Below are 227507 nucleotides of genomic sequence, written 5' to 3'. Positions count from 1 at the left end.
GCCGTGACCTGGAGATCCGGGTTGGGGGCCGGAGCGCCCAGCACCTGGAACTCGGCGACCTGCCCTGCGCCGGAGCCGCTGTTGGAGGTGAATTTCAGCTGCACGTCGGCCACGCGGGCGGTGACGGGAATCGTCACCGTGTTGCCCGTGGCGGGGCTGAACGCGTAGTCCTTGGCGGCGGCCAGGCTCGTGAACGACGTGGCGTTCTGCTCACGTCCCAGGACCTGGATGTTCTGGGTCCTGGCCCCCCAGCTGCTGTCGGGGTTTAGCTTGACGACGACGTTCTCGGTGTCGGCGTTGGCTCCCAGCTTGACCGTGAGGGTGTTCGGGTAGCTGCCGCCCGCGCCCTCCCAGTACGTGGTGAGCGAGTTGTCGTTGGCGTTGGCCGCGACGTACGTGTGGACCACCGAGGACGCGGTGATCGGCTTGGAGACCGCGAGGTTGGAGGCCGCCGCCGTCGATCCGTTGCGCGTCACGCTGTTGCTCGCGCCGGAGGTGTTGCCCGCCGCGTCCTTGGCCCGCACGACATAGGTGACGGTCGTGGCGGCGGACTGGGTGTCGGTGTAGGTCGTGACGTCACCTGCCACGCTCTTGCGGAGCACGTTGTTGGCGTAGAGGTCGTACCCGGTGACGCCCTTGTTGTCCGTGGAGGCGTTCCAGGTCAGCTTGATCTGTCCGGCGGACGGCTCGGTGAACGCCAGGCCGGAGGGCGCGGTGGGCGCCTGCGTGTCACCGGAGGCACCCGTGCGGGTGACGGTGTTGCTGTTGCCGGACACATTGCCCGCCGCGTCCCTGGCGCGTACGTGGTAGGAGACCGTCTCGTCGGCCGGCCGGGTGTCGGTGTAGGTGGTGACTCCGCCGGCGACGCTGGTGAGCAGGTTGTTCCCGGCGTAGACGTCGTACCCGGTGACGCCGGTGTCGTCCGAGGACGCCTTCCAGGTCAACCTGATCTGCCCGGTTGCCGGCTCGGTGAACGCCAGATCCGCGGGTGCCGTCGGTGCCTGCGTGTCCCCGGAGCTCGGACCGTAGACCTCCAGCTCGGACAGCTGCCCAGCCGACTGTACGGAGTTGGCGGTGACGAGTACCCGGACGTAGCGGGTGGTGGTGGCGTCGAAGGAGATCGTCGCCGACTGCCCGCCCGCCGCGTTGAAGGTGTATGCCTTCGACGCGGTCAGGTCACCGAAGTCCGAACCGTTGGTGCTGCCCTGGATCTTCAGCGTCTGGGTGCGCTGCTCCCAGCCGTCGGGCAGGCGGAGCACCACGCGGTCGACGCGGACGGAGGAGCCCAGGTCGGCCTGGATCCACTGCGGAAGCGCGTTGTTCCGGCTCTCCCAGTAGCTGGCGCGGTTCCCGTCGTTCCCGTTGGAGGCCGCGTAGGTCTCGGTGTAGCTGCTCGCCGTGAGCGTCCTGCCCGAGGCGAGGTTGGCCGAGGACTCCCCTGCCGCCCGGACCTCCAGCTCGGAGAGCTGGGCGTTCTGCCAGCCGGTGTTGGCCGTGATGTTCACCCGCACGAAGCGGGTCTGCGTGGCCGGGAAGGAGATCCTGACCTCGTTGGAGGACCCGGGGCTGAAGGTGTACGCGGCGGAGGACTTCAGGGTCGCGAAGCTGGTGCCGTCGGCACTTCCCTGGAGCGAGAGCGTCTGCTGCCTGGTCTCCCAGCCCGCGGGAAGCTTCAGCCTCACCTCATCCACCCGGGCAGTCGCACCGAGGTCGGTCTGCACCCACTGCGGGAGGCTGCCCGTCCCTTCCCAGTACGTCGCCTGATTGCCGTCGGTCACGTTGCGGGCGACGTACTCGCCGGCACTGCTCGCGGTCGCCGTCCGTCCTGCGGCGATGTTGGGACCGTCGGCCGCCGAGGCGGTGAGCGACGGCCATCCGATCATCAGAAGACTGGTGGTGACGACGGCGGACAACGCCCGCCATCTCCAGCGTTGGGCTCTCATAGGTCCCCGATCTTCGGGCCACGACGCGGGACACGCCGAGGGCGCGGCTCTGTTGATCAGCCCGAAAGCGCTCATTTCTGCGCTTGCTGAGCTGAGTTTTGCGCTTTGCCGTCAGAGAGTTGCAGACAAGAGCCGAAGCGTCCACGGTTGGGACAGAAAAGCTAGCGCGGGCACGGAAGCACACGGCCCACCAAATGGGCTTCTGTGCACGGTATTTCACTGAGTTCTGCATACAGGACGGACAGCCCGGCAGCGCTCCACCTACGTAAGAAATTTGCGTAATAACGCAAGACCGAGGAAAGTGCCTGATCGAGGGCGTGCTCTGCGGCACACGGAAGAGCGGGGCCCGCTAAACGCGGACCCCGCTCAGTGGTGCGGCCGACCGTCGGCCTCCTGGTTCACCAGCCGGTCAGAGACCGCCGGTGTACAGGAGCCGGTCCGGGGAGCCGGCGCCCAGACCGGTCAGGACGTCCGGGGTCGCGTCCGCGGCGAGCTGGTCGGCGACCTGCTGAGGTGTCGCGTCCGGGTTCTGCTCCTTGTAGAGAGCCGCGACACCGGCGACATGCGGGCTGGCCATGGACGTACCGCTCAGCGTGGTGGATCCGCCGCCGAGCTTGGCGGACACGATGTCGACGCCGGGAGCGTACAGCCCGACACAGGTGCCCCAGTTGCTGAACGTGGCCTGACGGTCCTGCTTGTCGCTCGCGCCCGTGGCGAGCACTCCGTCCGCACGGGCCGGCGACACGTCGCACGCGTCCTGGTTCTCGTTGCCCGCCGCGACGACGGGCAGGGTGCCCTCCTCCGCCAGTGCGTTGAACGCGTCGTCGACGGCCTGGGACGCGGGACCACCGAGGGAGGCGTTGGCCACGGCGGGCTGCTCGGCGTTCTGGGCGATCCAGTCGAGACCCGCGATGATCCCGGCCCACGTGCCCGAGCCCTCGCAGTCGAGTACGCGCACCGGAACGAGCGAGGCACCGGGGGCGACCCCGTACGTCGCGCCTGCGACGGTCCCCGCGACGTGCGTGCCGTGGCCGTTGCAGTCCTCGCCGTCACGGCCGTCGCCGATCACGTCGAACCCGGAACCCACCCGGCCGCCGAACTCGCTGTGGGCGGCCTCGATCCCGGTGTCGAGGATGTACGCGGTCACTCCCTGTCCTGTGCCCGCCGCCTCGTAGGCGCCGTCCAGCGGAAGGTTCCGCTGGTCGATACGGTCCTGGCCCCAGCTTCCGGCGGCCACCCGCTGTCCCGACACCGCCTTGGCCGCGGGCGGCGAGACCGACGCCTCGCTGTTCTCCTCGACCGCCTGGACCCCGGCCGATCCGCGCACCTCCTCCAGCTGCTCGGCCGTCAGGGAGGCGGCGAAGCCGTGCAGGACCTTGCTGTACGTGAAGAGGGTGTCGACCCCGAGCTGCTCGGCCATGGCGCCCGGAGCCTGGTCCGGCGACAGGGTGACGATGTACTGACCGGGCACGGCGCGGGTGGACTTCTGCACCGGCACGAGCGTCTCGCCGGTGTCGGCCGTGGCCGTGGTGGTGCCGATCAGGGGCGCGATCAGCAGTAGAGCGGCTGGTGCCCAGCGGGCGCGCAGGCGCATACGTTCTCCCTTTGAGGTGAAGACGGGTCGCGGGCCTGGTCAGGCCCGCGACGTGCGAACACCTGACCTTTCGTCCACAACCCGGGAGGGCCTTGAGCCGCGTCAGCCGGACAGCGCAACGATCGGGGGGCGAAGGCCCGGCCGGGCGAGTGAAGATCACCTCACCATCAGCAGGACCGAGTCCGCGGGGGCCGCCTCGATCAGGTCAGCTTCTGACCTGTCACACGGCTAGCCTGCGGTCATGAACTCCTCGCAGAGACGGGCGGACACCTCGTCGGCCGACGACCGCGGCAGGAACGCGGGCGCCGGCCCGGGTACGGAGCCGCTGTTCTTCACAGGCCCCGACGAGCTGGAGCGGTGGCTGGACGGGCACCACGCCGTGACGCCCAGCCTGTGGATCAAGGTCGCGAAGAAGAGCACGGGGATCGAGACGGTCACGGCGTCCGAGATCATCGACACGGTGCTCTGCTACGGGTGGATCGACGGGCAGCGCAAGTCGCTCGACGAGACCTACTACCTCCAGCGGATCTCGCCCAGGCGGCCGGGCAGCGCGTGGTCCCTCGTCAACGTACGGAAGGTGGAGGCCCTGTCGGCCGCGGGCCGGATGCGCGAGTCCGGCGAGGCCCAGGTGCGCGCCGCGCGGGAGGACGGGCGCTGGGCCGCGGCGTACCCCTCGCAGAGGGAGGCCACCGTGCCCGCCGACCTCGCGGCGGCGCTGGCCTCCGAGCCCCGGGCCGCCGATCACTTCGAGACGCTCGGCAGGACGGAGCGCTACCTGGTGGTCCTGCACCTGCTTGCGGCGAGGACGCCCGGGCTCAGGGCGCGGCGTCTGGACCGGGCGATCACGAAGCTGGCGTCGGGGCAGACGCCCCGGCCCTGACGGCCACCCGCCTCAGTCGGCGGCGATCCCGAGCAGCTCGGGCTTCTCGGCCAGTTCGGCGAACCGGCCGGCCGGGTCCGGGATCAGCCGACGGGCCTTCAGATCGAGGATCCCGCCGACCCCGGTGATCTCCGCCGCCACAGCGCCGTCCTCCTTGATGATCTGCTGCCGGATGCCGAAGGTCTTGCGTGCGCCGTGGAGCAGTTCGCAGGTGACGCGCACCCGCTCTCCACCGGGCAGCTCCCGTAGGTACTTCACCGTCACCTCCAGCTGCACCGGACCGATTCCGTGGTCCAGGAGCTTCTCCTGAGGCAATCCCGCCTCGCGGAGGAGTTCCCAGCGCGCATGCTCGGCGTACTGCAGGTAGACCGCCTGGTTGAGATGGCCCTGGGTGTCGAGTTCGTAACCACGCACCGTGACACCGACGAAGTAGGTCATGCATCGCGGAACGCCGTCGCTTACCCGTGCATTCCCGGGATCACCCGCACGCCGAACCTCTTTACGGACCTGTCATGCCCCGGTAACTTCCTCGATGCAAGAGATTGCAGCAAGTCTCTGACAGGACTTTCTGTCAGGGTGCACCACTCGCCCGAACCCCGAGGCGCGTCCGGGTTCTCCGGCGGGATCATGACGGCCGCTCCTGGTGAGCGGCCGTGCTGTCGGCAGTCGCGGCCCACCCGCCCGCGGCCCTCCCCTGGAGACACACGAATGAGACGCACCCCTGTCCGGCTGCTCGGCCGCCCCGCGGCCGCGGCCGTCGCGGCGACGGTGATGCTGGGCCTCCTCACCCCCGCACCGGAGCCTCCGGGCGCCGGATCCGCCGTTCCGGCGGCCGCGTCGGAGTCCTCGGCCACCGTCTTCTACTACACCAAGACCAAGAACTGGTCGTCCTACAAGCTGCACTACGCCCCCGACGGCGGGGCCTGGACCACCGTCCCCGGTGTGGTCATGGAACCCGCCTGCACGGACTGGGTGAAACGCACCGTCGACCTGGGTGGCGCTTCCGGTCTGTCCGCGACGTTCAACAACGGCGCCGGGGTGTGGGACAACAACGCCGGCAAGAACTACGCCCTGGGCACCGGTGCGATCACCGTCAAGGACGGTGTGGTGGCCCACAGCGACCCGTGTGCGGAGGCCGGAACCGATCCGGAGGAGGAGGCGGCCGGCACCGCTTCGGTCTACTACTCGACGGCCACGGTCGGCTGGACGACGACCAACCTCCACTACCAGCCGGCAGGCGGATCGTGGACCACCGTGCCCGGAGTGGGCATGGAGCCGGCCTGCACGGGCTGGGTCAGGAAGACGGTCGGGCTCGGCGCGGCCACCTCGATGCTGGCCACCTTCAACAACGGCAACGGAGTCTGGGACAACAACAACGGGAGCAACTACACGCTTCCCACCGGCCTCACCACGGTGAAGGACAGGAAGGTGACGACGGGCGCCAAGGACCCGTGCGCCGCCGAGGCACCGGACACCGAGGCGCCGACAGCCCCCGCCGAGGTGGCGGCAGGCGCGGACGGGGTGTCCGTCGTGGTGACCTGGGAGCCCTCCACGGACGACCGGGGAGTGACGAAGTACCAGGTCACCCGTGCCGGTGGGACGAAGGGCACGGTGGTCAGCGACGTCGGCTCCACGGTCTTCTCGGACACCGGCCTAGAGGCCAGGACGGAGTACCGTTACACCGTCAGAGCGGTCGACGCCGCCGGGAACGTCTCGGCAGCCTCCGCCACGGCCACCGTGACGACCGGGGACAAGTCGACGGCCCCCGCCGCCGGGAAGCCCCTGGGCACGGACCCGCGCAAGGACCCGATCTACTTCGTGCTCACCGCCCGTTTCAACGACGGCGACCCGACGAACGACCGGGGCGGCAGCCAGCACACCAAGTCGGGGAACGCCGCCAACGACGACCCCATGTTCCGGGGCGACTTCAAGGGCCTGATCGAGAAGCTCGACTACATCAAGGGCCTCGGCATGTCCGCGGTCTGGATCACCCCCGTGGTCCTGAACCGGTCCGACTACGACTACCACGGCTACCACGGCTACGACTTCTACAAGGTCGACGCCCGGCTGGAGTCCGCCGGCGCCTCGTACCAGGACCTCATCGACGCGGCGCACGCCAAGGGCATGAAGATCTACCAGGACGTCGTCTACAACCACTCCTCACGGTGGGGTGCCAAGGGGCTGTTCACCCCGAAGACGTACGGCGTGCGCGACGCCCAGTGGAGCTGGTACTACGACGAGAGGAACGACGGCTTCGAGTACGACGGTCTGAGCGTCGAGACCAAGTCCGGGAAGTCGTACTACAACGGTGACCTGTGGTCCACGGCCGAGCCCGCGGGCAACACCTGTGTCAACTGGGGCACTCCGACGCAGTACACGTCGCCGGAGGGCTATCGGATCTACAACTGCCAGTGGCCCAACCCCACATCGGGCATGTTCCCGAAGGCGTACTACCACAACTGCTGGATCGGCAACTGGGAGGGCGAGGACTCGCGTTCGTGCTGGCTGCACGACGACCTCGCCGATTTCAACACCGAGAGCGCGCCCGTGCAGAACTACCTGATCGGCGCCTACGACAAGTACATCGACATGGGTGTCGACGGCTTCCGCGTCGACACGGCGGTGCACATCCCCCGGACGACCTGGAACCGCCGTTTCCTCCCGGCCATCCAGGAACGCGTGACGCAGCGGTTCGGCGCCGAGGCCGCCGAGAACTTCTTCGTCTTCGGAGAGGTCGCCGCCTTCGTCAACGACAAGTGGAACCGCGGTTCGGTCAACCACTCGGCGCAGTTCTACACCTGGAAGGAGCGCAAGGAGTACGACGCGGACGACGGGAAGGCCGCGCTCGAGATGTACGACTACGAGCAGCAGCAGGGCACCGCTTCCCAGCCCACGTCGACGAACGCGTTCCTGAACGGCAACAGCTACCACACCCCGGACCACAGCAAGTTCTCCGGGATGAACGTCATCGACATGCGGATGCACATGAACTTCGGTGACGCGAACAACGCGTACAGCAACGGCAAGGACTCGGACGACAGTTACAACGACGCCACGTACAACGTCGTGTACGTCGACAGTCACGACTACGGCCCCAACAAGAGCAGTGAGCGTTACGCGGGCGGCACCGACGCCTGGGCCGAGAACATGTCGCTGATGTGGACGTTCCGGGGCATCCCCACGCTGTACTACGGCTCCGAGATCGAGTTCCAGGCCGGCAAGAAGATCGACTGCGGACCCACCTGTCCGCTGGCGACGACCGGGCGCGCCTACTTCGGGGCCCACCTGGCGGGCGAGGTCCAGGCCTCGGACTTCGGCACGGTCTCCTCGGCGTCCGGCGCCGTCGCCGGCACTCTGGCGAAGCCGCTGGTCAAGCACGTGCAGCGACTCAACCAGATCCGGCGGGCCGTGCCCGCCCTCCAGATGGGGCAGTACTCCACCGAGGGCATCACCGGCTCGATGGCGTACAAGCGGCGGTACACCGACACCGCGAGCGGCGTCGACAGCTTCGCGCTGGTGACGGTCACGGGCGGGGCCACCTACACGGGCATCCCCGACGGCACCTACAAGGACGCCGTGACGGGTGACACCAAGGTGGTGAGCGGGGGCACGCTGACGGTCGCGGCGCCCGGGAAGGGCAACCTGCGGGTGTACGTCCTCGACCTGGGTGGCTCGAACGCGGCCCCGGGGAAGATCGGGACGGCGGGCCCGTACCTGAAGTGATCATGACGCGGCCGGTCACGCGGATGTGCGTGACCGGCCGCGGTGTGATGCCGGGGTGCCCGAGCCGTGTTCGGCGTGGCCTGCCCTATGCGGTCAGGTCCCGGCCGGCCAGATGCGGGAAGCGCAGTTCGGTCCTGCTGCGGGCCGTCTCCCCGGGGCGCAGCACGGGGCTGGGCAGGTCCGGCCGGTTGGGTGAGTCGGGCAGGTGCTGGGTCTCCAGGCAGATCGCGCCGTGCCGCTCGTGACGGCGGCCTGTCCCGTCGGTGAAGGAACCGTCGAGCTGGTTGGCGGTGTAGACCTGGATGCCGGGCTCCGTCGTCCACACCTCCATCACGCGGGCCGCGTCCGGGGCGGTGAGCCGTGCGGCCCGGCGGAGACCGCTTCCGGGGTCCCGCAGGACCCAGCAGTGGTCGAAGCCGCCCGCGGCGCGCAGTTGCCCGTTCTCGGTGGCGAGTCGTTCCGACAGGAGCCGTGGGGTGGTGAGGTCGAACGGGGTTCCGGCCACCTCGGCCGGGGGGCCCAGCGGAATGCCGTCGTCGTCCACCGGCAGATAGGTGTCCGCGTCGACCTCCAGGCGGTGGCCCAGGACGTCACCGTGTCCGGCCAGGTCGAAGTAGGCGTGGTTGGTGAGGTTGACGACCGTCGGGCGGTCGGTGACGGAGGTGTAGTCGACGGCCAGCGTGCCCGCCGTGTCGAGGGTGTAGGTGACCGTGGCGTCCAGAGCCCCCGGGAAGCCCATGTCCCCGTCGGGGCTGTGCAGGGTGAGACGTACGGACACGCTGTCGTCGGTACGGTCCTGCGTGGCCGCCCAGGCCTTGGTGTGGAAGCCGTCCGGTCCTCCGTGCAGGGCGTGGCCCCGGTCGTTGGCCGGGATGTGGTGTTCGGCGCCGTCCAGGACGAAGCGTCCGTGCGCGATGCGGTTGGCGTAGCGGCCCACTACGGCGCCGAAGTAGGGGTGCTTGGCCGTGTAGTCGTCGAGGGTCTCGAGGGACCGTACGACGGAGGCGCCGGTGCCGGCGGTGTCGGGCACGGTGAGACTGTGCAGCGACGCGCCGTAGGTCAGGATCTCGGCACGGACGCCCGTACCGCTGTCGAGGGTCCACAGATCGGTCCTGGTCCCGTGGGTGGAACCGAAGGGGGTGCGGTGCACGGTGGGGCGCGGCATCAGAGGTCCTCGATGGAGCCCGTTGCGGGCCCGTGGATGGTGGATTCGCGGACGACGAGGCGGTAGCCGGGGCGTGGCCTGCGCGGTTCGGCGACGGGCGCGCCCTTGAGCTGTTCGACGAGACTGTCGACGGCGAGCCGGGCGATGGCCTCCTTGTCGGGGGCGATGGTGGTGAGGGTGGTGGTCGTGTAGCGGCTCTCCTCGATGTCGTCGAAGCCGACGACCGCGACGTCGTCGGGGATCCGCAGACCTCGTTCGGTGATGGTCCGCATCGCGCCGATGGCGATGAGATCGTTGTAGGCGAAGACGGCGTCGGGACGCTCGTCCCGTTCGAGCAGGTGTGCCATGCCCGCGGCCCCGTCCTCCCGGCCGTAGCCGTCGGTGACGACGACCAGTGATTCGTCGGGGGTGATGCCGCAGGCGGCCAGTTCCTCGCGCCAGCCGCGCAGCCGCAGGTGGGCCGGCTGGCGTTCCCGTCCGGTGCGTGATCCGAGGAAGGCGATCCGCCGCTTGCCCTGGCCGACGAGGTGGCGCACGGCGGCCCTGGCCGCCGCCACGTTGTCGATGGCGATGTGCTCGTAGGGCGCCTCGTACTCGCGTTCGCCCAGCAGGACCAGGGGCGCCGTCTCCGTGCGCGCCATGAGGTCCTCGGTCTCCAGGTGGATGGGGCTGAGGATGAGACCGTCGATCACATGGGACCGGAAGCCCTGGCTGACCAGGAGCTCCTTCTCCCTGAGGCCGGCGGTGTGGTCGACCAGGACGGTGTAGTCGTGCCTGGCGGCCGCGTCGATGACGGCTCCGGCGAGCTCGGCGAAGTACGGGTTGCCGAACTCGGGGACGGCGAGGGCGATGATGCCGGTGCGGCCCTTGCGCAGATGGCGTGCGGTGAGGTTCGGCCGGTAGCCGAGCTCGTCGATCGCCTGCTGCACCTTGGCGCGCATCGCCGGTGTGACGTGCTGATAGTTGTTCACCACGTTCGACACGGTCTTGATGGACACGCCCGCCCGTTGTGCAACGTCCTTGAGGCTGACGCCCACGGCACTCCTTGGTTCGGCTCGGCTCGTCTTGGTTCCGCGTGGTCCGGCCGTGACCGGCCGGACCGACGTCAGGTGCTTCTGCGACTGCGCGCGAGATAGCGCTGGGCCACCACGACAACGATAAGGAAGCCGCCGCTGACCACCGACTGGTACGAGGAGTTGAGCGAGCCGATCTGGTTGATCAGGTTCTGGATGACCGCCAGCAGCAGGACGCCCCAGAGGGTTCCGCTGATGGATCCGGCACCTCCGACGAGCAGGGTGCCGCCGATGACGACCGCCGAGATCGCGTCGAGCTCCATGCCCACGCCGACGATGGTGACCCCGGAGGAGAGCCGTGCGGCGTTCAGCGCGCCGGCGAGTCCGGCGAGCAGGCCGCTGAGGGTGTAGACGAGGATCTTCGTACGGGCGACGGGGAGCCCCATCAGGGTGGCGGCGTCGCTGCTGCCGCCCACGGCGAAGAGTGTCTGCCCGAACGAGGTGCGCTGCAGGACCAGTCCTCCGGCGCCGAACAGCACCAGGGCGATGATGATCGGGTAGCCGAAGCCCCAGACCGCACCCTGGCCGAGCTCGCCGAAGGCGGAGTCCTTGGGGACCAGGTAGGTGGTCGCGCCCTCGTCGGTGAGGGAGAGGAGGAGGCCGCGGGCTCCCAGCAGGGTGGCCAGCGTGACGATGAAGGGGGCCATGTTCCCCCGGGCGATCAGGAAGCCGTTGAGCAGGCCGATCCCCCCGCACACCACCAGGGGCAGCAGCAGCGCGGCGAGGAATCCGTACTGCGAGGCCCAGGCGGCGAGGACTCCGCCGAGCGCGAAGACCGATCCGACGGACAGGTCGATCCCGCCGGTGATGATGACCATCGTCATGCCGAGGGCGACCACGGCGAGGAACGAGGCCTGGATGGTGATGCCACGGGCGTTGTCCAGCGACGCGAAGGTCGGGTAGATGAACGACGCGACGATCACGACGGCGAGCAGGACGGCCAGGACGCCCTGGCGCTGGAGGAGTTCGGCGGCGCGCTGCCGGCCGGTCCGTTCGGGTCCCGGGGAGGGGACGGCGGAGGGGGCCGGGTGCGCCGGGGCGTTCTTGGCCACCGGGGCCGGGGCGGCGGTGGCGGGCTTGGTTTCGTTCATCGGGACCGACGCTCCCGGGCGACGTAGACGGCGGCGATGATGATGGCCGCCTGGGCGATCTGTGCGGTGGAGTCGGGCAGGTCGTGCTTGACGAGGGTGGCGCGCAGGAGCTGCATCAGCAGGGCGCCCGCGACGGTGCCCAGGACCCGGACGGAGCCCCCGTTCAGGGGGGTTCCGCCGACCACGACGGCGGTGATGGCGGAGAGTTCCATCAGGGTGCCGAGGGAGGACGGGTCGCTCGCGGTGAGCCGGGCGGTGGCGAGGACGCCGGCGAGAGCGGCGAGCACCCCGCAGATCACGTACACGCCAATCAGGACCCGCTTGACGGGGAGCCCCGCGAGGCCCGCGGCGGCACGGTTGCCTCCGACGGCGACGACCTGGCGGCCGAAGGTGGTGCGCTGCACCAGGAAGGCGACGGCGACGGCGAGCACTCCGGCGATCAGGACGACGAGGGGTACGCCGAGGAAGGAGCCGGTGCCGAGCGACAGCAGGTCGGGGTTGACGATCTGCTTGAGCTGGCCGTCGGCCATGACCAGGGCGAGTCCGCGTCCTCCGACGAAGAGGGCGAGGGTGGCGACGATGGGCTGCAGTCCGACGAGCGAGACCAGGGCGCCGTTGACGGCTCCGACGACGGCGCCCGCGAGGAGCGCGACGACGAGGGCGGGTACGAGCCCGTAGCCCAGGTAGAGCGGGAGGAAGGCGGCGGCCAGCGCCATGGTCGAGCCGACGGACAGGTCGACGCCCTCCGTGCCGATGACCAGCGCCATGCCGAGAGCGACGATGACGATGGGGGCGACCTGGACGAGCTGGGTGCGGAAGTTGTCGGCGGTCATGAAGTGTTCGGTGAACAGCGCGTTGAAGAGCAGCACCACACCGACGGCCACGTACACGCCGTACCGCTGGTACCAGGCGGGGTCACGCAGCCGGGCGAACGGGCTCGCCGGCGTCTCGGGCCGGTCGCTCTTCGTGGGCGGGGCCACGGCGGTCTGGGTCATCGGGGGTCCTCCTGGGAGGCCGGGGCCGCCTCCGGTGCGTGGTCGGCGAGCACTTCGAGCAGCCGGTCCTCGGCCACGTCGTCGCCCGACAGTTCGCCCGCGACGGCGCCGCCGCGCAGGACGACGATCCGGTCGGCGCCTTCGATGAGTTCCTCGATGTCGGAGGAGATGAGCAGGACCGCGAGGCCCTCCTGCGCGAGGTCGTCGATGAGGCTCTGGACCTCGGCCTTGGCGCCGACGTCGATGCCCCGGGTGGGTTCGTCGAGCAGCAGGACCTTGGGCTCCAGGCAGAGCCAGCGGGCCAGCAGGACCTTCTGCTGGTTTCCGCCGGAGAGCTCTCCGACCTTCTGCTCGGGGCTCGACGCCTTGATCCGCAGGCGCTTCATGAAGATGTCGACGATCCGGTCCTGCTTGGCGCGTGAGACGACACCGGCCCGGGAGAGGCGCGGCATGGCCGCCAGCACGATGTTCTCCCTGACGGAGAGACCGGGCACGATCCCTTCGGCCTTGCGGTCCTCGGGCAGCAGGCTGATGCCGGCCCGGATCGCGGCGGCGGGGGTGAGCCGCTTCAGGGGAGTGCCGTCGACGGTGATCTCACCGGAGTCCACGTGCAGCGCGCCGGAGAGCGCCTTCGCCGTCTCGCTGCGGCCGGAGCCGAGCAGTCCGCCGAGGCCGAGCACCTCTCCCGCGTACAGGGAGACGGATATGTCGTGCAGCTGGAGGCGGCTGGAGATGCCGGTGGCGGTGAGGACGGGCGTACGGGAGGCCTCGTGGCCCTCGGCCGCGAAATTGGTGACGCCGTCGCGGCGGACCTCGGACAGGTCACGGCCGAGCATCATGGAGACCAGCTGCATCCGGTCGAGGTCGGCGAGTTCGCCGGTGTGGATGTGCCTGCCGTCGCGGAGGACCGTGACCCGGTCGCAGATCCGGTAGAGCTCGTCCATGCGGTGGCTGACGTAGACGACGGCGATGCCCTGGTCGCGGAGACGTTCGATGACGCGGAAGAGGGTCTCGACCTCGCGCGGTTCGAGCGAGGAGGTGGGCTCGTCCATGATGACGACCTGGGCGTTCACCGACACCGCGCGTGCGAGGGCGACCATCTGCTGAGTGCCGACGCCGAGGGTGTGCAGAGGGCGGCGGGGGTCGACGCGTACGCCGAAGCCGTCCAGCAGTTCGCCGGTCTCGCGGTGCATCCGGGAGAAGTCGATGAGGCCGAAGCGGTTCCTGGGTTCGCGGCCGAGGAAGATGTTCCGCGCCACGCTCATCAGCGGGACGAGGTTGACCTCCTGGTAGATCGTCGAGATCCCGGCCTGCTGGGCCTCGAAGGGCCGGGCGAACCGCACCGGTCCACCCGACATCCTCAGCTCACCGCCGTCCGGCCGGTAGACACCGGTCAGCACCTTGATGAGGGTGGACTTGCCCGCGCCGTTCTCCCCCACCAGGGCGTGCGTCTCCCCCGCGCGCAGGGAGAAGGTGACGTCGTCGAGTGCGACGACGCCGGGGAATCGTTTGCTCACCGAGCGGGCTTCGAGCACGACGGGGGCGGCCTGGCCTGCCGCCTCCGGTGCCTCGGTTACTGCTTCGGGTGGTGCCATGGGTGTTCTCGGCCTTCCGCTGTCCAAGGGGGATGGCCCGGGGCCGCCGTGGGCGCGGTGCGCTCGCCACGGCGGCCGGGCCGTCGGTGTCAGGAGCCGGTCAGTACGCCCCGCCGAGCGATTCCTTGGCGTTGGTCTCGTCGTAGGCGCGGTCGGTGATGATGACGTTCTCGGGGATCTCCTCGCCGCCGTAGAACTTCTGGGCGGTCGCGAAGGCGAGCGGGCCGAAGCGCGGGTTGGACTCGATTACGGCGTTGTACTCGCCGTTCACCAGGGCCTGCACGGCGTTGCGGGTGCCGTCGACCGAGACGATCTTGACGTCCTTGCCGGGCTTCTTGCCGGCGGCCTTGAGCGCGGTGACGGCGCCGAGGCCCATCTCGTCGTTCTCCGCGTAGACCGCGGTGATGTCCGGCTTCGACTGGATCAGCTGCTCCATGACCTGCTGGCCCTTGTCACGGGCGAACTCGCCGGTCTGCTGGGCGACGATCTCGATACCCGGAGCCTTCGCCTTGATCTGGTCGACGAAGCCCTTCGTCCGGTCGGTGGTCACGTTGTTGCCGGAGGCGCCGAGGAGGATCGCCACCTTGCCCTTGCCGTCGGTCGCCTTGATCATCGCGTCGGCCGCGCGCTTGCCCTGCTCGACGAAGTCGGAGCCGAGGAAGGCCACGTAGTCCTTGCAGGCCGTGGAGTTGACCTTGCGGTCGATGGTGAGGACGGGCACCTTCTTCGCCGCGGCCGCCTTGAGCGCCGGCTCCAGGCCGTCGGAGTTGAGCGGGGCGATGATAAGGAACTGGGCGCCCTGGGACAGCATGTCCTGGATGTCACTGATCTGCTTGGACAGCTGCGACTGGGCGTTGGTGGTCAGCAGCTTCTTGACGCCGATCTTGGCCGCCTCGTCCTTGATGGACTGCGTCTCGGCGATACGGAAGGGGTTGGCCTCCTTCTCCGACTGGGAGAAGCCGACCACCGCGTCCTTGAGGTCGATCTTCGGCGCACCGTAGGTCTGGAGGGAGCAGCCGGCTCCGGAGGACGCCTCCGGGGTCTTGGCCGCCTGTGCGCCCTGGCTGCTGTCGCCGCCCGCGTTGTCCGCGGTCTCCGACTTCGAGCAGCCGGAAACGGCCAGCGTGGCGGTGGCGGCGAGCAGGCAGGCCGCTGCGAGGGTACGGGATCGACGCTGGATCATCATGCGCGGGACGCTCCTTGGCGAGGTGACGGCACACCAGGCGGCGTGCGGTCGGGCATGGCGGGAGGGTGCGTCAGCCGCTCGGCGGCGGATGACGACGTGTCCCTCACGAAACCGGCTTCCAACTGCGGAAATCGGTGTGCGTGAGGGCTTGTGCGGCCTCTCGGCGGCTCGGTTTACAACGTTATATAGGCGAGTCGGCGCCAGCGGCAAGAGAGTTGTGGCTGCGTTTCCAAAATGTGTCGCATCGCCGCACGCGCGCCCGGAGCCCCGGCCGCACGAGGTGCTGCGCCACCTCTGGACACCGGCATGACCGCGTGCTGTCATACCGCCGACATCAATTTTCCAACGTTGCATATGAGTTGTCGCGCCGATTGGTCCGGACGCGGCGGCCTCCTTCGCCATGCGCCGGCCCGTTTCGGGCCGGTCACCCCACACGCGTCCGGCAGAGCAGAAGCGGAGCCCCACACATGCCCCTGAACCGACGGCAATTGATGGCCGGCACTCTTGCCACCGCCGCAGCGACCACGGCGGGCGGGCGCTGGGCCACCACGGCGACCGCCGCCGAGGGGGTGGCGGTCGCGGCACGGGGCGGTCACTACTCCCCCAACGCCGCCCCGCTCGGTCCGACGGCCTTCCTGAAGCTGCCGCCGGGCAGGGTCCGGGCCCGTGGCTGGCTCGCCGGTCAGCTCCGGATGCAGCTGGACGGGCTGTGCGGCCGCTACGAGGAGTTCTCCCACTTCCTCGACTTCGGCGAGTCCGGCTGGGTACGCCCCGACAAGGGCGGCTGGGAGGAAGTCCCCTACTGGCTGCGCGGGTACACCGACCTGGCGATCGTCACCGGTGACGCCTCGGCCCTGGCGGGCGCTCGGCGCTGGATCGACGCGATCCTCGCCACCCAGCAGTCCGACGGCTTCTTCGGCCCGAAGTCCCTGCGGACCTCGCTCAACGGCGGCCCCGACTTCTGGCCCTTCCTGCCCCTGGTGCAGGCGCTGCGGTCCTGGCAGGAGTACAACGGCGACACCCGCGTCATCCCGTTCCTGAGCAGGTTCTTCCGCTACATGAACGCCCAGGGCCCCGGCGCCTTCAACACCAGCTGGATCGCGCTCCGCTGGGGCGACGGCCTGGACAGCGTCTACTGGCTGTTCAACCGCACCGGAGACACCTTCCTGCTGGACCTCGCCGACAAGATCCACCGGTACGGCGCCGACTGGGGCGACAACCTGGTCAACCCGCACAACGTCAACATCGCCCAGGGTTTCCGCGAGCCCGCCCAGTACGCGCTGCGCAGCGGTTCGGCCCAGGACACCCGGGACACCTACGGCACGTACGCCAAGGCCATGGACCAGTACGGGCAGTTCCCGGGCGGCGGGTTCGCCGGCGACGAGAACGCCAGGCCGGGCCACGGCGACCCCAGGCAGGGCTTCGAGACCTGCGGGATCGTGGAGTTCATGGCGAGCCACCAGTTGCTCACCCGCATCACGGGGGATCCGCTGTGGGCCGACCGGTGCGAGGAACTGGCCTTCAACTCACTGCCCGCCTCGCTCGACCCGTCCGGCAAGGCGATCCACTACGTCACCAGCGCCAACAGCGTCGACCTCGACAACGTGCCCAAGAAGGACCGGCAGTTCCAGAACGGCTTCGCCATGCAGGCATTCCTGCCGGGCGTCGACCAGTACCGCTGCTGCCCGCACAACTACGGCATGGGCTGGCCCTACTTCACCGAGGAACTCTGGCTCGCCACCCCGGACGGCGGTCTCGCCGCGGCGATGTACGCGGCGTGCGAGGTCACCGCGAAGGTCGCCGACGGCACCGAGGTCACCGTCACCGAGGAGACTGACTACCCGTTCACCGACACCGTCACCCTCTCCCTCAAGTCCCCGAAGCCTCTGGCCTTCCCGCTGGTCCTGCGTGTTCCCGCCTGGTGCGGCGAGCCGGACATCCGGGTGAACGGCAAGCGGGTCACCGCCCCGGCCGGCCCCGCCTTCACCCGCATCGACCGGACCTGGCACAACGGCGACAAGGTCACCCTGCGGCTCCCGCAGCGGACCGAAGTCCGCACCTGGGCGGACAATCACGGTTCCGTGAGCGTGGACCACGGACCGCTGACCTACTCGCTGCGCATCGGGGAGTCGTATGAACGCATCGGCGGTACCGATCAGTTCCCGGAGTACGCGGTCCACGCCACCACGCCGTGGAACTACGGCCTCGTCCTGGACGGTTCACGTCCGGCGTACTCCCTGCGGCGGCACTCCACGCGCCTCGCCCCGGGCGACAACCCGTTCACCCTGGAGAACACCCCGCTCACGATGACCGCCCGCGCCCGGCGCGTCCCCGAGTGGGGCGCCGACGACGAGCATGTGGTGGCGCCGCTCCAGCAGAGCCCTGCCCGCAGCACCGAGCCGGTGGAGGAGGTGACGCTCGTCCCGATGGGCGCGGCCCGTCTGCGGATCACGTCCTTCCCGACGGTGAGCCCGGACGCCGCTCCCTGGCTGGCGGACCGCTGGTACCGGATCGGCAACCGGAACTCCGGCAAGGTCCTCGGTGTGGACGGCATGTCCACCGCGAACAGCGCCCATGTGGTGCAGTTCGGCGACACCGGGACGGCGGACCACCTCTGGCGGCTCGTGGCCAACGGGGACGGCTGGTTCCGCATCCGCAACCAGCACTCCGGCAAGGTGCTCGGCGTCGACCTGATGTCGACGGCGAACAGCGCCCATGTCGTGCAGTTCGACGACAACGACACCGCGGACCACCTGTGGCAGCTCGTGCCCGACGGCGACGGCTGGTACCGCATCCGCAACCGGAACTCGGACAAGGTCCTCGGCGTGGACGGCATGTCCACCGCCGACAGCGCCCATGTCGTGCAGTTCGACGACAACGGCACGGCCGACCATCTCTGGCGGCTGATCTGATCCCGGTTCCGCACCCCGGCGTACCACTCCCCGCACCGCTCCGGTGCGGGGAGCCCTTCCTCCTGGAGGAGTTCCCGGAATGCATCCCGCACCCGCACCACGCAGCCGTACCTGGTGGAGACGGTTAGTCTCCGGCACCAGTCTGCTAGCCCTGCTCGCCACCGCGGTCGTGGGGGCGGGCACCGCTCCCGCGGCGGCCGCTCCCACCGCCTGGGCCCCCAAGCCCTCCCCCATGACGACCCCCTGGACCAACCAGGTCTCCGTCGACAACCCGCTTCCCGAGTATCCCCGCCCCCAGCTCACCCGGCCCGACTGGGCGAACCTCAACGGGATCTGGGACTTCGCGGTGACCGGACGTGACGCCGGACAGCCGTCGTCCTTCTCCGAACAGATCAGAGTCCCGTTCGTCGCGGAGTCCGCGCTCTCCGGGATCAAGCGGAAGATCACCGAGAACGACAAGCTCTGGTACAAGCGCACCTTCACCGTCCCGTCGAACTGGAACGGCCGCCGTGTCGTGCTCAACTTCGGCGCCTCGGACTGGCAGAGCACGGTCTGGGTGAACGGCACCCAGGTCGGCGCCCACAAGGGCGGCTTCGACTCGTTCTCGTACGACATCACGCCGCAGCTGAACGGTGGTACGAACACCGTCGTGGTCTCCGTGTTCGACCCGACGCAGACCGGCGGCCAGGCCGTCGGAAAGCAGCGGATCAACGACGTGAACCCGCACGCCGGCGGCGGGATCTTCTACACCGCGGCCTCCGGCATCTGGCAGACGGTGTGGCTGGAGCCCGTCGCGGCCGCACACGTCACGCGCCTCGACATGACGCCGAACCTCGGAAACAGCACCCTGCGGGTCAAGGTGCAGGCCGCGGGCGCCTCCGGGCGGACCGCCCGGGTCACCGTGTCCAGCGGCGGAACGGTCGTGGGTACGGCGTCGGGCGCGCCCGGAGCCGACATCCCCGTCTCCGTACCGAACCCCCGGCTGTGGAGTCCGGACGACCCGTTCCTCTACGACGTGCGCGCCGAACTGCTCGACGGCACGACCGTGGTGGACAGCGTCGGCAGCTACGCCGGCATGCGGTCCATCGCCGTAGCCAAGGTCGACAACATCCTGCGGCCGGTCCTCAACGGGAAGTTCGTCTTCCAGACCGGCACCCTCGACCAGGGCTACTGGCCGGACGGCATCTACACGGCTCCGACGGACGCCGCGCTGAAGTCCGACCTCCAGGCGCACAAGGACCTCGGGTTCAACATGGTCCGCAAGCACATCAAGGTGGAGCCGCAGCGCTGGTTCTACTGGGCGGACAAGCTGGGTCTCCTCGTCTGGCAGGACATGCCGGCGATGGACACCGGGAAGACGCCCGACGGCGCGGCCCGGACGCAGTGGGAGGCCGAGTACCACGCGATCATCGACCAGCACCGCAGCTCCCCGTCCCTGGTCATGTGGGTGAACCAGAACGAGGGCTGGGGGCAGTACGACCAGGCCAGGATCGCCACCGAGGTCAAGGCCTACGACCCGTCGCGGCTCGTGAACAACATGAGCGGGGTGAACTGCTGCGGTTCCGTGGACGGCGGCAACGGCGACGTGGTCGACAACCACATCTACGTCGGCCCCGGCAACACCGCGCCGACGGCGACCAGGGCGGCCGTCCTCGGCGAGTTCGGGGGCCTGGGATGGAAGGTGTCCGGCCACGAGTGGTATCCGGGCGGCGGCTTCAGCTACGAGGACCAGTCGAGCGTCTCCGCCCTGAACAACCGCTTCGTGGGACTGCTCGACGCCATCCGCGTCGGCCAGCTGCCGGCCGGGCTCTCGGCCTCGGTCTACACCGAGATCACCGACGTCGAGAACGAGGCCAACGGGCTGCTCACCTACGACCGCCAGGTGGTCAAGGTGGACACCGCCCGGGTGAAGGCCGCCAACCAGGCCCTCATCCAGGCGTCGAAGACGCCCGCGCCTCCCGTCACCCTGCCCACCGGGCAGTACAAGTCGCTCCGGGTGACCACTCCCGGTCACACCAACAAGTACCTGCGCCACTCCGAGGCGCTCGCCTACACCGCGGTCGTCGACGGCGGCAGCAGCGCGCTGTTGAAGAGCGACGCCACCTGGAAGGTCGTCACGGGCCTGGCGAACAGCAACTGCTATTCGTTCGAGTCGCGCAACTACCCCGGTGAGTACCTCCGTCACCGGGACTTCCGGGTCCGCCGCGACGCGAGCGACGGCTCGGCCCTCTTCAAGGCCGATGCCACCTGGTGCGCCGTCGCGGGCACCGGCGGGGTCCGGCTGACCAGCGCGAACCTGCCCGGCAGCTACATGAGGCACATCGGCTCCGAGGTGTGGCTGGCCACTCCTGGAGGCAGCCACGCCTGGGACAACCCGGCCACCTTCACCGAGGACACCACCTGGTCGGTGGACGCTCCCTGGGCTCCCTGAGGTGAACCCACCGGGCCCGGTGCACGGCCGTCACGGCCGGCGCCGGGCCCGGACAACGTGTCGGCGTCCGCCATGTGTGCCGACGAGGTGCCGTGAGAGGCTGCCCCGCATGATCGCCCGTCTGCAGTGTGTCGTCCTGGACTGTGCCGACCCCGTCGAGCTGTCCCGGTTCTACCAGTCGCTCCTCGGCGGGACGGTGAACCTGCCGGACCCGCGGTGGTCGCTCGGCGAGGACTGGGCGACGCTCCACACGGACGGACTCGTGCTCGCCTTTCAGCGGGTGGAGGACCATCGGCCACCCTCGTGGGGCGACCCCGCCCGGCCTCAGCAGCTCCACCTCGACCTGGGTGTCGAGGACCTCGACCGAGCACAGCGAACCGCCCTTCGTCTGGGCGCCTCGCTGCTCGACGAGGGTGACGGGAGGAGGAGTTGGCGCATCCTGGCAGATCCGGCGGGCCACCCCTTCTGTCTCGTACGGGACCGCCAGGAGGTGCCGTGGCCGCCTGGGGACGGTGCCGGCGACCGCGAGCGGTGACCCGCCAGGACCGGTGAGGCACTTCCTCGTTCTACGCTCTTCTTGTGGACGTCAACACGTGGTTCGAGGTCGAGGATCCGGAGGCGTACGGCGAGGAGCCCTGGGATTTCGACGAGGCCGAACTCGCCTTCCTGGCAGCCCTGCGGACACGGGCCGCCGATTGGCGGGTGCCGTGGGCCCACAGCCTGGTCGGACGCCCCGAGGACGAGTCCTCGTTCCTCGTACACATCGGCCTCGTCGACGAGGCGCGTCGGCTGCTGCTCGGCGAATGGGCCGTGCACTTCTACGGTGACCATGTGCGGGCAGGGAAGGTCCGGGACCAGCTGTTCAACCTTCACGAGCCGCCTGATCAGGCGTTCTTCCAGGCATCCGGCACGGTCGAGGAGTTGGCGGGGCTCTGCGCCGACTGGTTCGAGGCATTGCTGAGCCGCCCTGTCGTCCGCCTCGAATGGCCGTCCGAGGGTGGCGGGTATGCGACTCGCTGGGAGTTCCCCGACACCGGCGAGGGCCTGGCGGTGAGCGGCTCCGTCCCGGCCGACGGCTCATCCCCCGCATACCGCGTCCAGGTCCGCCCCTGATCCGGGCCCGTCCCCGCTCTGTCCGGCCCGCCGCCGGAGAGTTCACCCACCGATCTGATCCGGTGATCCGCCGCCCTCGACGGCTTGGGGGTGCCGGCCTTGCTCACGGCACTCGCCGCGACAGACCGTCCGGCCCCGGGGCCGCCCCTTCCCGACGCCACGACGAACATGGAGGGGAGGCCATTCGGAGGGCCGAAACGCAACTTCGACATGGGCGACGAGGGCAGCTACCTTCGCCTGGTCCTCGGCGATCGCCCACGGTCGCGCCGGACTCTCCTCAGCTGAGCCGCCCCTCGGGGGACGGGCCGGTCGCGCGCCCCTCGCGTCCCGTCCCCGCGTGGGCCGACACACCAGGCACCCCCGATCAGGGAGAGACGCATGCCCCATCTTGCTCTGTACACCTTCGGCGTCCTGAAGTCACCACTCGCCGATCCCGCCCCACTCACCCGTGAACTGCGGGAGAGCAGTGAGGCCGTCTACCCGAGTATCGGCCGGCACCCCGGATACCTCGCCCATGCGGAAGCGGTGAACGAGGCCCCCGGCGCGCACTTCGACCTCGACTGGGGTGTGTGGGGAGAGTTCGCCGTACCGGCCTGGTACGACAAGGGACGTACGCCGGACACCATCGCCCTGGCCACCACGCTCTCGCTCTGGACCGAACCGCACCACGCCTTCGACGCGGTTCACACGGGTCTCCACCGTGAGGCGCTGCGCAGGCGCCACGACTGGTTCGAGAACACGGCACACCCACGCCACGTGTCCTGGTGGGTCTCCGACGGAGCGATCCCCACCTGGAGGGACGGGGTCGCCAGGCTGGAACACCTCCATGGGCGGGGCCCCCAACCGCACGCCTTCACCTTCCGCCATTCGTTCACTCCGGAGGGCGCTGCGGCCGGGACCGCCCGCGCACCACTCGGCACGGGCGCCGTGCCCCCGCTCACGCGCTCGCGTACAGGCGCCTTGGACTGAGACCCGGTTATCAATTCCTCCTCGGCGGAGCCGACATGTGCGATCATCCTCCAGGTGGACAGTCAATTCCTCGGCATCGACGAGCTCTCGGAGACCCCGGCCGTGGCGGTCGTGGTCGACGTCATGCGCGCTTTCACCGTGGCCGCATGGGCATTCGGCCGGGGTGCGACGAAAATCGTGCTCGCGGAGTCGCAGGCCGAGGTCCTCGCGCTCAAGGCCCGCAACCCCGGGTGGGTGGCGATCAAGGACGGGCCGCCCGCCCCGGGATTCGACGCCGTCAACTCACCAGGGCTGCTGCGGTCCCTGGACCTCGCAGGGCGGACGGTCGTCCAGAAGACCACGGCGGGCACCGTCGGCGCCCTCGCCGTGAAGGAGGCGTCCCTCGTGCTGTGTGCCTCCTTCGTGGTGGCGGAGGCGACGGCCCGGCTCCTGCGGGCCCGTGCGTGCGGCGACGTCACCTTCGTCGTCACCGGGGAGGGCGGTCAGGCCGACGAGGACCTGGCCTGCGCCCAGTACATCGCCCGCAGGGCCACCGGGGCCGGGACCGACGCCGCCGAATATCTCCGTCGCGCCGACACGTCACGCGCCGCGGACGAACTCAGACAGGGAGTACGCAAGGGCGTCCATCCCGATGATGTCGCACTCTGTGTGGAACTCGACCGTTTCCCCTTCGCCATGGTGGCCGCTCCGGAGGATTCGCTCATGGTGCTGCGCCCGTCCGCCGCGCCCTCCCGCGGGGAGGCGAGCAACGGGCGGGCCGAGGTTCCACCCGTTCGAACACCCGGCGTGTGAAGGGCGGTCGGAAAGGCGTTCTGAGGGGGGCCGAGCGGATGGATTGCGTCGTCCGGAACGACCGCGCCGACTCGGGTCCGTACGCCTGACGCGACAGTCGATCATGGTTCGGAGCGCACTTCCCGCACCTCGAACATCCCTGCCGACCGCCCCGCGAAGGAAGCCGGATCAGATCATGGACGCCGCAGAGCAACAGGACGCTCCCCCACTCCACCTGTACGACCGGTCCGGGAACCGTTACAGCCTGGACGACCCCCGCTGGCGGGGCGAGGACGGCAGCCCTCTGGCGGTCGGCCCGACGGCCGGGTTGCGTCCTGATCAGATCGACACGGCTGAACGGTCCCTCTGGCGTTACGGTGCCGCGCTCCCCGTCCCTGCCGGACACCGGGTGAGCCTGGGCGAGGGGTGCACCCCGATGATTCCGCTGGAGTGGTCGGGCCGGCGCGTCCACTTCAAGCTGGAGTGGTTCAACCCGACCTCCAGCTTCAAGGACCGGGGCGTGTCGGTGATGATCTCCCACCTGGCTGCGCACGGTGCCCGCCGTGTGCTCGAGGACAGCTCGGGGAACGGCGGTGCGGCAGTCGCCGCCTACGCCGCCGCGGCGGGTATGCATGCCAAGATCATCGTTCCGGCCGCCACCTCGGCTGCCAAGATCCTTCAGGCGCGCGCCTTCGGAGCCGAGATCGAGCTCGTCGGAGGAACTCGCGACGAGGTCTCGGCGGAGGCGATTCGGCAGTCGGAACATATCCCCTACGCGAGCCACAACTGGCACCCGATGTTCATCCAGGGCACGAAGACGATCGCCTACGAGATGTGGGAGTCCCTCGGCTTCACGGCACCTGACAACGTCGTCCTGGTGGCCGGGGCCGGCAGCACCGTCATCGGCTGCGACCTCGCGTTCGGCGAACTGCTGGAGGCGGGCCGGATCGAGAAGCTCCCGCGCCTGTTCGTCGGGCAGCCCGAGCACTGGGCCACGATCGCCGACGCGGTGAACGGTGTCGACCCCGACAGCCGCGGGGAGCGGGTGCCGACGATCGCCGAAGGCGCGTCCATCGCCAGTCCGGTACGGCTGCCGGAGGCGGTGGGGGCCATCGCACGTTCGCGGGGCGCCGCGTACGCCGTACCCGAGGACGAGATCCGCAGCGCCGTCCGTGCACTTGCCGCGCGGGGTCTGTACGCCGAGCCCACGAGCAGTGTCGCCGCTGCGACCCTCGATCACTTCATCGCCACCGGAGACATCGCCCCGGATCAGACGACCGTGGTCGTGCTCACCGGCGCCGGTCTGAAGTCCGCCGAGAGAATGGCCGCCGTGTTCGACGAGCCCACCGGCTGACCAACCCGTCGCTCTGGCGCACCGCTCCCGACGGCCGCGCGCCCGCCGACGCGAGAGCTCCCGGCGGCGCGGCCTGTCGCACACGTCGCCGGGAGCGGTCCTGCGGGTACTACGGGCACTGCTTACGGCTGGTCGCCGTCGTGGAGCGCGGTCACCTCCTGGTCGGTGAGCGCCTTGTCGTACACCTTCACCTGGTCGATCGAGCCGTTCCAGAAGTCGGTGTCGGAGCCGCCCCACTTGGCGCGGCCCACGGCCAGCGAGCCGGAGCTCACATCGGCGGTTCCCGCCTCGGCGGTGGAGGCGAGCTTGCCGTCGACGTACAGCTTGATCTCGTCGCCGCTGCGCACGCCGACCAGGTGGTACCACTTGCCCAGCTCGGGCTTGATCTCCAGGCGGGCGCGGTGGGCGCCCGGGGTGGAGAAGGCGAAGCCGCCCTGACCGTACTGGAGGTAGAAGGGGTTCTCCTGGCGGCGGCCGTCCTGGCTGACGATCGTGGCGTAGTTGCCCGGCAGCGCGTCGAGCGACGCCCAGGCGGAGACGGTGTAGTCACCCGTGGTGTCCACGACCGGGCCGTCGGTCTCGGCGTACTGGCCCTGGCCGTCGAACTTCAGCGCGGAGCCCTGGACGCCCTGTGTCCAGGACGTGCCCTCGGAGAGGGTGAGGTCCTTGTGGTTCGGGCCGCTGTCGGCGGCCTTGGTCCCCTTGTTCTCGTCGAGCGACCAGGAGCCGCCCCCCTTGATCTCGTCCCGCTCACCGGCTGCGGCGCCGGCGGCGATGACCTCCTGGTTGATCTTGCGCACCTTGGCGGGGTCGACCTTGATCTCACGGCGGTCGTACGTCCACAGGCCGTTGAGCTCGTTCTCCAGGTCGGTCACCTGGGTGTAGATCGAGCCGGAGAGCTCGGCGCGTGCGGCGTCCAGGTAGAAGGTGCGGGTGTTGTCGACGTACTTCGCGGTCAGGGCGTCCTTGTCGGCGACACCGCTGTAGATCGCGGTGGGCGCGCCCGGCCACATGTGTCCGGGCATCCGGAGGGTGAAGCCGCCGTGCTCACCGTCCATCGCCGCGCGGGTGGCGTCCGGGAAGGCAGGGTCCGTGTTGTTGTAGTCGTGGTGGTCGATGATGTCGCCCTTGCCGCTGTCACCCTTGGAGTTGCAGCAGTTGACACCGCTGTGGGCGTTGACGACCCGGGACGGGTCCGCGGCCTGCACCTTCTCCGTGATCTTGCCGGTCTCGGTGCGGTCCCACTCGCCCCAGCCCTCGTTGAAGACGATCCAGGCGCCGATGGAGGGGTAGTTGTGCAGCTGCTCCATCATCTCGGCACCCTGGTCGAGGAAGGCCTTCTGACCCTTCTCACCGGTGATGTTGCCGGAGACGAAGTCCTGCCAGACCAGCAGACCGAGCTGGTCGGCGTGGTAGTACCAGCGGGCCGGCTCGACCTTGATGTGCTTGCGCACGGAGTTGAAGCCGAGGTCCTTCTGGGCCTTGAGGTCGAAGACGAGTGCCGCGTCGCTGGGCGCGGTGTTCAGGCCGTCGGGGTAGAAGCCCTGGTCGAGCTGGGCGAGGGAGAAGAAGGGCTTCCCGTTGAGCACCAGCTTCTGGTAGCCGCCGACCTTGGCGACTCCGAACGAACGCATGCCGAAGTAGCTGTCGACGGTGTCCTTCGAACGGCCGTCCCGCAGCGTGACCTCGAGGTCGTAGAGGTACGGGTCGTCCGGCGTCCACAGGTGCTGCTTCGCGACCGGCAGGCTCAGCTCGCTGTTGGCGGCGCCGGTGACGGTGCCGACGACCTTGCCCTTCTTGTCGCGGGCGACGGCGGTGACCCGGGCGGACTTCGAGGCGTCCTCGGAGTTGACCTTGAGCGCGAGCCGGCCCTTGTCGATGTCGGGCGTGGTCGTCAGCGAGTCCACGGACGCGGGGGCGACGGGCTCCATCCAGACGGTCTGCCAGATGCCGGAGGAGGCGGTGTAGAAGATGCCGCTGGGGTTGGCGGACTGCTTGCCGGTGGGCTGGTCGGCACCGGTGGTGTCCGTGACCGCGACGATGATCTCCTGCGGGCCGCTGCCCTTGAGGGCGTCGGTGATGTCGGCGCTGAAGGCGGTGTAACCACCGGTGTGCTCGGCGACCTGCTTGCCGTTGACGTAGACCGTCGCCTGGTAGTCGACGGCGCCGAAGTTGAGCTTCAGGCGGTCGTCACTGCTCCGCTTGCCCACCGACCACTTCTTCGGCACGGTGACGAGCTTGCGGTAGAACATGTGGTCCTCGTGGCGCTCCAGCCCGGAGAGCTGGGACTCCACGGGGTAGGGCACGGTGATGCGCTCGTCGAGGGACTTGCCGAAGACCGGCTTCTCCCCGGCGGCGGCTCCCGCGAACTCCCACGGTCCGTTGAGGTTCTTCCAGTCGTCGCGCACCTGCTGCGGGCGGGGGTACTCGGGCAGCGGGTTCTTCGGGTCGACCTTGTCGCCCCACGGCGTGGTCAGCCGGTGCGTCGAGAGGTTCTTCGCCCTGCGGCTGATCTCCGGGACGGTCTCGTCGCCGTTCTTCAGCCCGGCCTCGCCGTCGTAGTCGAACCTGACCTGCTGGTTCTTCTGGACCGCGGCGCCCAGGGTGACGATGAGCGACTTGCGGTCGTTCGAAGCCCTGGCGACCGACTTCACCGGCATCGGCACGGTGTCCGCCTCGACGACGAGGTGGTCCTTCACCTCCTCGACTCCGGTCAGCTCATGGTCGAAGGTGGCCTGCAGCTTCTGGCCGTTCTCGGCGACGCTCAGCCCGACCGGGTAGACCTCGAAGTCGGCCGGCGGGGTGAAGGCGGACTCGGGAACGATCTGCTTGGCGAGCTTCGCGCTCGACCAGCGCAGGAACATGTTCGCCCCGCCGGTGTCCTGGAACATCTCCAGCCGGAACGTGTGCTGTTCGCCGGCCTTCAGGGTGACCGGCGCGCTGGTCTGCTCCTTGTCCCAGTCCGGTTCCCAGTGGTCGATGACGGCCTTGTCGTCGATGAACAGACGGAAGCCGTTGTCACCGATGGCGGAGAACGTGTAGTCGCCGTCCTCAGGAGCCTCGATCTGCCCCGTCCAGCGGGCCGTGGTGTTCTCGGTCTGACCGGTGGCCGACTCGAACGCACCCGTCAGGCCGGGGAAGTTGATCTCCGGGTCCAGCGCGGTGGCGCCCAGCTTCGCGAAGTCGCGCGCTCCGGGCGCGGACATCGCGAAGTACTCGCCCTTGAGGCCGTGGACCTCGGTGGAGGGGTCCTCCTTCACGAACGCGGAGGCGGCGGCGCCGGCGCTCGCCACGGCGTCCGTGGCGGGAGCCGCGGACGCGGCCGGGACCAGGGTCGCCCCAACGGGGAGCAGGAGGGCCGCCGTACAGGCAAGGGTTCTCAAAGCCGTACGGGGGCGGACTAGTTGTCGTATCAAGGCGTCGTCCTCGTCGAAGAAGCCGAAGTGCCCCCGGACTGCGGGGCACTGCACATAGTCGAACATTGAGCCACAGCCTCAAACACCTGACAACGGTCGTGCACAGGAAATTTTCAACGATATAAAGATTGCTCGCCCCTCCCGTAGGTCTCCCGGGCATGCCGGAAGCGGTGGGCGGCTGTCAGCCGCCCACCGGGATTCCGACCGCCCCTCCCGGGTGCGCTACTTCGGCAGATCCGCAGGTCCGGTGGCCCATGCGGTGTTGGGGCCGTCCGCGAGCCGGTAGGTCAGCGACCCCCCGCGGGTGACCAGCCGGGCATCCGCCCAGGACCTGTCGGTCGTCCGCCCGTCGACCTTGACCGCGTCGATGTACGGATGTGTCGCATCCGCCTGCGGAGCACTGATCCGGATGTCCCCGCCCTGCGGCCGGTCCAGCACGGCCGATGGGAAGAGCGGGGTCCCGAGAAGCAGCGTGGCGCTGCCCGGGGTCTGTGGGTAGAGGCCGAGGGCGGAGAAGACGTACCAGGCCGACATGGTGCCGAGGTCGTCGTTCCCCGGCAGGCCACGCGGCCCGGTGCCGTAGACCGTGTCGAGGATCTCGCGTACGGTCTCCTGGGTCTTCCACGGCTGTCCCAGCGCGTTGTAGAGCCAAGGAGCGTGGATGCCGGGCTCGTTGGTGGGGTCGTAACGCAGCGGGTCGCCGCCCTTGACCGACCAGGTCCCGTCCGCCTTGTGGAAGAACCCGTCCAGGCGATCCGCCGCGGCCTCCCGTCCGCCCATGGCCTCGGCGAGGCCCTGTACGTCCTGCGGGACCATCCAGGTGTAGGTGGCGCTGGTCCCCTGCGCGAAGCCCTTGTCGCTTCCGGGACTGAAGGGGGTCACCCACGAGCCGTCGAGATTGCGCGCCTGGATGTAGCCCGTGGTCCCGGCGCCGTCCGTGGCCCCGGAGTTGAACACATTGCGCCACCAGCGGCCGCGTTCCTCGAAGGAGGCGGCCTCGTCGTCGCGTCCGAGCATCCGGGCCCACCGGCCCAGCGCATCGTCGGCGACCGCGTCCTCCAGCGTCTCCGCGGCCCCGCCCCAGCAGTGGCACACGTCCTGCGCCGCGTAGTGCGAATCAAGGTACTGCGCCAGGTTGGGCCGCTGGCCGGTGCACTGGCCCGGGCAGCCGGCGTCGGAGAGGCCGTCGGGGTGGGGCACGGTGGCCTGCCTGGCCAGCGACTCGAAGGCCCCCTCGTAGTCGAAGTTGCGTACCCCCATGGCGTAGAACGTGGCGAGGGTGGCCGCCGTGGGGTCACCGGTCATCACGTGGGTGGCACCGTTGACGTGCACCCACCGGTCCCAGACCCCGCCGTTCTGCCGGGCGAAGTTGTAGAGCGACTGAGCGAAGTCACCCGCGATCCTCGGCTTGAGGAGCGCGAGGAGCTGGATCTGCGCGCGGTACTGGTCCCAGCCGGAGAAGTTGCTGTACTGGGCCTGCTGCCCACGTGTCACACGGTGCGGCTGACCGTCCATGCCGGGGTAGCGGCCGTCGGAGTCGCTGATCAGGTTCGGCTGCATCAACGAGTGGTACAGCGCGGTGTAGAAGGCGGTGCGCCGGTCGTCGGACCCGCCGCCGACGCGTACGGAGCGGAGTTCTCGGTCCCAGGCCGCGCTCGCCTCCCTGGCCACGTCGTCGACGCTCGCCCGCGGCGCGATCTCCCCACGGAGGTTGGCTTCGGCTCCCGCCTGGCTGACGTAGGAGATCCCGATCCTCATTCGGACGTCGTCGTCGGCGGTCGTGTCGAAGCCGACCCAGCCGCCGGAACCGCGTCCCGCCCGGTCCGCTCCCGTGGCGTAGCCCTCACCGCCGCTCCCCTCGGTCGCGCCGGGTGCGAGCGTGGAGTCGCGCCAGGTTCCGGTGGAGTCGAAGTCCCGGTCGAAGGAGGCGCTGAAGTAGAGCCGGTAGTAGCTCTTGCGGTTGTTGGTGCCGCCGTTGGCGCGGCGCCCGCAGAAGGCACCGGTGAGCACCGAACCGGTCACCTTGCGGTGCGCGGCGTCGATCCGGATCTCCGCGTCCTCGCTGCCGTTGAGGGAGTTGGACACCCGGAAGAGCAGATTGGCGGGTTTGCCCGCCGGGAAGGCGAAGTCCGCCACGCCCGCGCGCTCGCTGACCGCGAGGTCGGCCGACGCGCCGGAGTCCAGGCCGACGGTGTAACGCCCGGGCACCGCACGCTCGTTGTCGTGGGAGAATCCCGAGGCGTAGACGAGGTCCTTCGAGTCGGCGGACGGCGAGGACGTCACGTCTCCGACGAACGGCATGATCGGCACGTCTCCCGCGGCACCGGGGTTGCATCCCGCCCCGTTGACGTGGGTGAGGCTCAGGCCGCGCATCCTGGTCACGCCGTACTCGTAGCCGTTGGCCGCGCCGGTGCTGGTCTGGTCGCCGGTGGTGCTGGTGGGCGACCAGGCCATCATCCCGTACGGGCGGACGGCCCCGGGGTAGGTGTTGCCGCCGTTGGACGTGCCGATCATCGGGTCCACGTAGGCGGTGGGGTGCGCGACGGGCGCGTCGGCCTGAGCCGTGGGCGGTGTGACGGCGCCGGCGAGGGCGCCGGTGACGACGATCGCTGCGGCCCGCACGGTGAGGCGCCGGACCGCGGATGGTCTGGAAGGCATGTTCTCCGAATACCTCCGACTGGGTGGACAACGTTGTCATATGTGCACGATGAGCACGGACAGCGTTGATCGATTCGGAGCCGAGCGTAGGCGCCGACGGCGCGCGAGGGAATGCCATGGGCAGATCCGGCCGGTGAACGCACCATGAACGCGCGCCCGGACCGCGTCACTCGGCTAGCCAGCACCCGGGCGGCCGTCCCACCGACGGCGCCCCCGGCCCGCGACACCGCACGGGCCGGGGGCACCGGTTCTCCCCCTCGGGCTGTCAGACGGATCCCCGGTCCGTCGTCACGGTGTGGTGATGGTCGGCCGGGGAGCCGTCGCCATGCCGCTCCCGATCGCGAAGCTGGGGTGCGGCGGCTGGTTGTAGGCCGTGTTCTGCCAGGCCAGCGCGGTGCGGTACATGGTGTCGTGGAGCAGCGTGGTGATCTTCGTGCTGGTCTCGTGAGGCGTGGAGTAGATCCTCAGGGCCGTGTTGTTGGTGGTGGCCCAGACGACCTCCTCGCGCCAGTCGCCGAGGATGTCCCCCGACAGTGCGGGCGTGGCCTTGGTCCCGTTGTTGGAGTGGACCGACGCCCCGGTCAGCAGACGGGTGTCACCCGACGTTCCGTACTTGTCGATGTGGGTGCCGTCGAGGAGTTCGCGGGTCGTGTCGCCGTCCCACCAGGACAGGAAGTTGGTGCTGGACGGCTTCCGGCTGCTGACCTCGCTGCCGGACGGACCGCGCACCCCGGAGACGGCGGAGGACCAGGACTCGGCGCCGGCGCTCCCGGCCCAGATGTCGGCGGACACGCCACGGCCGTTGTCTCCGCTCGCCGGGGTCGACCAGATGATCTTCCCGGTCTTCGCGTCGGCCATCCACGACGACGGCTTGGAGCTGTCCTCGTCGACCTTGAACTCCTCCAGACCCGCCCGTGAGGGGTCGAGGTCCCCTACGTGCATGGCATCTCCGTGGCCGTTCTTCGTCGTCCACAGCCCGCTGCCGTTGTCGTCGACGGCCATCGCGCCGTAGACGATCTCGTCCTTGCCGTCACCGTCGACGTCCGCGACGGACAACTGGTGGTTGCCCTGTCCGTCGTATCCCTTGCCCGTGTTGGTCGAACTGTTCGTGTCGAAGGTCCAGCGCCGGGTGAAGGCCCCGTTCCGCCAGTCCCAGGCGGCTATGACGCTGCGCGTGTAGTAGCCGCGCGCCATGATCAGGGAAGGCCGCGCACCGTCCAGGTAGGCCGTTCCGGCGAGGAAGCGGTCCACCCGGTTGCCGTAGGAGTCACCCCACGAGGAGACGGTCCCGCGAGCGGGGACGTAGTCGACGGTGCCCATCGCGGCACCGGTTTTCCCGTTGAACATGGTCAGGTACTCGGGGCCGGACAGGATGTAGCCGGAGGAGTTGCGGTGGTCCGCGGATGAGCTGCCGATCACCTTGCCCGTCCCGTCGACGCTGCCGTCCGCGGTCTTCATGGCGACCTCGGCCTGGCCGTCGCCGTCGTAGTCGTACACCTGGAACTGGGTGTAGTGGGCGCCGGAGCGGATGTTCCGCCCGAGGTCGATGCGCCAGAGCCGGGTCCCGTCGAGGCGGATCCCGTCGACGATCGTGTTGCCCGTGTAGCCGGACTGGGAGTTGTCCTTGGCGTTGGTGGGCTGCCACTTCAGGACGAATTCGAGGGCGCCGTCACCGTCCAGGTCTCCGACGGACGCGTCGTTGGCCTCGTAGGTGTAGGCGACACCGTCGGGTGTCGTACCGCCCGCCGGCGGGCTGATGGGGACGTCCTTGTATCCGGCTCGGAACTGGACCGCGTGCACGGAGTCGCTCTGCTCCACGCCGTCGACGACCGCGCGGACGGTGTAGTCGGCGGTGGCGGGCGCTCCGGAGTGGAAGTAGTTCGTCGAGCCGGTGACCGGCGAGGAGTTCACCTTGGTACCGGCCCGGTAGACGTTGAACGACACATTGTCGGGGTCGGTGCCCAGCCAGCGCCAGCTGACCAGGTTGCCGCTGTCGGTGTGCACGCTCACGACGCCGCGGTCGAGCGCCTCGGCCTGCCGGGCGGTCGCCGCCTGCGAGGCCGGGCCGAGCGCTACGAGACCGCCGGCCGCGAGCAGGCCTGCCGCCAGGGCACCGATCAGCGCCCGGGTGCGGGTGACACGGCGTCTGCGGTGGGGGCGGGATTCGGAGGGGGGAAGCAGAGGCTCCACGAGAGGCACCTTCTGGCAGGGGATGGCTTACGCCCCCTCAGTTGCTCCCGGGCGCCGAAAGGTTGCCGTCCTGTTGCCTCGGCGTTGCGAACGCCTTGGGCCGCCCGACACCGGCCGCTCGCGCCGCCGAGTGAAGCGAGCGCAGGGCCAGCAGCAGGAAGCCGACGTCGTCGAGGTAGACCGGGTCGGGCACGAGGTCGACAGGAGAGACGGTGTAGATGACCGCTGCCCAGACGAGTGCCTTGTCCCGGAGGGGGATCCCCGCGTCGACGAGGAGTTTCCTGGCCCGGATCACCCGTACCAGGAGGACCGCCGCGGCACCCGCGACGAGCAGGAGTACGACCGCCGCGAGGATCAGCCAGACCGAGATGTCCATGGTTCATCGTCTCCTGCGGGACAGGGCGGAGCCGTCATGCCTCATCCGTGGCTCCTGGCCTGCTGACGGGCGCGGCGGCGCTTGAGGGCGCGGCGTTCGTTCTCGTCCATGCCTCCCCACACGCCGGAGTCCTGTCCGTTCTCCAGGGCCCACTCCAGGCACTGTTCCCGGACCGGGCAGGTCCCGCACACGGCCTTGGCCTCCTCGGCCTGTACGAGCGCGGGCCCGCTGCTGCCGATGGGGAAGAACAGGTCGGGGTCCTCCTCGCGGCACGCCGCGTGCATCCTCCAGTTGTCCATGTCACTCACTCCTTCTCATGGGGATGTGGACGTCGGTGCGTGTTCCGTACAGTGCGCGTGACCCTCAACGGGCGTCCGAAACCCACAACTGGCAAGAGGTTCAAGGGTTTGCCTGGCCTTTCCCGGCGCCCGGCAGCGGGGTGCCCGGGTGCGGTGCGGCCGCGCAGGCCGCGTCCATCCGGATGCGGTAGTCCATGACGGCCGCCGGGTCGTCGATGACGTCCACCCTGCCAGGTGTCTCCACCACCACGCGGTCGCCTACCTCGGGGACGGGTACGCGCAGCAGGTGTACCGGCGGAACGCCGGTCATGGGGTGCGGCGGATCGTCGAGGGGCACCACCTGGACGGTCAGATGGCGCAGATGCGCGGCTTCCTCCAGCACCGCCCGCTGCGCCGCCATCACCGCGGCACCGCCGACCGTCGTACGGAGGGCGGCGGCCGGGAACAGGGCCCAGAGGGCCGCGCCACGCTCTTGGAGCCTCCGCCGGCGCTCCGCCAGCAGTTCCAGGTACCGGTCGCCCCTCGACGAGGGCTCGGCGGTGAGGGTCCGGCGCAGGGCGGCCTCGTAGTCGGGGGTACGCAGCAGTTCGGGGACGAGTGCGGGGTGCCAGGTCCGGATGAGTGCCGCGGACGACTCGATGCCGATGACTTCCTGCTGCCACGGCTCCATCGCGTCACGCCACTCGTGCCACCAGCCCGGAAGACTCGCCGCCGCCAGCCCTCTCATGATCGGCTCGGCTTCCTCGGCGGGGACGGCGTAGCGCTCCAGGAGGACGCGGACCTGATGTGCGTCGAGGCCGGTCTCGGCACGTTCGATGCGCCGCACGGTGGCGGGGTGGGCACCCAGTGCCACAGCCGCGGCCTGGAGCGTGACACCCGTGCGTTCCCTGAGCATGCGCAGCCGGGCCGCCAGAACCCGGTGTTCCACGGTGGGGCCGGACCGGGGCCTCATCCACCTTCCCTTCCACACGTGCTCGGATGCGGTGGCCCGCACAGCGGTCTCGGTGACGAATCGGAGCCATCGAGGCATTCTGCCTCTTGCAAAGTATGCACATTGCGCGGAGAGTGCGTACATGTCGGAAATAGTCACGTGCGCACGTCTGACCCCTGAGGTGTCGGGCGGGCGGAGCGCACACAGCTGGTGGATCCCCCGCCTCCCCAGGGGTGTCCCGGTGGCGAGGCACCGCGTGCAGGAAGCCATGCGGCGCTGGGGAGAGCCGGACGAGCGCGTGGAGGTTGCGGCGCTGGTCGTGACCGAGCTGGTCACGAACGCGGTGGAGCACACCGCGGGGCGCCGGATCCGCTGCCGTCTGCTGCGGACACCCGGCCGCGTGCGCATATGCGTGTGGAACCGTGGCCGGCGCCATGTACCGGGCCTGCCGGGCCCCCGGGACCCGGACGCGCACGGCGTGCGGACCGTCGCGGCTCAAGCCCCGGCCGGCGCCGAAGGGCCCGGCCCGGTGGCCCTTCCCGGGCCCGACGGCGCGGACGAGGGGTTCGCCCTGGCGTCGGTCGCCGAGGGCGGCAGAGGGCTGATGCTGGTGGACGCCCTGGCGGCACGCTGGGGCACGCGCACGAGCGTGTCCGGACGGCTCGTCTGGGCCGATCTCTGACGACCGGGGCACGACACCGCGGTACTCCCCCGGCCCGACAGCCGGCTTTCGGACTCCCCCGGCCCGACAGCCGGCTTTCGGCCCGTGGCGGCTCAGGCGGGAGCGACCCGGCATTCGGGGTGACCCCAGCCGTTCGGGTTCTTCGCGATCATGTCCTTGGCCGCGTACTGCTTCCCGCAGTGACAGCGGCCGGCGAACTTCGCCCTGATGGTCCCCCCGGTGCGCGCTTTGCCCGCCGTACCACTCTTCGTGGCGGCGCCGGAGCGGCTCTTCGTCGACCGCGCGGGCGCGGGTACGGGCATCGCGGCGCTGCCGTGGACCGTCCCCGCCGCCTGCTGTGAGACGGCCGCCTCACTGGCGGCCTGGTCGGCCAGGGCGTTCAGCGGGTCGCCGTCCACCTGGTGCGCCGGGACGTAGCGGAAGGTCACGGTCCGGCCGCTCAGGAGCTCGTCGATGCCGACCACCAGCTCACGGTTGGCGACCGGCTTGCCGCCCGAGGTCTTCCAGCCGTTGCGCTTCCAGCCGGGCAGCCACTTGGTCACGGCGTTCATCGCGTACTGCGAGTCCATCCGCACCTCGACCGGGACGGCCGGGTCCGTGGACCTCAGGAGTTCGAGCAGGGCGGTGAGTTCGGCGATGTTGTTGGTGGCGGTGCCGAGCGGGCCCGCCTCCCACCTCAGCGGATTCCCCTCGGCGTCCGCGACGACCCAAGCCCAGGCCGCAGGTCCCGGATTGCCCTTCGATGCCCCGTCACACGCGGCGATGATGCGCTCGTCCATGGCCTCGATCATGCCAGCCCGCACGCTCGTCCCACGACCGAGCCGGTACGGGCGCCGACAGCACGGGGCTCCCGGCCGATACCTGCGGCCGGGAGCCCCGTCGTGTGCGTCAGAGAACGCCGGAACCGGAGACGGCGATCGCCGCGCTGGTCCGGCCGCTCTGCGAGCCGTACGACTCGATCTTGCGGACGAGCTTCATGCTGTCGTCGTCGGCGACCTCGCCGAACACCACGTGCTTGCCGTCGAGCCACGGCGTGAGGACGGTGGTGATGAAGAACTGCGAACCGTTGGTGTTCGGGCCGGCGTTGGCCATCGAGAGCAGACCCGGCTTGTTGTGCTTCAGGGTGAAGTTCTCGTCGGCGAACTTCTCGCCGTAGATGCTCTTGCCGCCGGTGCCGTTGCCGTTGGTGAAGTCCCCGCCCTGGAGCATGAAGTCCGGGATGACGCGGTGGAACGGCGAGCCGGCGTAGCCGAAGCCCTTCTCACCGGTGGCGAGGGCGCGGAAGTTCTCCGCGGTCTTGGGGGCCACGTCGTCGAAGAGGTTGAACACGATCCGCCCGGCGGGCTCGTTGTTGATGGTGATGTCGAAGTACGCCTTGATGGTCATGGGTCCATCCTGACATCAACCGGCACCCTCCCGCGCACGGCCCCCACCGTGACGACCCGCGCGAACCACATGAAAACGGCGTACCACGGGTGACCCGTGGTACGCCGCCGTCAGTCAGGGAGAACGCCGCATCTCCCTACCGCCCGGTCTCATCGGTTGCCGCGGTGACCCCCGTCGCGGTGGCCGCCGTCACGGCGGTCGTCGCCGCGGAAGCGGCCCCAGGACTTGGTGTCGACCCGGTTGCCACGGTTGTCACGGAGCGTGGCGGTGTCCTTGCTGTCCCACACGTAGAAACGGCGGTCCTGGTAGACGTCGTGCCGGGTGTCACGGCCGACACCGGTGTGGACACGGACCGAGGAACGGGCGGGCAGCCGCATGTCGAACCGGTAGGTGCGGTGGCTCTCGTCGCTGAGCGTCCAGCCACGCAGGTTGACGGAGTGGCGGCTGGTGTTCGTGACGGTGACCCACTCGGCGTTCAGGCTGCGGTTCGAGCCGTTGTCGCGGCCGGGGCTGTCGTACTGGACCTTGCCCAGGACGATCGCCGAGCGGTGGGTCGGCCTGTCGTGGCCGTGGTCCCGGCCATCGGCCGATGCCGGCAGGGCCGCTGCGGCGAGCAGGGCACCCGAGGCGAGAACGGTGGCGGTGATCCGTCGTGCGGAACGGGACATGGAAACCCCTCATCATGCAGGCCCGGAATGAAGTGCCGGGCGTTTTTCCGATCTCGGCGTCGTGCCGAGAACGCAAACTTTGTCCCGCTTTCGAGGCGGCCGGAAGGCGCCCCGGTTCGTGTGACGAAGTACGGACATTTCTGTCACACACGGCTGCATCCGGCATGGACCCGCCCGGTCGTAGACCTGTCAACCGTTGATCGTTGCACCGACCCTTTCGGGGGACCACGCACCAGGCGGGGGCACCCACCCCGCCACACCTGCGCCTCCCTTGATCCCGTGGGTCCGAGGGGTCACATCCGTGTAACAGAAGCGACAGCGCTTACCTGGACAAATGTTTCGTTACCGCCAGGAAAGGAGTTCGCGCGTTCGAGCTCTGAGCATCCACCGCGAAGGGGCGAGACGGACACGCTGGCCGGTGACGAGGGCGTTCACGGGCGCCATCGGGTCGAGCGCCATCGTCCTGGCCAGCAGAACACCCGCGGCGAGCGGGATCAGCGTCACGGCCAGGGCCGTGCCGGCGGTGGTCAGGTTCTGGAGACGGGGGCGCGTGGGCGCTTCGGAGGCCATACGCCCATTCCACCGGGCCGGGACCGGCCCGGGATCCGGCGGCGTACTCAGAACGTCGCTCCCCCGTACTCAGACCCGGCGGGAGGGGGCGGTCAGGACCCTTCCGGTCCTGCCGACGGCCCCCAGTGGGAGAACCGGGGCAGCCACTTCACCTTGTAGTCCGGGTGTCCCGCGTGCTCGGCGGCCATCTGACGGACGACGAACCCCAGCCCGACGGCCCTGCCCGAGGAGAAGTCCTGGGCCGGCCGGTCGGCGTCCAGGGCTGCGATCTCCTCGTACTCGTCGAGCAGGACCCGGTTGGTCTCGATGCGGCGCAGGGTTCGCGCCGGGTCCTGGAAGGCGATGTGCCGGTCGTAGCCGCGCGACCGTACGACGAACGCGATGCCGCTCGTCCGGTCGTGCACCTCACCGGGTGCCTCGGCGGGCATCCGCCAGCCGTCGCCACCGGCCGCCCGCGCGATGTCCTCCTCCTCGGCGAGGCGTGCCCGCACGAAGGCCAACAGGTCCGTGTTGTCTGCCATCTGGTTCCGCATCCTTCTCCGTCACGGACCGCGGCGCCGGTTCCACCGATCGTCACGGACCCGTCCTGCCCGACCAGCAGAGGATGCCTCACCGGGGCGCCGGGGTCGCAGTCCCCCTCCGCCCCGGTCCGCATGACGGACACGCGCCGGGCCGCGGCCGGCCGTCGGTCAGACGTCCGGCGGCCGGCGCGCGGCCATCAGCAGCGCGATGTCGTCCGGGCGGTCCTCGTCCAGCCGGGCCTGTCCGATGACCCGGTCCGCCGCTTCGGCGAGCGGCAGGTGGCCCACCGCGGCCAGGGTGCTGCGCAGACGCTCGATCCCCTCGTCGATGTCCCTGCCCGCCTTCTCCACCAGTCCGTCGGTGAAGAGTGCCAGCACCGCTCCGGGGCCGGGCCGCAGCTCGGTGACCGGGTAGGAGGCGTCCGGATCGACCCCGAGCACGACCCCGCCGGCGAGGTCCAGCACCTCGGCCCTGCCGTCCGCGTGGCGCAGCACAGGCTGGGGGTGTCCCGCGCGTACGGCCCGGGTGACACCGGTGACGGGGTCGAGCTGTACGTAGCAGCAGGTCGCGAACTGACCGGGATCGAGCCCGATCAGCAGGCGGTTGGTGTCGCTCATCACCTCCTGCGGTTCGTGACCGGTGAGCGCGAAGGCCCGTACGGCGCTCCGCAGCTGGCCCATGGTGGCGGCCGCGGTGACACCGTGGCCCTGGACGTCCCCGATGACCAGCACGAGTCCGCCGTCGGTCTCGATCACGTCGTACCAGTCGCCGCCGACGTCGATGTCCTGTGTGCCGGAGAGGTAGCGCCCCACGGTCTCCACCCCTTCGACGGCGGGCAGGCGGTGGGGCAGCAGGGCGTCCTGGAGTCCCCTGGCGAGTTCCGACTCGGTGTCGTAGCGCCTGGCCCGCTCGAGCGCCTGGGCGATGAGCCCGGCCAGGGCGGTGAGTACCGTCCGCTCCTCGGGGCTGAACCCCCGGGGCTGGTCGAAGCCCAGGATGCACGATCCGACCGGACGGCCCGAGGCGATCAGGGGCAGGAAGGCGCGCGCTCCGACGCTGGCGTCCATGGGAATGCCGGGGTAGGCCTCACCCAGTTTCTGCATGGACTCGAAGAACAGCGGCCGCCCGGTCGTCAGCGTCTCCACGCCGGGGATGCGTGCGTCGAGGCGGACCCCGTCGAAGCCGTCCAGGAATCCCTTGGGGAAGCCCGTCTCCCAGGCGAGGTAGAGGCGGCGCTCCTTCTGGAGGTAGATGGCCAGCTGTCTGCCGCCGAAGGCGGGCAGCAGTTCCTCCGTCACCACGGCCGACACCTGGCGTGCTGTGACGGCCTCGGTCAGCGCGATGGCCAGTGCCACCGGCCTGTAGAGGATGGCGGCACGATCCGCGGGCGAGCCCAGCTCCACGCCCGGGGTGGCGTCGGACTCGGGGGTGCGTCCGGGGCTGCCGGACGGGCTGAGCATGACCGTGACACCGTCACGGCCGGGGAAGAGCGAGACCGACAGCCATTGGGTGGGGGTCCGTCGGGCGAGGAAGTACACGGGGTCGTCGGAGAAGAGTGCCGCCCTGAGGTGGTCCTCGTAGGAGGGGTGGGCCAGCCACGGCAGCGCCTCCCTCACCGGCCGCCCGGTCAGCTCCGCCCCGCTGCGCCCCAGGAGTTCCTCGGCCCGGCCGTTCACCTGGGTGATGCGTCCCAGGCGGTCGTGGGTGACCATCGCGCGGGGGATCAGACGAGCGGCTTCCGGGACCACGGGGTCCGTGCCGGGGTCGAGCAGGATGCCGTTCAGCAGGCCCCCGTGCTCACTCCGGCCGGAGAGCTCGACGAGGAGGGGACTCCCGCCCGGCCCCCAGACCCGCATCCGGCGCACGTGGGGTTCCGGCGACCTGGCCGCAGCGGCTGCCAGGGTCCGCAGTCCGTACACGTCCTCGGGCAGCAGCGCCGACGCCAGCGTCTCCACGGCCCCTGCGGGCGCGCCCGGAGGCTCGACGCCGAGGATCTCGTACGTACCGTCGTCGGCCGTGAGGGTGCCCCCGGCGGTGTCCCACTCGAACCGTCCGACGCGCAGGGGTCGCACGGTGCCCTCGGGCAGCCGTACCGGCAGGGGGTCCTCCTCCCACACCGCCGGGTCCTTCAGCGCGGCGATCTCGTCGCCCAGCCGACCGGCGAGGGTCTCCAGCTTGCGCCGGTCCGCTCCTCCGACCGGTACCCCCCGGGTCGCGTAGCGCAGGACGACGAGCACACCGACCGGGCCGTCCCCGCCCGGCACGGGCACGTAGAGCGAGGCGAAGGGGAACGGAAGGCTCGCCATCAGCTGCGGGAACCGCCGCATGGCCTCCTCCGCGTCACCCAGGTAGACGGGCGTGTCCGAGGTGTAGGCCTCGGCCACCGGGAAGGGGCGGTTCACCTGCATCCGCCACCAGGGGCGCAGCATCTGCGGCGGCAGCCCGGCGAGCACGGCGAGCAGCAGCAGTCCTGGGGTCCCGGAGCGCAGGTAGACGCCGCCCCCGTATCCGCCGACGGTGTCCACCGCGCTCACCACGGTCCGGGCGAGCACCAGCTCCAGCTCGTCGGAGGTCCGGCTGCCCTCACGGCTCCAGGTCACACAGCAAGGATGCGCACCTGGGCGCGGGGACGCACGTCCACGGAGTGCCGCCCACGGGTGCTCGGTGGCAGCTTCCCGCCGCCGGCAGGGGCGTCGTGGTGGCCGAGCAGCGGGTGGGGTCGCCCTCGACCGCGTCGTGGCCGGTGCGGCCGGTCGGCGTGGCCGGCCGTGGTCCGGTGCGACCGCACCAGGGGCAGCGGTGGATGGACGACGGTGCCGAACTCGGCACGGTGTGCGGGCGAGGGCAGCCCCGGCCGACGGGTGCCGGCGAGATCGGCCGGAACGGTTCGCGGCGGCCCTGGCGGTGGGACGCCCAGGCCTCGCACGCGCTCCGCGCGGAAGGGTCGCGTCCAGGAGTTCGGGCGAGGCACCCAGGGCCAAAACAGGCCCGTTCAAGGGAAGTTGCTGGCAGACTGCGCAGTCGGAGCGGCCATCTCATCTGCAGCGGAGTTGTCATGACGACCGGAACATCCCAGCCCCCCATCGACACCAGCAGGCCCCACTCGGCCCGTGTGTACGACGCGTTGCTCGGCGGCAAGGACAACTATCCGGTGGACCAGGCCGTTGCCGAACACCTGCCGGCCGAGGCGAAGGCCGGGGCCTTCCAGAACCGGGCCTTCATGAACCGGGCGACGGCGTGGCTCGCCACCGAGGGTGTCGATCAGTTCCTCGACATCGGCACCGGTATACCCACCGCGCCGAACCTGCACCAGATCGCCCAGGCGATCGATCCGGCCGCGCGGGTCGTCTACTGCGACAACGACCCGATCGTCCTGCGGCACGCCGAGGCGCTGCTCATCAGCACCCCGCAGGGGGCGACGGACTACGTGCACGCGGACGTCCTCGAACCCGCCGCGATCGTCGAGGCGGCCCGCAAGGTCCTGGACTTCGACCGCCCGGTCGCCCTCTCCCTCCTGGGCCTCCTCCACTTCCTGCCCGACGACGTCGACCCCGTGGGCATCGTGCGCACTCTGAGTGCCGGGCTCTGCCCGGGCAGCTACGTGGTGCTCTCCCAGGGCGCGTCGGACGTGAACCCGGAGCGCGGGGAGCAGGGCGCGGCCGAGTACGGCAAGGGGGGCATCCGGCTCGCGTTGCGGACGAAGGCCGAGTTCTCGCGGTTCTTCGAGGGGCTGGAGATCGTCGAGCCCGGGCTGGTGACGGCCCCCGAGTGGTTCCGTGACACCCCCGCTCCCGCTCCGGAGCTGAGCGGCGTGTACGTCGCGGTCGCCCGAATCCCGTGACGACACGGTCCTGAAAGGACGTCCTCATGACCGACAGGCACCCCCACGCGGCGGCGGTGGCGTTCGACGCCATCGGCGACGACTACGAACGTGCCTTCGCGGGCTCGGTCGCGCACCGGGAGTCGCTGGACCGGCTCCTCGGCCGGCTCGCTCCCCGCAGCCGGGTGCTGGACGTCGGCAGCGGCACGGGAAGGCCGACCGCCTCGACGCTGTCCGGGGCCGGGCACGAGGTGCTGGGCGTCGATGTCTCGCCGGTCATGGTGGAGCTCGCCTCCGGCCGGGTCCCCGGGGCGTCCTTCCGCCAGGCCGACATCAGCGAGTTCCCGCTGGAGGCGGAGAGCTTCGACGCGGTCTGCGTGTACTTCTCGCTCCTGCAGATGTCCCGTGCGCAGCAGCGGTCCCTCCTGAGCCGACTGGCGGGGGCGCTGCGGCCGGGTGGGCACCTGGTCCTCGCGACGGTCCCGCTGGACGTGGAGGGGGTGGATGCCGTCTTCATGGGTCAGCGGGTACGGGTGACGAGTTTCGGCCCGGAGGCGCTCCGCGGCCTGGCGGCGGAGGCCGGGCTCGCCGTGGACGAGGAGCACGCGACCGTGTTCACCCCGTCGCATCCGGGCGCCGTCCCGGAGCCGCATCTCTTCCTCCACTGCCGTCGGAAGACGCGGGAGCCGATACCGTGAGGCGGCGGCCGTCCCGTGCCGTCACGCCGGACCCGGCCCGCCCGACTGGAGCAGCTGCTCCGTCCAGATGACCTTGCCGCCGCCGTCGGTGTAGCGGGTTCCCCACCGTTCGGCCATCTGGGCGACGAGGAACAGGCCCCGGCCGCCCTCGTCCATGCTGGCCGCCTGACGCAGGTGGGGCGAGGTGCTGCTGCGGTCCGACACCTCGCAGATGAGGGTCCGATCGCGGAGGAGGCGCACGCGGATGGGGCCGGTCGCGTAGCGGATGGAGTTGGTGACGAGTTCGCTGAGAATCAGCTCGGTCGTGAACGCCTCCTCGTCCAGACCCCATTCGGCCAGCTTGCGGGAGACCGCCGCGCGGACGTCGGCGACGGCAGCGGGATCCGAGGGCACCTCCCATTCCGCCACGTTCCCTGCGGCCAGGCGGAGCGTCCGGGCGACGAGCAGGGCGACGTCGTCCCGGGCACGTGCGGGAACGAGGGCGCGGAGCACCGCCTCGCAGGTCTCCTCCGGCGTCCGGTCCGGATGTCCCGCCAGGGTGCCGCGCAGCAGTTCCAGGCCCTCGTCGATGTCGCGGTGCCGTTCCTCGACGAGGCCGTCCGTGTAGAGCACCAGCCGGCTGTTCCGCGGCAGCTCCACGTCGAGGGTCTCGAAGGGCATCCCGCCGAGGCCCAGCGGCGGTCCGCCGGGGACGTCGGCGAAGGTGGCGGTTCCGTCGGGGTCGACGATCACCGGCTGGAGGTGGCCGGCCCGGGCCATGGTGCAGTGCCCGGTCGCCGGGTCGTAGATGGCGTAGAGGCAGGTCGCCCCGGTCACCCCGGCACCCTCCGACCCTTCGGCGGACTCGTCCTGGTCGATGCGTGCGACGAGTTCGTCGAGGTGCCAGAGCAGCTCGTCCGGGGGCAGGTCCAGGGTGGAGAAGTTGTGGACCGCCGTGCGCAGGCGTCCCATCGTCGCGGCCGCGTGCAGCCCGTGCCCGACCACGTCACCCACCACGAGCGCGACCCTGGCACCCGGCAGGGGGATGATGTCGAACCAGTCTCCGCCCACCCCGCCCAGCCCGCTGAGGCCGGCCTGCGCGGGGAGGTAGCGGTAGGCGGCGTCGATGGCGCTCTGTTCGGGGAGCCCTTGTGGCAGCAGGCTGCGCTGGAGGGTGACCGCCACGTTGTGCTCACGTGAGTAGCGGCGCGCGTTGTCGATGCTCACCGCGGCACGGGCGACGAGCTCCTCCGCCACGGAGAGATCTTCCTCCTCGAAGGGCTCCGGGCGCTGCGAACGCCAGAACATGGCCACGCCGAGCATGACGCCCCTGGCCCGCATGGGGACGGCCATCAGGGAGTGGAAGCCGGATTCGACGATGCGCTCGGCTCGCTCCGGCTGCTGCTGCTGCCACCCGGAGCGAGCGGTCAGATCGGTGTCGAGAACGGCGTCGCCCCTGAGGAGGCCGGCGCCGATCGCCGTGGTGGGGAGGAAGCGGATGACCGAGCCGAGGGGGTGGAGACCGGTGTCCTGGCGGTCGCCGCTGAAGGCGGACCGGCGCAGCCCCTCGGTGCTGGCACGCGTGGCCGCGGGCTCGTCCCCGCGGAGCACCCCCTCGGCCAGGTCCACGGTGGCGTAGTCCGCGAACCGATCCGTGGCGAACCCCACCAGTTCCTCGCACGTCCGTACGACGTCCAGTGCGGTGCCGATCTCCGTGCCCGCGTCGTAGAGCAGTTTCAGCCTGCCGCGCGCCATCGCGGCGCTTCCGCTGAGCGCCTGGAGTTCGGTGGTGTCGCGCAGGGTCGTCACGCTGCCGGCCGGTCCTCCGTTGCGGTCGGTGGCCCGCTGGCTGACCGCGAGTAGCCGGTCCCCGGCGGAGTGCACCTCGTCGGTGGCACTCCGCCCCGAGGCCAGGAGCTCCGCGACGTCGGGGGCGAGGCCGAGCTCCTCGACCGTCCTGCCCTCGACGTCCGGGGGGAGGTCCAGGAGGCGTCGTGCCTCGTCGTTGGCCAGCAGGAGCCGCCCGTCGCCACCGACGATGAGCACGCCCTCCCGCACGGAGTGCAGGACGGCGTCATGATGCTCGTACATCCGGGTCATCTCGGTCGGGCCGAGTCCGTGGGTCTGCCGGTTCAGGCGTCGTGTGACGAGCGCGGTGCCTCCCATGGCGAGCAGCAGCACCCCGGCCGCGGAGCCGAAGAGCAGGGGGAACTGGTCGTCCGCCACACCGCTGATGTTCTTGATGGTGATGCCCGCGGCGACCAGGCCGACGACCTCGCCGTCCGAGCCGAAGACGGGGACGACGGCCTGGATGAGCGGGCCGATGGTGCCGTCGATCTCCTCGGTGACGACATGGCCCCGGAGCGCGGGCCCGACGTCTCCGACGAACTTCTTGCCGATCCGGTCGGGCAGAGGGTGGGTCAGGCGGATCGATTCGAGGTTGGTGACGACGATGAAGTCGACCCCTGAACCCTTCCGCGCGGCCTCAGCCTTCGGCTGGAGCACCGCAGTGGGATCGGGCCCCTCCAGGGCCGCCTCGGTCCCCGGGGCGTTGGCGAAGGTCTCGGCCACGGCGACCGAGCGGTTGCGCGCTTCGCGCGTGCTGTCCGCGCGGGACTGCAGCACCAGGGCCGCCACGGCGGCAGCGACGATCAGCACCACGATCGCCACCTGCAGGAGAAAGACCTGACCAGCGAGGCTTCTCACCCGGAGAAACGAACGCGGGCGGCCGTAGCGTCCGGCCATGTCCCCCTTTGTACACCCTGGGCAAACGCCGGGCGAGCGGTGCGCCGCGCGCGGCCGCGGGCCGTCACGGTGTCCGCGTGGTGCGGTGGGCGGCTATTGCAGGGCTCGTACGGCGGCATCGAAGAGGGGTGGGAGGCGGTGGGCCGCGGGCACGATCATCGGTGCGGTCAGCGGGTGCCCGGCGGCGCGGAGAAGTCCCGCCGTCAGCAGCCGGTGCCGCCTGGTGAGCCTGGCCCACCGCGCCGGGTAGTCCTCCGGCCGCCCTTCCAGGAGGCAGTCGACGGCGGCGCAGGCCGTACGCACCGCCAGTGCGACGCCCTCTCCCGTGAGGGCGTCGACATAGCCCGCCGCGTCCCCCGCCAGCAGGATCCGCCCGGCCCGCGGCGTGCTCACGGACCGGCGCAGGGGTCCGGCCCCGCGTACGGGTCCCGCCTCCGTTCCCCGGAGCCTGTCCAGCAGTGCGGGGAAGGCGGAGAGGTGCTGCTCGTGGGTGCGGCGGTGGCGGCTGAGCACGGCGACCCCGACGAGCTCCTCCCCCACCGGTGTCACGTAGGCCTCGCCGTCGCGCGTCCAGTGGACTTCGACGAAGTCCGTCCAGGGGGCGATCCGGTAGTGGCGCCGGAGTCCGTATCTGCGCGGGGCGGGGGTACCGCGCTCCAGGCGGAGCGCGCGGCGCAGGGGTGAGTGAAGGCCGTCGGCCGCGATCATCCACCGGGCTGTCAGCCCGGCCGCAGTGACGTCGGCGGGCCCCTGCAGCACGGAGGTGGCCCGGGCGGCGACGACGCGTACGCCGAGATCGAGGGCGCGGCGGTGCAGGGCCGTGTGCAACTCGGTCCGGCGGACGCCGAGCCCCGGGCCGCCCCGGAAGGAGGACTCGGCCCGGTGGGCGCCCTCGATGTAGCGGATGCCTCTCAGCTCCCGGCCCACCGGTGTGACGCCCAGAACGCGCAGGGCCGACACGCCGCTGGGCATGATTCCTTCGCCGCAGGCCTTGTCCACGGGCACGTCCCGAGGTTCGAGCACCACGGTCTCCAGCCCGGCCGACGCGGCCCGGATCGCCGCCGCCAGCCCGGCCGGGCCGCCTCCCACCACCAGGAGGCCGATCACGCGCGCACGTCCGCGGGCGCGAGGCGGGCCAGCGCTCCGTCCTCGCACCGGACGCGTACGGCCAGGAGTGCGGCGTTGCCCAGGGTGAACGCGACGGCGGTCACCCAGGCGCCGTGGACGAGCGGCAGCGCCGCCCCCTCCGCCACGACCGCCACGTAGTTGGGGTGGCGGAGCCATCGGTAGGGGCCGCCGGTGACCAGCGGCAGGCCGGGAACGACGATGACCCGGGTGTTCCAGCGCCGCCCCAGCGTACGGACGCACCACCAGCGCAGCGCCTGCGCGGCGACGACCACCCCTGCCATGGTCCAGCCGAGCCAGGGCAGGAAGGGGCGTGCGGCCAGCCAGGGCTCGGCGAGGCAGGCGGCGAGCAGCGCCGTGTGCAGGGCCACCATGACGGGATAGTGCCCCTGTCCGGCCTCGGTGCCACCCCGGGCCAGGCTCCAGCGGGTGTTGCGCAGGGCGATGGCGACCTCTGCCAGGCGTTCGGCCGCGACAGCGGTGACCAGCGCTGTGTACCAGATCATGGGTGCCTCCGGGCTACCAGCGCAGCAGGACCAGTTCGGAGCAGAATCCCGGGCCCATCGCCATCAGCAGCCCGGGGGTTCCCGGTTCGGGCCGCCGCTGTTCCAGGGTGTCCCTCAGGACGTGGAGGACGGAGGACGACGACAGGTTGCCCACCTCGGCCAGGGACCGCCGGGTGATGTCGAGGGCCCCTTCGGGCAGTGCCATGACGTCGGTGACGGCGTCCAGGACCTTGGGACCGCCCGGGTGGCAGACCCAGCGGGCGATGTCCTTGGGCTTCAGCCCGTGGGGCTCGAGGAAGCCCTGGACGTCCTCGGCGAGGTGGCGCCTCACGACGTCGGGGACGGCCGGGTCGAGCACCACGGTGAAGCCCGATGAACGGATGTCCCAGCCCATGACGTGTCCGGTGCCGGGGTAGAGGCGGCTGCGGGTCCCGACCACTTCCGGCCCCGTGGCGGGTGTGGGGTGTCCGTCGCCGACGAGGACGACGGCCGCCGCGCCGTCGCCGAACAGCGCGGTCGCCACGAGGTTGGCGGGGCTCGCGTCGTCGCGCTGGAAGGTCAGTGAGCAGAGTTCGACCGAGAGAAGTACGGCGACCTGTCCTTCCGTGCCGGTCAGATGGTCGTGGAGCCGCGCGACGCCGGCGGCTCCGGCGACGCAGCCGAGGCCGAACACGGGGAGCCGCTTCACGTCGGGGCGCAGCCCGAGGCGTCCGACGAGCCGTGCGTCGACGGAAGGCACCGCGATCCCGGTGACCGTGGTGAACATGAGGACGTCCACGTCGGCCGGGGTCAGCCCGGCCTTGCTCAGGGCTCCGTGGACCGCCTCCGCCCCGAGGCGGACCGCGGCGTCGACGTACACGTCGTTGGCCGCTCCGAGGCCGTCCAGCTTGTCGTACTCCTCCAGGGGCAGCACCGTGTGCCGGGTCCGTACCCCGGCGTTGGCGTGGATCCGGTCCAGTACGCGCCGGTCGGCTCCCGGGGGCAGGCAGGTGCGGGCGACCATGTCGGTGATGTCCCGCTGGGCGTGGCGGTGGGGCGGCAGCGCCCCGTGCACGGCCACGATCCGGGTCATCCTGGCCACCGCCGCGGAGAGTTCATGGCTCACATCCTGCCGACAGAACAGGGCGAACCCGGGTACATGCGGCGCGCGGCTGTCGTGTCCCCGCGCTCCGGCGTCCTTACGATCGCCGTCGTGGACACCACGGACGGTCTCTCGGCACCTTCTCCCCCGTCGCGCCTGCCGGCCGCGCTGGCCATGTCCTGCCATCCCGGCCCGGTCCTGGCCGTGACCGTGCTCGTCACGGCGCTGACCGTCGGTTCCGGCCCCGCCGGGCCGCGTTGGGTCCTCGTGCCGGCGGCGGTGCTGGCCGGGCAGCTGTCGGTGGGCTGGTGCAACGACGCCTACGACGCGCCACGCGACGTGGCCGCCTCACGCTTCGGGAAACCGGTGGCCCGCGGTGCGGTGAGCGCTCGCGCGGTGTGGGGCGCGGCCGTCACCGCCCTGGGTCTGTGCGTGGTGCTCTCCGCGACGTGCGGTACGGCCGCCGGAACGGCTCATCTGCTCGGGGTGCTGGGGGCGTGGGCGTACAACCTGCGCCTCAAGGCCACCGTCCTGTCCTGGCTGCCGTACGTGGCCGGATTCGGCAGTCTTCCCCTTCTGGTCGCCCTCAGCCTGCCCGGTCACCCGTGGCCGGCCTGGTGGGCGGTGGTGGCTGCGGCGCTGCTCGGCCTCGCCGCCCATCTGGGCGACGTCCTGCCGGACATCGAGGAGGATCTGCGGGCCGGTGTCCGGGGCCTGCCCCAGCGGCTGGGCCCGGCGCGCACCCGTCTGCTGCTCCCGCTGCCGCTCGTCGCGGCCACCGCGGTGCTGCTGCTCGGGCCCTCGGTGCCGGGCGGGCGGGCGGCCGTGGTTCTCGGACCGGTCGCCCTGCTCGCCGCCGCGGTCGGCGCGAGGGCCGCAAAGGGCTTCGACGGCCGGGAGACCGGCCGCCGGCGCAAGGCGGCTCTCGCGGGGACGGTGGCGGTGGCAGCGGTGGATGTGGCGCTGCTGGTCGCGCGGGGGGCGGATCTCACACGGTGACGGGCCCGCACCGGCAGCGGTGCCGGGGCGGGCCCGTCGTGGCTCGGCCGTACCTCCCGGGTCCCGGGTCAGGCCCGCTCTCGGCGAGACCCGGAACGGACGGAGTCACTGCCCGGCGAGTCCGGTGTGCGCGATACCCCGCACGATCTGGCGCTGGAAGAACGCGAAGACGATCAGTAGCGGCATCCCCGCGATCACGAGTGACGCCATGATCTGGGCGTACCTCACCCCGAAGCTCGACTGGACGTTGACGAGGCCGACGGGCAGGGTCATCCCGCCGGGGTCGGTGGTCACGAGGAACGGCCAGAGGAAGTTGTTCCAGGTGGAGATGAAGGTGAAGATCGCGACGGCGGCGAGCACCGGACGGGAGAGCGGCATGACGATGGTCCAGAAGACCCGCCAGCGCCCGGCGCCGTCCACGAAGGCGGCCTCCTCGAGTTCGCGGGGAACACCCTCGAAGAACTTCACGAGGATGAACACCATGGCCGGCACGGCCACCTGGGGAAGGATCACACCCCAGTAGGTGTCGACCAGACCCAGCTGCACCATCTCCTGGAACAGCGGTGCGATGAGGACCTGCGGGGGCACCATGATGCCGGCCAGCACCAGGCCGTAGAGCAGCCGGCGGCCGCGGAAGTCCGTGCGGGTGAATCCGTAGGCGGCCATCGCGCAGGTCACGACGGTCAGGAGGGTCGTCATGACGGAGATGTAGGCCGAGTTCATCAGCCAGACCATCAGGTCGCCCGACTCCCACACCTTGCTGTACGCCTCGAAGGTGACGCGGGAGCCGATCCAGGAGAGCGGCGTCTTCGTGGTGTCGCCCTCCGGCTTGAGGGAGGTGGCGACGGCCCAGGCCAGTGGAAGCAGCCAGACGGCGGTGAGCAGGAGGGCCGCGACGAGCAGGGCGATCCGGCCGGGTGTCCAGCGCGGGCGGCGTCCGCCCGCGTCGGCCGGACTCCCGGTCCGCGTGGCGGGGCGGGTGGTGACGGTGACGGAACCGCTCACTTCGCGGCCTCCTCAGCTCGGCGCCGGGACAGCAGCGGCTGTACCAGGGAGACGGTCAGGATCAGGGCGAAGAAGATGTAGGAGACGGCCGAGGCGTATCCGATCCGATAGCCCGTGAAACCCTGCTGGTAGACGTACTGGAGGATCGGGCGGGTCGAGTCGTCGGGGCCTCCGCCGGTCATGATGTAGACCTGGTCGAAGATCTTCAGCGAGGCCAGGACCTGGAGGACGACCACCAGCCCGGTGGTGCGGCGCAGCAGCGGCAGGGTGATGTGCCACATCCGCTTCCCGGCGCCGGCGCCGTCCAGTTCGGCCGCCTCGTACAGATGGGCCGGGATGGCCTGCAGGGCCGCGAGGTAGAGCAGGAAGTTGAAACCGACGGTCCACCAGACGGTGGTCGCGACGATGCTAAGCATGGCGTACCGCTCGTCGGTCAGCCATCCGATCTCGGGCGTCAGGCCGACGGAGGCGAGGAGCTGGTCGGCGAGGCCGAAGTCGGAGGGCAGGATCATGTTGAGGAAGAGCAGGCAGACGACGCCGGACGGCAGCAGGAACGGTGCGAACCAGCTGAGCCGCCACAGCCATTGCACGACCCGGAGCTCGTGGGCGAGCAGCGCGAGGACGAGTCCGACGACGACGAGGGGGACGGTGGACAGCACCGTGAACCACACGGTGTTCCACAGCGAGGACCACACCTCGGGGTCGCGTACGGCCTCGGCGTAGTTGTCGAGCCCGACGAACTCCCCACCGGTGCCCGTGATGTTCTCGCTGGTGAGGCTCGTCCCGAGACCGGATATCAGCGGCCAGAGCAGGAACGCGGCGTACACGAGGAAGAACGGTGCGACGAAGACGAGTCCGTGCTCGGTCCACTTGCGCCGCACGCCCCTGGCGGGACCGCCGGGCGCGCCTGCCACGTGCTTCGCCGGGGGCGCGGGGGCCGCTGTCGTGGTGGAGGTCATGACGTGGCTCCCGGAAGGGGGTTACGGGTGTCGAGGAGCTTGCGCAGGCGCGCCTTCGCCTCGGTGAGGGCGTTGCGCGGGGTCCGCGAGCCGGTCAGGACCCCGGAGAACACGGCGCCGAGCTCGATCCACATCCGGGAGGCGGAACCGGCGAACCAGGCGGGCTGGTCCAGTGCCACGTCGTCGATCACCCCGCGGTATTCGGACTGCGGCTTGAGGGCGAGGTAGGCGGGGTCGTCCAGGACCGGCAGGTACGCGGGTACGTGACCGCCCTTGGCCCAGGCCACGGAGTTGCGCAGCATCCATGCGACGAGGATGTGCGCGGCCTCGTTCCGGGCGCCGCCGCGGTCCGCCTGGTGCGGCAGGACGAAGGCGTGGCAGTCGGCCTGGGTGGCGGCCGTGCCGAAGAGAGCGGGGATGCGGGTCATGGAGAACGGGAGTCCCGTGGTGGTGAAGGTGGTGATCTCCCATTCGCCGTTGAGGTGGAACGCGGTCTTCCCGCCGCTGAAGACACCCACCGATCCCGGGTAGTCGACGCGACGCACCATCAGGCCTTCCTCGACCAGCCGGGCCAGGTACTCCAGCACCCGCAGGGCCTTGGCGTCATCGAGCGCGAGGCGCTTGCCGTCCTCGGAGAGGACCGTGCCACCGGTCTGCGCGTAGAAGCTGGAGAAGAGACGCCAGGGGGTGATGCAGTCGGGTCCCAGGGTCTCGGTGACCAGCCCCGGCTGCCCGGTCGCCTTCTTCGCGGCGCGCAGGGCGTCCGCGAACTCCTCCGCCCCTTCGATCGGCTTGAGCCGCCCGCCCGACATCAGTCCGGCCTTCTCGCAGATCTCGGTCTGGTAGTAGAGGACGAAGGGATGGGTGTCGAGGGGAACGGCGTACTGCTCGCCTCCCATGCGTCCGCGGCGCCAGATGTCCGGCGGGAAGTCCTCCTCCTTCACGCCGTGTTCGGCCAGGAGGTCGAGGTCGAACGGGTCGAGGAGCCTGCCGGGTGCGAACCCGGCGAGCCGCGCGAGGTGCAGCGCGGCGAGCTCGGGGGCGCGGCCGCCGGCTCCGGCCATGCCGAGCTTGGTGTAGTACGGCGCTCCCCACTGAAGGGTCGAGGCCTCCAGGGCGATGCCGGGGTGCTCGGCCCGGAAGTCGTCGAGCATGCCCTGCATGTTGACGCCGTCGCCACCGCCGAAGAGGTGCCAGTAACGCAGCAGGGTCTGTCCCGGACCCGCGGCGGTGGCAGGGGCGGCGCAGCCGGACAGGGAGCCCAGGGCTCCGGCGGCGGCGATGGCGCCGGCGCCGCCCGCGAGGGCCCGGCGCCTGCTGAGGAGTGGTGGTTGCATTGCGGCTCGTCTCGGCTCGACTCTGACGTGCGGGGACGTGGGAAGGGACGGCGGATGTTCGAAATCTCGTCGCACGACCGCCACTTCGGACGGGACCGTAGGACGGGGAGATCGCGCCGTCAATGACTCGCGCTGATATTGCGAACAATGTTCGACATATCGAACCGAAGGGCCGCCGGAGGTCCCGGAATCGCGGAATTCGACGCGATCGCCGCCCGGGGCGAGGAGATCTCGCAGGGATGGGCACACATTTGTTACTGGGGGTAGGCCCACCCCGCCCGCTTGCTATACCTTCCGTCTAACAAGAGACGCGGAAGGCCGTCCCCGCACGGGACCGCCCTCCGCCGCATCCCGCCGTCCGCCCACCCGGCAGCACGGCACATGACGCGTCGTCATCCCCATCGCACGTGTGACAGCACCAAGGACATCGCTGACGAACCGAGGAGCCGCACCATGGCAAGCAGCACCGTTCGGCCGGATGCTGGGGACCGGTCCCCCGAGGACCACCTCACCCGTCGCCTGCTCGAATCGGCCGCCACGCTGGCGTACGACCCCGCCACGGAGGTCGACTGGGACACCCCGCTCGACAAGGACTTCCACGGCGCGAGCCCGGAGTGGAGCACCCTGTACGGCACCGCGTACTGGGGAGAGCTGACCGAGGAGCAGCGCAAGGAACTGACCCGCCAGGAGGCCGCCTCGGTGGCCAGTACCGGTATCTGGTTCGAGATGATCCTGCAGCAGATGGTCCTGCGGGACGTGTACGCGAAGGACCCCACGAGCGCGGACGTCCAGTGGGCCCTGACGGAGATAGCCGAGGAGTGCCGGCACTCCATCATGTTCGCCCGCGGAGCGCAGAAGCTGGGCGCCCCTCCGTACAGGCCCCACCGGTTCGCGGTGGAGCTGGGCCGGGCGTTCAAGACCCTGGCCTTCGGCGAGGCGGCCTACGCGGCGATCCTGGTCGCCGAGGAGGTCCTCGACGTCATGCAGCGCGACTGGATGCGGGACGAGCGGGTCGTGCCCTTCGTCCGCACCATCAACAACATCCATGTCGTCGAGGAATCACGGCACATGAAGTTCGCCCGGGCCGAGACGCGCAAGCACCTCAGCGGGGCCGGGCCCGTGCGCCGCAGGATCAACGCGCTGGTCATCGCGATCGCGTCGTACGTGATCGTGACCAGCATGGTGAACAAGGACGTCTACGCCAACGCAGGGCTCGACGAGAAGCGCGCGCTGGGCGAGGCGAAGGCGAACGAGCACCACAAGTCGATGATGCGGTCGAGCTGTTCGGGACTCATGGAGTTCCTCGCCTCGGCCCGCCTGCTCACCAGGCCCGCCCTGATGTTCTACAAGCGTGCCCATCTGATCTGAGCGGACGACATGACCTACGCCATCACCCAGACGTGCTGCAGCGACGCCACCTGTGTCTCGGTGTGTCCTGTGAACTGCATCCATCCGACGCCGGAGGAACCCGACTTCGGCCGTACGGAGATGCTGTACATCGACCCGAAGACCTGCATCGACTGCGGCGCCTGCGCCGACGCCTGCCCGGTGGACGCGGTCTTCCCCGTGGACAGCCTCCCCGCCTCGCAGCGGGAGTACGGCCCGATCAACGCCGCTTGGTTCGCGGACCGCGAGGCGGCCCCGGCCCCGGCGGGGCCGAACTTCCACGCGTGGGGGGAGCCGTCCTTCGACCGCACCCTGCCCTCGGACTTCGGCCCGCTGCGCGTCGCGGTCGTGGGCACGGGCCCGGCCGGGATGTACGCGGTCGAGGACCTGCTGCTCCACACGAGCGCGGAGGTCACGCTGATCGACCGGCTGCCGGTGGCGGGCGGGCTGATCCGATACGGGGTGGCGCCCGACCACCTGGCGACGAAGCGCGCCGGGGACACCTTCGCGCGCTTCCACGACCACCCGAGGGTGCGGCTGCATCTCGGCGTCGAGGTGGGCCGCGACGTCTCCGCGGACGAGGTCGCCGCCCACCACGACGCGGTGGTCTACGCGGTCGGCGCACCGGCGGGACGCAGGCTGGGCATTCCGGGCGAGGACCTGCCGGGCAGCATCTGCGCGACGACGTTCGTCTCCTGGTACAACGCGCACCCCGAGGTCGCGGCGGACGCCGTCGACCTGTCGGCGGAGCGGGCGGTCGTCGTAGGCAACGGCAACGTCGCCCTCGACACGGCGCGGATCCTGGTCTCTGAGCCGGACGCGCTCGCCTCGGGGGACATCGCGGGCCACGCGCTGGAGGCACTTCGGGCGGGGTCCGTGCGCGAGGTGGTACTCCTGGGGCGCCGGGGCCCCGAGGACGCGGCGTACACCCGGTCGGAGCTTCTGGCGCTCAAGCACCTGCCCGGGGTCGAACTGGTCGTCGACGACCACGATCCCCGGACGGGCGCCGCCATCGACGGGGCGGAGCCGGGCGACCGGGCCGCGCTGCTGCGGGGCGTGACCAGGAAGGCGGTCGACTGGACGGCGCCACCCCCGCCCGACAGCCGCCGGATCGTGTTCCGCTTCCACTCCGCCCCCCTGGAGGCGACCGGTGACGAGGCCGTCCGCACGGTCCGCGTGACGGACGGCGCGAGCGGCGCGGACGGCAGGGAGATCCCCGCCGGGCTGGTGCTGCGCGCCGTGGGCCAGCGCGGACTCCCGGTCTCCGGGCTGCCCTTCGACGAGGCGACGGGCACCGTGCCGCACGAGGCGGGACGCGTGGAGGGCATGCCGGGCACCTACGTCGTCGGGTGGATCAAGCGGGGCCCCTCGGGTGGCATCGGGGCGAACAGGACCTGTGCCGCCGAGACCGTGGGCGCCCTCCTGGACGACGCCGTGTACGGCCGGCTCGAAGCGCCCGCGGCGCCGGCCAAGGCGTTCCAGCGGCTCGTGCGCCGCCGCAACCGCCGCGTCGTGGACGCTCGCGGGCTGGCGGGGATCGAGCGGACCGAGCTCGCCCTGGGCCGACGGGACGGCCGCCCGAGGGTCAAGCTCGCCACCCTCCCGGAGTTGGTGGAGGCCGCCAGGAACGGGTGGAGACGGATCCCGGGCTGAGGACCCCCCGGCATCCCTCGAACATCGCGCCCCGCGCCCCCGTTTCGCACCGGGGGCGCGGGGCGCGACCTGTCGCGAGCCGGGATTCACCTGCAGAGAGCGACTTCGCGCGTCAACTGCTCTTCGCATGACACACATTGGAAACTTAGGTTAGGCTTGCTTCACTAAACGTTGCCCGCTGTCGTCCCGGGGAGGTTCCCGTGCGGTCGCGCCCGGCCGGCGGTCCGGTCGTGACCCCAGGATGCCGTCGGCCGACGCCACGTGAAGGAAGAAGCATGCACCAGCCGAGCCCTCCGGGAACTGCCGGCGCCCCGCGCTCCGCGGCCGGGACACCGTCGAGCGTCCTGGGTCTCAACACCTACCTCATGTACGCGACGGGCAAGGCCGCGCGGCGCAGGCTCACCGACACGCTCGCGGCCCACGGGCTGCGACTGTGGCACCTCACCATCCTCGCGATGCTGGACGAGGCCGGCCGCCTGTCCAAGGGCGATCTCGCCACGCGGCTCGACATGAACCAGAGCGACCTGACGAGGACCGTCACCGACCTGGACGGGGCCGGCTATGTCGAATGCGCCCGCGACGCCTCCGACCGCCGCCGTATCGAGGTCACCCTGACTCCGGCGGGCAGGCATGCGCTCGCCCGCCTGCAGGCGGAAGTGTCCAGTACGGAGACGGAGCTCCTCTCCGTACTGGACCACGAGGAGAGGGAGCGGTTCACCGCCCTGCTCCGCCGTGTCCACGTCCAGCTCGAGGAGGGGCGGGCCGGTGGCCCGGTGCCACGTCCCGCTCAGGAGACCGCCGTCGACTGCGCCTGAGCCTCCGCCCGGTAGAGACGGCGCAGCCGGACCACGCCCAGGTCGTGCTGGTAGAGGTTCTCCTGCTGGTCGGCGTCGGCGGGCATGGCCTCCAGCATGACGCGGTCCTGTTCCAGGACGTCCCAGTGGCGCCGCTCGATCAGCGTCCGGTACAGGAAGCGCCAGGAGGCGCGCTGCCAGTCCGCGACCCGGCGGTAGCGCCAGAAGAAGACGCCGCTGCGCCGCTCGTCGACCGGGCAGACCATGCCGACGATCCCGAAGGGGCCGCCGGGGCCGGCGGACGGCGGGTACGGGATCGAGAGGTCGACCCAGTCCACACCGGTGCGGCAGAGCTCCACCCAGTCGAAGTTGACGCCTCGTTGGTCGGTCTTCTCGAAGAAGTACCCGCGGGCGGTCTCCCGGATCCGGAACTTGGCGGTCGTGTCGCCGTCGAACATGGTGTGCGAGTCGTGGTGCAGGAAGGCACCGTGCATGGGGTCGAGCAGGTTCTCCACGGCGTACCGCCAGGGCGCGTCCCACTCCGCGTAGCAGAGAAAGGCGTCCACCTCGGGGTCGGTGAGCGGCTCCGGGAGTGTCAGCTCGGCGGGCTCGGGGTGCTCCTCGTCCCCGAAGTAGGCGAGGATCGCGCCCCCGACCTCGCGTACCGGGAGCGAGGTCACCAGCTTCCTGCCCTCCAGGCTGCAGCCCGGCAGCCCGGGGACGGAGGAGACGGTGCCGTCGGACTCGACCTCGACGCCGTGGTACCAGCAGGCGACACGGTCTCCCAGGTGCTTGCCGAGGGAGAGCGGTGCACCGCGGTGCGGGCAGCGGTCCGCGAGCATGGACAGGGCACCGTCGGAACGGCGGAACAGCAGCCACTGCTCGCCGAGCGCGGTCACCTTGCGCATCGCGCCGGGGGCCACGAAGTGCGAGGGCACGACCGGGTGCCACTGGTTGCGCAGACCGGTCGCGTAGATGTGGTCCGCGGTGGCGGAGGACGAAAGCGTCATGGTCAGGCTCCCAGTCGGTTGATCTCGGCGCGGAAGGACTCCTCGGTCCACGGGCTGCCGTCTGCGGCGTGGACCTGACGGGCGTTCAGCCCGCGCACGACGTCGGCGAGCTCGTGGCCCTCGCGGGTGAAGACCTCTTCGAGGGTGGCGGCGAGCTTGTACTCGTACGGGGTGGGCTCGTGCGTGCGGGACTGGTGGACGTCCAGGTACGGCCAGGTGTCGGTCACGGTCTCTCCTGAAGTGCGAGCGAGGGGGAGGGTGTCAGAGGTCGAGGACGAGACGTCCTGAGGCGCACCGCGAGACGCAGATCATCATCGTTGCGCACGTGGCCCGTTCGGCCTCGCTGAGCAGGAAGTCGCGGTGGTCCGGGGTGCCTTCGAGAACCCGGGTCTCGCAGGAGCCGCAGATCCCGTCCCGGCAGGAGTTGTCGACGGTGAGACCGGCGCTCTCCGCGGCCTCCAGGACGGAGGTGCCCGCTCCGACGGTGAGGGTCACTCCGGAGGTACGGCACTCGACCTCGAACGCCTCGTCGTCGGCGGCCCGTTCCACCGTCGGTGCGGCGAAGCGCTCCAGGCGCAGCTGCTCCTCGGGGCACCGCTGCTCGACGGCCGCGAGCAGCGGTTCGGGCCCGCAGCAGTACACCAGGGTCCCGACGGGCAGTCCGGCGAGCACGGAGTCCAGGTCGATGTGGCCCTGCTCGTCCTGCGGGACGAAGGTGACGTCTCCGTCGAGCGCGTCGAGTTCGGTGGTGAACGCCATGGAGGCGCGGCTCCTGCCGCCGTGGACCATGCGCCACGGGACACCTCTGCGGGCCGCTTCCCTGGCCATCGCGAGCAGCGGGGTGATGCCGATGCCGCCGGCGACGAACAGGTAGGCGTCGGCGTCCTCCAGCGCGAAGTGGTTCCGCGGCTCGGAGACGGTGATCTGCTGCCCGGGCCGCAGTTGGGTGTGCACGTAGCGTGAACCACCGCGCGAAGCAGGTTCGTTGAGAACGCCGATCCGGTAGACGTCCGGTGTGTCCGGGTCACCGCACAGGCTGTACTGACGGACCTGCCCGCCGGCGTGGACGTCGAGGTGCGCGCCGGGGGTCCAGGCGGGCAGGGGTTTGCCGTCGGGGTGGGTCAGCTCGACGGACAGGACGCCCTCGGCTTCCCAGGTCATACGGCGGACGGTCAGCCGCAGCGAATCCTCGCTCATGGTCTGTTGCCTCCTTACCGGCGGTTCGGGCGGCCGGGCTACTGGCCCGGAATCCTGACGGGCGGGGTGAACGGGTTCTTCATGGGGCCGAGGGCGTCGAGGTCGACCTCGACGAGCGTGGGGCCCTGGGAGGCGATGGCCTCGGTGAGCACCGGCCCCGCCTCCTCCTGGGCGCCGATGCGTGCGTAAGGCAGCCCGCAGGCGGCCGCCAGCAGCCCGAAGTCCGGGGTGGTCAGGTCGACTCCGGAGCGACGGTCGCCGTGGTGGTCCTGCATGTTGCGCAGGACCCCGTAGCCGCCGTCGTTGAAGACGATCAGGGTCAGGCGCGGCCGTTCCTGGGCGAGGGTGAGGAGCTCACCCAGGTGGACGGCGAGTCCGCCGTCGCCGGCGATCACGACGGTGGGCGTACCGGGCCTGCCGATCGCCGCGCCGATGCCCATGCCCAGCCCCTGGCCGATGCCTCCGCCGCGCGGGAAGACGTTGTCCTTCGGGTCGTACATCTCCAGGAGCCGGTTGCCCCAGCTGCTGGAGGGGATGGTGACGTCGCGTGCGACGACGGCCTCGCGGGGCAGCAAGGCCCGGATGGCGTCGCAGATCGCTGCCTGCGGGCCGATGTTGTCGTGCAGGACCGCGCGTACCTCGGTGCGCACGGCCCCTACCCGGTCCGTCCAGCCGGGCTCCGCGGCGACCGCGTGCGGAAGCAGGGCGTCCAGGGTGCCGGCGGCGTCCCCGTGCAAGGCGTGGGTGACGGGGTACACCCGGCCGAGGGCGGCGGCGTCGAGGTCGATCTGGATGTGCGCCCCGGGGAGTTCCAGGGTGTAGTCCGCCGTCTCGTTCGACCGGAAGTGCGTGCCGACGGTCAGCAGGACGTCCGCGTCGGCGAGCAGGGCGCGCACCGCGGGTGTGGTGCCGAAGTTCCCGATGACCTGCTCGTGGTCCTCGGGGACGCTGCCCCGCCCGGAGTTGGAGGTGATCAGTCCGGCGCCGGTCGTCTCCAGCAGCCGGGCCAGCTCCCCCCGGGCGGTGTTCGCGCCACCGCCGGCCCAGATCAGCGGGCGCCGGGCGGAGGCCAGGAGGGCTCCGGCAGCGGCGAGGTCGCTCCGGGCGGGTACGACGGGGGCGGGTGCCGCGTAGGCGGCGGGCTCGTCGGTCTGGGCGGCGTACTGGAGGTCGATGGGCCACTCCACGCTGGCGGGGCCGCCGGGCGCGGTGAGCGCCGACCGGGCGGCCTCGCGCAGGATCCGGCCGGCCTGGGCGGTGTCCGGCACGCTCGCGGCATGCGCGGAGACGGCCCGGAGCATGCCCAGTTGGTCCTTCGTCTCGTGGATGAATCCCCTTCCGCTGCCGAGGAACCGGCTCTCCACCTGACCGGTGATGTGCAGCACCGAGCTGCCGGCGCTGAGCGCCTCGATCAGCGATCCGGCGGCGTTGCCCGCGCCGGTGCCGGTCGAGGTCAGGGCGCAGCCGAGGGTGCCACGGGCGCGGCCGTAGGCGTCGGCGGCGTTGACCGCGGACGCCTCGTGCCGGACGGGTACGAACCGCAGTTCACGGTCGACCGCCTCGACGAGCGGCAGGTTGTGGACGCTGACGATGCCGAAGACGGTGTCGATGCCGAGTTCGCGCAGGACGGTGACGAGGAGATCGCCTCCGTTGTCGTGACGCATGGTGTCTCCTCAGAGGATGGAACGGCCGACGCCGCCGCAGACGTCGATGCCGGTGCCGGTGATGTACGAGGCGCGGGGCGAGAGCAGGGCCACCACCGCGTAGGCGACCTCTTCGGCGCGGCCGAGCCGGCCCAGCGCGATGCCCCGGTCCTCGGCCAGCTCCGTCTGCCACTGCTCGTACGACAGGCCGGAGTCCGCGGACGCGTGGCGGCGTGTCCACTGGCCGGTGTCGACGAGCCCGAGGCACACGGAGTTGACGCGGATGCCGTCGGAGGCGAGCTCGACGGAGAGGGACTTGGAGAGGTTGAGGATGCCGGCGCGTGCGGCGCTGGTCGTGATCAGCCGGGTCTCGGGCTGCTTGGCCAGAACCGCGTTGATGTTGACGACGCTCGCGGCACTTGATGCGGCCAGGTGCGGGCGCGCCGCCTGGAGGGGGTTGAGCACCCCGGCGAACTTCAGCTCCAGTTCGTCGCGCCAGTCCTCGGCGGTGGAGTCGTCGAGTCCCTTCATGCGGGACTGTCCGGCGTTGTTGACGAGCCCGTCGATCCCGCCGAACTCCTCGGCGGTTCGGCGGACGAAACCGCGGACGGCTTCGGCGTCCCGTACGTCGCAGACGCCGGTCAGCAGCCGGCCGTGCCCGGCTCCCAGGGCGGCGGCAGCCTCGGCGAGCCGGCCGGCGTCGCGCCCGCAGGTGGCGACGCGGGCGCCCTCGTCGAGGAGGGCGCGGACCGTGGCCAGGCCGACGCCCGAGCTTCCGCCGGTGACCACGATGGTGCGGTCGGCGAGGCCCAGATCCATAACTCGTTTCTCCTGCGGTTCAGTTCATGGTGAAGCCGCCGTTGACGGCGATCACCTGTCCGGTCAGATAGCGGGACTCCTCGGCGAGCAGGAAGGAGACGATCCCCGTGAGGTCGTCGGGCTGCTGCGGGCGGGAGATGGCCCGGTTCACGCGGTAGAGGTCGTGCCGCTCGGCGGGCACGTTCTCGGTCGCCTCGCATTCGGTGAGGCCGGGGGCCACGGCGTTCACGGTGATCCCGGAGTCGCCGAGTTCGCGGGCCATCGCGCGGGTCAGTGCGATGACCGCGCCCTTGGAGGCGATGTAGTGGGCGAGGCGCGGGGAGCCGTACAGGGCGGCGTCGGACGCGAGGTTGACGATCCGGCCCGGTCCGGCGAAGAGCGGGTGCAGGGCCTTGGACACCAGCCAGGGGCTGCGGGCGTTGACCGTCATCAGCCGGTCCCACGCCTCGACGTCGATGTCCTGGAACTCCTTGCCGCCCACCCCGTTGGCGAGCGCGGCGTTGTTGACCAGGCCGTACAGCGGGCCGAGTTCACGCACCGCGCCGGCCAGGGCGTCCACCGAGGCGGGGTCGGCGACGTCGCAGCGCACGAAGTGGGCGTCGATGCCCTCGGCGCGGAGTTCCGCCGTGGCGTACTCGCCCCGCTCGTGTTCCAGTTCGGCGAGGACGACACGGAAGCCGTCGGTGCCCGCCCGGCGGGCCATGGCCAGTCCGAGGCCACGGCCCGCTCCGGTGACGACGACGGTGCGCCGGCCTGCCGAGGGCTGGTCAGCCACGGGTGACGCCGTGCATCGGCGAGTACTCGGGGTAGGTCGGGACCTGCGGCTTCCGCGTGCCGATGACGACGCAGAACAGGGCGTCGGTGTCGCCCTCGTTCTTCAGGGACCGGGTCACACCGGCGGGGACGACGATCATGTCGCGGTAGCCCAGGGTGCGGTACTCGGCCTCGTCGGCGCCGCGGTGGATGCCGACCTTGACCTCGCCCTCCAGGACGAAGAAGGCCTCCTCCACGTCGTGGTGGGTGTGGGCCGGGCCCTCGGCGCCGGGCGGCAGCAGCATGTTGGAGAAGGTGAAGCCGCCGGAGGGCAGGATCCGGCTGTCGCTCTCGTGGTTGCCGGTGGCGCCGGAGCCGACGTAGCGGATCTGGCCGCGGCGGAACTGCGGGCCGGCCTTCTCCTGGAAGGACAGGGTGTCGAAGTCGGCGACCCGGGACGCCTTGGTGGCGATGAGGGAGTCGGTGTACGCGGAGAGGTCGTCGCCGTTGTCGTACGCGTCGGTGGTCAGAGGCATGGTGGAGGCTCCTACTCGGGGATGGCCGCGGTGATGCGGAGGTGGGAGAGCACCCAGGCGTCGAAGTGGCCCGGCTGCTCCTGGTTGGCCAGGTGACCGGCGTCCTTGACGATCACGTAGGCGGTCTTGTGGATGGCCCCGGCGATGGCCTGGCCGGCCTCGATGCCGGTGACCCGGTCGTGTTCGCCGCAGAGCACGAGGGTGGGGACGGCGATCGAGGGCAGTTCGGCACGCAGGTCGGCGGAGGCCATGGACTCGGCGGCGTAGGCGTAGCCCGGCAGCCGGACGGAGGCGGCCATGGTGTCGACGACGCGGCGCACCAGCTCGTGCGGTGCGCCGGGCGACACGAGTCGCGGGCCGCGGGCCTCGGCGAAGGCGCGGGGGCCGAGCTCGGCGAGGTCGGCCGCCCTGCCGCGCATGCCTGCGGCCTTGGCCTCGTCGGTGCCCGAGCCCGGGCTGGAATCGGCCACGATCAGCGAGGCGACCAGCTCCGGGTGGCGGACGGCGAGCCGTAGCGCGATCACACCGCCCCAGGACACACCGAGGACGTGTGCCGAGGCGGCTCGCTCGCGGATCAGGGCGGCGGCCGTGTCCGCGTAGTCGTCGAGGCTCATCGGCCCGGCGGGGTCGGGTGACTCGGCGTACCCGGGGGCGTCCCAGGCCACGACCCGTGCGTGCGCGGAGAGTTCGGCGAGCTGCGGGGCGAAGGCCGCCGAGGACGAGCCGATGCCGTGCAGGCAGAGCAGCAGGGGGCCGCCGTCGCCCGCCTCCTCGACGTGGACCTCGGCGGCGCTCACAGGATCTGCCCGGTCCGGCCGGCGAGGGCGGCGAGGCTGCGCAGCACGGCGTACGGCACCACCTGGCTGGTGGCCGGGTTGACGGGGTCGGGCAGGTGCGCGACCTCGAAGCGGTAGGTGCCGTGTCCGCCGGTCGCCTCGATGACATGGCGGGTGTGGTGGGCCGCCGGGTCGGCGACGACCTGGACCCGCACAGCGTCCAGGTCGCCGACGGCCAGCGCGACCGAGGCGGCCACGTTCGTCGACTTGGGGAACTTGACCGGGACGTCGCGGGCGGTTCCGGTCATGACCTCGACCGGTCCGGTCGCGGTCCGCATGCGCCCCAGTAGCGTCTCGTCCATCCAGGGCTGTTCGAGGGTGGAGGGGAGCTTGGTGGTGGTCAGCCGGACCTCGTCCAGCGGCCCGAGGGTGCGCACCGCCTGGAGGAGGTCGAGGCCGCCGACGGCGCCCCCCGTGAAGTAGACCCGTCCGGGGCCGGCCGCCAGCAGCCGCTCGGTGAGTCCGTCGTCGGTCAGTGCGCCGGTGGACGCGATCAGCAGGTCGGTGCCGGACGACAGGACGCGCTCGCCCCATTCGCGTACGACGCCCTGGCCGGCGGCCTCGACGACCAGGTCGCAGGACTCGATGGCCTCCTCGAAGGTGGCCTGCGGTACGGGGGCGGCCTCGCCGAGCGGGCGGTTGTCGACGACGCAGACCAGCTCGGCGCCGGTCACGCGGCCCTCGGCGAGCGCGGTGCCGACGACGCGGCCGATGGCGCCCCATCCGACGACGGCGACCTTGCGGACGGTGCTCATGTGGTGGCCTCCTGGGCGTCGACGGGGGTGAGCGGGGCGGGGCCCCGCGATTCGTGGGCGGCGTGCGGACCGGCGGCGGCGCGGGTGGCGAGCGGTCCGGGGTCCGGGGAGCCGGCCATGCTGCACCGGATCCCCGTGGACGGTGGTCCGGCCGTCCCCCACAGGTCGGAGAGCTCGGGGACGCGCCGCCACACCCGGGCGATCCAGGCGTCCTCGACGATCTGGGCGACCTCGGAGGTGTACTCGCAGACCAGGCCGGAGGGGTCGGTGAAGTAGGAGAAGGTGTTGTTCCCGGGGCCGTGCCGGCCCGGTCCCCACTGGGGGGTGATGCCGTGGTGGCGCAGCCGTCCCAGGCCCCGCATGAAGTGGTCGACCGAGCTCATCTCGTAGGCCACGTGGTTGAGGGAGGTCCACTCCGCCTGGTTGAAGGCGATGCAGTGGTGGTCGCTGTTGCAGCGCAGGAAGGCCATCTGGTGCTCGGACCAGTCGGAGACCCGCAGCCCGAGCACGTCGCAGTAGAACGCGACGGCGGCGTCGATGTCCGTGGTGTTGAGCACCGCGTGGGTCACCCCGACCGGTACGGCGCCGTCCCGGCCCCGTGGCGCGACGGCCTCGACCTGGGCGCTGATCTCGACGAGGCGGCCCTCGGGGTCGGTGAAGCGCAGTCCGTAGCCGCCGCCGGCCTGGTCGAGCGGGCCGGGCCCGGCGACGGGCACGAGGGCGCGTGCCTCGAGGCGTCGCGCCGCCTCGTCGACCTCGGCGGGTGTGCCGACGGCGAATGCGATGCGGCCGAGACCGACCCGGTCCCGCTCGGTGAGGTGCAGGACGTGGTGTTCGTCACCCGTGCCGCGGAGCCAGCGGGCACCGGTGTCGGACTCGACGGTCTCCAGGCCCCAGACGTCCTCGTAGAAGTCGGCGGCCTCGGTGAAGGCGGGGGTGTGCAGCTCGACGTAGCGCAGCGAGCGGAGCCGGGCGATCGGACCGGGCGGCGGTCGGTACATGGGGTTCCTCCAGGACGGGCAGGTGTGCCGGGTCAGTTGGCCCAAGGGAGCGGGTGGTCCGAGACGCCCCAGTACAGGGACTTCTGGCGCTGGTAGGCACGGATCGCGTCGCGGCCCTTCTCCGTACCGAGACCGCTGTCCTTCCACCCGCTGAAGGGGGTGGAGGCGCTGAACTGCTTGTAGGTGTTGATCCAGACCGTTCCGGCCTCGATCCGGCGGGCGAGTGCCCCGGCGGCGCGCAGGTCGCGGGTCCAGATCCCGCAGGCCAGGCCGTAGACGGAGTCGTTGGCCTGGCGGACCAGGTCGTCCTCGTCGTCGTAGGGCAGCGCGACCAGGACGGGGCCGAAGATCTCCTCCTGGCAGGTGCGCGAGGTGTTCTCCAGTCCGTCGATCACGGTGGGCAGGTAGTACGCCCCTCCCTCGTACGGCTCGCCCTCGGGGACCGCTCCACCGCACAGGACGCGTCCGCCCTCCGACCGGGCGAGGTCGACGTAGGCGGCGACGGAGTCACGGTGGCGGGGGTGGACCAGGGGGCCGACCTGGGTGGCCGGGTCGGTGCCGGGACCGACGCGCAGTGCGCGTACGCGCTCGACGAGTGCGCCGACGAAGGAGTCGTAGATATCGCGCGCCACGAAGAGCCTGGAACCGGCGATGCAGGACTGGCCGCTGGACGAGAAGATCCCGAACAGCACTCCGGCCAGGGCCTGTTCGACATCGGCGTCGGCGCGCACGATCGTCGGCGACTTCCCGCCCAGCTCCAGCGAGACGGGGATCAGCCTCCGGGCGGCGCTCTCGGCGATGGAGCGCCCGGTCTCCGTACCTCCGGTGAAGCCGATCCGGCCGACGAGGGGGTGGTGCACGAGGGCGTCACCGACCACCCTGCCGCTGCCGGGCAGTACGGAGACCAGCGCGGGCGGCAGCCCGAACTCGTCGAGCGCCTGGGAGATCAGCCGTCCGAGTGCCAGGGAGACCAGGGGGGTCCAGGCCGCCGGCTTGAGGATCACCGCGTTGCCCGCGGCGAGGGCGGGGGCGATCTTCTGCGCGTCGCTGGCGACCGGGGAGTTCCAGGGGTTGATCGCGCCGACGACGCCGATCGGTTCATGGGTGCTCACCGTGACGTATTCGCCGCGGGAGGGGGTCACCGCGTCCTCGGCGGTCTCCAGGACGGCCGCCATGTAGCGGAAGGTGCCTGCCGCGCTGAGCGCGAGCGCCCTGGTCTCGGTGAGGGTCTTGCCGGTGTCGGCGGTCTGCACGGCGGAGAGTTCGTCCGCGGCCCGCTCGGTGAGCTCGCCGATCCGGTGCAGCAGCCGGGCTCGCCCGTGAGCGGGCAGGTCGCGCCAGGCGGGATCGGCGACGGCCCGCGTCGCCGCCTCGGCCGCCTCGGCGACCTCGGCCGCGGTGGCGGAGTGGACGGTGGCGAGCACACGGCCGGTCGCGGGATCGAGGGTGTCGACGGGCTCGCCCGCACCGCGTCGCCACTGGCCCGCGACAAGGATTTCGGTGGGGAACTGCGGCACGGGTGGACCTCCGGGCGAGGCGGGGAAGGGGGTGGACTCCGGCCCGAGACAGGGCCGTTGACCCGCTCGACCTAACTGCCGAAGTGCTAGAAATCTAAGCGCTTAACTTTATTCCCGCAAGACCCCACCTCGAAGTCGCCGCCCGAACGGCCTTGAACACGAAGCCTGCGCCATCAAAGATGGGCGGCGGGCCGGCCAACAGCAACCATCTAGGCGCTTAACTATTGACCGCTTAGGTACATGGCTCTACTGTCCCGGAAAACCATCTGCCCGCGGAAGGACCCCCTCCATGACGACCGTGGCCGGCAAGCCCGCACTCGGTTCCATCGCCGCGAGACTGGAACGGCTGCCGCACTCCCGCTGGCACATCAAGGTCCGGTTCCTGATCGGAGCCGTGACCTTCTTCGAGGCGTTCGACCAGTTGCTGGCCGCGTCCGCGCTGCCCGTCCTGATGAAGGAATGGCACCTGTCCACCGGACAGGCCACCTTCGCCGTGACCTCCGCCTCGATCGGCATGCTGCTCGGCGCCCTGGCCGCCGGCTGGCTGGGCGACCGGATCGGCCGGGTGCGCACCGTGGCCCTGGGCGTCGCCGTCACCGGTCTCGCCAGCCTCGCCGTGGCCCTCTCGGGCAACATCGAGACGTTCGCGCTCTTCCGGTTCCTCCAGGGGCTCGGCATCGGCGGTGTCGTGCCGGTGGCCGCGACGTACATCAACGAGATCGCCCGGTCCGACAAGCGGGGCCGCTTCGTCCTGCTGTACGAGATGATCTTCCCCGCCGGACTCGCCGCCGCGACCCTGCTCGCCGTCTGGGTGGTTCCGGCCTTCGGCTGGCGCGCGATGTTCGTCGTGGGCGCTCTCCCGGTGGTGATCGGCGCGATGCTGCCGCGTCACGTCGAGGAGTCCCCGCGCTGGCTGCTGTCCCGCGGGCGTACGGCTGAGGCCGAGGCGGCCATCGCGCGGATCGAGGCGGAGGTCGCCCGCGCGACCTCGGAGGAGCTCCCGGCGCCGGCGCCGTCGCGGGACGAGGCGGACGAGCCCAGGGGCACGCTGAAGGACCTCTTCCGAGGCCGCTACCTGCGGCGCACGGCGGTGCTCTCCGGCCTGTGGTTCGTGGCCTACTACGTGAACCACGGCATCTCCACCTGGCTTCCGTCGCTCTACACGAAGGAGTTCGGCCTCGATCTGACCACAGCGCTCGTCTACACCCTGATCAGCAACGTCACCGGCCTGCTCGGCACCTTCATCATGGCCATGCTGATCGACCGCCTCGGCCGTCGGCCGGCCCTGACAGGCGCGTTCGTGGGCACCACGCTCTCGCTGGCCGTGCTGGCGCTGGCGGGGGCGGTTTCGGGCGGCCAGGTCGCGCTCTTCGCCTCGTGCACCACCTTCTTCCTGTACGCGATCAACGCGGGCCTCTACCTCTACTCCCCCGAGCTGTACCCCACGTCCAACCGGGCCAGGGGCGCGGCGTTCGGCGGACTGTGGAACCGGCTCGGCGTCATCCTCGGCCCGGTGGCCGTGGGCGCCGTCATCGGAGCGGGCGGCGGCTTGGCCCTGGTCTTCGCCCAGCTCGCCGCGGTCGCGGCGGTGGGCGCCGTGATCGCGTGGTTCGCCGTCGAGACCAAGGGCAGGACGCTGGAGGAGCTCAACGCCTGAGCCGGTGACACACAGGGGGTGCCGGGCGGCCGTACGTTCCACCGTCCGGCACCGGTCGGAACGGTCCGGCCCCCGTTCCGTGGGCGGATCGGCCCGTCACCTCAGCGGTAAGATTCTCAGTGCAGTGAGAAGCCGGGGGGACGCCGGCTCGAGCCGTACGGAGGGGAACACGATGGCAGCGGCGAGGCCCGCGGACCAGGACGCCGTGGCGAAGGTGGTCGAGGACTGGGCGCGCGAGCGTCCGGAACTGGACACCAGCCCACTGGAGGTCCTCGCCCGCCTGCACCGTTCCTTCCTGCGCTACAGCACCGGCCTGACCGAGTCGATCGAGCGGCACGGGCTGTCCGTGGCCGGCTTCGACGTCCTGACGGCGCTCCGCAGGTCGGGCGAGCCCTACCGGCTGACCGCCGGGCAGCTCGCCGACTCCGGGCTGGTGTCGTCGGCGGGGGTCACCCTGCGTATCGACCGGCTGGAGAAGGACGGGCTCATCGTCCGTGAGCGCGACACCCAGGACCGTCGGGTGGTGTACTCCCGCCTCACCGAGAAGGGTCTCGCCACGGTGGACAAGGCGTTCACCGAGCACCTGGACAACGAGAACCGGATGCTCGGCGGGCTCTCCCCCTCGGAACGCCGGCAGCTCGCCCGGCTGCTGCGCAAGCTGGAGGTCTCCATCCTGGACGCCGACGCCGACGCGGACCGGGCCGGACAGACGGACTGAGGCACCGTCAGGGCTGTTTCCGGACACCCTGACCTCGCCGCCGCGCATACAGGCGGCACGGCAGGGCACACGCCAGGGCACATCGACCCTGGGAGGAAATCATGGTTGTCGTCGGCATTGTCGCCGTCTGCGTCGTTCTGGCCGTTCTCGCGTTCTTCGTCCCGCGCCTGTCGCGCTATCCGGAACGCGGCACCCAGCGGACCCTGGGCGCCGGATCGCGTGCCGGGAGCAAGGCTCCGGGGATACTGGGCCGGCTCCTCAGCAAGCCCTTCAGCAGCAGTTCCAAGGCCGTGGGCCGGAGCGGCTCCGCCGGCCGCCGCACCCGGAGCCGGTTCCCCTTCTGACTCCCTCCCCGGGATCGGTTCCGGCTTCCCTTCAGCCGCCGGAGGGCGCGAGAGACCGTCCGGCCTACCCTCAGCTGCCCCGCACCCCGTCCCGAGTGACGGGGTGCGGGCGCGTTCAGGCGAGGGCCTCCGCACGCCGGGGCCGTACCGTCCGGGGCACGGGTTCCGGCGCGGCGGCGAGCAGGGCGCGCGTGTAGGGATCGCCGGGGTTCTCGCAGATCTCGTCGGCGCCGCCGCTCTCCACGATCCGGCCTTGGTGCATCACGGCGATGCGGTGACTGACCTGGCGGACCACCGCGAGATCGTGGGCGATGAAGACGAGGGCCAGGCCCAGGTCGCGCTGGAGATCGGTGAGCAGCCCCACGATCTGGGCCTGGACCGACACGTCGAGCGCCGAGACGGGTTCGTCGCAGATGAGGACGGTCGGCTCGGGGGCCAGAGCCCGGGCGATGCCGATGCGCTGCCGCTGGCCCCCGGAGAAGGAGCGGGGATGCCGGTCGGCGACCGCCGGGTCGAGACCCACGAGCCGCAGGAGTTCCGCCACCCGTTCGTCCCTCTCCCGCCGGCCACCGAGGCCGAAGGCGAGCAGCGGCTCCGCGATGATCTGCCCGACCGTCATCCTGGGGTTGAGCGAGGCGTACGGGTCCTGGAACACCATCTGGATCTGGCGCCGGATCCCGTGCAGGGCCCGGCGCGAAGGCCGCGTGACGTCCTCGCCGTGCAGGAGCACCGTGCCTCCGTCCGCGGGGTGGGCGTGCGCCAGCACCCGGGCCAGAGTGGACTTCCCGGAGCCGGACTCGCCCACGATGCCCAGGGTCTCCCCCGCGGACAGGGTGAGGGAGACACCGTCGAGTGCCGTGAACCCGCCGCGTCCGCCCGCGCCGCGCCTCCCGTAGGTCTTGCGCAGGCCCTCGGCCCGCAGGACGACGGGCCCCGGTGCGGGCCGGTCGATACGGGTGGGTGACGAGGGGGCGGGGAGTGGCTCGGTGCGCCCGGCGGCCGGCAGGCACGCGACCCGCACTCCCGGTACGGGTTCGACCGGCAGGGGCGTGGTCGTGAGGCAGCGGTCCTCGACGAGGGCGCAGCGCTCGGCGAACGCGCAGCCGTCACCGTGGAGCGCCAGGTCGGGTGGGCTGCCGGGAATGCCGGTGAGCCGGGTGCCCGACGGGGAGGCGAGGCGTGGCACCGCGGCCAGGAGGCCCGCGGTGTAGGGGTGCCGGGGACGGGCGAGCACCTCGGCCGTCGGGCCGTCCTCGACGACACCACCCGCGTACATGACGAGGACTCGCTCGCAGGTGCGGGCGACGACGCCCATGTTGTGGGTGATGAGGACGAGCGCGGTGCCGGTCTCGCGGTTGAGGTCGGACAGCAGGGTGAGGATCTGGTCCTGGACGGTGGCGTCCAGGGCGGTCGTCGGCTCGTCGGCGAGCAGGATGTCGGGCTCCGCGGCCAGGGCCATGGCGATCAGGATCCGCTGCCGCTGTCCGCCGGAGAACTGGTGGGGGTGGTCGTCCGCCCTGCGGTGCGGTTCGGGGACGCCGACCATGTCCAGGAGTTCGACGACACGGGCCCGGCGCGCCGTCCGGTCGTGGTTGCCGTGGGCGCGGAGGACCTCGTCCACGTGACGGCCGGCGGTCATCACGGGGTTGAGGGCCGTCATGGGGTCCTGGAAGACCATTCCGATCCGGGCGCCGCGGACCGAGCGGAGTTCCGCCTCGCTCGCGTCCGCCAGGTCCCGGCCGTCGAGCCGGACGGTGCCGGTGGTGATGCGGCCGGTGCCGGGGAGCATACGGGTGAGGGCGAGCGCGGTGGTGGACTTTCCCGAACCGGACTCTCCGACGACGGCGAGCGTCCCGCCGCGGCGCAGGGTGAAGGAGACCCCGCGCACGGCGGGCACGACCGAGCCGTCGGCAGTCGTGAACTCGACTCCGAGGTCGCGGACTTCGAGGAGTTCATGCGTGGTCATGAGTGTGTCTCCCGGCGTTCTTCGAGGAGTTCGGGCGCGGCCTCGGGCGCGCTCCACGGGCGGGCTCGGAGCTGCTCCGGCACCCTCATCGGCGTATCTCCCGGTTGAGCGCCTCGGCGATCAGCGAGAGTCCGAGGACGAGCGCGGTCACCGTGATCAGCGGGCCCGCGGCGAAGTGCGGGGCTTCGGACAGGTAGGGCAGGGACTGGCTCAGTACGGCTCCGAGGGTCGGTTCCGGTGGCCGTACCCCCACTCCGAGGAAGCTCATCGCCCCCTCGATGAACACGGCCACGGTCAGGGAGACCGCGATCTGGACGATCAGCGGGTCCGCGGCGTTGGGCAGGATGTGCCGGAAGAGCACCCTGCGCCCCGAACTCCCGCCGACGCGCGCCGCGGTGACGTACTCGCGCTCCCGCTGGACGAGGACGGAACCCCGCAGCAGCCGGCCGAAGACCGGGATCTCCGCCAGAGCGATGACGAGGACGACGGGGGTACGGCCGGGGCCGAGTATCGCGGTGACGGCCAGGGCGAGGATCAGACCGGGAAAGGCCAGGACGAGGTCGAAGACACGCTGCACGATCGTGTCCGCCACCGGGTGGGAGGCGGCCAGGAGCGCCGCTAGGCAGCCGAGTACGGCTCCGAGCGGGACCGCTGCGGCGATGATGCCGAGGTCGGCGCGGATTCCGTACAGCAGCCGGCTGAGCAGGTCGCGCCCCAGGTCGTCCGTGCCGAGGGGATGCCCGGGGGTGCCGAAGGGCGCGAGGCTCTGCGCGCTCTGGCCGGTGGGGCCGTGTGCGGACAGGAGCGGCGCGAGGAGGCCGGCCAGCACCACCACGCCGACCAGGGCGAGGCCTGTGCGGGCGCGCGCGGTGGTCAGTGCGCTGCGGTAGGGATGGCGTGGGCGGCCCCGGCGGCCGGCCCGTTCACGGGTGGCCGAGGGAGGGGGCGGTCCGGTGAGGACGCCGTCGGTCGGTGCGGTCATGGTTCACTCCCACCTGATCCGGGGATCGAGCCAGGCGTACACGAGGTCGGTGAAGAGCTGGACGAGGACGAAGACGGCGACCAGGAGCAGCAGGAGGTCCTGGACGACCGGGTAGTCGCGGCGTACGAGGCCCTGTTCGGCGAGCCGGCCGAGACCCGGCCACGCGAAGATCGCCTCCACGAGCACGGCTCCGCCGAGGAGATGGCCGGTCTGCATGCCGAGGAGGGTGACGGCCGGCGGGAGAGCATTGGGCAGGGCGTGCTTCCACAGCAGTCTTCGTGGGGAGACTCCGGCGGCGGTCGCGGTGCGGATGTAGTCCTCGGCCAGGGCGTGTTCGATGCCGTCCTTGAGATACCGGCCGAGTACGGCCGCGCTCGGGAGGGCGAGGCAGAGCGCGGGGAGCACGAGGTACTGGACGGCGAGGTCGGGGGCGGTGAGGAAGGCGATCCGTCCGCCGGCGGGCAGCACACCGAGCACCACGGCGAACAGAAGCACGAGCACGACACCGGTGATGAAGGGCGGTACCGCGAGGGCGGCGGTCGTGACCGCCCTGATCGAGGAACGCGTCGAGCGGCTGCGGGAGGTGGCGCCCAGGATACCGAAGGCACCTCCGAGCAGGATCACGAACGCGAGGGCGGCAAGGGTGAGTTCGACGGTGGCGCCGAGTCCGTCCCGGATCAGGTCGGCGGTCTGCCCGCCGATCGCGTACGAAGGACCGAGGTCGCCCGTCGCCAGGGATCCGATCCAGTGGACGTACTGGGTGAGGAGCGGGGCGTCGAGCCCGAGTCGCTCCCGGATGGCGGCGACGGTCGCGGCGTCCGCGTCGGGGCCCGCCAGTGTGGTGGCGGGGTCGCCGGGGACGAGCCGCAGGAGGGTGAAGACGAGGAAGGAGGCGATGACCAGGACGAGGACGGCGGAGGGGATCCTCCGGAGCAGGTAGCCGCGCATGTCACACCAGGTAGGCGTTGTCGAGGTCGAGGTAGGAGAACTTGTTCAGGGTGGCACCGTGCAGACCGGCGGCGGACACCTGGACCTGTCCGCGGACGACGAGGTCGATGATGAAGGCCTCGTCGAGCAGGATGCGGGAGATGCTCTCGTGCAGGGCGTTCACCGCGGCCGGGGTCTGCTCACGCTTCGTCCAGGCTTCGCGCACCACTTCGGTGTACCGGGCGGAGCGGTACCGGGAGGTGTTCTTCGCCTCGTTGAACGGATAGGCGCTCACCGCGAGGGTGGAGGGCTGCACCTGCGCGAAGCCGTGTCCCGCGGCCCACAGGGCCGGCATGTCCTGGGAGATCAGCTTCTTCTGCGCGGTCGCGGGATCGGTGGGCTCCAGTGTCACCCGGACCCCCACCTGTTCGAGGTCGTACTGGATGGACTCGGCTATCGCCGTCTCGCCCGGCAGGGCGACGTGCAGCAGCGGCAGGCGGAGCGAGGTGACACCGGCGGAGCGCAGCAGTTCCCTGGCCTTGCCGGGGTCGTGTGCGTAGTGGGTGCGGTGGGTTTCGGAGAACGCGGGCGAGGACTTGGGCCAGGGGGCGGAGGAGGCCAGCCCGTAACCTCCCAGGGCCTGTTCGAGCAGCCGGTCGCGGTCGACGGCCCGGGCGAGGGCCTGACGGACCGTCCGGTCGTCCAAGGGGGCGACGGTCGTGTTGACGCCCAGGTACACGGCGCCCCCTCCGGTGTCGTAGTCCTTGACGCGCAGCCTCGTGTCGTTCTTCAGGGCCCCGAGGTTCTTGCCCGGCACGTTGAAGGAGAGCTGGGACTGGCCGGAGCGGAGTGACGAGATGAGTGCGTCCGCCTGTGGGATCACGCGTAGTTCGACGCCGTCGAGATACGGGCGGCCCGGCTGCCAGTAGTGGTCGTTGCGTTCCAGGCTGAGCCCGGAGCCGGGGCTCCACCGGGTGAGCCGGAAGGGGCCTGTGCCGATCAGCTTCCCGCCTGTGACGGCGTCCTCCACCGACTCCGGGTCCGAGATGATCATGAATTCGAAGAGGTCGAAGAGGTTGTTCACCGGGTGCGCCAGTTTCAGTACCAGTTCATGGTCGCCCCGTTTCTCGAAGCCGGTGACAGCCTCGGCAGTGGCACGCAACTGGGCGGCGCGCAACGGGTTCTGAAGGTTCTTCACCGCGAAGACGACATCGTCCGCCGTGAACTGGCGGCCGTTGTGGAAGGTGACGTCGTCCCGCAGGCGCAACGTGATGCTCCGCCCGTCGTCGGCGTACGTCCAGGACTCGGCGAGCTCGGGCTTCGGGGTGAGCCGGTCGTCGTAACGGGTCAGGGTGTTGTAGATCAGCCTGTGCTGCAGGGACTGCCCGCTCTGCGAGAAGAGCAGCGCGGGCGTGAAGTCGCTGTTGACGGCCACCTGGAGGGTGCCTCCGCGCCGGGGGCCGGCGCTCTCGCTCCGGGAGCCTGCCGAGGCCTCGGACACCGCCGAACGGCAGCCCGCCAGCCCTGTTCCGAGGAGCAGGGTGCCGGCGCCTGCGGCGCGGAGTGCGGAGCGCCGGGACGGTCCCGTGGGCGCGTTGGGGTACAGCTCGGTCATCGAGGCCTGCCTGTGACGGGAAGGGACGGTGAAGGAGGCCGAGGGAAGCGGGAGGCGGCCACGCCGGTCGCTCACGCGCCGGTCGGGTTCCGCGCAGATTTCTTCCGCTGCGGCACGAAAAGGGGTCGCATCGGTCCGGCCCGAGGTGTCCGCCGCCCTGGAGGGTGCGCGCGGACGGTTCAGGCCGGAAGGACGGCCGTTCGAGAGGCCGGTGCGGAGGACGGCAGCCGGCGGCGACGGTCGCTCCGGCGGTCACGCGCCGATCAGGCGCGGTCCCGGGCCGGGAGGGAAGGGGCCGGGATCAGTCGCGGACGGCACAGACCGCGCTGGCCTGTCGACAGAGGTCGACGTGCCTGCGGGAGATGAGGCGCTTGTCCGGGTTCACGGGAGCAATATGGCAGCGGGCCCGTCGAACGGTCAACCCGCTCTGTCCGCATCCTGGTACGCGCGTCCCGGCGGAGCTCACCCGGCCGTGCCCTTTCCCGTGACCGCCAAAGGCCTTCTGAACAGCGGGTTCAGCAGCACCGTCCCGGCCGCCACCGGCAGTGCGGCCGTCCCGGCATGCGGACCGACGATGCGGCCGGGGTCCTGGCAGACATGGGAGAGGTCGACCGCCGCGCCGCGGATCTCCTCCAGGTACTCGGGGTCGAGCAGGCTGGAGTGCTCGGTGACCACCACGAGATCGGGGTTGACGACGTCGAGCAGCAGCGCGACCGCGCGGCCCACCGCGCGTGCCCGCTCCCGCAGCAGGCGGTCCGCGCGCCGGTCACCTGCCGCCGCCGCGTCCACCACCAGGAACGCGTCCGGCTCCGGGACGATCCCACGGCGCACAGCGGTGACCCCGACCGCCGTGTTGGAGGCGGTCGCCCCGAGACAGCCCGACCTTCCGCACGGGCAGGGAACCGTGGAGTCCGGGACTGGCAGGTGAGCCACGTCGCCGGCCGCGGAGCCGGGACCCTGGTGGACCACCCCGGCGATTCCCAGAGCGGCGTCGACCACATTGCCCACGAAGAGGTGGACGAGGCTGCGGCGCGCGGCCGGTCTGCCGAACAGGATCTCCGACTGTGCGATGGCACGGGCATGGTTGTCGATCCGCACGTCGATTCCGCCCAGCCCGTCGGCGAGTTCGGCGGCGAGCTGACGCCGGCGCCAGCCCAGCGCGTCGTGCCGGACCACGGTCCCCCGCCCCGGGTCCACCCATCCGCCGAGCGCCGCGCCCATCCCCAGCAGGGGCCTGCCGTCCACCGATTCCGCGAGGAAGACACGCATGGCTTCGACGATGCGGCCGGGCAGTTCCCCGGCTTCGGTCGCGTCGTGCGGGAACCGGCGCCTGGCGAGCAGCCGCCCACGGAGGTCCATCAGGCCGAACGTCGAGGCGGGCACCCCGATGTGGACGCCGGCCGCCACCGGTCCGCGGGCGGCACCGGTGTGCAGGTCGACCGGGATCTGGGGCCTGCCCACACCGCTGCTCACCACCTGCTCGGGCAGCTCTCTGACCAGTCCCAGGCGGACCAGGTCGGCGCACTGCCGCGACACGGCGGCGGGGCTGAGCCCGCAGAGATCCGCGATCGCCCTCCGGGCGACGGGGCCACGGTCGAGGACCGCGCGCAGGACCGCGGCGGCGTTGGTCTCACGCCGCCCGTCACCGGTCGTCCGGGGGATGTGCGGGGCGGCTGCCATGAGGATTCCTTCGGTCCTGCGACGTGGTGCGGTCGCGACGTTACGGCGGCATGAAATGGTCGCGGGTCGCTCGGCCCCGCCTGCGGCCGACCGCGACCGGCCTCGCGATCAGGGAAGAACCGCAGATCGGAGGCGGTATGACGGAACATCATCACGGGCGGTTCGAGCGACGATTCAACCACTGCCAAGGCCCGGTGGTGGACGGTGAGGGTGCTTGACGTCCAACGCGGGGCGCTGGAATTCTCCGGGACATGTTCGCGACGGCCGATCTCGCTGCGCGGCCGGTCCGCGCCGGCCGCCCCACCGCTCCGGTGGCGTGTCCGGGCGTCTGTCCCGCCGGCTGATCCTGCCTTCCCGGCCACGGCCGGCGGATTCGTTCCACCCCCTCACCCCGGCGGTCCTCCCGCCCTCCGCCTCTCTCGCGCAGGCCGCTCGACCGACCAGTGCCTTTCTCGTCGTAATTACTTCCTCTCCGAAATCAATTCGGCGGCCTCGCCGTCCACACCCTGAAGGGATCCCTCATGTCCTCCACCACCACCGCCCCCGCCTCCACCGTCACCGTCCGCAAGATCGGCGGACGGATCGGCGCCGTCATCTCCGGAGTACGTCTCGGGGGCGATCTGGACCCCGCGACCGTCGCCGAGGTCAGGTCCGCCCTGCTGGCGCACAAGGTCGTGTTCTTCCGGGGCCAGGACCACCTTGACGAGGCCGGCCACGAGGCCTTCGGCCGACTGCTCGGCACGCCGGTCGCGCACCCCACCGTCCCCTCCGCGGACGGTCGTTACTCGCTGGGCATCGACTCCGACCACGGCGGCCGCGCCAACCAGTGGCACACCGATGTGACCTTCGTGCCCGCCTACCCGGCGTTCTCGATCCTGCGCGCGGTCGTCGTCCCGCCGTACGGCGGCAACACCCTGTGGGCCAGCACCGGTGCGGCGTACGCGGAACTGCCCGAGCCGCTGCGGGTGCTCGCCGACAGCCTGCGAGCGGTGCACTCCAACGACTACGACTACGTGGCGGTGCGCCCCGAGGCCCTGCCGGAGGCCTTGGCCCAGTACCGCGAGGTGTTCACCTCGACGAAGTTCCTCACCGAGCACCCGGTGGTCCGGGTGCATCCCGAGACGGGCGAACGCGTACTGCTGCTCGGCAACTTCGTCCAGCGCATCAGCGGTCTGACCGGGCGCGACTCCCGGGCGCTGCTCGACCTGTTCCAGTCCCACATCGAGCGCCCGGAGAACACCGTGCGCTGGCAGTGGGAGACCGGCGACGTCGCCATCTGGGACAACCGCGCGACGCAGCACTACGGGGTGGACGACTCGGACGGGCACGAGCGCAAGCTCCGCCGGGTCACCGTCGACGGTGACGTTCCGGTCGGCGTCGACGGCCGCTCCTCGAAGCTGATCAGCCCCGAGGAGGTCCCGGACCCCTCGTACGGCATCCCGTCCGGTGCGTCGACGGCCTCCGGCACGGAGCCCGCGCGCGCATGAGCGGCGACTCCCTCACGCTCGCCCCGGTGGACGGTGACCGGTCACCGTCCACCGGGGCCGGCCCCCAGATCATCGTCGTCCTCACGGACCAGCAGCGCTGGGACACCACCGGGGTCCACGGCAATCCGGCGGGGGTGACGCCCGAGTTCGACAGGATCGCCCGCGAGGGCACCCTGTTCGAACACGCCATCACGCCCAACCCCGTCTGTGCCCCGGCCCGTTCAGCCCTTCAGACAGGCCGCTTCCCCACCGCGTCGGGCGTGTTCCGCAACGGCGTCCGGCTACCCGACGGCGTTCCCACCCTCGCGGGGGCGTGCGCCGCGTCCGGCTACACGACCGGGTACATCGGGAAGTGGCACCTGGCCGGGGAGGACGGTCCGGACGGCCCGGTGCCCCGGGAACGGCGCGGTGGCTACGAGCGGTGGCTGGCCTCGGACCGTCTCGAGTTCACCTCGGACGCCTACCGCACGGTCGTGTACGACGAGGGCGGCGAGCCGGTCCGGCTTCCCGGATACCGGTCGGACGCGCTGATCGATGCCGCGATCCGCTTCGTGGCCGACCACCACGACCGTCCCTACCTCCTCTTCGTCTCCCTGCTGGAGCCCCATCACCAGAATCCCACCGATGATCACCCGGCCCCCACGGGCGGTCGCGGGCGGTTCGAGGGGGCCTGGCTTCCGCCGGACCTGGCCGCCCTCTCACCGGCCGCCCCGCAGGGCGGGGCCCACCGCCATCTCGCGGGCTACCTCGCCCAGATCCGGCGGGTCGACGAGGGCGTGGGCCGGCTGCGCGACGCCCTGCGGAGTCTCGGAACGGAGGACCGCACCCTACTGGCGTGGACCTCCGACCACGGCTCCCATTTCCGCACGCGCAACGGCGAGTACAAGCGTTCGGGGCACGACGCGTCCGTGCGGGTGCCTCTGGCGATCACCGGACCGGGCTTCACCGGTGGCGGACTCGTGCGGCATCCGGTGAGCACGGTCGATCTGATGCCCACTCTGCTGGATGTCGCGGGCGTCACCGTGCCCGACGGGGTCCAGGGCCGGTCGCTGCTGCCGCTGACGGGCGGACGGCAGGACCCCGGACGGGCCCCTTCCGTCCTGGTGCAGATCAGCGAGGACAGGGTGGGGCGCGTGCTGCGCACCGCACGGTGGACCTATGTGGTGGACGCCCCGGGCGCCGACGCGTGGAACGAACCGGACGCGGGCGAGTACAGGGAGACAGAGCTGTACGACCTCGAGGCCGACCCCCATCAGCTCGACAACCTCGCCGGGCTCGACTCGCACCGGACGGTGGCGGACGGGCTGCGCGCGGAGCTGCTGCGGTGGCTCGAGCGTGTCGAGGAGGTACGGCCGGAGATCGTCCGCGCGGCACCCCGCCCCGCGGGGCAGCGTCGCGCCGAGTCGTTCCCCGGCACAGTTCCCTGGGAGGGGGTGCGATTCGGGCACCGGCCCGGCCGCCGGGCGGAGACAGCGGCGGGGCGCCCCTGAGCGGAGCGGTTCACGACGACGGACGAGATCCCCGGTGACACCGATGGCGTGATCGAATATCGGTGCGGTTAACATATGAGCACCGCCTAGCTCGAAAGATGGACTTGTGACTGCCACCGAGGACTCGTTCACCAATTGGAAGACCCGCGAGGAGATCGCGGAGTCGATGATCCCGATCATCGGGAAGCTGCACAGGGAGCGGGACGTCACGATCCTGCTCCACAGCCGCTCCCTGGTGAACAAGTCGGTGGTCAGCATCCTCAAGACCCACCGGTTCGCCCGGCAGATAGCCGGCGAGGAGCTCTCGGTCACGGAGACCCTCCCCTTCCTGCGGGCCCTCACCTCGCTCGACCTCGGGCCGTCGCAGATCGACCTGGGCATGCTCGCCGCGACGTACCGGAGCGACGACCGCGGGCTGTCGGTCGACGAGTTCACCGCCGAGGCAGTGGCGGGCGCGACCGGCGCCAACAAGACGGAGCGGCGTGAGTCGCGCGACGTCGTCCTGTACGGCTTCGGCCGCATCGGCCGTCTCCTGGCGAGGCTGCTCATCGAGAAGACCGGTTCCGGCAACGGCCTGCGGCTGCGCGCGATCGTGGTGCGCCGGGGCGCGGGCCAGGACATCGTGAAGCGCGCGTCGCTGCTGCGCCGCGACTCCATCCACGGCCAGTTCCAGGGCACGATCACCGTCGACGAGGCGAACAGCAGGATCATCGCCAACGGCAACGAGATCCAGGTGATCTACTCGGACGACCCGACCGCGGTGGACTACACGGCGTACGGCATCAAGGACGCCATCCTCATCGACAACACGGGCCGCTGGCGTGACCGTGAGGGCCTGTCCCGGCACCTGCGTCCCGGCATCGCGAAGGTCGTCCTGACCGCACCGGGCAAGGGCGACGTCCCCAACATCGTGCACGGCGTCAACCACGACACCGTCAAGCCGGACGAGCGGATCATCTCCTGCGCCTCGTGCACCACCAACGCCATCGTCCCCCCGCTGAAGGCGATGGCGGACGAGTACGGCGTGGTGCGCGGTCACGTGGAGACCGTCCACTCGTTCACCAACGACCAGAACCTGCTGGACAATTACCACAACTCCGACCGCCGCGGGCGCTCGGCACCGCTGAACATGGTGATCACGGAGACGGGTGCCGCCTCGGCCGTGACGAAGGCGCTGCCGGATCTCCAGGCGAAGATCACCGGCAGTTCCATCCGCGTCCCGGTGCCGGACGTCTCGATCGCCATCCTCAATCTGCAGCTCGAGCGGGGCACCACACGCGAGGAGGTCCTGGACCACCTCCGCAACGTCTCGCTGACCTCCCCGCTGCGCCGCCAGATCGACTTCATCACCGCCCCCGACGCGGTGTCGAGCGACTTCATCGGCTCGCGTCACGCCTCGATCGTCGACGCCGGAGCCACCAAGGTCGAGGGCGACAACGCGATCCTCTACCTCTGGTACGACAACGAGTTCGGCTACTCCTCCCAGGTCATCCGGGTCGTGCAGCACGTCTCGGGTGTGGAATACCCGACCTACCCGGCACCCGAGGCCTGACGCCGGCGGTCCCCGGTCTCCTTGCGGGAGACCGGGGGCCGGGGACCGGGCGGGGCGCCGTAGGTCAGAGCAGCTCCGACTCCTCCGCTCCCGGGAGCGGCTGTTCCGCCCAGATGGTCTTGCCCGTGCCCGAATACCGGGTGCCCCAGCGCCGGGTGAGACTCGCGACGAGCAGGAGACCGCGTCCCCCCTCGTCGAACATCCTGGCCCGGCGCAGATGAGGAGCGGTGCTGCTGCCGTCGAAGACCTCGCAGATCAGCGCGGCGTCCCGGATGAGGCGGAGCCGGATCGGATCTCCGCCGTGGCGAATGGCGTTGGTGACCAGCTCGCTGACAACCAGTTCGGTGGTGAACACCGCGTCGTCCAGGCCCCAGGCCGCCAACTGCGCCGCGGCCCGCTTGCGGGCGTTCGAGACGACCGCCGGGTCCGCGGGCAGGTCCCACGCGGCGTAGTGCCCCGCGTCGAGCCGCCGCGTCCTGGCCAGCAGCAGGGCGACGTCGTCGTTCTGCTGCCCTCGGACCAGTGTGTCCATCACGGTGTCACCGGATGCCTCCAGGGAGAGCCCCCGGCGGCCGAGCACTTCGAGAAGCTCCGCCATGGCGGCGTCCGTGTCCGTACCGGCCGCCTCGATCAGCCCGTCCGTGTACAGGGCGATCCGGCTGTCCTCGGGCAGATCGAACTCCGCCGCCTCGAAGGCACTGCCGCCGACGCCGAGCGGCGGGCCGGGCGGAAGGGCGAGCACTTCCACCGTGCCGTCGGGGCGGGCGAGCACCGGTTCGGGATGACCCGCGCGAGCCATCCCGCACGAACCGGTGGCCGGGTCGTACACCGCGTAGAGGCAGGTCGCACCGGTCACCCGCGCACCCTCGGGGCTGTTGACCGGCTGCTCACGGTCGAGCGTGAGCACGAGGTCGTCGAGCTGGGTGAGCAGTTCGTCCGGTGCGAGATCGACATCGGCGAGCGTGCGCACCGCGGTACGGAGCCTGCCCATCGTCGCCGAGGCGTGGACGCCGTGCCCCACGACGTCGCCGACGACCAGGGCGACGCGGGCGCCGGAGAGCGGAATGACGTCGAACCAGTCGCCTCCGATCCCGTTCCCTCCGGTGTTCGGCAGGTAGCGCGCGGTGACCTCGACGGCTCGCTGCCTCGCCGCCCGGCGCGGCAGCAGACTTCGCTGCAGGGCGAGGGCCGTCTCCCGCTCCCGTGTGTAGCGCCTCGCGTTGTCCACGCAGACGGCCGCTCGGGAGACGAGTTCGGAGGCGAGCTGCAGGTCGCCGGCCCCGAAGGGCCTCGGCGTCCGGTGACGGCAGAACTGTGCGACGCCGAGGGTGACCCCGCGCGCGCTCAACGGCACGACCAGGGCGGAGTGGATCTTGTACTCCCGCATGGTCCGCAGCCGCGCGGGGTCGCCCTTCATCCAGCGCGGCAAGGCGTCGTCGTCGACGAGCACGCGCACCGGCTCTCCGTGGACGAGAGCGCGCCCCACCACGGAGTCCCGGTCGTAGGCGTGGGTCTCGCCCAGGGGGACGACCGCCTCGGGACAGCCCTCGAGTACGGAGCCCTGGGCCGCCCTCTCGAAGCTGATCAGGCCCCTGCGGTGCGCGGGGGCGGTCTCGTCACCGGTCACCACCTCCGAGAGCAGGTCCACGCTGACGAAGTCGGCGAATTCCTCCACTGCGAGTTCCGCGAGCTCCTCGGCGGTGCGCTCCACGTCGAGGGTGCTGCCGATGCGCATGCTCGCCTGGTTCAGCACCGCGAGACGCCTGCTCGCCCAGTACTGCTCCGTCGTGTCCACCATGACGACGCACACGCCCTGCACCTCACCCCCGGCGTCCTTCACGGGCGAGAGCGCGGCCTGCCAGACATGATCACCGTGCTGCGCCTTCAGGTGCATCTCGTAGGTGGCGGCGTCACCGGTCCGCATCACCCGGTCGAACGCCTCGGAGAGCCCTTCGCCGCCCTCCAGGAACAGGCCGGGCTCGATCTCGCCGGGCCGCAGGCCCAGCATCTCGGCCTCCGTCCTTCCGACCGATGCCGCCCGGTTCACCATGGCGAGCCGCTGGTCCGTGCCGAAGAACGCCACCGGGACGGGCAGCTGCTCCAGGATCCCGCGCCGCTGCTCGTCCGACACCCCGGTGCCTGTCGCCGGCTCGGCGCGGGAGCGCCCGGGCGGGCCTCCACCGGCCCCGGGCTGGCCGGAGGAGCCGGTCTCGTCCGGGGTCATGGGGCCCATCACTCGTCCTCCCTCGGCGGGCGGACCGCGAACCCGCGATGCGCCCCTGTCCAAGGATGCCCACGTGTGACCTGGGTCTCAACCGCCGCCCCGTCCTGTGAGCCGTTCGGGGCCGGATCAGGGCTCGTACGAGACCCTCACCGCTCCAGGCCCACCGCCCGGTTCGGGGACGTGTCCGGCCCGCCGCCGAACGGGCCCCCCTCGCCGAAGGCGAGACGCGCGAAGCGTTCGCCGATGCGACGGTGCGTCGCGGCGTCGGGATGCAGCGCGTCGGGCAGCGGCAGCACCGCGGAATCCGCCTCGCCGTAGAGCTCACGGCCGTCGAGGTAGTACAGATTCGGATCCTCGGCGGCCCGCTGCCCGACGATCCGCGCGAGCTCCTGCCTGATGACGGTCAGCGTGAGCTTTCCCGCGACGGTCTCGGCGGGATCCCCCGCGGCACGGAAGGCCAGCTTCCCCTCCGCCAGTGCGCCGAGGTCCGGGGCGCTGGGGCCCGGAGTCTGCTCGTGGATGGGACACAGGAGGGGCGAGACGACCAGCAGCGGAGTGGAGGGGTGTCCTTCCCGGATCGTGTCGAGGAATCCGTGGACGGCCGGAGTGAAGGCGCGCATCCTCATCGCGTCGGTGTTGACCAGGTTGATCCCGGCCTTGACGCTGATCAGGTCGGCGGGCGTGTCCCGCATGGCCCGCGCCGTGAACTGATCCAGCAGGGCGCCGCCGCCGAACCCCAGATTGACCAGTTCGACCCGGCCGATCGTCGCGGCGAGCGCGGGCCACGTGGTGCTGGGACTCGCCGCGTCGGAGCCATGGCTGATCGAACTGCCGTGGTGCAGCCACACCGCGCGGCTACGGTCGTGTGCCGGCTCGGCCGGTGCGTCGGCACGCAGGGCGACCAGTTCGGTGGTCTCGTTGTGCGGCAGCCAGATCTCCACGTCCTTGAGCCCGCGCGGCAGACCGTCGAAGCGCACGGTGGTCACCGCCCCCGGCCTCGTCTCGGTGGCTCCGGTGGCCATGTCGATGACCAGCACGTTCCCACCCTCCGCCACGGCCTGCCCGGCGGCCCGGCCGTCGACCAGGAGGTCGTACACGCCGTCCGGGCGCGGTGGCGCGCCGAGGTACACGCGCTTGGTGGGGAGGGTGTCCAGCTCCAGGACCGTGGCCCGGGTGCGCAGTGCGACCCGGACACCGGACGGCTGGGTCTCGGCCATGGCGAGCTGACCGTCCGTGTTCAGGGACCGGGCACGGGCGGGCAGCCGGTGCGGCAGCAGACCGTGCTCGGTGCGCTCCAGGTCGAGGGCTCCGCGCAGCAGGTCCCCGGTGAGGGGGATGGCGGTCAGGGGGACATGCGTGGTCATTCTCGGCCGCCTGTCGGGGGTAGATGTCCGGGCCCGGCGGGAGGGGGTGCGGGCCAGTTGCGCAGCAGGGCGTCGAGGGCGTCCAGGACGCGCGACCAGGTCTCCTGCGTGCCGGGTTCGCTGTGACTGAAACTCCCGCCCGACTCCAGGCTGATGTAGCCGTGGAAGACGCTGCCGAGCAGCCTGACGGCGTGGGTCTGGTCCGGTTCGCTCAGGTCGTATCCGCGCAGTACGGCCCGTGTCATGCGGGCGTGGCGCACTCCGGCGCTCGCGGCGGCCGTCTCCGGGTCGAGCCGGGTCTGGGCGGCGGCGTATCGGCCGGGGTGCTCGCTCGCGTAGTCCCGGTAGGCGTCGGCGAACGCTTCCAGCGCGTCCTTGCCGGCCCGCCCCGCCAGGGCGGCGGCCACACGGTCGGCCATCTCCTCCAGGGCCAGCAGGGCGATCCTGGTCCTGAGGTCCTGGGAGTTCTTCAGATGCGAGTAGAGACTGGCGTCCTTGACGCCGAACTGCCGGGCGAGGGCCGCGACGGTCACCTTGTCGAAGCCGACTTCGTCGGCCATCTCCGCTCCGGCCCGCGTCAGACGCTCCGCGTTCAGACCCGCTCGTGCCATGGATACCACCCTCTTCGAGAGGTGCGATTATGCATTTCCCTAGGAACCCTAGGCAAATCACCAGCCACCCTAAGCGAACAGCCCTCCCCCGGTCACGACGCCGCGGCGGCATCGACCGGCCCACCCCGACAGGGGGCCGGGACGCCAGGAGTGGGGCCGTCCGCCCGACGGTCGCGGAACGGGCGGGTGAGCGATGACCACCGACCGGGAATGGGACGACCGGCTGTTCGCGGGGACAGCCGGCTACTACCGCCGCGGCAGGCTTCCTTACACCCCCGGCCTGGCGGACACCCTCGCCGAAGCGCTGGACCTTGACGGCCTGGGGCGCCTGATCGACGTGGGCTGCGGGCCGGGCGTCGTCGCGCTCGAACTCGCGCACCTCTTCCAGGAGGTGGTCGGAGTGGATCCGGACCCCGGAATGATCGCCGAAGCTCGGCGCGCCGCGGATCGCGCGGGATCCGACGGGAAGGCGCGGTGGGTGAGAGCCCGGGCGGAGGACCTTCCGGCGGGCCTGGGTTCGTTCACCGTCGCGACATTCGCACAGTCCTTCCACTGGATGGACCGCGCATTCGTGGCGTCGACCGTGAGGTCGATGCTCCTCCCGGGCGGCTCACTCGCACACATCTCGGACCTCAAGACGGGGAACACCACGACCTCCGGGCTCCCGCACCCCCCTCCACCACACGCCGCGATCCGGGAACTGGTGGAGCGCCACCTGGGACCGGTACGGCGGGCGGGGCGAGGGGTGCTCCCGCAGGGCACCCCCGGGGGCGAGGCGGAGATCCTCTCCCGCGCGGGCTTCGGCGGGCCCCGGCGCCTCGTGGTCCCCGACGGACGGACGCTCGAGCGGAGCTGGGACGACATCGTCGCGAGCGTCTTCTCGATGTCCTTCTCCGCCCCCCCATCTCTTCGGCACACGACTGAGCGTTTTCGAGGCCGAGTTGCGAACGATCCTGCGGAAGGCTTCGCCGTCGGGCCTGTTCTCCGAACGAGCACCGGGCACCGAGGTGCACATCTGGGACAGAGACGCACGCTCCGACCACTGAACCCTTGCCTCGCCACGCGCCCGGCCCCACGGCGCGCACATCGCCCCCGCACGCACCGAAACCGCCCGCAACACCAATCATCGATTCCGAAAGTTTCGACCTCGAACGGAGCACTCAAAGACTCATTCCGCTCGGGACGCACATACGCAGAAACCCGCCTGGCAAGAACATTCGTTCCCACCTGCACAATCTCAACTCGCCTACCTCTCCTGGAGGTTCGACGCTTTCGGAATTTCTGACGAAAGGATTGACACCTGACAGGGGCAGATCAAAACTGTTGGCCGTCGGCAGACCTCAGCCACTGCCCCAACCAGGCCAACGGCAACTGGACCTGGCCCACCGTCCCCCGCAGCACCGCGAACCGCCCCGCACCGCCACCCGCAGAGCACGGCCCACTGGCATAGGCGGCGCCCGCCGCCGCCCGTGGACCCAGCCGTACCCCTCCATCAGGACGAAGGACATCCGCATGCGCCTCTCCACCCACTCCTCGGTTCCCCGGGCGGTCACCGCCCTGGCGGTCGTCGCACTGGCGGCGACCACCGTGTCGGCGGCCGACTCCACCCCCGCCCACGCCGCCGCCTGCAACGGGTACGTCGGGCTCACCTTCGACGACGGCCCGTCGAGCAGTACACCCGCGCTGCTGAACGCGCTGAAGCAGAACGGGCTGCGGGCCACGATGTTCAACCAGGGGCAGTACGCCGCTTCGAACCCGGCTCAGGTACGCGCCCAGGTGGACGCCGGGATGTGGGTGGCCAACCACAGCTACACCCACCCGCATCTGACACAGATGAGCCAGGCCGAGGTCGAGTCGGAGATCTCCCGGACCCAGCAGGCGATCTCCGCCGGCGGAGGCGGAACGCCCAAGCTGTTCCGCCCGCCCTACGGCGAGACGAACGCGACCGTACAGGCGGCAGCCGCCAAGTACGGACTCACCCAGATCATCTGGGACGTCGACTCGCAGGACTGGAACAACGCGAGCACCGACGCGATCGTGCAGGCCGCAGGGCGCCTCACCAACGGCCAGACCATACTCATGCACGACTGGCCGGCGAACACCCTGGCCGCGATCCCCCGAATTGCGCAGGGCCTCGCGAGCCGGGGGCTGTGCGCCGGAATGATCTCCCCGCAGACCGGCCGGGCCGTGGCACCGGACAGCGGCAGCACCGGAGGAGGCGGTGGCGGCGGTTGTACGGCGACCCTGAGCGCCGGTCAGAAGTGGAGCGACCGCTACAACCTCAATGTCGCGGTCTCGGGATCGAGCAACTGGACCGTCACCATGAACATCCCCTCCCCCTCCAAGGTCCTCTCGACCTGGAACACCACCGCCACCTACCCCGGCGCACAGGTCATGACCGCCAAGTCCAACGGCAGTGGCAACACCTTCGGCGCCACCATCCAGGCCAACGGCAACTGGACCTGGCCCACCGTCTCCTGCACCGCGAACTGACCCGCACGGGCAGCCGGTCACACCGGTGGGACACCGCGGCCCGGCCGTCGTGTCCCACCGGTCGCACGCGGGGCAGGGGCACACCCCCGGAAAACCGGGGGTTGGGCACATCCCACGAAATCATGCTTCACAGAACAGACTTGGACCCACGGCTGCGAGTCCGGCGTCGGCGTTGCCTATTCTGTTCGTCAACTGATCAACTGACGCCGCGCCACTCAGGAGTTCGCCCATGTCCCGACCGGAGCACGACGCCCCTTCGCTGCGTATCGACACCAGCAAGCCCCATCCCGCCCGGATGTACGACTGGTTCCTCGGCGGCAAGGACAACTACCCGGTGGACGAGGCCATGGGCCGGCAGATGCTCGCCGTCGAACCCGGCGTCCCCGTCATGGCGAAGCTGAACCGCGCGTTCATGCACCGCGCCACCCGCTGGCTCACGGAGCAGGGCATACGCCAGTTCCTCGACATCGGCACGGGCATCCCCACGGAACCCAACCTCCACCAGGTGGCTCAGCGGGTCGCGCCCGACACCCGGGTCGTCTACTGCGACAACGACCCGATCGTCCTGGCCCACGCCGGTGCTCTACTGAAGGGCACCGAGGAAGGTGCCATCGACTATGTGCAGGCGGACGCGAGGAACCCGGAGATCATCCTCGAACACGCCTCCAAGACCCTGGACTTCGGTCAGCCGGTCGCCCTCTCGCTGATCTCCGTCCTGCACTTCGTCAGCGACGAGGACGGTGCGCACGAGGTGGTGGAGCGGCTGAGCAAGGCTCTCGCACCCGGCAGCCACCTGGTGCTCTCGCACATCACGGCCGACTTCGTCCCGGAGGAGGCGCGGAAGGTCAACGAGTTGTACAAGGCGAACACCCTCACCCTGGCGCCTCGCACCCGCGACGAATTCTCCCGGTTCTTCAAGGGCTTCGACCTCGTCGAGCCGGGCATCGTGACGGCCGAGGCCTGGCATCCCGAGCTCGGTGAGCCGGTCGCCGGACAGGACGGCGTCGCAGCCGCCGGCTACGTCGCCGTGGGCCGCAAGCCGTAGTCGGCGGGCGGATGACCACCGGCTCCTGAGTACCGAAGGCCCGGACACCTCGGAAGGAACGATCGCGAGGTGTCCGGGCCCTTCACACCACCCGGCCGCCCTGGTGCCGCACACAGGAGACGACCACCACGAGCGGCCAGAAGGACTGCGCGAAGGTGATCACCCGCTCGGCCGCCCCCGCCGTACCGAGCACGAACAGCGCGAGCAGGAACCAGGCGCCCCCGAGCCACATCAGCGCCGCCGCTGCGGCGGAAGGCACCGGGCGCAGCCCCCAGGGCACCGGGTCCGCGGCGAGCGGGATGGCGGCCCCCGGACCTCCGTCCCACTCGCGGACCGCCGGGCCCCGGCCGCGCCGCACGGCCAGCACCGGCCAGACGGCGAGCAGCGAGAATCCGATGGCGACCACCACACCGTGGGAGAAGGATCCGCCGCTGGTCGGCGCCGGGAACAGAGCCAGCAGCATGGCCGCGAGCCCACCGCCGGCGAGCGCCACCCTCCCCCGGACGGCGGCCGGGCGCAGACCGCACGCGGTGATCACATGGCAGGCGCCCAGGGCCAGGAGGGCCGAGGTCATCACCCAGTAGCCGCGGGCGCCGTCCGCGGCCAGGATGCTGATCGTCGAGGAGGCGGGATCGTAGCCGGGCCCCTGGAGCTCCGCGGAGACCGACCAGCCACCGACGAGGAGGACCGGGGCGCTGGTCGAGGAGAGCAGGACCCACCAGGGCACAGATCGCATCGCTGCACGGTAGAACGTGCGCACATCCGAACGCGGGTGCACACGCGGAGGGGGGCGTACTCCGCTCACGACCGGGTAGACGGGTGACGCCGGATCAGACGGCGGGATTCCGAACGCCGCGCGCCCCGGTCGACGACGACGGCTCGTGTCCCGGTGAACCATCCCGGGCGTGGATCGAACCAAGAGGAGAACCCGCTGTGCTGACACCCAGTCCGCAGGATCTGAGAGTGGCCCTGGCCCGTTACGCCGACGCCCGGATCGAGGACGCCCGCCGCTCCACCGAGGTGACCTCACGGGCCCTCGAGGACGCCTCGTACACCCTGTGCGTGATGACAGGCACCCAGGCGGTCCGGCAGGCGCTCCAGGTCGCGGACTCGATGCTGGGTGTGCGGGCCACCGTCTCGCCCGGGCTGAGCAGGCCTGTACCGGCACAGCAGGACGGCAGCCTGCTCTCCGCCTGACCGTACCGGGACCGACGGCGGGCATGTCCGGGCCACCATCCCCGGCATGCCCGCCGTCGGTCTAATGCCGCCCGGAGGCGTCCTGGCACCGGGACGCTGTCCGTGTGGCGGAGAGCGCGGTGGGAGACGACAGGAAGACGGAGCGACTGACCGCTCTGTCCGACGGGATCTTCGCGATCGCCATGACGCTTCTGGTGCTCGACGTCCACATCCCGCCCGGTCTCACGGACAAGGGCTTCCGTGACGCGGTCGGCGACGTGGTACCCGACCTGGGAGCCTACGCGTTGAGCTTCATGATCCTGTCGGCGTTCTGGCACGACAACCGGCGGATCGTGGCGCTCGTGCCCCGGTTCGACGGGCCGGCGCTGCAGCTGGCGCTCATCTGGCTCGGCGCCATCGCGCTCATCCCTTTCCCGACGTCGCTTCTCTCGGAGTACGCCTACGAGCCGCTCGCCGTGGCCGTGTACGCGGGGTCCGTGAGCCTCACCAACCTGTTGGAACTGGCGGTGCTGAAGAGTGGTCTGCGCGTGGCCCGACCCGACGGTCCGGCCGCCCGGGCGACCGCCCGCGCGGTGGCGACCGATCTCTGCGGGACCGCCTGTGTCTTCGGGGCCACCGTCCCTCTCGCCTTTCTGCTCTCGCCCGCGGCCGCCATGTGGTCGTGGCTGGCGCTGGTACCGGTCAAGATCGTGCTCGGGCGCCGCAGCCGCCGTCCGCTGTCCGGCTGAACACGGCAGCGGGCGGGCGGCGGGCCGCACGGGGCGAGGGCACGCCCCCGCGGTCACTCCGGTGCCAGCACCAACGACTCGTAGTAGGCACCCAGCTTGCGCAGGTAGAACAGATCACCGGTGTCCTGGTCGCGTTCGAAGCGCGGCGCGTCCTTGATCTGCTCCTTGTCGCACCCGACCCTGATGACCCGTTCGCCGTCGTCGACGGCCGTGACCAGGCCGGCCGGAACGACGACGCTCCGCCCGAACTTCCAGACCCCCGCGTCGACGACCAGGTGGTCGAAGCCCGGGACCGGGGAGAGCCGGACGACCGGCCCCACGCTCCCGTCCCGTGCCTCGACCTCGTAGCCGATCACCTCGTCCTCGAGCGCTCGGCCCAGCTCCGCCCGACAGTTCCAGACCGTTTCCATGGCCTCCTCCTCCTGGCAGCCGGCCGGATCCGGCCGCCGGACCTTCCATATGCCCCGGCGAGCCCGAGCGAAGCGGCCGGAACCGGTCCACTGCCCGATCGGCCTTACGGAGCCATCTCGTACGCCCCCGACAGCGCCTCGACCCGTGCCCACACACGAGCCGAACGGCCCTCGTCGGTCACCGGGCGGCGCACCGCCGCGAGAGCCCAGTCCTGCTGGGCCGCTGTGGCGGAGTCCTTGCCGTACAGCTCGACCGCGTGGGCGGAGAAGTCACGGACGAGGACGGAGAAGAGCTCGTCCAGCACGTCCTCGTCCAGCTCCGTCGACCGGGCCTGTTCGAGGATCAGCTGGCCGTGGACGACCAGAGCGAAGAGCTGGCCGACGGACAGCAGGAAGTCCAGGTCGCGGCTCTGCTTCTCGTCGGGCGCGGAATCGGTGACGAAGGCGCACAGGGCGTCGGCCTGCTCACGGAAACGGGCCACGTTCGGCACCTCGGCGTACGCGTCGAAGGCGGGGCGCCAGTCGTGGAACCGCACCGATCCGAGGCCGCGTGCGGGGCCCTGCCGGAACAGGAAGGCGTCGTCCACGCCGTCCTGACGTGATGTCACGGGCTCGTAGGGCACCGGGGCCAGGAGGTGGTTGCGCATGAACTTCAGGATGAGGGCGAGGTTGACGTGGACCGTGCCCTCGAGCTTCGGCAGGCTCCGGATCTCCGTCGCCGCCTGCGCGAAATAGGTGTCCTTCTCGAAGCCCTTCGCGGCGATGACATCCCAGAGCAGGTCGACGACCTTCTCGCCCTCGGTCGTCACCTTCATCTTGGTCATCGGGTTGAACAGCAGATACCTGCGGTCGTCCGGCCCGGCGGAGCGGAAGTAGTCGACCGCCCGGTCGCTGAACAGCTTCATCCCGACGAGGCGTACGTAGGCATCCGCCAGTTCGCGGCGGACATGGGGGAAGGCGGTCACGGGGCGGCCGTACAGCACTCGGTTGTGGGCGTGCGTCACCGCTTCGTACATGGCGTGCTCGCTGATGCCGATCGACGCGGTGCAGAGATTGAACTTGCCCACGTTGACCGTGTTGAGGGCCGCGTCGAAGGCGGCACGCCCGGTGTGCAGGACGTCGCCCTGGGCCACGGGGAAGCCCTCGAGCCTGAACTCGCTCACGTACTTGGACGAGTCGACGACGTTCTTGACGAGCCGGTAAGCGGGGTGGCGGCTGTCCGCAGCGAAGAAGACGTATCCGTCCGGGCCCTCGACGTCCGTGCGGCGGCCGAAGACGGAGACGAGGCCTGCCGCGTTGCCGTTGCCTATGTAGTACTTGGATCCGGTGGCCAGGAAGCCTCCTTCCCCGTCCGGTTCCAGCAGCATGTCGGTGGAGTAGATGTCGGCGCCGTGCTCCTTCTCCGACAGGCCGAAGGCGAACACCTCGCCCTCGGCCAGCAGCCGTGCCGCCCGGTTGCGCGCCGCGGCGTTGTCGCTCTGCCATACGGGGCCGAGACCGAGGATGGTCACCTGCCACGCGTACCAGTAGTCCAGTCCGTAGAACCCGAGGATCTCGTTCAGGGCGGCGATCCGGGCGGTGTCCCAGCGCTGCTCCTCCCGGTCCGCCTCGGACGCGGGGGTGAGGAAGGTGGCGAACAGCCGTTCCTCGGCGGCGAACTCCAGGAAGTCGCTCAGCCACGCCCGCGACCGGTAGTCCTCGATGAGCCTGCGCCTGCCCCGCGCCTCGAACCAGTCGACGGTGGCGCGCAGGAGCCTGCGGGTCTCGGGGTCGAAGTGCGCCGGGTCGTAGGAGCGCGGGTTGAAGAGCAGGGGGTCGGGCATGGTTGTACGCCTTCCGGGGGTACGGGCGGGGGATGCGGGTCCGGGTTCAGCCGCGCGGAGCGGCCGCGGCCAGCCGGCGCAGGGTGGCGAGTACGTCGTCGAGCCAGGCGATCGTCATGCGTTCGTAGGCGATGCCGCCGCGCAGGACGACGTGCTGCAGTTCCTGTCCGTCGTCGAGGGGGACGGGTGCGTCCGGTCCGGTGAAGTCACGGAGCTCCCCCGCGAGGTAGTGCGCGAGCCGGTCGCTGTGGACCCGGTGGTGCCGTTCGACCTCCCCGAGCAGTGCGGCGGGGTCGTCGAAGGCGGCGCCTCGGATCTTCACGGCGAGGTCGTGCCGGAGGCTCTCGGGTTCGATCGGTTCGTGCAGCCAGCCGGCGAGGACGTCGCGGCCCGGAGGGGCGACGGAGTACTCCCTCTTGTCCGGTCGTCGTTCCTGCGGGATGTCGCGGGCATCGAGCAGCCCGTCGCTCTCCATGCGCTTGAGGACCCGGTAGATCTGCTGGTGGGTGGCCGTCCAGAAGTAGCCGATGGACCGCTCGAACCTCCGGGCCAGCTCGTAGCCGGACCCGGGCTGCTCCAGCAGGGAGACGAGGATCGCGTGTTCGAGCGCCATACCCCGATCGTTCTATGCAACTGGTTGCATAGCAAGAGTCCGCGGCCGGGTGAGACGTGCCTCACCCGGCCGCGGCCCCGGAGGAGGTGTCACTCACCCCATGGAGAGCCGTACTTCTCCCCGAGCGAACGCGCCTCCTCCTCCGTCAGCAGACGCGGGGCGCGCCCGCCCAGCGCGAGAAGGAGAGCGGACACCTCTTCGAGCTCCACCGCCGCCTCCACGGCAGCGGCCATCGAGGAACCCGACAGGACCGGCCCGTGGTTCTGAAGCAGCACGGCGCGCAGCGGGAAGGGCAGACGGGTTACGTCCTGCGCCTGTCCCGCGTCGCCGGGCGGAGCGTAGGCGACCAGGGGTGTCTGGCCGACCCGCATCACGAAGTACGGGGTCAGCGGGGGAACCGCGCTCCGCCGCGACCACGCGGGTAGGCATGAAACCGCGGTGGAGTGACGGGCGTGCAGGTGGACGACCGCACGGGCGGCCGCGTCCCGCATGTAGAAGGCGGCGTGCAGCGGGAACTCCTTCGACGGCCGGGGTCCGGAGAGATGGACGCCGTCGAGGCCCAACACACTGAGCCCTTCGGGGTCGACGTGGGCGAGATCCGCGCCGGTGGGAGTGATGAGGATGCGATCGTCGACACGGACGCTGAGGTTGCCGGAGGAGCCCGGGCTGAGTCCCAGCGCAGCCAGCCGGGCCCCGGCGGCGGCGAGTTCGAGGCGGGGGTCGCTCATGCCAGCGCGCTCCATGCTTCCGTGAAGATGGCGGTGCCGCCGAAGTTGCCCGACTTGAGGGCGAGGTCCACCGTGCGTCCCCGCCCCCGGGCGCGCGCCCAGGTGACGCCGGGGGAAATCGGCGCGCCGATGGACAGGGTGCGGACCCCGAGTGCGGTGACGACCGCCCCGGAGGTCTCACCGCCGGCCACGAGCAACCGGCGCGCGCCCGCCTCCACCAGGTCGGCGGCGCACGCGGAAAGTGCACGCTCGACGAGCTCCGGGGCGGCGGGACCGTCGGCGGAGGACGGCTCCTCGATGTCTGAGAGCTCGGCGACCGCGTAGATCAGCGGAGGCTTCCCGGGGGTGGATTCCCAGGCACGACGTGCGAAGGCCACGAGCGCGTCGACCGTTCCCGCGAAGTCGTCGCGCAGGGACCTCGGATCGAGCTTCAGATGGGGCAGATGTGCGCGCCCGTGGGCAACCTGGGCCCGGGTGGCGGAGGAGGCACTGCCCGAGAGGACGACCGCCGGGTCGCCGGGACGGGAGGCCGGCTCGGCACGGGCGGCCTCGGCACACGGGCCGGTGAGCCCGAGGGCGAGGCCTGCCGCGCCGGTGACCAGGGGGAGATGCATGGACGCCTCGCAGACGGTCACCAGGTCCTCGTCGGTGACCGCGTCCACCACGACCAGCGCGTCGGCAAGCTCCGGGGCGTCGAGTGCGGCACGCAGCGCCTGGGCGCCGAGGCGCACGGTGTCCAGCCCCACGAGCCGGACGGGGTGGCGGGTCTGCGGCTCGAGAAGGCTGCTCAGACGGGAGTCCCGCATCGGCGTGAGGGGATGGTGCCGCATCGGACTGCGCTCGAGCAGCTCCCCGTGCACGAAGAGGCTGCCCTCGCGGACGGTGCGTCCGGTGGCGGGGAACGAGGGGACGACGACGCTGCGGCGCTCCCCGAGCTCCGCGAGGAGCGCGTCGGTCACCGGGCCGATGTTGCCTCGCGGGGTGGAATCGAAGGTGGAGCAGTACTTGAAGTAGAAGCGTCGGCATCCCACCCGGCGCAGGGCACGCAGAGCGGCGAGGGATGTGCCGACGGCGTCCTCCACGGGCGCGGTACGCGACTTGAGGGCCACGACCACGGCGTCCGCGTCGCGTACCGCCTCCCCACCCTGCTCGGAGAGCGCGTCCGGGCCCACGGCCACCACGGTCCGGTGGCCCCGGGCTACGAGCATGGTGGCGAGATCGGTCGCTCCGGTGAAGTCGTCGGCGATGGCCCCGAGGGTCGGCATCGGACCTCCTTGCGTTCGGGTGCTGCGCCGGGGAGCGCCCCCGGCATCTGCATGTGAAAAAATGTTAACAGACTTTACGCAGGCGAGATCTGCTGATACTTCTTGTTAACGCGCTCCCCCATGGTGCCCCCGCTGTAGCCGGGCCCGTGCGTGCTGGAGCCGTTGAACCCGCCTTGCGGACGTCTAGGAGAACCAATGAATCTGCATCATCTGTTCGCCGGATCCGGCGACCGGACCGTGCGCTACGCACTTTCCGGAGCCGGCGGGGGCTTCGCCCGGACCCTGCTGGCCCAGACCGGCCGCACCGGCCGTCTGGCCCCCGCCGTCCTGTGCGACCGTGATGTGGAACGCCTGCGGGACATGCTGGTGGAGCTCGGTCACCAGCCGGACCACGTGGCCGTCTGCGAGAAGGCGGACGAGGTCGCTCGCACCGTTGCAGCGGGGTCGGTCGCCCTGGTCGCGGACGGCGCTCTGCTGACCGCGGCACCCTGGGACATCCTGGTCGAGGCGACCGGAAGCCCGGCCGAGGGCTACGCGATGGCCCGGGAGGCGCTGACCGGCGGCCGCCACGTCGCCATGGTCAGCAAGGAGGTCGACTCGGTCGCCGGGCTGCACCTCGCAGATCTGGCACAGGATCACGGAGTCGTCTACACCACGGCCGACGGCGACCAGCCCGCGAACCTGATCGCCCTGGTGACATGGGCCGAACTGCTCGGCCTCGACATCGTGGCGATCGGAAAGTCCAGCGAGTACGACCTCGTCTTCGACCCGGCGACCGGGTCGGTCACCCAGCTCGACACCATTGTGTCGGCTCCCGCCCTGGCAGAGCTGCTGAGCCTGGGGGACGACGTTCGCGCCACGCTCGCCGCACGCGCCACCGCCGTGGCCGAACTGCCGGTCGGTGCCACCGCCGACTACTGCGAAATGGCCGTGGTCGCCACCGGCACCGGCTTCCGGCCCGACGTCGAACGCCTCCACTACCCGGTGGCCCGGATCGCCGAGCTCGCCGACGTCTACGCCCTGCGGGAGGACGGAGGTCTCCTCCACCGTCCGGGCGCGGTCGACGTGTTCAGCGCGCTACGGCTCCCGGGCGAGGCGTCCTTCGCCGGCGGGGTCTTCGTCGTCGTACGGACGGGCGACCCGGTCACCTGGGAGACACTGCGCGGCAAGGGCCACGTGGTCAGCAGGGACGGCCGGTACGCGGCGATCTACCTGCCCTACCACCTCATGGGCGTCGAGACACCGGTCTCCCTGCTCTCCGCGGTGCTCCACGGCCGCCCCTCCGGCGGCACCGACCCGCGCGCCCACGCCGTGCTCGGCGGACGCGCCCTGCGCGATCTGCCCTCCGGCACCCGTCTGGACATGGGCGGCCACCATCACGACGTGACCGGGGTCCAGGCAGTCCTTCTCCGCGACGAGGACGCCCCCGAGGACACGGCGCCGCTGTACCTCGCCGCCCACGCGACGCTCGCACGCGACGTCCGGGCGGGCGCCCTCCTCACACTGGACGATCTCGCCGACCCCGACCTCGGGCTGCTGGATGCCTGGACGTCGGGGCGCGTCTCACGCGCCCCCCGCACCTCCTCCTCTGAGTCCTCTGCGAGCCGTTGATGAAGACCGACCTCCAACACCTCCTGCTGGGCGCGGCCGCGGTCGTCGTTCTGATCCTCCTGATCACCAAGGCGAAGCTCCACCCGTTCCTGGCCCTGGCACTGTCCGCACTCGGGCTGGGCCTGGCTGCGGGGATCGGGCCGGGAGACACCGTCGAGCACTTCCAGGACGGCTTCGGCGACGCGCTGAAGAGCACCGGGCCCACCATCGGACTCGGCACGGTTCTCGGTGGGATCCTTCTCGGCTCCGGCGGTGCGGACCGGATAGCCACCGCGTTCATCGGCGCACGGCCGGTCAAGTGGATCCCCACGGCGATCACCGCGGCCGCACTGCTCATCGGGATGCCGCACCTCTTCGACGTCAGTTTCGTCATGCTGGTGCCCCTGGTGTACGCCGTCGCCAAGCGCACCGATACGCACCTCCTGTACGTGGGCCTGCCGCTCGCCGCCGGCCTCTACATATCCCACGGACTGCTCCCGCCCCACCCCTCCCCCACGCTGGCCGTCTCGGCGTACGGCGCGAACACCGGGCTGACCATCCTCTACGGCCTGATCATCGGCATCCCGATCGCCGTGGTCAGCGGACCGCTGCTCACGAGGGTCGCGTCCCGGTGGTTCGGCCCCGCGCCTGATCTCGACAACGGCCCGGTACCCGAAACAGGCCCGGAACCGGAGAACCGCAAGCGGCCCGCCTCGTTCGTGCTGGCACTGATCACGGTGCTGCTGCCGCCCGTCCTGATGCTCATAGGCACGGTCGGGACGTCGAACACCGCAGAAGGCTCCCTGCCCTACTCGTTCTTCGAGGCATGCGACTCCTCCGTCATCTCCCTGCTGGCCGCAGTGGTCTTCGCCTTCTTCGCCCTGGGCCTGCGGTCGGGGTTCGGGCTCGGCCAACTGCAGAAGATGGCGGGCAAGGGCCTGGGACCCGTCGGCGGGATCGTGCTCATCCTCGGGGCCGGCGGCGGACTCAAGGCGATGCTCACCGCGACCGGCATCGACAAGCTGATCTCGGACTACGCGGTGGACTGGTCCATCCCCCCGCTGTTGCTGGCCTGGCTGGTCGCGGCGCTCCTGCGCATCTGTCTCGGCTCGGCGACGGTGGCGACGGCTGCGGCCACCGGGATCGTCGCTCCCCTCATCGGCGCCTACCCAGGCCTCTCGCCCGAACTGCTGGTGCTGGCCACCTCGTCGGGCGCGGTCATGCTGTCGCACGTCAACGACTCAGGGTTCTGGCTGTTCAAGGAGTACTACCAGTTGTCGGTGGCCCAGACATTCCGCACCTGGACGCTGATGCTCTCCCTCCAGTCACTCCTCAGTCTCGGCGGCGTGCTGCTCCTCAGCACCTTCATCGGCTCCTGAAAGCCACGTCCTGTTGGGCGGCTGCGTGCCGGGACGGCACAATCGAGCAGCGGCCGCGGTGGTCGCGAGAGGAAAGGTAAGAAGCAGTGGCGGACGACGAGCAGTTGCCCCTGATCCCCGATCAACGGCGTGAGCTCCTGTTGAAGCACCTGCGGCGGGACGGTGTCCTGAGCGTGCAGCAGATCACGCAGCTCTTCGGCGTCTCCCACATGACCGTACGTCGTGACATCGCGGAACTGGAACGTCAGGGACTGGTGTTCTCCGTGCCCGGCGGGGCGCGGATCGCGAGTCATCTGCAGAGCGAGCCCAGCTTCCAGGCCAAGACCCTGATGGAGCAGCCCGAGAAGCAGGCGATGGCAACGGCGGCGGCCGAATTGGTCCGGGAGGGCATGACGGTCTACCTGGACGCCGGCACGACACTGCTTGCCATGGTGCCGCTGCTCGCACGCCACGAGTCGCTCACAGTCGTCACCAACGACTTCACCACCGTCGACCGCCTGATGGCCTCGACCCAGCTCGACGTCATACACATCGGCGGGCAGGTGGACCCGTCCAACCGGTCAAGCGTGGGACGACTGGCGGCCACGACGCTGCGTCAGCTCGCCCTTGACATCGCCTTCATCAGCACCAGTTCCTGGGACCTGCTGCGCGGGGTGACCACGCCTTCCGCGGCGAAGGTGGAGGTCAAACAGGCGGCCATGGAGTGCACCGGGGCGAGCGTACTCGTTGCCGGGTCCTCGAAGTACGGCACCTTCGGCAAGTTCCGGGTCGCCCCGCTCAGCGCGTTCGACACGATCGTGACCGACGGTTCCCTCGCGGAGGCCGCCGCCGAGGGACTGCGTGCGGGCGGTGCCGACCTGCGTCTGGCGAACGCCTGACCTCACGCCCGCGGTCCCGCCCCCGACAGGGGCCGGGACCGCGGGGATTCAGAGCGCGTCCGGAGACACCCCGGTCAGGCGGGCCGACTCCTCCCACAGGGCCCGCGCCGTGTCCATGTCCTGAGCACGGGTGGACGTGCGTGCGGGTGCGGGGCCTCCCCTGGTCTCTCCCAGCAGCCGGGGCCCGTAGTAGCTCCCGCCGAGCGCGTCGGGCAGGGTGGCCGCGTACAGGACGGGCAGCGCACCGGCCGAAGGCCGCTGTGTGTAGACCCGCGTCAGGCGTTCAACCTTCGCGGCCCAGGTCCGTCCCGCGAGCCGGGGACCCGCCTGGCCGAGCTCCGTCGCGGAGAGGCCGGGGTGGGCCGCCAGCGAGAGGATCGGTCGTCCCGCCGCGTCGGCGCGACGCTGGAGCTCGGCGGTGAAGAGGAGGTTGGCGAGCTTGGACTGCATGTAGGCGCGCCACTTGTCGTAGCCGCGTTCCGCGTTGAGGTTGTCGAAGTCGATCCGCCCGATGCGGTGGCCCAGCGACGACACCGTGACGACCCGCGACATGCCTCCCGTTCCCAGGAGCGGCAGCAGGTGGTGGGTGAGCGCGAAGTGGCCGAGGTGGTTGGTCCCGAACTGCATCTCGAAACCGTCGGCCGTCCTCAGCAAGGGCAACGCCATGACGCCGGCGTTGTTCACCAGGAGGTCCAGCCGGCCGTCGGTCTCCTTCGCGATCCGGCCGGCGGCGTCGGCCACCGAGGACAGGTCCGCGAGGTCCAGCGGTACGAGCCGGGTGTCGGATCCCGGCACGGCGCGGCGTACGGCGTCCAGCGCCCGGCTGCCCCGCTCGTGGTCGCGGCAGGCGAGCACGGTCCGCGCTCCGGACCGGGCGAGGGTGAGGGCCGTCACGGCTCCGATTCCGCTGTTGGCGCCGGTAACCACCGCGGTGGTGCCGGAGAGGTCGGGCATGTCGTCGAGATTCCAGGAGTGCATGTGTCACGCCTCCCCTGCCGCGGGCGCCGCACACCTGTGACAGGGGCGCGGAGATCTCGCCGTTCGGGAAGCCCGGAAGCGGACGACGACCGCGCCCGCGCCCGCGGACGCACCTGACCGTGGCGCCCCCATGTGCGGGAGCGGGACAGCCTTCACCACACTGCTCACTGGTAGATTTTCCCCATGCCCGACAGTCACTGGGTCCGGCCGGGACACTCCGTGGGGGTGCGGCTCGACGAACCGCCGCAGGTGCTGAGTCTCGGTGTCGGCGTGCACGGGACGACGGGTCAGGTGGACGTGTTCCGGCTGCCCGACCTCTGGCAGCTGCACCACTACCGCTACTCGGCCGATCTCCTCGTCGACGGTGTCGCGCATGCCGTCCGCCCCGGACGGGTGAGTCTGGTCCCACCCGGCGCGGAGGTGCGGTTCCGCTACCGCGGGCGGTCCGAGCACCTCTACGCCCATCTGCGCCTCCCCGGGACAGGACCAGCGCTGACCCTCCCGGTGATGCAGGACGTCGGTGCGCTCACCCCTCTCCTCTCGGACCTGCTGCTCCGGGCGATCGCCGCCGCCCCGCGCAGTCCCCGCCGGGCGGATGCCGAGGTGTGGTCCGCCCTGTGGCAGCTGGCCGAACTCGCCGAGCCGGCGGGCCGTGAGAGCCGCCCGCACGCCTCGTTCGCCGCCGCCGTCGCGTACATCGAGTCGAACCTGGCCGGGCGGCTGACGGTCCCCGAGGTGGCACGTGCGGCGGGGGTGTCGCACAACCACCTGCTGCGCCTCTTCCGCGCGGAGACCGGGGAGACCGTCGTGGCCTGCATCCGCCGCCGCAGGATGGAGAGGGCTCGTCATCTGCTGCGCGAGTCGACGCTCCCGATCCCGGCGGTGGCGGCGGCGGTCGGCGTGGAGGACCTGCAGTCCTTCAACAAGGCGTGCCGACGCGTACTTGGCGCGTCTCCGCGCGCGGTCCGCGCCGGCGGCTGAGTCCTCGGAGGGCTCAGTCCCGGCCGGCGCCCCGGTACAGGTCGAGCTCGCCTTCGAGTTCCACGGCCAGGACGGTCGCCTGCTCGTCGACGTCCCCCGCCCGGGGCGCGTCGATCCACAGCACGCCGGGGACCTCCTCCAGGCCGCCGACGGTCCGGTGCGGGAGTTCGGCACCGGTGCCGAGCACGCTCACCCGCTTGACCGGGGTGCGCAGTCCGCGCACCCCGACGGACTCGCGTGGGACGTCGAAGCACACCAGGTAGAGGGTGCGACCGTCGGCGGCAAGGGTGCTGGGGCCGTAGTGGTGTCCGGCCGGGAGCCCGGCGACCGTGCCGTACACGGCCTCGGAGTGCCGGCCGATCCAGTCTCCGAGGCCCTCGAGCCGCTCGACCTGCTCGGCCGGGATCGTGCCGTCCTCACGGGGGCCGACGGCCAGCAGCAGGTTCCCGCCCATGCCTATGGTCTCGGTGAAGTACCGCACCAGCAGGCGCACGGACTTCTGGTTGTGGTCCCGGTGCTGGAAGCCCCAGGAGTCGTTGACGGTCAGACACAGCTCCCAGGGCCCGTCCGGCGCCAGCAGCGGTACGCCCTGCTCGGGGGTGGCGTAGTCGCCGTAGCTGAGCATCCGGGCGTTGAGGACCGTGTCCGGGGCGGCGGCGAGAATCTTCTCCGAGAGCTCACGCATCCGCCACTGCTCCTCGCTGCGTTCCCATTCGCCGTCGAACCACAGCAAGTCCGGCCGGTAGCGCTCGACCAGTTCCCCGACCTGGGCGTCCCGGTAGGCGACGTACCGCTCCCAGGCTGCCGGGTCCTCCACTCCTCCCTCCGGGGCGACGAGGGGGTGGGTGGCCACGTCCTCCGTCGTGGGCCGCGGATGCACCACGCTTGCGTAGTCCGGGTGGTTCCAGTCCGAGTGCGAGTAGTACAGGCCCACTCCGAGGCCCCTTTCACGCAGGGCGTCGGCGTATCCGGCCAGGAGGTCGCGGCCGGCCGGGGTGTGCTTCGCGACGTTCAGGTCCCCCTGCTCGGTGTCCCACAGGGCCACGCCGTCGTGGTGCCGGGCGGTGAGCACGGCGTACCGGGCTCCGGCGCGGGCGAAGAGTTCCGCCCAGGCGCGGGGGTCGTACCGCGACGCGGTGAAGCCGTTCAGCTGTCGCAGGTACTCCTCGCGCGAGAGCTGCCCGTCGTAGAAGGACCACGACTCGGCCACGCCGTCGACGGCGTAGATGCCGTAGTGGAGGAAGATGCCCAGCTTGGCATCGGTGAACCAGGGTTGCATCGGCATGGGATCAGGTCCTCGGTGGAGGGACGACGGGAGGTTCCCCGCACGGCAACGCTAGGACGGACCGTACGCCCGACGCGTGGAACAGACTCACCATTACTGGTCCGTTCTCACCATCGTCGAGGTGAGGTCGGCCGTCCTGGCCGCGCGCCGGGCCGGAGCATCCGGTCGGGGGCAGCGGTCCTTCGGGACCCGGTTGGCGCCGGGCGACCGCGATCCGGGATGCTGCGCACATGGTTTCCCTGGTGCAGAACATCGCGGTCGACTGTGCGGACCCTTACGAACTGGCCCGGTTCTGGAGCAGTGTGACGGGCTGCCCGCTCGATCCGGAGGACGGGCCGGGGAGCAGGGAGACCCAGGTGCTCCTGCCCCAGGGCCCCGCGCTGTACTTCAATCAGGTGTCCGAGCCCAAGAGGACGAAGAACCGGCTCCATCTGTGCCTCCGCCCGGAGACGTCACGTGAGCAGGAGGTGGAGCGGCTCCTGGAGGTCGGTGCCACCCTGGTCGCCGACCGCCGGAATCCCGACGGGACCGGCTGGGCGGTGCTCGCCGATCCCGAGGGCAACGAGTTCTGTGTGCTGCGCGGCGAGTCCGACCTGGCCGCGACGGATTCCTGAGGAACCGGGGCAACCAAATCCGCTCAGCCGGAGCCGTCCGGGGCTCCCCGCCCGGGGCGCGCGGGCTCGTCCGTGGGGGCCTCCCCGGTCACCCTGGTGCCCGGGTGCCGGTGGGCGCACAGGTAGGCGATGGCGAGCGCGATGGCCATTCCGTAGAAGACCCACTGGTTGGCCTCGGCGAAGTCCAGCCGGACGGCGTCCATCGAATCCCGCATCAGGGTGGCGATCCGGCCGTCGCCGGACGGCGCCCGGGCGTCCGGATTCCCGGTGACGGCCTCGGCGACCGACCTGGCCGCGTCACCGGCCGGGCCCTCGGGCACTCCCCTGGAGGTCAGCGTCTCCACGACCCGGTCGGTGGTGACGTGGGTGAGGACCGTCCCGAAGACGGCGATGCCGACACTGGCCGCGTAGTTGCGTACGGTCTGGGTGACACCGGTGACCTCGCCGTACGAGGCGCCGATCGACCGGTTGACGGCGTCGGTGGAGGCCGGGGCGAGGAGGAATCCGATACCCGCGCCGGCGAGTGCGGCGTACGGCCACTGGTCGTGCATCGAGAGGTCCGTGAGCTTGTTCGCCCACAGGGCGAACCCCACGGCGCCCAGCGCCGTACCGAGCTTCATCGCCGGGCGGGCTCCCCGCCGGTCGAGGATCCGCCCGCCCCACTGGGACGCGATCCCGAAGCCGATGAAGAAGTACAGCAGGTACAGTGCGGCCTGGTTCGGGGAAGCGCTCAGCGAGACCTGTGCGTACACGGAGGCGAAGAAGAACACCGGGACGAAGGCCAGCATCGCGAAGAAGAGGACGAGCATGTCGACGGTGAACGCCCGGTCCCTGAACACCCGCAGCTTGATCAGCGGCTCCTCCACCCGGAGCTCGTAGCGGCAGAACACCACCAGGACGGCGAGCCCGCCCACGATGCACAACCAGGTGAGGACGCTGCTCCAGCCCCACGCTGACGCCTGCTGGAAGCCGAGGACGCTCAGCCCCATGCCCACCGCGATCAGGACGGCACCGGGCACGTCGAGCTTCTCCCGACGACGGGTCTCGGGGATGCGGGCCATGGCGGCCAGGACCAGGGCGATCACGGCGACCGGTACGTTCACCCAGAAGATGGCCCGCCAGGTCCAGCCGGTCAGCCATCCGCCGAGCAGCGGGCCCACCGCCGTCAGCGCCCCCGAGATCCCGAAGAACAGCGCGAGGGCCCGGCCCCGCTTGTCCACCGGGAAGACCGCGATGACGACGGCGAGGGCCGCGGGGAACATCAGTGCCGCCCCGAGCCCCTGGGTCGCACGGAAGATGATCAGCCAGCTCTGTGCGAAGTCACCCTCCGGGACGCACCCGCACAGCACGGAGGAGAGGACGAAGAGCAGGGTGCCGGCCACCATCACCCTGCGGTGGCCGAGGATGTCGGACAGCCTTCCGCCGAGCGCGAAGAAGGCCGCGAGGGCGAGCAGGTAGGCGTTGACGACCCATTGCATGCCGGAGGACGAGAGGCCGAGTTCGTCGATGATGCGAGGGGCGGCGATGGAGACGATCGTCTGGTCGATGAACGTCATCGACACGGCGAAGAGCATCGCCGCCAGGGTCAGCGTCCGGTTGGCGTCACTCCGCCCGGCCGGCGGGTCCGCCACGCTCCGGCCGGCGTCCGAGGGGCTCTTGTCGGTCGGCATGATCCGAGTGTGAACCGGATGGGCCGCCCTCGCACATCTTCGCGTCGCCCGCCGTACGGCGGCTCAGCGCCTTCTGACGAGAAGTCCGGCCGCGACGAGGCCGGCCAGACCGACGTCCGCGTCCGTGTACTCACCGCCGAGGAGATGCTCCGTGTAGGCGTCCTGGTCCAGGGTGAACGGGTCGACGAACTCCTCCGCGTCAGGGGTGGGGTCGGCGACCTTGCGGCAGTCCCTCGCGAGCACCGCGTATCTCCTGTGGGTCGCGTAGGAGGCCAGATACGTCCGCATCACGACTTCGGTGGTGCCGGCACGGTATCCGGTCTCCTCGAGCAGCTCCCGTGCCGCCGCGTGCAGGACGTCCTCCCCGGGCTCGATCGCGCCACCGGGGAGCTCTGCCAGGACCTTGCCGGGACCCGGCCGGTACTGCCGGACGAGGATGCCCCGGCCTTCTTCCGTGAACGCGACCAGTGCGACCGTCCGCGGACCGTCGAGGATGTCCCAGTCCGAGTCCTTGCCGTCCGGCTGTACGTAGGTGCGGCGCCGCACCGTCAGATGACCGGCCGGGTCCGGGTGCTCGCTCTTCAGCGTCCAGGCAAGTGCCTCACGACTCTCCGTCACCATCGGATCATGTCCGTGCCGTCGCACGGCGAAACGGGCCGGTCCGTTCGTTCAGACGGGCGGCATCGCCGGGCCGCGCCGTGCGCGGACCGGGCCGGCGCGGACGCGGTGCAGGGCCAGCATCGCCTGGTCGTCGTGGGGACGGCCGCCGGAGTGGCGGCCGACGTCCTGGATCAGCAGGTCCAGGATCTGTCCCGGCGTGAGCCGGGCACCGGAGGCGAGGCGTCTGCCGAGCAGGTGCGGAAGGCGGCCGACCGGGTCGTAGAAACGCCCCGCGGCGTCCCGGGACTCGGTGACCCCGTCGGTGTAGCAGAGGAGTGTGGATCCGGCGGGGAAGGCGAAGCTGTCGACCGGCGTGTGCCACGCGCCCAGATCGCTCAGATCGCTCATGCCGAGCGGGGGTGACTCCTCGGAGGTCTCCAGGAGGGTGGCGCCGCCGCTGGTGTCGATCAGCACGGGCGGGGGGTGGCCCCGGTTGACGAGGCGCACGGTCCCCAGGTCCTCGGAGAACTCCGCGATGAGGGCCGTGGTGAAGCCCTCCTCCCGCTGGGTGCCCCCTCGGCGGCCTCCCTCACGCTGGAGCGCCCACTCCAGCCGGTGAACCAGCTGCGGCAGGTCCTCCGCCTCGTCAGCCGCGTACCTGAAGGCACCGAGGTCGGCACTGACCGCGCTGACGGCGCCGAGCCCCTTCCCTCTCACGTCCGCGACCATCGCGCGGATTCCGTAGGGGGTGTTCTGCACGACGTACAGGTCCCCGCCGATCAGTGCCTCGCTCTCGGCGGGGACGTACCGCGCGCCGACCCGCAGGTCCCCCAGGTACGCGGGTGGCCTGGGCAGCAGCGCGCGCTGCGCGACGGCGGCGACGTACTGGGCTCGCCGGGCGCGGGAATCCTGTCTGCGCAGCATGCGATGGATCAGGACCGCGAGCGCGGTGACGGCCGCGAGGGTGATCTGGTTGGCCACACCCGCGCGCCAACCGAAGGTCCCGTCGACGCGTGCGAGGAACGCGTGGACGATCATCGCCGTGATCCCCACGGCGATGATCCCGCGGACCCCGGCCAGGGGTGCCGCGGCGACCGGCGCCGCGATGAGCAGCGGCGCTGATGTGACGTCGTGCGGTGTGGCCAGGTCGACCACCACGGCCAGCACGATCAGGCCGACGGGGATCCAATGGGTTCTCAGCAGCTGCGGCACTCCCCCACGTTGCCCTCCGTACCGGGCCTCCGCATCCCCGGCCGGCCGGGTACGGCGTCCATGAGCGTGCCGGGAGCCGTGGCGCCGGCATCCGAGCCGTGGGCCGAGGCGTGAGCTACGGCTGCCGCACCCACGCGATCCCCACACCCGGTGCACACATCCTGGACACATCGACCACATGGTGAGACGCGCTTGCGCCGGTCACCACCCGCGGCGTGTGATCGCGCCTGTGCAAACCGAACAGATGACCCCTGATCAAACGGGATCCGACGACAAGGCGGCGCGACGGGCCGTCACGGTGTTCCCCGTACTCGTGCTCGCCGCGGGTGTCGCCGGCCTCGTCACTCCCGGCACGTTCGACGGCTGGACGGAGTCGGTTCCGTACCTGCTCGGAATCGTCATGTTCTGCATGGGACTGACGATGACGCCGCTCGATTTCAGGGGCGTGGCGAGGCGCCCGTGGGCCGTGGCCATCGGCCTGGTCGCCCACTACGTCATCATGCCGGGACTCGGCTGGGCGATCGCCCATCTGCTCGGTCTTCCACCGCAGCTCGCGGCCGGACTCATCCTGGTCGGCTGCGCGCCGAGCGGGACGGCGTCCAACGTCGTGACCTTCCTCGCGCGGGGGGACGTCGCGCTGTCGGTCTCCGTGGCCACCGTCTCCACCCTCGTCGCCCCGCTGGTGACACCGCCGCTCACGCTTCTGCTGGCGGGTGCGTATCTTCCGGTGGACGCCGGTTCGATGATCACGGACATCCTCAAGACGGTGCTGCTCCCCGTCCTGGGCGGCCTGGTCGTGCGGCTTCTCGCCGGCCGGCTCGTCGACCGGGTTCTGGGGTTCATGCCCTGGCTGTCGTCCCTGGCCATCGCCGCGATCGTCTGCGCCGTCGTGGCCGGCAGCGCCGGGACGATCAAGTCCGCGGCGGTGACGGTGCTGGTCGCCGTCGTGCTGCACAACGGCCTCGGGCTCGCCCTCGGTTACGGCGCCGGCAAGCTCTCCGGTCTCGGCAGGCCGGCGAGCCGTGCCATGGCCTTCGAGGTGGGCATGCAGAACTCGGGGCTCGCCGCGTCACTCGCGACGGCCCACTTCAGCCCGCTGGCGGCCCTGCCGGCGGCGGTGTTCTCCGTCTGGCACAACATCTCCGGCGCTCTGGTGGCCGCCTGGATGTCCCACCGGTCGCGCCGCGACGAGCCCGTCCGGCCCGGGGTGGTTCCCGCACCGAGGACCGGGTCAGAACAGTCCTGACGGGTCAGGAACACCTGTCACGAGGCGCTCGCCCGGGTTCCCGCCCGGGCGAGCGCCTCGTGCGTGCGCGTCCGGTCGCCCGGGGACACGCCCGGCGCGTGTCCCGCGTGTGCTCCGAACGGGGCACGCACCTCTCGCCGTCCCCTATCCCAGGAGTGCGGCGATGGTGATGAGCACCGGAACCGACACGACCGTGGACAGCAGTATCGATTCCCTTGCGAGCCGTTCGGCGACCCGGTACTGCGAGGCATAGGTGTAGAGGTTCTGGGCCGCGGGCAACGCCGAGGTCACGGCCACGTCCAGCAGGGCCGCGCCTCGCAGATGAAGGACTCCCGCACCTATCCCCAGCGCGACGAGCGGTTGCACCGTCGTCTTGAGGAAGGCCGACAGGATGATGGCGGAACGGTTCTCCCCGCGTGCGGGCACCCCGCTGCCGCGCAAGGACATCCCGAAGGCGAGCAGCACCGCGGGGACCGACATGTTGCCGATCAGTGTGAGCGGTTCGAGCGCCGGCTGAGGGACGGTCCATCCGACGGCGGCCACCGTGACACCGGACAGGGAACCGATCGCCATCGGGTTGCGGAACGGCGTGATCACGCGCTGCCGCAGGGGGCGCGGCTCCCCGGGCCGGGTCAGGTCGAGGATGGTCAGTGCCAGCGGGGTGACCACGATCTGCTGGAAGAGCAGTACGGGGGCGACGAGCGAGGCGTCCCCCAGGACGTACACGGCGATCGGGATGCCGAGGTTTCCCGCGTTGACGTAGCTGGAGCAGAGGGCGCCTATGGTGACCGGGCCGGCGCCCCATCCCCTCAGGAGCCCGACGACGACGAAGAGGGCTGCCGCGGTGGCCGTTCCCGCGGCGGTGACCAGGAGACGCGGCGAGAAGATGACGGTGAGGTCCGCCCGCGCCAGTGTCGTGAAGAGCAGCGCGGGCGTCGCGACGTTGAAGGCGAGCCCTGTCAGGACGGTTCGGCCGTCCTTCCCCAGGTGCCCACGTCGCCCGAGGAGGTAGCCGATTCCTATGACCACGGCGATGACCGCGAAGCCGGTGAGAACGCCCTGCATGAAGATCCTTGCCGCCGAATCGTGGAGGCCGCCCGCCGACTGGGCCCAGGGTGGTGCCGGCCGGACGACGCCGGAGGCCGAGCGCCCCGGCTCCGCCCGTTCGCGGAGCACCGCCCTCGCTGCCCCGTGCGTGAACCCTTCGCAGGTCACCGGCCCGGAACAGCCTACGATCACGTCAACAGCCGGGTTCTCCCGGGGCCCGCGGCCGGCGGCGTCGTCACGGAGCCGACGTGGAAACGCAGCACGACCTGACGGGTCTTGACGGCGCGTCCGGGCCGCCCGGAAGAGATCTCGCCGAACCGTGCCAGGACCTTCAGTCACGTCATGTCATGCCTCGCTCAGCGGACGGCCGTACGACGGAGTCACGAAGGCCTTCGCACAAAAATGCGATCCAGGTGGTGGCCGAGGAGCGCCTCGGCGGACGCGGCATCGCGCTGGCCGACAAGGACGCTGATGCCCATGCCCGCCGACATGGCCAGCAGACCTACGGCTTCGGCGTGCGCATCGAGGCCGGGGCGTGCGTCGCCGTCCTGCTGAGCCTGACGGATGAGGGCGGTGATGGTCTGTTCCGCCGCATCGGGGTCGTCCCGGAAGGGCTGGGCGGCCAGTGCCTCGTCGGTGACCGTCAGGACGGCGTAGGACGTGTAGACGAGGTGGAAGATGCGGCTCTCCTCGTCGGTCGGCAGCGAGGCAAGGAGGAGCGCCTCGGTCGTCCGCCGCGGTCCCGCACCCTCCCCCGCCTCCCGCAGCTTCGCAGTGACCCGCTCCACCAGCCGGGCCGCCAGGTACTGCAGCCCGAAGAGCAGCAGCTTCTCCTTGGTCTCGAAGTAGTACTGGACGAGCCGCAGGGAGACACCTGCCTCGGCGGCGACCTCGCGCATCCCGACCGCATGCAGCCCTCGACGTCCGGCCACCTGCACGAGCGCGGCCGCGATCTGCCGCCGCCGCTCCTCGTGGTCCACCCGCTTGGGCATCACGCCACTCCTCACCCGTCGCCCTCACGCCGCCCCGGCGCGATTTTCATGGTACGCCTGTACCAATTTCGTGATACGGTCGTACCATTAAAGACGGATCTCGAAGATGAGGTGGCCCCGTGCGTCCGACCGCACCCAACGACACGACCGCGCCCCCACTCGGTGGCTACGTCAACGACTCTCTGCGCGAGCGGTACTTCACCGCCTGCGACGCGGTCTACGCACTGGGAGCTCCGGCACGTGCGCAACAGGACGTGGAGACGGAATACGGCACCACACACGTCTACCGGTACGGCCCCACCGATCCCGCCGCCGATGCGCGGACCCCTGTCGTCCTCGTCCACGGCTCCGGCACCTGCTCCGCCATGTGGTACGCCAACACGGCAGCGCTCAGCGCCGACCGCCCCGTCTACGCCCTCGACACACCGGGCGACCCGGGTCGCAGCATCCAGCACAAGCCGCTGCACGAGCCCCGCGACGCCGCGCGCTGACTGGAGGCCACACTCGCGGGCCTCGGCCTCGACCGGGTCCACCTGGTCGGTGCCTCCTACGGCGGCTGGCTCGCCCTCAACCAAGCACACCGGGAACCCGGTCGCCTGGCCTCGGTCACCCTCCTCGATCCCGGCGGACTGGAGAAGGTGGGCCTGCGTTTCTACGCCTGGATCATGGCCAGCCTCTTCGCGAGCTTCGCCCCCCGGCGCCTCCGCCCGCGCCTGGCAGCCTGGCTGGAACAACCGGTCCTCACCGTCGCGGAACTCCGATCAATGGCCCTCGCCGGCGCCCGCGCCTTCCGGCTGCGCCGCCCGGCGCCCCTGCCGTTGGCCGACGATGAACTTGCCACCATCCACACGCCCCTGTACCTGGTGCTCGGCAGGCGGAGCCTCCTCGTGCACCCACAACGGCAGGTGGAACGAATCCCCCGGCTCGTGCCCCGCGCCCACGCGGAGATCCTCACCGGCACCGGACACGGACCACACATCGACCACGCCGAGGAGGTCAACCGCCGCATGCTGGAGTTCATGAACGCGGCTGACTGAGCTGTTTCAGCGTTGCCGCCCCGGAGTGAGGACCGCCCTGGCGACTCATCGGAAGTCGCGGAACAGAGTGACCCGGTTCTCCAGGGCCACGACCGGTGGGGACGCTGAGCAGCAGCAGCAACCCTCGGCGCGTCCGCACGCGTCCGCCTCGACCTCGGTGGGCGTGCGGCCGGCGGTCGGTGCGCAGCAGCCCAGGCACGCACGGAGGAGCGCGGGGCCGGGCCGCCTGCCACGCGACGACTCCGAGCCGATCAATCCCAAACGCCCGAGTTCGACGGAGCGTAGTAAACACCAACCAGCACGGGAGTCAGCACCGCACCGTCAGATCACCCTGAACTACCGTCCCGGGCCGCACTCGTTTCCAGCCCCGCCGCTCCATGAACCGCCTTCCCGCGAGTCGGGATGGTGGCTGCGCGCAGGGCCGACCCTCGAACCATGCCCCCACCACATGTGCCCTGGACCCGGGCCACTCATGTCAAGCGCCGGCGCCGCCGTCGACCGGCAGGGTCGCGCCGGTCACGTGCGAAGCTCGGTCGCTGAGCAGCCACGCGGCTGCCTCGGCGATCTGCCGGGGCTCCGCCATCCGACCGAGCGGGATCGACTTGGTCATCTGCTCGACGACGCCGGGAGTCGCCGCTTCCCAGGTATCGATCATCCTGGTGGCGGTGCCGCCGGGGGTGATGGCGTTGACTCGAATACGGTCGCCGGCCCAGTTCACCGCGGCGGTCTCGGTGAGGCTGTTGAGCGCGCGCTTCATGGCGCCGTAGGCGGGTAGGGCGGGGTTCGCTCGGCGGCTGCCGATGCTGGAGGTGTTGACGATCGCCCCGCCGCCGCCTCGCCGCATGAGCGCGGCCTCGGCGGTCATGGCAGTCCAGTGCGAACGGAAGTTCACGGCGAACTGCTCGTCGATGTCCTCGTCGCTGGTGGTCTCGACCGGGCCGAACTGCCGCTGGGGAACCGCGCCGTTGTTGAAGGCGCCGTCCAGCCGTCCGTGAAGCGCTTCGACGTGGTCAACGGCGACGCGGATGCTCGTGGGGTCGGCGAGGTCCAAGGTGACGGCATCGGCGACGCCGCCGTCAGCGCGGATCTCCTTCACGATGCGGTCGAGGGCGTCCGTGCTGCGGGCTGCGAGCACGACAGCCGCGCCTTCGGAGGCGAAGAGCCGGGCCGCGGCCGCTCCGATCCCGCGGCTGGCGCCGGTGATGAAGATGATCTTTCCGTCGAGCATGCCGATTGGTGCGCTGTCCGTGGTGTTCGTGTTGTTCGTCATGGCAACAGCGTCCGGTCGGCTGCCGGGCGGATACAGGCACAGGCTGTACCAGGATCAGCCGCCGGACTGCGCGCACACTTGCCATATGGACAAGCAGGAGCTCGGGGCATTCCTCCGCAGCCGCCGCGAGCGGCTCCGGCCCCAGGACGTCGGCCTCCCCTCCGGCCCACGCCGGCGCACACCAGGTCTTCGCCGCGAGGAAGTGGCAGTCCTCGCGTACATCTCGACGGAGTACTACACCCGGCTCGAACAGGGCAGGGCGCCACGCCCCTCGGGCGACGTCCTGGCCGCGATCACTGTCGCGCTGCGGCTCACCGACACAGAGTCCGACCACCTCCACCTCCTCGCGGGCACCGCACCCAACCGCACCGGACTGCACCGGCGCGACGTCCGCCCGAGCATCCTCGCGCTTCTGGAACGACTGCCGCGAACGGCGGGCTTCGTGACGTCCGCCGCCTTCGAGGTCCTCGCGTGGAACGATCTCGCGGCCGCACTCATGGAAGACTTCGCCCCGCTCGCCCCCGACGACCGGAACCTCGCGCGCCGGGCCTTCCTCACACCACAGGGCGCCGATGCGGCGCTCTACGGGCTCTCCGACACCGCCGAGTTCCGGTTGAACGTCGTCATGCGGCTCCGCACGACCCTCGCCCGCTACCCCACCGATCCCGCGGTGACCGGACTCGTCGACGAACTTCGTGATGCCAGCCCCGACTTCACCCGCCTCTGGGAACGGAACGACGTGCAGGCCACGCACATGCTCACGAAGACCTTCCGCCACCCGGCCGTCGGAGAAGTCACGGTCGACTGCGACACACTCACCCTCACCGAACGGGACCAGTGTCTCGTGCTCTACAGCGCGCCCCCGGGATCTCCCAGCGCCGAGGCCCTGGCTCTGCTGAGCGTCATAGGGAGCGGATTCGGTCGTGATCAGCAGATGGCCTGATCAAGGTTGGGTCCAGAGCCTGCTGCGGAGCAAGCCCCGCAGATTGATCACGACGCAATACGCCCCCTCGTGCGGACGGCGGCTGTGCGGCGAGACCGACTCGGCTCTCCGTCAGTCACCTGTGTCGGCGTTCGCGTGAAAGTGCGCAGGGCGGTACGTGAAAACGTGCATACCCGTGCTGTGCGATGCAGAGCCCCGGTGGCCGTCCGGCAGCGGAGCCGCCCGCCTGGGGACGGCCTTGCCGGAGGACCGTAGACTCGCGCGCCATGGAAGAGACGTTCGAGCTGGGGACCATCACGTGCCCGTCCGGCACCCTGGTGCTCATTGACGGTGGCCACTTGGGGCTGTGGAGCGGAGACCGGTCGCCGGCGGACATCGATCCGGCTTCCTTGGGGATCGAGGACGCTGCCATGGCCGCCGACGTCACGGGCGCCCTTGACTTCGTGGTCACCGGGCCGGACGCTTCCGAAGCCGTCCGGACCTTTGGCCGGCAGCCGGGCTCCAGGCTCCATGACATCCCGGCCTCGAAGGCTGCCGAGTTCGAGGCGGCGTTCGACAGCCACCGCCGGTCCACCGGCCTCAACGCCCGGCTGGAGTCCCTGCCGGTTCGGGAGTCCCATGCCCAAAGAGCCCGCCGTACAGGTGAAGAGGGCGGTGGCAGCTTCCTGATGTTCGGCGTTCCCGTCGTTGCCGTAGGCGGCGTACCCCGAGGCCGGCACCTGCCCGTGCTGGCTACACGGGTCGACCACGGCGATGGTGTCGGGGAACGCTGGTCCGAGATCTCCATCCGGATGGGCGAGGGCCGGGTGACGTCATCGGTTTCCCTGGGTGACATCGGCGTGGACCGGGCACGTGTGCTTTTCGGTGACGTCGACGCTCTGAACATCTGGCAGCACGATGAGCCGGTGGACGGTCTGGCCGATGTGGCGTTCTGGGGTGCCGCGGCAGCCGAGGCGGCCGCGACGTTTGCCGCACCCGAACTGGGCGAGCCTGGTGAGGACGGTGTTCGCGGGTGGACTGGCCTGCCCGTCCCGGAGGCCATGGACAGGGCACGCGCTGTGTTGAGATGGAAGGACGAGTCCGGACGGCGCATGGCGGTGGACTTCCGGCCTCACTCCCATCACTGGCAGATCATGCGCGAGGTACGTGCTTCGCACGTCGAGGCCGGATCCGTGGATCTCGGTGATGCCCGAGTGCTGTGCGCGATGACGACCTGGGGCGACGGCTACTTCCCGGTGATCGCCGATCTGGATCCGTCGGGTGACCTCCTCGCGGTGCGCGTGCGATTCTCCGACGCCCCCTGAAGAGCCGGCCCGGAGTGCGCGGGACAGGTAGGTAGCGCCGTACCTGGTTGAGCACTTGCATGTGTACGTCGTCAACCTGCCACACCACGAATCCGAGCCGATCAATCCCAGACGCCCGAGTTCACCGGAGCGTAGTCAGCACCAAGTCAGCACGGGACAAGTGAGGACGGGTGATGCCGTGGGCTTTCGGTCAGCACCGAACCAGCACGGGAGCCAGCACCGCACCCTCACATCACCCTGAACTACGCGTCCCGGATGGCACTTGTCTCGAGCACCACCGCTCCCCTGAACCTCCGTCCCGCGAGACGGCATGGTGGCTGCACGCATGGCCGACCCTCGAACCCCCCGCCACATGCGCCCCTGGCCTGCGGAAGGGTGACCCCATATATGCCGTCACCGACCGGCAACGGCTCCTGTTCGTCGACGACCGGGAGGCCGATGTCGACGCGGCGTGGGCCGCAGGCCTCACCGCGACGCGGGTCGGGGCACCGACGGGGATCGGGCGACCACGAGGAGGTCTGGGCCACGACTTCACTCCAAGGGGTGCTCAGCACATGGACTCACAACGATGCTCGCCGACCCGCCGCCGGACTCCGGCACAGCTTCCGCCGTCGAGGACCTGAGCGGTAGGCGAGGCACCCGAGGCCGGAGCCGGGTGGCCGCCGGGGACGCGGGCGCGGGGGCCCGGGTGAAGGGATCCCACCCGGGCCCCCGGTCCGACGACATGTGTCGTCGGGCACCGGAACGACGATGCTCGCCGCGGGGCCGTCGGCCGAGCGCTTCGGGGCAGCGGCAGTCTGAGCCCTTACCGGGCGGCGAGCTGGGCGTTGGTGAGGTAGATCGGCATCGAGTCCTCCCACTGGCTGTCCGTCAGCATCTTGATGCCGGACCCGTCCGCCTTCATGCTGAAGATCTGGCCGTAGGGCTGGAAGGTGTCGTCGTAGAGCGCGGCCTCCTCACGGAATCCGTACATCCCACTGTTGTAGAGGATGCGGCCGTCGGGGTTCCAGACCGCGTGCCCGTCGTTCGCGCCGGTGGTCGTGAGGATCTTCAGACCGGTGCCGTCGGGCTTGATGGTGCACACGTCGAAGTTGGTGGCGCTGGTCTTCCGGGTGAAGAGGATGAGCTTGCCGTCCGGTGACCAGTCGGGCAGGTTGTCGGATTCGGTGGTCAGGACGGTCGTCGCACCGGTCTTGAGGTCGAGAATGCGCAGACCCATCTGCGCTCCCCACAACCGGTAGACGAGCTTGGTGCCGTCCGCCGAGTAGCTCGGAAATCCGGCGTTGACCGAGCCGTCGGTGAGCACCTGGGCGGCCGAGGAACCGTCGACAGGGACGCGTACCACCACGGCTTTCGCGGTCGCGCGGGTCTGGAACCAGCCCCCCAGGCCGAAGGCGATCCACTTCCCGTCGGGCGACCACGCGGGACGGAATGCGCCGGCCAGGCCGTGTTCGAGCTGCCCCTGGTCGAGGTCCGAGGTGGCACTGTCGAAGACGACCTTCTGGTCGGAGCCGTCCGCTCGCATGGTGACGATCGAGGAGTTGCCGCTCTGCTTGCTGGTGATCGCCAGGCGGCCGGACCTGGAGACCACCGGGAACACGTCGCAGAAGCGGTAGTCCCAGTCGCTGTCCCAGCTGTAGAGGGGCTTGTCCAGCGCACGGGTGGTGTAGTCGGGCTTCTCATAGATGACCGACTTGCCGTCGGCCGACCAGACCGGGGAGCGAAGCGCCCTCTTGACCGCGGGCCGGGCACCGCCGGTGTAGGCCAGCCCCTCGTTCGCGCCGCCCTTGACGAGGTATCCGATCTCGGTGGCGCTCAGGTACTGGGGAGCGACCTTCAGACCGGCGCCGGAGGTGTGCTCGGTCCGGCCCCCGGTCGCGACGTCGACCGAGACGATCTGGGACTCGACGGTTCCGATGGCCTCGGGGCGGTGGGCGCCCCAGGTTCCTTCGACGGTGATCTCGTAGAAGACGATCCGGGACCCGTCGGGTGACCACTTCGGGGAACCGAGGCAGTAGCCCTCCTTGGTGGCGACCTGGCGGAAGCCGGTGCCGTCCGGGCGGATGACGTAGACGCTCAGCTCCTGGGTGTGTTCCCAGCCCTTGCCGTCGCTGTGGCCTCGCCAGGTGGTGTTGCGGTCGCTGGAGAAGGCGATCCACTGACTGTCCGGCGACCAGGAAGGGCGGAACTGGCAGTCCGGGCTTGCCGGGTCACCGGCGAGGGCCTTGGTACCTGTGAGGTTGGTGCGCTTGCCGGTGGCCAGGTCGAGCACCCATATATGGGCCTTGTGGTCGCCGCTCGTGGAGACGTAGGCGACCTTCGTGCCGTCCGGGGACGGGACCGCCCAGTCGTTCATCGCGGAGTCGACCACCAGGGCCGTGACACCGGATCCGTCGGACTTCGCCCGGTAGAGCCCGGAGTTGCCGTCGCCGGTGCGCTCCGAGGTGAAGAACACCGAAGCCCCGTCGGCGGAGAAGGCCGCGTGGTACTCGAACGCCCCGGTCGGCAGCAACCTGCGCTCGTTGGAACCGTCGGCATCGGCGATGTAGAGGGTCGACGCGGAGGGACCGATCCGGTTCATCAGCATCACCCCCTTCTTGCCGGCCGAGGCCTTGGCCACGGCGAAGGCATTGGGCAGGAGCGTCGCGCCTGCTGCGGCCGCTCCGGCCGCCATGAACGAACGGCGCTTCAGATCAGGGGACATCTCTGTCCGGGTCCTTTCGTCGGTGGGGGACGCATGACGTGGTGGAGTCACCCGCGCACGACGTCGCCGCCTGCGCCGCGGACCGGCCCCGATCGCTGTGGTCAGCTGGGGCCCACGTCCCGCTCGGTTCGTAAGTCACATGCGCCCGCCGCATGGATTGTCGAACAAGTTGGGCGTGACCGTAACACCGCGAAAATCCGACGACAATAGATGCTGCAAAAACGAAGCACTCGGGCCATCAACACGGCAAGACGGCCTCAAAATTGTCAGACAAAGAGTGGGTCGATTCATGTCGGCGACCGCACCTGAGGCGGCTGCGGGGAACCGCGACGGCCGGTGTGGCCACGGCTCGTTACACTCGTGGCTCCAGTTCCACGGAAGCCGGCCCCGGGGGCCGAGCCCCCAGGCACGCCGAACGGAGAGTGATGACCGAGAGGGCCGAGGACGAGGCTGTCCTGGCGCGACTGCGCACGGTCACGATGTGGCTGTCGCGGCAGATGCGTGAACCGTCCGCCGCCGCGACGCCGATCACCCCGTCCCGCCATTCGACTCTCTGGTCCGTGGACAAGTTCGGCCCGCTGCGGATGACCGACCTCGCCCGCCTGGAGAAGATCAGCAAGTCCTCGGTGACGCGCATCGTGGGCAACCTCGCGGCGGACGGCCTGGTCGAGGTGACACCCGACGCCAACGACGGCCGGTCCACGCTGGTCGGCATGACGCCCGAGGGGACCCGCATCCTCGCGGCGACATCGGAGCGGACGGACGCGTTCTTCCTCTCACGGCTCGCCGACTTCTCGGAGGCCGAGAAGGTCATGCTCGAAGCGGCGGTGATGCTGCTGGAGCGGCTGGCCTCCCCCGGCGAGGACGGTTCCGCGCAGGCGTGAGCCAGCTCGGGCGTCGCCCCCGGGAGGGGCTTCAGCCACTGCACGCCGCCCCCCATCACGCCCCGCCATGCTGCATCGCATCCCAAAAATGATTGCGGATGCGTACTTCCTGAAGGCAACAGCGCAGCTGAACGCGAGCCAGGAGCGACCCGTTTCAGCCGAAGCCCCACCACTCAAACCACCACAGAACGCCTGATAGAGCCTCACAGGACAGCCACAGCCTTCGACGAAGAGACGGAAGCGCACGCACACCGGACCTTCATGCCGTACGGTAACTAGTATCGGCAAGAAACTTTCTTGGCCGTGCTGCGGGCGCGGCTCCGGAGTCAGCCAGAACGTCACTCGCTTCGCGACGCGCGGCTCCGGCACCGTCCGGTTCCGGGCTCCCGGGAGGGGCTTCATGACATCCCTTCGGCTCCACGCCGCCCCGTCCACCGCTCCGCTCCCCATGCACGGCCGCCGTGCGTGCGTGGTCTCCGGCGCGCCGGAGCGCCCGTGAACACCGTGAACCGCCGACGGCGGGGCGCGGCCCGTGCCGACGCCCCCGCACGCCGACGCGGTCTCGCCTCGCTCGGGGTCCGCAACTACCGGCTGTACATGGCCGGTCAGACCGTCTCGGTGGCCGGCAACTGGATGCAGTCCGTCGCCGTGGGCTGGCTGGCACTGGAACTGACCCACAGCGGAACGATGCTCGGCATGGTCACCGCCGCCCGCTATCTGCCCATCGTGCTCCTGGGTGCGTGGGGCGGCCTCGTGGTGGACCGTCACGACCGCCGTCGATTGCTCACGGGCACCCAGCTCTGCTTCGGGGCCCTGGCGGCGCTGCTGACGGCCCTGTCGTGGGGCGGACTGGTGAACCTTCCGCTCCTTGTCGCGATCATGCTTCTGCTCGGTGTGGTCAACGTGTTCGACAGTCCGGCCCGCCAGAGCCTGATCAGTGAGCTGGTCGACCGTGATCTCCTGCCGAACGCGATCGCGGTCAACTCCACCCTGGTCAACACGGCCAAGCTCGTCGGACCGGCGCTCGCGGGGGTGACCATCGCCGCCCTCGGAGTGACCCCGTGCTTCGCGCTGGACACGTTGTCGTTCGTGGCCGTGGTCGTCAGCCTCCTCTCCCTGCGCACTGCGGAGATGAGGCCCACCGAGCGCGAGGTACCGGCGAAGGGACAGATCCGCGCCGGGATCGCCTATGTCCGGAGCACTCCCCAACTGCTCCAGCCGATGATCATGGTCTATGTGACGGGCATCCTGACCTGGGAGTTCCCGGTGACGCTCCCCCTGCTCACCACCTCTGTGTTCCATGCGGGCCCGGAGGGCTTCGGCGCGGCGACCGCCGTCATGAGCGCCGGCGGTGTCCTGGGCGGATTCCTGGTGGTACGACAGACCCGTGTCACCACTCGGTCCTTGTGTGTCTCGGCCGTGCTCTGGGGGGCGTTGATCTGCGCCGCCGCCCTGACTCCGAACCTGCCACTCGCACTCGCGGCGCTGTTGTTCGTCGGCGTCGGATCCATCACCTTCAACTCGTCGGCCAAGACGCTGATGCAGCTGGAGGCGGCCCCTCGGATGCGCGGCCGCGTGGTCGCTCTGTGGACGATCGGCTGGATGGGCGGAACCGTCGTCGGCGCGCCGCTCGTCGGATGGATCGGGGCAACGGCCGGACCGCGCGGCGCGCTGCTGACCGGAGGGCTCGCCGCGGCTGCCGTGGGAATCGCCGTGCTCGCCCTGTCCCGGTCCGCCCGCCGGACGCGGGGGGAACCGCCCGGAGCGCCTCACAAGGCGCCACCGGATCCTGGCGGATCCGGCGGCGCCTTGTGAGGGGGCGGGAGGCTTCAGCGACGTACCCGGTGGATCGCGACGCAGTCGGCGGCGGGGACCGGGACGGAGATACCGGTGTCCGTGAGCAGCCCGGAGCGCTGGTCCACCCGGAAGAGGTTCACCGTCCCACTGGCCTTGTTCGCGACGAACAGCCAGCGGCCTCCCGGGTGCAGGGAGAGGCTCCACGGGGTGGTGCCCCCGCAGGAGAGGCGCTGGGCCTCGCTGAGCAGTCCGGTCCGCGGGTCGACTGAGAAGACGACCAGAGTGTTGTCGCCCCGGTTGGAGACGTAGACATGCCTGCCGTCGCCGCTCAGGGCCAGTTCCGCGGCGCTCGTGGTACCGGTGTGGCCGGGGGCGTTCGTGGTCATACGCTGCCTGGCGGTGAGTTCCCCGGTACGGGCGTCCCATCGCAGGGTCTCGATGTCCGCCGTCAGCTCGTTCAGGAGGTACACCGTCCAGCCGTTCGGGTGGAAGGCCAGACGCCGGGGACCCGAACCGGGTTCCGTGGCGTAGGAGCGTTCCGACGCTCCGGCGGAGAGCCGGCGGGTCTTCCGGTCGTAGTCCCGGACGAACACCCGGTCGGCGCCGAAGTCCGCGACGAGACCGAACCGGCCGCTCGGGTCGAGGACCACATGGTGGACGTGCGGGCCGGCCTGACGTGGGTTCGGCCCGGAGCCGGTGTCCTGGATGCTGGAGGTCACGGCACCCAGCGAACCGTCCGGCCGGACCGTGACGGCCGCCGCGGAGCCGGTGGCGAAGTCGGCGACCAGAAGCACGCCCCGGGAGGTGTCGAGTCCGATGTACGACAGCCCTCCGCTGGCGCCGTCGACGGCCTCCGTCTCGATCTCCCCGGTCTTGATGAGCGCGCCGCTGCGGTCGTCGACCCGGAAGGTGCGGACGAATCCGCCGGGCTCGGCGCCGGCCACGTGGAGGAGCGGCCGGGACGGGTGGGCCACGACCCAGTTGGAGCTGACCTCCACCACGGCGCCCAGGGAGGTCATGGACCCGTCGGCCGGATCGAAGCGGACGGCGTGCAACTGGTTCTCGCCCCAGGTACCGACGTAGAGCAGGTCATGGTCACGGGGCTGCCTGGCCGAGGCGTCGGCCGGAGTGCCGGCCAGCAGCGGCACGGCGGTCGTCGCGGTGGCGGCGAAGGCTGCCAGTACGGTTCTGCGGGACGACCGCAGCGGGGCCGGGGGCCGCTGGTTCCCGGGGGCGTCCGGTGAGGCGTTCGGAGGTACGTTCATGGGCGGAACTGTCCTTTCCTGAAGCCGGGTCGAGTGTGCTGTGCGTCGCTCCGCGCGGCTGCTCAGCTCTTGGTCTGCGGGCGGCGGCGGGCCGCAAGGCCGAGCCGCTTCAGCGCGTAGGAGTCGAGAGCGGTCAGCACCCCGTTGAGGCTGAGCGTCAGCGCGACAAGCACGATCAGGCCGGCGAACTCCGAGGCAGCGTCGAGGTTCTGGGCCGCGGTGAACAGCTCGTGCCCCACTCCTTCGGACGAGGCGATGAACTCGCCGCCGATGACACCGAGGATGGCCAGCGGCCCGCCGGTCTTGAGCGCGGCGAAGAACGGTGCGGCGAGCGTCGGTATCGTCACGTAGCCCAGCACGTGGTGCCTGCGTCCCCCCATCACCTGGACCACCTCGACGAGTTCGCGTTCCCGCAGCCGGAGCCCCAGATAGATGTTGTAGAAGACCACGAAGGCCACACCCGTCATGGCGATGGTGATCTTCGACCACTGCCCGATGCCGAAGAACAGCAGGAACAGCGGGGCCAGCGCGATCTTCGGGATGCCGTTGACGGCCGCCACCAGCGGCTCCAGGACCCGCCCGAGGAGCGGGAAGGAGCCGAGGAAGAGGCCCATGACCGTACCGGCGGCCACCCCGAGACCGAAGCCGGACAACACCTCGACCGTGGTCACCCAGATGTTGTTCCACCCGGCGGAGGAGCCCAGCATGCCGGTGAGCGCGTCGTACACGTCGGTGGGTTTGCTGACCGCGTACTCCGGTACGACGGGGCCGCTCATCACCTGCCACAGCACGAGCGCCAGAACGATCACCAGGACGCGCAGCACGATGACGGTGGCAGTACTCTGCGCGCGGGGCTGCGCCCTCTTCGCGGGGCGCCCCGATGCCTTTGTGGTGGTCTCGGTCACAGCATTGTCCGTGACGGTTGCCATGTTCTGCTCCTCTCCGGTTCGGTTCGGCCGTGTCACGGCAGGTACGTGTTGGTCCAGTCGTCGGACGACACACTCGCGTCCGGGACCGCTCCGATGCCGTCCTTCACGAAGGCGACGGTCTTCTTCCAGCCCTCCTCGTCCTGCTTGGCCGAGGCGGGCCAGTCCACCTCACCCACGGCCTTGCTCAGCACGTCGTCGGGGACACCGGGCAGGCTCTTGCGCGCGGCCGCCAGGACGGCCTTGTCGTCGGTGGGGTGGGAGTCGAGGTAGGCGGTCGCCTCGTGCACCGCAGCGGCGAAGCCCTTCACGGTGGCGGAGTTGCTCTTGGCGTAGTCCTGCTTCACGACCACGACCTGGCCGTACCCCGCCTGCTCGTAGGCCCATTCGGGGACCTTGGTCGGGTCGGCGACCACTACGCCGTCTCCCTCGTGCTGGACCTGGAGCGGAATCGGCTCGGAGGTGATGAACCAGTCGACCTCGCCCTTGGCCAGGGCGGCCTTGTCGGCGGCCGGGCTGGGCAGCGAGACCCACTTCAGCTTGTCCGGGTCCACCCCGTGGGCCTTGAGGAAGATTCCCGCCTCGGCCTTGGTGTTGGCGGAGCTGGCGCCGGCGATCGAGTCGGCGAGTGCCTCGGCCACCTTGTCGGCGGGGGTGTCGGAGGTCAGCTTGTGCTTCTTGGCGAAGTCTGTGCTGACCACGATGCCCAGCGGGTTGCCGCCGCCGTTGGTGGCGACCGAGAGCTCCGGCAGCCCCTTGCTGAGCCCGGCGAGAAAACTGGTCGGGCTGGAGTTGAGGAACTGCACCGAGCCCGACTGCAGGGCGGACGTGCCGGTGGACGCGGTGAGGGTCACATACTTGATCTTGATGTCGTGCTTGTCGAAGTAACCGTTCTCCTCCGCCAGGCGGATGGACATGTCGAAGACATTGCCGCTGACACCGACCGAGACGGTCGTCTTGCCGTCGGAGCCGACCGACGAGGAGCCGCCGTCTCCGGCACAGGCGGTGAGACACGCGGCGCCGCACAGCAGAGTGGTCGCCAGCGCGAGGTGCGAACGGTTGATGCGGTGGTTCATGGGAACTCCCTTGTTCACCAAGCTTGCTGAGTACGGAAGAAGCGGGTCCAGAAGTCGGTGCGCACCGGATCGGACACGGGGACCGGGCGGCAGCGGGCACCGAGCTCCATGACGGTGCGTGCGTCGGCCGAGTACGCCGGCCAGTGCGGCAGACCGTGGCCGTTGGGGTCTCCGGTGGCCGCGAAGTTGGCCCAATAGGCGGAGACGACCCGGGCGATCTCGCGGTCCGCCTCGGTCCATGTGCCGATGTGAGCCGTGGTGTTGCCGAATACGTAGTCGATCTCCGAGCCGTGGCCGGCCCGCCGCGGGCCTCCGTCCCCGGCCGGGGTGCGGTGGGTCCAGAAATAGGTGTGCAGTGTGCCGGCGACACGGCGGGTCCAGTCCGATCCCCACAGGTAGGTGGAGATACGGGAGTTGTCGCGCGCCGCCTCGCTGCCCGCCCTGGCCGCCTCGTGATCCGTGGCGGCCGGGTAGAGCCGGAGGAACTCGTCGGCGAGCGGGCCGAACTTCCGGCGCGCGGCGGTGACATGCTGCTCGACGGTGGTGGTGACCGCCGGCGCGCCGGGCCTGGTCCTGCGGCGGCCGACGCGCAGCGCTGCCGCCATCGCCTCCGGGACTGCGCCGGCCTCGTCGAGGTTGTTCCCGGCGAGGTAGTCGACGTCGTTCTGCAGGCCTTTGGTGTACGTCTCGTCGTAGCCGGCGGGCAGTGCCCAGCCGTCCACGACGGGCCGGAACAGCGGCGGTGACGCGGGGCCGCCGGTGTCGACGCTCACGTCGACGGGGTGGTTGCCGTCGATCAGTTTGCGCCAGTGCAGGGACCGTAGTTCATCCGCCGTGCTCGCGCCATGGGCGCGTGCGTAACGATCGCCGGCGGTCTCGGCCGCCGTCGACGTGCGGTAGGACGTGGACAGGTAGCGGAGTTCGGGATCACCGGGGTGGCGTGCGTGGCTCTGTGCGACCGCCCTCCGGAACAGGCCCTTGGCCAGCGGGGACATGGCCAGGAAGTTGACCATGCCGGCGCCCGCCGACTGCCCTGCGATGGTGACCCGGTCCGGGTCGCCGCCGAAGTGCCCGATGTTGTCACGCACCCAGCGCAGCACGGCCAGGCAGTCGAGCAGCCCGTAGTTCCCTGAGGACCGGTTGTCCGACTCGGCGCTCAGCTCGGGTGTGGCCAGGAAACCGAAGGCACCCAGGCGGTAGTTGAAGGTGACGACGGTGAGTCCTGAGCGGGCCAGGTTCTCGCCGTCGTAGCGGGGGTTCGCCCCGGTTCCCTCACGAAATCCGCCGCCGTAGATCCAGACGAGGACCGGCCTCCGCTCCTCACGGTAGGCCGCGCCCGTCCAGATGTTCAGGCTCAGGCAGTCCTCGCTCATCGGCATGTCGACGCCGGTCCCGGCGGTCGGCACCTGCGGGCACATCGGCCCGAAGCGGTCGGCGGGCCGTACCCCGTCCCAGGCCACCGGGGGCTGCGGCGGTTTCCAGCGCAGTTCACCGACGGGTGGTGCGGCGTACGGGATGCCCCGGAAGAGGGCGATGCTCCGGTCGCGGCAGTGGACGCCTTCGACGGATCCCGCTTCGGTGTGGGCGGTGGGGCGGCCCATGTGTTCCTCTCCGCCCCGGTCACCGGCCGCCGGTGCCACGTCAGGCAGCGTTCGCGACGGGGCGATGGCTGCCTGACGTGACGTCAGCGCGGTGGCTGTGGGGACTTGTCCAGCAGCAGCGCCCTGCGGGCGGAGCCGACGTGATGGCGCATCGCCGCGTTGGCGGCGTCGGGGTTGCGCGTGACGATGGCCAGGAAGATGACCTGGTGCTCCTCCAGCGACCCGGTCCTCGGGTGCTGCACGGAGAGGTTGCGGTACTGCCGCATCACCAGGGGGTACAGCAGGGTGTCGTAGGCGCGGGCCAGGGTGATCTGGTGCGAGGCGTGCTTGATCTGCTGATGGAAGCTGCGGTTGCCCCGCGAGTAGGCGTCCTGGTCGCCACGCGACTGCGCCTCCTCCATCTGCTGGAGGGTGCTGCGCATCCCCTCGATCTCCTCGGGGGTCGCCCGCTCCGCCGCCTTGCCGGCGAGGGCGGCCTCCAGGATCTCGCGGGCCTCCAGGATGTCCGCCGCCTCCTCGACCGAGAAGCTCCTGGTCCGCACCCCGCGATTCACCTCGCTGGTGACGTAGCCCTCCTGCGTGAGCCTGGCCAGCGCGGTACGCATCGTGCTCCGGGAGACATCGAACATCCTGGTGAGGTCCGCTTCGGTCAGCCGTGTCCCCGGCTCGATGCTCCCCGACAGCAGCAACGTGCGCAGCCCCTCGTAGGCATGGCTGTAGCGGGTGGCCGACGCCTTGGACGTGACACCGGTGCTTTCGCTGTCCACCTGGTCCGCCTTTCTCTTCCGTCAACGTGGGAACCGAGGCGGGAACAGTAGCCGACCGCACGACGATCAGTTCCCGCGCCGGCCGAGGAACGGGTAGAGCCGCCGGGCCGTGCCCGCGAAGATCTCCTGCCGGACGTACTCGGGCAGCTCCACGAGGACGTCGTTCGCCAGGGTGAGGAGCTCCGGCAGTGTCTGCTCGGCCGCCGGGCAGTTGGAGCCCCAGGCGATCCGCTCGGCGCCGAACGCGTCGATGACCGGTCCGAGGAAGTCGGCGGCCCGCTCTCCGGCGTCCTGCAACCGCTCGAGATTGCGGTGCGTGAGCTTGAGGTGGAGACCCGGGTGAGCTCCGAGCTTCGCGACCTCCTCACCCGCGCGGGCCGGCGAGGCGGCTACGTCGGGGTAGCCGATGTGGTCGAGGAGCACTGTGACACCGGGGAAGCGCTCCAGCAGTTCCACCAACTGTCCGGTGGCCGGGCCGAGGCGCATCTGGAGGCAGACCGGCAGGCCGAGTTCGCCCGCCTGCTCCCAGAAGGGGAAGGTCTCCGGGGCGACGAACCACTCGCCCTGGGTGGGCACGGTACTCCCGCTGGTGAACAGCCGGACCCCGGCGAGCCCGCCCTCGCCCACCGCGGCCTTGAGGTTCTCCGCCGCGTCCGGGCGCAGCGGATCGACGGTGCCGACGGCGACGAAGCGCTCCGGCCACCGGCGGCTGCTGTCGAGGACGTAGGAGTTGTCGTAGCCGTAGTTGGTGGTGGCCTGGACCAGGACGGCCTGGTCGATGCCGGTCTCGTCCATCCGGCTGACCATGCCCTCGGCGGTCACGGGGCGGCTGGCCGCCCACTCGGACTGCTTGCCTCCGATCGGCGCCTTGGGGTAGCGGGCCTGGTCCTCGGAGATGATGTGGCAGTGTGCGTCGACGACGTCCACGGGGTGCTCCTTGTCCTTGTGTCTGGGGGGTGTGCTGGGTGCGGGGCTCAGGCTCTGGGGTAGTCGCCGGCGGCGAAGAGCGAGGGCAGCCCGGTGACGGTTCCCGGGTCGAGCAGGCCCTGGTCCTCGGCGAAGCGCACCATCGCGTGCAGGCTGGCCTCGTTGGCCTCGATGCCGTACGGCACGGGGTCCGCGGCGATGGCGCGGCCCTGCCGGGCGAGCCGGGGCACCGCGGACCAGTCGGGCTGCGCCGCGAGGTGCCGGCGCTTGCTCTCGGCGAACGCGGCGTACAGCTTCGACGGCAGCTCCGGGTCACGCTCGACCAGCTCGGTGCGGACCGAGATCAGGGAGTGCAGGGGGTAGACGCCGGTCCGCAGGTAATGGTCGACGGCGATGGTCCCGGCCTCCGGGAACAGCGGGTAGGGGCTGTCATCGCCACCGGCCTCCGGTTCGGCGGCAGCCGTCCAGCCCGCCTTGGGCGCGCCCGCACGTCCGGTGCCGGCGTTGCCGGTCAGCGCGGCGTCGATCTCTCCGGCGCGCAGCAACTCGCCGAGGGAGCGTCCGTCGGTGACGCGCTCCACGTTGGCAGGCACCCTGCCCTCGACGTGATCGTCGTCGTCGACCACCCAGGTGATCTTGTCGATGTCCACGCCGTACTCGTCGCGCAGCACACCGCGGACCCACACGCCTGTACTCACGGAGTAGGCGCGCACGCCGACCCGGCGTCCTTCCAGGTCGCGGGGGACCCGGATGCCGGAGCGGGCGGCGCACTGCACGTCACCGTGGTGGAAGCGCCGGTTGAGGAACACCGGGACAGCGGTGAGCGGCACACCCGCCTGCCGTGCCATCAGGTAGGAGACCGGGGCCAGTTCGCACACGTCGAACTCCAGGTCCCGGATCATCCGCCGGTAGGCGCCGATGACCGGCTTGACCTCCACCGGCTCGACCAGGTACCCGTCCGGTCCGGTCTCGCCGTCCAGCAGCGGCCGCGCGTGCGGGAAGTCTCCGAGTACCACCGTGAGCTTGTCCATCGTCCGTCCTTCGTTCTCTGTTCTGTTCGCTGTCCGGCCGGGTCCCGCGCGGCGGTGCTCAGCCGCCGAGCCTGGCCGGTGGGACGCCGAGGGCCGCGCAGGACCGCTCGACGAGTTCGTCGTAGTCGACGGCGCGCGGGATTACGTCCTGCTCCAGCGCGTAGGAGGCCGCCTTGGTGAACGCGGCCCGCAGCCCTTCGAAGCCGACCGGGTGCAGGGGGAAGGGCCCGTCCTGCTCACCCGTTCCGAGCACCGCCTTCATCGCGTCGTACGCGGCGAGGACGGCCTCGGGGTGTTCGGCGGCGGCCTGCTCGGAGATGCCGACGACATGGTTGACCGGGATGAAGCCCTGGTCCTTCGCCCACTGTTCGGCGACCGCGCGGGCGTCCTCGACGGCGGTGCGGATCCGGTCGTCGGCGGGCAGTTCGTTGCCCATGATCCCGAAGTCGACCCGGCCTGCGAGGAAGTCCGCCGGGAGCTTGGTCCCCTCGGGTGCGCGCCTCACCCAGGACGGGTCCTCGGCACCCTCGACGTGGTGGCCCTCGTACGTCGTCCAGTCGGCCTTACGCAGGTCGACGCCGTACTGCTCGGTGAGGAAGCCGCGCATCCACACCCCGGTGGTCTGGCTCCAGGCCCGTACCCCCACGCTGTGTCCCTCGACGTCGGTGACCGACAGGCCGCCGAGGGACACCAGTGTCTGGTGCTGGTGGCGTCCGAGGGTGGTGACGGGCAGCAGCAGCACCGGCTTGCCGTAGGTGAGCGCTTGCAGGACGGTCACGATCGCCAGTTCGCACAGGTCGGCCTCCGACCTGTTCACAAAGCCCCTGGAGGCCTTGTGCACCGGCTTGACGGCGACGCGCTCCGGTTCGGCGCCCGCTTCACGGGCCGCGGTCAATGCGGCTGCCGCGAGGTCGTCGCGGCCGAGCACCAGCTTCATCTCTCGACTCCTCTTCTGTGTCACGTTCATCGGGCCCTCAGCCGTGGTGGTGATGGTGGCCGTGCGGTGTGTGGTGGCGCTCACGGTGCTGCCGCAGCAGGTCGATGCCGAAGTCGTTGCCGTTGGGGGTGCGGACCATGGTGTGGATGTGCCGGCGCGACGGGTAGTCGTTGTCGAAGAGCACGCCCGCCATGTGCTCGAACTCGACGAGGATCACCGGGCTGTGGAAGCGGTAGTAGAAGGTGCCGTCGGGGTCCCCGACCCAGCCGAAGCGGGTGTCACCCTCGTGCTCCAGGACCTCGTTCATCCGGACCCTGGCGTGGTGGTCGGCGGCCCGGTTCACGTACAGCCCGAGCAGCCGGCGCGCGGTGTCCCGCTGGCCCGGGGACATGTCGGCGAGGCGCAGTCCCGCGTAGTCGAGCTCCCAGTTGTCCCGGAAGGCCCCGACGGCCAGTTCCTTCGGCAGCTCGTCGGCGATGACCGCGTGCCCCCGCTGCCGGCCGTCGAGCTGGGTGAACAGCTCGTGGCCGAGGGCCTCCTCGCCCCGGAAGGCCACCGTCCCGGCGTACTTCCCGGACCCCGCGATCACCGGCTCGGCGCCGAGGAAGGAGGGGGTGAGGACCATCTGGTCCCCCACGAAGACGCAGTTGATGTTGACGTGGTGTCCGTCGATCTGCCAGCCCCAGGGGCCGCCGTTCTCCGGCTCGCCGTAGACGGAGAACCAGTACAGCCACTCGTTGAGCCCGTGGGTGTTGTCGCTCATCTCGCCGATGGTGAGATTGAGCCGCATCAGGTCGATCATCTGGCGGTAGCCGTCGACGCTGAGGCTTTCCCGGACTACGGCGAGGGCACGTTCGCGTCCCGCGTCGTCGAAGTCCTCCAGCAGCAGACCGTGGCGCAGGAAGTAGCGGGCGCCGTTGTTCCAGTGGCGCCAGCTCACGTCGTCCATCGGGAAGCGGCCCTCGGTGCGCTGCTCCTCGGTCAGTCCGTCCAGGTAGTCCTCGGCAGCCAGGTACACCTTGCTGACGTCGGCCCCGGTGTCCCGCAGCCGGAACACTCCCGGCGCGATTCCGTCCGAGGTGGCCACACCCCTGAACGGCTCGCTCGCCGCCTTCAGCCGCCATGCGACCTTTTCGAGCAGGTCAGGTGTCCAGACCTCCGGCTTGCGTGTGGGCGGGTTGCCCCGCTTGCGCAGCCCTACCGGCTCTCTCATCTCCGCTCCTCCTCTCCGTGGTCTTCAGCAGGTGCGCCGCGTCCCCGCGGCGCACCTCGTTCGGCCGGTCCCGTCACCGGTCGAGGTAGGCCGTCATCCGCTCGGTCGCGACGACGTCCACCGGCCGCCCGATGAGCTCCTGCTCCAGGGCGTACCGCCCGGCGACCTCCAGGCAGGTGGTCAGCGAGTCGCTCCACCCGGCGCCGACCGCGCGCCCGGCGGGTGAGTCGTCACGCAGGCCGGCGGTGTCCGCGATCGACTGCTTCAGAGCGCGGTAGAAACCGAGTACGGCGTCCGGACGGGTACGCAGTACGTCGTCGCGGACCACCAGCAGATGGTTGGCGGGGATGGTTCCGTGCCGCTCGGTCCAGGCCAGCCCTGCCGCCTCGGCGTCGGCCACGAGCGGAACGAGGCCCGCGCCCTGGCCGCCGATCGCCTTGGGACCGAGTACCGCCGCGGAGACCTCGTGGGCGGTCAGCAGGTCCACGACCCGTCCCGCCTTCGACCGCTCCACGTAGGGAGGGCTGGCGTACTGGGCGACGTGGACGTCCTCGGTGGTCACCCAGGTGATGTCGGAGGACTTGACGCCGTACTCCTCCTCGAGCCAGCCCCGCACCCAGAGCCCGGTGGTCTGGCCGTAGGCACGAACGCCGACTCTCCGTCCGACGAGGTCGCCGGGGGTGATCTCGGGGTCGTCGGGCAGCCTGGTCAGGGAGCGGTGGTGGGTGCTTCCGACCAGCACCACCGGCAGCAGCGTCACCGGGACGCCGACGTCCCGGGCCTGGAGGTAGGTGGCCATCGGCATCTCGCAGATGTCGTAGGCCAGTTCCCTGACCATCCGCGCGAAGGCCGGCGGAAGCGGGGAGGACGTCAGGAACTCGCAGCCCGTTCCGGGCACCGGCACGGTCCCGTCGCGCAGCGGCCGGGTGTGCGGGTGGTCGCCGAGCATCACGGTCAGCGGCTCCGTCGGGTGTGTCCCGTTCACGCCGCTCACACGTCCTCGCCGTACTGGATCCGGCGGTACGGGGTGCTCAGCACCTCGCGGGTGATCCGGACGTCGATCACGGTGGGCCGGGGCTCGCGTACGTACTCCGCCAGCGCGTCGCGCAGCTCCTGCGCGGTACGGACTGTGGCGCCGCCACCGCCGAGCGCTTGGGCGACCGTGCCCAGTTCGGGCGTGGAGATGGTCGCCAGGTCCGGGTCGAGGCCCTTGGCCTTGGCCTTGTGGTACTCGGCGCCCAGACCCTGGTCGTTCATCACGACGACCAGCAGGGGGATGTCGTAGCGGCACGCCGTCTCGAATTCGGAGAGGTGCATGATGAAGCTGGCGTCGCCCTCGACGACGAAGCCCGGCTTGTTGCCCTTGGCCACCATCTGCCCCATGGCGATCAGTGGGGCCTGGCCGATGGCGCCGAACATGCCGTAGTTGGAGAGCACGTCGCGGGAGCGCTGGAAGAGCATGGTGCCGAAGTCGGTCTGGTGACCGCTGCCCAGCACCAGCCCGAAATCGCCCGGGAGTTCGTGGTCGAGGATCCAGATCGCCTCACGCGGGTCGAGCCGTCCGGGCTCCTGGACGTACTCGGCCGGCGGCTGCGCCCTGGCGGCCAGGTGCTGCTGGACCTCGCCGGTGTGGAAGCCCTCCAGTCGGACGGACCGCTCCTGGAGTACGCGGGTCAGCTCGGTGAGGGCGCTGACCGCGTCGGCCTGCAGATAGCAGTCCGCCGTACGGCCGTTGCCCATTACCAGGTGCGGGGCGGTGTCGATCTGGATGTACGTGGCTTCCGGGTAGAGGTAGCCGCTCTCGATGGTGTAGTGGTTCAGGCTGGCGCCCACCGCGATCACGCAGTCGGCCTCCTGAAGCAGTTCCATCGACAGCTTGTCGCCGAAGAGGCCCGACAGGCCGACGTGGAACTCGGTGCGGTCGCAGAGCCAGTTCTTCGCCTGCAGCGTGGTGGCCAGCAGCGCGCCGGTACGGTCCTGCAGGGCGAGGATCTCCTCGCCGGACTCCGCACGGCGCGCCCCCCGGCCCGCGATGATCACGGTGCGCTTGGCGTTCTGGATCAGGTCGCAGGCGGCCTGGACCTTGGCCGGGTCGGGCAGGAGCCGGGACTTCTCGATCAGGGCGGTGGACGGTACGTAGTCCTCGTCGTAGTCGTCCATCTCGGCGACCTGCACGTCGAACGGTGCGCTGATCATGACCGGCCTGGACCTGGTCCTGGCCAGGTAGAAGGCGTCGCGTACGGCCTCCTGGGCGTTCTCGGGCCGCGTCACCTGGATGAACTCGCACTCGATCGCGGCGGCGAAGCGCCGCTGGTCGAGGTACTGGGTCGCGCCCTCGTCGCCCAGCGGGGTCTCCCCGCAGAAGGCGACCAGGGGGGTGCCCGCCCGGCTCGCGCAGAGCATCGAGGTGGCCAGCTGGGACACTCCGGGGCCGCTGGTCGTGGTGACCACGCCCGGTACCCCGGCGCCGCGGGCCCAGCCGTCCGCCATGCCGAGCCCGGAGCCTTCGTGGCGTACCTCGTAGAGCCGGACGCCGCGGTCGGCGAGCGCGGCCATCCAGTGCATGTTGGCGTCGCCCATCATGCCGAAGACGTCGGTGGTGCCTTCCTTGACGAACGCCTCGGCGAGCGCTTCGTAGACCTTCACCGGTGGTTCTCCTTCACGTTCGCCGCGGCCGTCGCCCGCGCTTTCAGGACGCCGTCGAGCCGGGAGAACACCCGGAGCGCGTTACCTCCGTAGACCGCCTGCCGGTCGGTGTCGCTCAGGCCGTCGATGGAGTCGAGGGTGTACTTGGTGTCGTCGAAGCGGCGCCCGGTCTCCGGGTCCACGCTGCGGACGGCGCCGATCATCTCCGAGGCGAAGAGGATGTTCTCGGCGGGAATGATGTCCAGCAGCAGTTCCATGCCGCGCTTGTGGTACACGCAGGTGTCGAAGTAGACGTTGCGCAGGACGGCTTCCTCCAGCGGCGGCCGGCCGCGGTCCTGCATCATTCCCCGGTAGCGGCCCCAGTGGTACGGGACGGCGCCGCCGCCGTGCGGCAGGATCAGCTTCAGTGTCGGGAAGTCCTTGAACAGGTCGGACTCGCACAGCTGCATGAACGCCGCGGTGTCACCGGCGAGGTAGTGGGCGCAGGTGCCCTGCATGGCCGGGTTCCTCGACATCGCGACGTGGATCATCGCGGGGACGTCGAGCTCCACCATCTTCTCGTAGAGCGGGTAGTACACCCGGTCCGTCAGCGGCGGCGCCTGGTAGTAGCCGTCCGAGGGGTCGGGGTTCAGGAGGCAGCCGACGAAGTCCAACTGCTCGACACAGCGCTGAAGTTCCTCGACGGAGTTGCGTACGGAGGCGGGCAGCGCGTCGCCGGGGGACTGCGGAAGCTGGCACACGCCGACGAACCGCTCGGGGAAGAGGCCGCACACCCGGGAGATCAGGTCGTTGCTGACACGCGACCAGTCGAGGCTGGTCCGCTCGTCGCCGTAGTGGTGGGCCATCTTGCCGGCGCCCGGCGAGAAGACCGTCAGGTCGGTGCCTCGCTCGACCTGCAGTTTCAGCTGCCCGCCCTCGATGGCGGAGCGGATCTCGTCGTCGGTGATGTGGAGCTGGTCGGGTGCGACCCGCGCTCCCGACTCCTCGAACGCCTCGATCTGTTTCCGGCGCCACTCCCCCAGCGCCGGAGGCGCCGTGGTGAAGTGACCGTGACTGTCGATGATCATGATGTGCTCCGAAGCTCGCGGTGCGGTGGTTCTCGTGAGGGCGGGCGGACGGCGGCGCCGGTCAGTCCCGGCCGGTCAGCTCGCGGCCCTTGCGCAGGCCTGGGTAGGTGCGTACGGGGGCCGACATCAGGAAGCGGTATCCGTCGTCGACGACCTGCTTGACGTTGTCGGCGGTGACGTGCGGGTGGCCCACGGGAACGCCCCGCTCGGCACAGATGTCGAGGATCCGCCGCTTGCACTCCAGGACCTGGGGGTGCTCGTACTGGCGGGGGAAGCCGAGCTCCTGGCTCATGTCGCCCTCGCCGATCAGGATCAGTCCGATACCGGGAACCTGGTCGAGCATGTCCGGGAGGTTCTTGATGCCGAGCTGGTCCTCGATCATCAGGCCGACGAGGATCTCCCCCTCGGGGTCGAGCGGCCAGACGTCGGCCCGGGCGTAGTACTCGATGTTGGAAATGCCCCAGTAGCGGGTCGCCGCGTGCGGTCCGTCCCCGCGCAGGCCGGGCGGGTCGTGGCGGGGGGCGTCGGGCAGGCGCGGGTAGCGGCAGGCGGCGACGGCGTTACGCGCCTCGTCGACCGTCGAGATGTGCGGCCAGATGATGCCGAACGCCCCGAGGTCGAGCGCCTGCTTGGCGTGCCACTGCGCCCGCTCCGCACCGTTGGCGGGGATACGCACGATGGGGGTGACGTCCGGTGCGAGGCTGTCGGCCTCGTACACCCGGCGCCGGCTGAGCAGGTACTGGAAGCTGTCCTTGAGCGCGTTGATGTCCCAGGGCTTGTGTTCCATCTCGAACACAACGGCGTCGTAGTCCGAGTTGCTGAGCTCGACCGCGGAGGCCGGGTCGGCCGCGGAGAAGGTCGCGAAGACGTGCTGCCCCGCGTCCAGTGCACCGATCACCTTGTTGAGCCTGGACGTTGTCATCGCCGTCCTCCCTGGTCGAGTACTTCGCCGTTCCGGTTCTCCGAAGGGCGGGCCGCCTGCGCCGTGCGCCCTCCTCTGCGACCGGCCCACCATGCGCGGAGCCGGGCGAACAGGCCGGTGGACCTGGGCTGCGCCCCGGCGGGGCCGGGCGTGCCGCGCCCGGTCGCGGGGTGGGCGGCGGGGGCCTGCGTCGTGGGCTCGGCGGGGGCGGGGGGAAGGGGCTCGGCGGGTACCGCGCAGGCGCTGACCAGTTGCTCGGTGAACTCCTTGGTCATCCGGGAGACCACCATCCCGGCGCCCGACTCGATCAGCTTGGCGAGCTTGCCGTTGAGCTTGATCTCGCCGTCGCAGAAGACCCGCGAGGTGCCGGGGGTCTCCCCCTCGCTCACCCTGAAGGTGGCGCCGGCGCTGAAGCGGGTGGCGCCCTGACCGTCGGCCCCCCTGGCCGAGAGGACGCCCCGGTGCTCGGGTTCGTCCAGGTCGAGGGAGACCCTGGCGGCGAACTTGACCCGGAGGCCGCCGAACCTGATGGCCAGGGTGCCGTCGAAGGACCCGTCGTCGTGCGACGGGCCGAGTTCGGCTCCGCCGATGCATGAGACGACGGCCGAGGGATCGGAGATGACCTGCCAGACGCGTTCGGGCGGACTGGGTACCGCGATCTCTTCCGTGATCGATATCAAAACTGGGAACCTAACTGGGCGGCAGGCGCGACGTCAGGCGGAAATGGGCATGACGGCGCGACCCGCGTGACAGAGACGGATCAGGGGCGCGAGGCTCCCCGGGACCCGGGGGCGGTGCGCTTCGGGTTGACGAAGGTGCCGGGACCGTGGGCCGCAGCGCGCCGGTTCGCTTCAGGCAGCGTCTGCCGAGCGTCACGACGGGGCGGACGGTGCCTGACGTGGCGCTAGGCGGCGGCCTTGGGCTCGTCGGCGAACAGGCTCCAGAGGTCGTTGTAGAGCTCGGAGAACTCGGGGGATTCCACCAGCTCACCTATCCGGCGCGGTCGTTCGAAGGGCACTTTGATGACGCGGCGGATGGTGCCGGGGCCCTTGGACATGACGATGACCTCGTCTGCGAGGTAGATGGCCTCGTTGAGGTCGTGCGTGACGAAGATCAGCGTGCCGTTCTGCTCGCGCCAGATGTTGAGCAGCTCCTGCTGGAGTTCGAGCCGGGTGATGGCGTCGAGCGGGCCGAACGGCTCGTCCATCAGCACGATGGAGGGGTCGTAGATCAGCGCCCGCGCGATGGCGCAGCGCTTCTGCATACCGCCGGACAGCTCCCGCGGGAAGTGGTGCTCGAATCCGGTGAGGCCGACGAGCTTGATCCAGTGGGCGGTCCGCTCCTTGCGTTCCTCCTTGGGGACCCTGCGGAACTTCAGCGCCAGGCCGATGTTGGCCTCCACGCTGAGCCAGGGCAGCAGGTGCGACTGCTGGGTCACGTACGCCGCGTCGGAGTTGACCGCGGCTACGGGCTCACCGGAGTAGAAGACCTGGCCCTCGGTGGGGGTGAGCAGCCCTGCGGCCAGGTTGAGGATGGTGCTCTTTCCGCACCCGCTGGGCCCGATGACGGCTACGACGCTGCCGCGATCGACTTTGAACGACACGTCTTCGATCGCCGGGCGATGCGTCCCGGGAAACTCCAGCGTGACGTGATCGAGACGGAGGGCCTCCGAGTGGGAGCTGCTCTGTGGGGTCGACATATCTGCCTCCTCGGCCCCCTCCTCCCGAGGGAGGACGCGGCCGTGCGCCGGCGCCTGTGGCGACGTTCGTTCGTGGATGGCGGTGCTGTGACGGTGGTGGAACCGGCGCCCGTGGAGGGCGTCGAAATCGGCTCGGGCTGTCAACTCACCGGGCAGCCGCTGAACACTCGGCGTCGCCAGGATTGTCTGACAACCAACGCAGCGAAGCTAACACCGCCCATCGGGTGGCACAAGAAGCGTGCAGGAAGAGCTTTGGATTCACAGCAAGAGGAGTGACGGGCGATCATAAGTGTCGGACAATGATGATGTGGCAGCGATGACGGCCGACCGCCACGGCACGCCCCGGACTCAGGCCGACGGGCGGCGGCCGCCCGGTGCGCCGGGGCCGGCCGCGTCGCTGGAACCGCCCCGCGCCCACCATCGCAACGCTGGTTCGGGATCGACGACCCCGGCTCTGCCCGTCGGGCGCGGAAGCACCAGCAGGGAGACTGGGCTTGAGTCTCCCGTCGGGGGAGGCATGAAGGTGCAGGCATGGACGGCGACACGCTCTTCACGATCGGAGCCCTGGCCCGGAGGACCGGGCTGACGGTCAAGACCATTCGGTTCTACTCCGACACCGGAATCGTGCCGCCGACGGACCGAAGCCCGGCTGGCTACCGTCTCTACGACATCGGCGCGTTGGCGCGTCTGGATCTGGTACGCACCTTGCGTGACCTGGGGCTCGACCTTTCCGTCATCCGGCAGGTGCTGGACCGGGAGGTCTCGGTGCCCGAGGTCGCGGCCGCGCACGCCGATGCCCTGGAGGTGCAGATCCGTACTCTGCGACTGCGGCGCGCGGTGCTGCGAGCGGTGGCCCGAAAAGGCTCCACCCCCGAGGAGATGGACCTCATGCACAAGCTTGCCAAGCTCTCCGACGACGAACGCAGACGCCTCATCACCGACTTCATCGACGACACCTTCGGCGGGTTCGACGCCAACGCCGACTTCGTCGACATGATGCGCTCGGCCATGCCCGAACTGCCGGACGACCCCGAACCCCATCAGGTCGACGCCTGGGTGGAACTCGCCGAACTCACCCAGGACCCCGACTTCCGCGCCTCCGTCCGCCGCATGGCGGAGTACCAGGCAGCCGAGCGCGCCCAAGGCGACGTCACCGGCTTGCACCACGACCTCACCGAGACCGTCCGCGACAGCGTGGGCCGTGCACTCGATGCCGACATCGCTCCGGCCTCGGCCGAGGCCGCACCCATCATCGACGCCCTCACCGCCCGTTACGCGCAGACCTTCAGCCGCGCCGACGACGCCGGCTTGCGCCACTGGCTGCTGACACGCCTGGATGTCGCCGGCGACCCCCGCGCGGAGCGCTACTGGCATCTGCTGGCCGCCATCAACGGATGGCCCGTCCCTCCCAGCCTGGCACCGGTGTTCACGTGGTTCGCAGAAGCACTGCGCACCCACACCCCGCGGCGGACCCGCGTGCAGTGGTCCCAGGCCTGACGGCCGCTCCGACCCTCGCGGCTTCGATCACGCCGCGAGGGTCGGAGCGTTCGACAGGTGACCGCCCTCGAACCGGGCTCCGGCGCGGACAGGAGCGACGAGATCGTGGGCTTCCGGTCCAGCGCGGGGGTCGGCACCGCACCGTCGCATCACCCTGAACCACGCGTCCCGGACGGCTTCGTTTCGAGCACCCCACTCCCCTGAACCGCCTTCCCGCGAGTCGGCATGGTGGCTGCGCGCATACGACCCTCGAACTATGTGGATCGACGCCCAGCGCCTCAACGAACCGGGCCTAACGAGCTCGTGGACGGTTAGGGCCTGTATCTGGTCGTGATCAAGGGGGATGGTGGACGTGGGCAGGACTCCGTCCCGTTGCGTCCGCTGGCGGGCTGGTGGGTGGGTGGGTGGGCCCCACACCAGGGCACGGACGGCACCGCGATCATCGCTGGCACGTCGCGTCGCCATCCCGCCCGGTCCCACCGTTTTCTACAGAGTCGGGGCGCTCCAGCCCGGCATGGAGATAGCCGTGTCGAGAGCGGCCGGCTAGGCCGCCCGCTTCGCCATTGACCGTATCGATGTGTATGACGCCAACGACTTCCCCAACGACACGGTCTACGCCTAATGGTGGCTTGAGGCATCGCTGTGCGTCGCGAGGGGTCATTCCCTCGGTGATTCGACGGGCGACGTACGCCTTCGTGGCGGGGGCGAGCCGCATGCGGATCAGGGGGATCGTGTGCATTGGGCGGTTGAGCTACCGGTCTTCACTCCGGTTGAGCCGGTGCCAGTTGGTGAGCCCAGAGGAGGCAGGGATTGGTGAGACGCCAGCGAAGGAAGCGAAGGCGGCTTCCGAGCGGAACAGAGCTGCCCCGAGTTTCGTAGAGTCCGATCTTGATGGTTCAGGCGGACCGCGGGACTTGCTCCTGGCTCCGCCAGAAGGCTTGCTCGTACTCGGTGGGGGCGCCCCGGACGCCATCCTGCCCCCACGGACTCCCCCTCATCGGACCGATGGGGTCGGCCACCATGGCAGCGGCTCACGACTGCCAGGACTTCCATTTCGTGGGCACCGAACGCGTCGCAATTCCGGCAACGCTCGAGGCCGGCATATCGGCAAAAGCCGACACCGGTACCGGTTGATGCCATGGAGGGTAAAACGGTCGACGGTCCAGACCTCGACCCAGGCTCCGGCCTGCGGACATGACTCCACATGTCGCTCTTGCTGGGGCGAGGCACTGTGCGTGTCTGGGCGAACAGCCCACAGCGACAAGATATAGATATCAGGACAAACCGCATCGTCCGGATGGGTTTCCCGTGTCGGCGAGCGATCTTGGTACTGGTTCCCGCCAGCACCTCGAGGCGGCCGGGTCACGGTGGAGGGTGACACCCGACCGCACAGCGGACGGTGAGTTGCGGGCCGTCAGCCGGTTCGCCGTCACGCCGAGGGAACTCGTACCGCGCGGTGGAACCCACCTGTCCCGGTAGCCGAATGCCCTCTACGCCAGCGAGGTCCTTGATGAGCCACGCAGACACCGACCCCGGTGCCTCCACCAGCAAGGGCCCGCCAGCGGCCAAGCTCACCCTGCTCACGCTCACCGCCATGGTCGTCGGCTCCATGGTCGGTGCCGGTGTCTTCTCCCTGCCACGGCGCTTCGCGGAGGAGACCGGAGTCGCGGGTGCGCTGATCGCCTGGGCCATCGCCGGCGTAGGCATGCTGATGCTGGCGTTCGTGTTCCAGACCCTCGCCGTCCGGCGCCCCGACCTGGACGCGGGGGTCTACGCCTACGCCAAGGCCGGCTTCGGCGAGTATCTCGGCTTCTTCTCCGCCTTCGGCTACTGGGCCAGCGCATGCGTCGGCAACGTGACCTACTGGGTCCTCATCATGTCGACGATCGGGGCGCTCGCCCCGGCGCTCGGCGACGGGGACACCGCGCTCGCCATCGTGCTGTCGTCCGCAGGGCTCTGGGGCTTCTTCCTACTCGTCCGCCGCGGGGTGAAGGAAGCCGCCGCCATCAACCGGATCGTTACCGCCGCCAAGATCGTCCCCATCGTGATCTTCGTGATCCTGGCGCTCTTCTACTTCCGGCCGTCCGTCTTCGCCGACAACTTCGGTGGGGCCGACTACGCGGGGTCGCTGTTCAATCAGGTCCGGGGAACCATGCTCGCCACCGTCTTCGTCTTCCTCGGTGTCGAAGGCGCAAGCGTCTACTCCCGGCACGCCAAGCGCCGCGAGGACGTCGGCCGGGCAACGATCCTCGGTTTCCTCAGCGTTTTCGCGATCTTCGCCTCGGTGACCATCGTGTCGTACGGGATCATGCCGATGGAGGAGATCGCCGCACTTCGACAGCCGTCCATGGCGGGCGTTCTGGAAGCCGCCGTAGGTACCTGGGGCGAGGTCTTCGTCAGCGTCGGGCTCATCGTCTCCGTGCTGGGCGCCTACCTCGCCTGGACTCTCATGGCGGCCGAGGTGCTCTTCGTCGCCGCTCAGGACAAGGACATGCCTCGCTTCCTCGGCCGCTCCAGCGGCGACGATGTCCCTGTCCCGGCTCTGCTCATGACCACAGCGCTCAGCCAGATCGTCCTGATCGTCACTGCCTTCTCGGACGACGCGTTCAACTTCGCCCTGGACCTGACGAGTTCCCTGAGCCTCATCCCGTTCCTTCTGGCCGCCGCGTTCGCCGTGAAGATCGCACTTGGGCCACAAGCGCAGCGGACCGTCACAGGACAGACCACTCGGCGTGAGGCGGTAGTCGCCGTCCTCGCCACCCTCTACACGGCTTTCCTTCTCTACGCGGCCGGACTCAAGTTCGTCCTCGTCTCCCTCATCCTCTACGCGCCCTCCACCGTCCTCTTCATCAAGGCCAGACGCGAACAGCACCGGCGCCTCTTCTTCCCTGCCGAAGCAGCCATGTGCGCCGTAACCATCGCCGGGGCCGTCCTCGGTGTCCTTGCTCTGGCCCTCGGCTGGATCGAGCTCTGAAGTCGCACCGCGCTCCCGTCCTGCCCGGCTGCTGTGTTGCGACAGCCCGCCCGTCGCTCCCCTGGAAAGGCCTCTTGCCATGACAAGCCGCGAAGCCGGCCACCGCCCGTCCGCTGCACTCGGCGTCCATTCCGAGGTCGGACAGCTACGGAAGGTGCTGGTCTGCGCACCCGGTCTCGCCCATCGTCGGCTGACTCCGACCAACGCCGACGACCTGCTGTTCGATGACGTGATGTGGGTGGAGAACGCACAGCGTGATCACGCCGACTTCGTCAACAAGCTCACTCAGCGCGGCGTCGACGTCGTCGAACTGCACCAGGTGCTCGCGGAGACCATGACGGTGCCTGGCGCCAAGGACTGGCTCCTGGACCGGAAGATCGTCCCCAACGAGGTCGGTCTCGGCCTGGTCGACCTGACCCGGGCGTTCCTCGAAACCCTCGCCCCGCGCGAGATGGCCGAGTACCTCATCGGCGGCCTGTCCACCACCGACCTGCCGGACGAGTACCGCTCCGCCTACATCGCACTCGCCCGAGAGGGCGTCGGTGCGCGCCAGTACCTCATGCCCCCGCTGCCCAACACCTTGTACACCCGCGACACCACCTGCTGGCTGTACGGCGGCGTCACTCTCAACCCCCTCTACTGGCCCGCCCGGCACGACGAGACCCTCCTCATGAAGGCCGTCTACACCTTCCACCCCGACTTCACCGGCTCGGCGGTGTGGTGGGGCGACCCCGAGAAGGACTGGGGCCAGGCGACCTTCGAAGGCGGCGACATCATGCCCGTCGGGAACGGCGTCGTTCTCATGGGCATGAGCGAACGCACCTCCCGTCAGGCAATCACCCAGGTCGCCCGGGCGCTCTTCGAGAAGGGTGCCGCGCAGCACGTCGTTGTCGCCGGCATGCCGAAGCTACGCTCCGCCATGCACCTCGACACGGTGTTCACCTTCGCCGACCGAGATGTCGTCACGCTGTACCCGAACATCGTGGACGCCGTGCACAGTTTCTCGCTCCGCCCCGGGGACAAGGCACCCGGCGTCGAGATCATCGATGAAGGCACCACCCCCTTCGTCGATGTCGTCGCCAAGAGCCTGGGCCTGGACCATCTCCGGGTGATCGAAACCGGCGGAGACGCATACGCCTCCGAACGCCAGCAGTGGGACAGCGGCAACAACGCCGTAGCCCTGGAACCGGGCGTCGTCTTCACCTACGACCGCAACACTCATACCAACACCCTGCTGCGGAAAGCCGGTGTGGAGGTCATCACCATCACCGGCGCCGAACTCGGCCGGGGCCGAGGCGGCGGGCACTGCATGACCTGCCCGCTGATCCGGGATGCGGTGCAGTTCTGATGGGGTTACAGGACAGCGGTGGGCGGACCGATCCCTGCTCCTCACGGCGAGGAACGTCCTGAGCCCTTTGACCCCTCTGCCCGCAGGCCGACCGGAGGCCAGGGTCGCCTCCCCGGCCGGCCTGCGGATCGGCCATCAGTTGCTCACGCCTTCGTCCGGCGTGCGGGACGGCCGGCCGGAGCGTCACCTGTCGGCGCGTGCTCGAGATCCCGCACCTCCCGGCAACGGGGGAGGCTGCCACTGCTGGCCAGGGTTGAGATGATCTTGTGGTGTCTGGTGTGATCACGGCGTCGCCGACCTCCTGGAAAGCCCCGTTCAGCGGGCTGAGCCCGCGACAGTTCGGCAAACTGATCACCGCGCTCCGGCGCGAGGGTGCGGATCCGGTGCGCAAGGCCCGGCCGTGGAGCCTGCCGTGGGAGGACCGCGTGCTGCCGGTCGCCGCGTACTGGCGGACCAACCTGACTTGGCGGCAGCTGGTGCCGCTGTTCGGGGTGTCGAAGTTTGCGGCCGACCGCATCATCACACCGGCCGACGCGGCCAAGCTCACCCGCAGCCAGCTGCGCGCGTTGTTCCGTGGACGTCAGACATACGGTGGGGCGCGCTGACACCTTCGTGGCATCGTCGAGGCTCCGCCGAAGACCCCGGTACCGGCTCCATGGTGGGCGCGCGCACTCCAACACCTGGAACTATGGTGTCCCACCACATACGCCCCTGACCTGCGGATTCCTACGGTGTGGCGACACGTAAACGTCCCCGTCACAGCCAGGAAGTGGTGCCGATGTCGTCGCCCGCAACCGCCCCGCCGGCCCCGAACAACCTCAAGCGCGTCGTCGCCGCGTCCCTCGTCGGCACCACGATCGAGTGGTACGACTTCTTCCTCTACGGTTCAGCCGCCGCGCTGGTCTTCAACAAGCTGTTCTTCCCCGAGTCCGACCCGCTCGTCGGAACCCTGCTCTCCTTCCTCACCTACGCGGTGGGCTTCGCCGCCCGGCCGGTCGGGGCTCTGGTCTTCGGGCACTACGGCGACCGTCTCGGACGCAAGAAACTCCTGGTGCTGAGCCTGCTGATGATGGGTGGCGCGACCTTCGCGATCGGGCTGCTGCCGACTCACGCGACCATAGGTTCGGCCGCGCCCGTTCTCCTCACCGTCCTTCGCCTGGTGCAGGGGTTCGCCCTCGGCGGTGAGTGGGGTGGCGCCGTACTGCTCGTCTCGGAGCACGGGGACGCGAAGCGGCGGGGGTTCTGGGCTTCCTGGCCCCAGACCGGCGCGCCCGCCGGGCAGTTGCTCGCGACCGGTGTGCTCTCCGCGCTGACGGCGCTCCTGTCGGATTCCGCCTTAGGCACGTGGGGATGGCGGATCCCCTTCCTCCTCTCCGGAGTCCTGGTGATCCTCGGCCTGTGGATTCGTCTCTCCGTCGATGAATCACCGGTCTTCAAGGCCGCCCTGGCCCACGCCGCCGAGCGCGAGGCCACCGACGGCCGGGCCGAGAAGATGCCGCTGGTCGCCGTCTTGCGGCACCACTGGCGGGACGTGCTGATCGCCATGGGCGCGCGGATGGCCGAGAACATCAGCTACTACGTGATCACCGCGTTCATCCTCGTGTACGCGACGACGTCCGCGGAGCTGAGCAAGCAGACGGCGCTCAACGCGGTGCTCGTCGCGTCCGCCGTGCACTTCACCGTCATCCCGCTCTGGGGCGCGCTGTCCGACCGGGTGGGACGCCGGCCGGTCTACCTGGTGGGTGCCGTCGGCGTCGCGCTGTGGATGTTCCCGTTCTTCGCCCTGATCGACAGCAGGAGCTTCGGAGGGCTTCTGCTGGCCGTCACGGTCGGGCTGATCTTCCACGGCGCGATGTACGCCCCGCAGGCGGCCTTCTTCGCCGAGATGTTCGCGACGCGGATGCGCTACTCGGGCGCGTCCATCGGGGCCCAGTTCTCGTCGGTCGCCGCGGGCGCTCCCGCCCCGCTCATCGCCACCGCGCTGCTGGCCGACTTCGGCACCTCGACCCCGATCTCCCTGTACGTCATCGCCGCGGCGCTGCTCACCGTGCTGGCGATCGTCTGCGCGAAGGAGACCAGGAGCCGGGACCTCGCGGACGTCGAGTCGGGGACAGGACGGCTGGCGGCGGCCGAGGCGGAGACGCTGCCCGCCGACGCCCGTACCGTCTGACCCCCGCTTCGACGGGCCGGCACCCCGATCCCGGGGAGGCCGGCCCGTCGGGTTCACGGAGTACGGGCGAACCAGGTGGGCTCGTCCGTGAGGGACTGCTTGATCCTGAACAGCGAGAACTCGCTCAACCGCGGCAGGGCGTCGACGTCGAACCACGCCACCTCGAGCGACTCGTCGTCGTTCACCCGTGCCTCACCGCCGGTGGCCCTGCAGCGGAAGGTGATGTCGACGTACTGGCAGCGGTCACCGTTGGCGTACTCGACGGGCTTCAGTGCCTGGGTGAGCACGACGCGCTCCGCGACACAGCGCACCGCCGTCTCCTCGAGCACCTCCCTCTCGGCGGTCGTCGCGGGCTCCTCGCCCGGCTCCGCGATGCCGCCGATGACCGACCAGGTGCCGGTGTCCGCCCGACGGTTGAGAAGAACCCTGCCCGCGTCGTCGAAGACGACCGCGGTGACCCCCGGCAGCAGAAGGAGCTGGTGACCGGCGGTGGCCCGGATGTCGCGGATGAAGTCTGGAGTAGCCATGCGCCCGAGACTACGTGGCCGCCGAACCCGCCCCGCGCCGCCCTCGGTCAGGGCCTCGACGCCCTCCTCGCACGCACCGACCGGGTCGTCGCCCAGCCGAGACCGGCCAGGGCGAGCAGGGCGAGGATCCCCTCCGGCACCGCTCCCAGACGGGTGGCGGGGGTGAGCGAGGAGCGCAGGGGCACCTCGTCGACCAGGGCGTCCGGGGTGAACATCTTCGTCTTCTCCACGATCGTTCCGTCCGGCCTGATCACCGCGCTGACACCGCTGGTGACCGGGACGACGACCGAACGGCCGTGTTCCACGGCCCTGACCTGGCTCATGGCGAGCTGCTGGTAAGTCATCTCGCTGCGCCCGAAGGTGGCGTTGTTGCTCGGTACGGCGATCATCTGACCGCCGGCCTTCACGGTGTCCCGTACGGCGTCGTCGAACGCGGCCTCGTAGCAGGTCACCAGCCCGACCTTGGTTCCCGCCAGATCGAAGACGCCGACCTTCGTACCGGGGCCGAAGTCCCGCTGGACCCGGTCGACGTCCTTGCTGAAGATCCGGGCGATCGACCGCATCGGCATGTACTCGCCGAAGGGCTGGATGTGCCGCTTGTCGTAGGTGCCCACCGGGCCCTGCTCCGGGTCCCAGGCGATCAGGGTGTTGCGCAGCGGACCCGTGTCCGGAGTCAGGACCGCGCCGATGACGGTGGGCGCGCCGATCGCCCGCACCGCCCGGTCGATGACCTCGCGGGCGTCGGGGTTGCGGTAGGGATCGAGGTCGGAGGAGTTCTCCGGCCACAGCACGAAGTCGGGCTGCGCCACCTTGCCCGCCTTCACGTCCCCGGCCAGCTGCTCCGTACGGTTCGCGTGGTTGTCCAGGACGGCCCGGCGCTGGGAGTTGAAGTCGAGGCCCAGGCGCGGCACGTTGCCCTGGATCGCGGCGACGGTGGCCGTGCCGTCCTCCGGTGAGTCGTCCACGAGCGGCAGTGCCGCCAGCGCGGCGGCGACGGGGGCGGCGAGGGTGACCGCGGCCGCGATCACGGCGGAGCGGGGCACGGTGCGGGTGGCCCGGTAGCGGCGCACCTGGCGTACGGCCTCGAGGAGTCCGAAACCGCACAGCACCACGGCGAACGAGAGCAGCGGTGTACCGCCGAGCGCGGCGAGCGGGAGGAACGCGCTGTCGGCCTGGCCGAAGGCGATCCGGCCCCAGGGGAAGCCGCCGAAGGGGACACGGGCCCGGAGCGCCTCGTCGAGTGTCCAGACGGCCGCCGCCCAGACGGGCCAGTACGGCAGTCTGGACACGGCGGCGATCCCGGCGCAGCCGATGGCGATGAACAGCGCCTCGGCGAAGGCGAGCGCGAGCCAGGGGACGGGGCCGACCTCCTCGCCGGTCCAGTGCAGCAGCGGCAGCATGAAGCCCAGGCCCGCCAGCAGGCCGAGTCCCAGGGCCGCACGCGTCCTGCGGGCGGTGAGGACCCAGCCCAGCAGGGCGAAACCGGGCAGCACCAGCCACCACAGTGGCCTCGGCGGGAAGCTCGCGTAGAGCAGGGCGCCGGAGAGCAGGGCCGCTGCCGGCCTGACGAGCCTCGGCAAGGACTTCGGCCCCCTGGACGCGGGGGCGGGCGACGGATCGTCGACGGTGGTGATGGTGGCGCTCACCTGCTGGAGTCTACGGTGGGCGGCCGTGGGCCCGGCAGGCACTCCGCTCCCGCCGGTCCCCGGACGGACTCAGTTCCCGGACGACCCGGCCTTCCCGGTCGCGGTGAGGTGCAGCCGGTCACGGATGAAACGTACGGCCGCCTCCGCGTCGTCGACGGTGACGGTGAACGTCCTGCCGTCCCCGAGTCTGAGGACGAGACCCTCGCCCCTGCGCACGACGACGGCCGTGCCCTTCTCGGGACGCCAGCGGTAGCCCCAGCCACCCCACTGGCGCGGGGTGACCTTGGGAGCGAACTCCGCGCCGACCACGTGGGTGAGCAGGATCCGCCGTCTGGGCAGTCCCGCGTGGCCGCAGCGCACCTCCAGGGCGTCGCCGTCGACCTTCACCGCCACGTGCACGAAGGCGAGCGTCCCGAAGAGGATCAGGAGACCCGCGGCGACGCAGCCGATGACGGACACGATCAGCGCAAGGCTCCACGCCGCGTCGACCGCCAGCTCGATGCCGAGTGCCAGGCATCCCGCTCCCGCCGCGGCGAGCAGCCACTGGAAACGGTTGGTCGCCCGGCCCGTCCAGACCGTGCTCGGGGCCTGGCTCGAACCGTGCCGCGTCCTGCCGGGGTGGTCCGTCATGCCCAGCAGCGTACCCACGTTCCCGGCGACGTGGAGGGGCGTCGCGGCGCGGGGGCCGGTCAGAGGGCGGGGCTGACGGCCTTCAGCAGGCGCCCTTCGGCGTAGGCCAGGGCGGGCTTCGTGAGGTCCGCGGCGTGTCCGCCGAGGAGGACCGAGAGAGTGCCGGCCGGTTCGGCCGACGGGGCGGGCGTGGCCCCGATCCGGCGCAGCGCCTGCGCGGCCACAGCATCCGCGGAGCCGTGGAGTACGAGCGGAGCCCGGTCGCCGCCCCTGCCTGCCTCCACCGCCTCGCGGATGCGGCCGGCGACGAGCTCGTAGTGGGTGCACCCGAGGACGACATCGGTCACCTCGGCCGGGGTGAGCGCGGCCGCCGCGGCAACGGCCCGGTCGATCGCGTCCTCGTCGGCCTGCTCGACCGCGTCCGCGAGGCCGGGGCAGGGGACCTCGGTGACGTCCACCGAACGGGCGAAGTCGTGGATCAGCCCGCGCTGGTACGGGCTGCCGGTGGTGGCCGGGGTAGCCCAGATGGCGAAGGGGCCGCCGCCCGCGGCGGCGGGCTTGATCGCGGGGACGGTGCCGACGACCGGCAGCCCCGGTTCCAGTTCGGCGCGGAGGGCGGGCAGCGCGTGGACGGAGGCGGTGTTGCAGGCGACGATCAGGGCGTCGGGCCGCTGGGCCGCCGCCGCGCGTGCCACGGCGAGAGCTCGCCGGGTCACGTCCTCGGGCGTACGAGGTCCCCAGGGCATCGACGCGGGATCGGACGACAGCACCAGGTCGGCGTCGGGCCTCAGCCGGCGTACCGCGGCGGCTGCCGCGAGCAGGCCGATTCCCGAGTCCATGAGTGCGATCTTCACCCGGTCACCATAGTCGACCGCCCGTGCGGCGCCCTCGCCGTGGGGCAGACTTCGACGGATGAGCGCCCTTGCCTGGATCGCCGTGGGTTCACTGACCGTGTGGGTGTGGCTGCTGCTGGGCCAGGGGTTCTTCTGGCGTACGGACCAGCGGCTTCCGGCAGGCCGGGAGCCCGCGCGCTGGCCCTCGGTGGCCGTGGTCGTGCCCGCCAGGGACGAGGCGGAGATGCTGCCGCTGAGTCTGCCGTCCCTCCTGGCCCAGGACTATCCGGGGGAGGCCGAGGTCTTCCTCGTCGACGACTGCAGCGGGGACGGTACGGGCGACCTGGCCCGGTCGATCGCCCGGCGGTGCGGAGGGCTTCCCCTGACGGTGCTGACGCCGGGTGAGCCGGAGCGCGGGTGGACGGGGAAGCTCTGGGCCCTGCGCCACGGGATGGCGGCGGCACGGGAGCGGAAGCCGGGCTTCCTCCTCCTGACGGACGCCGACATCGCGCACGGGCCGGACAGCCTGCGCGCACTCGTCGTCGCGGCCGGGCCCGAGGGGGCCGGCGGCTTCGACGTCGTCTCGCAGATGGCGAGACTACGGGTGACGAGCCCGTGGGAGCGGCTGGTGGTCCCGGCCTTCGTCTACTTCTTCGGGCAGCTCTACCCGTTCCGCCGGGTGAACTCGGCCCGGTCCCGGACCGCCGCGGCTGCGGGCGGCTGTGTGCTGCTGCGCACGGAGGCGGCCGAGCGGGCGCGGCTGCCGGAGTCCATCCGTCAGGCGGTCATCGACGACGTGTCCCTGGCTCGCGCGGTGCACCGGTCGGGCGGCCGCGTCTGGCTGGGGCTCGCCGACCGCGTCGACAGCGTGCGGCCGTATCCGGGGCTCCCCGACCTGTGGCGGATGGTGTCGCGCAGTGCGTACGCGCAGCTGAGGCACAGTCCGGTGCTGCTGGCGGGAACCGTCCTGGGGCTCGCACTCGTCTACGTCGCCCCGCCGGTGACCCTGGTCTCGGGGCTCCTGACGGTCGACACCGTGGCCGCCGCGGCGGGCGGTGCCGCCTGGGCGGTGATGGCGGGGACGTACATGCCGATGCTCAGGTACTACCGGCAGTCGCCCCTGTCGGCGCCCCTGCTCCCCTTCACCGCCGTCCTCTATCTGCTGATGACGGTGGACTCCGCGGTGCTGCACCACCGGGGTCGCGGCGCGGCCTGGAAGGGACGTACGTACGCCCGTCCCGAGGCCGCGCCGGAGTCCTGAGCCGGCTGGCGGCCCGGACGTTGGTGGGTCACTTGCGTCCGGGAGTCCAGTTCATGCCCCAGCCGTAGGCGGCGTCGATGGTCCGCTGCGGGCTGACCCCGCGCTGGGGGACCAGGTAGCGCGCCTCGCGCTGGACGGTGAGGTCCCCTCCCCCGTTGTTGGTGATCAGCGCGAGGGCGCAGACGGTGGAGGGCACGGTGCACTCGTCGAGGGAGAAGTCGATGGGGGCGCCGTTCTGGGGCTGGAGGGTGACCGTGGCGTGCAGGTCGGCGAAGCTGCGGGCGCCTTCGTAGATGGTCACGAAGATCAGGACCCGGCGCAGTCTGTCCTTGTGGTCGAGGTTGACGGTGAGGTTCTCACCGCTGGAGACGGCACCGGTACGGTCGTCGCCGTCGAGGTGGATGTAGGGCGGCTGCCCGAGCGATCCGAAGGCGTTCCCGAGCGCCTGCACCACTCCCTTACGGCCGTCGGTCAGCTCGTACAGAGCGCAGAGGTCGAGGTCCAGGTCGGCGTGCATGGCGACGGCCCTGCCGAGCTTCGCACCCCAGCCCTTGAACTGCTTGCGTACCTCCCAGTTGAGGTTGACCCTCAGCGCACCGGAGGTTCCGCCCTGTTTCGACAGGGAGACCGTCGGTGCCTCCTTGGTCAGCGTGACCTTGGTCAGCCGCACGGGCTGTGCGGCCGGGGGCGGGGGCGGCGGAGTGGCGGGGGCCTGGGGCGCGACCGGGGTGGGGGGCCGGACCGCTGTGGGCCGAGGCTGAGGCACCTGGCGCGGCGGCGCCTGCTGGGGTTCGTCGACCGAGATCCCGAAGTCCGTCGCGAGTCCGGCGAGGCCGGTGCCGTATCCCTGTCCGACGGCCCTGAACTTCCAGGCGCCCTGGCGCAGATAGAGCTCACCGAGGATGAACGCGGTCTCGACGGTCGCGTCCGCGCTCTCGAAGCGGGCGATCTCGGATCCGTTCGACTGGTCGACGACCCTGACGTAGAGGCCCGACACCCGGCTGAAGGGTCCTCCGTCCGCCGAAGCCGCGATCACGATGCGGTCGATCGCCGGTTCCACCCGCCCGAAGTCGACGGCGAGCGTGTCCGTCACCGTGTCGGACGCGGTCCGCTTGCCCTCGTGACGCACCGCTCCGGAGCTGTGCGCCGGCTGGTTGTAGAAGACGAAGTCCGCGTCGCTGCGCACCTTTCCCGCCACGAGCAGGAGCGCGGAGGCGTCCACGTCGGGAGTTCCGGGTGAGCCGCGCCAGCCCAGCTCGACTCGCACGGCCCCCGTCGGCACCGCGACGTTCGTACCCTTTTGCATGATCATGCTCGCCCCCAACACGAGTCCGGTGGTCCGGAGAATCTTCCGACAACCTAGACCCCGGGCCTCCGGCCCGCCCACACTCCCGGCAAGGAGGGGCGGACGTCCCGCCGCCCCACGGCTTCGACGGCGTCGGGCACGCCGCGAGCCCTCGGAGGGCCGGCGCCCGGGGGCGCGGCTCCGGGGGCCGGTTCAGCCGGTGTACAGGGTCCTGAAACGGTCGGGCCGGGCGGGATCCCGGTCGACGACCCGGACCGGGGCCTCGTCCCACTGCAGGACCCCGATACCCGGGACGCGGGAGAACCGGACAGGCCCGCGGGTTCCGTCGACTTCCACGTCTCCCCAAGCCAGGGCTTCGCGCGTACGGTCCACCCCTTGGGAACGCAGAGCCTCAGCGAGGACGGTGATGGTGTCGTACCCCTCGAAGGCCACGAAGGAGGGCTCTTCGGCCAGCCGTTCCCGCAGAGCCGCCCCGACACGCCGCCCGAGGGGACCGAGGCGTTCAGGCAGGTAGCGGAGGAAGGGGATCCCCGCGCCGTCCCCTCCGAGCAGCCGCTGCCATCCGGCGAACTCCGGCTGTCCGGCCGGGGCGCCGATCGTGAGTCCGGCCAGGCGCCGGTCCCGGCGTGCGGACCGGACGATCGGCACGGCGGGCTCGGGCTGACCGACCAGGAGGAGGAGCGCCGTCGCCCGGTCGGCCACGACCTCGTCGCACACCTCCGCGGGAGTGAGCGCTCGCGCGTCCAGTTCGACGACACTCCCGCCGCGTGCGGCGCAGTGGTCCCGGAGCACGGCCGCGCCGGAGGCCCAGTAGACACTCGGCTCGGTGGCCACGGCGATGCGGGTGTGGCCTGCGTCGAGCAGGAAGTCGGCGTAGAGCCGCCAGCCGCGGGACTGCGGTGGAGACAGACGGGCCACCCGGTCCGTCTGCTCGTCGGTGAGCGCGTCCAGCACGGCCGAGGAACACAGAAAGGGCAGTTCGAGTTCGGCGGCCCTGGAAGCGGCGGCGCGGGCGACCACACTGTGGTACTCCCCGACCAGTGCGGTCACACCCGAGCCGGCCAGCTCGTCCACGGCCGCGGTGGCCCGGCCCGGATCCGCGGCCGTGTCCCTGACGACGAGTTCGAGCGGTCTGCCGTCGACCCCGCCTTCGGAGTTGATGCCGGCGACCGCGAGTTCGAGTCCGGCGAGCAGGTGTCTGCCCGCCTCCACCCAGCCGGGCGGCGACAGCGGTGCGAGCGCACCGATCCGGATGGCGCTCCGCCCGGTACCGGACGGCGGTCGTACCGTGTTCATGTGACGGCCTCTCCCCTGCGACGATTGCGAGCCGTGGCGGCTCGGGCTGCCGGGAGCATGCCGGGCCCGGGGCAGCGGGTGTCGCCATACCCCGCGACCGGGAACGGGACCCGGCACCGTGTGTCGGGGCAGCGGGCACGCGAGGCGAGGGCTCGGAATGGTCACCGCGAATTCACACGGTCTTCGGTGACCCGATGAAAACCGTCCGGGCGTCGTACGGCCGAGGCCGAAATGTGTCCACCGGCGAGCCCGGCAAGGAGCCCTCCGGCCGGTCACCTCGTAATGGCCCTATGAGCTCCACGAGTTACCCTGAAATCCTGAGCGCGCATTGCTGATCATACGTCACCACCGCTGACCGGCAGCGGGCGCACGGCACCCCGATGACGGGAAGGCCCTTGCCGTATCCCGACGGGCACGCGAGCGGTCCGCATACGACGACGGTGGCGGGCGCCCGGGCATGGCGCGGCCGGGGACCGTGGTGATCACCAGCGGGCGACGCCTTCGCGGGGGCGGATCGCCCACGCCTCGGGAGTGGTTCGCGACGGGGTGCGCAAGGCGTTCACCTGGGGCCGATCGTGCCGCGCCTGCGGCCAAACACGGCTCACCGCACCGTTCCCGGGCGGGTCCGCGATCTGGCGGCCCGACGCTCGCCCGTCACCCTTTGTAGTACCTCGGACACTTCTTGTCGCCGGTGATCTCCGAGGTAAAGCCCTGGCTGTTTACGGGAGCTTTAACGAGGCCTTCGCGGGCCGGCTCAACAAAAGCAACGTAAAACGGATAACCCCAAGATTGGGACTCCCCAACCGGCACATCGTGGGCTTAACTTATGGTCATGACCTCCCCCCGCTCCACCTACGGCAGCGGCTACTACGCCACGCCGTCGTTCCCCGACACCCCGATCTACGACTCCCTGGTCGCCGAGCGGGGGACCCCTCAGATCGCACCGATCCGGGTCCCTGCCGCGTACGACACCGGGAACAGCTACCTGCCGGCCCTGCCGTCGGCCCTTCCCGCACTGCCGGCGGCTCCGTCGCAGCCGACCGGGTCCTACGGCTATCCGCAGCAGCCGCAGTACCAGAACGCCGGTGCGCAGCAGGCGCCGATGTCGCATCCGGCACAGTTGCAGCACGCGCCGGCCCCGTACATCCCGCAGCAGCCGTCGGCGCCCCGGGGCTATCAGCAGCAGCCTCAACCGCAGCGTCCGGGCACGGGGTACGAGTCGATGCGCCCCGCGTCGCCCAGGCCGGCTCCCGCACAGTCGCCCTACGAGGACCCCTACAACCGTCCTTACCAGGGCCGGGGGTACTGACAGGCGCTACCGGGCACTGTCAGTGACGGCTGGCAGGATGGCATCATGCGCTCTCCCGTACTCGGTGCTGTGTACATTCACCCGGTCAAGTCGCTGGCCGCCCACGCGGCCGGCCAGGCCGTCGTCGAGCCATGGGGACTCGCCGGCGACCGCAGGTGGATGCTGATCGACGGCGAGAGCAGGGTTGTCACCCAGCGTCAGCAGCCCCGCATGGCCACGCTGTCGGCCGAACCGCTTCCGGGCGGTGGAGTGGTCCTGTCGGCGCCCGGCTGCCCGGCACTGACGGTGCGGGTGCCCCCTTCGGACCGCACGGTCACCGCCGAGCTCCACCGGAGCCAGGTAGAGGTGGTGCCCGCCGCCCCGGAGGCGGACGCCTGGCTCGCGGCCCGGCTCGGTGCGGAGGTCCGGCTCGTCCATCTGGACGCGCCGTCGCACCGCAGACCGGTCGATCCGCAGTTCGGGCGCCCGGGCGAGACCGTGTCCCTCGCGGACGGTTTCCCCCTGCTCCTCACCGCACGCGGATCGCTCGACGCCCTCAACTCGCTGGTGGCTCAGGGGGAGCACCCGCACGAGGGCCCGCTGCCGATGAGCCGCTTCCGCCCGAACGTCGTCGTGGAGGGCACGGAGGCCTGGGCGGAGGACGGCTGGCGGCGGATCGCGATCGGGGAGGTCGTCCTGCGCGTCGTGAAGCCGTGCGGGAGGTGCGTCATCGCGACGACCGACCAGCGTACGGCGGAGCGCGGCAGGGAGCCGTTGCGGACGCTCGCCCTGCATCGCCGGGAGGGGAAGGAGCTCCTCTTCGGCCAGAACGTGATCCCGGAGAGCACCGGCACCATCCGGGTGGGGGATCCGGTGCGGGTCCTCGACCGCAGGCCGGACCGTGCGCCGGCGGGCACCCGATGAGCGGGCCGGGGGCAACTCACGTTTCCGTGGCCGGTCTTGACGACGTGAGGTTGCTCTCTCTTCGCCTTCGGAGGACGCGAACGCGTCCCCGCCGGGTTATCACGGAGAGGTAAGGGGGTGGATGACTGTGCGAGCGGTTCTGGGAATCCGGAGGTGGCGCCGCAATCCCGTGTGCCGGGCCACCGATCGTCATGAGTCATGGGTGGCTCTGGCGGCGTTGATGGTGATGGCACTCGCGGCACCGGTGCTCGGCTGGGGGGTCGGCTCGGCAACGGACGACGTCCTGGTCCGGACGGTGAGGTCTCAGCACGACCGGCTTCGTCCCACCACGGCCGTGGTGGTCCACGCGTCCCCCCACCGGTCCCGCTTCGCGGCGGACCCCGAGACTGCCGTCACCGGGGAGGCCGCGCGGACCTCGGTGGTGGCCGACTGGACCGCGCCGGACGGCACACCCCGTACGGGGACGGTGTCGACGAGTTCGGCGCGGACCACCCCCGGCTCCCACGTCCGGATCTGGACGGACGCCCAGGGACGGCCGGCGATGCGTCCGATGGACACGGCCACGGCGCACACCCACTCCGTGCTCGCCGGTATCGGCGCCGCTCTCCTCGCGATCGGGCTCACCGAGCTGGTCCGCAGGTTCGTCGTATGGCGCATGATGCAAGGGCGGTACGAGCGGCTCGACCGTGCCTGGGCCGAAGTCGGTCCCGACTGGGGCAGAACGGGTACGGGCAGCTGACCCCGCGACGCAGGTTCGCCTCGTACACGGCCGGCCCGAGCCGCTCATCAGGGCCCTGAACAGCCGACCCGTCAACTCACGCCCGCCACGCGCGCTACGGTGGACCGGCCCGCCCGACTCCTCGGCAGGTGGGCGGGAGGGCCTGCGTCGTACCGTCGGCCCCCGCGGACAGGGCACGAGGCAGCGCACACGGCACGAGGTGGGGGCACAGCAGCACCATGGCACAGGGCACGGTCCAGGTGACGCACACCGGCACATCGCGATGGCGGCGCCGAACGGGCGAATACGCTTCCCTCACCGCCGCCCTGGAGGCCGCGGCCGAGGGTGACGTCCTCACCGTCGCGCCAGGCACCTACCGGGAGAATCTCGTCGTCCACCGTGCGGTCACGCTGCGCGGCCCCGAGGGATCCGCCGGCTCCGTCCGCATCGCTCCGGCCGACGGGGTCCCCCTGACCGTCCGAGCCTCCGCCGTCCTCCAGGACCTCCACGTGGAGGGCCAGGATTCCGCCGCCCCCGCGCTCCTGATCGAGGAAGGCGTCCCCGAGCTCTCGGACCTGCGTATCGTGACCCGCTCGGCGGCCGGGGTGGAGGTGCGCGGCGAGGCACGGCCCACCGTCCGCCGCTGCACCGTGGACAACCCGGCGGGTGTGGGCATCGCCGTGCTCGACGGCGCGGGTGGCGTGTTCGAGGAGTGCGAGATCGTCTCGGCCGGGCAGTCGGGCGTCTCCGTACGCGACGGCGCCCACCCCCGGTTCGAACGCTGCCGTGTCCACCACGCCTCCGGCGCGGGTCTGAGCGTCACCGGGGAAGGGAGCGCGCTGGAGGCCGTGGGCTGCGAGGTGTACGAGGTCAAGGGCACCGGGGTGCAGGTGACCTCGCGCGGGACGGCGCACCTCACGGAATGCACCGTGCACCGCACATCGGCCGACGGGGTCACGCTGGACACCGACGCCGTCCTCACGCTCGCCGACTGCGCCATCCACGACATCCCGGAGAACGCGATCGATCTGCGCTCGCGTTCGGTGCTCACCCTGACCCGCTCCACCGTCCGCCGATTCGGCCGCAACGGGCTGTCGGTCTGGGACCCGGGTACGCGCGTGGACGCAAACCAGTGCGAGATCCACGACAGCACGGGCGACTACCCGGCGGTCTGGGTCAGTGACGGCGCCACGGTGATACTCGACTCCTGCCGCGTCCACGACGTGCCCGACGCACTCTTCGTCCTCGACCGCGGCTCACGCGCCGACGTCGTGGACAGCGACCTGTCCCAGATCAGGAACACGGCAGTCTCCGTGAGCGACGGTGCCACGGCCCAGCTCGACGACTGCCGGATCCGTGAGGCATCGACCGGTGCGTGGTTCCGCGACCACGGAAGCGGCGGCACCCTGAACAACTGCACCATCGACGCCGCCCAGACCGGGGTCATCGTCACCAAGGGCGCCGACCCGGTCATCGAGAGGTGCACGGTCACCTCCCCCGCGGAGGCGGGGTTCTACGTCTCCGCGGAAGGCCGTGGAACCTTCGACAGCTGCCGGGTCACGGGAAGCGAGGGCTACGGCTTCCATGTGATGGACGGCTGCCGCTCAACCCTGACCCGGTGCAGGACCGAGCGGTGCGCGCGCGGTGGCTACGAGTTCCCCGAGGGATCGGGCGACGACGACCACTCGGGCGGTCCCGTGGCACGGGACTGCTCGAGCGACGAGAGCGGTCTGCGCGGTGCCACTCCCCCGCCGCCGGTCCTGACGGCCACCCAGTCCGCTCCCGGGCTGCTCGGTACGATGCCGGGCCAGCGGGTCGCCGAGCCGTCCCCCGCCCCCGCGCCGGCGGTGGAACCGGCACGGGACTCCGGCGCCGTGCTCGGCGAACTGGACGCCCTCGTGGGCCTGGACAGCGTCAAGCGCGAGGTGCGCGCCCTGACCGACATGATCGAGGTGGGGCGTCGACGGCTGAAGGCGGGGCTGAAGGCCGCGTCGGTGCGCCGGCACCTGGTCTTCACCGGCTCGCCGGGCACCGGAAAGACCACGGTGGCCCGGCTGTACGGCGAGATCCTCGCCTCGCTCGGCGTCCTGGAGCACGGCCACCTGGTGGAGGTCTCCCGGGTCGATCTGGTCGGCGAGCACATCGGATCCACCGCGATCAGGACACAGGAGGCCTTCGACCGGGCACGCGGCGGGGTCCTGTTCGTCGACGAGGCGTACGCCCTGTCGCCCGAGGACTCCGGCCGCGACTTCGGGCGGGAGGCCATCGACACGCTGGTCAAGCTGATGGAGGACCACCGTGACGCGGTGGTGGTGATCGTCGCCGGGTACACCCACGAGATGGAGCGCTTCCTCACCGTCAACCCCGGAGTGGCCTCCCGTTTCTCACGGACCATCACCTTCAGCGACTACGAGCCCGAGGAACTGCTGCGGATCGTCGTGCAGCAGACCGAGGAACACGAGTACAGCCTGGCGGAGGGGACGGGCGAAGCGCTCGTGAAGTACTTCACGGCGCTCCCCAAGGGCCCTGCCTTCGGCAACGGCCGGACGGCCCGTCAGACCTTCGAATCGATGGTGGAGCGGCACGCGGGCCGGGTCGCGCAGCTCTCGGAGCCCAGCACGGACGACCTGACCATGCTCTACCCCGAGGACCTCCCGGCACTGCCCTGAACGCCGTGTCCCCTTCCCTCGCCCGCCGGCTGCTGCGGCAGCACCGGGTTCAGCCGTTCCAGGAGCGCGGCGCGCTCCTCGGCGAAGACCGGGTCCGCCTGGTAGTCGGAGTGTCCGAGGACCGGCTCGGGAAGCGGGTGTTCCACGGTCCTTCCATGGACCAGCGGGTCCCTCAGCGGGCCCCGGTCGATCTCGGGCCCCTGGCCTTCGGCGATCCGGACGGGGCCACCGATCGGGTCCGTCTCACGCCAGAGGTTGCGCCAGCAGTGCACGGACCGTTGCAGCCCTTCCAGCGGAATCCGGCCGAAGTAGGCGGGGAACCAGCGTCCGTACAGCCTCTCGATGGGCGAGCCGTAGGTGAGCAGCGCGACGCGGCCGCGGGCCGCGTCGGGAAGCTGCCACACGGCGGCCGCCGCGAGCACGCTGCCCTGTGAGTGGCCGGAGATGACGAGCCTGCCGCGGGTGTGCCCCGTCCAGGCGCACATGCGGGAGGTGAGGTCGGGGACGGCCCGCTCCGCGTAGCACGGCGGCGCGAAGGGGTGGGCCGCACGCGGCCAGAACGTCCCCACGTCCCAGAGGATGCCGATGGTCCGGCGGGCGGACACGTCGCGGTAGGCGCGGCGGCCCCAGGTGACGAACGCTATGACGCCGAAGCCGGTGAGCCAGGATCCGGTCGACTGCGCGGTCTCGGCGAGCGACTCGACGAACGGGCCACTGCCGTTCGCCGCGAGCCCCGGGACCTCCCCGGTCAGCCAGGATCCCGTCACCGCCGCGGTGCCGAGCAGCAGCGCGGCGGCGGAGAGCAGGCCGAGGACACCGGGCGCGGAGTCGGTGAGCGCGGCGGCGGCCCTGGTGCGCGCGATCTGCCGGGTCCGCCCCGGCTCGGGGCGGGGCTCCCCGTACTCGGCCTCGATGCCCGGTCCCATCCGGCGTGCGCGCCGCACGGTACGCACGGCGAGCCAGACGAGGGGCGGAAGCAGGAGCACGAGCAGGACGGGGATGACGGAGGCCTGCCAGCTGAGGAGTACGGGCGGTCCTGGTATGTCGGCGCCGGCTCCCATACCGGGCGTTCCGGGGCCGTCGAGCCAGTCGGCGACCCGCTGGGCGGACCCACCGGTCATCACTCCGCCGAGCGCGCAGGCGAGCATGGCCACGACGGGTCCGCCGAGACCGCGCAGCGTGGTGCGCGGCTCCGGGGCGCGACGGTGGAGGAACAGCGCCACGGCGGCGAGCAGGACGACCAGCAGCCCCTGGCCGAGCGTGAGCACGCGGAACGCGGACTCACCGGGGAGTGTCCCCGAGGACTCCCAGTCGGGGCGTGACCAGCCGGCGTACACCACGGCGCAGAGGAGCAGGCCGAGGGAGGTGACGGGCAGACAGCTGGTGACGGCCTCGTCGAGCCGGTCGTCGAGGTGCCTCTCGCTGCGGCCCCGGTGACAGACCACGGCGACGACGACGAGTCCGCACAGTGCGATGCCGGCGCCGAGCAGCGCACCGGCCACGGCTGGGACCGGGCTGCCGACGGTCCGGTCGTACCGTACGGCTGTGCCGCCCACCGCTGCCGCCACGGTGAGGAGACCGGCCGCCGTGTGGGCCGCGCGCAGCCGGGCGACCAGTCTGCGTCCGTACCAGAACCCGGGCCTGGCGAGGGCCGGAGTGACCGGGGAGGAGGTCTCCGGCTCGGCGGCCGAGCCGGTGGCCGTGTCCACGTCGGCGTCCGGGCCGTCCGCCTCACCTCCGGTCAGGGGGCGCTGGGACTCGTAGGCGCCCCAGGTGCGGTTGGAGAGGTACCACAGGAGGCCGACCAGGACCGCGGGCACGGCGGCGGCGAGGGCCAGCCTCCGTCCGGGCTGGGAGAACCACCCGTCCTGGTGGGCGGAGAGAAAACCGAGCCAGGAGCGCCGGCGGGAGCACTCGGGTGCCCCCGCGCACTGCCAGGCCACCAGGTCGAGAGCGACCTCACAGGCGGCGGCGGTCAGCAGCACGGTGAGCGAGAGGGCGATCAGGCGTACGAGCAGCCCGTACACCCGGACCGCGCGGTCGCTCCCCCGTGCGGTGGGCCTCATCCAGTGCGCCAGATTGACCACCATGAACGGGAGCAGCAGCAGCCAGAGGGCACGGGAGCCGTCGCCGGAGGTCAGGTTGGACCAGCAGTAGGCCTCGGCGACCGGGCCGTCGCGGTGGCGCTCGAGGTGTTCCTCGGCTCCGACGTCCTCGGTGCGCCGGTGGACCGCGGCCGTGGCATCGCCCGTGATCCTGGTGGTACGCGGGTCACCGAGCATCTCCTGGGGCGTGGTTCCGCCGACGCCGTGGACGAGCAGTTCCAAGGCGGGGCCGGGGCTCCGCGCGGCCTCGGTCTGGTGGGCAGGGGGCAAGGTCAGGTCGCTCGCTCTCCGGTACGTGAGGCTCCCGGCCCGGGGAGGCGGGGGCGTCGGCTGATGCGCCGTCACCACCATGTCGGACCCGGGCGCCGGGCGCACCGGATCTCACCGAATCTCCCCAGTGCCACGGGTGTCGGACGTGCGTGGCAGGATGGCGTGGTCCCGCAGGACCGCTGCCGGACGGTGCGGAGTGTTGGGAAGGACGGGGGCCGGCGTTGAGCGACAGCCAGAACCTGCTCGCGGAGCAGCGGCGCGCACTGATCCTCGACGACGTGCGCAAGCGTGGCGGGGTCAGGGTCAACGAGCTCACGCGCAAGCTGAGTGTCTCCGACATGACCATCCGCCGTGACCTGGACGCGCTGGCGCGTCAGGGTGTCATCGAGAAGGTGCACGGCGGCGCTGTCCCGGTGGTCGAGGCGAGCACGCACGAGCCCGGTTTCGAGGCGAAGTCGACACTGGAGCTGAGCGCCAAGGAGGACATCGCGCGCGCGGCCGCGGCCATGGTCGTGCCGGGCAGCGCCATCGCGCTCTCCGGCGGAACGACCACGTTCGCGCTGGCCAGGCATCTGCTGGACGTACCGGGGCTCACGGTCGTGACGAATTCGGGCCGGGTGGCCGACGTGTTCCACGGGGCGCAGCGGCCCCCGGCGTCGGGCGGTCCGCGGGCGGGCGCGGCCACGGTGGTGCTGACCGGGGGTGTCCGTACACCGTCGGACTCGCTGGTCGGTCCGGTGGCGGACCGGGCGATCGACTCGCTCCACTTCGACGTGCTCTTCCTCGGGGTGCACGGCATCTCCGTCGAGGCGGGGCTCTCCACTCCCAATCTGGCCGAGGCCGAGACCAACCGCCGTCTCGTACGGGCCGCGCGCAGGGTCGTGGTGGTCGCCGACCACACGAAGTGGGGCACCGTGGGGCTCAGCTCCTTCGCCACGCTCGACGAGGTGGACACCTTCGTCACGGACGCAGGGCTGCCGGACGGCTCACGGCGTGAGGTCGAGGAACATCTGCCGGGCCTGATCCTGGCGGGCGGGTCGCCGGAGGAATAGGGCGACTCCTCCGGATCGGGCCGGTGACGCGCGTTCCGCTCCCCGGCCCGCACGCCCTGCACGGCCTAGGATCCGGACGTGGCCGTATTCCGTATCGAGCGCTTCACCTCCCTGCCCACCGCCGAGGCGTGGCGGCGGGTGACGGACTGGGAGCGGCACGGCGGGACTGTTCCCCTCACGTCGGTCACCGTGACGTCGGCTCCGCCCACCGGGCTGGGGACGGTCTTCGTGGCGCGTACGGGGCTGGGTGTGCTGGCCTTCGACGATCCGATGGAAGTGGTGCGGTGGATCCCGCCCTCGGCGGGCCGGGCGGGGGTTTGCCAGGTGGAGAAGCAGGGTTCCGTGGTGCTGGGGCGGGCCTCGATCGACGTACGGCCGACCGGTTCGGGCTCCCATGTGATCTGGGTCGAGGAGTTGCGCGTCAGGTTGCTCCCCGGGTGGGCGGATCCGCTGCTGGCGACCGCCGGCCGGCGGGTCTTCACCCGTGAGCTGGACGTTCTGCTGGAGGGCTGAAGCCCCGCGGGCCGATCACCGCGCGTCCGGGTGGTCCGCGGGTCTTCAGTGGCACGGCGCCTCGCCCAGGACCTCGGCGGGTGCTCCACGGGTCCTCGGTGCTCCGGTCTGCGTGTGCCCTGGAGAAGGCGGTCGCGGGCCCGGTGAGGTATTCCGGAATCATGGCTTCTGGGCAATGGCGGCAGAGTATTCCCGGCGGGGCGCTGCTGGCGGCACCGTTCACGCTGATCACCGTGGTGACCCTGGTGGACATCAACGTCCCGCCGGAGGTGCATCTCGGGCCGTTCCTGGTGGCGGCGCCGGCGATGACCGCGTCGTTCGCCGGTCCGCGGACGACCGCCCTCGTCGGTGCCGTGGCCGTGCTGGCCCAGGTCGCCGTGGCTCTGGACCGTTCCAGCATCACCGACCTCAACCACACGTACCAGATCGTCGCCCTGTTCCTGATCTCCGCCATGGTGACCTTCTTCGCGCACCTGCGGGAGCGCAACGCGGCTGAGATGGTGCGGCTGCGCACGGTGGCGGAGGCGGCGCAACGCGGGGTTCTGCGGCCGCTGCCCGTGCGCAGCGGCCCGCTGCGCCTGGCCTCGCTCTACCTGGCGGCCGTCGAGGGTGCGGAACTCGGCGGCGACCTCTACGCCGCGGCGCGGACCCCGGCCGGAACCCGCGTCATCATCGGCGACGTCCGCGGCAAGGGACTCGATGCCATCAGCGGCGCCGCGGGAGTGCTCGGAGCGTTCCGCGCCCTGGCCCGCCAGGAGGGACGTCTGCCCGCTCTGGTCACCCGTCTGGACTCGAGTGTGACCGCCCACCGCATCGACTCGCTCAACGAGAACAGCGGCGGAACCGACGCCCCGGGTATCACCGAGGCCTTCGTCACCGCGGCCGTGCTGGACATCCCGGACGACGTTCCCGAGGTACGTCTGGTCAGCTGCGGCCACCCACCGCCCCTGTTGCTCCGGGCGGGCCGGGTGCACACGCTCCACCCCACGGAGCCGGGACCGCCGCTGGGGGTGGGGCCGCTGTCCGCGGTCGGCCCCACGGAGGACGCTTTCAGCTTCCAGGACGGTGACGTGCTGCTGCTGTACACCGACGGGGTCACCGAGGCTCGCGACCGCACGGGCGCCTTCTATCCGCTGGCCGAACGGGCGGCCTCGTGGCCCGGTCTGGGGCCGGAGCGGCTGCTGGCGGAGGTACGCGCGGATCTGTTGCGGCACGCGGGGGGCCGCCTCGGCGACGACGCGGCCGTCGTCGCCGTGGAACGGGTCCCCGGCTGGGGCACAGCCGGTTCGGGTACGCCTGGCCCGTTCCGGGCACGATGACCGCTCAGGCCGGCCAGGTACCCGTGGCGAGGAAGTGGTCGATGGTCCGGGTGTACGGACGGATGTCCATGCCCTGGGCCCGCAGCCAGTCGTCCGAGTAGTACTTGTCGAGGTAGCGGTCGCCCGGGTCGCAGAAGAGCGTGACGACGCTGCCGGTGCTGCCTCTCGCGACCATCTCGGAGACGATCCTGAGGGCGCTCCACAGCCCGGTGCCGGTCGAGCCGCCCGCCTTGCGTCCGATCGTCCGCTCCAGAACCCGGACCGCGGCAACGCTGGCCGCGTCGGGCACCTTCATCATCCGGTCGATGACCCCCGGTACGAAGCTCGGCTCCATGCGGGGCCGACCGATGCCTTCGATGCGTGACCCGCAGTCGCTGGTGGCCTCGGGATCGTGGCGGGTCCACCCGTCGAAGAAACAGGAGTTCTCCGGGTCGGGCACGCAGATCCTGGTGTCGTACTGCATGTAGCGGACGTAGCGTCCGATGGTCGCCGAGGTCCCGCCGGTGCCGGCCGTGGCGACGATCCACGCGGGTTCCGGGTAGCGTTCCAGCCTCAGCTGCTGGTAGACCGACTCGGCGATGTTGTTGTTGCCCCGCCAGTCGGTGGCACGCTCCGCGTAGGTGAACTGGTCCATGTAGTGACCACCGGTCTCGGCCGCGAGCGCCGCCGATTCCTCGTACAACCGGCGGGAATCGTCGACGAAGTGGCACTGGCCGCCGTGGAATTCGATCAGCCGGCACTTCTCGGGGCTGGTGGTGCGGGGCATCACCGCGACGAACGGCACGCCGATCAGCTTCGCGAAGTAGGCCTCGGAGACCGCCGTGGACCCACTGGAGGCCTCGATGACCGGCTTCCCACGCCGGATCCAGCCGTTGCAGAGACCGTAGAGGAAGAGGGAGCGGGCGAGCCGGTGTTTGAGGCTGCCGGTCAGGTGCGTCGACTCGTCCTTGAGATAGAGGTCGATGCCCCAGTGCTCGGGCAGAGGGAAGCGCAGAAGATGGGTGTCCGCCGAACGGTTCGCATCCGCCTGGACCTTGCGCACCGCCTCCTTGAGCCACTCCCGGTAGTCGGGATCGCTCCGGTCGATGTCCACGGTCTCCGTGACGCTCCCGCCGGGTGGGTGCTCACTGGTGTCCATCAGCGGTCTCCTTCGGGTGGCAGCCGTTTCGTGGGGGCCACGATATTCCCCTCACCTGCACAAACGTTTACTTTGACCGGCTCATAGGCCTCCCTTGGCCCAGACGCCCCGGCCCCTCGCCGCCTCCGGTCCTGTATCCCGGTGACCGGCTGCCGCGTGCTCTGGTGCAAGGGCGGTGACAGTGGGCAGAATTGCGGAAGACGGTACAAGGGGGGTGAAGTCGCCATGGCCGAGACAGAGTTCAGCGCGGCCGACTTCGGTGCGCCGGATTTCGGTGCGGTGGAGTTCAGTGCGCGCGACGTGAGGATCCAGCGCTGGGCGAGATCGCTGACCAGAGCGGGCCAGGTGATCGTCAAGGACGGCCGGATCGTCCTGCTCACGAGCAACGGGCGGGAGATCGCCAGCGCCCCGGTGACGGCGGTGAGAGCCGGTAGGCCGTGGTTCCCGGCCGCGGACTCCGCCGTCGCCCGTATCAACGGTGTCCGGTACCGGCTCACCATGGGCCAGCGCAACCGCCGGCCCGGCGGAGCGGCACCCGTACGCCGCTTCCTGGAGGCGTTGCGGAGCGCCACGGGGCGCCGCGGCTGACCGGCGGCCGCCCCCACCGACCGCGAGTTGCGCGGGCCCACCCCCTGAGTCACGCTGGTCACACGTCACTGATGGTGCACCGGCGGTGACAGCGAAAGCGACCCGCCGGACGCCACGCAGGGCGGACCACGCATGAACAGCAACAGCAGCCAGCCATCAGCTGGATCCGTTCCTTCGTCTTCTTCCGGACCTATTTCGGGGAGTCGCAGCCGTGATCAGCGAGCCAAGCAGGCACTGCGCGGTGGAGCTCCAGGCCCTGCCGTCGCGGATCGGTCAGGTCCGCAGAATCATCTCGGCGCAACTGCGCTACTGGCATCTCGATCCCCTGGTCGACCATGCCGCGCTCGGCGTCACCGAACTGCTGACCAACGTCCACCGGCACGCGCAGCCGGACAAATCATGCACCGTCGAGGTCGAGCTCCTGCTCGACCGGCTGACGGTCTCCGTCCACGACCACGACCCACGGCTGCCCACCGTGTGCGACGCCGCCCAGTCCGCGACCTCCGGGCGCGGCCTGGCGATGATCGCCGCGGTGAGCGAGAGCTGGGGTGTCCGACCGAGCGACGACGCGGGAAAGGTCATCTGGTTCACCTTGCCCGCACCCTCCTTCACCACCGCCCTGCCCCCGCTCCCCGTGTACGGGTCGACGACCGACGGGCCGTTCGGCTCGGACGTCATGGCACTCACGGAGTCCACGGCGGCCAGGATGCGAGTCCGGTCCACCGTCGTCGGCTGACGGGGGCGTAGGTTCGGCGGAGCGCGTCGGTACTCTCGTGGCCGACGCGCTCCGCGCTGCTCAGGCGAGGGCGCCCAGCGGGTCGTCGAGCACCGGCTGCCAGGCCAGTTCGGCAGCGCCCACGAGGCTGTTGTGGTCCAGCGTGCAGGAGAGGATCGGCACACTCCCGCTGCGTCCCCACAGGCTGCGGTCGGCCACGACGGCCCGGAGCCTTTCGGGGTCGGCCTCAAGAAGATCGCGATGCAGCCCGCCCAGGATGATCCGGTCGGGGTTGAGGATGTTGACCAGCCCGGCAAGTCCGAGCCCGAGCCGGTCGATCAGCTCCTCCGCGGCGGCACGAACCTGCGGATCCCCCAGTTCCGTGCGCAGCAGGTCCCCCGCCTGCTTGAGCAGCGACTCCTCCGGGCCAGGCTTCCTGCGCGAGGCGGTCAGGAAGGCGAGGGGATCGGTCTCGACGTCGAGGCAGCCGCGCCCACCGCAGTGGCACGGGCGGCCCTCGGGGTTCACGGTGAGGTGCCCGACCTCCAGCGCGAGTCCCGAACTACCGCTGTGCAGGCGGCCGTCGAGGACCAGGGCGCCGCCCACGCCTCGGTGACCGGTGGCGACGCAGAGCAGGTGCTGGGCACCACGTCCGGCTCCGTGCCGGTGCTCGGCGAGGGCGGCGAGGTTGACGTCGTTGCCGGTGAACGCGGGGCCGGCGATACCCGCGGCGCGCACACGGGCGGCGAAGATCTCCCGGACCGGCGCACCGGCCGGCCAGGCCAGGTGCATCGGGTTGAGGGCGGTCCCGTCGGGCTCGGCCACGGCCGAGGGCACGGCGAGTCCCGCGCCGACGCAGCGCAGACCGCTCTCGCGCAGGAGGCGCGCCCCGGCTTCGACGACCTCACCCAGGACCTGCGCGGGATCTGCCATCACGGCGACACAACCCGGTGCGGTGGCGACGATCCCTCCCCCGAGCCCGACCAGTGCGGCGCGGAAGCCGTCGGAGTGCACCTGGGCGGCGAGGGCCACGGGGCCGCCGTCCCGTACGGACAGCCGGTGCGAGGGGCGGCCCTGCGAGCCGGCGGCGGAGCCGGGGCTCGAGTCGACCTTGATGAGCCCGAGCGCCTCGAGCTCCGCGGCGACCGCTCCCGCGGTGGCGCGGGTGACACCGAGTTCGGAGGTCAGCACGGCGCGGGTGGGAGCGCGCCCCGTGTGCACGAGCTCCAGAGCGGGACCGAGCGCACTGCGGCCCCTCTCCAACTTCGTCCGCGTGGTGGTCGACTTGCCGTTCATGGGGGCGAGTCTCCCATGATCCGGGGCCGTTCCCGACGCTGCCGGTCCACCGGCAGCTCCGCCGGACGAATGCTCCGGCGACCATCTTGCGCACGTCGTCGTGACCACCCTATGCTCACTTTGTGCCGCAAGTAAACAAACTGCGGACGGCGCGACCCGGGGGTACAGGCGGAGACACCGCCCCCTCCTCGGCCGCCCGCCTCCGTACCGCGCTGACCGTGTTCTTCGCCCTCGACGGCTTCCTGTTCGCCGGCTGGGTGGTCCGTATTCCGGCCATCAAGCATCAGACCGGGGCCAGCCCCTCCACTCTGGGCCTCGCCCTGCTCGGCGTCTCCGCGGGCGCCGTGATCACCATGACGCTCACGGGCAGGCTGTGCCGGCGCTACGGGAGCCACGCGGTCACCGTGGTCTGCGGGGTCCTGCTGTCGCTCAGTATCGCCCTCCCCGCGCACATGGGTTCGGCGCTCACGCTCGGCCTGGTCCTCCTGCTCTTCGGCGCCGCGTACGGCGGGATGAACGTGGCGATGAACAGCGCCGCCGTCGATGTGGTCTCCGCGCTGCGCCGACCGGTGATGCCGAGCTTCCACGCCGCGTTCAGCTTCGGCGGCATGACGGGTGCCGGGCTCGGGGGTCTCGTGGCGGGCAGCCTCTCACCGGCGACGCACTTCTTCCTCCTCACGGGGGCCGGTCTCCTCGTCACCGCGGCGGCCGGACCCCAACTGCTGCGTGGTGGGCGGCCACCCGCCACGCCGGCGGGGCAGCCGGTCACGGTCGCCGCCGAGCGGCCCGGGCGGATGGACGCCGGCACCCGCAGGATCGTGGTCCTCTTCGGCGTCATCGCACTGTGCACGGCGTACGGCGAGGGTGCCCTGGCCGAATGGGGTGCCCTGCACCTCAGCCAGGACCTGGGCGCCGCTCCCGGCCTCGCGGCCTCCGGGTACTCCCTGTTCGCACTGATGATGGCCATCGGCCGGCTCTCCGGCACGGCCCTCCTCGAGCGCTTCGGCCAGACCCGGACGCTCGTGGTGGGTGGCGCGACGGCAGCGGGCGGCATGCTGGTCGGCGCGCTGGCACCGGAGGTGTGGCTCGCCCTGCTCGGCTTCGCCGTCGCCGGTCTGGGTCTCGCGAACATCTTCCCTGTCGCGGTGGGACGGGCGGGCGCGCTGGCCGGTCCGAGCGGCGTCGCCGCGGCCTCGACCCTCGGCTACGGAGGCCTGCTCATGGGGCCGCCCGTGATCGGGTTCCTCGCCGACTGGATATCGCTGCCGGTCGCGCTCGTCACGTTGGCGGTGCTCGCCTCCACGGCCGCGGTCCTCGGCGGCGCCGCACGCAACACCGCCCGCGCCTGACTGGTCGAGCAGTGATCCGCAGGCACATCCGGCCTCCGGAGGACGGTGGAAAGCGCGGACCGGGCGAGGCGCGAGCGGCGTGGACCGTGTCGCGCTCACCGTCTCGCCGGATCCGGCTGCCGTCCCGGCGGACCGTCCGGTCCGCCGGGACGGCAGCCGGGGCGTCCGAAGCCGCGTCAGGCGGTCCTGATCGCCGGGTCGGAGACGCCGGGTGCGCCGGTCTCCACGTGACCGGCGAAGCGGCGCAGGAAGCCCGTGTCGGAGTCGGAGCGGACCTCGACGTCGTACCAGCGAGCCGTCTTGCGCAGATCGAACGTGTGGGAGACGGTCGCGCCGGGGTTCACCTTGAAGGTCTGTGCGGCTCCGCCGTAGGCGTTGGTCACGGTGAGATGCACCGCGACCGGCGCGGAGTTGGTCATGTTGAGCCTCAGGTTGCCGTCCGCGGTGATGTGGCGGGCGGTGACCTCGGGCCCGGCCTTCGCCGCCGGGCCCCGCCAGGTGCGCAGGAAACCGTTCGGGCCCCAGACCGAGAGGTCGACGCGATTGCCGGTCGAAGCGCTGGTGCTCCAGGTGTCCGAGAGGGTCTTGCCTGCCTCGACGCTGTAGGGCCAGGGACCGTCCGTACGGTTTCCGGAAGTGCTGTGGAAGTGCGCGCCCAGGGTGGGGCCGCTGGAGAAGGTGAGGGTGAACTTGCCGGTGGACACTGTGGCCCGCCCATCCACGTAGGGGCTGTATCCCAGCGGCCGGGTGGGCTTGGAGCCGGGCTCCTGCCGCGGGAGGCTTCCCTCGGCCGGCGGGGTCGGGTGGTAGGAGGGGTGGCGGTTCTTGTCCGGCGGTGCGTATCCGGCCGTGGAGGGAAGAGCGGCGGGAGCGCTGTCCGCGCGTGCGAAGTCGAAGGCCGAGGTGAGGTCCCCGCAGATCGCGCGGCGCCACGGCGAGATGTTCGGCTCGCGCACACCGAAGCGCTTCTCCAGGAAGCGGATGACAGAGGTGTGGTCGAAGGTCTCGGAGCAGACGAACCCGCCCTTGCTCCATGGAGAGACCACGATCATCGGCACCCGGGGTCCGAGACCGTACGGACCCGCCGCGTAACTCGTGCCGCCCGGATACAGGTCCTTCGAGACGTCGGCCGTGGACAGGCCCCAGGCGGACGAGGCCGGCGGGTACGGCGGGACCACGTGGTCGAAGAAGCCGTCGTTCTCGTCGTAGGTGAGGAAGAGTGCGGTCCTCGCCCAGACCGCCGGGTTCGACGTCAGGGCGTCCAGGACCTGGGAGATGTACCAGGCGCCGAAGTTCGTGGGCCAGTTGGCGTGTTCGCTGAAGGCCTCGGGAGCGGCTATCCAGGACACCTCGGGCAGGGTTCCGGCGGCCACGTCCGCGCGCAGGCGGTCGAAGTACGTGCCGCCGGCCTTGACGTCGGTCCCGGTTCGGGCCTTCTCGTACAGGGCACTGCCGGGCCGGGCGTTGCGGTAGTTGTTGAAGTACAGGAGTGAGTTGTCGCCGTAGTTGCCCCGGAAGGCGTCACTGATCCAGCCCCAGGACCCTGCGGCGTCCAGACCGTCACCGACGTCCTGGTAGACCTTCCACGAGACTCCGGACGACTCCAGTCGCTCGGGGTAGGTCTTCCAGCCGTAGCCGGCCTCCTGGTTGCCGAGGACCGGACCACCGCCCGTTCCGTCGTTGCCGGTGTACCCCGACCAGAGGTAGTAGCGGTTGGGGTCGGTGGCTCCGATGAAGGAGCAGTGGTAGGCGTCGCACACGGTGAAGGCGTCGGCGAGGGCGTAATGGAACGGGATGTCGTTCCGCGTCATGTGCGACATGGTGGTGGCCGTCTTGGCCGGGACCCACTTGTCGTACTTGCCGCTGTTGTACGCCCGGTGGCCACCGGCCCAGTCGTGGTCCAGCCCTTCGAGGAACTGCATCCCGAGGTCGTCCACCTGCGGGTTGAAGGGCAGTACGTCCTTCGTCCCGTCGGACTGGTGGAAGACGGACCTGCCGTTGTCCTGGAGCACGGGCCTCGGGTCCCCGAAGCCCCGCACCCCCTTCATCGCGCCGAAGTAGTGGTCGAAGGAACGGTTCTCCTGCATCAGCACGACGACATGCTCGATGTCCTGGATCGTGCCGGTGGTGCCCCGCGCGGGAATAGCGGCGGCCCTCGCGATGCTCTCGTTCAGCATCGTGAGGGCCGCGGTCCCTCCGGCGATCCGCAGGAACCTGCGACGGTCGAGTTCTGTCATGGGAGAGGCCTCCTGGGCGTGGGGGGACAGCGGAATCATCCCAAGGACAGCGCTCTTCGGAGGCCCGGTGGAAGCGGATTCATGAAACCCGGCCGTACACGCGGAGAACGGAAGCGACCGGAGACGGCAGCCGGTCGGCGCCCGCGGCCCGGGTGACCGGTGCCCCGGCGTGGCGACCGGCCGCCGGTCAGGGGCGCCGCCGCAGCCGCAGCGGGGCGTAGAGCACCAGAGCCGTCAGGAAGGCCACGCCGTAGGCGAGGTCCGCGCCGTGCAGGGCCTCCGCCACCGGGCCGACGTACAGGCCGGTGCTCATGAACGGCACGGCCACGGCGAAGGCGGCGACGAAGGCGACGAGCGCCGGCCACCATGGCCGCTCGCGTGCGCTCTCGGCGGCGAGGTCGATCGGGGCTCCCCGACGGGCTCTGGCCCTCGCCGCCCAGTCGACCGCCACGACGGCGACGAAGCCGGGGATCCAGTAGCCGACCAGGAGCAGCACGTTCTGGAACCGGGCCGTGGTGTCGGCCGCGTGCATCCACAGCACCAGCGGGAACCCGAGCGCCGCGGCGAGGGCGGCGCCGACGGGGCGCGGCAGGCGCACCCCGATCGTCTGCAGCGCGAGGGAACCGCTGTAGTCGTTCATGGCGTTGCTGCACAGGGCGGCGAGCACCACGGCGAGCAGGCCGAACGCCCCGAGGGCGCCGCCGCCAAGAAGGGTGTCGATCCCCCGCGCCGTCTGATCGGTGAAGACGGAAGCACCCCACAGGCCGAGCGTCTGGACGGCCACGAAGGAGACGCTGATGCCCAGCAGCGTGTACCAGAACATGCGCGGCCGGGAGGTACCGGCAGGCAGGTAGCGGCTGAAGTCGCTCGCGTACGGAGCCCACGACAGCGACAGGCTCAGCGCGATCGTGAACGTCAGGACGAATGCGCCCGCCCGGTCGGCGCCGTGCGCGGCACCGGAGGCGGCGGGGTGGACACCGTCCGTCAGCTTGACCGCCAGCACGGCGAAGGCGAGGGCGAGGGCGAACGTCATCACCGTCTGGAGCCGGTGGATCGCCTCGTACCCCAGCACTCCGAGAGCGCCCTGAGCGGCCATCACGACCAGGACTCCCAGCCAGAACGGCCAGCCGCACAGTTGGGCCAGCGCGTCGCCGCCGAACAGGCCGATCAGGGCGTCCCAAGCGATCGAGGACAGCCACTGCAACGCTCCGGGCAGCACGACTCCGGGGCCGAACGCCAGCCGTGCAAGCGGCAGTTGACCGACTCCGGTGCGGCTTCCCCAGGTTCCGAGGTAAGCCGTGGGCGCCGCCCCGACGAGGGTTCCGAGGACGACCGCGACGAGCGCGGTGGTGAAGTCCAGGCCCAGTGCGACGCCTACGGTTCCGGTGAAGACCCCGGTCATGGTCAGGTTGGGGGCGAACCAGACGGTGAAGAGCCGACCGGGTCGGCCGTACCGCCGGTCCGCGGGGACGGGGGCTATCCCGTGCGTCTCGATCCGCAGATCACCGGGGGCGGCGGGCATGCGGCCGCCGAAGGCGGTCCGCGAGTACGGAGCTTCCCGCTCCGGGGTCGCAGGGTCGTTCTGCGCGTACGGCAAGGCCATGGAAGACATCCCTCCGCCAGTGCTAGCTGGTTCAGGTTCGACGGGTGTGTTCTCAGCCCCTCGTGGGGCACCCCGTGTCCGGTTCGCCGGTCAGGATAGCCGGAAGGCCTTCCGGCCTCGGTCGGCGGGGTGGCCGGAATGTGGCGAGGAAGATCTCTGAGCGGGAGACCGGGCCGGCGGGTGGGCGGGCGGGAGACAGGGGCCCGGTCGGGCGGGCGCAGGGGAGTCCGGGGGGCGCCGGTCGGGCGGGCGGGCCGGCAGACGAAGGGGAGCACCGGCCGCTTCCTTGCCGGTGGTTGGGCCCCGGACCGGGGGGACCGGGACCGGTCAGGTCGCGGTGTGGTCGGTCCGGCGGGGCCGCGTGCCGGGCCGGGGAGGGGCTCGCCCGGCTGCCGCGCACCCCGGACGGAGCCGTCCAACTCACCCTGGAATCCGGTGATCCCGCTCTGGCACAATCGCCCGCGTGGATACCCAGGAGCACCTGACCGCCCTGATCGCGGAAGGCGCAGCGCTCGCTTCCGCCGCCCGTGAAGCCGGGCTCGCGGCCACCGTCCCGACGTGCCCCGGCTGGCTCGTCCGCGATCTCGTGCGGCACACCTGCGTGGTGCATCGCTGGGCGACCGCGTTCGTCGCCGAGGCCCATCGGACCCCCCGCCCGATGGGCCCTGAGCCCGACCTGGACGGTGAGGCACTGCTCGACCACTTCGCCGAGGGTCATCTCGCGCTGGTCGAGACCCTCGGCGCCGCGCCGGCCTCCCTCGACTGCTGGGCCTTCCTTCCGGCTCCGTCACCCCTCGCCTTCTGGACCCGCCGTCAGGCCCACGAGACGAGGATCCACAGGGTGGACGCCGAGTCGGCCAGGGGAGGCCGCCCGACGGCCGTGTCACCCGCCCATGCGGCGGACGGCATCGACGAGTTGCTGACCGGTTTCCACGCCCGCGCCAAGAGCCGGGTGCGCACGGCCGCACCCCGCACCCTCCGGGTCCGGGCCGTCGACACGGAAACCGTGTGGACCGTGGCCTTGTCGGACGGCCCTCCGCGCACGGTCCGCGGAGCGGACGGCGAGACCACCCCGGCCGACTGCACGCTGAGCGGTACGGCGGAGGATCTCTACCTGGCGCTCTGGAACCGTCGGCCGCTCTCGTCCGTGAGCATCTCCGGAGACCCCGGACTCGCCGCGCTCTGGGAGAGCCACTCGGCCGTCGTCTGATCCCGGTCAGGCCCGCACCGAGGAGGGGTTCCGGGCGGTTGCGCGTACGTGCTCGGTGCGCGTACGGAGCGTGTCCCGGCCTCCTCGCCCGTCGTCTCCGTACGCCGGGCCCGCTCGGCATACGGAGACGACGGGAAACGCGCACCGGCCGAAGCGCCGGCGGGTGCCCGATGCGGCGTTCACCGCGTCCGGTCGGCACACACAGGTCGTCTCCGCGGGTGGGGTTGCCGGTTGCCGCAGAGGCCTCCGCGGGTGACTGCTCCCCGGGCATTCGCCGTCCGCGCGCTCTCAGGTACTCGTGGCACCCGTTCCCGAGGGGGACCCGTCCGACGGCAGCAGGCCCACCGACCGGCCGAGTTCACGGGCGGCATGGCGAAAGAGCAACTCCCGCTCCTCGACGACCCGGTTGAACTGACCGAACAGCTCGAAGGAGATCAGCCCGAAGAGCTGAGCCCAGGCCGACACCAGGGCGGCCACGACCTCGGGCGGCAGGTCGGGGGCGAGATCGGCGGCCATACGCGTGGCCTCCGGCCGCAGGGCGCCGTCGAGCGGTGGCAGCGCGAGACCCCGGTCATGGTGTGCGTCACGCAGAAGTCCGATGAGGACCTGACCCACACGGGACGCGGGACCGACGGTGTCCTGCGGGGCTGTGTACCCGGGTACAGGCGAGCCGTAGATGAGCGCGTACTCGTGCGGGTGCCCGAGCGCCCAGCTCCGTACGGCGCAGGCAACCTCGGTCCAGCGGGCGGCAGGGGAATCCACGGGTACGGCGCGCCCGGCGCGGGCCGACTCCGCGGCCTCGCCGATCGCGTCGTAGGCGTCGACGATGAGAGCGGTCAGCAGCTCGTCGCGGCTCGGGAAGTACCGATAGAGCGCGGAGGACACCATGCCCAGCTCCCGGGCGACCGCGCGCAGGGAGAGCTTCGCGGCGCCGTCCGCCGCGAGCTGCTTCCTGGCCTCGTCCTTGATCGCCGCGGTCACTTCGATGCGGGCACGCTCTCTTGCTCCTCGAATGGTGCTCATGGCACCAGTCTGCCACGAGAGCAGAGCACCGCACAAAAAAGAGAGCGGTGCTCTTGCTTTCGAACACCGCTCCGCTGCACACTGATCTCAAGCGAGAGCACCGCTCTCCGAATAGGCGGGAGCCAGCCATGACACAGCAGCCGTACTACCTCCGCGCGAACACCTCCGCCCAGCGGATGAACATGGTCATCGGCTGGCTCGCCCGCCGGGGCATCAGCCTGCTGGGATCGGCCGAGATGTCGGTCCGGGGCCGCAAGAGCGGCAGGATGCAGCGCATCCCGGTCAACCCCCACCGTCACGACGGCGCGCAGTACCTCGTCTCCGCACGAGGCCACTCCCAGTGGGTGCGCAACATGCGTGTGGCCGGTGGCGGAGAGCTGAGAGTGGGCCGGAAGGTCCGCACGTTCACCGCCGTCGAGATCGCCGACGACGACCAGAAGGCGCGGATCCTCCGTGCCTACCTCAAGCGCTGGGGCTGGGAAGTCAACCAGTACTTCCAGGGCGTCACGGTGAAGTCGACGGACGCCGAACTCCTCGCGGCCTGCCCGGACCACCCCGTCTTCCGGATCACGGTCGCGGGCTGACCCCGTCCGCGCTCCGCCGGTCCATCGCGTGCAGCGCCCGCTGCGCCAGCGGATGCGTCCGGACCAGCTCGGCGAGTGACGTCGTGCCCCGGGTGACACCCGCGAAGGCGTTCCAGGCGGGCCGGAAACCGGTCAGCACGGCGTGCAGCAGGCCCGGGCGGCGCTCGAACAGCTTCAGCATGCGGCGCCCGACGCTCATCTCCACCCCGAGCCCGGCCTTGATGGCGAAGGCGTAGTTGAGCGCCTGCCGGCGTGCGTCCACGGCGTCGTGCGACTCCGCGATCCGCACCGCCCACTCACCCGCGAGCCGCCCGGAGCGCAGCGCGAAGGAGATGCCTTCCCTCGTCCACGGCTCCAGAAGCCCCGCCGCGTCGCCACAGACCACGACTCTTCCCCGGGACAGCGGCGAGTCGTCACTGCGGCACCGGGTCAGGTGGCCGGAGGAGATCTTCGGCTCGAACCCGGCGAGGCCGAGCCGTCCCACGAAGTCCTCCAGGTACCGCTTCGTCCCCGCTCCGTCGCCGCGCGCCGCGATCACACCGACCGTCAGCGTGTCGCCCTTGGGGAAGACCCACCCGTAACTGCCCGGCATGGGACCCCAGTCGATGAGCACCCGGCCCGCCCAGTCCTCGGCGACGGTCTCCGGAACGGGGATCTCCGCCTCGAGCCCGAGGTCCACCTGGTCGAGCTTCACCCCGACGTGAGCTCCTATCCGGCCGGCGCTGCCGTCCGCGCCCACGACCGCCCGCGCGAGCACCGTGTCGCCGTCCGCCAGCACGACGGCGACCGTGCGCCGGTCGGGGACCGCGGGGCCGTGCTGCTCCACCCGGGTGACCGCCACTCCCGTCCGCAGCTCGGCTCCGGCCTTCTGCGCCTCCTCCACCAGGCCGGCGTCGAACTCCGGCCGGTTGATGAGCCCGAAGAGCATGCGCCGCGACTTGCGGGTGCGGGACAGCTTGCCGTTCAGCGAGAAGGTGACCGCGTGGATCCGGTCCTTCAGGGGCAGTTCGAATCCCGGCGGCAGCGAGTCCCGTGAGAATCCGATGATTCCCCCGCCGCACGTCTTGTAGCGGGGGATCTCCGACTTCTCCAGCAGCAGCACCCGGCGGCCCGCCACGGCCGCGGCGTACGCCGCGGAAGCTCCTGCCGGACCCGCGCCGACCACGACGACGTCCCACACCGGGGACTCCCGAGGTACCGACGACGTCTCATCCGGTTCACGTCCGGCGTCTGCGTTCTCGCTGCTCACGATGTGCTTCTGCTCCCGATCCGACCTGTGGCCCCAGCTGCTCACGGCATCCTACGGCGCGTCGCGGCCGAACTCCGCTGTGGGAGGATCAGCCATGAATGCGTCGTACACACGACCCGGCGACCACGACGTCGCCCCGGCCGCGTACGCACCGCGCCACAGTCCTAACGTCGCACCCACCAGGAGCGTGCCCATGACCGCCCGTCCGATCTCCGAGACCGTCGCCTCGTTGATGCCCCGCGCGAAGGCGGAGCTCGCCGAACTGGTGGCATTCCGGTCGGTGGCGGATCCCGCGCAGTTCCCGAAGAGCGAGTGCGAGGCGGCGGCCGCCTGGGTCGCCGACGCGCTGCGCGCCGAGGACTTCCAGGACGTGGCCCTGCTCGACACCCCGGACGGCACCCAGTCGGTGTACGGCTACCTGCCCGGCCCCGCCGGTGCCCCCACCGTGCTCCTCTACGCCCACTACGACGTGCAGCCCCCGCTGGACGAGTCGGCCTGGATCTCCCCGCCCTTCGAGCTGACGGAGCGCGACGGCCGCTGGTTCGGGCGCGGCGCCGCGGACTGCAAGGGCGGGTTCATCATGCATCTGCTCGCCCTGCGCGCCCTGCGGGCGAACGGCGGCGTGCCGGTGTCGGTCAAGGTGATCGCCGAGGGCTCGGAGGAGCAGGGTACGGGCGGCCTCGAACGGTACGCCGAGGCACACCCCGAGCTGCTGGCCGCGGACACCGTCGTCATCGGCGACACCGGCAACTTCCGGGTCGGCGTACCCACGGTCACCGCGACCCTCCGGGGAATGGCCATGCTGCGCGTACAGCTGGACACCCTCCAGGGGAACCTGCACTCCGGCCAGTTCGGCGGAGCGGCGCCGGACGCCCTGGCGGCCATGATCCAGCTGCTGGCCTCCCTGCGGGCCGAGGACGGCACGACGACGATCGACGGCCTCGCGGCGGACGCCGAGTGGGACGGACTGCAGTACCCGGAGGACGAGTTCCGTGAGGACGCGAAGGTCCTCGACGGAGTGGAGCTGATCGGCTCGGGCTCGGTCTCCGACCGTGTCTGGGCGCGGCCCGCGGTCACCGTGATCGGGATCGACTGCCCCCCGGTGGTCGGCTCCACCCCGTCGCTGCAGGCGAGCGCGCGTGCTCAGGTCAGCCTGCGGGTACCGCCCGGCCAGGACGCGGCCGAGGCGGCGAAGCTGCTGACCGCCCACCTGGAGTCGCACACGCCCTGGGGCGCCCGGATCTCCATCGAACAGGTCGGACAGGGGCAGGCGTTCCGTGCCGACACCACCAGTCCCGCCTACGCGGCCATGTCGGAAGCCATGCGTGTCGCGTACCCGGGTGAGGAGATGCAGACCGCCGGCATGGGCGGGTCCATCCCGCTCTGCAACACCCTCGCCACGCTCTACCCGCAGGCGGAGATCCTGCTCATCGGTCTCAGCGAGCCCGAGGCCCAGATCCACGCCGTGAACGAGAGCGTGTCGCCGCGGGAACTCGAGCGGCTCTCGGTCGCCGAGGCCCTGTTCCTGCGCAACTACGCCGAGTCCAAGAAGGCCTGAGGCCGACTCGTACCGCGTGGGTACGCGCTGAGCGAAGTCGCCCGGAGCAGATTCACGGGCCCGGGCGGCTCGCCTTGCGTACGTTCCCCCCATGGAACCGACAGAGGTACTTCCGCGGCTGCACCTCCTGCGTTTCGCGATCGGTCAGGCCTATCTCTGGGCCGACGGCCGGGAACTGACCTTGATCGACGCGGGCGACGCGTCCGCGGCAGGGGCGGTCGAGGACGGCGTACGCCGCCTGGGGCACGACCCGGCCCGGATCAGGCGGATCGTCCTCACGCACGGCCACCGCGACCACTACGGAGCCGCCGGCGAGCTCGCCGGACGCCACGGGGCCGAGATCCTGGCCCACCGGCTGGACGCCCGGTTCGTGCGGGGCGAGGAGCCGGTGCCGGAGCCGGTCCTGCACGACTGGGAACGGCCGCTGTACGCGCGCGCACTGACCGTTCCGGAGGCGCCGGCCACCCCGGTGGACCGGGAGCTGGAGGACGGCGACGAGCTCCCGTTCGGTGGCGGCGCCAGGGTCGTGCACGCTCCCGGGCACACTCCCGGCTCGATCGGCATCCATCTGCCACGTCACGACGTGCTGTTCACCGGGGACGCCGTGGCCGGGGTCGGCCGTGTGATGCTCGGGGTGTTCAACGCCGACCACGCCCGGGCGCAGGAGTCCTTCCGCCGGCTGGCCGGCCTCGCCCCCGCGGTCGTCTGCTTCGGCCACGGCGATCCGCTCACCGAGGACGCGCCGGCCGTGCTGCGGACCGCCGCGGGGTGAACACCGGCCCGTGGGCTACCCCGCGCCTCCGACGGGTACGCCTGCCTCCAGATTGATCACGGTGGAACGCTCACGGGCGCGCAGCGCCCATCGGAGACGCTCGAAGCGGGTCGGGGGCAGAAGACCGGCCGCCTCCCCCTCGGTGACGAACCGCCAGCCGCGCAGTTCGGAGCCCGGCAGCAGCAGGCGTGACGCCTCCTCACCCCGCAGTCGTCCCCCGTCGAAGAGGAAGCGCAGCCCTCCGAAGGCGGGGGGCCGCGGCGCCTCCCAGTCGACCAGCAGGAGCTCGGGAACCGTGTCCAGACGCAACCCCAGCTCCTCGGCCACCTCCCGGATCCCCGCCTGCGCCGGCGCCTCCCCGGCCTCGACCACCCCACCGGGGAACTCCCACCCCGGCTTGTAGGTCGGGTCGACGAGCAGCACCCGGTCCCGGTCGTCGAACAGCAGCACTCCGGACGCGACGGTCTCGGCACGGGGTTCCGGTGTCTGGACGATGCCGCACTCCCTCGCGGCACCGGTGCGCAGTGCCTCCGCGATCAGCTCGGCGGTCCCGCGCGGTGTGAGCGCACTGGTGTCGACCGTGTGGGCGTCCTGGACGATCCACCCGAGTGCCGCCCGGTACGGCTCGATGTGGTCGTACGCCCACTGCCGGACCCGTTCGCTGCGTCCGGGGTCGTCGGCGTCCTCCTGACGCTCGGCGATCCTTCTACGCAGGATCGTTTCCTCCGGTGCCAGCAGCACATGACGCACCGGAATGCGCCGGGCGGCCAGTCCGCCGAAGATCTCGTCACGGTATTCCTGCCTCAGCAGTGTCATCGGCACCACCAGCACCCCGGGGAGTTCGGCCAGGAGCGCGGCGGCCGTGTCGACCACCAGGCGCCGCCATATCGGCAGGTCCTGGAAGTCGGTCACCTCGGCGAGCTTCTTCTGCGGCAGCAGCCGGCTCAGTGCCCCGCCGGTGAGTTCCGGGTCGTAAAGGGTGCTGTTCGGGATCAGATCGATCAGTTCGCACGCGGCGCTGGTCTTGCCCGCACTGAACGCACCGTTGATCCAGACGATCACGGGTCCCCCTCCTCCGTAGCCCCCTGTGGCTTGCCCGCAACACCCCGCTCCGGAAACCCGAAGCGGCCACGTGGTTGCGCCGGAGCGGGCGCCGGGGCGCGTGGTGACGTCGCGGATCCGGCCGGCCGGGGCACAGTGACGGCGGGCCGCCGGGCGTCGTTGTAAGGGGCGTTCCCCCGCCTCGGTCGTCATGGACCTGGAACGGGACACCTTCCTGGTCGTGGTGGCCCCGCAGCGGGAGGAGCGCGGCGGCTGACGGGGGCGCGGGAGCCCGCCGAGGCGTGTTCCGGACGTGGCGTCGTCCGCCCGCAGGGCGGGTCCGACGGCGTCCGGCGCGCGCGATCGCAGGGCGGAGGGTCACCACGGCACCGGATCCACCGGGGCGATCCCGGCAACGCGGCGGGCGCCTCCGACGAGGCCTGGGAGGAGTGCGTGCTGGACGGACAGGCCTTTCGAAGCACGCCCTACGAGGCGGCCACGGCCCGTACCCCGTTCACGTGGCCGAGGCGGACGGCCGCCGCCGCGGCGCCCACCAGGCCGGCGTCGGTCCCCATCACCGCGGGTGCCACAGTGAGGTTCTGGACGAAGGAGAGGGTGGCGTAGTCGCGCAGGGAGCGGCGCAGCGGCGCGAAGAGGACCTCACCCGCACCGGCCACTCCCCCGCCGATCACGGCGATGTCGATGTCCGCCAGGGTCGCGGTGGCGGCGATACCGGCGGCGAGTGCCTGGGCGGCCCGCTCGAAGGACGCGAGGGCGACAGGGTCCCCGGCGCGTGCCGCCGTGGCCACCGCGGCCGCCGTCGCGTCACCGTCCGGTCCGGGACGCCAGCCGTTCTCCACCGCCCGACGCGCGATGTTGGGCCCGCTCGCGAGGCGCTCCACGCAGCCGCGCGCGCCGCAGGGGCAGGGATCGCCGTCGAGGTCCACGCTGATGTGGCCGATGTGGCCGGCGTTGCCCGAGGGGCCGGGGTGCAGCTTCCCTCCGAGCACCAGACCGCCGCCGACACCGGTGGACACGACCAGGCAGAGCGCGTTGTCGTATCCCCGGGCAGCACCCAGCCAGTGTTCGGCCGCCGTCATGGCGACGCCGTCGCCCACCAGGGTCACCGGCAGCCCGCCGGTGAGCGCCGCGACCCGGGCCACCAGCGGGAAGCCCCGCCAGCCCGGGACGTTGACGGGGCTGACCGTGCCGGCCGAGGCGTCCACGGGCCCCGCGCTGCCGATGCCGACCGCGCGCGTCCTGGCCCAGAGCGGAGAAGCCGTCAGTTCCGCCAGGACGTCGGCCACGGCGCCCATCACGGCTTCGGCGCCCTCGCGGGCGGGTGTGGGGTGCTGGGACCGGACGAGGAGTGTTCCGTCGCCGTCCACCAATGCCCCGGCGATCTTGGTGCCGCCGATGTCGAGCGCGGCGACGAGGTCGGTATGCATCGGTGTGGACTCTCCGGAGGGTGCTGCGCAGGACCTGCGACTTCAGTCTGTGTGGTCCTCCCAGTCTCCATTCTCTTGACAACGTTGTCCAGGGCCTATGCTCGACGCCACAGCATCTGGCCCCTTCCCCGGCACAGCCCGGGAGGGCCGAACCGACCCGTTCCCGACGTCAGGACAGCGCACCGTGGCCGAGACCGCCCGCCATTCCGAGTCCCGCTACGGCAACCGGCCGACCATGAAGGATGTGGCGGCACGTGCCGGAGTAGGACTCAAGACGGTCTCACGTGTGGTGAACAGCGAACCCGGGGTCACGCCCGACACCGAGCGGCGCGTCCAGGAGGCCATCGAGGCACTCGGGTTCCGGCGCAACGACAGCGCGCGCGTGCTGCGCAAGGGGCGCACCGCCTCGATCGGCCTGGTCCTGGAGGATCTGGCCGACCCGTTCTACGGCCCGCTGAGCCGCGCCGTGGAGGAGGTGGCCCGCGCCCACGGCGCACTGCTGATCAACGGTTCCAGCGCCGAGGACCCGGAGCGCGAGCAGGAACTCGTCCTCGCGCTCTGCGCCCGACGGGTGGACGGTCTGATCGTGATTCCCGCGGGTGACGACCACCGCTACCTCGAACCCGAGATGAAGGCGGGCATCGCCACGGTGTTCGTCGACCGTCCGGCGGGACGGGTGGACGCCGACACGGTCCTCTCGGACAGCTTCGGCGGCGCCCGGGCCGGTGTCGCCCATCTCGTCGGGCACGGCCACCGCAGGATCGGCTTCATCGGCGACCAGCCGCGCATCCACACCGCGACGGAACGACTGCGCGGCTACCACGCGGCCATGGCCGACGCGGGGATCGAGGTCGAGGACGCCTGGGTCTCACTCGGCCCGACTCATCCCGCGCGGGTGAGGGCGGCGGCCGAGGCCATGCTGAGCGGGCCCGAGCCGGTGACCGCGCTCTTCTCGGGGAACAACCGCGTGACGGTCACCGCGGTCCGGGTACTCGCCGAGTGCGACCGGCGGATCGCGCTGGTCGGCTTCGACGACATCGAGCTGGCCGACCTGCTCGGCATCACGGTGATCTCGCAGGACGCCGCGGCGGTCGGCCGTACGGCGGCGGAACACCTGTTCCGCCGCCTGGACGGCGCCTCCGACGCGCCCGCGCGGGTCGAGCTGCCCACCCGTCTCGTCCCCCGCGGGTCGGGCGAGCTGCCGCCCGACTGAGCCTCGCTACCTGGGCATGCTGACGGTCAGGTCCGCACGGCGCGGCGAGGCGAAGCCGTCCAGGTCCGCCCGGCTCAGGCCGGTGAGCCCGGTGACCTCGTCCGCGTCCAGGGCGCCGCAGTCGATGCCGCGCAGCAGATAGCCGCTGAGCGCCTTGGCGGTGGCGGGCTCGTCCATGACGTCCCCGCCCGCCTTGGCGACGTAGGCGGCCAGACGGGACGCGGCCGGGGCCAGGCCCTCGCGGTAGAAGGCGTAGACGGCGGCGTAGCGGGTGGGCAGGTGTCCCGGGTGCATGTCCCAGCCCTGGTAGTAGGCGCGGGCCAGGGCGCGGCGGGTGAGGCCGTGGTGGAGGCGCCAGGCCTCGTGGACCTGCGCGGTGGGCCCGACCGGCAGCACATTCGTGGAACCGTCGCAGACGCGTACGCCGGTACCTGCGGCGGCGACCTGCATGACGGCCTTGGCGTGGTCCGCGGCGGGGTGGTCGCTGGCCTGGTAGGCGGGGCTGACTCCGACACAGGCGCTGTAGTCGAACGTCCCGTAGTGGAGGCCCGTCGCCCGGCCCTTGGCGGCGTCGATCATCCGCGCGACGGCGGCGGTGCCGTCGGCGGCGAGGATCGACTGGCTGGTCTCGATCTGGATCTCGAACCCGAGGCGCCCGGCCGGCAGACCGTGCGTCTGCTCGAAGGCTTCGAGCAGACGCACGAAGGCGGTGACCTGCTCCGGATACGTCACCTTGGGCAGCGTCAGGACGAGGCCGTCAGGCAGTCCACCGGCCTGCAGCAGGCCGGTGAGGAAGATGTCCGTGGTCCTGATGCCGCGGTCCCGCACGGCTGCTTCCATGCACTTCATCCGGATGCCCATGTACGGGGCGGCGGTCCCGTCCGCGTACGCCGCGGAGACCAGGCGCGCGGCACGGGCCGCCGCTTCGTCCTCCTCGGCGTCCGGGCGGGGCCCGTAGCCGTCCTCGAAGTCGATGCGCAGGTCCTCCACCGGCTCGCGCTCCAGCTTGGCGCGTACGCGGTCGTGGACCGGCACCGCGAGTTCCTCCGGGATGCCGAGGGCTCCGGCGAACGCGGCGGCGTCGGGAGCGTGCTCGTCGAGGGCCGCCAGAGCCTGGTCACCCCACTCCCGGATCGTGCCGGCGGTGAAGGTGTCGGCGGGTACGTAGACGGTGTGGACGGGCTGGCGCGTCCCGGGGTCCCCCGGGTAGCGGCGGGCGAGTTCGGCGTCCACCGCCGCGAGGGAGGCGCCGATCTCCGCACCGACCGCTGCGGTGAGACTCGTCGCCACCTTCTCCTGCTGACCCATGACCGTACCCTCCACGTTGTGAGTAACTTCCGCTTCTCGGAATATTTCATCCGCATAGTGAAGTTATAAGCCTGCTGGTCATGCGTCAATGGTGACCGGAAACGGCCCGGGGCCGCGTGGTGGACACCACGCGGCCCCGGGCCGTCGTACGGGCGGTACTCGTGCCGGGTCAGCCCTTGCGGGACTTGACCTCGTCGGTCAGCTGCGGGACGACGGCGAAGAGGTCACCGACGACTCCGTAGTCGACGAGGTCGAAGATCGGGGCTTCGGCGTCCTTGTTGACCGCGACGATGGTCTTCGAGGTCTGCATGCCGGCCCGGTGCTGGATCGCGCCGGAGATGCCGGAGGCGATGTACAGCTGCGGGGACACGCTCTTGCCGGTCTGGCCGACCTGGTTGGTGTGCGGGTACCAGCCGGCGTCGACCGCGGCGCGCGAGGCGCCGACGGCGGCACCGAGCGAGTCGGCGAGCGCCTCGATGATCGCGAAGTTCTCCGCGCCGTTGACGCCACGGCCGCCGGAGACGACGATCGCGGCCTCGGTCAGCTCCGGGCGGCCCGTCGACTCACGCGGGGTGCGGGAAAGGACCTTGGTGCCGGTGGCGCCCTCGGAGAAGGACACGGAGAGCGCCTCGACGGTGCCCGCGGCCGGGGCGGCCTCGACGGCGGCCGAGTTCGGCTTGACCGTGATGACCGCGGTGCCCTTGGAGACACGGGACTTCGTGGTGTACGAGGCGGCGAACGCGGACTGCGTCGCGACGGGGCCCTGGTCACCGGCCTCCAGGTCGACGGCGTCGGTGATGATGCCCGAGCCGATACGCAGCGCCAGACGGGCCGCGATCTCCTTGGCCTCGGCCGAGGACGGCAGCAGCACCGCGGCCGGGGACACCGCGTCGTAGGCCGCCTGCAGCGCGTCGACCTTCGGTACGACGAGGTAGTCGGCGAACTCGGGCGCCTCGGCGGTGAGCACCTTGACCGCGCCGTGCTCGGCGAGCGCGGCGGCGGTCTCGGCGGCGCCGCTGCCGAGGGCGAGGGCGACGGGCTCACCGATGCGACGGGCGAGCGTCAGCAGCTCCAGGGTGGGCTTGCGGACGGCACCGTCCACGTGGTCGACATAGACGAGAACTTCAGCCATGGGACTTCAATCTCCTGCGTGCGAGAAAGGGCGGGCGTGGGGATGTGCGGCCGGGGCTCAGATGAACTTCTGGCCCGCGAGGAACTCGGCCAGCTGCTTGCCGCCCTCACCCTCGTCCTTGACGATCGTGCCCGCGGTGCGGGCGGGACGCTCGGCCGCGGAGTCGACCGCGGTCCAGGAACCGCCCAGGCCGACCTCGTCCGCCTCGATGCCGAGGTCGTCGAGGTCCAGCGACTCGACCGGCTTCTTCTTCGCCGCCATGATGCCCTTGAAGGACGGGTAGCGGGCCTCGCCCGACTGGTCCGTCACGGAGACCACGGCCGGCAGGGACGCCTCGAGCTGCTCGCTCGCGGTGTCGCCGTCACGGCGGCCCTTGACGGTGCCGTCCTCGACGGAGACCTCGGAGAGCAGCGTGACCTGCGGGACGCCGAGACGCTCCGCGAGCAGCGCCGGAAGAACACCCATGGTGCCGTCGGTCGACGCCATGCCGCAGATGACCAGGTCGTAACCGGTCTTCTCGACGGCCTTCGCCAGGACCAGGGAGGTGCCGATGACATCGGTGCCGTGCAGGTCGTCGTCCTCGACGTGGACGGCCTTGTCGGCGCCCATCGAAAGCGCCTTGCGCAGCGCGTCCTTGGCGTCCTCGGGGCCCACCGTCAGCACGGTGATCTCCGCGTCGTCCGCCTCGTCGGCGATCTGCAGCGCCTGCTCGACGGCGTACTCGTCGAGCTCCGACAGCAGACCGTCGACGTCGTCACGGTCCAGGGTCAGGTCATCGGCGAAGTGCCGGTCGCCGGTGGCGTCGGGCACGTACTTCACACAGACAACGATCCTCAAGCTCACGCCGGCTCTCCTACTGCATCGTCATTTCTGGGCTGCCTTGTTGCACGCAGCATAGGCGCCTTATCGGGCGGTTTCCGGTCGGGGCGACCGCGCCCCCGGCGAAAATATTACTCGCCAGTACATCCATTACGTTACCCATAAGCAAGCGCTTGGAACTGTGACGTAGCCAACGGGCCCGTCACAGCCGTGGCCTGCCCGGCCTCAGTCTCGCAGAGCGGTGAACCTGCCCTGGTGATGGACGAGCGGCCGCCCACCTCCCGAGGGGTCACCGGCCTCCACCTGGGCGATCACGATCCGGTGGTCGCCCGCCGGGACACGCGCCACCACGCGGCAGACCAGCCATGCCACCACGCCCCCCAGGAGCGGCACCCCCTCCGGACCGACGCGCCAGTCGGTGGCGGGTCCGAAGCGGTCGGCTCCGCTGCGCGCGAAGGTCGCGGCCAGCTCGTGCTGGCCCTCCCCGAGTATGTGGACCCCGACGTGTTCCGCCTCGGCGATCACGGGCCAGCTGGAGGACGAGGTGCCCACGCCGAAGGAGACGAGCGGAGGCTCGGCGGCGACCGAGGTGAGCGAGGTGGCCGTGAAGCCGACCGGCCCGGCGCCGGCCGCGGTGATCACGGCGACCCCGGCGGCGTGCTGCCGGAAGACGGAGCGCAGGAGTTCGGGAGGGGCCGCGGGCGGTGCGACGAGATCGGTCGGTGCCGTCATGAGGTGATCCTTCATCAGTGGGCGTACGGGTCCGCGGGGGCTTCAGGCACCCGGACAGCGCGCACTCGCGTGACGCGCGAGGTCGACATGGACCCGGCCGAAGAGAAGGAGTTCTGGCGGCATACCGTCAGACTGACGATGCGTGGTGTGCGCAGTCAAGTGCGTACCGTCATGTGGGAGATGCGTCACGGCTCGTCACATCGCCCGTCCGAGGGCCGCGAGTACGTCCGCCCGGCGCGGCTGGCCGGCGGCGCGGCGGACGACCCTGCCACCGGCGTCGAGCACGAGCACCGTGGGGGTCCGGCTGATTCCGAGAGCGCGCACCAGGGCGAGACGCGCCTCCGCGTCGATCTCCACGTGAGCCACCCCCTCGACCATCCCGGCCACCTCCGCGAGGGTGCGCCGGGTGGCACGGCACGGCTGGCAGAAGGCGCTGGAGAACTGCACCAGAGTCGCCCGATCGCCGAGTTCCGCGCCGAGTTGGGAAGCGTCCAGCGTCTCGGCAGCCGCCTGCCCGTTCATCCCGGCCTCCTTCTCGGATCTCCGCACAAAGGGTCAGCACCCGCTCGCCGCGTTACATTCCCCGGGCTTTCACGTGACGAGAATCTCCCGCCCCAGTCCCTTAGGGGCTGGCCACGGCGTCGCACATGGGGCACGATCGCCCCAATGCCGAAAACCTACGGCTGCGTAACTTCCGCCGGGAGAACCCTCCCGAGGCATTGAAGAAGGGTCTTCATCCAGATGGCAGAACTCGTCTATCGGCCGGTCATCGGCGCCGCGCGTACGCTTTTCAAGGCGCTCGACCTGAAGATCGACACCCAGGGTTCGGAGCACATCCCGAAGACCGGTGGCGCGGTTCTGGTCAGCAACCACATCAGCTATCTGGACTTCATCTTCACCGGCCTGGGCGCCCTGCCCCAGAAGCGGCTGGTCCGCTTCATGGCCAAGGAGTCGGTCTTCCGGCACAAGGTGTCCGGTCCGCTGATGCGCGGCATGAAGCACATTCCCGTCGACCGGAACCAGGGCGAGGACGCCTACGCCCACGCGCTCGCCTCGCTGCGGTCGGGCGAGATCGTCGGCGTGTTCCCCGAGGCGACGATCTCCCAGTCGTTCACCCTGAAGAGCTTCAAGTCGGGCGCGGCACGACTCGCCCAGGAAGCCGGCGTACCGCTCATCCCCATGGCGCTGTGGGGCACCCAGCGTCTGTGGACCAAGGGCCGCCCGCGCAACTTCCGGCGCAGCCACACGCCGATCACGATCCGGGTGGGCGAAGCTCTGGAGGCACCCGCCGACCAGTACGCGGGGGCCATCACGCGTCGGCTGCGCGAGCGCGTCCAGGAGCTTCTGGAGGCGGCCCAGCGCGCCTACCCGGTGCGTCCCAAGGACGCGTCGGACACCTGGTGGGTCCCGGCCCACCTGGGCGGTACGGCGCCGACGCCCGCCGAGGTGCGCGAGCGCGGCTGACGAGTGCGGAGACGCCGGCGGCCGTGGAGCTGGTTCGCTCCACGGCCGCCGGCGGCCGGGCGCCCCGGTGTGCGCGTGCCTCGTCTCCCGGACCTGACCTGACCGGGGAGTGATGGCCTACTGCCGGGCCATCTCCTCCTTGAGCGCCAGCACGAAGGCGTCGACGTCGTCCTCACGGGTGTCGAAGGCGCACATCCAGCGGACGTCGCCCGCCTTCTCGTCCCAGAAGTAGAAACGGAACCGCTGCTGGAGCCGTTCGGACACGGCGTGCGGGAGCCTCGCGAAGACCGCGTTGGCCTGCACGGGGTGAAGGATCTCGACCCCGTCCACCGTCCGCACCCCGTCGGCGAGCCGCTGGGCCATGGCGTTGGCGTGGCGTGCGTTGCGCAGCCAGAGGTCCCGCGCCAGGAGGGCCTCCAGCTGCACCGAGACGAAGCGCATCTTCGAGGCCAGCTGCATCGACAGCTTGCGCAGGTGCTTCATGGCGCGTACCGAGTCCGGGTCCAGCACGACGACGGCCTCACCGAAGATCGCACCGTTCTTGGTGCCGCCGAAGGAGAGGACGTCGACACCGACGGTGTTGGTGAAGCTACGCATCGGCACGTCCAGCGACGCGGCCGCGTTGGCGATCCGGGCGCCGTCCAGATGCACCTTCATGCCCTGCCGGTGGGCGTGCTCACAGATGGCCCGTATCTCGTCCGGCGTGTAGACCGTGCCGAGCTCGGTGTTCTGCGTGATGGAGACGACCTGGGGCATCGCCCGGTGCTCGTCCTCCCAGCCGTACGCCTGGCGGTCGATGAGCTCCGGGGTCAGCTTGCCGTCGGGAGTCGGCACGGTGAGCAGCTTCAGACCGCCCACCCGCTCCGGTGCCCCGCCCTCGTCCACGTTGATGTGCGCGGACTCCGCGCAGATCACCGCCCCCCACCGGTCGGTCAGCGCCTGCAGCGCGAGCACGTTCGCCCCGGTGCCGTTGAAGACGGGGAACGCTTCGGCGGTGGGGCCGAAGTGGCTGTGCATGACCCGCTGGAGGTGCCCGGTGTAGTCGTCCTCGCCGTAGGCGACCTGGTGGCCGCCGTTGGCGAGGGAGAGGGCCGCCAGGACCTCGGGGTGAGCGCCCGCGTAGTTGTCACTGGCGAAGCCGCGTACCAGCGGGTCGTGATGACGTCGCGCGTCGGTCCTTATGGTTGCGGGGTCAGCCACAGGCGCTTTCCGTTCACTTCTCCTGCGGGAACCTCCCAGACGCCGGCGATGGCCTCGGCCAGCTCCGTGACGTCGGTGAAACCCGCGAACTTCGCATTCGGGCGCTCGGCGCGCATCGCGTCGTGCACCAGTGCCTTGACGACCAGGATCGCAGCAGCCGATGTGGGGCCCGCGTCGCCCCCTGCCTTACGGAAGGCGTCGGCGAGTGCGAGGGTCCATGCCTCGGCCGCAGCCTTGGACGCGGAGTAGGCGGCGTTGCCGGCGGTGGGGTTGCTGGCGCCGGCCGCGCTGATCAGCACGTAACGACCCCGGTCGCTGCGCTGGAGCACGTCGTGGAAGGCCAGTGAGGTCGACTGGACGGTCCGGATGAGCAGCTTCTCCAGGAAGTCCCAGTCGGCGAGACTCGAGTCCTCGAACCCGGCGCCCCCGCGCCAGCCACCGACCAGGTGGACCAGGCCGTCGACGCGACCGAACTCGCTCTCGGTCTTGGCGGCCCATTCACGCGCGGCCCCTGGATCGAGGAGATCCACTGTGTCGCCGGTGACGGTGGCACCCCCGTGTGCGTACCGCGCCGCGTCGACCGCTTCGACGAGCCGCTCGGGGTTCGCGTCGGAGGCGACCACCGTCGCCCCGGCCTCCGCGAGCCTGAGCAGTGTTGCCCGGCCGGCGGGACCCGCCGCACCGGCCACCGCGATCACCGCGCCTTCGAGCACACCGCTGTCGGCCCTGCCTGTTCCGTTCATCGCCACCGCCTCCTCAGAACCCGCGCTCACGCAGCTGCCCGCTCGGCTTCCGCCCTGGTGATCCCCTGGGTCGAGGCGATCACACGCTTCAGCTTCTTCGAGAGCGCCTCATAGAACATGCTCAGGGGAAACTCGTCCGGAAGCACGTCGTCGACGAGCCTCCTCGGCGGTCGATTCAGGTCCAGAGCGTCCGGTCCCTTGGCCCAGAGGGACCCCGGGTGCGGTGCGAGGTAGGTGGAGACCAGGTCGTACGCCGCGAACCAGTGGACCAGTTTGGGGCGGTCGATGCCCTCGCGGTAGAGCTTCTCGATCTCGCCGCAGAGCTGGTTGGTGACCTGCGGGGCACGGGCCCAGTCGATCTTGAGCGTGTTGTCGGTCCAGCGGACGACGTCGTGCTTGTGGAGGTAGGCGAAGAGCAGCTGTCCGCCGAGGCCGTCGTAGTTGCGGACGCGCTCACCGGTGACGGGGAAGCGGAACATCCGGTCGAAGAGCACGGCGTACTGCACGTCGCGTCCCTGGCCGAAGCCGTCGGACTCCAGCTTCACCGCCTCCCTGAAGGCGGTGAGGTCGCAGCGCAGCTCCTCCAGGCCGTACATCCAGAAGGGCTGGCGCTGCTTGATCATGAACGGGTCGAACGGCAGGTCGCCATGGCTGTGGGTCCGGTCGTGGACCATGTCCCAGAGCACGAAGGCCTGCTCGCAGCGGGACTGGTCGCCGAGCATCTCGCGGATGTCGTCCGGCAGCTCGAGGCCCAGCAGTCCGACGGCCTCCTGCGTCACGCGGCGGAAGCGGGCCGCCTCGCGGTCGCAGAAGATTCCGCCCCAGCTGAACCGCTCCGGGGCCTCGCGCACCGCGATGGTCTCCGGGAAGAGCACGGCGGAGTTCGTGTCGTAACCCGCGGTGAAGTCCTCGAACGTGATGCCACAGAAGAGCGGGTTGTCGTAGCGCGTGGCCTCCAGGTCGGCGAGCCACTCGGGCCAGACCATCCGGAGCACGACGGCTTCGAGGTTGCGGTCGGGGTTGCCGTTCTGGGTGTACATCGCGAACACGACCAGGTGCTGCAGGCCGTCGGCGCGGTTCCTGGCGGGCTGGAACGCCAGCAGCGAGTCGAGGAAGTCGGGGACGCCGAAGCCGTCCTCGGCCCAGCGGCGCAGGTCGGAGACGAGGGCTCGGTGGTACGCCTCGTCGTGCGGCAGCAGCGGGGACAGCTGCTCGATCGCGGCGATCACCCGTCCGATGACGGCATGGGCGGCGTCGGCGGAAGGTGCGCCGTCCGCGTCGAAGTCGACGGAGCCGTCCTTGGACTGCCAGACGCGGAACTCCTCGACGGCACCCTTGAGCGAGGGCCAGGCCGGGTGCTCGACGACCCGCTGTGCGGTAGCCGCTCCGGCGGCAACGGTGGTCTGCTCAAGAATTTCCGTCATGTCACTTCCTTCACGGGAGAACCTCGCGTGAAGGAACCGTATCCACGGACGGTCCCTTCAAACAAGTAGACGGCAGAAAAATATCCGGCCACACCCCCTGTACACAGATATTTTTCCTGCATCACGCCCACTCGGCAACTTCTTCCACCGCGCTGTCGACGCGGTGTCCGACCGGAGGGCAGGAACTGGTTCCCTGTGGGTAGGAGCCGCGCAGGGGGACGCACACGACGCACGGGAAGCGGGAGAGCCTTGACCTTTCTCACCATCGGCCATCGCGGAGTCATGGGTGTCGAGCCGGAGAACACACTGCGCTCGTTCACACACGCGGAGCGGGCGGGCATGGACGCCCTGGAGCTCGATCTCCACCTCAGCAAGGACGGCGCGCTCGCGGTGATGCACGACCCCGCCGTGGACCGCACCACGGACGGCACCGGGCTGATCGCCGAGAAGACCCTCTCGGAGCTGCGTGAGCTCGACGCCGGGCAGGGCGAGCGGGTCCCGGTCTTCGAGGAGGTGCTGGACGCGGTCCGCTCGCCACTCCAGGCCGAGATCAAGGACGTGGCGGCCGCCCGGGCACTGGCCGAGGTGATGCTGCGGCGGGACCTGGCGGAACGGGTCGAGGTGTCCTCGTTCCACGACGAGGCGGTCGCCGAGATCAGGCAACTGGTCCCCGGGGTGCGCACGGCCCTCATCGCCAGCCGCTGGGAGGGAGACGTGGTGGACCGGGCCAAGGCCGCCGGTGCGGCCACGCTCGCCCTGAACATCCGGCGACTCACGCTGGAGGTGGTCGAGCAGGCCCACGCCGAAGGGCTGAAGGTGATCGGCTGGGTGGTCAACACGCAGGACCACCTGCGCCTCGCCCGCGCCCTGGGACTGGACGGCGCCACCACCGATTTCCCCGAGATCCGGCGGGCAGGCCGCTTCACCGCGTGAGGCGGCGCGTCCACCGTGCCCCGGCGTGGCGCCGGGGGGATGTCACTTCAGGTCGCGAGGCGGCGCGTCCGCCGGGGACGGCGTATCGCGACCACCCTCACAGCGCCTTGACCAGCAGCTCGAACGCGAGGTCCGCGCGCTGCGGAACGCCGAAGCGCTCGTCGCCGTACGGGAAGGGGGTCATCTTTCCCGTACGGCGGTACCCCCGGCGCTCGTACCAGGCGATCAGCTCCTGGCGTACGGAGATGACCGTCATGTGCATCTCGCTCACGCCCCAGTCCTCACGGGCGGTGCGCTCGGCCTCGGCGATGATCACCTTGCCGAGGCCCGCGCCCTGCAGGCTCGGACGGACGGCGAACATGCCGAAGTAGGCCGCCTCCCCTCGGTGTTCGAGCTGGCAACACGCGACCGGCTCACCGTCCCGCTGAGCGATGAGGATCTTGCCGGACGGAGTCGAGAGCACTTCGCGGACGCCGTCGGCGTCGGTGCGCTGCCCCTGGAGTATGTCCGCCTCGGTGGTCCACCCGGCACGGCTCGCGTCACCGCGATAGGCGCTCTCCACGAGGTCGACCAGGGCGGGGACGTCCCGGTCGGTCGCGTCGCGGAAGGTCAGCTCTGCCCGGGCCGTGGCCGGTGCGATGTCCATGTCTCTCTTCTCCCGTGTGGTGCCGCCGCTGTGCCCTCCCGAGACTAACCCGGCCTCGACCGCCCCCCGCAGGCCCGGCCGCGCTCCCCCAGTACCCCAATGCGCCCCGGTAGGAGCGGCGGGAAGAGGGCATCGATGGGACGACACCGGCGTCATCCGCCGTAGGGGGAGGTTCACTGTGCACGGACCGGTGCTGTCCGGCTGGCTGCTCGTGGCACTGTGCGGGGCCACGGGGGCGTACTGCCTGTTACGGACGCGCGACGGCACGGCGGGGGAACGGGCCTCCGCGCGCGCGGAGGCTCTGATGGGGTTCGGGATGGCCGCGATGGCCGTACCCGCCGCCGTGGCGCCGCCCCCGGGGTGGCTCTGGGCGGTGTACGTGGCGCTCTTCGGCGCCGCCGCGCTGCACGCGGCCGCCCGCGCGGGAGCGGGCGGCCATCATCTGCACCATCTGATCGGTTCGCTGTCCATGGTCTACATGGCGCTGGCCATGGCACCGGGCACGGCCCACGGTGCGGCTTCCGCTCACGCGGGCCACGCGGCGGGGGCCAGCGGATCGGCGGGAGGCGTCCCCGTCCTGACGGGGCTCCTCCTCCTCTACTACGCGCTCTACGTCCTGCGTTCGGCGGGACGGCTGGTCCCGGGCCCCGTCGCCGTGGCGGCGGGTGCGGGCGGGGGCGCGGTGCAGGGCACGGGCTGGGGCGACCGGCCGGAGCTGGCACTGGCGTGCCGGCTCGCGATGGGGACGGCCATGTTCGCGATGCTGCTCACTCTGTGAGACAGCCGCCCTGATGTCCCGTGGCGTACGTCACTTGGCGCGCGCGGCCGTACCGCGGCCACCGCGTCCCTCATAGGCTGACGCCATGCTGGTCTCCCTCGCGCTGCTGCTGCTCGGCGCACTGACCGCCGTCGTGGCCCCGGGTCTGATGGCGCGGGCCCGATGGCCGGAGCGCGAGCCGGTCGTGGCCCTGTGGGTGTGGCAGTGCGTGGTCGTGGGCGTCCTGTTGTCGTTCGGGCTCTCGATGACCTTCAGCGCGGCAGCCGCCTGGCAGGCCGTCCGCGGCCACGTCTTCGCGCCCGCCCCGCACGGAGTGGTCGAGGCGTACGCCCTGGGGGCGTACGGGCCGTGGTCGGCGGTCATCGCGGTGCTGCTCGCCCTCGGTGGCGTGTGGACCGCGGCGATGCTGGTCCGGGAGATCCACCGGGCACGGTCCCGGCGCCGTCGGCGGCGCTCCGAACTGCTGGTACGTGCCCCGCTGTTGCCCGGCGAGGAGCCGGGCGAGGGACGTCTCGTTGTGCTGGAGGGTGAGCGGCCCGGTGCGTGGTGGCTGCCTGGTTCGGCGCCGCAACTGGTCATCACCACGGCGGCACTGAGCCGGCTGAAGGGGCGTCAGCTGGATGCGGTGCTGGCGCACGAACAGGGTCATGCGCGGGCTCGCCACGACTGGCTCCTGCACTCGTCCGCCGCACTGGCGACCGGATTCCCGCAGGTGCCGTTCTTCGCCGCGTTCCGGGACGAGATGCACCGCCTGGTGGAGCTGGCGGCGGACGACGTGGCCTCACGGCGATTCGGACGTCTGACGATCGCGCTCGCCCTGGTCGAACTCAACGAGGACCGCGGAGTGTTCGGCCCGGCCCCGGCCACCGGAGCCCAGGTACCTCTGAGGGTGAACCGCCTGCTCACGCCGGTGGAGCGGCTCACCGCCGCCCGTCGGCTGCGACTGACCGCGGCAGCGGCGCTGGTGCCGGCCGTTCCTCTGGTGGTGGCTTTCGTGCCGGGACTCAGTGCCCTGCGTTGACCCTACGGGCGCGTCGTGGACGAGGATCGTCCGCATGCACTCACCCTTGCTCCCCCCGGCCGGCCGGGTTCCGCTCCTCGTCACCGGTGTCGTCTGCGCCGCGCTGTCCCTCGTCCTGCTGTCCCTGGTCGCGGCAGGCCTGCAGCCGCTGATGGCGCTGGACCGTGAGGTGGCCGGGGAACTGCACCGCCGGGCGCTGGCCGAACCCGGTGTCGTCCGGATCAACCGGGTGCTGACCGACTGGGTGTGGGATCCCTGGACGATGCGCGCGCTGACCGCGGTGGTCGTGGTCGTCCTGTGGTGGCGCGGATCGCGGCTGCTCGCCGGATGGGTCGCCGCGACCAGCCTCCTGGCGACGCTGGTGCAGCAGGGGCTGAAGGCCGCGGTGGGCAGGGAGCGCCCGCAGTGGGCCGATCCGGTGGACACGGCGAACTACGCCGCCTTCCCGTCGGGGCACGTCATGACCGCCGTGGTGACCTGCGGGCTCCTGCTGTGGGTGCTGCGGGTGCACGGCGCACCGCCGTCGCTGTGGTGGGGTGCCCTCGCACTCGCCGTCGTCTCGGTGGCCGGAGTGGCGTGGACCCGTGTCTACCTGGGCGTGCACTGGCTGAGCGACGTACTGGGCGGCCTCCTGCTGGGCGGCGCCGTGACGGCGCTCTCCGTGGCCGGGTACTCCGCTCACGCGGGGCGGCGGGGCGCCGGGCAGGCTCTCGACGGCCGCCGGGAGCCGCCCTTGTGAAATGCCCGCGGACCCCGTGATCATCGACCATGACCATCAAAGGCGCACTCTTCGACTTCTCCGGGACCCTTTTCCGGATCGAGCCCGTCGCCGCCTGGCTTCGGGCGGTCCTCGACGCGCGGGGCACGGAGACGGATCCGGCCACGTTCGAGCTCCTGGTACGTGAGCTGACGGCCGCCGGCGCCCTGCCCGGAGGGCCGCCCCCGGAGCGCGTTCCGTCGGCCCTGGCCGCCGCGTGGGCCGATCGGGACCGCACCGCGCTCCGCCACAGGGAGGCATACACCGGCCTGGCCCGCCAGGTGGATCTTCCGGAACCGGAGCTGTACGACGCGCTGTACGAGCGCCATATGAGCCCCGAGGCGTGGCAGCCGTACCCGGACGCCGCCGAGGTGCTGGGCGGGCTGCGTCGGGCGGGCGTCGGGATCGGAGTCGTCAGCAACATCGGCTGGGACCTGCGCCCCGTCTTCCGCGCCCATGGACTGGACGAACTGGTGGACGTGTACGTCCTCTCCTACGAGCACGGAGTCTCGAAGCCCGATCCGGGACTGTTCCGCACCGCGTGCGCCGGGCTGGGGCACGCCCCGGCGGACGTGGTCATGGTGGGTGACGACCGCCGCGCGGACGGTGGCGCCGCCGCCCTGGGGTGTGAGGTGCGTTTCGTGGACCATCTTCCCGTGGAGGAGCGTCCGGGCGGGCTGCGTGCCCTCGGACTGGCGGAGCAGGCTGCCCGCGGGCACGGTTCGTGAAGGATTCCCGCAGACGGTGTGAGGGAAATCCCTGCCTCCGAAGGGGGTCGGCGGCCCGTCGGGGGTTTAACTTGGTGGGCATGTCCCCCTATCCGAACCCGTCAGCCGTCGCGCGCCCCGTCTCCGTGGTCAACGAGGAGATCCGGGCCCTGTGGCAGCGCTCGGGCGGACTGCTGTCCCCGGACGAGGAGAGCGAGTACCGGCAACTGCTGGTGGAGTGGGCCGCGGCGGCGGGTACGAGCGTCCGGCCGGCCGCCTGAGCTGCGGGTACGGGTCCCGCGATTCCGGCGATCCCCCGTATCGCCGGAATCAGGAGTACAGCATGTCCCCGCGTCACCGCCGGGTCAATGACGCGGGTGTGCCCCGCCGGGTCGACCCGGCGGGGCACACCCGCGTAGTGAGCGGGCGGATCAGCGGCGGAAGTAGTCCGGCTGCGTCTGCACGTTGAGCTCGGGCAGGCGTACCCACTTGGCCGGGTCGGTCCTCCGGTCGTCGAGCTTGAGGACGTCGAAGCCCTTGGCGATGTCGTTGGAGTAGATGTAGCCGTTGTAGTAGTACGCCGACCAGGGGCCGGCGGTGGTGACGGCGTCCGTGGAGACGGGGCCGCGCTCGAAGTACGCGATCTCCTTGGGCCTCGAGGAGTCGGTGAAGTCCCAGACGGAGACTCCGCCCTGGTACCAGGCCTGGACCATGAGGTCACGGCCCTTGACCGGGATGATCGAGCCGTTGTGCGCGACGCAGACCTCGGTGTCGGCCTGCGGGCGGTCGATCTTGAAGTAGCTCCGGAAGACCAGCTTGCGGTGGTCTCCCCTGCCCTTGATGTCGTAGACGCCGTCGGCCCCGCGGTTCGGCCCGATCTCGTCGTTGCAGGTGGCCGCGCCGCCGCCGCCGAGCTCGTCGGTGAAGACGACCTTGTCGGCGTCCTGGTTGAAGGTCGCCGAGTGCCAGAACGCGAAGTTCACGTTGTCCTGCACCCGGTCGATGATCTTCGGGTTGGCCGGGTCCTTGATGGAGAACAGCAGACCGTCGCCCATGCACGCCCCGGCCGCCAGGTCCTCGGAGGGCAGCACGGTGATGTCGTGGCATCCGGTGGTCTTCGAGACGCCCGGGTTGGTGGGCGCCCCCGGGTTACCGCCGTCCGGGAAGAGGACCGGGAAGTTCACGATGCGGGAGTCCTCGGGAGCGTTGCGCGGCACCTTGATGACGGAGATGCCGTCGTGCGGCGGCTGGCAGTCCGGGAACGTCTCGTTGGGCGAGTACGACGAGACGTAGATGTACACGTCCCTGCGCTCGGGAAGGATCGTGTGGGTGTGCGAACCGCAGGCCGTCTCGACGGCGGCGACGTACTTCGGGTTGCGCTTGTCACTGATGTCGAAGACCTTCATGCCCTCCCAGGAGGACTTCTCCGTGGCCGGCTGCGTCGTGCTGGCACAGGAGTCGTCGCTCCGCGAGGAGTCGGTCGACAGGAAGAGCAGGTTCCCGGAGACCGAGATGTCGTTCTGGGAGCCGGGGCACAGCACCTGCGCAACGGTCCTGGGCTTCCTCGGGTTGCGGATGTCGAAGATCCGGAACCCGTCGTAGTTGCCCGCGTAGGCATAGCTGCCCTGGAAGGCGAGGTCGGTGTTGAGGCCCTGGAGCGCGTCCTTGGGGACGTTCGCCAGGTGCTCGATGTTGTCGCTGTGGACGATCTCGTCCACGCCGGGTATCTCGCCGCTCTCGATGGCGGCTCTGGCCTCCGCCTGCTCACTCACGGAGACTCCGCTGCGGGTGGCGGCGGTGTCGCCCGGATCCGGCGTCGCGGCCGCGGGTCCGGCCGTGAACAGCGTGGCTATGAGCCCGGCGGCGGCGGCCGCCACACCCAGGCGTCTGCGCCGCACGCTGGTGGTGTGCAACGAGGTCACTGAGTCCTCCCTTGTATCCGTCCGTCGTCGAACGGTTCCTGGACCCCGGAAGTATGGCCCCTTCCATGTACACACCAACAGATGGCAACAGAGACGTAATAAAAGTTTCCGATCACCGGCCGGTGGAAGTGTTGGGATGGTTGCGACACACTCATATGGCCATGGAGGTCGCCATGCTGATGCACCGTCGGACCACACTGCTGCGCGCGGCGGTGCTGCTCACGGCGGCGCTCGCCCTGGGCGGCTGCGACGGAGACGGTGGCGGCGCGGCCAAGGCCGGTGCGGACGACGGGCCCGCCGTCATCGCCCCGGGGAAGCCCGGCGAGCCGGCGAGGAAGCTGTCGGCCGAGGAGGCTGCGAAGGAGGCCGGGGACGACACCCCCAACTCCGCCGACTTCCGCTACGCCTCGATGATGATCGAGCACCACCGGCAGGCGCTGGTGCTCACCGCCCTGGTCCCGGACCGGGCGGCCTCCTCATCGGTCGAGCGTCTGGCGAAGCGCATCTCGGCCGCTCAGAAGCCGGAGATCGGCGCCATGGAGGGCTGGCTGAAGAACAACGGGGGCGAGGACCGCGCACGGGAGCACGACCACTCCACCATGCCCGGAATGGCCACCGACGAGCAGATCGAGAAGCTGCGCGACTCGCGGGGCAAGGCCTTCGACCAGCTGTTCCTGGAGCTGATGATCACCCATCATCAGGGCGCGGTCACCATGGCCACCGAGGCCCTCGCGGACGGCAACAACGTCCTGGTGGAGGAGATGGCCAACGACGTCGTCGCCCAGCAGACCGTCGAGATCGAACGGATGCGTGGGCTGCTGCCCTGACGAACGCGCGGTGAACGCGAGCGAGTGGACAGACAGTTGCGCGGCGCTCCGTTCGGGAGCGTCCGCCTCCCCGGTGGGTCAGCTCTCGCCGAGACGCTCGGCCTGCAGCGCCGCTCCCCCGAGGACGCTGTCCAGCAGCCCGGGGAAGAGTGCGTCCAGGTCATCGGCGCGGACACAGCTCAGTTTCGCCGTGCCCCGGTAGAACTGGGTGATCACACCGTTCTCACGGAGCACCCTGAAGTGATGGGTGGTGGTGGACTTGGACACCGGAAGGTCGAAGCGGGAGCATGCCTGCTCGTCGTCCGCGTCGGCGAGCTGACGCACGATCCGGAGCCTGACGGGGTCCGAGAGCGCGTGCAGCACGCCCTCGACGCGGATCTCCTCACGTGAGGGATGCGCGAGCACGCGAGCTGCATTCGACGTCACGATGGCTCCAGTCCGTACCGGGAGCTTCATTGTACGAGAGTCGTCGTAGTTTTATCCACGGCCCGCCACGACCAGACGCGCCCGGGGGCTGCCGTCCCGCCTGCGGCCGAGGACCTCCAGGGGCAGCAGCCGCACGGTGAATCCGGTCCGCACGAGGTCGTCGACCACACCGGCGAGGGGAAACGTGCGGTAGTACATGACGAAGGGCGGGCGCCACACGGTGTTGCGCACGCGCATCGCCAGGTCGAAGCCGAGCAGTGACCAGTAGGCGCGTGAACCCACCGGCGGCGGCGCGCCCACCGGGAAGGCGAAGACCCCGCCCGGCCGCAGCGCGTCGTACACCTGGCGGAATAGCACGGGGCGTTCGTCCGGCAGGAAGTGACCGAACGCCCCGAAGCTCAGGGCCAGATCGAAGGCGGCCCGGAAGGGCAGGGCCCGGGCGTCCGCACGGATCCAGTCCACCGGGGGCCCTCCCCCGGCCCTCAGGTGCGCGGCGCTTGCCACGTCGAGCATGCCGGCGCTGAAGTCGACTCCGGTCACCCGCTCCCGGCACAGCCCGCGCAGGACGCCCACGCCCGCCCCGGTGCCGCAGCAGACGTCCAGCCCCCGGTCGAAGGGCCCGAGGGGCCGGACCGCGTCGGCGACCGCGTCCAGCACCCGGGCGGGCGTCCGGTAGGGCGTCAGGTCGAACTTCGGGGCGAGCAGGTCGTAGCCGCGCATCGTCGAGGAGAGCGCCTGGACGGCCAGTTCGCGGAGCGTGGGGCCCTGAGGAGTGAACATCGCCGCTCAGCGTACCCACAGGGCCGGTGTCACACGGCGTAGCCGTACTGTTCCGGTACGGCGACCTCGCCGCCGAGCGCGCGTGCGGCGTTGCGGGCGAAGTAGGGATCGCGCAGCAGTTCGCGGCCGAGCAGGACGGCGTCGGCGCTGCCGTCGGCGAGGATCTTCTCGGCCTGGACGGGGTCGGTGATCAGCCCCACCGCGGCGACGGGAAGACCGGCCTCGGTCCGCACCCTCTCGGCGAACGGGACCTGGTAGCCGGGCCCCACGGGGATCCGGGCCTTCGGCGCGAGTCCGCCGGTCGAGACGTCCAGCAGGTCGACGCCGTGGGCGAGGAGGCTGTGGGCGAAGCGGACCGTGTCGTCGCCGGTCCACCCCTCGCGGGGGTCGTCCTCGTTCTCGGTCAGCCAGTCGGTGGCGGAGATGCGGAAGAAGAGCGGGAGTTCCTCCGGCCAGACCTCGCGTACGGCGTCGACGACATCGAGGGCCAGGCGGGTGCGGTTCTCGAAGGAGCCGCCGTAGGCGTCGGTGCGGTGGTTGCTGTGCGGGGAGAGGAACTGTCCGATGAGGTAGCCGTGCGCCCCGTGGATCTCGGCGACGCGGAAACCCGCGTCGAGCGCACGGCGCGCGGCGTCGGCGAACTGCCGCACGACCTCCTGGATCTCCTCTGTGCTCAGCTCGTGGGGCACGGTGTGGCCGTCGTCGTACGCCAGGGCGCTCGGGGCCACCGGCTGCCAGCCCTCGGGATCGTCGGTACCGACGGGCGACCCGCCGAGCCAGGGGCGGCCGGTCGACGCCTTCCGCCCGGCGTGTGCGAGCTGGATCGCCGGCACGGTGCCCTGGGAGGCGAGGAACTCGGTGATCGGGCGGAACGCCTCCACCTGTCGGTCGTTCCAGATCCCGAGGTCCGCGGCGCTGATCCGGCCCTCCGGACTGACGGCGGTCGCCTCCACCAGGACGAGGCCGGTGCCGCCGGCCGCGCGGGAGGCGTAGTGCGTGAAGTGCCAGTCGTTCGGCGCACCCGTGTCGGGGCCGGTCGTCGCCGCGCTGTACTGGCACATGGGGGCCATCCAGATGCGGTTGGGGACGGACAGCGACCGCAGGGCGTAGGGCTCGAACAGTGCACTCACGGGGGACTCCGGTTCCTCGGGACACGGCGGGCGGCGTGGCCGGGCCCCCGGCCACGCTCGTACGATGTTCACCGTACTACGAAAACTACCGTACTACGGTGAACGTCGAATTACGAGGGCGCCTCCGGGCCCGCTCACCCTCCGGGCAGCGGCCGGCGTCTCAGCCGGATCGCCGCGTCGGCCTCGTACGTCTGACTCCAGCTCCGCCCTCCCCCCGAGGTCCAGGTCACCTGGACGCCCGCCCCGTCCACCCGGACGTCCTCCACCGTCATCAGGCGCTCCCCGTCACGGACGTCGCCTCGCATCAGGGCGCGCGCCTCGACCGTGACGGGCCCCGACGAGCGGGCGAGCTCCGCCTCGGCGGCGGCCGAGGTGAGCGCCGCGGCCAGTTCCCTGGCCGCGGCCGGAGAGCAGGACCAGGAGGCCGGCCCCGCCGCTCCCCCGAGCAGCAGCGCGACCTGGGCAGGGCCGTCCGCAGGGCCGGGCAGGGCTCCCAGCGTCCCCCCGCGCCCGTCCGTGTCCCTGATCTCGATACCCATCGCCCGCCGCCTCCTCGTCCCGCTCCGGTCAGCTCAGCCGGAGGCTCTCCGGCGGGCCCAGGTAGCTGGGCTTGAGACCGCCGGTGTCGACCACGAGGTTCTGGAGTACCACCGTCGGGTCGACCATCCAGAATTTCAGCACATAAAGGCCCGGTCGGCCGATGCGGTGCACGGTGCTGGTGCGGTTGACGTTGTCGGAGGTGTTGCGGGCCCACTGGATGTTCATGGTCCCGTCATCGGCGCCCGTGACCCGGGTGATGTCGACGGACTGCGGCGCCTCGTCGTCGAAGGAGACCGCGTAGGTCAGTCCGTCGGTCGTCAAGGCGTTGTTGCGGGGCGACAGATGGGCCCATACCGTGACAGGTCCGGTCGTGAACAGGCTCACCCGGTACTCCAGCCTGGGCGCGCTGCCGCCCGGCACCTGTCGCGAGGCGGTGACCGGGAAGGGCTCCATGCCCGCTCCGGTGCGCCCGATGCCGGGTATGCGTCGCCAGGAGATCCCGTCGCGGCCGACCGCGCGGTGGAAGTGGTCGGCCTCGACGGAGACGTAACCGTTCGCCTCGACGAACCCCTGGAGCCTCGACCGCTCCAGGGACGGGCGGTCCACCACGGCCCGGACGACGACCTCGCCACCCGCGCCGGAGACGGTGACGGGCACTTCCGTCACCCCCCGGGGCGCGCGGGACCAGTCGACGCGGAAGGTCACCCGGGTCTGGGCCTCCACCCGCCCCCGGGTGCGGTCGGCGATCAGCCAGGGAGCGCCGGTGCGGACGCGGAAGTCGAAGGGCTCGGTACCCCGGTTGAAGACCTCGACGTACTGTGCGGGCTGGCTCTGGTACGGGCTGAAGACGGGCAGCACCGCGTCCTCGGCCGCGCCCTCACCCGCCGGCCACCAGGCACCGGAACCGTCTACGGCCACACCCATCTCGGCCTTGCGCGGGAGCTCGATGCGCCGCACGGCGGGGAAGATCTCGTCGGGGATCGCCACGTTGTCCCGTTCGGGCTGCTGCCAGGGGGCGTTGGGGCCGTAGCGCTCGACATCGCCGTACCCGATGTGCGGCTGGCTCTGGAACCCCTTCCACTTCCCGTCGGCCACCTCGGTGTCGAAGCGCCGGGCGAGAGCGAAGTCCTCCGCGAGACCGGCCTCCGCGTCGGCCGCCAGCCGGTTCGTGAGGGCGCGGCCCTGGGGTGCGTAGTGCAGGTTGGTGAACTCGGCCTCCCGCAGGGCGTAGAGATTGGCGGTCGCGCGCACGGCGTAGCCGACGAGTTCGTACCAGGCGTCCTGGGCGGAGGCGGGCAGCACACGGCGGACACGCTCGGCGGCCGCGGCGAGACGCTGCCAGTCCTCGGTGACCCGCTCCAGTTCCCGGTAGTCCACGATGCTGAACGGGGTGGCCTTGTCGTCGTACACCACGGCCGAGGAGTCGGTGGCCGGGTCCTTGGCGGGGTCCAGCGTGATCTTCCGGTTGAGCAGTTCGGGCTTGCGGCGCGACTGGAGCCGGGCGTACGTGCGCAGGATCTCGGCGATCTCCGCGGCATGCCGCTCACCGAAGTTCTGGGCGGCGTAACGCTCTTCCCACTCGGGCAGGGCATCCAGGGGCCATCGGTCGGGGTTCCAGGCGTACTCCAGGAAGAACTGGGTGGGAAGTTCGTTGCCCTTGAGGTCCCCCACGTTGGTGACCCAGAGACCACGGTTTCCGTAGGCCGCGCTCTGGTGCAGCTGGTCCCACATGTTGGGGAGTGAAGTGGTGTCCACCCACTTGTAGTTGCGGCCCACTCCCACGTAGTCGAAGTGGTAGTACAGCCCGTAGCCGCCGCCCCGCGGGTCGTTCTCCAGGTCGGGCAGCTTGCGGACGTTGGCCCAGTTGTCGTCGGTGAGGACGACGGTGATGTCGTCCGGGACCCGCAGTCCGCGGTCCCAGTAGTGCTGGACCTCCTTGTAGAGCGTCCACACCTGGGGGACCGCGTCCGGCGCCCCGAGCTCCTCGTCGATGATCTGCCGCTGGGTGGCGATGATCTCCGTCATCAGCTCGATGCCGTCGCCGTCGGGCAGGCTGACGTCACCGTTGCCGCGCATGCCGACGGTGACCACGCCCTCGAAGTCCTGCTCGGCCATCCGGCGGACACCTTCGCGCCAGTAGGCCTTGATGGCTTCGGCGTTGCGGCGGAAGGACCACTCGCCGGTGCCGCCGTAGGGGTCGTGCCCCGGCTTCGTGATGTTGCCCGCGCTGTCACGTACCGCGGCGACGGCGTGGCGGTTCCACTCCTCGATGCCCCGCATCATGGGCGCCTCGTGCGAGGTCCCCATCACGACGCCGTAGGCCTTCGCGGTGGCGTGGTTCTCCGGGTCGTCCTCGGCGAAGGCCCGGCCCCAGACCGCCGGCCAGAGGTAGTTGGCCTTCAGCCGCAGCATCACCTCGAAGACCTTCGCGTAGAAGGCGGCGTTGAACCCGCCCTCGAATCCGGGCGCCTTGCCGGAGCCGAAGAACGCCGGCGCCCAGGTGCCGAGCGCCGGGTTCTCGTCGTTGATGAAGAACCCGCGGTACTTCACCGCGGGGGTGCCCTGGCTGTGCAGCCCCGGCAGGACGTACAGCGCGTCGCGGCGGACGGGGAGGACGTCGTCCCACCAGTACCAGGGCGAGACCCCGATGCCCCGGGAGACGTCGTACGCGCCGAAGATCGTGCCGCGCTGGTCGCTTCCGGCGATGACGAACGCGCGGTCCACCCCCGGGAAAGGCCTCTCCACGACGGTCTGCAGGCTGGTCTCCCACTTGCCCGCGACACCCGAGGCCCTGAGCCGGCCCGAGGCGATCAGGCCGTCGATCAGCGGGCTGCGGCCGATGGTGCCGATCAGGACGATCTCACGGCCTCGCGGCGTCGCGTCCCGCGAGAGGGCCGGCCGGACACCGGTGACGCGCTCGATGTCGTCCCTGAGGTCACCCGCGACCCGCACCACACCGGGCCAGTCCTTGTCGCTGACCACGAGCGGGGCGGCACGCCCGCTCCTGACCAGGGGGAACGCGCCGGTCCTCGGTGTGAACGAGATATAGGCGCCCGGGTCGCCGGGCCGGGGCGAGGACGGGCCCCCGGAGCCCGCCGGCGTCGCGGCCGCCTCACCGGCCAGCCCCATCAGTGAGCCGAGCGGCGTCGTCGCGAGTGCGGTGGCCCCGAGACCGGCGCCGAGGACCGTTCTGCGGCTGGTGTGCTTGTCCATGCTGCTCCCCATTTTGTTCACACACATGACAAATTGGACGGGCGTGAGCCCCTGACAGATTTCGGTGCGCGGGCCGCGAGAGTTCAGTCGGGGACACCCGGCGCCGCGGCGGGGGCCGGGCGGGCGGAGGCGGTCGCCGCCTCGCCGTCGCCGGAGGACGGGGTCAGGGCGGCCACGATCGCGTCCGCGGTGTCGTCGGGCTCCGGGGCGACCAAGCCGACGACGACGTACACCACCAGGGAGGTCGCCAGCGGCGTGACGATCACCAGCGTCTGGTCCGCGCTGTCGAGCACGAACTTCACCAGGAGGTACCCCAGCAGGCCCAGCGCCCAGGAGGACAGCGCGGCCCGCGGCCCGAACCGGCGGAAGGCGGCCAGCAGCCCCAGCAGCATCGGGATCGATATCGGTCCCATCACCGCCGCGACCAGTCCGACGATGATGCCCAGCACCCCGCCGAAGTGGTCGGCCTCGATCGCGACGATCATGCTGACGCTGATGAAGACGACGGTGCACACCCGGGCGACGAACAGTCCGGTGGCGGGTGGCAGGTCGCGCGCCCGGCGGACCACGGCGGGAATGATGTCGCGGGTGACGACCGCGGAGACCGCGTTCGCGTCGGAGGAGGCCATCGCCATGGTGTGGGAGAACATCCCGGCCAGCGTCAGCCCGACGAGCCCGGCCGGGAGGTACGACTCCGACATGAGCGCGTACACCTTCTCGGGGTCCGTGATGCCCGGCATCAGGACCGCGGCGGCGACGGGCGGGAAGAGCAGCACGGCCGGCCAGATCACGTAGAGCAGGGCGGAGAGCCCGGCCGAACGGCGTGCCGCCTTCGGGGAGTCCGTGGCCATGTACCGCTGGGCCAGGTTCCACATCCCGCCGTTGTACTCGAAGAGCTTCACGATGACGTACGCCCCGAGGAAGGTCGCGGTGTACGGGCCGACCAACGGCTGCGCGTGGCCCTCGGGAAGCCTGTCCCAGAGGGTGCCCAGGCCCGCGGGGCCGTCGCCGAGGCGGTCCAGCACTACCCAGAGCATGGCGAGAGCGGCGGCGCCCTGGACGACGAACTGGCCGAAGTCGGTGAGCGCGTCGGCCCACAGCCCGCCGACCGTGCAGTAGAGGAGGGTGACGATGCCGGTGATCAGGATGCCGGCGGTCATCGACATGCCGGTGAACACGTTGAGCAGCACGGCCACCGACGCCCACTTCGCGGCCACGTCGAACACCTTGAGCAGCGCCCCGCTCCAGGCGAGGGCCTGCTGGGTGGGCACGTTGTAGCGCTTGGCGAGGTACTCCAGGGGTGACGCCACCGCGTAGCGCTGCCGGAGCCGCTGCCAGCGCGGGGCGAAGAGCCAGGCGCCCACCGCGGTGCCGAAGGCGAGGGGCAGGAAGGCCCAGACGTAGACGGTGATGCCGTAGCTGTAGGCGATGGCGGCGTAGGCGACGAAGACCGCCGCGCTGTACCCGGACATGTGGTGCGAGATGCCGGAGAGCCACCAGGGCATCCGGCCGCCCCCGGTGAAGTAGTCGCTCACGTCGCCGACTCGGCGGTGCGACCAGAGGCCGATGAGCAGCATCACCAGGAAATAGCCGCACAGGGCGGCCCAGTCGAGCGGGGCCATCAGAACTCCTCGGTGTACGTGTCCGCGGGCGGCCGGTCGTGGACCGGCGGCGTCACCAGCGGGGCGTCTTCTTCTCGTAGGTGGGGTCGATCCGCCGCATGTAGCCGGTGTCGTCCCGGTCGCGCAGTCCGCACGAGATGTACTGCTCGTGGAGGCGGGCCAGGGCGTCCCGGTCGAGTTCGACGCCGAGTCCGGGGCCGCGAGGCACACGAACCGCTCCGTCGGCGAAGGTGAGAGCCCCGGGGACGACGACCTCCTCGGTCTTCCACGGCCAGTGGGTGTCGCAGGCGTATGTGAGGTTCGGCGTGGCCGCCGCGAGGTGGGTCATCGCGGCCAGGCTGATGCCCAGGTGCGAGTTGGAGTGCATGGACAGGCCCATGCCGAAGGTCTCGCAGATCCCTGAGAGCAGCCCGGAGCGCCGCAGCCCTCCCCAGTAGTGGTGGTCCGAGAGCACGATCCGGACCGAGCCCTTCTCCACCGCGGGCGCCAGGTGGTCGAAGGCGACGACGCACATGTTGGTGGCGAGCGGGATCTCCGTCTCCCGGGCCACCGCGGCCATGGCGTCGAGCCCGGGTGCGGGGTCCTCCAGGTATTCGAGGACGCCCTCCAGCCGGCGGGCCACCCGGACCGATGTGGCCACGCTCCAGGCCGCGTTGGGGTCGAGTCGCAGCGGTGTGCCGGGGAAGGCCTCGCGCAGGGCGAGCACCGCCTCGATCTCCTCCTCCGGCGGCCGGACCCCGCCCTTCAGCTTGATGGCCGAGAATCCGTAGCTCTCGGTCATGCGCCGCGCCTGGACGACGATGCCGTCCGGGTCCAGGGCTTCACCCCAGTCGTCGGGCTCCGCGCCGGGGTGCCCGGCCCACTTGTAGAAGAGATAGGCGCTGAAGGGGACCCGGTCGCGTACCGCGCCCCCCAGCAGATCGCTTACGGGACGTCCGGCGGCTTTCCCCTGGATGTCGAGGCAGGCGACCTCGAACGGGGAGAAGACCCGGTCGACGGTGCTGCTTGTGGTGATCATCCCGGTGAGGCCGGTCCCTCCGGATCCGTCGTCGTCGGCCAGCGCCTGGGCCACCTTGCGGTGCATGGCGCCGAGTCCGTACACGTCCATGCCGGTGAGGGCGTCGGCGGCGGCGCGCAGGCGGCGCAGATGCCCGTCGTCCGCGTACGTCTCGCCGAGTCCCACGAGGCCGTCGCCGGTGTCCACCTCCACGATCGCCCGCAGGGCGAAGGGTTCGTGCAGGCCGACCGCGTTCAGCAGCGCCGGGTCCTTGAAGGCGACCGGAGTGATGCGCACTCCGGTGATCCGGAGGTTCGTCGCCATGGTGTCTCTTCCGTGCCGGTGTGGTGGAGGGGCGGTCAGTGCCGGCCGGCGGCGAGGGTCAGGGTCTGACGCAGGGTGCCGTAGGCGGGCTTGGGGACGTACGTCTCGTCGAAAATGTTGGCCGCGCCCTCGCCCGGGAAGGTGTCGGGGACCCAGGAGTAGGCGTCGGTGAAGCCCCAGACGGTGAAGTCGTTGCAGCCGGGGGTGAGGAGGCAGCCGCGGAGCAGGACGCCGTACCCCTCGGCCTGTGCCTCCAGCTTCGTGCTGTCGGCCGGCATGGGGATCCGTACGTCCGCCTCGGTGATCGCCGTCTCCAGGCCCAGGCGGTCGAAGCGCAGCATGTTGTCGGCGATGTCGTGCGGAGCGCTGTACTGCACCGCCAGGTGGCCCTGGATGCCGACGCCGTGGACGGGCACGCGCTGTTTGCGCAGCTGGGTCACCAGCGCGTACAGGGCGGAGCTCTTCGCGTTGACGCCCTCGATGTTGTAGTCGTTGATGAACAGCCGGGCCTTCGGGTCCGCCTGGTGGGCCCAGCGGAAGGCGTCCGCGATGTAGCCGGGGCCGAGCTTCCGCAGCCAGATGCTGTCCCGCATCGTCCCGTCGTCGTCGAAGGCCTCGTTGACGACGTCCCACTGCCAGATCCGCCCCTTGAAGTGGGTGACCTGGTCGGTGATGTGCCGGTGGAGGATCTCGCGCAGTTCCTTCGGGGTGAAGTCGCCCTCGTTCAGCCAGGCGGGGAGCTGGTTGTGCCAGACCAGGGTGTGGCCCCGGACCAGTTGCCCGTTCTTCCTGGCGAAGTCGACGAGCCCGTCGGCCGCGGCCCAGTCGTAGGTCCCCCGCTCGGGCTCCACCGCCTCCCACTTCATGACGTTCTCCGGGGTGACGGAGGAGAACTCCTTCGCGACTCCGGCCCGGTAGGGCGCGTCGTCCGCCAGGGCTGAGGTGTTGACGGCGGTGCCGACCCGCAGACCGGCCTTCAGGCCGAGCGCGCCGAGGGTGCCGGGGGCCGTGTTCGGTGCCTTGCCCCCGTGCCGGACCGGGCCGCCGGTCGCGGCGTCCGCGCTGGAGAGGGCGAACGCCGAGAGGAGCAGCGCGGCGGCGGTACCCACCGCCATCGAGCGAGTTGCCTTGAGCATGACAGATGCCTTTCCGTGGTGGCACATGGACACGGAACCGCCCGCGGAGCAGCCGGGAGCGGCGTTCGAAAGTTTCGGTACCGCCCCGCGCACCCCCGGCAGGAGTACGCGGGGCGGACCGCGGGATCAGGTCCGCGCGAGTGGCGCGTCGACCGAGGGGACGCAGACCATGCGCCTCCGGTGGTCGACCGTGCGCTCCCGGCCGGTGAGGCGCAGCCGCACGGTGTGCTTGGCGTCGGCCACGTCGCTCGACGTGGCGAACCGCAGTTCCAGGTCGCCCGGCTCGACGATCCGGTGTCCCGCCGCACCCGTGAAGGAGACCAGGTCCGGGTGGAACCGGAAGCTGACTCTCCGGGACTCCCCTGCGGCGAGCGGCACCCGCGCGTATCCGATCAGGCGCGCCTCGGGGCGCGTGGTCTGGGCGACGGGGTCGTGGGCGTACAGCTGGACCACCTCCGCCCCGTCGCGGTCGCCGGTGTTGCGGACCGTCACCGCGAGGTCCGTCTCCTCGTCGGTGCCGAGCTCGGACGGCACATCGCCGTCGCCCTCCCACGCGAACGAGGTGTAGGAGAGCCCGTGACCGAACGGGTAGAGGGGCGTCGGGTCGAGATTGCTCACACCGCTCGTCCGGCCGAGCGGCGGCTGGAGATACGTCCAGGGCTGCCCCCCGGTGCCGTTCGGCACCCCCACGGGCAGACGGCCCGACGGGTTGACGCGCCCGGACAGCACACCCGCGAGCGCCGGACCGCCCTCCTCGCCGGGGAAGAACGCCTGCACACAGCCGGCCAGCCGGTCCGCCCGGCTGCCAAGGGCGTACGTACGCCCCGTCAGGAGCACCAGGACGACGGGGGTCCCGGTGGCGAGCAGGGCGTCCAGGAGTTCGCCCTGCAGTCCGGGCAGTGCGAGGTCCTCGACGTCGCAGCCCTCGCCCGAGGTGCCGCGCCCGAAGAGTCCGGCCCGGTCACCGAGGACGGCCACGCAGACGTCGGCGCCCGCGGCCAGCGCGGCGGCGGCACCGATCCCCTCGTCGTCCGTACCGTCCACGTCACAGCCCTGCGCGTAGTCGATGTCCGCGGCCGGGAACTCCTCGCGCAGCGCCTCCAGCACCGTGGGCACCGCGATGCCCATCGGTGTTCCGGGGTGCTGCACACCGACGTGGCTGGGGAAGGAGTAGCAGCCGAGCATGGCGAACGGGTCGTCCGCACGGGGTCCGACGACCGCTATCCGGCCCGTGCCGCGCAGCGGGAGCTCGTCCTCCGGGTTGGCCAGCAGGACACAGGAGCGTTCGGCGAGCAGCCGCGCGAGGGCACGGTTGCGCGGCGGGTCGAGGTCCACGGTGCCGCGCGCCTGATCCGGGTCGGCGTCCGCCAGTACGGCCGGCAGCGGCCGGTCCCGGTCGAGCAGGCCGAGCTCGCACTTCTGCAGCAGGACCCGGCGCAGGGCCCGGTCCACGAGTTCCTCGGCCACGGCTCCCTCGCGTACGGCCTCGACCAGTGCGTCGCCGTAGCTGCGGACGGTCGGGAGCTCCACGTCGACGCCTGCCGTCAGCGCCAGTCGGGCCGCGTCGCCTCGGCCCGTGGCCACCTTGTGCAGGGTCTCCAGGAAGCCGATGCCGAAGTAGTCGGCGACGACCGTGCCCGTGAATCCCCACGTGTCGCGGAGAAGCCCGGTGAGCAGCGCAGGGTCGGCCGCCACCGGGACCCCGTCGATCTCGGCGTACGAGTGCATCACCGAGCGGACGCCGGCCTCACGGACCGCCATCTCGAAGGGCGGGAGGATCACGTCCGCCATCTCCCGGGCCCCCGCCCTGACCGGGGCGAGGTTGCGGGCCCCCGCGGACGCCGAGTAGCCCGCGAAGTGCTTGAGGGTGGCGATGACGCCGGCGGACTCCAGGCCCTTGACGTAGGCCGTGGCGATGGTGCCCACGAGGTAGGGGTCCTCGCCGATGGTCTCCTCGACGCGGCCCCAGCGCAGGTCCCGTACGACGTCCAGTACCGGGGCCAGTCCCTGGTGGATGCCGACGGACCGCATGTCGTCGCCGATCCGGTGCGCCACCTCGGCGACCAGCTCCGGGTCCCAGGCCGCGCCCCAGGCGAGGGGTACGGGATAGGCGGTGGCGCCCCAGGCGGTGAACCCGGCGAGACACTCCTCGTGGGCGATGGCCGGTATCCCGAAACGGCCGGCCTCGACGATCCGGGCTTGCGCCCTGGCCAGCGAGACGGCTCCGACGCCCGGGTCGACGGGCGCGGTTCCGAACGGCCGGGTCAGCTGGCCGAGTCCGCGGGTGGTGATGGCCTCGAAGTCGACCGGGTCGACCATGTCGTTCTGATGCGGGGCGACTCCGTCGCCCTCCGCGTCGGCTCCCACCCAGATTCCGTACAGCTGGGCGGCCTTCTCCTCTAGCGTCATCCGGGCAGCCAGATCGGCGACCCTCGCCTCCGGGGTGAGCGAGATGTCGCGCCACGGGCCGTCGACGGCGGAGGGCGGGTCGGCGGGACGGGCCTGCGGGACGGGCTGGATTGCCATGGCGGCAGGGGTTCCTCTCATGAGTGCGGTGGTCCGGGGCGGCGGGGGTCTCCTACTTGCCGCCCACCCCCATCAGTCCGTTGATCAGCGCCCGCCTGGCCACGAGGTAGACGGCGAAGATGGGTACGACGGAGAGGACGATGGCCGCCAGGACGGCGGGGATGTTCACGCCGAACTGGCTCATGAAGTTGAACAGTCCCAGCGTCAGGACACGCTGCTCCTCGGACTGGGTCAGGATCAGCGGGAAGAGGAAGCCGTTCCACGCCTGCAGGGCGGAGAAGATCGCCACCGTGCTGATTCCGGCCTTGGAAAGCGGGACGGCCAGCTGCCAGAGCATGCGCCAGGGAGAGGCGCCGTCCAGAGCCATCGCCTCGTACATCTCCTCCGAGACGTCGCGCATGGTGCCGCTGAGCACCAGGACCGCCACCGGCATCGCGAAGGCGGCCGTCGGGAGGATGATGGCCCAGAGGGTGTCGTACAGCCCCATCTTGCCGATCATCAGGTAAAGGGGGACGATCACCGCCTGCGCCGGGATCGCCACGCCGAGCAGGAACGTCCGGAAGGCGAGGGACGAGAGCCGGCTGCGGGTGCGCACCGCCACGTACGCGACGGGCACCGAGAGCACCAGCACGATGGCGACCGTGGCGACCGCGACGATCGCGGTGTTCCCGATCAGCGACAGGAAACCGCTGTCCAGCACCGTCCGGTAGTTCTCGAACGTCGGGTCGGTGGGCACGGCCAGCGGATCGCCGTTCAGCGCCTGGTCCTGACGCATCAGGGACGCGGAGACCAGCGTGTACAGGGGCACCAGGACGATCAGGAGCCAGATCAGCGAACCGATGCCGGCGACCGGGTTGCCCAGGGGCCTGCGCCTGCGGACGGCGCGGATGTGGCGGGGCGCCGAGGTCTTCATCCGGCGCTGCGGCGCCTCGGGGCGGGTGTCGATCGACATCTCGTCACATACCTTCCCGGGTGGACCGCATGGCCCCGAAGCCGCTGAAACGGACCATGAGCAGCGAGATACTTGTGGCCACGACGACGAGAGCGGTGGCGATGGCCGCCGCGTAGCCGAGGTCGTAGGTCTGGAACCCGGTCCGGTACATCAGGTACGGCAGGATCGTGGTGTCCGTGCCGGGACCGCCCTTGGTCATGATCAGCACGGTGTCGAAGTACGTCAGCGAACCGACGATCATCAGCACCGACGAGGTGGTCATGGTGTGGCGCAGCTGCGGCAGGGTGATGTGGAAGAACTGCCGCACCATGCCCGCGCCGTCGATGGAGGCGGCCTGGTAGAGGACCTCCGGGATCTGCCGTGCTCCGCCCTGGTAGATCAGGGTGTGGAACGGCATGAACTGCCAGCCGCCGACGAAGGCGACCACGAGCAGCGCGCCGGTGGAGGACCCCATGACGTTGGGGTCGATGCCGATCCAGGGTCCGATCGTCTGGATCACGCCGAAGTTGGGGTCCAGCAGGGCGTGGAAGAGCATCGCGATGGCAGTGGTGGAGAGCAGCAGCGGGATGAAGAAGATCGCGGACAGGAACGCCCGGCTGCGCTGGCGGCCCGCCGCCCAGACGCCGAGCAGCAGGGCCACCGGGGTCTGGAAGACCCAGCTGATCGTGGTGAGCAGGAGGCTGAGCCACGCGGCCTGGCCGAACTCCGAGTCCTTGAAGAGCCTGGTCCAGTTGTCCAGGCCGGTCAGGACCGGGGAGTCGAGCCCGTCCCACGTGCAGAACGAGAGGTAGACGGCGATCGCCAGGGGGACGATCGCGAACACGACGAAGAAGAGGATGCCGGGGACTGCCCAGGCGACCGGCGGGCGGCCGACGTTGCCGACGGCCGCCTTCTGGTCTCCGTGCCTCTTCGCGACCGGAGTGTGGTGGGACATCGTTACTTCGCGGCCTTCATTGCTTCGACGAACTGCTCGGGGGTCGTCTTGCCGGCGAACAGCTTGCTGATCTCCGTGAGCAGTGGCGTGGCGTACTGGGCTTCGAGTGCCTGGTCCCACGAGAGGGTGAAGCTCGGGGCCTTCTGCACCATTTCGTACTGGTCGGTGGCGAACTGGGGGTTGGGGGAACCGCTCAGCATCGACGCGGCGTTGGAGGTGGTGGGTACGTCACCGTTGTCGACGAGGGCCTGCGCGTAGCTCTTCGACGCCATCGTCTTCAGGAAGGCGATCGCCTCGTCCTTGTGCTTGGTCCGGGCGTTCACCGACCAGTAGTTGGTCGGGTTGCCGACCACGTTCGCAGGGTCCCCCACACGTCCGGCCACGGTCGGGAAGCCGGTCCAGCCGAGGTCCTTCTTCGCGAACTCGGGGGCCTTGCCCAACTGGGTCGAGTACTCCCAGGAACCCATGAGGTGCATGGCGGCCTTGCCCTTGTTGAGCAGGGTCGGGGCTCCGCCGTTCCCGTAGTCGACGGAGTTGAAGTTCTTGCCGAAGGCACCCTCGTCGATGAGTTCCTTGACGGTCTGCGCCGTCTTGAGGACCGCCGGGTCGCCCCAGCCGTCGGTGTCGCCGTCCTGGATCCTCTTGAAGACCTCGGGGCCGCCGATCCGGTCCAGCAGGTACTCCATCCACATCAGTTCGGGCCACTTGTCCGAGCCACCGAGTGCGAAGGGGGTGATTCCGGCGGCCTTGAAGGTCTTGATGGCCCCCTGGAGGTCTTCCCAGGTCTTGGGCGGCTCGATCTTGTGCTCGGCGAAGAGCGCCTTGTTGTAGAAGAGCATCACGGGCTGCATGCCTCGCATGGGGACGCCGTAGACCTTCCCCTCGAGGCCTCCGGCCGCCATGATCGAGGGAAGGAATCCGTCCTTGAGAGTGGGGTCGTCGTTGACCGTCGACGTGAGATCCACCAGGTCCTTGGAGTCGACGTACGGCTTGATGGAACCGCCGCCCCAGTTGAAGAAGACGTCGGGCGCACTGGGGGATCCCATGGCGCTGCGCAGCTTGTTCACGTAGTCGGTGCCAGGGACCGACACCAGCTTGACCTTGACCTTGGAGGTCTTGTTGAAGGTGTCGACGGCGGCCTGCTGGACCTTGACCGCGTCGTCGCCGTAGACGTAGGCCGTGATGGTTCCGCTGTCGCTCCCGCCGCTCCCGGATCCGCAGCCGGCCAGCAGCCCGGCCATGGCCAGGGCCGCGCCGGCCGCGGCCCATCTCGTCGTACGTGTTCCCTGAGTGAATATCCCCGACCGCATGACCGCACCCTCTGTCGAATGTTTCGGCGTGGCTTTCGAATGTTGCCGGAACCGTACGGTCGTGTTTCGGGCCCGTCAAGAGGGCAGGAGCAAGGATTTACGAACCTTGCCCGGACGCGTGCGCCGGGCCGCAGTCGAGCTACGATTCGTGCATGAGCCCCGCAAAGGTCCAGCCCCAACAGGAGAAGGCGCCCGCCGACGAGCCTTCGGAGAGCACCGCCACGCTGGCGGAGATCGCCCGAGCCGCCGGTGTTTCGGCTCCGACAGTTTCGAAGGTTCTGAACGGCCGCGCCGATGTAGCCCCCGGTACGCGTACGAGGGTGGAGGAGCTGCTGCTGCGTCACGGCTACCGCCGCAGGCGTGGTGCCGCCCAGCAGTCGCAGCTCATCGACCTGGTCTTCCACGAGCTGGACAGCGCCTGGGCGATGGAGGTCGTCCGGGGCGTGGAGAACGTCGCACGGGAGGAAGGTCTGAGTCTGGTCCTCTCGGAGAGCGCCGGCCGGCTCACTCCCGGACAGACCTGGGTCGACGGCGTGCTGGCCCGCCGCCCCGCCGGGGTCATCCTCGTGCTGTCCGATCTCGACGCGGCGCAGCGGGCCCAGCTCACCAGCCGCTCCATCCCGTTCGTGGTCGTCGATCCCGCGGGGGACCCGGGCGACGACATCCCGTCGGTCGGGGCCGCCAACTGGCAGGGCGGTATCGCCGCCACACGCCATCTGACCGGCCTGGGCCACCGGCGGATCGGCGTCATCGGCGGACCGAGCCGGATGATGTGCAGCCGCGCCCGGCTGGACGGTTACCGCGCGGCCCTGGAGACGTCCGGCGTGCCGCTGGACCCGCGGCTCGTCCGGGAGGGCGAGTTCCACCACGAGGACGGCTACTCCGCGGCGCTCGAGCTGCTGCGTCTGCCGGACCGGCCCACCGCGATCTTCGCCGGCAACGACCTGCAGGCCCTCGGTGTCTACGAGGCGGCGCGGGAGCTGGGTCTGCGGATCCCCGAGGACCTGAGCGTGGTCGGCTTCGACGATCTGCCGCTGACCCGCTGGATCGGGCCGCCGCTCACGACCGTGCGTCAGCCGCTCATCGAGATGGCGGAGACGGCAGCGCGTCTGGTGCTCGACCTCGGCCGGGGAAAGCAGCCGGCGACCACCCGGGTCGACCTGGCGACGAGTCTGGTGGTCCGCAGCAGCACCGCGCCGCCCGCCGGCTGAGGGCGCCGCCGCCCGGTGACCGGCGATGACCGGGCGGACGCCGTCGTTACGGGCCGTTGTCGGTGGTGGAGTGCAGACTTACCCGTATCCGGCACGACGGCGTTTCGGGAGGTCCTTTCCATGACCGAAGTACTGCTCACCGTAGGCACCCGCAAAGGGCTGTTCATCGGCCGCAGGCGCGGCGGCACCTGGCAGTTCGGCGATCCGCAGTTCAACGCCCAGGCGATCTACTCCATCGCGATCGACACACGGACCCCCACACCGCGGCTGCTGGTGGGCGGCGACAGCGCCCACTGGGGCCCCTCGGTCTTCCACTCGGACGATCTCGGGGCCAGCTGGGTCGAGCCGAAACAGCCCGCCGTGAAGTTCCCGCAGTTCACGGACGCCTCGCTGGAGCGTGTCTGGCAGTTGCACCCCGCGGGCCCCGAGGCCCCCGACGTCGTCTACGCCGGCACGGAACCCGCTGCGCTGTTCCGCTCCGACGACCGCGGGGAGTCCTTCTCCCTGGTCCGTCCGCTCTGGGAGCACCCCACGCGCTCGGCCTGGGTGCCGGGCGGCGGCGGCGAGGGGCTGCACACCATCCTGACCGATTCGAGGGACGCCCGGGCGGTGACCGTCGCGGTCTCCACGGCCGGCGTCTTCCGCACCGAGGACGGCGGTGAGCGCTGGGAGCCCTCCAACAAGGGCGTCTCCGCGGTCTTCCTGCCGGACCCCGACCCGGAGTTCGGCCAGTGCGTCCACAAGGTCACCAGGGACGCCGCCGACCCCGACCGTCTCTACCTGCAGAACCACTGGGGCGTCTTCCGCAGTGACGACGGCGGCAGGCGCTGGAAGGACATCGGGGCGGGCCTGCCCTCCGACTTCGGGTTCGCCGCCGCGGCGCACCCGCACCGCGCGGACACCTTCTACGTCTTCCCGATCAACGCCGACGCCGACCGGGTCCCGGCCGGTCACCGCTGCCGGGTGTACCGCACCCGCGACGCCGGCGAGAGCTGGGAACCTCTCACCGAGGGCCTGCCGGACGGCGACCACTACGGCACCGTGCTGCGTGACGCCCTCTGCACGGACGACGCCGACCCGGCGGGGGTCTACTTCGGCAACCGCAACGGCGAGGTGTACGCGAGCGCGGACGACGGCGACACCTGGCAGCAGCTCGTCTCGCACCTGCCGGACGTGCTCTGCGTACGGGCCGCGGCACTCGGCTGACCGGGCGGGTACTGCCGCCCGGGTGCTCAGGGCGGTATCACTCCTCGGTCGGCACGCAGAGCACGGGGACCGTCGACAGGTGGAGGAGCTTGTGCGGGGTGGAGCCGAGCAACGCACCCCGCATCGGGCTCTCGCCCCAGCTGCCCACCACGATGACCCGTGCGGCGTGGCGCGACGCCGCCTCGATCAGCGCGTCGGAGGGCTTGAGGTCGATGACCTCCACGGTGGTCGCCACCCCGGCCTCCTCGGCCGCCGCGACCGCGTGCTCCAGCCCGGTGCGTCCGGCCTGCCGGATGGCCTCCTGGTGGGCGCGGTACTCCTCGCCGGTGAGCCCGGGGGCCGCCGCGCCGAAGACGAGGACGAGCCGCTCCTCGAAGGCGGACGCCACCTCGATGGCGATCCGCAGGGCGCGTGTGGCTCCCGGTGACTCGTCATAGCCGAGCACGACCGACATCTCAGACCTCCTTGCCATCCATGAGCGTGGGGTCGACGACCCCCCGGCGCTCGGCCCAGAAGGCCGGGGACCGCAGCCGCAGCACCACCATGAACACCACGCCGATGAGGATGATCCCGATGCCGATCACGAGCGGCGGCCCCAGACCGAACCAGGAGGTTCCGCTGTACGAGTTCGCGGGGTCGGACATGTCGATGACCGATCTGACCAGGAGCCATGTCAGCAGACCGGCTCCGACCACGGGACCGAGGCCGATGAGCAGGAAGTCGCGCAGGCTCGATGTCAGCTGACGGCGGTAGTAGACCGCGCACGCCACACCGGTCAGTGCGTAGTAGAAGGCGATCAGCAGCGAGAGCGCCGTCAGTGAGTCGAAGAGCGCGTTCTCGCTGATCTGGTTGACGACGAGGTACCAGGCGATGGCGATGAAGGCCACCCACCAGGTGCTCACGTCGGGCGTCCGGAAGCGTGGGTTGATCCGGCCGAAGTGGGCCGGCAGAGCATGCCGACGAGCCATCGACAGTGCCGTACGCGACGCCGGGATGATGGTGGTCTGGGTCGAGGCGATCGCCGAGGTGGAGACGGCGAGCAGCACGATCCAGTCCCATCCGCCCATGACCTCCTCGGCCAGGAGGGCGAAGATGAACTCCTCCTCGTCGGCGTTCTCCGCCAGATACGCCGTTCCCGCGTAGGCGACGACGGCGAAGCCGACGGACAGGTAGGTCACCAGCAGGATCACCGTCGACCACACCCCGGCCTTTCCGGGTGCGGTGGCGGAGTCCTCCACCTCTTCGGTGAGGTTGACGGCCGATTCCCAGCCCCAGTAGATGAAGACGCCCAGCAGCAGACCGCTCGTGAGGGCCGCGCCGCCTGCGCCGAAGGGGTTGAGCCAGTCGACCGAGGGTCTGACCGAGTCGAACGACGTCGTCCCGGCGTAGACCCGGTAGAGCGCGACGACGACGAAGATGAGGAGGAAGGCCACCTGCGCCAGGATCAGAGCGTTCTGCACCTTGGCCGAGAGTTCGGTGCCGATGACGCAGAGGCCCGTCATGACGATGATCAGGATCACGGTGAGGAGTTGGCGGACGAAGGTGTTGTCAGCCCAGCTGTCGAGGCCGATGGCCATCAGCCCGAAGCTGACGGCGACATCCGCGAGGGACCCGACGACGAGCACCCCGGTCATCGTGATGGCCCAGCCGCCGAGCCAGCCGGTCCACGGCCCGAGTGCCCTGGTAACCCAGGAGAACGTGGTTCCGCAGTCCTGGTCGGCCTTGTTCAGGTAGAAGAAGGCCGAGGCGATCAGGAGCATCGGTACGAAGGAGGCGAAGAGGACTCCGGGCGCGTAGACGCCGACGAGAGCCACGATCGGCCCGATGACGGCGGCCACCGAGTAGGCGGGCGAGGTGGCGTTCAGCCCGATGACCAGCGCGTCGACGAAACCGATCGCGTTCGGTTTGAGGCTCGCCGGCGGGGCTGATCCTGCACGGTCCTCTGCCATGTTCCCTCGCTCGCTCACCGGCCCGAAGTAAAGGCGGAATATTTCCTTCCACATGCTAGGGAGCAGTGTGTGGGTGTGCACTTCGGACGAGGACGCTCCGATCCGCCGTCAGGAACCTTTCAGCGGAGGTCACTGCTCGCGCATGCCCCACGGAGCCCCGTACTCCGCGAGCAGATCGAGGAACGGCCGGGGAGGCATCGCCTCGGGACCCAGCACACCGGCGCCTCCCCAGGTGCCGTCCGAGAGGAGTTCGAGCGCGATCACAGGATTGATCGCGGTCTGCCAGACCACGGCCTGGGATCCGTACTCCCGCATCGACCACTGGTTGTCGACCACGTGGTAGAGGTAGACCTCCCGCGGCTTGCCCTCCTTGGTGCCCTTCACCCACGTACCCGCACACGTCTTCCCGTGCATCCGCTCGCCGAGTCCGGCCGGGTCCGGGAGACACGCGGCCACCACGTCACGGGGCGACACCTCGGCCACACCGGCGCCGCTCTTCACGGAGACCGGCTCCGTGCGGTCCAGGCCCAGCTTGTGGAGGGTGCGCAGCACCCCGATGAACTCGTCGCCGAGGCCGTACTTGAAGGTCACCCGCTTCGCCTTGAGCCAGCGGGGAACGAGAAGCACCTCCTCGTGCTCGACGTTGACGCACTCGACGGGCCCGATGCCCTCGGGGAAGTCGAAGACCTCGGGCTCGCTGAACGGGGCGGTGGTGAACCACCCCTTGTCCTGCTCGTAGACGACCGGCGGGTTCAGGCACTCCTCGATGGTGGTCCAGATACTGAAGGAGGGGGCGAACTCATAGCCTCCCACCGTCAGATCGGCGCCGTCGCGGATGCCGATCTCGTCGAAGAGTTCGTCGGAGGCGTAGCGCGCGAACACGTCCGAGAGCCCGGGCTCGACACCCATCCCGACCAGCGCGAGACGTCCGGCGGCCTCCCACTCTGCGGCGCGGTCGAACTGCGCGTCACCGAGCTTGACGCCGCACTGCTCGTACGGGCGGGAGGGATGAGGGTGGGACAGGGACATCGCCATGTCCAGGTAGTGCGCGCCATGGGCCAGGGCTGCGTCGAACAGCGGCATGACGAAGCGTGGATCGGTGGCGTTGAGCAGGACGTCGCAGCGGTGCTCGACGAGGACGGCGCGTACGGTCTCCTGCTCCGAGGCGTCCAGGCGGACCGCGCTGAAGCGGGCTCCGCTCTCCCCCAGTGCGGCGACGGCGGTCTCCGCCCGTCCCAGGTCGTAGTCGGCGACGACCATGTGCTCGAAGAACGGCCTGCGAGCCGCGATCCGGGTGATCGCCGAGCCCACTCCACCCGCGCCGACCAGGAGAATTCGCACCGGACACCACTCCTTCGGCGTCTGCCACGCCGACGACACCCCCGGGCCGGCCGACCCGGGGTGAGCGGAAGCTAACAGCCGCACGGTCCGGACACCGGACACCGCCCGGAGGGTGTCCCACGTCCGGGCCAGCCCGGCCCGACGAGCCACCCGGACGGACGCCTGCTCGCCCCGGACGCAAACCGGCCCCGCCGGCTGGGGGGGTGCCGGTGGGGCCGGGTGCTCACGGTGGTGCGGGGGCAGTCACCGGAACTCGGGTCGAAAGGCGTCTTCCCCGTACCGAACCGCCCATGCGGAGGTCGCCCCGGGTGTTCCGGACGAGCGGCGAGCGGATGCGACCGGGAACCCGGCGGCTCAGGGCAGACGCCAGTCCACGGGCTGCTCCCCGCCGCGGACCAGGTGGTCGTTCACCCGGCTGAAGGGCCGCGATCCGAAGAAGCCCCGGTCCGCGGACATGGGCGAGGGATGCGCCGACTCGACCGCGGGCAGTTCACCCAGCAGCGGGCGGAGATTGCGCGCGTCGCGTCCCCAGAGCACCGAGACCATCGGCTTGCCGCGGGCGACCAGGGCTCGGATCGCCTGCTCGGTCACTTCCTCCCAGCCTTTCCCGCGATGGGCGGCGGGCTTGCCCGGGGCCGTGGTCAGCGCGCGGTTGAGCAGGAGCACACCCTGGCGTGTCCACGGGGTCAGGTCTCCGTTGGAGGGCCTGGGGTGGCCGAGGTCGGTGTGCAGTTCTCGGAAGATGTTCTCCAGGCTGCCGGGAAGCCGCCGCACGTCCGGGGCGACCGCGAAGCTGAGCCCGATGGCCATACCCGGGGTCGGATAGGGGTCCTGACCCACGATCAGGACGCGTACGTCGTCGAAGGGCTGCTGGAAGGCGCGCAGAACGTTCTTCCCCGCCGGCAGGTAGGTCCGGCCCGCCCCGATCTCGGCGCGGAGGAAGTCGCCCATCGCCGCGACCCTGTCCGCCACGGGTTCCAACGCCTTGGCCCAGCCGGGCTCCACAAGTTCACTCAACGGTCGCGCTGCCACGGTCCTCACCCTACCGGCCTACACCGGTCGTGTGATCATCCGGCCCTGTACGGACATCGGACGGGAGCATAGGCTGCGCGTCGTCGTCACTCCCCCACCCCTCGGAGCCCTTGCATGAGGTCGCCGCAGCAGGCGCGGTCCCCGGAGACCGAGACGGTCCGACAGCTCCACGTCGCACGGCGGTTGCCGTGAACGGCTCCCCGGACGCGGAAGGCTTCTCGAACGTGCACGGTGGTCCGCAGGCGTTCGTCCTCGGGGTGGACTCGGGCGGCTCGGGACTGAGAGTGGGCCTGGGCGCCGAGGACGGACGGCAGCCGGCCGACACGGAGGTCTGCGGCACGCCGGTGCGGACGGGACCGGCGGGAATCGACGCCGGCCACATGCTGGAGCTGTTGCTCCCGGCGGTTCACCGCCTCCTGGAGCGGGCGGGACCGAGCGCGGTCATCACCGCCGCCGCCGTCGGCGCGGCCGGAATGGCGACCCTCGGCGACCGGTTGCGCGCCGAACTCCCCACCGCGCTCACCGGCGCGCTGGGCGTGCGGCGGGTGGCCCTGGCCGCCGATGCCGTCACGGCGTACACGGGTGCGCTGGGCCAGCGGCCCGGAGCGGTCGTGGCGGGCGGCACCGGGATGATCGCACTGGGGACCGATCTGAGTGAGTGGCGCAGGGCGGACGGCTGGGGACATCTCCTCGGCGACAGCGGCGGCGGTGCGTGGATCGGCCGGGCGGGGCTCGACGCGGCGATGCGGGCCCATGACGGCAGACGTGGCGGATCACCTGCGCTGCTGGCTCGACTCGAAGCGGTGTTCGGGTCGGCGGCCGGTCTCCCCGGCCTGCTCTATCCGCGTACCGACCGTCCCGCGCTCCTCGCCTCCTTCGCCCCGGAGGTCGCGGCGTGCGCCGCGGATGATCCGGTGGCGGCAAGGATCCTGTACGAGGCGGCGGCCCACATCGCGGAGGCGACTGCCGCCGTGTGCCCCGGCCCCTCTCACGCGGGAAACTGCGAGATCGCCCTCACCGGAGGGCTCTTCCGTATGGGCGAGCCTCTGCTCGGCCCGTTGCGCGAGGAACTGGCAGAGCAGGCACCCCAGGGGCGGTTGGTCCCGGCCGCGGGGGATCCGCTGCACGGCGCACTGGAGATCGCCAGGGCTCTCGCGGGGCCCGGGCTGCGCCTACCACCCCACCCCACACTCTTGTTCGTACCGGATTGTCCAGGGGGAACCTGACCAAGGACCGCCGAGTGCCTCACGGAGCGAGGTGCGCGATTCGCACGCCGTCCGCCCGGAGAGGGCAGGTCAGTCACCTCCCCCGTCACCCAACAGACATATACGGACAGATAACGCCTGACCGCCCCCTCCCCGAACAGAGAGGTACTCGAAACCAGTAGCATGCGGCGCCATGAGCACCCCCACTGGGCCCGCTTCCGGCCTGCCAGTACGAATGCCGCGACCTCGCCAGTCCGGACGGCACCGCCGCCCGGAGCCCGTGGTCGCACCTGAGGGCGCCGCCGCGCTCGTTCTCGCCCTTCCGGGCACCCCTTCCCCCGCCTCGCGCAGCCTGGCCGAGGAAGTCATCAGCATCGCGCGTTCCGAGCTGCCCGGCCTGAACGCCCGTATCGGCTACCTCGACGGCGACGACGCCGAGTACCCGACGCTCGCCTCCGTGCTCACGCACACCGCCGCGGAGCGGACGGCGCGCTACGAACAGGCGATCGCCGCCGGCCGTGAGGTGGCCGAGCCCTCGGGCCCGTCCGCCGTCGTGGTCCCGCTCCTCGCGGGTCCGGACAGCGCCCTGATCAGGCGCATACGGCAGGCCATGATGGACAGTGGCACCCAGGCGGAGCTGACCGACGTGCTCGGGCCGCACCCGCTGCTGGCCGAAGCCCTGCACGTACGGCTCTCGGAGGCCGGTCTGGCACGCGCCGACCGCGCGCGGCTGTTCACCGTGGCGACGGCCGCGGACGGCATCATCCTGGCGACGGTGGGCGGCGAGGAGGCCGTGCAGGCCGCCGGGATCACGGGCATGCTGCTGGCCGCCCGTCTCGCGGTGCCGGTGATGGCCGCGGCCCTGGACGTGGACGGTTCGATCGCGTCGATCGCGGAGCAGCTGCAGAACTCCGGCTCCGCGCAGCTCGCCCTGGCGCCGTACCTGGTGGGTCCCGAGATCAGTGCGGAGCTGCTGGAAGCGGCGGCGAAGGAGGCCGGCTGCGCGACGGCCGAGCCCCTGGGCGCGTATCCGGCCATCGGCAAGCTGGTGCTGTCGCTCTACGCGACGGCGCTGGGGATCACCCCGGCGACGCCTCAGGGCGCACAGGCGCACTGACCCGTACCCGTACGCGGGGAGGCGCGGACCGGAGAGCCGGTCCGCGCCTCCGTGCGTGGGTGACGAGCGCGCTGCGGCGTGCTCGTCAGGCGAAGATCACGCAGGAGGCGGCCGGGGCCTCGAATGAGCCCGCGTGCGCGGGAATGCCCGTTTCCGCGTCCACCGCGAACCAGCTGACGTTCCCGGAGTGCTCGTTGGCGGCGTACAGCCACTGCCCCGAGGGGTCGAGGGTCAGGTCACGGGGCCAGCGGCCACCGCAGCCGACCGCCGCCACCAGGACGGCCTTCTCGCCCGACTCGTCGAGCGTCAGCACCGAGATGCTGTCGTGCCCGCGGTTCGCGGTCCACAGGAACCGGCCGTCGTGCGAGACCACCACCTCGGACGGGTACGTACGCACGGCGGCGCCCCCGTCGTTCCCCTCCGGGAGCACCGGCGTCTCCCCGAGGGGCTCGACCCGCCCGGCGACGGCGTCCCAGCGGCACACGGTGACGGTCGGTTCCAGCTCGTTCAGGACGTAGAGGTGACGCCCGGACGGATGAAAGGCGAGGTGGCGCGGCCCGGTCCCGGGGCGCAGCGCCGTCTCCGTGTGCAGCCGCAGGCTTCCGGTCCCGGCGTCGAGGGCGCAGACGCGCACGGAGTCCGTGCCGAGGTCCACGCTCAGCAGCCACGCCCCGGACGGATCGGCGAGGACCTGGTGGGCGTGCGGGGCCGACTGTCGGCTCTCGTCGGGGCCGCTGCCCTCGTGGATCAGCACGTCGCTCGCCGAGCCCGGGGCCCCGTCCCCCCCCAGGGGCAGGGCGGTGACGCTGCCGGACCCGTAGTTGGCGGTGAGCAGATGGCCTTCTGTGACGGCGAGGTGGGTGGGACCGCTCCCGCCGACCGGCCGCACCTCTCCGTGGGGACGCGGAGTGCCGTCGTCGTCGAGGGTGAAGGCCGCCGCGGCGCCCGGGGAGGTCTCGCTCACCGCGTACAGCACGGTGGTGCCGTTCGCCCGGCCGACCGCGAGGAACGAGGGGTCGGCCACGGAATCGGTGGCCGCGAGCGCGGTGGGCTCCCCGGTGTCCCTGTCGACCGCGGCGACGATGATCCCTCGCCCGCCCGCCGAGGTGAACGACCCTATGAATGCCCGCTGTGCGTGGTCGGCGCCCATCGCGCTACCCCTCTTCGCGTCCGTCACGATCTTCCCGGCCGACGGTAGCAGGCAGGCGGTCGCGGCCCGGACCGTGACGGCGCACCGGGCCGGCGGTGGCCGAGGGCCCGACTTCCGGGCCGGCTGAGGCCTTGGGACGGCACACCTCGTGTCCGGCGCTCGGCCCGCGTGGGAGACCGGGCTCAGGCCCCGGCGGCTATCCGGCCGGGCCTGCGCAGGGGGACGGCGAGATCGAGCAGGGCGCGCTCCAGTGCGTGGAGGTGGGCGAGCACGTGTTCGGCCCCCGTCGGGTCCGCGACCTTCGTCTCGTCGAGGCGCGGATGGCGCACGGAGGCAGGCGCCGCTTCGGTGAGTGCCTCCACGGCGGTTTCCACCCGCCAGCAGGCAGCGGCGAGCCGGATGTCGTGGGAGGCCTCCGGATCGGCGGCGACGGAAGCCAGGCCGCGCACCTCGCGTGCGCAGTCGTCGAGGAGCAGGAGTACCTGCCGAGCCCGGCGCTTGCGGGCCCTGAGGGGGTTGAGCGGGTGCACCAGCGGCGCGAGCGACAGCCGCACCCGGCCCAGGATCGCCTCCAGCTCGGCCACGCGCCGAGGCGGGTCGGCGTCCTCGCTCCCGGCGAGGCGGGCGGCGGCCTCCGCCGTGCAGGTGTGTACGCACCGCAGCGCCCGCTCCACCCACGCCTCGGTCACCGAGTGCGTGGTCACGGGAAGGACTAGCAGAACCGCCAGCACGGCGCCCAGCGCCCCCACCGCCGTCTCGGTCGCCCGCAGCAGCAGAAGTCCGGTGTCGAGCACGCCGAGCAGCCCATACAGCATGCTGGCCATGACGGTGACGGCCAGCATCATCCAGGTGTAGGAGACCGCGGCGGTGTAGAAGATCCCGAACAGGCTCAACGCCACGACCACCGCGACGACGACCGGCTGGTGGTGCAACGGCACGGCGAGGGCGAAGCCCAGGCCGATCCCGAGGACCGTGCCCAGGAAGCGCCGGAATCCCCGTACGACGGTCTCGCCGCGCGAGGTCGTGGCGACGAACACCCACCAGGTCGCGCCGACCGCCCAGTACCAGCGCTGGTCGGACAGCACCTGTCCTGCCGCGAGGGCGAAGGCGGCACCCGCGGTCGCCTGCACCGCCTGCCGCGTCGTGATCCGTGCCAGACCTGTCGCTGCGTCGGGCAGCGCGGCGGGCGCGGGAACCGTGATCCGCCGTTCGTAGCACCACACCCCGAACCGCACCACCGCCGACGCGGCGACGGACAGCAGCACGGCCGCGTACAGTTCGGGCAGCTGATCCGGCACGGTGTGCAGGAACTGGGCCGAGAAGTACGCCATGAACCCGAACACCCCCAGCGAGTGCCCGCGCGGCCCCCAACGCCGTGCGTAGACCCCGGCGCCCACGACGGCGAGGAATGCCAGGTCGCGCGCGGCGGGGGCGTCGTGCAGGAGGGCGGCGAGCGTGAGCACCGGCAGGCCGACGACGGGGAGGAGCGCGGTCGTGACCGCCTGCCCGCGCACCGTCGGATCCGTGACCGTGAACAGGGCGAGCAGCGCGGCCAGGCCGCCGGCGATGGCCGCCTCCAGGGAGTGGCCCACCGCCCCGCACAGCGTGACGGCGAGACCGATGCCGAGCACGGCACGCGAAGCGAACCGGAGCCGAATCCGCCCCGGGTCGGGTGCGACGAACGCCCTCTTCAGCAAGTTACCTAGCACCTTTCACGCATGGGCCGGCCTGGACATGAGAAAGGCGCTACAGAGATCCCGGAGGGATCCGCAGCGCCATTGACCTCTTCATTTCAGCATCAGGCCCACTGTTGGTTCAACCCGATCCGTTTCCCCTGGTCCAATGGCACAGTCTCACCTCGGCATGCTCCGCCGTGGCAGAGCCAACGGACCAGGCTCGGCACGGTCGGACCGTTGTCGCACCGCTCGATGGGTCCCGCGCCGGCCAGGGCCGCGCGGGGAGATTCCCCACGCGCCTACGCGGGTTCGACACGACCCGCCTTCTGCCACGCTCAGCGGCCGTACGTGGTCCGGCACAGATCGACGATGTCGGTCGAAGCGACTCCCCGGCCCGTCGCGCAGACGGAGCCCATGTCGTGCGGGGGCCGCGGCAGGGCGGCCCGAGGGGTGCCGATGCGGCGCGGCTCCGGCTGCCGGGGCATCCGGAGACGAGGCACGCCTTCGACCTCACGGCGAGCGGGCAGGACGGCCTCGCCGGCCTGCCTGGCCGGCCTGTCAGCACGCTCCCTCTCCTCGCGACCGCGCTTCTCGCCGCGCACCGGCCGCTCCTCGGACCTGCCGAGGGAGTCATGGACCGCCGGGGGCGCGACCGGCGGGCCGGACGCCCTCACGGGCTCGTCGCCGGAGCGCGGGCCGGACACCGGGGCGGCGGGCCTCACCGTCTCGGGCTGCACGGACACACAGCCGGCCGTACTCAGCAGAGCGAGGAGCGCGAGGGACAGCGACCGGAGGTTCATGCCTGGTCAACGACGGTACGGGCGGCCGGACACGTGCCGGAGCGACCGGTTCCGAGTACGTTCCGCCGCAGTCAGCCGGGCAGGCCGGGCCGGGCGATCTCCAGGGCGCGGGCGAGGGTCCGGGGCAGTTCGGACGCCTGCGGGTCCGCTCCCCCCGCCCACTGCTCCACGGCTACGCGCAGGACACCGTTGAGGACGGTCGCGTGCACCCGCGGGGCGAGGTCTTCGGGGGACAGCCCCATCCGCTCGGCGACGACCTCCGCGAACACCAGCTCCGCGTCGTGGTGGACCTGGAGCCACACGGCCCGCAGTCCCGGTTCGGTCAGGGTGAGCCGCACCAGGTCGCGCAGGGCGTCGGGGTCGGTGCCGGAGCCCGGGAGCGAGGAGGCGTCACCGAGGACGGCTTCCACCAGTGGCCTGTCGTGCGGCCACGACCTCATGAGCGCGGTCACGAAGTCGAGGGCGTACGTCAGGAGAGGGCGGACGCAGAGTTCCTTGGACGAGGTGTAGCGCCAGAGGGTCCGCTGGGAGATCCCCGCGGCCGAGGCGATCTCCTCGGCGGTCGTCGCGGCCACTCCATGGGCGGCGAAGAGACGCACGGCTTCACGGGCGATCTCCAGCCGCGTCGCGGCCTTGCGGCGTTCGGTCAGCGGCGGGCGCCCGAGCCGGGCGCCGCCACCGCCCGCCATGGGGCCCAGCCCCCCTCCGACGTGCGCGGCGTCCATGAACCGGCAACCTCCCTCTAGAGCTGCGGCCATCGTAGCCAGTTCTTTTCTGTCGCACTCCGCCATTTTGGCGCTCAATGCCAATAAAGATAGCCTGCTGCTCCACCCACGGACACGAGGAGCATCACGTGAGCGTCACCACCAGCGGAAGCGGCCGCAGCGTCATCGTCACCGGAGCCGGATCCGGCATCGGACGGGCCACGGCCCTGCTGTTCGCGAAGGAGGGAGCCCGCCTGGTGATCGCCGATGTCGACGGCGCCTCGGCGCAGGCTGCGGCCGCGGAGGTGGAGAAGGCGGGTGGAACCGCGGTCACGGCGGTCGGGGATCTGCGGGAGCAGGCGGTCGTCGACCAGGTCGTGGCGACCGCG

General features: G+C 70.8%; 193 protein-coding genes, 3 pseudogenes and 1 riboswitch (2 of these 197 only partly in view). Of the genes and pseudogenes, 72 read left to right on the top strand and 124 right to left on the bottom strand.

Translation table 11 applies throughout. The features are described from left to right. Both ACGFNN_RS07075 and ACGFNN_RS07070 read right to left on the bottom strand, forming a co-directional pair. Positions 1-1943: the 5' portion of a discoidin domain-containing protein gene (locus ACGFNN_RS07075; protein ID WP_393553689.1), read on the bottom strand. 2341 nt of this gene lie to the left of the window's left edge; the window shows 1943 of its 4284 coding nt (coding positions 1-1943); the start codon lies at positions 1941-1943; its stop codon lies off the left edge, out of view. Positions 1944-2352: 409 nt separating this feature from the next. Next, on the bottom strand, positions 2353-3537 hold the full coding sequence (locus tag ACGFNN_RS07070; RefSeq protein WP_393553688.1) for a S8 family peptidase: 1185 nt from the start codon (positions 3535-3537) through the stop codon (positions 2353-2355). 241 nt (positions 3538-3778) lie between these two features. Here ACGFNN_RS07070 and ACGFNN_RS07065 point away from each other — a divergent pair, with 241 nt between their 5' ends. Further along, a complete protein-coding gene (locus ACGFNN_RS07065; protein ID WP_393553687.1) occupies positions 3779-4417 on the top strand; it encodes a YdeI family protein in 639 nt (212 codons plus the stop codon). 12 nt (positions 4418-4429) lie between these two features. Here ACGFNN_RS07065 and ACGFNN_RS07060 read toward each other — a convergent pair whose 3' ends face one another. Continuing rightward, positions 4430-4855 (bottom strand): acyl-CoA thioesterase, encoded by a 426-nt coding sequence (locus tag ACGFNN_RS07060; protein WP_393553686.1) that lies wholly within the window; start codon positions 4853-4855, stop codon positions 4430-4432. A gap of 270 nt (positions 4856-5125) precedes the next feature. Between ACGFNN_RS07060 and ACGFNN_RS07055 the strand changes: the two genes are divergently transcribed. Beyond that, entirely contained in the window at positions 5126-8140 is a 3015-nt protein-coding gene (locus ACGFNN_RS07055) for a carbohydrate binding domain-containing protein (protein WP_393553684.1), read from the top strand. A gap of 85 nt (positions 8141-8225) precedes the next feature. Here ACGFNN_RS07055 and ACGFNN_RS07050 read toward each other — a convergent pair whose 3' ends face one another. The 6 genes from ACGFNN_RS07050 to ACGFNN_RS07025 form a co-directional block, all read right to left on the bottom strand. Beyond that, positions 8226-9305, bottom strand: coding sequence for an aldose epimerase family protein (locus ACGFNN_RS07050; RefSeq protein WP_393553682.1), 1080 nt, complete (start codon positions 9303-9305; stop codon positions 8226-8228). Further along, the gene (locus ACGFNN_RS07045; protein ID WP_393553681.1) at positions 9305-10342 is read right to left on the bottom strand and encodes a LacI family DNA-binding transcriptional regulator; all 1038 of its coding nucleotides are present in this window, start codon (positions 10340-10342) and stop codon (positions 9305-9307) included. The genes ACGFNN_RS07050 and ACGFNN_RS07045 overlap by 1 nt, the downstream gene beginning before the upstream one ends. Before the next feature lie 68 nt (positions 10343-10410). Continuing rightward, positions 10411-11469: an ABC transporter permease gene (locus tag ACGFNN_RS07040; RefSeq protein WP_365527103.1), complete on the bottom strand. Its 1059-nt coding sequence runs from the start codon at positions 11467-11469 to the stop codon at positions 10411-10413. Further along, a complete protein-coding gene (locus tag ACGFNN_RS07035; protein WP_365527105.1) occupies positions 11466-12464 on the bottom strand; it encodes an ABC transporter permease in 999 nt (332 codons plus the stop codon). Before ACGFNN_RS07035 ends, ACGFNN_RS07040 begins: the two co-directional genes overlap by 4 nt. Continuing rightward, the gene (locus tag ACGFNN_RS07030; protein ID WP_362667010.1) at positions 12461-14059 is read right to left on the bottom strand and encodes a sugar ABC transporter ATP-binding protein; all 1599 of its coding nucleotides are present in this window, start codon (positions 14057-14059) and stop codon (positions 12461-12463) included. The genes ACGFNN_RS07035 and ACGFNN_RS07030 overlap by 4 nt, the downstream gene beginning before the upstream one ends. Before the next feature lie 100 nt (positions 14060-14159). Next, the gene (locus ACGFNN_RS07025; protein WP_362543562.1) at positions 14160-15245 is read right to left on the bottom strand and encodes an ABC transporter substrate-binding protein; all 1086 of its coding nucleotides are present in this window, start codon (positions 15243-15245) and stop codon (positions 14160-14162) included. A gap of 467 nt (positions 15246-15712) precedes the next feature. On the opposite strand from ACGFNN_RS07025, the gene ACGFNN_RS07020 reads away from it, so the two are divergent. The 7 genes from ACGFNN_RS07020 (at position 15713) to ACGFNN_RS06990 (ending at position 24795) form a co-directional block, all read left to right on the top strand. Then, positions 15713-18157 carry an RICIN domain-containing protein gene (locus ACGFNN_RS07020; RefSeq protein WP_393553680.1) on the top strand — a complete coding sequence of 815 codons (2445 nt, stop codon included), beginning with the start codon at positions 15713-15715 and terminating at the stop codon, positions 18155-18157. Positions 18158-18236: 79 nt separating this feature from the next. Beyond that, positions 18237-20588 (top strand): AbfB domain-containing protein, encoded by a 2352-nt coding sequence (locus tag ACGFNN_RS07015; RefSeq protein WP_393553679.1) that lies wholly within the window; start codon positions 18237-18239, stop codon positions 20586-20588. A 109-nt stretch (positions 20589-20697) separates the two neighbouring features. Further along, positions 20698-21123 (top strand): VOC family protein, encoded by a 426-nt coding sequence (locus tag ACGFNN_RS07010; RefSeq protein WP_393553678.1) that lies wholly within the window; start codon positions 20698-20700, stop codon positions 21121-21123. Positions 21124-21167: 44 nt separating this feature from the next. After that, the gene (locus ACGFNN_RS07005; RefSeq protein WP_393553677.1) at positions 21168-21701 is read left to right on the top strand and encodes a hypothetical protein; all 534 of its coding nucleotides are present in this window, start codon (positions 21168-21170) and stop codon (positions 21699-21701) included. Between the two features lie 378 nt (positions 21702-22079). Further along, on the top strand, positions 22080-22670 hold the full coding sequence (locus ACGFNN_RS07000) for a DUF3291 domain-containing protein (protein ID WP_393553676.1): 591 nt from the start codon (positions 22080-22082) through the stop codon (positions 22668-22670). 54 nt (positions 22671-22724) lie between these two features. Continuing rightward, positions 22725-23462 (top strand): 2-phosphosulfolactate phosphatase, encoded by a 738-nt coding sequence (locus ACGFNN_RS06995; protein ID WP_393553675.1) that lies wholly within the window; start codon positions 22725-22727, stop codon positions 23460-23462. Positions 23463-23637: 175 nt separating this feature from the next. Then, a complete protein-coding gene (locus ACGFNN_RS06990) occupies positions 23638-24795 on the top strand; it encodes a pyridoxal-phosphate dependent enzyme (protein WP_393553674.1) in 1158 nt (385 codons plus the stop codon). Between the two features lie 122 nt (positions 24796-24917). On the opposite strand, the gene ACGFNN_RS06985 is transcribed toward ACGFNN_RS06990, so the two are convergent. From ACGFNN_RS06985 to ACGFNN_RS06960, 6 genes are all read right to left on the bottom strand, one after another. Further along, complete coding sequence (locus ACGFNN_RS06985) at positions 24918-28277, bottom strand: LamG-like jellyroll fold domain-containing protein (protein ID WP_393553673.1); 3360 nt, start codon at positions 28275-28277, stop codon at positions 24918-24920. Positions 28278-28433: 156 nt separating this feature from the next. After that, positions 28434-30869: a GH92 family glycosyl hydrolase gene (locus ACGFNN_RS06980; protein ID WP_393553672.1), complete on the bottom strand. Its 2436-nt coding sequence runs from the start codon at positions 30867-30869 to the stop codon at positions 28434-28436. Positions 30870-31157: 288 nt separating this feature from the next. Continuing rightward, the gene (locus tag ACGFNN_RS06975) at positions 31158-33059 is read right to left on the bottom strand and encodes a rhamnogalacturonan lyase (RefSeq protein ID WP_393553671.1); all 1902 of its coding nucleotides are present in this window, start codon (positions 33057-33059) and stop codon (positions 31158-31160) included. 37 nt (positions 33060-33096) lie between these two features. Next, a complete protein-coding gene (locus ACGFNN_RS06970; RefSeq protein WP_393553670.1) occupies positions 33097-33435 on the bottom strand; it encodes a YkvA family protein in 339 nt (112 codons plus the stop codon). Between the two features lie 41 nt (positions 33436-33476). Continuing rightward, complete coding sequence (locus ACGFNN_RS06965; protein ID WP_362543524.1) at positions 33477-33734, bottom strand: WhiB family transcriptional regulator; 258 nt, start codon at positions 33732-33734, stop codon at positions 33477-33479. A gap of 100 nt (positions 33735-33834) precedes the next feature. Next, positions 33835-34686, bottom strand: a complete 852-nt coding sequence (locus tag ACGFNN_RS06960) for a helix-turn-helix domain-containing protein (protein WP_393553669.1) — start codon at positions 34684-34686, stop codon at positions 33835-33837. Positions 34687-34933: 247 nt separating this feature from the next. Here ACGFNN_RS06960 and ACGFNN_RS06955 point away from each other — a divergent pair, with 247 nt between their 5' ends. Next, the gene (locus ACGFNN_RS06955; RefSeq protein WP_393554033.1) at positions 34934-35347 is read left to right on the top strand and encodes an ATP-binding protein; all 414 of its coding nucleotides are present in this window, start codon (positions 34934-34936) and stop codon (positions 35345-35347) included. 92 nt (positions 35348-35439) lie between these two features. Here ACGFNN_RS06955 and ACGFNN_RS06950 read toward each other — a convergent pair whose 3' ends face one another. The 6 genes from ACGFNN_RS06950 to ACGFNN_RS06925 form a co-directional block, all read right to left on the bottom strand. Then, complete coding sequence (locus tag ACGFNN_RS06950; RefSeq protein ID WP_393553668.1) at positions 35440-36126, bottom strand: ribonuclease H; 687 nt, start codon at positions 36124-36126, stop codon at positions 35440-35442. Between the two features lie 109 nt (positions 36127-36235). Then, positions 36236-36733: a peptidylprolyl isomerase gene (locus ACGFNN_RS06945; RefSeq protein WP_393553667.1), complete on the bottom strand. Its 498-nt coding sequence runs from the start codon at positions 36731-36733 to the stop codon at positions 36236-36238. A gap of 149 nt (positions 36734-36882) precedes the next feature. Next, a complete protein-coding gene (locus ACGFNN_RS06940) occupies positions 36883-37401 on the bottom strand; it encodes a lamin tail domain-containing protein (protein ID WP_393553666.1) in 519 nt (172 codons plus the stop codon). 342 nt (positions 37402-37743) lie between these two features. Further along, positions 37744-37971: a hypothetical protein gene (locus ACGFNN_RS06935; protein WP_362543509.1), complete on the bottom strand. Its 228-nt coding sequence runs from the start codon at positions 37969-37971 to the stop codon at positions 37744-37746. 92 nt (positions 37972-38063) lie between these two features. After that, positions 38064-38492: a DUF6221 family protein gene (locus ACGFNN_RS06930; RefSeq protein WP_393553665.1), complete on the bottom strand. Its 429-nt coding sequence runs from the start codon at positions 38490-38492 to the stop codon at positions 38064-38066. Between the two features lie 168 nt (positions 38493-38660). Next, positions 38661-41093 (bottom strand): SpoIIE family protein phosphatase, encoded by a 2433-nt coding sequence (locus ACGFNN_RS06925; RefSeq protein WP_393553664.1) that lies wholly within the window; start codon positions 41091-41093, stop codon positions 38661-38663. 455 nt (positions 41094-41548) lie between these two features. Here ACGFNN_RS06925 and ACGFNN_RS06920 point away from each other — a divergent pair, with 455 nt between their 5' ends. Both ACGFNN_RS06920 and ACGFNN_RS06915 read left to right on the top strand, forming a co-directional pair. Continuing rightward, positions 41549-42334, top strand: a complete 786-nt coding sequence (locus ACGFNN_RS06920) for an SAM-dependent methyltransferase (RefSeq protein ID WP_393553663.1) — start codon at positions 41549-41551, stop codon at positions 42332-42334. A gap of 26 nt (positions 42335-42360) precedes the next feature. Then, positions 42361-43011, top strand: coding sequence for a class I SAM-dependent methyltransferase (locus ACGFNN_RS06915; protein WP_393553662.1), 651 nt, complete (start codon positions 42361-42363; stop codon positions 43009-43011). A gap of 21 nt (positions 43012-43032) precedes the next feature. Here ACGFNN_RS06915 and ACGFNN_RS06910 read toward each other — a convergent pair whose 3' ends face one another. From ACGFNN_RS06910 to ACGFNN_RS06895, 4 genes are all read right to left on the bottom strand, one after another. Beyond that, the gene (locus ACGFNN_RS06910) at positions 43033-45735 is read right to left on the bottom strand and encodes a SpoIIE family protein phosphatase (protein WP_393553661.1); all 2703 of its coding nucleotides are present in this window, start codon (positions 45733-45735) and stop codon (positions 43033-43035) included. A 93-nt stretch (positions 45736-45828) separates the two neighbouring features. Then, complete coding sequence (locus ACGFNN_RS06905) at positions 45829-46842, bottom strand: NAD(P)/FAD-dependent oxidoreductase (protein ID WP_393553660.1); 1014 nt, start codon at positions 46840-46842, stop codon at positions 45829-45831. Next, entirely contained in the window at positions 46839-47366 is a 528-nt protein-coding gene (locus ACGFNN_RS06900; protein WP_393553658.1) for an isoprenylcysteine carboxyl methyltransferase family protein, read from the bottom strand. Before ACGFNN_RS06900 ends, ACGFNN_RS06905 begins: the two co-directional genes overlap by 4 nt. 13 nt (positions 47367-47379) lie before the next feature. After that, positions 47380-48438: a type III polyketide synthase gene (locus ACGFNN_RS06895; protein ID WP_393554032.1), complete on the bottom strand. Its 1059-nt coding sequence runs from the start codon at positions 48436-48438 to the stop codon at positions 47380-47382. 120 nt (positions 48439-48558) lie between these two features. Between ACGFNN_RS06895 and ACGFNN_RS06890 the strand changes: the two genes are divergently transcribed. After that, positions 48559-49446 carry a UbiA family prenyltransferase gene (locus tag ACGFNN_RS06890; RefSeq protein ID WP_393553657.1) on the top strand — a complete coding sequence of 296 codons (888 nt, stop codon included), beginning with the start codon at positions 48559-48561 and terminating at the stop codon, positions 49444-49446. A 105-nt stretch (positions 49447-49551) separates the two neighbouring features. On the opposite strand, the gene ACGFNN_RS06885 is transcribed toward ACGFNN_RS06890, so the two are convergent. Genes ACGFNN_RS06885 through ACGFNN_RS06875 form a run of 3 tightly spaced genes read right to left on the bottom strand, consistent with a single transcriptional unit; the run spans position 49552 to position 52747 of the window. Further along, on the bottom strand, positions 49552-50451 hold the full coding sequence (locus ACGFNN_RS06885; RefSeq protein ID WP_365091334.1) for a carbohydrate ABC transporter permease: 900 nt from the start codon (positions 50449-50451) through the stop codon (positions 49552-49554). Then, complete coding sequence (locus ACGFNN_RS06880; protein ID WP_393553655.1) at positions 50448-51410, bottom strand: carbohydrate ABC transporter permease; 963 nt, start codon at positions 51408-51410, stop codon at positions 50448-50450. The genes ACGFNN_RS06885 and ACGFNN_RS06880 overlap by 4 nt, the downstream gene beginning before the upstream one ends. Further along, positions 51407-52747: an extracellular solute-binding protein gene (locus tag ACGFNN_RS06875; RefSeq protein WP_362543479.1), complete on the bottom strand. Its 1341-nt coding sequence runs from the start codon at positions 52745-52747 to the stop codon at positions 51407-51409. Before ACGFNN_RS06875 ends, ACGFNN_RS06880 begins: the two co-directional genes overlap by 4 nt. A 453-nt stretch (positions 52748-53200) precedes the next feature. On the opposite strand from ACGFNN_RS06875, the gene ACGFNN_RS06870 reads away from it, so the two are divergent. The 3 genes from ACGFNN_RS06870 to ACGFNN_RS06860 all read left to right on the top strand — a co-directional run bounded on the left by ACGFNN_RS06870 (position 53201) and on the right by ACGFNN_RS06860 (position 56601). Then, the gene (locus ACGFNN_RS06870; RefSeq protein WP_362672371.1) at positions 53201-54115 is read left to right on the top strand and encodes a diiron oxygenase; all 915 of its coding nucleotides are present in this window, start codon (positions 53201-53203) and stop codon (positions 54113-54115) included. A 9-nt stretch (positions 54116-54124) separates the two neighbouring features. Further along, positions 54125-55786: an FAD-dependent oxidoreductase gene (locus ACGFNN_RS06865; protein WP_393553654.1), complete on the top strand. Its 1662-nt coding sequence runs from the start codon at positions 54125-54127 to the stop codon at positions 55784-55786. Between the two features lie 275 nt (positions 55787-56061). Beyond that, positions 56062-56601: a MarR family winged helix-turn-helix transcriptional regulator gene (locus tag ACGFNN_RS06860; protein WP_393553653.1), complete on the top strand. Its 540-nt coding sequence runs from the start codon at positions 56062-56064 to the stop codon at positions 56599-56601. Here the strand turns inward: ACGFNN_RS06860 and ACGFNN_RS06855 are convergent. Genes ACGFNN_RS06855 through ACGFNN_RS06805 form a run of 11 tightly spaced genes read right to left on the bottom strand, consistent with a single transcriptional unit; the run spans position 56574 to position 66647 of the window. Continuing rightward, positions 56574-57590: a Rieske 2Fe-2S domain-containing protein gene (locus ACGFNN_RS06855; RefSeq protein ID WP_393553652.1), complete on the bottom strand. Its 1017-nt coding sequence runs from the start codon at positions 57588-57590 to the stop codon at positions 56574-56576. The genes ACGFNN_RS06860 and ACGFNN_RS06855 overlap by 28 nt on opposite strands. A 2-nt stretch (positions 57591-57592) precedes the next feature. Next, positions 57593-57817, bottom strand: coding sequence for a recombinase-like helix-turn-helix domain-containing protein (locus ACGFNN_RS06850; protein WP_393553650.1), 225 nt, complete (start codon positions 57815-57817; stop codon positions 57593-57595). A gap of 34 nt (positions 57818-57851) precedes the next feature. Beyond that, positions 57852-58787: a PDR/VanB family oxidoreductase gene (locus ACGFNN_RS06845; protein WP_393553649.1), complete on the bottom strand. Its 936-nt coding sequence runs from the start codon at positions 58785-58787 to the stop codon at positions 57852-57854. Positions 58788-58825: 38 nt separating this feature from the next. After that, positions 58826-60451 (bottom strand): thiamine pyrophosphate-binding protein, encoded by a 1626-nt coding sequence (locus tag ACGFNN_RS06840; RefSeq protein WP_393553648.1) that lies wholly within the window; start codon positions 60449-60451, stop codon positions 58826-58828. Positions 60452-60460: 9 nt separating this feature from the next. Further along, positions 60461-61249, bottom strand: a complete 789-nt coding sequence (locus ACGFNN_RS06835) for an SDR family oxidoreductase (protein WP_362672353.1) — start codon at positions 61247-61249, stop codon at positions 60461-60463. Positions 61250-61268: 19 nt separating this feature from the next. Then, entirely contained in the window at positions 61269-62024 is a 756-nt protein-coding gene (locus tag ACGFNN_RS06830; RefSeq protein WP_393553647.1) for an SDR family oxidoreductase, read from the bottom strand. Further along, on the bottom strand, positions 62017-62538 hold the full coding sequence (locus ACGFNN_RS06825; protein WP_361581382.1) for a cupin domain-containing protein: 522 nt from the start codon (positions 62536-62538) through the stop codon (positions 62017-62019). The genes ACGFNN_RS06830 and ACGFNN_RS06825 overlap by 8 nt, the downstream gene beginning before the upstream one ends. A gap of 11 nt (positions 62539-62549) precedes the next feature. Further along, on the bottom strand, positions 62550-63335 hold the full coding sequence (locus tag ACGFNN_RS06820; protein WP_393553646.1) for an alpha/beta fold hydrolase: 786 nt from the start codon (positions 63333-63335) through the stop codon (positions 62550-62552). Beyond that, positions 63332-64129, bottom strand: a complete 798-nt coding sequence (locus tag ACGFNN_RS06815; protein ID WP_362543444.1) for an aspartate dehydrogenase domain-containing protein — start codon at positions 64127-64129, stop codon at positions 63332-63334. Before ACGFNN_RS06815 ends, ACGFNN_RS06820 begins: the two co-directional genes overlap by 4 nt. Beyond that, a complete protein-coding gene (locus ACGFNN_RS06810) occupies positions 64126-65130 on the bottom strand; it encodes a VOC family protein (protein ID WP_393553644.1) in 1005 nt (334 codons plus the stop codon). The genes ACGFNN_RS06815 and ACGFNN_RS06810 overlap by 4 nt, the downstream gene beginning before the upstream one ends. 32 nt (positions 65131-65162) lie before the next feature. Then, entirely contained in the window at positions 65163-66647 is a 1485-nt protein-coding gene (locus ACGFNN_RS06805; RefSeq protein WP_393553643.1) for an aldehyde dehydrogenase, read from the bottom strand. Between the two features lie 289 nt (positions 66648-66936). Between ACGFNN_RS06805 and ACGFNN_RS06800 the strand changes: the two genes are divergently transcribed. The 3 genes from ACGFNN_RS06800 (at position 66937) to ACGFNN_RS06790 (ending at position 69366) form a co-directional block, all read left to right on the top strand. After that, positions 66937-68304 carry an MFS transporter gene (locus ACGFNN_RS06800; protein WP_393553642.1) on the top strand — a complete coding sequence of 456 codons (1368 nt, stop codon included), beginning with the start codon at positions 66937-66939 and terminating at the stop codon, positions 68302-68304. A 172-nt stretch (positions 68305-68476) separates the two neighbouring features. Continuing rightward, on the top strand, positions 68477-69022 hold the full coding sequence (locus ACGFNN_RS06795; RefSeq protein ID WP_393553640.1) for a MarR family winged helix-turn-helix transcriptional regulator: 546 nt from the start codon (positions 68477-68479) through the stop codon (positions 69020-69022). A 101-nt stretch (positions 69023-69123) separates the two neighbouring features. Continuing rightward, the gene (locus tag ACGFNN_RS06790; RefSeq protein WP_362672332.1) at positions 69124-69366 is read left to right on the top strand and encodes a DUF6411 family protein; all 243 of its coding nucleotides are present in this window, start codon (positions 69124-69126) and stop codon (positions 69364-69366) included. A 115-nt stretch (positions 69367-69481) separates the two neighbouring features. On the opposite strand, the gene ACGFNN_RS06785 is transcribed toward ACGFNN_RS06790, so the two are convergent. The 6 genes from ACGFNN_RS06785 to ACGFNN_RS06760 all read right to left on the bottom strand — a co-directional run bounded on the left by ACGFNN_RS06785 (position 69482) and on the right by ACGFNN_RS06760 (position 76536). Then, on the bottom strand, positions 69482-71332 hold the full coding sequence (locus tag ACGFNN_RS06785) for a dipeptide ABC transporter ATP-binding protein (protein ID WP_393553638.1): 1851 nt from the start codon (positions 71330-71332) through the stop codon (positions 69482-69484). A gap of 85 nt (positions 71333-71417) precedes the next feature. Further along, positions 71418-72314 (bottom strand): ABC transporter permease, encoded by an 897-nt coding sequence (locus ACGFNN_RS06780; protein WP_393553637.1) that lies wholly within the window; start codon positions 72312-72314, stop codon positions 71418-71420. 3 nt (positions 72315-72317) lie between these two features. Continuing rightward, positions 72318-73262: an ABC transporter permease gene (locus tag ACGFNN_RS06775; protein ID WP_362543419.1), complete on the bottom strand. Its 945-nt coding sequence runs from the start codon at positions 73260-73262 to the stop codon at positions 72318-72320. A 1-nt stretch (position 73263) separates the two neighbouring features. Continuing rightward, a complete protein-coding gene (locus tag ACGFNN_RS06770) occupies positions 73264-74856 on the bottom strand; it encodes an ABC transporter substrate-binding protein (RefSeq protein ID WP_393553635.1) in 1593 nt (530 codons plus the stop codon). A 301-nt stretch (positions 74857-75157) separates the two neighbouring features. After that, positions 75158-75241, bottom strand: a complete 84-nt coding sequence (locus ACGFNN_RS06765) for a putative leader peptide (RefSeq protein WP_365527243.1) — start codon at positions 75239-75241, stop codon at positions 75158-75160. Between the two features lie 77 nt (positions 75242-75318). Further along, positions 75319-76536 (bottom strand): ROK family protein, encoded by a 1218-nt coding sequence (locus ACGFNN_RS06760; RefSeq protein WP_393553633.1) that lies wholly within the window; start codon positions 76534-76536, stop codon positions 75319-75321. A gap of 521 nt (positions 76537-77057) precedes the next feature. On the opposite strand from ACGFNN_RS06760, the gene ACGFNN_RS06755 reads away from it, so the two are divergent. The 3 genes from ACGFNN_RS06755 (at position 77058) to ACGFNN_RS06745 (ending at position 81065) form a co-directional block, all read left to right on the top strand. Continuing rightward, a complete protein-coding gene (locus ACGFNN_RS06755; RefSeq protein WP_362543410.1) occupies positions 77058-78023 on the top strand; it encodes a TauD/TfdA family dioxygenase in 966 nt (321 codons plus the stop codon). Beyond that, entirely contained in the window at positions 78020-79513 is a 1494-nt protein-coding gene (locus tag ACGFNN_RS06750) for a sulfatase-like hydrolase/transferase (RefSeq protein ID WP_393553631.1), read from the top strand. Before ACGFNN_RS06755 ends, ACGFNN_RS06750 begins: the two co-directional genes overlap by 4 nt. Positions 79514-79619: 106 nt before the next feature. Then, on the top strand, positions 79620-81065 hold the full coding sequence (locus ACGFNN_RS06745; RefSeq protein WP_362543404.1) for a glyceraldehyde-3-phosphate dehydrogenase: 1446 nt from the start codon (positions 79620-79622) through the stop codon (positions 81063-81065). A 64-nt stretch (positions 81066-81129) separates the two neighbouring features. Here the strand turns inward: ACGFNN_RS06745 and ACGFNN_RS06740 are convergent, their stop codons facing one another. The 3 genes from ACGFNN_RS06740 to ACGFNN_RS06730 all read right to left on the bottom strand — a co-directional run bounded on the left by ACGFNN_RS06740 (position 81130) and on the right by ACGFNN_RS06730 (position 85264). Further along, the gene (locus tag ACGFNN_RS06740; protein WP_393553629.1) at positions 81130-83298 is read right to left on the bottom strand and encodes a SpoIIE family protein phosphatase; all 2169 of its coding nucleotides are present in this window, start codon (positions 83296-83298) and stop codon (positions 81130-81132) included. Positions 83299-83435: 137 nt separating this feature from the next. Then, positions 83436-84653 carry a GDSL-type esterase/lipase family protein gene (locus ACGFNN_RS06735; RefSeq protein ID WP_393553627.1) on the bottom strand — a complete coding sequence of 406 codons (1218 nt, stop codon included), beginning with the start codon at positions 84651-84653 and terminating at the stop codon, positions 83436-83438. Beyond that, positions 84650-85264, bottom strand: coding sequence for a TetR/AcrR family transcriptional regulator (locus tag ACGFNN_RS06730; RefSeq protein WP_393553625.1), 615 nt, complete (start codon positions 85262-85264; stop codon positions 84650-84652). The genes ACGFNN_RS06735 and ACGFNN_RS06730 overlap by 4 nt, the downstream gene beginning before the upstream one ends. Before the next feature lie 193 nt (positions 85265-85457). Between ACGFNN_RS06730 and ACGFNN_RS06725 the strand changes: the two are divergent. The 3 genes and pseudogenes from ACGFNN_RS06725 (at position 85458) to ACGFNN_RS06715 (ending at position 88802) form a co-directional block, all read left to right on the top strand. Further along, positions 85458-86310, top strand: a pseudogene (locus ACGFNN_RS06725) (class I SAM-dependent methyltransferase). A 466-nt stretch (positions 86311-86776) separates the two neighbouring features. Beyond that, complete coding sequence (locus tag ACGFNN_RS06720; protein WP_393553623.1) at positions 86777-87757, top strand: polysaccharide deacetylase family protein; 981 nt, start codon at positions 86777-86779, stop codon at positions 87755-87757. A gap of 229 nt (positions 87758-87986) precedes the next feature. Beyond that, positions 87987-88802 carry an SAM-dependent methyltransferase gene (locus ACGFNN_RS06715; RefSeq protein ID WP_362674695.1) on the top strand — a complete coding sequence of 272 codons (816 nt, stop codon included), beginning with the start codon at positions 87987-87989 and terminating at the stop codon, positions 88800-88802. Positions 88803-88884: 82 nt separating this feature from the next. On the opposite strand, the gene ACGFNN_RS06710 is transcribed toward ACGFNN_RS06715, so the two are convergent. Continuing rightward, positions 88885-89538 carry a DUF998 domain-containing protein gene (locus tag ACGFNN_RS06710; protein WP_393553622.1) on the bottom strand — a complete coding sequence of 218 codons (654 nt, stop codon included), beginning with the start codon at positions 89536-89538 and terminating at the stop codon, positions 88885-88887. 197 nt (positions 89539-89735) lie between these two features. Between ACGFNN_RS06710 and ACGFNN_RS06705 the strand changes: the two genes are divergently transcribed. Then, positions 89736-89999 (top strand): DUF5133 domain-containing protein, encoded by a 264-nt coding sequence (locus ACGFNN_RS06705; protein WP_393553621.1) that lies wholly within the window; start codon positions 89736-89738, stop codon positions 89997-89999. Between the two features lie 119 nt (positions 90000-90118). Then, entirely contained in the window at positions 90119-90727 is a 609-nt protein-coding gene (locus ACGFNN_RS06700; protein ID WP_393553619.1) for a TMEM175 family protein, read from the top strand. Between the two features lie 53 nt (positions 90728-90780). On the opposite strand, the gene ACGFNN_RS06695 is transcribed toward ACGFNN_RS06700, so the two are convergent. The 5 genes from ACGFNN_RS06695 to otnK all read right to left on the bottom strand — a co-directional run bounded on the left by ACGFNN_RS06695 (position 90781) and on the right by otnK (position 95566). Further along, on the bottom strand, positions 90781-91137 hold the full coding sequence (locus ACGFNN_RS06695; RefSeq protein WP_393553618.1) for a hypothetical protein: 357 nt from the start codon (positions 91135-91137) through the stop codon (positions 90781-90783). 104 nt (positions 91138-91241) lie between these two features. Next, positions 91242-92960: an acyl-CoA dehydrogenase family protein gene (locus ACGFNN_RS06690; protein WP_393553616.1), complete on the bottom strand. Its 1719-nt coding sequence runs from the start codon at positions 92958-92960 to the stop codon at positions 91242-91244. 46 nt (positions 92961-93006) lie between these two features. Continuing rightward, positions 93007-93573, bottom strand: coding sequence for a PadR family transcriptional regulator (locus tag ACGFNN_RS06685; RefSeq protein WP_393553614.1), 567 nt, complete (start codon positions 93571-93573; stop codon positions 93007-93009). Between the two features lie 89 nt (positions 93574-93662). Further along, a complete protein-coding gene (locus tag ACGFNN_RS06680; RefSeq protein ID WP_393553612.1) occupies positions 93663-94301 on the bottom strand; it encodes a class II aldolase/adducin family protein in 639 nt (212 codons plus the stop codon). Next, positions 94298-95566, bottom strand: a complete 1269-nt coding sequence (otnK, locus tag ACGFNN_RS06675) for a 3-oxo-tetronate kinase (RefSeq protein WP_393553610.1) — start codon at positions 95564-95566, stop codon at positions 94298-94300. Before otnK ends, ACGFNN_RS06680 begins: the two co-directional genes overlap by 4 nt. A gap of 195 nt (positions 95567-95761) precedes the next feature. Between otnK and ACGFNN_RS06670 the strand changes: the two genes are divergently transcribed. The 3 genes from ACGFNN_RS06670 to ACGFNN_RS06660 all read left to right on the top strand — a co-directional run bounded on the left by ACGFNN_RS06670 (position 95762) and on the right by ACGFNN_RS06660 (position 99413). Next, positions 95762-97177, top strand: coding sequence for a homoserine dehydrogenase (locus ACGFNN_RS06670; protein WP_393553608.1), 1416 nt, complete (start codon positions 95762-95764; stop codon positions 97175-97177). Then, positions 97177-98535: a gluconate:H+ symporter gene (locus ACGFNN_RS06665; protein WP_393553606.1), complete on the top strand. Its 1359-nt coding sequence runs from the start codon at positions 97177-97179 to the stop codon at positions 98533-98535. Before ACGFNN_RS06670 ends, ACGFNN_RS06665 begins: the two co-directional genes overlap by 1 nt. Positions 98536-98621: 86 nt before the next feature. After that, entirely contained in the window at positions 98622-99413 is a 792-nt protein-coding gene (locus ACGFNN_RS06660; RefSeq protein ID WP_393553604.1) for a DeoR/GlpR family DNA-binding transcription regulator, read from the top strand. Positions 99414-99461: 48 nt separating this feature from the next. Here the strand turns inward: ACGFNN_RS06660 and ACGFNN_RS06655 are convergent, their stop codons facing one another. Further along, complete coding sequence (locus ACGFNN_RS06655; protein ID WP_393553602.1) at positions 99462-100391, bottom strand: oxidoreductase; 930 nt, start codon at positions 100389-100391, stop codon at positions 99462-99464. A gap of 183 nt (positions 100392-100574) precedes the next feature. Between ACGFNN_RS06655 and ACGFNN_RS06650 the strand changes: the two genes are divergently transcribed. Beyond that, on the top strand, positions 100575-101372 hold the full coding sequence (locus ACGFNN_RS06650) for a helix-turn-helix domain-containing protein (protein WP_393553600.1): 798 nt from the start codon (positions 100575-100577) through the stop codon (positions 101370-101372). A 13-nt stretch (positions 101373-101385) separates the two neighbouring features. On the opposite strand, the gene ACGFNN_RS06645 is transcribed toward ACGFNN_RS06650, so the two are convergent. Continuing rightward, positions 101386-102657, bottom strand: a complete 1272-nt coding sequence (locus ACGFNN_RS06645) for an alpha-L-fucosidase (protein ID WP_393553598.1) — start codon at positions 102655-102657, stop codon at positions 101386-101388. A gap of 230 nt (positions 102658-102887) precedes the next feature. Here ACGFNN_RS06645 and ACGFNN_RS06640 point away from each other — a divergent pair, with 230 nt between their 5' ends. Further along, positions 102888-103271 (top strand): VOC family protein, encoded by a 384-nt coding sequence (locus ACGFNN_RS06640; RefSeq protein ID WP_393553596.1) that lies wholly within the window; start codon positions 102888-102890, stop codon positions 103269-103271. A gap of 23 nt (positions 103272-103294) precedes the next feature. Here ACGFNN_RS06640 and ACGFNN_RS06635 read toward each other — a convergent pair whose 3' ends face one another. From ACGFNN_RS06635 to ACGFNN_RS06625, 3 genes are all read right to left on the bottom strand, one after another. Further along, positions 103295-104941: an MFS transporter gene (locus ACGFNN_RS06635; RefSeq protein ID WP_393553594.1), complete on the bottom strand. Its 1647-nt coding sequence runs from the start codon at positions 104939-104941 to the stop codon at positions 103295-103297. A 63-nt stretch (positions 104942-105004) separates the two neighbouring features. Continuing rightward, positions 105005-105559 (bottom strand): NUDIX hydrolase, encoded by a 555-nt coding sequence (locus tag ACGFNN_RS06630; protein WP_393553592.1) that lies wholly within the window; start codon positions 105557-105559, stop codon positions 105005-105007. Positions 105560-105610: 51 nt separating this feature from the next. Continuing rightward, complete coding sequence (locus tag ACGFNN_RS06625) at positions 105611-106753, bottom strand: PP2C family protein-serine/threonine phosphatase (RefSeq protein WP_393553590.1); 1143 nt, start codon at positions 106751-106753, stop codon at positions 105611-105613. Positions 106754-106997: 244 nt separating this feature from the next. Here ACGFNN_RS06625 and ACGFNN_RS06620 point away from each other — a divergent pair, with 244 nt between their 5' ends. After that, positions 106998-107999 carry a bile acid:sodium symporter family protein gene (locus ACGFNN_RS06620; protein ID WP_393553588.1) on the top strand — a complete coding sequence of 334 codons (1002 nt, stop codon included), beginning with the start codon at positions 106998-107000 and terminating at the stop codon, positions 107997-107999. Positions 108000-108143: 144 nt separating this feature from the next. On the opposite strand, the gene ACGFNN_RS06615 is transcribed toward ACGFNN_RS06620, so the two are convergent. Together ACGFNN_RS06615 and ACGFNN_RS06610 are read right to left on the bottom strand one after the other, a co-directional pair. Beyond that, complete coding sequence (locus ACGFNN_RS06615; protein ID WP_393553586.1) at positions 108144-109064, bottom strand: AEC family transporter; 921 nt, start codon at positions 109062-109064, stop codon at positions 108144-108146. A 362-nt stretch (positions 109065-109426) separates the two neighbouring features. After that, positions 109427-110038 (bottom strand): TetR/AcrR family transcriptional regulator, encoded by a 612-nt coding sequence (locus ACGFNN_RS06610; RefSeq protein WP_393553584.1) that lies wholly within the window; start codon positions 110036-110038, stop codon positions 109427-109429. 119 nt (positions 110039-110157) lie between these two features. Here ACGFNN_RS06610 and ACGFNN_RS06605 point away from each other — a divergent pair. Then, positions 110158-111075, top strand: a pseudogene (locus ACGFNN_RS06605) (alpha/beta fold hydrolase). 475 nt (positions 111076-111550) lie between these two features. Here the strand turns inward: ACGFNN_RS06605 and ACGFNN_RS06600 are convergent. Next, positions 111551-112345, bottom strand: coding sequence for an SDR family NAD(P)-dependent oxidoreductase (locus ACGFNN_RS06600; protein ID WP_393553582.1), 795 nt, complete (start codon positions 112343-112345; stop codon positions 111551-111553). An 85-nt stretch (positions 112346-112430) separates the two neighbouring features. Here ACGFNN_RS06600 and ACGFNN_RS06595 point away from each other — a divergent pair, with 85 nt between their 5' ends. Together ACGFNN_RS06595 and ACGFNN_RS06590 are read left to right on the top strand one after the other, a co-directional pair. Then, a complete protein-coding gene (locus ACGFNN_RS06595) occupies positions 112431-113288 on the top strand; it encodes a helix-turn-helix transcriptional regulator (protein WP_393553580.1) in 858 nt (285 codons plus the stop codon). A 266-nt stretch (positions 113289-113554) separates the two neighbouring features. Then, positions 113555-114592: a hypothetical protein gene (locus ACGFNN_RS06590; RefSeq protein WP_393553578.1), complete on the top strand. Its 1038-nt coding sequence runs from the start codon at positions 113555-113557 to the stop codon at positions 114590-114592. An 805-nt stretch (positions 114593-115397) separates the two neighbouring features. Here ACGFNN_RS06590 and ACGFNN_RS06585 read toward each other — a convergent pair. Further along, positions 115398-117296: a TolB family protein gene (locus ACGFNN_RS06585; RefSeq protein ID WP_393553576.1), complete on the bottom strand. Its 1899-nt coding sequence runs from the start codon at positions 117294-117296 to the stop codon at positions 115398-115400. 425 nt (positions 117297-117721) lie between these two features. Between ACGFNN_RS06585 and ACGFNN_RS06580 the strand changes: the two genes are divergently transcribed. After that, on the top strand, positions 117722-118180 hold the full coding sequence (locus ACGFNN_RS06580) for a MarR family winged helix-turn-helix transcriptional regulator (RefSeq protein ID WP_393553574.1): 459 nt from the start codon (positions 117722-117724) through the stop codon (positions 118178-118180). Positions 118181-118675: 495 nt separating this feature from the next. Next, on the top strand, positions 118676-119995 hold the full coding sequence (locus ACGFNN_RS06575) for an MFS transporter (protein ID WP_393553572.1): 1320 nt from the start codon (positions 118676-118678) through the stop codon (positions 119993-119995). Positions 119996-120009: 14 nt separating this feature from the next. Here ACGFNN_RS06575 and ACGFNN_RS06570 read toward each other — a convergent pair whose 3' ends face one another. The 15 genes from ACGFNN_RS06570 to ACGFNN_RS06500 all read right to left on the bottom strand — a co-directional run bounded on the left by ACGFNN_RS06570 (position 120010) and on the right by ACGFNN_RS06500 (position 136054). Continuing rightward, positions 120010-121242, bottom strand: coding sequence for a lactonase family protein (locus tag ACGFNN_RS06570; protein WP_393553570.1), 1233 nt, complete (start codon positions 121240-121242; stop codon positions 120010-120012). A gap of 62 nt (positions 121243-121304) precedes the next feature. Further along, positions 121305-122171, bottom strand: coding sequence for an ABC transporter permease (locus ACGFNN_RS06565; protein WP_393553569.1), 867 nt, complete (start codon positions 122169-122171; stop codon positions 121305-121307). A gap of 32 nt (positions 122172-122203) precedes the next feature. After that, a complete protein-coding gene (locus tag ACGFNN_RS06560; RefSeq protein ID WP_393553567.1) occupies positions 122204-123244 on the bottom strand; it encodes an ABC transporter substrate-binding protein in 1041 nt (346 codons plus the stop codon). Positions 123245-123258: 14 nt separating this feature from the next. Further along, positions 123259-124884 (bottom strand): carboxylesterase/lipase family protein, encoded by a 1626-nt coding sequence (locus ACGFNN_RS06555; RefSeq protein ID WP_393553565.1) that lies wholly within the window; start codon positions 124882-124884, stop codon positions 123259-123261. 44 nt (positions 124885-124928) lie between these two features. Continuing rightward, positions 124929-125612: a GntR family transcriptional regulator gene (locus tag ACGFNN_RS06550; RefSeq protein ID WP_393553563.1), complete on the bottom strand. Its 684-nt coding sequence runs from the start codon at positions 125610-125612 to the stop codon at positions 124929-124931. 66 nt (positions 125613-125678) lie between these two features. Next, a complete protein-coding gene (locus ACGFNN_RS06545; protein WP_393553561.1) occupies positions 125679-126539 on the bottom strand; it encodes an amidohydrolase family protein in 861 nt (286 codons plus the stop codon). A gap of 47 nt (positions 126540-126586) precedes the next feature. Further along, positions 126587-127570, bottom strand: coding sequence for an ABC transporter substrate-binding protein (locus ACGFNN_RS06540; protein WP_393553559.1), 984 nt, complete (start codon positions 127568-127570; stop codon positions 126587-126589). A 58-nt stretch (positions 127571-127628) separates the two neighbouring features. Next, the gene (locus tag ACGFNN_RS06535; RefSeq protein ID WP_393553557.1) at positions 127629-128507 is read right to left on the bottom strand and encodes a hypothetical protein; all 879 of its coding nucleotides are present in this window, start codon (positions 128505-128507) and stop codon (positions 127629-127631) included. Positions 128508-128544: 37 nt separating this feature from the next. Next, positions 128545-129720: a DUF3500 domain-containing protein gene (locus ACGFNN_RS06530; RefSeq protein ID WP_393553555.1), complete on the bottom strand. Its 1176-nt coding sequence runs from the start codon at positions 129718-129720 to the stop codon at positions 128545-128547. A gap of 73 nt (positions 129721-129793) precedes the next feature. Next, positions 129794-130705, bottom strand: a complete 912-nt coding sequence (locus ACGFNN_RS06525) for a hypothetical protein (protein ID WP_393553553.1) — start codon at positions 130703-130705, stop codon at positions 129794-129796. Positions 130706-130710: 5 nt separating this feature from the next. Then, positions 130711-132366 (bottom strand): thiamine pyrophosphate-binding protein, encoded by a 1656-nt coding sequence (locus ACGFNN_RS06520; protein ID WP_393553552.1) that lies wholly within the window; start codon positions 132364-132366, stop codon positions 130711-130713. After that, positions 132363-133433 carry an amidohydrolase family protein gene (locus ACGFNN_RS06515; protein ID WP_393553550.1) on the bottom strand — a complete coding sequence of 357 codons (1071 nt, stop codon included), beginning with the start codon at positions 133431-133433 and terminating at the stop codon, positions 132363-132365. Before ACGFNN_RS06515 ends, ACGFNN_RS06520 begins: the two co-directional genes overlap by 4 nt. A gap of 61 nt (positions 133434-133494) precedes the next feature. Beyond that, on the bottom strand, positions 133495-134355 hold the full coding sequence (locus ACGFNN_RS06510; protein WP_393553548.1) for an HpcH/HpaI aldolase/citrate lyase family protein: 861 nt from the start codon (positions 134353-134355) through the stop codon (positions 133495-133497). Beyond that, a complete protein-coding gene (locus ACGFNN_RS06505; RefSeq protein WP_393553547.1) occupies positions 134352-135035 on the bottom strand; it encodes an SRPBCC domain-containing protein in 684 nt (227 codons plus the stop codon). Before ACGFNN_RS06505 ends, ACGFNN_RS06510 begins: the two co-directional genes overlap by 4 nt. Positions 135036-135259: 224 nt before the next feature. Next, on the bottom strand, positions 135260-136054 hold the full coding sequence (locus ACGFNN_RS06500; RefSeq protein ID WP_393553545.1) for an ABC transporter ATP-binding protein: 795 nt from the start codon (positions 136052-136054) through the stop codon (positions 135260-135262). 531 nt (positions 136055-136585) lie between these two features. On the opposite strand from ACGFNN_RS06500, the gene ACGFNN_RS06495 reads away from it, so the two are divergent. Continuing rightward, complete coding sequence (locus ACGFNN_RS06495; protein ID WP_393553543.1) at positions 136586-137551, top strand: MerR family transcriptional regulator; 966 nt, start codon at positions 136586-136588, stop codon at positions 137549-137551. A 751-nt stretch (positions 137552-138302) separates the two neighbouring features. Here ACGFNN_RS06495 and ACGFNN_RS06490 read toward each other — a convergent pair. After that, positions 138303-138524: a transposase gene (locus ACGFNN_RS06490; RefSeq protein ID WP_393553541.1), complete on the bottom strand. Its 222-nt coding sequence runs from the start codon at positions 138522-138524 to the stop codon at positions 138303-138305. A gap of 537 nt (positions 138525-139061) precedes the next feature. On the opposite strand from ACGFNN_RS06490, the gene ACGFNN_RS06485 reads away from it, so the two are divergent. The 4 genes and pseudogenes from ACGFNN_RS06485 (at position 139062) to ACGFNN_RS06470 (ending at position 144043) form a co-directional block, all read left to right on the top strand. Next, entirely contained in the window at positions 139062-140525 is a 1464-nt protein-coding gene (locus tag ACGFNN_RS06485; protein ID WP_393553539.1) for a basic amino acid/polyamine antiporter, read from the top strand. 79 nt (positions 140526-140604) lie between these two features. After that, positions 140605-141873: an arginine deiminase gene (locus tag ACGFNN_RS06480; protein WP_393553537.1), complete on the top strand. Its 1269-nt coding sequence runs from the start codon at positions 140605-140607 to the stop codon at positions 141871-141873. 269 nt (positions 141874-142142) lie between these two features. Further along, positions 142143-142394 (top strand): annotated as a pseudogene (locus tag ACGFNN_RS06475) (transposase family protein); the annotation flags it as partial. Positions 142395-142651: 257 nt separating this feature from the next. Further along, the gene (locus tag ACGFNN_RS06470) at positions 142652-144043 is read left to right on the top strand and encodes an MFS transporter (protein WP_393553535.1); all 1392 of its coding nucleotides are present in this window, start codon (positions 142652-142654) and stop codon (positions 144041-144043) included. Positions 144044-144096: 53 nt separating this feature from the next. Here ACGFNN_RS06470 and ACGFNN_RS06465 read toward each other — a convergent pair whose 3' ends face one another. From ACGFNN_RS06465 to ACGFNN_RS06450, 4 genes are all read right to left on the bottom strand, one after another. After that, positions 144097-144570, bottom strand: a complete 474-nt coding sequence (locus tag ACGFNN_RS06465; RefSeq protein WP_362543330.1) for an NUDIX domain-containing protein — start codon at positions 144568-144570, stop codon at positions 144097-144099. Positions 144571-144617: 47 nt separating this feature from the next. Then, complete coding sequence (gene lnt, locus ACGFNN_RS06460) at positions 144618-146216, bottom strand: apolipoprotein N-acyltransferase (RefSeq protein WP_393553533.1); 1599 nt, start codon at positions 146214-146216, stop codon at positions 144618-144620. Between the two features lie 69 nt (positions 146217-146285). After that, positions 146286-146846: a hypothetical protein gene (locus tag ACGFNN_RS06455; protein ID WP_393553531.1), complete on the bottom strand. Its 561-nt coding sequence runs from the start codon at positions 146844-146846 to the stop codon at positions 146286-146288. 59 nt (positions 146847-146905) lie between these two features. Continuing rightward, positions 146906-147700, bottom strand: coding sequence for a glutamate racemase (locus tag ACGFNN_RS06450; RefSeq protein ID WP_393553530.1), 795 nt, complete (start codon positions 147698-147700; stop codon positions 146906-146908). A 58-nt stretch (positions 147701-147758) separates the two neighbouring features. On the opposite strand from ACGFNN_RS06450, the gene ACGFNN_RS06445 reads away from it, so the two are divergent. Continuing rightward, a complete protein-coding gene (locus tag ACGFNN_RS06445; protein WP_393553528.1) occupies positions 147759-148940 on the top strand; it encodes a glycosyltransferase in 1182 nt (393 codons plus the stop codon). Positions 148941-148968: 28 nt separating this feature from the next. Here ACGFNN_RS06445 and ACGFNN_RS06440 read toward each other — a convergent pair whose 3' ends face one another. Together ACGFNN_RS06440 and ACGFNN_RS06435 are read right to left on the bottom strand one after the other, a co-directional pair. Beyond that, positions 148969-150252, bottom strand: coding sequence for a TerD family protein (locus ACGFNN_RS06440; protein ID WP_393553526.1), 1284 nt, complete (start codon positions 150250-150252; stop codon positions 148969-148971). 186 nt (positions 150253-150438) lie between these two features. After that, entirely contained in the window at positions 150439-151542 is a 1104-nt protein-coding gene (locus tag ACGFNN_RS06435; protein ID WP_393553524.1) for an ABC transporter substrate-binding protein, read from the bottom strand. Positions 151543-152374: 832 nt separating this feature from the next. Here ACGFNN_RS06435 and ACGFNN_RS06430 point away from each other — a divergent pair. From ACGFNN_RS06430 to ACGFNN_RS06415, 4 genes are all read left to right on the top strand, one after another. Next, positions 152375-152851 (top strand): DUF6643 family protein, encoded by a 477-nt coding sequence (locus ACGFNN_RS06430; protein ID WP_393553522.1) that lies wholly within the window; start codon positions 152375-152377, stop codon positions 152849-152851. A 45-nt stretch (positions 152852-152896) separates the two neighbouring features. Then, on the top strand, positions 152897-153754 hold the full coding sequence (locus tag ACGFNN_RS06425; protein ID WP_393553520.1) for an MOSC domain-containing protein: 858 nt from the start codon (positions 152897-152899) through the stop codon (positions 153752-153754). A 121-nt stretch (positions 153755-153875) separates the two neighbouring features. Further along, positions 153876-154493 carry a hypothetical protein gene (locus ACGFNN_RS06420; RefSeq protein ID WP_393553518.1) on the top strand — a complete coding sequence of 206 codons (618 nt, stop codon included), beginning with the start codon at positions 153876-153878 and terminating at the stop codon, positions 154491-154493. A gap of 218 nt (positions 154494-154711) precedes the next feature. Continuing rightward, a complete protein-coding gene (locus ACGFNN_RS06415; RefSeq protein ID WP_393553516.1) occupies positions 154712-157141 on the top strand; it encodes a right-handed parallel beta-helix repeat-containing protein in 2430 nt (809 codons plus the stop codon). On the opposite strand, the gene ACGFNN_RS06410 is transcribed toward ACGFNN_RS06415, so the two are convergent. Next, entirely contained in the window at positions 157111-159516 is a 2406-nt protein-coding gene (locus ACGFNN_RS06410) for a hypothetical protein (protein ID WP_393553514.1), read from the bottom strand. The genes ACGFNN_RS06415 and ACGFNN_RS06410 overlap by 31 nt on opposite strands. 221 nt (positions 159517-159737) lie before the next feature. Between ACGFNN_RS06410 and ACGFNN_RS06405 the strand changes: the two genes are divergently transcribed. The 3 genes from ACGFNN_RS06405 (at position 159738) to ACGFNN_RS06395 (ending at position 162400) form a co-directional block, all read left to right on the top strand. Next, complete coding sequence (locus ACGFNN_RS06405) at positions 159738-160568, top strand: DeoR/GlpR family DNA-binding transcription regulator (protein WP_362670775.1); 831 nt, start codon at positions 159738-159740, stop codon at positions 160566-160568. Positions 160569-160646: 78 nt separating this feature from the next. Continuing rightward, a complete protein-coding gene (locus tag ACGFNN_RS06400) occupies positions 160647-161081 on the top strand; it encodes an SRPBCC family protein (RefSeq protein WP_393553512.1) in 435 nt (144 codons plus the stop codon). A gap of 161 nt (positions 161082-161242) precedes the next feature. Beyond that, the gene (locus ACGFNN_RS06395) at positions 161243-162400 is read left to right on the top strand and encodes a PP2C family protein-serine/threonine phosphatase (RefSeq protein WP_393553510.1); all 1158 of its coding nucleotides are present in this window, start codon (positions 161243-161245) and stop codon (positions 162398-162400) included. A gap of 4 nt (positions 162401-162404) precedes the next feature. On the opposite strand, the gene ACGFNN_RS06390 is transcribed toward ACGFNN_RS06395, so the two are convergent. Next, on the bottom strand, positions 162405-163538 hold the full coding sequence (locus ACGFNN_RS06390; protein WP_393553508.1) for a PLP-dependent cysteine synthase family protein: 1134 nt from the start codon (positions 163536-163538) through the stop codon (positions 162405-162407). Between the two features lie 225 nt (positions 163539-163763). Here ACGFNN_RS06390 and ACGFNN_RS06385 point away from each other — a divergent pair, with 225 nt between their 5' ends. Together ACGFNN_RS06385 and ACGFNN_RS06380 are read left to right on the top strand one after the other, a co-directional pair. Further along, positions 163764-164126 (top strand): hypothetical protein, encoded by a 363-nt coding sequence (locus ACGFNN_RS06385; protein ID WP_393553506.1) that lies wholly within the window; start codon positions 163764-163766, stop codon positions 164124-164126. Positions 164127-164337: 211 nt separating this feature from the next. Then, a complete protein-coding gene (locus ACGFNN_RS06380) occupies positions 164338-164862 on the top strand; it encodes an ATP-binding protein (RefSeq protein WP_362543281.1) in 525 nt (174 codons plus the stop codon). 60 nt (positions 164863-164922) lie between these two features. On the opposite strand, the gene ACGFNN_RS06375 is transcribed toward ACGFNN_RS06380, so the two are convergent. Next, positions 164923-166137, bottom strand: a complete 1215-nt coding sequence (locus ACGFNN_RS06375) for an ROK family protein (protein ID WP_393553504.1) — start codon at positions 166135-166137, stop codon at positions 164923-164925. Between the two features lie 122 nt (positions 166138-166259). Here ACGFNN_RS06375 and ACGFNN_RS06370 point away from each other — a divergent pair, with 122 nt between their 5' ends. After that, entirely contained in the window at positions 166260-167486 is a 1227-nt protein-coding gene (locus tag ACGFNN_RS06370) for an MFS transporter (protein ID WP_393553502.1), read from the top strand. Positions 167487-167662: 176 nt separating this feature from the next. Here the strand turns inward: ACGFNN_RS06370 and ACGFNN_RS06365 are convergent, their stop codons facing one another. Then, positions 167663-169723 carry a phosphocholine-specific phospholipase C gene (locus tag ACGFNN_RS06365; RefSeq protein WP_393553500.1) on the bottom strand — a complete coding sequence of 687 codons (2061 nt, stop codon included), beginning with the start codon at positions 169721-169723 and terminating at the stop codon, positions 167663-167665. Positions 169724-169910: 187 nt separating this feature from the next. Further along, on the bottom strand, positions 169911-171326 hold the full coding sequence (locus ACGFNN_RS06360; RefSeq protein WP_393553499.1) for a purine-cytosine permease family protein: 1416 nt from the start codon (positions 171324-171326) through the stop codon (positions 169911-169913). Beyond that, positions 171318-171411, bottom strand: a riboswitch (TPP riboswitch). It overlaps the preceding gene by 9 nt. A gap of 378 nt (positions 171412-171789) precedes the next feature. Between ACGFNN_RS06360 and ACGFNN_RS06355 the strand changes: the two genes are divergently transcribed. Then, a complete protein-coding gene (locus tag ACGFNN_RS06355; protein ID WP_393553497.1) occupies positions 171790-172536 on the top strand; it encodes a maleylpyruvate isomerase family mycothiol-dependent enzyme in 747 nt (248 codons plus the stop codon). Positions 172537-172824: 288 nt separating this feature from the next. Here the strand turns inward: ACGFNN_RS06355 and ACGFNN_RS06350 are convergent, their stop codons facing one another. Next, positions 172825-173559 (bottom strand): TetR/AcrR family transcriptional regulator, encoded by a 735-nt coding sequence (locus ACGFNN_RS06350; RefSeq protein ID WP_393553495.1) that lies wholly within the window; start codon positions 173557-173559, stop codon positions 172825-172827. A gap of 128 nt (positions 173560-173687) precedes the next feature. Between ACGFNN_RS06350 and ACGFNN_RS06345 the strand changes: the two genes are divergently transcribed. After that, positions 173688-174143: a nitroreductase family deazaflavin-dependent oxidoreductase gene (locus ACGFNN_RS06345; protein WP_362543260.1), complete on the top strand. Its 456-nt coding sequence runs from the start codon at positions 173688-173690 to the stop codon at positions 174141-174143. Here the strand turns inward: ACGFNN_RS06345 and ACGFNN_RS06340 are convergent. Continuing rightward, positions 174127-175392, bottom strand: a complete 1266-nt coding sequence (locus tag ACGFNN_RS06340; protein WP_362543256.1) for a geranylgeranyl reductase family protein — start codon at positions 175390-175392, stop codon at positions 174127-174129. The two genes, ACGFNN_RS06345 and ACGFNN_RS06340, sit on opposite strands and share 17 nt — an antisense overlap. A 193-nt stretch (positions 175393-175585) precedes the next feature. Here ACGFNN_RS06340 and ACGFNN_RS06335 point away from each other — a divergent pair, with 193 nt between their 5' ends. Continuing rightward, positions 175586-176950, top strand: coding sequence for a dipeptidase (locus ACGFNN_RS06335; RefSeq protein ID WP_393553493.1), 1365 nt, complete (start codon positions 175586-175588; stop codon positions 176948-176950). A 91-nt stretch (positions 176951-177041) separates the two neighbouring features. Continuing rightward, positions 177042-177722 (top strand): MBL fold metallo-hydrolase, encoded by a 681-nt coding sequence (locus tag ACGFNN_RS06330; protein ID WP_393553491.1) that lies wholly within the window; start codon positions 177042-177044, stop codon positions 177720-177722. Between the two features lie 15 nt (positions 177723-177737). On the opposite strand, the gene ACGFNN_RS06325 is transcribed toward ACGFNN_RS06330, so the two are convergent. Both ACGFNN_RS06325 and ACGFNN_RS06320 read right to left on the bottom strand, forming a co-directional pair. Next, on the bottom strand, positions 177738-178784 hold the full coding sequence (locus tag ACGFNN_RS06325; RefSeq protein ID WP_393553489.1) for an NUDIX domain-containing protein: 1047 nt from the start codon (positions 178782-178784) through the stop codon (positions 177738-177740). Positions 178785-179248: 464 nt separating this feature from the next. Beyond that, positions 179249-180211, bottom strand: coding sequence for an ROK family protein (locus ACGFNN_RS06320; protein WP_393553487.1), 963 nt, complete (start codon positions 180209-180211; stop codon positions 179249-179251). Between the two features lie 184 nt (positions 180212-180395). Between ACGFNN_RS06320 and ACGFNN_RS06315 the strand changes: the two genes are divergently transcribed. Beyond that, the gene (locus tag ACGFNN_RS06315) at positions 180396-181424 is read left to right on the top strand and encodes a LacI family DNA-binding transcriptional regulator (protein WP_393553485.1); all 1029 of its coding nucleotides are present in this window, start codon (positions 180396-180398) and stop codon (positions 181422-181424) included. Positions 181425-181430: 6 nt separating this feature from the next. Here ACGFNN_RS06315 and ACGFNN_RS06310 read toward each other — a convergent pair whose 3' ends face one another. From ACGFNN_RS06310 to ACGFNN_RS06290, 5 genes are all read right to left on the bottom strand, one after another. After that, positions 181431-182732 (bottom strand): DUF6986 family protein, encoded by a 1302-nt coding sequence (locus ACGFNN_RS06310; protein ID WP_393553483.1) that lies wholly within the window; start codon positions 182730-182732, stop codon positions 181431-181433. Positions 182733-182901: 169 nt separating this feature from the next. After that, positions 182902-183864 carry an electron transfer flavoprotein subunit alpha/FixB family protein gene (locus tag ACGFNN_RS06305; RefSeq protein WP_393553481.1) on the bottom strand — a complete coding sequence of 321 codons (963 nt, stop codon included), beginning with the start codon at positions 183862-183864 and terminating at the stop codon, positions 182902-182904. A 57-nt stretch (positions 183865-183921) separates the two neighbouring features. Beyond that, complete coding sequence (locus ACGFNN_RS06300) at positions 183922-184707, bottom strand: electron transfer flavoprotein subunit beta/FixA family protein (protein WP_362543228.1); 786 nt, start codon at positions 184705-184707, stop codon at positions 183922-183924. A gap of 201 nt (positions 184708-184908) precedes the next feature. Beyond that, a complete protein-coding gene (locus ACGFNN_RS06295; protein ID WP_362675524.1) occupies positions 184909-185415 on the bottom strand; it encodes a flavin reductase family protein in 507 nt (168 codons plus the stop codon). A gap of 195 nt (positions 185416-185610) precedes the next feature. Next, on the bottom strand, positions 185611-185937 hold the full coding sequence (locus ACGFNN_RS06290; RefSeq protein WP_393553479.1) for a TlpA family protein disulfide reductase: 327 nt from the start codon (positions 185935-185937) through the stop codon (positions 185611-185613). Positions 185938-186156: 219 nt separating this feature from the next. Here ACGFNN_RS06290 and ACGFNN_RS06285 point away from each other — a divergent pair, with 219 nt between their 5' ends. Next, the gene (locus tag ACGFNN_RS06285) at positions 186157-186879 is read left to right on the top strand and encodes a lysophospholipid acyltransferase family protein (RefSeq protein ID WP_393553477.1); all 723 of its coding nucleotides are present in this window, start codon (positions 186157-186159) and stop codon (positions 186877-186879) included. Between the two features lie 117 nt (positions 186880-186996). On the opposite strand, the gene ACGFNN_RS06280 is transcribed toward ACGFNN_RS06285, so the two are convergent. From ACGFNN_RS06280 to ACGFNN_RS06270, 3 genes are read right to left on the bottom strand one after another with little or no spacing between them, the layout of a single operon-like run. Further along, positions 186997-188061, bottom strand: coding sequence for a threonine aldolase family protein (locus ACGFNN_RS06280; protein ID WP_393554031.1), 1065 nt, complete (start codon positions 188059-188061; stop codon positions 186997-186999). Further along, positions 188058-188822 (bottom strand): SDR family NAD(P)-dependent oxidoreductase, encoded by a 765-nt coding sequence (locus ACGFNN_RS06275; RefSeq protein ID WP_393553475.1) that lies wholly within the window; start codon positions 188820-188822, stop codon positions 188058-188060. The genes ACGFNN_RS06280 and ACGFNN_RS06275 overlap by 4 nt, the downstream gene beginning before the upstream one ends. A 26-nt stretch (positions 188823-188848) precedes the next feature. After that, positions 188849-190246 (bottom strand): DUF6421 family protein, encoded by a 1398-nt coding sequence (locus ACGFNN_RS06270; RefSeq protein WP_393553473.1) that lies wholly within the window; start codon positions 190244-190246, stop codon positions 188849-188851. Positions 190247-190495: 249 nt separating this feature from the next. Between ACGFNN_RS06270 and ACGFNN_RS06265 the strand changes: the two genes are divergently transcribed. Continuing rightward, the gene (locus tag ACGFNN_RS06265; protein ID WP_393553471.1) at positions 190496-191179 is read left to right on the top strand and encodes a glycerophosphodiester phosphodiesterase; all 684 of its coding nucleotides are present in this window, start codon (positions 190496-190498) and stop codon (positions 191177-191179) included. A gap of 97 nt (positions 191180-191276) precedes the next feature. Here ACGFNN_RS06265 and ACGFNN_RS06260 read toward each other — a convergent pair whose 3' ends face one another. Further along, the gene (locus ACGFNN_RS06260) at positions 191277-191825 is read right to left on the bottom strand and encodes a GNAT family N-acetyltransferase (protein ID WP_393553470.1); all 549 of its coding nucleotides are present in this window, start codon (positions 191823-191825) and stop codon (positions 191277-191279) included. Between the two features lie 178 nt (positions 191826-192003). Here ACGFNN_RS06260 and ACGFNN_RS06255 point away from each other — a divergent pair, with 178 nt between their 5' ends. The 5 genes from ACGFNN_RS06255 to ACGFNN_RS06235 all read left to right on the top strand — a co-directional run bounded on the left by ACGFNN_RS06255 (position 192004) and on the right by ACGFNN_RS06235 (position 195369). Then, entirely contained in the window at positions 192004-192603 is a 600-nt protein-coding gene (locus ACGFNN_RS06255) for a DUF5134 domain-containing protein (RefSeq protein ID WP_393553468.1), read from the top strand. Between the two features lie 85 nt (positions 192604-192688). Continuing rightward, entirely contained in the window at positions 192689-193624 is a 936-nt protein-coding gene (locus tag ACGFNN_RS06250; RefSeq protein WP_362675158.1) for a M56 family metallopeptidase, read from the top strand. A 34-nt stretch (positions 193625-193658) separates the two neighbouring features. Further along, entirely contained in the window at positions 193659-194363 is a 705-nt protein-coding gene (locus ACGFNN_RS06245) for a phosphatase PAP2 family protein (protein ID WP_393553466.1), read from the top strand. 29 nt (positions 194364-194392) lie between these two features. Further along, positions 194393-195109 (top strand): HAD family hydrolase, encoded by a 717-nt coding sequence (locus tag ACGFNN_RS06240; protein ID WP_393553464.1) that lies wholly within the window; start codon positions 194393-194395, stop codon positions 195107-195109. An 80-nt stretch (positions 195110-195189) separates the two neighbouring features. Next, on the top strand, positions 195190-195369 hold the full coding sequence (locus tag ACGFNN_RS06235; protein WP_365525225.1) for a hypothetical protein: 180 nt from the start codon (positions 195190-195192) through the stop codon (positions 195367-195369). Positions 195370-195519: 150 nt separating this feature from the next. Here the strand turns inward: ACGFNN_RS06235 and ACGFNN_RS06230 are convergent, their stop codons facing one another. After that, positions 195520-197010 (bottom strand): LVIVD repeat-containing protein, encoded by a 1491-nt coding sequence (locus tag ACGFNN_RS06230; protein WP_393553462.1) that lies wholly within the window; start codon positions 197008-197010, stop codon positions 195520-195522. A gap of 179 nt (positions 197011-197189) precedes the next feature. Between ACGFNN_RS06230 and ACGFNN_RS06225 the strand changes: the two genes are divergently transcribed. Further along, on the top strand, positions 197190-197837 hold the full coding sequence (locus ACGFNN_RS06225) for a DUF305 domain-containing protein (RefSeq protein WP_362543788.1): 648 nt from the start codon (positions 197190-197192) through the stop codon (positions 197835-197837). 78 nt (positions 197838-197915) lie between these two features. Here the strand turns inward: ACGFNN_RS06225 and ACGFNN_RS06220 are convergent, their stop codons facing one another. The 12 genes from ACGFNN_RS06220 to ACGFNN_RS06165 all read right to left on the bottom strand — a co-directional run bounded on the left by ACGFNN_RS06220 (position 197916) and on the right by ACGFNN_RS06165 (position 213664). Then, positions 197916-198263 (bottom strand): helix-turn-helix transcriptional regulator, encoded by a 348-nt coding sequence (locus tag ACGFNN_RS06220; protein WP_362543185.1) that lies wholly within the window; start codon positions 198261-198263, stop codon positions 197916-197918. A gap of 51 nt (positions 198264-198314) precedes the next feature. Continuing rightward, positions 198315-199043: a class I SAM-dependent methyltransferase gene (locus ACGFNN_RS06215; protein ID WP_393553460.1), complete on the bottom strand. Its 729-nt coding sequence runs from the start codon at positions 199041-199043 to the stop codon at positions 198315-198317. A 29-nt stretch (positions 199044-199072) separates the two neighbouring features. Beyond that, positions 199073-200173 (bottom strand): NADH:flavin oxidoreductase/NADH oxidase, encoded by a 1101-nt coding sequence (locus tag ACGFNN_RS06210; RefSeq protein ID WP_393553458.1) that lies wholly within the window; start codon positions 200171-200173, stop codon positions 199073-199075. A 134-nt stretch (positions 200174-200307) separates the two neighbouring features. Then, on the bottom strand, positions 200308-200712 hold the full coding sequence (locus ACGFNN_RS06205) for a hypothetical protein (protein WP_393553456.1): 405 nt from the start codon (positions 200710-200712) through the stop codon (positions 200308-200310). 28 nt (positions 200713-200740) lie between these two features. Beyond that, a complete protein-coding gene (locus ACGFNN_RS06200) occupies positions 200741-203926 on the bottom strand; it encodes a glycosyl hydrolase 115 family protein (protein ID WP_393553454.1) in 3186 nt (1061 codons plus the stop codon). An 83-nt stretch (positions 203927-204009) separates the two neighbouring features. Further along, positions 204010-205548, bottom strand: coding sequence for a sodium:solute symporter family protein (locus ACGFNN_RS06195; RefSeq protein ID WP_393553452.1), 1539 nt, complete (start codon positions 205546-205548; stop codon positions 204010-204012). Positions 205549-205600: 52 nt separating this feature from the next. Beyond that, a complete protein-coding gene (locus ACGFNN_RS06190) occupies positions 205601-206869 on the bottom strand; it encodes a glucarate dehydratase family protein (RefSeq protein ID WP_393553450.1) in 1269 nt (422 codons plus the stop codon). 35 nt (positions 206870-206904) lie between these two features. Then, complete coding sequence (locus tag ACGFNN_RS06185) at positions 206905-208005, bottom strand: endo-1,4-beta-xylanase (protein WP_393553448.1); 1101 nt, start codon at positions 208003-208005, stop codon at positions 206905-206907. Between the two features lie 126 nt (positions 208006-208131). Next, positions 208132-210531, bottom strand: a complete 2400-nt coding sequence (locus tag ACGFNN_RS06180) for a glycoside hydrolase family 3 N-terminal domain-containing protein (protein WP_393553446.1) — start codon at positions 210529-210531, stop codon at positions 208132-208134. Between the two features lie 52 nt (positions 210532-210583). Further along, entirely contained in the window at positions 210584-211483 is a 900-nt protein-coding gene (locus tag ACGFNN_RS06175; RefSeq protein ID WP_393553444.1) for a carbohydrate ABC transporter permease, read from the bottom strand. Between the two features lie 4 nt (positions 211484-211487). Next, entirely contained in the window at positions 211488-212417 is a 930-nt protein-coding gene (locus ACGFNN_RS06170; protein WP_393553443.1) for a carbohydrate ABC transporter permease, read from the bottom strand. A gap of 2 nt (positions 212418-212419) precedes the next feature. Then, positions 212420-213664 carry an extracellular solute-binding protein gene (locus ACGFNN_RS06165; RefSeq protein ID WP_393554030.1) on the bottom strand — a complete coding sequence of 415 codons (1245 nt, stop codon included), beginning with the start codon at positions 213662-213664 and terminating at the stop codon, positions 212420-212422. 215 nt (positions 213665-213879) lie between these two features. Between ACGFNN_RS06165 and ACGFNN_RS06160 the strand changes: the two genes are divergently transcribed. Beyond that, complete coding sequence (locus tag ACGFNN_RS06160; protein ID WP_362672634.1) at positions 213880-214938, top strand: LacI family DNA-binding transcriptional regulator; 1059 nt, start codon at positions 213880-213882, stop codon at positions 214936-214938. Between the two features lie 120 nt (positions 214939-215058). After that, complete coding sequence (locus tag ACGFNN_RS06155) at positions 215059-216144, top strand: WD40/YVTN/BNR-like repeat-containing protein (protein WP_393553442.1); 1086 nt, start codon at positions 215059-215061, stop codon at positions 216142-216144. A 37-nt stretch (positions 216145-216181) separates the two neighbouring features. Here the strand turns inward: ACGFNN_RS06155 and ACGFNN_RS06150 are convergent, their stop codons facing one another. The 4 genes from ACGFNN_RS06150 to ACGFNN_RS06135 all read right to left on the bottom strand — a co-directional run bounded on the left by ACGFNN_RS06150 (position 216182) and on the right by ACGFNN_RS06135 (position 220466). Beyond that, the gene (locus ACGFNN_RS06150) at positions 216182-216598 is read right to left on the bottom strand and encodes a universal stress protein (RefSeq protein ID WP_393553440.1); all 417 of its coding nucleotides are present in this window, start codon (positions 216596-216598) and stop codon (positions 216182-216184) included. 1 nt (position 216599) lies between these two features. Continuing rightward, positions 216600-218093 (bottom strand): APC family permease, encoded by a 1494-nt coding sequence (locus ACGFNN_RS06145; protein ID WP_393553438.1) that lies wholly within the window; start codon positions 218091-218093, stop codon positions 216600-216602. A 129-nt stretch (positions 218094-218222) separates the two neighbouring features. Beyond that, positions 218223-219434 carry a saccharopine dehydrogenase family protein gene (locus ACGFNN_RS06140; RefSeq protein WP_393553436.1) on the bottom strand — a complete coding sequence of 404 codons (1212 nt, stop codon included), beginning with the start codon at positions 219432-219434 and terminating at the stop codon, positions 218223-218225. 354 nt (positions 219435-219788) lie between these two features. After that, positions 219789-220466 (bottom strand): uracil-DNA glycosylase, encoded by a 678-nt coding sequence (locus tag ACGFNN_RS06135; protein WP_362543137.1) that lies wholly within the window; start codon positions 220464-220466, stop codon positions 219789-219791. A 188-nt stretch (positions 220467-220654) separates the two neighbouring features. Between ACGFNN_RS06135 and ACGFNN_RS06130 the strand changes: the two genes are divergently transcribed. Beyond that, the gene (locus ACGFNN_RS06130) at positions 220655-221692 is read left to right on the top strand and encodes an N-acetylglucosamine kinase (protein ID WP_393553434.1); all 1038 of its coding nucleotides are present in this window, start codon (positions 220655-220657) and stop codon (positions 221690-221692) included. A 172-nt stretch (positions 221693-221864) separates the two neighbouring features. Then, positions 221865-222788 carry a hypothetical protein gene (locus ACGFNN_RS06125; protein WP_362543131.1) on the top strand — a complete coding sequence of 308 codons (924 nt, stop codon included), beginning with the start codon at positions 221865-221867 and terminating at the stop codon, positions 222786-222788. 85 nt (positions 222789-222873) lie between these two features. On the opposite strand, the gene ACGFNN_RS06120 is transcribed toward ACGFNN_RS06125, so the two are convergent. The 4 genes from ACGFNN_RS06120 to ACGFNN_RS06105 form a co-directional block, all read right to left on the bottom strand. Then, positions 222874-223938 (bottom strand): lactonase family protein, encoded by a 1065-nt coding sequence (locus tag ACGFNN_RS06120; protein WP_393553432.1) that lies wholly within the window; start codon positions 223936-223938, stop codon positions 222874-222876. Positions 223939-224120: 182 nt separating this feature from the next. Further along, positions 224121-225635 carry an FUSC family protein gene (locus ACGFNN_RS06115; protein WP_393553430.1) on the bottom strand — a complete coding sequence of 505 codons (1515 nt, stop codon included), beginning with the start codon at positions 225633-225635 and terminating at the stop codon, positions 224121-224123. Between the two features lie 314 nt (positions 225636-225949). Further along, positions 225950-226414, bottom strand: coding sequence for a hypothetical protein (locus ACGFNN_RS06110; protein ID WP_393553429.1), 465 nt, complete (start codon positions 226412-226414; stop codon positions 225950-225952). A gap of 71 nt (positions 226415-226485) precedes the next feature. Continuing rightward, the gene (locus tag ACGFNN_RS06105) at positions 226486-227139 is read right to left on the bottom strand and encodes a TetR/AcrR family transcriptional regulator (protein WP_393553427.1); all 654 of its coding nucleotides are present in this window, start codon (positions 227137-227139) and stop codon (positions 226486-226488) included. Between the two features lie 128 nt (positions 227140-227267). On the opposite strand from ACGFNN_RS06105, the gene ACGFNN_RS06100 reads away from it, so the two are divergent. Next, a protein-coding gene (locus ACGFNN_RS06100; RefSeq protein ID WP_393553425.1) for an SDR family NAD(P)-dependent oxidoreductase crosses the window boundary here: on the top strand, positions 227268-227507 show its 5' end (the start). 528 nt of this gene lie beyond the right edge of the window; only the first 240 of its 768 coding nucleotides appear in the window; it begins with the start codon at positions 227268-227270; its stop codon lies beyond the right edge, outside the window.

The sequence above is a fragment of the Streptomyces sp. NPDC048590 genome, assembly GCF_043199535.1.
GTDB lineage: Bacteria > Actinomycetota > Actinomycetes > Streptomycetales > Streptomycetaceae > Streptomyces.
This window is presented reverse-complemented; position numbering and strand designations above follow the sequence as displayed.

What these genes read in the sequence shown, in the direction of transcription:
- ACGFNN_RS06735 (WP_393553627.1), bottom strand. Translation starts at nt 84,653, where the DNA reads ATGACCACGCATGTCCCCCTGACCGCCATCCCCCTCACCGGGGACCTG.
- ACGFNN_RS06445 (WP_393553528.1), top strand. Translation starts at nt 147,759, where the DNA reads ATGAGCGCCCTTGCCTGGATCGCCGTGGGTTCACTGACCGTGTGGGTG.
- ACGFNN_RS07000 (WP_393553676.1), top strand. Translation starts at nt 22,080, where the DNA reads ATGCCCCATCTTGCTCTGTACACCTTCGGCGTCCTGAAGTCACCACTC.
- ACGFNN_RS06855 (WP_393553652.1), bottom strand. Translation starts at nt 57,590, where the DNA reads ATGACGCTTTCGTCCTCCGCCACCGCGGACCACATCTACGCGACCGGT.
- ACGFNN_RS06420 (WP_393553518.1), top strand. Translation starts at nt 153,876, where the DNA reads ATGACTGTGCGAGCGGTTCTGGGAATCCGGAGGTGGCGCCGCAATCCC.
- ACGFNN_RS06635 (WP_393553594.1), bottom strand. Translation starts at nt 104,941, where the DNA reads ATGCCGACCGACAAGAGCCCCTCGGACGCCGGCCGGAGCGTGGCGGAC.
- ACGFNN_RS06305 (WP_393553481.1), bottom strand. Translation starts at nt 183,864, where the DNA reads ATGGCTGAAGTTCTCGTCTATGTCGACCACGTGGACGGTGCCGTCCGC.
- ACGFNN_RS06730 (WP_393553625.1), bottom strand. Translation starts at nt 85,264, where the DNA reads ATGGCACGAGCGGGTCTGAACGCGGAGCGTCTGACGCGGGCCGGAGCG.
- ACGFNN_RS06710 (WP_393553622.1), bottom strand. Translation starts at nt 89,538, where the DNA reads ATGCGATCTGTGCCCTGGTGGGTCCTGCTCTCCTCGACCAGCGCCCCG.
- ACGFNN_RS06880 (WP_393553655.1), bottom strand. Translation starts at nt 51,410, where the DNA reads ATGACCTCCACCACGACAGCGGCCCCCGCGCCCCCGGCGAAGCACGTG.
- ACGFNN_RS06260 (WP_393553470.1), bottom strand. Translation starts at nt 191,825, where the DNA reads ATGGACATCGCACCGGCCACGGCCCGGGCAGAGCTGACCTTCCGCGAC.
- ACGFNN_RS06900 (WP_393553658.1), bottom strand. Translation starts at nt 47,366, where the DNA reads ATGATCTGGTACACAGCGCTGGTCACCGCTGTCGCGGCCGAACGCCTG.
- ACGFNN_RS06740 (WP_393553629.1), bottom strand. Translation starts at nt 83,298, where the DNA reads ATGGGCCCCATGACCCCGGACGAGACCGGCTCCTCCGGCCAGCCCGGG.
- ACGFNN_RS06240 (WP_393553464.1), top strand. Translation starts at nt 194,393, where the DNA reads ATGACCATCAAAGGCGCACTCTTCGACTTCTCCGGGACCCTTTTCCGG.
- ACGFNN_RS06215 (WP_393553460.1), bottom strand. Translation starts at nt 199,043, where the DNA reads ATGTTCACTCCTCAGGGCCCCACGCTCCGCGAACTGGCCGTCCAGGCG.
- ACGFNN_RS06120 (WP_393553432.1), bottom strand. Translation starts at nt 223,938, where the DNA reads ATGGGCGCCGACCACGCACAGCGGGCATTCATAGGGTCGTTCACCTCG.
- ACGFNN_RS06985 (WP_393553673.1), bottom strand. Translation starts at nt 28,277, where the DNA reads ATGTTCGACTATGTGCAGTGCCCCGCAGTCCGGGGGCACTTCGGCTTC.
- ACGFNN_RS06435 (WP_393553524.1), bottom strand. Translation starts at nt 151,542, where the DNA reads ATGAACACGGTACGACCGCCGTCCGGTACCGGGCGGAGCGCCATCCGG.
- ACGFNN_RS06720 (WP_393553623.1), top strand. Translation starts at nt 86,777, where the DNA reads ATGCGCCTCTCCACCCACTCCTCGGTTCCCCGGGCGGTCACCGCCCTG.
- ACGFNN_RS06225 (WP_362543788.1), top strand. Translation starts at nt 197,190, where the DNA reads ATGCACCGTCGGACCACACTGCTGCGCGCGGCGGTGCTGCTCACGGCG.
- ACGFNN_RS06615 (WP_393553586.1), bottom strand. Translation starts at nt 109,064, where the DNA reads ATGCAGGGCGTTCTCACCGGCTTCGCGGTCATCGCCGTGGTCATAGGA.
- ACGFNN_RS06470 (WP_393553535.1), top strand. Translation starts at nt 142,652, where the DNA reads ATGTCGTCGCCCGCAACCGCCCCGCCGGCCCCGAACAACCTCAAGCGC.
- ACGFNN_RS06875 (WP_362543479.1), bottom strand. Translation starts at nt 52,747, where the DNA reads ATGCAACCACCACTCCTCAGCAGGCGCCGGGCCCTCGCGGGCGGCGCC.
- ACGFNN_RS06515 (WP_393553550.1), bottom strand. Translation starts at nt 133,433, where the DNA reads ATGATCATCGACAGTCACGGTCACTTCACCACGGCGCCTCCGGCGCTG.
- ACGFNN_RS06910 (WP_393553661.1), bottom strand. Translation starts at nt 45,735, where the DNA reads ATGGCCGGACGCTACGGCCGCCCGCGTTCGTTTCTCCGGGTGAGAAGC.
- ACGFNN_RS06665 (WP_393553606.1), top strand. Translation starts at nt 97,177, where the DNA reads ATGAAGACCGACCTCCAACACCTCCTGCTGGGCGCGGCCGCGGTCGTC.
- ACGFNN_RS06105 (WP_393553427.1), bottom strand. Translation starts at nt 227,139, where the DNA reads ATGGACGCCGCGCACGTCGGAGGGGGGCTGGGCCCCATGGCGGGCGGT.
- otnK (WP_393553610.1), bottom strand. Translation starts at nt 95,566, where the DNA reads ATGCCGACCCTCGGGGCCATCGCCGACGACTTCACCGGAGCGACCGAT.
- ACGFNN_RS06790 (WP_362672332.1), top strand. Translation starts at nt 69,124, where the DNA reads ATGGTTGTCGTCGGCATTGTCGCCGTCTGCGTCGTTCTGGCCGTTCTC.
- ACGFNN_RS06440 (WP_393553526.1), bottom strand. Translation starts at nt 150,252, where the DNA reads ATGATCATGCAAAAGGGTACGAACGTCGCGGTGCCGACGGGGGCCGTG.
- ACGFNN_RS06645 (WP_393553598.1), bottom strand. Translation starts at nt 102,657, where the DNA reads ATGCCGATGCAACCCTGGTTCACCGATGCCAAGCTGGGCATCTTCCTC.
- ACGFNN_RS06360 (WP_393553499.1), bottom strand. Translation starts at nt 171,326, where the DNA reads ATGGCCTTGCCGTACGCGCAGAACGACCCTGCGACCCCGGAGCGGGAA.
- ACGFNN_RS06125 (WP_362543131.1), top strand. Translation starts at nt 221,865, where the DNA reads ATGAGCACCCCCACTGGGCCCGCTTCCGGCCTGCCAGTACGAATGCCG.
- ACGFNN_RS06655 (WP_393553602.1), bottom strand. Translation starts at nt 100,391, where the DNA reads ATGCACTCCTGGAATCTCGACGACATGCCCGACCTCTCCGGCACCACC.
- ACGFNN_RS06940 (WP_393553666.1), bottom strand. Translation starts at nt 37,401, where the DNA reads ATGTCCCGTTCCGCACGACGGATCACCGCCACCGTTCTCGCCTCGGGT.
- ACGFNN_RS06185 (WP_393553448.1), bottom strand. Translation starts at nt 208,005, where the DNA reads ATGCTCAAGGCAACTCGCTCGATGGCGGTGGGTACCGCCGCCGCGCTG.
- ACGFNN_RS06955 (WP_393554033.1), top strand. Translation starts at nt 34,934, where the DNA reads ATGCGGCGCTGGGGAGAGCCGGACGAGCGCGTGGAGGTTGCGGCGCTG.
- ACGFNN_RS06865 (WP_393553654.1), top strand. Translation starts at nt 54,125, where the DNA reads ATGACCTACGCCATCACCCAGACGTGCTGCAGCGACGCCACCTGTGTC.
- ACGFNN_RS07010 (WP_393553678.1), top strand. Translation starts at nt 20,698, where the DNA reads ATGATCGCCCGTCTGCAGTGTGTCGTCCTGGACTGTGCCGACCCCGTC.
- ACGFNN_RS06650 (WP_393553600.1), top strand. Translation starts at nt 100,575, where the DNA reads ATGCCCGACAGTCACTGGGTCCGGCCGGGACACTCCGTGGGGGTGCGG.
- ACGFNN_RS06770 (WP_393553635.1), bottom strand. Translation starts at nt 74,856, where the DNA reads ATGACCGAGCTGTACCCCAACGCGCCCACGGGACCGTCCCGGCGCTCC.
- ACGFNN_RS06620 (WP_393553588.1), top strand. Translation starts at nt 106,998, where the DNA reads ATGACCCCTGATCAAACGGGATCCGACGACAAGGCGGCGCGACGGGCC.
- ACGFNN_RS07040 (WP_365527103.1), bottom strand. Translation starts at nt 11,469, where the DNA reads ATGAACGAAACCAAGCCCGCCACCGCCGCCCCGGCCCCGGTGGCCAAG.
- ACGFNN_RS06455 (WP_393553531.1), bottom strand. Translation starts at nt 146,846, where the DNA reads ATGACGGACCACCCCGGCAGGACGCGGCACGGTTCGAGCCAGGCCCCG.
- ACGFNN_RS06950 (WP_393553668.1), bottom strand. Translation starts at nt 36,126, where the DNA reads ATGGACGAGCGCATCATCGCCGCGTGTGACGGGGCATCGAAGGGCAAT.
- ACGFNN_RS07065 (WP_393553687.1), top strand. Translation starts at nt 3,779, where the DNA reads ATGAACTCCTCGCAGAGACGGGCGGACACCTCGTCGGCCGACGACCGC.
- ACGFNN_RS06580 (WP_393553574.1), top strand. Translation starts at nt 117,722, where the DNA reads ATGACCGAGAGGGCCGAGGACGAGGCTGTCCTGGCGCGACTGCGCACG.
- ACGFNN_RS06755 (WP_362543410.1), top strand. Translation starts at nt 77,058, where the DNA reads ATGTCCTCCACCACCACCGCCCCCGCCTCCACCGTCACCGTCCGCAAG.
- ACGFNN_RS06835 (WP_362672353.1), bottom strand. Translation starts at nt 61,249, where the DNA reads ATGGATCTGGGCCTCGCCGACCGCACCATCGTGGTCACCGGCGGAAGC.
- ACGFNN_RS06760 (WP_393553633.1), bottom strand. Translation starts at nt 76,536, where the DNA reads ATGGCAGCCGCCCCGCACATCCCCCGGACGACCGGTGACGGGCGGCGT.
- ACGFNN_RS06585 (WP_393553576.1), bottom strand. Translation starts at nt 117,296, where the DNA reads ATGTCCCCTGATCTGAAGCGCCGTTCGTTCATGGCGGCCGGAGCGGCC.
- ACGFNN_RS06345 (WP_362543260.1), top strand. Translation starts at nt 173,688, where the DNA reads ATGACACAGCAGCCGTACTACCTCCGCGCGAACACCTCCGCCCAGCGG.
- ACGFNN_RS06395 (WP_393553510.1), top strand. Translation starts at nt 161,243, where the DNA reads ATGGCTTCTGGGCAATGGCGGCAGAGTATTCCCGGCGGGGCGCTGCTG.
- ACGFNN_RS06590 (WP_393553578.1), top strand. Translation starts at nt 113,555, where the DNA reads ATGGAAGAGACGTTCGAGCTGGGGACCATCACGTGCCCGTCCGGCACC.
- ACGFNN_RS06180 (WP_393553446.1), bottom strand. Translation starts at nt 210,531, where the DNA reads ATGGCAATCCAGCCCGTCCCGCAGGCCCGTCCCGCCGACCCGCCCTCC.
- ACGFNN_RS06860 (WP_393553653.1), top strand. Translation starts at nt 56,062, where the DNA reads ATGCACCAGCCGAGCCCTCCGGGAACTGCCGGCGCCCCGCGCTCCGCG.
- ACGFNN_RS06970 (WP_393553670.1), bottom strand. Translation starts at nt 33,435, where the DNA reads ATGGACATCTCGGTCTGGCTGATCCTCGCGGCGGTCGTACTCCTGCTC.
- ACGFNN_RS06270 (WP_393553473.1), bottom strand. Translation starts at nt 190,246, where the DNA reads ATGACGGAAATTCTTGAGCAGACCACCGTTGCCGCCGGAGCGGCTACC.
- ACGFNN_RS06565 (WP_393553569.1), bottom strand. Translation starts at nt 122,171, where the DNA reads ATGGCAACCGTCACGGACAATGCTGTGACCGAGACCACCACAAAGGCA.
- ACGFNN_RS06775 (WP_362543419.1), bottom strand. Translation starts at nt 73,262, where the DNA reads ATGCGCGGCTACCTGCTCCGGAGGATCCCCTCCGCCGTCCTCGTCCTG.
- ACGFNN_RS06490 (WP_393553541.1), bottom strand. Translation starts at nt 138,524, where the DNA reads ATGGCGTCCGGGGCGCCCCCACCGAGTACGAGCAAGCCTTCTGGCGGA.
- ACGFNN_RS07035 (WP_365527105.1), bottom strand. Translation starts at nt 12,464, where the DNA reads ATGACCCAGACCGCCGTGGCCCCGCCCACGAAGAGCGACCGGCCCGAG.
- ACGFNN_RS06350 (WP_393553495.1), bottom strand. Translation starts at nt 173,559, where the DNA reads ATGAGCACCATTCGAGGAGCAAGAGAGCGTGCCCGCATCGAAGTGACC.
- ACGFNN_RS06110 (WP_393553429.1), bottom strand. Translation starts at nt 226,414, where the DNA reads ATGAACCTCCGGTCGCTGTCCCTCGCGCTCCTCGCTCTGCTGAGTACG.
- ACGFNN_RS06870 (WP_362672371.1), top strand. Translation starts at nt 53,201, where the DNA reads ATGGCAAGCAGCACCGTTCGGCCGGATGCTGGGGACCGGTCCCCCGAG.
- ACGFNN_RS06560 (WP_393553567.1), bottom strand. Translation starts at nt 123,244, where the DNA reads ATGAACCACCGCATCAACCGTTCGCACCTCGCGCTGGCGACCACTCTG.
- ACGFNN_RS06390 (WP_393553508.1), bottom strand. Translation starts at nt 163,538, where the DNA reads ATGGACACCAGTGAGCACCCACCCGGCGGGAGCGTCACGGAGACCGTG.
- ACGFNN_RS06155 (WP_393553442.1), top strand. Translation starts at nt 215,059, where the DNA reads ATGACCGAAGTACTGCTCACCGTAGGCACCCGCAAAGGGCTGTTCATC.
- ACGFNN_RS06600 (WP_393553582.1), bottom strand. Translation starts at nt 112,345, where the DNA reads ATGACGAACAACACGAACACCACGGACAGCGCACCAATCGGCATGCTC.
- ACGFNN_RS06285 (WP_393553477.1), top strand. Translation starts at nt 186,157, where the DNA reads ATGGCAGAACTCGTCTATCGGCCGGTCATCGGCGCCGCGCGTACGCTT.
- ACGFNN_RS06780 (WP_393553637.1), bottom strand. Translation starts at nt 72,314, where the DNA reads ATGACCGCACCGACCGACGGCGTCCTCACCGGACCGCCCCCTCCCTCG.
- ACGFNN_RS06205 (WP_393553456.1), bottom strand. Translation starts at nt 200,712, where the DNA reads ATGGGTATCGAGATCAGGGACACGGACGGGCGCGGGGGGACGCTGGGA.
- ACGFNN_RS06640 (WP_393553596.1), top strand. Translation starts at nt 102,888, where the DNA reads ATGGTTTCCCTGGTGCAGAACATCGCGGTCGACTGTGCGGACCCTTAC.
- ACGFNN_RS06530 (WP_393553555.1), bottom strand. Translation starts at nt 129,720, where the DNA reads ATGAGAGAGCCGGTAGGGCTGCGCAAGCGGGGCAACCCGCCCACACGC.
- ACGFNN_RS06690 (WP_393553616.1), bottom strand. Translation starts at nt 92,960, where the DNA reads ATGCCCGACCCCCTGCTCTTCAACCCGCGCTCCTACGACCCGGCGCAC.
- ACGFNN_RS06430 (WP_393553522.1), top strand. Translation starts at nt 152,375, where the DNA reads ATGACCTCCCCCCGCTCCACCTACGGCAGCGGCTACTACGCCACGCCG.
- ACGFNN_RS06510 (WP_393553548.1), bottom strand. Translation starts at nt 134,355, where the DNA reads ATGACAACGTCCAGGCTCAACAAGGTGATCGGTGCACTGGACGCGGGG.
- ACGFNN_RS06595 (WP_393553580.1), top strand. Translation starts at nt 112,431, where the DNA reads ATGGACAAGCAGGAGCTCGGGGCATTCCTCCGCAGCCGCCGCGAGCGG.
- ACGFNN_RS06930 (WP_393553665.1), bottom strand. Translation starts at nt 38,492, where the DNA reads ATGGCAGACAACACGGACCTGTTGGCCTTCGTGCGGGCACGCCTCGCC.
- ACGFNN_RS06965 (WP_362543524.1), bottom strand. Translation starts at nt 33,734, where the DNA reads ATGGACAACTGGAGGATGCACGCGGCGTGCCGCGAGGAGGACCCCGAC.
- ACGFNN_RS06570 (WP_393553570.1), bottom strand. Translation starts at nt 121,242, where the DNA reads ATGAACGTACCTCCGAACGCCTCACCGGACGCCCCCGGGAACCAGCGG.
- ACGFNN_RS06485 (WP_393553539.1), top strand. Translation starts at nt 139,062, where the DNA reads ATGAGCCACGCAGACACCGACCCCGGTGCCTCCACCAGCAAGGGCCCG.
- ACGFNN_RS06495 (WP_393553543.1), top strand. Translation starts at nt 136,586, where the DNA reads ATGGACGGCGACACGCTCTTCACGATCGGAGCCCTGGCCCGGAGGACC.
- ACGFNN_RS06795 (WP_393553640.1), top strand. Translation starts at nt 68,477, where the DNA reads ATGGCAGCGGCGAGGCCCGCGGACCAGGACGCCGTGGCGAAGGTGGTC.
- ACGFNN_RS06800 (WP_393553642.1), top strand. Translation starts at nt 66,937, where the DNA reads ATGACGACCGTGGCCGGCAAGCCCGCACTCGGTTCCATCGCCGCGAGA.
- ACGFNN_RS06960 (WP_393553669.1), bottom strand. Translation starts at nt 34,686, where the DNA reads ATGAGGCCCCGGTCCGGCCCCACCGTGGAACACCGGGTTCTGGCGGCC.
- ACGFNN_RS06150 (WP_393553440.1), bottom strand. Translation starts at nt 216,598, where the DNA reads ATGTCGGTCGTGCTCGGCTATGACGAGTCACCGGGAGCCACACGCGCC.
- ACGFNN_RS06245 (WP_393553466.1), top strand. Translation starts at nt 193,659, where the DNA reads ATGCACTCACCCTTGCTCCCCCCGGCCGGCCGGGTTCCGCTCCTCGTC.
- ACGFNN_RS06980 (WP_393553672.1), bottom strand. Translation starts at nt 30,869, where the DNA reads ATGCCTTCCAGACCATCCGCGGTCCGGCGCCTCACCGTGCGGGCCGCA.
- ACGFNN_RS07050 (WP_393553682.1), bottom strand. Translation starts at nt 9,305, where the DNA reads ATGCCGCGCCCCACCGTGCACCGCACCCCCTTCGGTTCCACCCACGGG.
- ACGFNN_RS06295 (WP_362675524.1), bottom strand. Translation starts at nt 185,415, where the DNA reads ATGACGGCACCGACCGATCTCGTCGCACCGCCCGCGGCCCCTCCCGAA.
- ACGFNN_RS06840 (WP_393553648.1), bottom strand. Translation starts at nt 60,451, where the DNA reads ATGCGTCACGACAACGGAGGCGATCTCCTCGTCACCGTCCTGCGCGAA.
- ACGFNN_RS06500 (WP_393553545.1), bottom strand. Translation starts at nt 136,054, where the DNA reads ATGTCGACCCCACAGAGCAGCTCCCACTCGGAGGCCCTCCGTCTCGAT.
- ACGFNN_RS06190 (WP_393553450.1), bottom strand. Translation starts at nt 206,869, where the DNA reads ATGGCGACGAACCTCCGGATCACCGGAGTGCGCATCACTCCGGTCGCC.
- ACGFNN_RS07015 (WP_393553679.1), top strand. Translation starts at nt 18,237, where the DNA reads ATGCATCCCGCACCCGCACCACGCAGCCGTACCTGGTGGAGACGGTTA.
- ACGFNN_RS06750 (WP_393553631.1), top strand. Translation starts at nt 78,020, where the DNA reads ATGAGCGGCGACTCCCTCACGCTCGCCCCGGTGGACGGTGACCGGTCA.
- ACGFNN_RS06160 (WP_362672634.1), top strand. Translation starts at nt 213,880, where the DNA reads ATGAGCCCCGCAAAGGTCCAGCCCCAACAGGAGAAGGCGCCCGCCGAC.
- ACGFNN_RS07025 (WP_362543562.1), bottom strand. Translation starts at nt 15,245, where the DNA reads ATGATGATCCAGCGTCGATCCCGTACCCTCGCAGCGGCCTGCCTGCTC.
- ACGFNN_RS06670 (WP_393553608.1), top strand. Translation starts at nt 95,762, where the DNA reads ATGAATCTGCATCATCTGTTCGCCGGATCCGGCGACCGGACCGTGCGC.
- ACGFNN_RS06200 (WP_393553454.1), bottom strand. Translation starts at nt 203,926, where the DNA reads ATGGACAAGCACACCAGCCGCAGAACGGTCCTCGGCGCCGGTCTCGGG.
- ACGFNN_RS06915 (WP_393553662.1), top strand. Translation starts at nt 42,361, where the DNA reads ATGACCGACAGGCACCCCCACGCGGCGGCGGTGGCGTTCGACGCCATC.
- ACGFNN_RS06685 (WP_393553614.1), bottom strand. Translation starts at nt 93,573, where the DNA reads ATGGCGCTCGAACACGCGATCCTCGTCTCCCTGCTGGAGCAGCCCGGG.
- ACGFNN_RS06465 (WP_362543330.1), bottom strand. Translation starts at nt 144,570, where the DNA reads ATGGCTACTCCAGACTTCATCCGCGACATCCGGGCCACCGCCGGTCAC.
- ACGFNN_RS06310 (WP_393553483.1), bottom strand. Translation starts at nt 182,732, where the DNA reads ATGGGTCAGCAGGAGAAGGTGGCGACGAGTCTCACCGCAGCGGTCGGT.
- ACGFNN_RS06990 (WP_393553674.1), top strand. Translation starts at nt 23,638, where the DNA reads ATGGACGCCGCAGAGCAACAGGACGCTCCCCCACTCCACCTGTACGAC.
- ACGFNN_RS06920 (WP_393553663.1), top strand. Translation starts at nt 41,549, where the DNA reads ATGACGACCGGAACATCCCAGCCCCCCATCGACACCAGCAGGCCCCAC.
- ACGFNN_RS06335 (WP_393553493.1), top strand. Translation starts at nt 175,586, where the DNA reads ATGACCGCCCGTCCGATCTCCGAGACCGTCGCCTCGTTGATGCCCCGC.
- ACGFNN_RS06175 (WP_393553444.1), bottom strand. Translation starts at nt 211,483, where the DNA reads ATGTCGATCGACACCCGCCCCGAGGCGCCGCAGCGCCGGATGAAGACC.
- ACGFNN_RS06680 (WP_393553612.1), bottom strand. Translation starts at nt 94,301, where the DNA reads ATGAGCGACCCCCGCCTCGAACTCGCCGCCGCCGGGGCCCGGCTGGCT.
- ACGFNN_RS07020 (WP_393553680.1), top strand. Translation starts at nt 15,713, where the DNA reads ATGCCCCTGAACCGACGGCAATTGATGGCCGGCACTCTTGCCACCGCC.
- ACGFNN_RS06945 (WP_393553667.1), bottom strand. Translation starts at nt 36,733, where the DNA reads ATGACCATCAAGGCGTACTTCGACATCACCATCAACAACGAGCCCGCC.
- ACGFNN_RS07055 (WP_393553684.1), top strand. Translation starts at nt 5,126, where the DNA reads ATGAGACGCACCCCTGTCCGGCTGCTCGGCCGCCCCGCGGCCGCGGCC.
- ACGFNN_RS06540 (WP_393553559.1), bottom strand. Translation starts at nt 127,570, where the DNA reads ATGGACAAGCTCACGGTGGTACTCGGAGACTTCCCGCACGCGCGGCCG.
- ACGFNN_RS06385 (WP_393553506.1), top strand. Translation starts at nt 163,764, where the DNA reads ATGGCCGAGACAGAGTTCAGCGCGGCCGACTTCGGTGCGCCGGATTTC.
- ACGFNN_RS07070 (WP_393553688.1), bottom strand. Translation starts at nt 3,537, where the DNA reads ATGCGCCTGCGCGCCCGCTGGGCACCAGCCGCTCTACTGCTGATCGCG.
- ACGFNN_RS06935 (WP_362543509.1), bottom strand. Translation starts at nt 37,971, where the DNA reads ATGGCCTCCGAAGCGCCCACGCGCCCCCGTCTCCAGAACCTGACCACC.
- ACGFNN_RS06235 (WP_365525225.1), top strand. Translation starts at nt 195,190, where the DNA reads ATGTCCCCCTATCCGAACCCGTCAGCCGTCGCGCGCCCCGTCTCCGTG.
- ACGFNN_RS06330 (WP_393553491.1), top strand. Translation starts at nt 177,042, where the DNA reads ATGGAACCGACAGAGGTACTTCCGCGGCTGCACCTCCTGCGTTTCGCG.
- ACGFNN_RS06425 (WP_393553520.1), top strand. Translation starts at nt 152,897, where the DNA reads ATGCGCTCTCCCGTACTCGGTGCTGTGTACATTCACCCGGTCAAGTCG.
- ACGFNN_RS06195 (WP_393553452.1), bottom strand. Translation starts at nt 205,548, where the DNA reads ATGGCCCCGCTCGACTGGGCCGCCCTGTGCGGCTATTTCCTGGTGATG.
- ACGFNN_RS06375 (WP_393553504.1), bottom strand. Translation starts at nt 166,137, where the DNA reads ATGAACGGCAAGTCGACCACCACGCGGACGAAGTTGGAGAGGGGCCGC.
- ACGFNN_RS06815 (WP_362543444.1), bottom strand. Translation starts at nt 64,129, where the DNA reads ATGAGCACCGTCCGCAAGGTCGCCGTCGTCGGATGGGGCGCCATCGGC.
- ACGFNN_RS06275 (WP_393553475.1), bottom strand. Translation starts at nt 188,822, where the DNA reads ATGAACGGAACAGGCAGGGCCGACAGCGGTGTGCTCGAAGGCGCGGTG.
- ACGFNN_RS06415 (WP_393553516.1), top strand. Translation starts at nt 154,712, where the DNA reads ATGGCACAGGGCACGGTCCAGGTGACGCACACCGGCACATCGCGATGG.
- ACGFNN_RS06695 (WP_393553618.1), bottom strand. Translation starts at nt 91,137, where the DNA reads ATGGAAACGGTCTGGAACTGTCGGGCGGAGCTGGGCCGAGCGCTCGAG.
- ACGFNN_RS06320 (WP_393553487.1), bottom strand. Translation starts at nt 180,211, where the DNA reads ATGCATACCGACCTCGTCGCCGCGCTCGACATCGGCGGCACCAAGATC.
- ACGFNN_RS06250 (WP_362675158.1), top strand. Translation starts at nt 192,689, where the DNA reads ATGCTGGTCTCCCTCGCGCTGCTGCTGCTCGGCGCACTGACCGCCGTC.
- ACGFNN_RS06480 (WP_393553537.1), top strand. Translation starts at nt 140,605, where the DNA reads ATGACAAGCCGCGAAGCCGGCCACCGCCCGTCCGCTGCACTCGGCGTC.
- ACGFNN_RS06170 (WP_393553443.1), bottom strand. Translation starts at nt 212,417, where the DNA reads ATGTCCCACCACACTCCGGTCGCGAAGAGGCACGGAGACCAGAAGGCG.
- ACGFNN_RS06290 (WP_393553479.1), bottom strand. Translation starts at nt 185,937, where the DNA reads ATGAACGGGCAGGCGGCTGCCGAGACGCTGGACGCTTCCCAACTCGGC.
- ACGFNN_RS06825 (WP_361581382.1), bottom strand. Translation starts at nt 62,538, where the DNA reads ATGCCTCTGACCACCGACGCGTACGACAACGGCGACGACCTCTCCGCG.
- ACGFNN_RS06610 (WP_393553584.1), bottom strand. Translation starts at nt 110,038, where the DNA reads ATGCCCAAGCGGGTGGACCACGAGGAGCGGCGGCGGCAGATCGCGGCC.
- ACGFNN_RS06365 (WP_393553500.1), bottom strand. Translation starts at nt 169,723, where the DNA reads ATGACAGAACTCGACCGTCGCAGGTTCCTGCGGATCGCCGGAGGGACC.
- ACGFNN_RS06785 (WP_393553638.1), bottom strand. Translation starts at nt 71,332, where the DNA reads ATGACCACGCATGAACTCCTCGAAGTCCGCGACCTCGGAGTCGAGTTC.
- ACGFNN_RS06535 (WP_393553557.1), bottom strand. Translation starts at nt 128,507, where the DNA reads ATGAAGCTGGTGCTCGGCCGCGACGACCTCGCGGCAGCCGCATTGACC.
- ACGFNN_RS06145 (WP_393553438.1), bottom strand. Translation starts at nt 218,093, where the DNA reads ATGGCAGAGGACCGTGCAGGATCAGCCCCGCCGGCGAGCCTCAAACCG.
- ACGFNN_RS06810 (WP_393553644.1), bottom strand. Translation starts at nt 65,130, where the DNA reads ATGTACCGACCGCCGCCCGGTCCGATCGCCCGGCTCCGCTCGCTGCGC.
- ACGFNN_RS06715 (WP_362674695.1), top strand. Translation starts at nt 87,987, where the DNA reads ATGTCCCGACCGGAGCACGACGCCCCTTCGCTGCGTATCGACACCAGC.
- ACGFNN_RS07060 (WP_393553686.1), bottom strand. Translation starts at nt 4,855, where the DNA reads ATGACCTACTTCGTCGGTGTCACGGTGCGTGGTTACGAACTCGACACC.
- ACGFNN_RS06845 (WP_393553649.1), bottom strand. Translation starts at nt 58,787, where the DNA reads ATGAGCGAGGATTCGCTGCGGCTGACCGTCCGCCGTATGACCTGGGAA.
- ACGFNN_RS07030 (WP_362667010.1), bottom strand. Translation starts at nt 14,059, where the DNA reads ATGGCACCACCCGAAGCAGTAACCGAGGCACCGGAGGCGGCAGGCCAG.
- ACGFNN_RS06895 (WP_393554032.1), bottom strand. Translation starts at nt 48,438, where the DNA reads ATGACCCGGATCGTGGCCGTGCACGGGGCGCTGCCGCCCCACCGCCAC.